The sequence below is a fragment of the Brevundimonas sp. LF-1 genome (assembly GCF_037055305.1).
Lineage (GTDB): Bacteria > Pseudomonadota > Alphaproteobacteria > Caulobacterales > Caulobacteraceae > Brevundimonas > Brevundimonas sanguinis.
In genome coordinates this window covers 2,229,639-2,453,918 of sequence record NZ_CP146349.1, presented here as the reverse complement: position 1 = coordinate 2,453,918, position 224,280 = coordinate 2,229,639, and the positions used below count along the sequence as shown (strand labels likewise).

Below are 224,280 nucleotides of genomic sequence, written 5' to 3'. Positions count from 1 at the left end.
GGGCGCGCTGTGGTTCCAGGCGGGGCTGGGCGTCATGACCCTGATCCACGCCGTGCCGGTCACGCTGGGCGTGCTCCACCAGGCCGTGGCGGCGCTCGTGCTTGGGGCGGCGACGGTGAACCTGTGGCTGGTGCGGCGTTCGCGGCCGCGGATGTTCGCGTCCAGCCTGCGCTAAGCCGTCACTACGGCTGAACAAAAAGGCCGCCTTCCGGATCGGAGGGCGGCCTTTTCATTTAACGATCCGCGAGAGCGTTAGCCGATCTTCACCCGCGTTGCGGATTCCGGCAGGTCCTCGCCGAAGGCGCGCTGATAGAATTCGGCGATGGTCGGCCGTTCCAGCTCGTCGCACTTGTTCAGGAAGGTCAGGCGGAAGCTCAGGGCCAGGTCGCCGCCGAAGATGATGGCGTTCTGGGCCCAGGTGATGACCGTGCGGGGCGACATGACGGTCGAGATGTCGCCGTTCATGAAGGCGTTGCGGGTCATGTCGGCGACGCGGACCATGGCGGCGATCTGCCGGCGGCCGTCGGCCGTGTCGTACTCAGCGCCTTGGCCACGACGATCTCGGCTTCCACGTCGTGGTCGAGATAGTTCAGCGTGGTGACGATGTTCCAGCGGTCCAGCTGCGCCTGATTGATCTGCTGGGCGCCGTGATACAGGCCCGTGGTGTCGCCCAGACCGACCGTGTTCGAGGTCGCGAACAGGCGGAACCACTTATTCGGACGGATGACCCGGTTCTGGTCCAGCAGGGTTAGACGCCCTTGCGCCTCCAGCACGCGCTGGATGACGAACATCACGTCGGGACGGCCCGCGTCGTATTCGTCGAACACCAGGGCGACCGGGCGTTGCAGCGACCACGGCAGGATGCCTTCGCGGAATTCGGTGATCTGCTTGCCGTCTTTCAGGACGATGGCGTCCTTGCCGATCAGGTCGATCCGGCTGACGTGGGCGTCCAGGTTCACGCGCACCATCGGCCAGTTCAGGCGGGCGGCGACTTGCTCGATGTGGGTCGACTTGCCGGTGCCGTGATAGCCCTGAACCATCACGCGGCGGTCGTAGGCGAAGCCCGCGCAGATGGCGAGCGTCGTCTGCGGATCGAACCGATAGGACTCGTCGATTTCGGGCACGTGGCTGTCGCGCGTCTCGAAGGCGGGCACGACCATGTCGGAATCGATGCCGAACGCTTCTTTCAGCGTGACCTTGCGGTGCGGTTCCAGCGTGACGAGCGGATCGGGGGAGGCGTCGAGCGGAGAGGTCATGGCCACCACCTAGCGCCCTCGCGCGCGCGGCTCAACACGCGCGAGGGGCCGGACTGATGATTAGCGCTGGGCCGGTCGGATTATTCCGCCGAAAGGGCGACCTCGACGTTGCCGCGCGTGGCGTTGGAGTAGGGGCAGACCTGATGCGCCTTGTGGATAAGGTCGTTGATAACCGCCTCGTCCAATCCGTGGTCCGTGACCTTGAGCGTCACATCCAAGTTGAAACCTTCGCCGCGGATGTTCTTGCCGAAACCGATGCCTGCCTCGACCTTGGTGTCAGGTCCCACAGGCGTCCCCGCCTTGCCGGACACCAGACGCAGGGCGCCCAGGTAGCAGGCGGCGTAGCCGGTTGCGAACAGCTGCTCCGGGTTGGTTCCGTCGCCGCCCTTGCCGCCCATTTCGGTCGGGACGGACAGGCGGACGTCGATCTTGCCGTCGTCGGTGGCTGAGCGGCCCTCGTCGCGTCCTCCGCCGGACGCCGTGGCGTGGGCGCGGTATAGGATTTCCATGGGCAGACTCCGAACATTTTGAAGGGCTGAAGCTGCTTCAACGCCTCTCAGAAACAACGGTTCTGTGATTCGGAATATCCACAGCGTGATGTTAACAATTGCCGCATCGCTCCCATTGGGGAGGGGCTGAGATGACCACGCTGCCGCAGTTCTTCTGCTATGTGTACGACGCGCCCGGCCGGACGCCTCAAATGCTTGCGCTTGAGGCCGACACCTTCCTTGAGGCGATCCGCGAGACGCGCCAGGTGATGCGCGGCGAAAGCGGCGCGGACGTCTTCGCGGAGATCTGGGACTCGTCTCAACTCGGCGGGCAGGTCACCCGCGTGGAGGCCTCGCCCGGCGGCGCTGGCCTGCTGAGGTCCCTCAAGCGTAACCGGCCTTTTTCAAGGTTTTCCAGGCCTTGATCACGCTCTGAAGTTTGACCTCGGCGCCACGGTCGCCGCCGTTGGTGTCCGGGTGGAAGCGCTTCAAAAGCTCATGATAGCGGGCCTTCACCGCGGCCTTGTCGGCGCCCGGCTCCAGGTTCAGGTCCGCCAGGGCGGCGCGTTCCAGCTTGCCCATCCGCTGTTCAGGGGCCTCGGCGACGGGCGCTTCCTGGGTTCTGCGTCCGAACAGGCCGAAACTGTCGCGCCATGAACCGGCGCCTGAGGTGTTGTTCGTGCCGAACTTGGCGGCGAAGGCGGCCGCCTCGCGCGTCTGGGGCCCGGCCTTCATCTGCCAGGTGGGGCGGCCGCCGGTCATGGCCTCGTTTTCCTGGGCCGCGCGGATCTGGCCCTCGTTCATGCCGGCGTAGAAGTTCCAGCCCTTGTTGTACTGCCCCGCGTGGCCCTGACAAAAGTTGTAGAACTCGTTGATCTGCTCGCGCGACTTGGGCGCCTTGGCGGTCGCCGGGCGAGAGCAGTCGGGCCACTCGCAGCGCTTCTCGCCGGGCTTCAGGTGCAGGACGTCGGCCTCGGCCTGTTCCTCCTCGGGCCGGGGCGGCTTCACGCGGATATCGGTAAAGCGAGGCTTGTATTGAAAAGACGCAGACATCCTCCGAAGTGTAGGGCTGATTTGGACGGCTTCAAGGAACGACCGATGTCTAATGGCCCTGTGGCGAGGATTATCCGTGAAAAACTGACAGCGGCCTTCGCTCCGAGCGTGATTGAGCTGGAGGACGACAGCTGGAAACACGCCGGCCACCACCACGAAGGGGGAATCGACGCCCAGGACGGCGGGGAAAGTCATTTCCAGCTGCGGATCGTTTCCACCGCCTTCGAAGGCAAGAATCGCGTCGCGCGTCAGCGGGCGGTGAATACGGCTCTGAAAGACGGTTCTCAGCGGCCCGGTCCACGCCCTGTCCATCCGCGCCCAGACGCCGGGCGAGGCCGCGGGCTGATATTCACCGATTTGGGATTACGTAGTTCTCCACATTCATATCGTCTTAGAACTTTTGGCCATAGCGTCCGCCCCCGAAACATATTGCAGCGAGCGGGGGCGTCGCCATGGTGGGTTCCGAAGGAATAGGGAAGGGGCTTGAAAGCCAGGAGGCCGGCAGCGCCGCCCAGGCTCTGTCCGCCATCCTGCAGACCCACTATCTGCGCTATCTGATCATCACCAGCTGGGCCGTGGGGCTGATCGCCACCGTGGGTCTGCTGCATGGCCTGCTGTGGTTCGCCGGAACCCTGGCCGCCGGGGCCCTGCGCGGCGTGGCGGAAAAGCGGATCAGCCGCAGCCAGAACGCTGAGGCCGGGTGGGACCGTATCTTCCCGATTGTGGGCGCTGTGACGACGGCCGCCTGGGCGGCGGCGCCCTTATGGCCTGGTTTTCGGACTCGCTCTTCGGCCGCGAACTGGCGATCGCACTGCTGATCTCCGGCTATGTGCTGGTCTTCGCCCAACTGCGCAGCTCGCCCAAGCAGGCCATTGTGATTTCATCGCCCTACGGCGTCGCGGCGGCGATCATCGCTGTGACCCTGATCGGCGATCCGGCCTTCTGGCCCTTTCTCATGTTGGCGCCGTTCACGGCGGCCTCGCTGTTCGTCCTCGTGACGATGACCATGTTGCGCGAGGAACGCATCCGCGCCTTCCAGGAACACCAGGCGCATCTGATCGAGGAACTGGAGGCGGCCAGGGACAAGGCGAATGCCGCCAATGAAGCCAAATCCAACTTCCTCGGCGTCATTTCTCACGAACTGCGCACGCCGATGAACGGGGTGCTCGGCGCGGCGCAGCTGTTGAGCGCGACGCGGCTGGACGGCCCAGCGCGAATATCTGGCGATCATCCGCAACTCGGGCGACAATCTTCTCAGCCTGCTGAACGACATCCTCGACATGACCAAGATCGAGGCGGGGCGTATGAACTTCGAGTCCATCGACATCCAGTTGGACGACCTTCACCGCCGCATCGTCGGCCCCTTCGAGGCGCAGGCCGAGGCCAAGGGGCTGAGGTTCGTGTCCGAGTTCGAGGGCGATACGCCTGCCGTCGTGCGCGGCGACCCCTTGCGGGTCTGTCAGGTGGTGCAGAACCTGCTGTCCAACGCGGTGAAGTTCACCGAGAGCGGCGACATCCGCTTCGTGACGCGAAGCCGCCGTATCTCCGAGCGCCGCGTGGCGTTCGAGTTCGCGGTGCACGACAGCGGCGCAGGGATTTCAGAAGGCGACATGGATCAGTTGTTCCAGCCCTTCACCCAGATCGACGCTTCGTCGACACGACGCTTCGGCGGCACGGGTCTGGGCCTGACGATTTCGCGACGCCTGGCCAACATCATGGGCGGCGACATCACGGTGCAGTCTCAGGTCGGCTCGGGGTCGGTCTTCACGTTCGCTGTCGAGGGCGAGGTCGTCTGCTGGGAAGATGAGGCCGCTCAGGCCGACTCGGACGCCGATAGCATCGAACCGGACGGCATGAAGGTGCTGGTCGTCGAGGATCACCCGGTCAACCGCATGATCCTTGAGGCGTGGATGGGCTCGACCGGACGCCGCACCACGACGGCTGAAAACGGCCAGGAGGCGGTCCATATCGCTCAACATCAGGCCTTTGACCTGATCATCATGGACGTGAACATGCCGGTCATGGACGGCCTGACCGCCACCCGTCTGATCCGCGCGGGCGGCGCCAACGCGGAAACGCCGATCGTCGTGCTATCGGCGTCGGCCCGGAACGAGGACCACGAAGCCGGTATGGCGGCTGGAGCCGACGCCTACCTGAACAAGCCGATCGATTTCCGCAGTCTTGCCGGCCTTATGACCCAGGCCAAGGGCGGGCGGCCCGCGCTTCAACAGTCAGTCGAGAGCGAAGCCGCCTGACGGATACGGAAACGCTTGCGAGGTTCGGCGTTCCGTAAGGCCACGACCGAATCTCAGGAGCCGATTTGCGCCGTTTCGCCGAACTGCTTGATCGACTGTCGCTGACTGCGTCGCGCAAGGCGAAGCTGGTTCTCTTGCGCGATTATCTCCGGTCGACGCCCGATCCGGATCGGGGCTGGGCGCTGGCGGCGCTGACCGGCGACCTGGCGTTCTCTGCAGCCAAGCCGGCCATGATCCGCAAGGCCGCCGAGGCGCGGGTCGATCCTGTGCTGTTCGGCTGGTCCTACGACTATGTGGGCGACCTGGCCGAGACGGTCGCCCTGATCTGGCCGTCCGATCCCGAACACCGGCCCAACCGCGAGCCGTCGCTGGGCGAGGTCGTTGACGCGCTGCAGGGCGCAGGCCGGCAAGAGGCGCCCCGTCTGATCGAAGGCTGGCTGAACGCCCTGGAGCCGAAAGGGCGCTGGGCGCTGTTGAAGCTGGTCACGGGCGGTCTGCGCGTCGGCGTGTCGGCGCGCCTGGCGCGCACCGCTGCCGCCATGATGCGGCCGGACGCCGTCAGCGCGCCTCCTACGCCGGAAGGCGGCGAGCAGGCCGCCGTCCTGCCGCCGGTCGACGTCGCCGACATCGAAGAGGTCTGGCATGGGCTGAGCGCGCCCTATGGCGACCTGTTCGCCTGGCTGGAAGGGCGGGGCGAACGCCCCAGCGCCGAGGCTTCCGGCCGCTTCCGTCCCGTCATGTTGGCGACCGCTCTGGATGAGGCGGCGGATATGTCCCGTCTGGACCCGACAGACTTCGTGGCCGAGTGGAAATGGGACGGCGTGCGGGTTCAGGCTGTGCGCGAAGGCGGGGTGACGCGGCTCTATTCCCGTACCGGCGACGACATTTCGGCGGCGTTTCCCGACGTGATCCAGGCTCTGACCTTTGAGGGCGCAGTAGATGGCGAACTGCTCGTCGTGCGCGATGGCGCTGTCGCTCCGTTCGGCGACTTGCAGCAGCGGTTGAACCGCAAGACGGCCAGCGCGCGATTGATGCAGGACTATCCAGCGGCCATCCTGGCCTACGACCTGCTTGCCGAGGGCGAGCAGGACGTGCGCGCGCTGCCGCTGACGCAGCGTCGAGAGCGGCTCGAGCGTCTGGTGTCCCGACATGAGGGCGACCGGCTGGCGCTGTCGCCGTTGCTGACCCACGTGACCTGGGACGATCTGGCGGCCTTGCGGGCCGATCCGCCGGTCGGCGCCGCTGCCGAAGGCCTGATGCTGAAACGCCGCGACAGCGCCTATGTCGCTGGCCGCCCGAAAGGGCCGTGGTTCAAATGGAAGCGCGATCCTCACGTCATCGACGCGGTTTTGATGTACGCCCAGCGGGGCCACGGCAAACGGTCCGGCTTCTATTCCGACTACACGTTTGGCGTCTGGACCGAGGAGGGCGCGCTGACGCCGGTCGGCAAGGCCTATTTCGGCTTCACCGACGAGGAGTTGAAACAGATCGACAAATTCGTGCGCGACCACACCACCGATCGTTTCGGCCCCGTTCGCGCGGTTCGCGCCGAACGCGATTTCGGCCTGGTTCTTGAGATCGCCTTCGAGGGGCTTCAACGCTCGACGAGGCACAAATCGGGGGTCGCCATGCGCTTCCCGCGCGTCAGCCGCATCCGCTGGGACAAGCCGGCGCGCGAGGCGGATACGCTCGAGACGGTGCTCGATCTGCTGGACGCCATCGAGCGCGGCGGCGGTCGGGTCAGCGCCGGTGAAAAAGCTTGAGCGTCGGGGCTTCCAATCGGCTCCACGTGCGTTAGACCCGGTTCATGCTCATGAATTTCCTGCATAGTCGCGTCGTTCTGGCCGAGCCCTTGGCTCAGGCGATGGCCGCCGGCGAGCAGAGGCTGAGCATGGACGCCGCTATTCTGGCCAAGGCTATGGATCTGCTCGGCGATTTCGCCGTCAACCTGGCCATTGCGGCGATCATCTTCGTCCTGACCTTGCTCGCTGCGCGCTGGGCCTCGGGCGCGGCGCGGAAAATTCTGGGCCGGACACGGCTGGTGCGGCGCGATCCCACGGTGCTGGCCTTTATGGTGCAGATCGTGCGGGTGGTGGTCGTCATCATCGGCATGATCGCCGTACTGCAGCGCCTGGGCGTGCAGACGACCTCCATCATCGCCGTTCTGGGCGCCGCCTCGCTGGCGGTCGGCTTGGCTCTTCAAGGGACGCTGTCGAATGTGGCGGCCGGGGTGATGCTGCTGATCCTTCGCCCCTATCGCGTGGGCGAGGCTATCGACGTGGGCGGCGCCTCCGGCACGGTGCAGAAGCTTGATCTGTTCACCACCCAGCTGACCAACGCCAACAACCACAAGATCGTCATTCCGAATTCCAAGGTGCTGAGCGACGTCATCGTCAATGTGACGGGCCAGCGGACGCGCCGGATCGAGATCAATTCACCGTGGGCTATGGCGAAAACCTGAAGGACGCGTGCGCCGTTCTGGCGTCGGTCGCCAAGGTGAACGACAGGGTGCTGAGGATCCGGCGCCGTGGACCGGCGTTACCGGCCTGCTGGACAGCTCGGTCCAGATCACCCTGCACGCCTGGGTCAACAACGCCGACTGGTGGCAGACCCAGTCCGACCTGATGCAGGCGGGCAAGGAGGCGCTGGACGAGGCCGGTATCGAGATTCCTTTCCGCACCAGGTCGAGGTGCCGGCGAAGGACGCCAAGTTCGCGCGGGTCGTCATGGCCCCGCTGGAAAACGATGCGGCTCAGGACGGATCGTCCGGCCGAGGGGAGAGTGACCCGTGCGTTTCGATTTCGGTTCCGACAATACGGCGGGCATGGCGCCGTCGGCGCTTCAGAGCCTGATCGCGGCCAATACCGGCTTCGCGCGGGCCTACGGGGCGGATGAGACCTCGGCGCGAGCCGCCGACCTGATCCGTCAGACGCTGGACGCCGACGCCGAGGTGCGCTTCCTGTTCAGCGGTACGGCGGCCAACGCCATCGGCCTGTCGATGCTGGCGCGCCCCTATGAGGCGGTGCTGGCCCACCACGCGGCCCATATCTGCACGGATGAAACTGGCGCGCCCGGCTTCTTCGGTCACGGCGTCGGCCTGATCGGACTGCCCGGCTACTCGGGCAAGATCGACGTGGCGGCGCTGCACGCCTCTCTGGAAGAGCCTGTCGTCGGCCACCGCCAGCCTGCGGCCGCCCTCAGCCTGACCCAGGCGACGGAGTACGGCGCCGTCTATTCCGAGGAAGAGTTTCGTCACCTGATCGAGCCCGCCAAAAGCGCGGGGCTTGGCGTCCATATGGACGGGGCGCGGCTGGCCAACGCCGTGGCCGCGGGTTTCGACCCCAAGAATATCGCGCGTCTGGGCGTGGATGTTCTGTCGTTCGGCGGCGCCAAGGCCGGCGCGCACTGCGTCGAGGCGCTGGTGATCTTCGACAAGGGGCTGACGCGGCGGATCGACAACCGGCTGAAGCAGGCGGGTCAGACGGCGTCAAAGGGTCGGCTGCTTGCGGCGCCGCTGCTGGGTCTGCTGGAAAGCGGCGACTGGTTGTCGGGCGCCGCCCACGCCAATCTGATGGCCCAGCGTCTGGCGGACGGCATCGAGGCCCGGACGTCCTTCGTTCTCGCCCATCCGGTCGAGTCCAATGCGGTTTTCGTGCGCATGCCTGACGAGGCGCATCAGGCGCTGAACGCCGCCGGTTGGGCCTGCTATCAGTTCGACGACGGTTCGGTGCGGTTCGTCTGTTCCTGGGCGACCGAAGAGGCGGCGGTGGCCGCCCTCATCGACGCCGTGGCGAGCCTGAACTGAAGTGGCGGTCCGGTTCCGCCTCGATGGCATGACGACGGCGGAGCGCGGCGATGCGGGGTGAACGCTCGGGACGGCGCGGCGATGTCGCGACCAAGGCCATGAACGCTGGCGTCGATCCCTCTCAGCAGGACGCGCCGCCGACGCTGGAGGCGCTGAAGAACCTGATCGGCGTGGTGGCGCGGTCCGGCGCGCCGCAACTGCCCTGGCGCGTAACCGGCGCGATCCTGCTCACGCTGGCGGGCAAGGGGTTGGGCGTGCTCGCCCCTCTGGTGCTGGGCGCGGCGGTCAACCATCTGGCGGCCGATCAGGGGCCGGCGGCGTCTGTGGGGCTGGGCTTCGCCGCCTTCGCCGTGGGCTGGGCGGTGGTGCGCTTCCTGTCAGCGGCGACGCCGCAGTTGTCGGACGTGGTGTTCGCCCCCGTGCGCGCGGCGGCCCAGCGAAAGACGGCGGCCGAGACCTTCGCCCACGCCCTCAGCCTGTCGCTGGACTTCCACCAGACCAAGCGATCCGGCGCCTTGTCGCGCGTGATGGACCGGGGCTCGCGCGCGGTGGACTTCCTGCTGCGCATCCTGATGTTCAACCTGGGGCCGACGGTGCTGGAACTGCTGCTGGCGGCGGCGGTGCTGGGCGGCAAATACGACTGGCGTTTCGGCGCGGTCGCGGTGGCGGTCGTGCTGGTCTATGCGATCACGACCTTCGCCATGGCCAACTGGCGGCTGGAGCACCGGCGCGCCATGAACGCCGCCGACAGCGAGGCGGCGGGCCTGTCGGTGGACGCCCTGCTGAACTATGAGACGGTCAAGTCGTTCGGCGCCGAAAGCCGCGCGGCCGAGGCCTATGACCGATCCCTATCGACCTATGTTCAGGCCTCGCTGAAGGCGAACACCTCCCTGGCGGCGCTGAACCTGATTCAGGGCCTGATCATGAATGTCGGCCTGGGCGTCATGGCGGTCATGGCCGGGTTCGAGGCGGCGGCTGGACGGATGGGGCCGGGCGATGTGACGGCCGCCGTGCTGATCATGATCTCCCTCTATGCGCCGCTAAACATCCTGGGCTTCGCCTATCGAGAAATCCGCCAGTCCTTCATAGACATGGAGGAGATGCTTAAGGTGACGCGACAAGCGCCGCAGGTGGCGGACGCGCCCGACGCCGCGGCCCTGACCCGGCCTGAGAGCGGTGGCGGCGCCGAGATCGTCTTTGATCATGTGGGCTTCCGGCATGATGCGCGGGCGGCGGGGCTGGACGACGTCAGCTTCGTCACGCCCGCCGGCACGACGACCGCCCTGGTGGGGCCGTCCGGCGCTGGCAAGTCGACGATCGTCAAACTGGCTTTGCGCCTGCTGGACCCACAGGAAGGCGCGGTGCTGATCGACGGTCGGGACGCGCGCGGCCTGACCCAGGCGTCGCTGCGGTCCGCCGTGGCCCTGGTGCCGCAGGACGTGGCGCTGTTCAACGACACCATCGCCGCCAATATCGCCTTCGCCCGTCCTGATGCGGACGACGCGGCGATCTGGGCCGCAGCCGAGGGCGCCGAACTGGCCGACTTCATCCGCAGTCTGCCCGAGGGCATGGAGACCCGCGTCGGCGAGCGGGGTCTGAAGCTCTCCGGCGGCGAGCGCCAGCGTGTCGGCATCGCCCGCGCCCTGTTGGCCGATCCCTGCATCCTGATCCTGGACGAGGCGACCAGCGCCCTGGACAGCCGCACTGAAGCGGCCATTCAGAAGACGCTGCGCAAGGCGAGGGCAGGGCGCACGACCCTGGTGGTGGCGCACCGCCTGTCCACCGTGGCCGACGCCGATCAGATCCTGGTGCTCAAGGCGGGCCGCGTGGTCGAGCGCGGCGCCCACCATGAGCTGGTGGCGCGTCAGGGCGGGGAATATGCGGCCCTGTGGCGCAAACAGACGCGCGGCGCCAGGACGCAGGCCCCTCAAACCTGACTGAGCTTAGTCCTTGGCGCCGGGGACCTTGGCCTTCAGCACGTCCTTGAGGCTGTCCAGCACCTGGGCGCGGGCGTCGTCGGCCTCGCTCGGCAGCGTCAGCAGAAGGCGCAACGCCTGGGCGTGGACAGTAACGATGCGCCAGTCGAACGCCTGATCTTCCGGCGCCGCGTCGATCAGATCGCACAGATTGGCGGCTGCGGTGCAGATGTCCTTCATCTCGAATGGCCCGCCCGCATCGATCACGGCGCTGGAGCGGGCATAGGCCTGATCCAGAGCGGCGGAGGCCTGGTCGGGACTGGGGGAGGCTTCATCCCCGCCAAAGCGGACACCTGTTCCTCAATGACCTCTCGGCTGCGGGTCTCATATTCCGCCAGGTTGGCGCGCGCCTGCTTCAGCGCGGTTCCGACGCTGACGCCGCCGGGCTGGTCGATCAGGGTCGACAGGCGCGAGCGACGACGATTGTGCGTGATGACGGTCATAGATTGATCGAGCCTCTTCGCTGGGCCTCGAATTCCGCCTTGCGGATCTCCTCGGAACGACGCTCGGGACCGGGCCAGGGTTCCTCCCTGAAGCGACGGTCCGGGCCGAAATAGTCGCCGACCTCCAGGAAGGGGCGATTATCCTTCGCCACCCAGACGATGCGTTCCAGCAGCACCCCAGCGCTGAACGGCTTGGTGATCAGGAAGTTGGCCCCACAGTCGCGCGCCTCAGACACCTTGGAGCGGCGGACGTGGGCCGCGGTCATGATGACGGGCGCATAGGCGTTCGGCTCCAGCCCCGAGCGACGCAGCCAACGCACGAACTCGTAGCCGCTCATGCCCGGCATTTCGCAGTCCACCAGGATCAGATCGACCGGGTGGGTCTGCAGGACCTTGATGGCTTCCGCCGCTTGGGCGCACGCATGGCGGACCTTGATGCCGAACCCTAGCAGAGCCTGAGTCGTCAGCTCCATCGCGAAGGGGAGTCGTCGATGACCATGGTCATCGCCCCATCGAAGTTGAAGACTGCACTTTCGCGCAGGGTTTCGCCGACCCCGTTCATGCTGCGCATGAGAGCCTCGAATCACGCATTACGGAACCTTGGACGAATCGCATCGGCGCAGCTTCCACGCCGACGAGCCGCCTTGCAACGGCTCGCGCGTCCGATCAGCCCAGACGGCCGATGGCGTAGAAACGGTCGGCGCGCTGCTTCTTCAACTGCTCGGCCGACAGGCCGGACATGGCCTTGAGTTCTTCTTCCAGCACCTGGCCGACGTTCTGGATCGCCTTTTCGCGGTCGGCGTGGGCGCCGCCCAGCGGCTCGGGGATCACGCGGTCGACGATCTTCAGCTCGATCAGGTCCGGCGCCGTGATCTTCATGGCGTTGGCCGCGTCCTTGGCCCGCGAGCCGTCGCGCCACAGGATGCCCGCCGCGCCTTCCGGCGAGATGACCGAATAGATGGAGTGCTCCAGCATCAGCACCCGGCTTGCGGCGGCGATGGCGATGGCGCCGCCCGAACCGCCTTCGCCCGTCACCGTGGCGATGGAGGGCACGCCCAGCGTCAGGCCGCGCTCGGTCGAACGGGCGATAGCCTCAGCCTGGCCGCGCTCTTCGGCGCCCAGACCCGGATAGGCGCCGGCGGTGTCGACGAAGGTCAGGACGGGCAGGCCGAACTGCTCGGCCATGTCCATCAGGCGCACGGCCTTGCGATAGCCCTCGGGGCGGGCCATGCCGAAGTTGTGGACGATGCGGGTCTGGGTGTCGTGGCCCTTCTCATGGCCCATGATCACGACCGGCTGGCCGCGGAAACGGGCCAGACCGCCCAGGATCGCCTGGTCGTCGCCGAACTGACGATCGCCGTGCAGTTCCACGAAGTCTGTGAACAGGCCGTCGACGTAGTCGATGAAGTGGGGACGCTGCGGGTGGCGCGCGACCTGGGTGCGCATCCACGGGTCAAGGTTGGCGTAGGCCTTCGTGCGCATGGCGTCGGCCTTTTTGCGCAGGGCGGCAATCTCGGTCTCGAACGATCCGCTGGTCGGCGCCAGCAGCGACAACTCGGCGATCTTGGCGTCCAGTTCGGCGATCGGCTTTTCGAATTCGAGATAGTGCGTGGCCATTAGGCGTCCGTGAGGAGGAAGCGCGCATTGCGCTACGGAAGGCGGCGGAACCTAGAGCGCCGAACGCTTCGGAGCAAGCGCGGGTTCAGAAGGCTTTGGGAAGACCCGCCTGTTTCAGGACGCTGTTTGCCGTGTGTCGGCTCTTGGAGCGAGGCACGATCACGGCGTGGCCGATATCGGGATGTCGCCATTTCTCGTGGCTGCCCTTGGCGCTATCCATTCGTCGCCAGCCTGCAGCGTAAAGAATAGCTGCGAGTTCGGGATAGAAGTCCTTGGCCATGCAGTCAGATCATCGCATCGAGCGCGATCAGACAACGCACGGTTGGCGCGATCAAGCCGCCAGCACCTCAAAGCCGCCTGACGCCTCAAAACGGATGGGCACGGGGCCGTGGATGTCGAGGTTTTCAGCCAGGAGCTCCGAGGCGAACTGGCGCGCCAGGCTTTCGAACTCGGCCAGAGTCGCGGTTTCGATAACAAGGCCGGGAATGTCGGATTCGCTGCACCAGACCTCGACTTCGGGGTCCCAGATCGCCTTGACGTAGAAGGTGCGCGCCATGCCGGAAGTATGGGCGCTTAGTCGTCTTTCGCCAAGGGTGGTTGGCGTGGACCACCTGGGACAGGCGGTCGGTCGCGACGTGGGTGTAGATCTGGGTGGTCGAGATGTCGGCATGGCCTAACAGCGTCTGGACTACGCGCAGGTCGGCCCCGCCTTCCAGCAGGTGGGTGGCGAAGGCGTGGCGCAGGACGTGTGGGCTGACGCGCGACGGGTCTATCCCGGCTGAAACGGCCGCCTGATCCAGCAGCTGGGCGAAGCGGCGCGGGGTCAGATGGCCGCTCTTTCCGTGGGAAGGAAACAGCCACGAACTGTCGGGCGTGTTCGGCTTGCGCGCGGCGTCGCGGGCGTCGAGCCAGGCCTTGATCGCCTCGCGCGCGGCGGTGTTGAGGGGCGCCAGCCGTTCCTTGCCGCCCTTGCCGCGCACGATCAGATAGGCCGGATCGCGCCGCACGGCCTCGACCTTGAGCGCCAGCAGTTCGGAGACGCGCAGGCCCGAGGCGTAGGCCATCTCGACCAGGGCGATCAGGCGCAGGCCAGCGGCGCTGTCTGCGGCGCCGGCGGCGGCCAGCAGGGCTTCGATCTCGTCGCGGCTCAGTGTCTTGGGCAGGCTGCGGCCCTGTTTGGGCGCATCGAGGCGGCGCGAGGGATCGTCGGTCCGCCAGCCTTCGCCCAGGGCGAAGCGATAAAATTGCCGCACCGAGGCCCGGCGGCGTGCGGCGGTGGCGGCCGACAGCCCGCGCCTCGACAGACCGGCGAACCACGCCTCCAGCGCCTCCTGCGGCGCAGCCATCAGGCCCCCGGCGTCGCCCAGCCAGGTCTCCGCGTCCGCCAGGTCCCGGCCATAGGCGGCCAGCGTATGGTGCGAGGCGTCGCGCTCGACCGCCATCATCTCTAGGAACGCTTCGATCTGCGGTGTCATGCCGTGTCAGGTCGTTTCTTCTGAGGTGTGGAGCCGGGCGGCGTCTCGTGTAGAGGGTATACGGACCATGCCTTCCGACGCCTCGCCTGATTCCTTCCCGCTGTCTTCGGTCCGCACCATAGCTCTGGTGGGGCTGATGGGCGTCGGGAAATCGACTGTGGGCGCCGTCTGGCCGCGCGGCTGGGCTTGCCGTTCGCCGACGGCGATCAGGTGATCGAGGAAGCGGCGGGCATGACCGTCAGCGAAATCTTCGCCTCGCGCGGCGAGGCCGAGTTCCGGGCGGGCGAGGCGCGGGTGATGCGCCGCCTGCTGGAAGGGCCGCCGATCGTGCTGGCGACCGGCGGCGGCGCGGTGCTCAACGCCGATACGCGCGCCTTGATGAAGCAACACGCCGTCAGCGTCTGGATGCGGGCCGATCTGAAGGTGATCGCCGAACGTGTAGGCCGGCGCGACACGCGCCCCTGCTGCGCGGACGCGACCCGTTGGTTGCGCTGAACGAGTTGGCCAAGGCGCGCTACCCCATTTACGGACAGGCCGATGTGACGGTCGATGTGGGCGGCGGCTCGCACGGTCAGGCCGTGGACGCCATTCTGAAACAGTTGCGCCGGTTCGGGCGGCAGGAGACCAAGCGATGACGACGACGATCCCGGTCGCAGGCGGCGCTTTCGCCCCCTATGAGGTCGTTGTCGGGCGGGGCCTGCTGAAGGCGGCGGGCGCCGAGGTCGCGGCGCTGAAGCCCACGCGCGCCTTCATCGTCAGCGACGAGACGGTGGCGGCCATCCACGGCGAAACGGTGCGCGCGTCTCTGGCGGCGGCGGGGCTGGCGACAGGGCTGGTGACCGTTCCGGCGGGCGAGGCGTCAAAGTCGTTTGAACAGCTTGAGGCCGTGCTGGACCGGCTGCTGGCCGAGGGTCTGGACCGCAAGAGCATGGTGGTGGCCCTGGGCGGCGGCGTGGTGGGCGATCTGGCCGGCCTGGCGGCGGCGCTGTTCATGCGCGGCGTCGACTTCGTGCAAATTCCGACGACCTTGCTGGCCCAGGTGGATTCCTCGGTCGGCGGCAAGACGGCGATCGACACCCCGCGCGGCAAGAACCTGATCGGCGCCTTCCACCAGCCGCGCCGGGTGCTGGCGGACATCGAGGCCCTGGCCACCCTGCCGGCGCGGCAGGTGCGCTCGGGCTGGGCCGAGGTGCTGAAGCACGGCCTGATCTGCGACGCGGCCTTCTTCGACTGGCTGGGCGACACGTCGCCTTCTGGGGCGCCGCGGGCGCGCAGGGCGATCCTGACGCTCTGGAACGGGCGGTGATCCGCTCGGTCGAGATCAAGGCCCAGATCGTCGGCGAGGACGAGAAGGAGGCGGGCCGCCGCGCCCTGCTGAACCTGGGCCACACCTTCGGCCATGCGCTGGAGGCCGAACTGGCTTTCGGCGAGACCCTGACACATGGCGAGGCGGTGGCGCTGGGCTGTGCTATGGCCTTCCGCTATTCGGCGCAGCAGGGGCTGTGCTCGGCCGCCGAGGCCGAGCGCGCCGAGGCGGGCATCCGCGCGGCGGGCCTGCCGACGCGGCTGTCGGACATCGACCATCGCTTCGCCGCCGACGCCCTGATCGGGCGGATGGCGGGGGACAAGAAGGCCGAGGGCGGGCGTCTGACGCTGATCCTGGCGCGGGGCGTGGGCGAGGCTTTCACCGACAAGGACGTCGATGCCGAGGCGGTGCGCGCCTTCCTGATCGGAGAGGGCGCGGCGGAGGCCTAGTCGACCGCCCGGCACTCCGTCGGTTCGCGATTGGCGGCGCTCCATGTCGCCATGACGCCCTTGCCGCGCAGTTCATAGCCCGAGGCGCGATACCAGATGCCGTCAGCGGCGCGCTCCTGATACAGATCGACCGCTTCGCCGTTGGAATTGCGCACGGTCGCCATCTGGCGCGGATTGTCGAAATCGACCGACAGCCGCTCGGAGTTGTTGCAGAGGTAAACCGCGTGAATGACGCGGTTCAGAGCGCGGTCCTGAAGTTCTGCGCCGGTGCGGCGGCGGGCGGTCTGGGCGTCAATGGCGCGCTGGCGCACCGCGTCGCCGTCGGTCGGCGCCTCGCGCGGCTCCTGCCCACAGGCCGACAACAGAACGAGGGCGGAAACGGCGACGGTCGGCCATAGGGTGCGGGTCGGCAATGGAGGCCCTCTCAAGGTCAAGCTTGGAGCTTCAACGCCCGGTGTCGGCCGGCGTTCCTGCCCGGGGTTTCCGCCGGGAGCGGAAGAAGCCGCGGAGCATCTCGGCGGCCGCGTCGGCCAGGACGCCGCCTTCGGTCGAGGGCCGCCAGTGACAGGTCGGCTGGTCGAAGAACCGCCCGCCGTGCAGCACGGCGCCGCCCTTGGGATCGTCGGCTCCCCAGACCACCCGGCCGATGCGGGCGTGGCTGATGGCACCCGCGCACATGGCGCACGGCTCCAGGGTGACATAGAGGGTTAGGTCCGTAAGGCGATAATTCTGCAACGTCGCCGCTGCATCGCGCAGCGCGATGATCTCGGCATGAGCGGTCGGATCATGGGCCGTGATGGGCCCGTTTTGCCCGCGCCCAAGCACTTCGCCGGTGTTTTCGTCCACGATCACGGCCCCGACCGGCACCTCGCCAGCCTCAGCCGCCGCTTGCGCCAGATCGAGCGCCATGCTCATGAACCGCTCATCATGGATCGCCATCCCAAAGACAACGACAAGAAGCCCCGCTCCCGTCAAGACGACGGTGGGCGCGGTCCCCGTATTTCGCCGACAAGGGCCCGCGAAAGCCCTTCGACAAGGACGGCAAGCCGGGCGGGAAGCCCCGCGACCGCGCCGAGGGCCGGTCGGGCGGCAAGCCTGGAGCGGAAGCCAAGGCGCCCGAGCGCACCGAGCGAATCGCCAAGGTCATGGCCCGCGCCGGCATCGCCTCGCGCCGCGAGGTCGAACGGCTGATCGGTCTGGGCAAGGTGGCGGTGAACGGCCGCATCCTGGACACGCCCGCCGTGCTGGTGAAGCGCGACGACAAGATCACCGTCGACGGCAAACCGATCGGCGCCGCGCAAGCGACGCGCGTCTGGCGCTATCACAAGCCTGCGGGGCTGATCACCAGCCACAACGACCCGGCGGGCCGTCCCAATGTGTTCGACGCCCTGCCCAGCGGTCTGCCGCGCGTGATTTCGGTCGGCCGCCTCGATCTGGCGACCGAGGGTCTGCTGCTGCTGACCAACGACGGCGAACTGAGCCGGGCGCTGGAACTTCCTGACACCGCCCTGGTGCGTCAGTACCGCGCCCGTGCGCGCGGCCGCATCACCCAGGAGCAACTGGACAAGCTGAAGGACGGCGTGGTCGTCGACGGGATCCGCTATGGTCCGGTCGAAGCCACCATCGACAAGGCCAAGGAGAAGGCGGACGGCGAGAAGTCCTCGGCCAATCTGTGGCTCAGCGTCCAGATCACCGAGGGCAAGAACCGCGAGGTCCGAAAGGTGCTGGAGAGCGTCGGCCTGACGGTCAACCGCCTGATCCGCCTGGCCTACGGTCCGTTCCAGCTCGGCACCCTGCCGGTCGGCGCGGTCGAAGAAGTCGGGCCGCGCGTGATCCGCGAGATGCTGGCCGAGCATATCCGCCCCGAGAACCTGCCGACTGGCAACACGGTCGAAACGCCCGCGCCGACGCCCGGCCGCCGCACCGGCACGCCGATCGTGCGCGGCAAGTCCGGCTCGGCCATGTCGGACCCGTCGCGCAAGCCCAGCCGCGTGCGCGCCGCTGAAACGGCGGCCGAAGAGGGCGCCGAGTTCGGCAAACCCGCCAAGAAGGACGGCTGGGCCAAGGCCAAGCCGAAGTTCGAGCATTCTAAGAGCTTCAAGCCGCGCGCCCGTCCGGGCGAGGGGGAAGCGCCGGGAGCGACGACCGCCCGCGCCGCCCGTTCAAGCCGCGCGAACCGCGCGCCGACCAGTTCATCGACGACCGTCGCGGTCCGCCCAAGGGCGGTCGCCCGGGCGGCAAGCCCGGCGATAAGCCTTTCGGCCGTCCCGGCGGCGCGGGCGGGCGTTCCGACGCGCGTCCTAACGACCGCTTTGGCGAGCGGTCGGGCGACCGGCCCGGCGGGCCTCGCGGCGAGGGCAGGCCGTTCGGGAGTAAGCCGTTCGGGGCCAAGCCCTCTGGCGGCAGGCCTTTCGGCGGCAAGCCTTCGGGCGGCGGCGGTCGCGGCGGCCCGCGCGGGCGCGGCTGACCCATGCGCGTCGTAGCTGGCAGCCTGAAAGGGCGCGCCATCGTCACGCCCGAGGGGCAGAACACGCGGCCGACATCGGATCGGGCGCGTCAGGCGATCTTCAATGTGCTGGAGCACGCCCCGTGGGCCGAAGGGCTGCATGAGGCGCGGGTCATCGACCTCTATGCGGGCTCGGGCGCCCTGGGGTTCGAGGCTCTGTCGCGCGGGGCGGCCTTCTGCCTGTTCGTCGACACCGACGACGGCGCGCGCGGCGCGATCCGCGAGAACATGGACGCCTATGGGCTGTTCGGGCGGTGCCGGGTGCATCGGCGCAGCGCGACCGACCTGGGGCCGCGCCCCGGTTCGGCGGGCGAGGCCTTCACCCTGGCCTTTCTGGACCCGCCCTATGCCAAGGGTCTGGGCGAGCAGACGCTGGCGCGGTTGCTGGAGGGCGGCTGGCTGGCGCCGGGCGCCATCGTGGTGTTCGAGCGCGGCTCGGACGAGCCCGACATCGATACGCCTGGCTATGAGCGGTTGGACGCGCGCGACTACGGCGCCGCGCGCGTCCTGTTCCTCAGGGCGTCAGAAGGTTCGGCCTGAAGTCCGGTTGTCGGCCCGGCTGCGCAGGCGGCTGAGGCCCTCGCGGTTGACGACATAGGGGCCGCCGTTGCGGGACTTGATGACGCCCTTCCGCTTCAGGCTGCGCCATTGATCCAGGTTGCAGCCGTCCAGCACCCAGCCTTCGCGGGTGAAGCAGCGCGCGGCCAGGATGCGGCCCTGTTCGTCGCGTTCCAACAGGATGCGACCGCCCTGGGCGAGGGCGTGGAGCGTGCGTTGCTCCGCACGTGACAGGTTCATGGGATTGAGATTTCCAAGGCACGAGAAAACACGCGCCCGGCGCAACGAGGCGCGGGGCGGGCTCAGGAGGCCTCTGGACGATCAGCGTCCGGGCCTATGCCGTGGCTACAATCTCAAACATGGTTCGATCCCATTGGGGGACGGGCTGGACTTCTAGCGCGGGGCGGCGGCGACGGCTAGGCTTGCCCGCATGACCATGCACCGCCGCACCTTCCTCGCCGCAAGCGCCGCCGTCGCCGTTGCGCCCGCCGTAGCCTGTGCCGAAACCGGCTGGAGGCCCCGCGCCTCGATGTCGTGGCCGACGCAGGAGATCTACTGCGCAGCGCTGGACGGCGAGATCACGGTCGCCGGCGGCCTGGTGCGCTCGGCCACAGGCGGACTTCACATCAATGATCGAACCGCCGTCTATGACGCGAGGGCCGACCGCTGGAGCGAGGGGCCGCGCCTGCCGCAACCGCGCCATCACCCGATGCTGGCGGCGGCGGCCGGGCGCGTCTGGGCCTTCGGCGGCTATGACCGGCGCGACGGCGGCGAGTGGACCGCCATGACGGATGTCTGGGCCATCGACCGAGGCGTCTGGGCTCAGGTCGGTGAGATGCCCGAGCGTCTGTGCGAGACCGTGGGCCTGTCGCTGGACGGCCAGGTGCACCTGATCACCGGCCGCTCGCCCAAAGGCGAAGCGAACGGCCAGTGGAACGATCAGGGCGACGTGGCGACGCATCTGGTCTTCGACGCCGCCGCCAACCGCTGGGACAAGGCGCGGCCGGCGCCCATGGCCCGCAACAGCGCGGCGGGCGCGGTGCTGGGCGGCAAGCTCTATGTCGCGGGCGGCCGCACGGTGGATGGCGGCGGGACGGGGCGGCTGGACCGCTATGATCCCGCCGAAGACCGCTGGGACACGCTGGCGCCGATCCCGGCCTCGCCGGCGACCGGAAAACAGGTCGGCGGCGGCCTGGCCATGGCCGAGGCGGGCGGCAGGCTGGTCGCCTTCGGCGGAGAATGGTTCGACCGGCCGGGCGGCGGGGTCTTCGCCGAGACCTGGATTTATGAGCCGACCCGCGACGCCTGGGCGGCCGGTCCGGCGATGCGGACGCCCCGCCACGGCCTGGCGGCGGCCAGCGTGGACGGCATGGTTTACGCCATCGGCGGCGGCGAGGTGGTGTCGGGCGGCAAGGCCAGCGGGTTGGTCGAGGCGCTCAGCCTCTGAGGCGTCGAAGCTCGGCGGCCAGGGCGCGGGCGCCGGCCGTGACGTCGGCCCAGGTCAGGTCGAAGCCGTCGTCCTCGCCGAAATAGGGATCGGCCACGGCCTGACCGGCGCGGCCCTCGACGTGGTCCAGCAGCAGGGAAAGCTCGGCAGTGGCGTCGGCCGGCGCCAGACGGCGCAGGTTCGCCAGATTGTCGTGATCCATCGCCACGACGTGGGTGAAGCGGCGGAAGTCGGCGGGCTTCACCTGGCGGCCGCGCAGGGCGGAGATGTCGACGCTGTGCTTGCGCGCGACCGCCTGGGCGCGGGCATCGGGCGGAAAATCGATGTGCCAGCCGCCGGTGCCGGCGGAATCGGCGATCACATCCAGCTTCAGCCGCCGCGCCTCCTCGCGAAAGGCGGCCTCGGCCAGCGGCGAACGACAGATGTTGCCGAGGCAAACGAAGAGGATGCTGTAGGTCATACCGCCCTTATTCGCACATCCCGGCCTGCGCCGGGATGAGCGGGTGGTTGGATCAGCGACGCCCGAACAGCTTCTCGAGGTCGTTGAGCTTAAGCTCCACATAGGTCGGGCGGCCGTGGTTGCACTGGCCGGAGTGGGGCGTGGCCTCCATCTGGCGCAGCAGGGCGTTCATTTCGGGGGCGCTGAGAACTCGGCCGGCGCGGACGCTGCCGTGGCAGGCCATGGTGCCGCAGACCTCGGCCATGCGCTCCTTCAGCGACAGGGCGGCGCCGTGTTCTGACAGGTCGTCGGCGATGTCGCGGATCAGGCCCTGAACGTCGGTGTCGCCCAGCAGGGCCGGGGTTTCCCGAACCAGCACCGCGCCCGCGCCGAACGCCTCGACGATTAGGCCCATCTCGGCCAGTTCCTCGGCCTTGGCGGACACGCGCTCGGCCTCGGCGGGGTCCAGTTCGACCACTTCAGGCGTCAGCAGGGCCTGACGGGTGACGGCGCCGGTCGCCATCTGCGCCTTCATCCGTTCATAGACCAGGCGTTCGTGGGCGGCGTGCTGATCCACCACGACCAGGCCGTCGCGGGTCTGGGCCACGATGTAGGTGCCATGCAACTGCGCGCGGGCGGCGCCGAGCGGGTAATCGATCAGGTCCGCCGGCGTCTGGGCGCCGGGCGCGATCTGGCCCGCGTGTTCGGCCTGGACCTCGGCCAGGGTGCGGAAGCTAGGGGCGGCGGCTTCGCCGCTCCACGTATGCTCGACGCGGGCGGATCGTTCGTTGAGGCCCGGCAGGTTCTGGGCCGCGGCGGCCGGTTGCGACCAACCCTGCCAGCCGCTCCAGCCCGGCGCGGCGCTGCTGAACGACTGTGGCGCGGCCGGGCTGTAGAGGGCCTCGCCCGTATGCGGCCGGAACCCTGACAAGGCGTCGGCGGCGACCGTGGTCGAGGCGCGGTGCCCCGCCGCGTGCAGGGCGTGGCGCAGGGCGCCGACGATCAGGCCGCGCACCAGGCTCGGATCGCGGAAACGCACCTCCGCCTTGGCCGGATGAACGTTCACGTCGACATACAGCGGGTCGATGTCGATGAAGAGGGCCGCCGCCGGGTGCCGGTCGCGCGCCAGGAAGTCGGCGTAGGCGCCGCGCAGGGCGCCCTGCAGCAAGCGGTCGCGCACCGGCCGTCCGTTGACGAACAGGAACTGGTGCGCCGCATTGCCGCGCGAATAGGTCGGCAGGCCCGCATAGCCGGACAGGCGCACGCCGTCGCGCTCCTGATCGATCAGCAGGGCGTTGGCCTCAAAGTCGCGGCCCAGAAGCGCGCCGAGACGTTTCAGCCGCCCCTCGTCGCCCGGATGTTCGGCGGGCAGGCGCAGCGTGGTCTTGCCGTCCAATGACAGGGTGAAGGCGACGGCCTCGTGCGCCATGGCCTGGCGCTTGATCTCTTCGGAGATGGCCATGGCCTCGGCCCGCTCGGACTTCATGAATTTCAGCCGAGCCGGGGTGGCGTAAAACAGGTCGCGCACCTCGACCCGGGCGCCATGCGGGCCAGGGAAGGCGGCGGGCGACAGGGGCCGCTGGGCGCCGCCCTCGACGGAGACGGCCCAGGCCTCGTTCTGGGGTTGACCCGCTTCGGCTTTGGCGCGGGTCGTGATGTTCAGCCGGGCGACAGAGCCGATGGAGGGCAGGGCCTCGCCCCGGAAGCCCAGGGTGAAGATGCGCAGCAGGTCCACGTCGCCTGCGTCGTCGGGCTCAAGCTTCGAGGTGGCGTGGCGCTCGATAGCGACGGGCAGTTCGTCGCGCGGGATGCCCTTGCCGTCGTCGGCGATCAGGATGCGGGTCAGGCCGCCGCCGTCCGCCTGGATCTCAATGCTGCGGGCGCCCGCGTCGATGGCGTTCTCCACCAGTTCCTTGATGGCGCTGGCCGGGCGTTCCACCACTTCGCCGGCGGCAATGCGGTTGACGGTTTCGGGGGAGGCGGCGGATGGTCATGTGAGTCGGGAGGATAGGCGCCGTCGCCGCCGGGCGCACCTCAATCCTGCTTTCGTGAGCTGAATGACGATTTTCGTGATGCAGGGACTTGAAGCGCGTTAATGGCAACTTATACTGTTGCAGTCGTGACGCCGAGGCCGAGCCGACACACGACCTGTTTGCGGACCTTCTGTCCAGTTATCGTTTCAACCGCCTGATTGAGGTTTTCTCCCCCATGAAGATCAAAGCCGCCCTGATCGCCGTTTCGGCCGCCGCCCTGCTGGCCGCCTGCAGCCAGCCCGCCGACACTGCCGGCGCCCCGACGACCGACGCCGCCTCGACCGCTCCGGTCGCGCTGAAGGCGACCTCGGGCGTCTATGTGATGGACCCGACCCACGCCTCGCTGCAGTGGTCGCTGCCGCACAACTCGATCTCGAACTACACGGCGCGCTTCAACAAGTTCGACGCCAGGATCACGCTGGACACCGCCAACCTGGCCAACAGCACGGTCGAGGCGACCATCGACCCGGCTTCGGTCGACGCCAACTATCAGGGCGACTACGTCGGCACCCACGCCGCCACCGGCTTTAAGAGCTGGAGCGAAGACATCGCCAAGAACAAGAACTTCCTGAACGCCACGGTCTTCCCGCAGATCACCTTCAAATCGACCAAGGTCGAGCTGACCGGCGCGCGCACGGCCAAGGTGACGGGCGACCTGACCTTCCTGGGCGTCACCAAGCCGGTGACCCTGGACGCCACGTTCAACGGCGACCTGGAGAAGCACCCTTCGTGCCGGCGCCGGCCATCGGTTTTGCGGCTGAAGGCAAGTTCAAGCGCACCGACTTCGGCATGCCGCTGGGCCCGGTCGGCGACGAGGTGACCATTCGCTTCGACGCCGAGTTCATCAAGGAAGTCGCCCCGGCCGCTCCGGCTGCCTGACGGCTTGGGATAAGCTATAAGGGGCGGGGCCCTAAGGCTCCGCCCCTCTCATGCACCGCTTGCCGCGAGACATTTCATGATCGCCCGTCTTCGGACCGAGAGGCCCAACCGCTACAGCGCCGTCGCCATCGCACTGCACTGGGTGATCGCGATCGCCTTGCTGGCGATGATCCCGATGGGCTGGTGGATGAGCGACGCCATCGCCGAGCCGGGCAGCCAGGCGCTGGCTTATCGCGTCTTTCAGATTCACAAGTCGATCGGGTTTCTGATCCTGGCGCTGACCGTGCTGCGGATCGTGTGGCGACTGACGCATCCGGTCCCGCCCCTGCCGGGCGCCATGAAGGGGTGGGAGCAGTTCGCCGCGAGGGCGACGCACGCCGCCTTCTACGCCCTGATGCTGGCATTGCCGTTGACGGGGTGGGCCTATGTCTCGACCGGCTGGGCCGTGGTTACGGACACGCCCCTGGCCGTGGCGACCAGCTGGTTCGGCCTATTCGCTATTCCGCACCTGCCTTTCATCGAGCACGCCTCCGAAGCCGCGCGCCGCACGATCGCCTGGATGGCCATGGGCGCGCACAGCAAGCTGGCCTGGGGCGCGATCGTCCTAATCGTTCTTCACGTCGGAGCGGCGTTGAAGCATCAGTTTCTGGATCGAGACGGCGTGCTGTCGCACATGATCCCGATCCTGCCGCATGGCGACGACAGCCAGGGCGTTGCGCCGGATCCGACGCCGGCCCTGCGCTGGGCCGAGCGGCTGGCTGGCGTGGCCTTCGTGGTCGTGATCGGCGCCGCCTTCGGTCTGGCCGCCAGGCCTGCGCACAAGGCGGAAGGGCAGGCGGTCGCCTTGGCCCCCGCCGCTGCGCCTGCGGCCGACGCCGCCGTGACGCCGGGCACGGCCGCCGCCTGGACCGTGGACAAGGCCGCCTCGACGATCCAGTTCACCGGAACCCACGCCGGCAAGGCCTTCACCGGCCAGTTCGAGCAGTGGGATGCGCAAGTCTGGTTCGACCCGGCCGATCTGGCAGGCTCGAAAGCCGTCGTGACGATCCAGACCGGTTCGGCGAAGACGGGCGACGCCACTCAGGAAGGCAGCCTGCCGGGCGCCGAATGGTTCGATACCGGGACTTATCCGACAGCCCGGTTCCAGGCGACGGCGTTCAAGGCGCTGGGCGGAAACCGCTATGAGGCGACCGGAACCCTGCGGATCAAGGCGACGACGGTCCCGGTCGTCCTGCCCTTCACCTTCGACGAGGCGAGCGGGACGGCCACGGTCGCAGGCCGGCTGGAGCTGGACCGCACTGCGCTGAACATGGGCATGGCGTCCGACGCGGGCGGCGACTGGGTGTCCAAGGCCATCGGCGTCGAGATCCGGGTAAAAGCCGAGCGGGCGGGGTAGGCCTCTTTCAGCCTATCTGCGCCCGATGCCGCAGCATGGCGTCGGCCAGGACGATGGAGGCCATGGCCTCGACCACCGGCACGCCGCGCAGGGCGACGCAGGGGTCGTGGCGGCCCTTGGTGCGCAGCTCGACTTCCTCGCCGTCACGGTTGATCGACTGGCGCAGGGTCAGGATGGAGGACGTCGGCTTGAAGGCCACCCGCGCCGTCAGGGGCTGGCCGGTGGATATGCCGCCCAATACTCCGCCTGCCTTGTTCGACAGGAAGACCGGCTGGCCGTCAGCGCTCATACGCATTTCGTCGGCGTTGTCCTCGCCGGACAGCTCGGCGGCGGCAAAGCCGGCGCCGATCTCGACGCCCTTGACCGCGTTGATCGACATAAGGCCCGCAGCCAGTTCAGCGTCCAGCTTGCCGTAGAGGGGCGCGCCCCAGCCGGCGGGCAGGCCCGTGACCTCCAGCGCCACGACGGCGCCGATGGACGAGCCGGCCTTGCGCACGCCGTCCAGATACTCTTCCCAGGCGGGCACGACCTCGGCCGAGGCGGCGAACAGGGGGTTGTCGTAGACGGCGCTGAAGTCGATGGCGTCGTCGGCGATGCGATGCGGGCCAAGCTGGACCACCCCCGCGCGGATGCCGATGCTCTCACCCAGCACCTTGCGGGCGACCGCGCCGGCGGCCACGCGGCTGGCCGTTTCGCGCGCCGAGGATCGCCCGCCGCCGCGATGGTCGCGCACGCCGTATTTGCTTTGATAGACGTAGTCGGCATGGCCGGGGCGGAAGGCGCGGGCGATCTCGCCATAGTCCTTGGACCGCTGGTCGGTGTTCTCGATCATCAGGCCGATCGGCGTGCCGGTCGTGACGGGGCCGTTTCCGTCATCAAAGACGCCCGACAGGATGCGGACCTGGTCAGCCTCCTGTCTCTGGGTGACGAAGCGGCTGCCGCCCGGCTTTCTCAGGTCCAGCCAGGGCTGAATGTCGGCTTCGGTCAGCGGGATCAGCGGCGGGCAGCCGTCGACGACGCAGCCGATGGCCGGGCCATGGCTTTCGCCCCAGGTGGTAATGCGGAACAGATGGCCGAAGGTGTTGTGCGACATGACGGCGAGGCTTAAGCCGCCATGCGCTGCGGCGTCCAGACCCGAGTGAAACGAAGCAGCATGTCCTCGGCCGCCGACGGCAGTTCGTCAGAGGGGATCAGCTTGACGAACAGGTCGCCTGCGGGACGCCGACCGCGTGCGGGCAGGCCCAGGCCGGGCAGGCGCAGACGAACCGGCGCGGTCATGTCGGGCACCAGCCAGGCCGCTTGCGGCCCGGCGTGGGTGTCGATCTCGATCCGCCCGCCGTCTCGCATCAGGCGGGATGCGATCGGCCAATCCATGAACAGGTCCGCGCCCAGCACCGACAGGCCATCGGCAGGGCGGATCAAGACCGGGATCAGTCCCTTGACGCCCTTCAGGCGAATGCGATCCGCCGTTCGCACCCCGGGGGGACATGCACCAGAAACCGGCGTCCTGACGCCTTGACGGAGACGGTTCCGCCGGTCAGCGCCTGCATGGGCGTCAGCACGATCAGAGGCGGCACGGCATGATGCGCCGGAGGAAGCGTCTCGGCGCGGCTTTCGACGCGAACAGGCGCAGGCAGGGCAGGGAGTTGCGTTTGCAGCAGGCGGTAGGCGGCGACCGTTTTTCTGAAGCGCTCGGCGTCTCCATCGGGACGGTCGGGGTGAACAGCCTTCACGGCGACACGGAACGCCGCCGTCAGCCCATCGACGTCCGCAGGGCCGCGCAGGCTCAACAGACGTCGTGCCTCGTGCACGGAAAGAAACGACTGCGCGCTCATGGCGACACCGTGCGGGACTATGGTCAAGACGAGGTTAACCGTCTTCCGGCCGGGCGACGCGGAACAAGGTGCGCCACGACGCTTTGGGCTATTGACACAGGGACCTAGTCAGCCAGGGATGGCCCGAGTGTATATCCGGCCTCAGGAAGCCTTGTTTTTGACTATGTCGGTGATCCCGCCCAGCCCCTCCGCAGACGACTACGCCGCCCAGTTGGCGGCCAACGCTGACGACACGATCTTTGATTGGGATGAGCCGATCGGCCTGTTTATCGAATGGCTGGAAGAAGCCAGGCGCAGCGAGCCGAACGACCCGAACGCCATGGCTTTGGCCACGGTCGACGCAGAGGGGATGCCCGACGTCCGCATGGTTCTGTTGAAAGACGTGGATGCGCGGGGCTTTACCTTCTTCTCCAACCAGGAGAGCGCCAAGGGCGAGCAGCTTTGGGCGCATCCCGCCGCCGCTCTGCTGTTTCACTGGAAAAGCCTGCGACGCCAGGTCCGCGTGCGCGGCGCGGTCGAGCGCGTCAGCGCCGAGGAGGCCAGCGCCTACTTCGCCAGCCGGGCGCGGGAAAGCCGCATCGGCGCCTGGGCGTCCGACCAATCTCGGCCCTTGGACAGCCGCGAAGCGCTGGAGGCCAGGGTGGCCGAACAGACGGCTCGGTTCGAAGGCGAGGATGTGCCGCGTCCGGACCGGTGGACCGGCTGGCGCGTCCTGCCCGAACAGATCGAGTTCTGGCGGGACCGGCCGTTCCGCCTGCATGATCGGCTGCGGTTCGATCGCGTGGCGGACACCTGGTCGACCAGCCGCCTGTGGCCGTAAAAACGACCGCTCAGGCCTGGTAGCGAGACAGGAAGGTTTGTACGGCGTCGGCGGCGATCTCGGCTGTCGCGCGCTGGGTGCGGACCTGGCCTCCCGTGACCATGGGCACGAGAAAGACGGGATGTTCGACCATTCCCATCAACTGACCGGCGGCCCAGGACGCTTTTTCAAACGTCAGATCGCCGCTGGCTTTCAGCTCGTCCAGGGCGGTGATCAGCGGGCCGGCGAAATCCCCCTCGGCCTGTTCGAAAAAGGCGATGGCCACGGATTCAAATCGCGAGCGCTCGGTCATGACCAGGCGGAATATGGCTTGAACGAAGGGGTCGCTCATGAAATCGGCGTAGGTCGTGAGGAAGCTGAGAAGCCGCTCCTTCGGCGCCCCGGTGCAGTTCTTAACGGCTGACATCCGGGCGGCGAAGTCGGTCGCTGCTTCGGCCATGACGGCCGCAAACAGGGCGGCCTTGTTCTCGAACATCGCGTAAAGGGTGGCGGTTGAAACGCCGGCCTCTCGTGCGATCGGCTCCATCCGCGTGCCGACGTAGCCTTCGTTTATGAAATGATGCCGCGCCTGCCGTACCAGCGCCGCGCGCCGAGGGTCGTCGATATCGTGGATAGGGGCCGTCATGGCGTTCACCAGCCTTTCGCCGGAGAGTGCCTTTAAGTCGCCTCAATTGCAATGGGAGGGGAAAGCTCTGCCCCTGATCGAGGTTACGTCAGCCAGGCCGCCAACAGGGGATGAGCCAAGACCGGCGCGGCCAGTCGAACGACGGCTTGAGGGTCTTCCAAACGCACGGCCGCAGTGGCGTCGGCGACGATGAAGTCGGCATGGACGCGCGACGGTTCGGTCAGCCGTTCGTGGCCGGGCCGGACAGTGCCGAGATATTGCTGAATGACGGATTCCGCCGTGCGGCCGCGTTCGGTCTGATCGCGCAGCAGACGTCGGATGAAGCGGATGTCCGCCGGCGTGTCGACAAACACCTTGATGTCGAACAGCGCGGCCAGGGCGGGCGTGCACAGCAGGTGGGTGCCTTCGACCACGATCACCTCGGTGGCGCCGACAGCTTCGCCCTGTGGCTCGCGCCCGTGGTGGATGAAGGAATAGACCGGCGCCGTTATGGCCTGGCCGCGCTTCAGCGCCGTCAGGTCGGCGATCAGCAGATTGTGATCGCGCGCCGCCACGTCGTCGAAATCATGGGTCGCGGCGTCGAAGCCGGGAACCGACGCGGCGTCCAGATAGTAGGAATCTTCCCGCAACAGGGTGGCTACGCCGTCGGGTAGGGAGGAAATAAGGGCTTCGGCCAGGGTGCTCTTGCCCGAGCCCGAACCGCCGGTGATTGCGATCAAGATGGTCATGGGCGCTCTACTTCCTCCGCTCGCGTCTTAACGCAAGCCCGGGGAGGGCGGTTTTAAGGCGATCTGTCGCGGGCAGGCTTCCCTAAGGGCACGTTGCCTGTGGCGGTTCACCTGTCTTAGCGTGGCGACAAGCGCCGGTTTCAATCAGGCGCATATACGAGGGAAATGCCGAATGCTGGGTATGATGCAGGACTGGCCGCTGACGGTCGACAAGATCCTCGACCACGCGAAGAACTGGCACGGAGGACGCGAGGTCGTGACCCGTTCAGTCGAGGGGCCGATCGTCCGGACGACCTACGCCGCCATTCATGATCGCGCGCGCCGGGTGTCGAACGCCTTGCTGGCGTGGGGGATCAAGCCGGGAGACCGTGTGGCCACCCTGGCCTGGAACACCGGCAATCACATGGAGACCTGGTATGGGATCATGGGGATCGGCGCCGTCTGCCACACCCTGAACCCGCGCCTGTTTCCCGAGCAACTGGCCTACATCATCAACCATGCCGAAGACCGGGTCATCTTCACCGACCTGACCTTTGTGCCGCTGCTCGAAGCCGTCCTGCCGCACTGTCCGACGGTCGAGCGGGTCATTGTGATGACCGACGCCGCCCACATGCCTCAGGCCAAGCTGCCTAACGCGGAGGCCTATGAGACGGTGCTGGAGCAGGTCAGCAGCGACGTCGTCTGGGGCGGTTTCGATGAACAGACCGCCTGCGGCCTCTGTTACACCTCGGGCACGACCGGCAATCCGAAGGGCGTGCTGTATTCGCACCGCTCGAACTTCATCCATACCCTCTTGGGGCTGCAGTCGACGGTCATGGGCGCGACGCCCAGCGAGGTGATCCTGCCTATCGTGCCCATGTTCCATGCGAATGCTTGGGGCATAGCCTTTGGCGGTCCAGCGGCGGGGGCCAAGCTGGTCATGCCGGGCGCGAAGATGGACGGCGCCTCTGTCTATGAACTGATTGAGACCGAAGGCGTGACCTTCTCGGCCGCCGTGCCGACGGTCTGGCAGGGGCTGTATGGCCATATGGTCGAGAACGGGCTGAAGTTCTCAACCCTGCGCAAGGTTCTGATCGGCGGATCGGCCTGTCCCGAAGCCCTGATCCGCGGGTTCCAGGACAAGTTCGGCGTCGAGGTGGTTCACGCCTGGGGCATGACCGAGACCTCGCCCATCGGCACCATCGCCAATTTGACGCCGGAGCTGAAGGCCAAGCCCTATGACGAACAGATGGCCTGGCGCCTGAAGCAAGGCACGCCGCCGCTGGGCGTCGAGCTGAAGATCAAGAACTACGGCGGCCAGGAAATGCCTCACGACGGCAAGACCTTCGGCCGGGTGATGGTCAAGGGACCGACCGTCGCCGGCGCCTATTTCAAGGGCGAGGGCGGAGATATCCTGGACCACGAGGGTTTCTTCGACACGGGCGACATCGCCAGCGTGGACGCCTACGGCTTCATGCAGATCACCGACCGGGCCAAGGACGTGATCAAGTCCGGGGGCGAATGGATCAGCTCCATCGACATCGAGAATATCGCCGTGGGCCACCCGAAGGTCGTCCTGGCCGCCGTCATCGGCGCAGCGCACCCGAAGTGGGACGAGCGACCGGTGCTGCTGGTCAAGCTCAAGGAGGGCGAGGCCGAGGACAAGCAGGAGCATCTGGACTTCCTGCAAGGAAAGATCGCCAAATGGTGGATGCCGGACGATGTCGTCTTCGTGGACGACATTCCGCTGGGCGCCACGGGCAAGATTGATAAGAAGACGCTGAGAGAGCGGATGAAGGATTATCAGTTGCCCGCCGCTGGTTAATTGCGACGGAGGACCCCCATGCCGAATTCCCGCCCCAAGGCAGGCGTGCTCGCTAAGCTGCTGCTCGCGACGGCGCTGTTGGCGCCGGGCCTGCTGTTGGTCGCGTCTGCAGGAACGCGAGGCGAGCTGTGGAGCACAGACTTCGGCATGGGGGTCCTGGCGCTCACGGTCGGCCGTATTCTGGCCTACCTCGGCCTGGCGGCGGCTCTGGCGGCCTGCCTGCTTGCGTTTCGCGAGCGCCGCCTCATAGGGATCGCCGGCGCCGCGCTGCTGATCGCGGGCGTGACGATCGCCGGCTATCTGATCCAGGAGCGTCGTTTCACCCCGCGCCGCGCGATGTGACCACGGATGTGAACGAGCCGCCCGCGTTCGCCCGGGGCCTTGCGGCTGAAAGGCGCCTGGCGGGCGCAGACGACAGCCATCCTCGGGCCTGCGCGGGACTTGAGCCTGCATCGACCCAGGTTGCGCCTGAAACGGCCGCCTGGGCGCTTGAAAAGGCGGGCTTCACCGTGTTCGGCACGTCGCCGTTCCGGGTTGATGGCCGCCAGCAGAGCGCCTGGTTCGGCGTCACCCACGACGTCACCGTCCGTATCCGACCTGGCCGGACCGATGTGCGCGTCGCTGGGCGCGACAGCCTGAAGATTGGCGATGAAGCCTGCCGTCTCGCCAAGGCGGTGGTGGCTGAGCTGACGCCTTAAAGGTCCTCGGTCAGCCGCCAGTCGGCGCCAAGCCGGGCTTGAGGCTCGGCCCGCGCGCGTCCCTCCTTTTCAAGCTTGATCAGGTGGGCCAGCACCGACAGGCTGGCGGCGGGCCAAAGGCGTTCATCCACGGCGGCGTAGAGGATCGGCACCATTTGCGCGATGGTCCGGTCGCCCGCCGCCAGTCGGGCCATGATCTGGCCTTCCCGCTCTAACCGGTGCGCGCGATAGGCCTTCAGAAAGCGCGCGACCTGGGTGATCGCCGGGCCGTGCGTGGGCCAGATAGTCGAAAAGCCGCGCGCCAGCACCGCGTCGAGGCTCTGCATATAGGCCGTCATATCGCCGTCGGGCGGCGCCACCACGGTGGTGGACCACCCCATGATATGGTCGCCGCTGAACAGGGCGTTCTCGTCCCTAAGGATGAAGGCCATGTGGTTCGAGGCGTGGCCCGGCGTCGCCATCGCTTCCAGGGTCCAGCCGTCGCCCTCGATCCGCTCTGCGCCGGTCAGGACGATATCGGGACGGAAATCCTCGTCCTCATCCTCGTCCAGACTGCTGTCCGAGGCGTGCATCGTGCGCGCGGGCGGCTGCATGGCCAGGATCGGCGCACCGCCGACCGCTTCGGCGAACGGGCGGGCGAGGGGGCGTGGTCGCGGTGCGTGTGGGTGACCAGCACATGACTGACCGTGCGTCCGGCCACGGCGCGCAGCAGGGCGTCCAGGTGAGCGTCATCCAGAGGCCCAGGATCAATGACCGCCACGCCAGCGCCAGGCCGGTTTCTGCCGATGATATAGGTCCCCGTGCCCGTGAAGGTGAACGGCCCCGGATTGTCCGCGATCACGCGCTGAATCAACGGCGAGACCTGATCGCGTCGTCCATAGGCGAAATCGAACTGGCGAACGTAAGGGATCATAGCTCTCTTCAGGCCCTAAGGGCGTCGAACAGGAGGCGATAGGTCACTGTCTTTTCACTCTGATGGCGCGGGCATCGCCGACGTTGAGGAAGTAGCTGCCGAAGGCCGCGCGACGGATACGTACCTCACTCCCGCTTTGAGGGCGAATATGGGCCGGCTCATTGTCGACCTGCCGCCATTCCCTCCCATCCGTCAGTTGGAAGACCCAGCGCCCCGCGCCGTCCCTCGCTGCCCGGACGAGGGCGGTCTGGATAGAGGATATCTCTTCGCGATCGTCATTCGATCCGAGGAAGGCCGGCAGGGCCACATTGCTGAAGCCGAACAGGTTGCGTCGGGCTTCCCGCACCTGCTGGCGGTTTACAACCGTTACGTCTCCCGCCTCCTGGGCCCGGATCAGCGCCTCGGCCGCCTTGTCTAGACATGACAGACGGGCTTCGGGCTCGCCGATCGCGCGACAGGCGGCCAGTTCGCCGATCGTTCGACAAGGATCCGCCGCTTTACGCGAGCGGCTTCCAGTACCAGACCGATCCGTCGACTTATGACGTCATCGGCCGTTACTTCTACATCGGCGCTCGCGCCCGCTTCTAAGAAGCGTCGAGCCTGGCATTGAGGGCGGCGGGTCTAACGGCCCGCCGCCTTTTTTGTCGTTTCTAGGCGGGATCGCGGACGTTGAGGGCGCTTGTGCCGCGCGCACGCGAAAGCGGCGATGACCTTCTGATCATCACCGGATGGCGTCGTATCAATATTAAAGTGAAGGGCGGCGCGCCACTCCCTCAAATGCTTGAGAAGGAGTGGCGCGAGTGACGGGGCTCGAACCCGCGACCTCCGGCGTGACAGGCCGGCACTCTAACCAACTGAGCTACACCCGCGTTGCTCCCCCGCGAGGAGGAGAGGAAGGAGCGGATACGGGGCGTCGCCGCTTCGGTCAAGCGCGTTGTGGCGTTTTTGATAAAAAATCCGCGAATTCAGATGCTAGCAGGCAGAATGGGAGGAACCCGTGGGCCGGAGTTCCTCCCGTCTTCTCAGGCCTTATCCCAGCCTTTTTCTACGGCCCAGACGGCGAAGGCGTAGTCGTGGGCGATGTCCTTCAGATAGTCGAACCGCCCGGAGGAGGCGAAGTGGCCCGCCTCCATGTTGATCTTCAGCAGCACCGGCTTGCCGGAGGTCGAGGCGGGACGCAGTTTCGCCACCCACTTCTCCGGCTCCCAATAGGTCACGCGGGGGTCGGACAGGCCGCCAGTCGCCAGCAGAGCCGGATAGGGCTTGGCCTCGATCTGGTCATACGGGCTGTAGGAGTGGATGTAGTCATAGGCCGCCGCGTCCTCCAGCGGATTGCCCCATTCGGGCCATTCCGGCGGCGTCAGAGGCAGGCTGGTGTCGCTCATGGTGTTGATGACGTCGACGAAGGGCACGCCGCCGATGACGCCCGCCCAAAGCTCTGGCCGCATATTCGTGACCGCGCCCATCAGCAGGCCGCCGGCCGAGCGGCCCTCTGCCACGATGTTCCCCGCCTTGGTGTATTTCTGCGCGATCAGGTGATCGGCGGCGGCGATAAAGTCGGTGAAGGTGTTCTTTTTGGTGAAGCGACGCGCGGTCAGGAACCAGTTCCAGCCCTTGTCCGAGCCGCCGCGGATATGGGCGATGGCGTAGATGAAGCCGCGATCCACCAGCGACAGCCGGTTGGTCGAGAAGCCGGCCGCCATCGGGATGCCGTAGGAGCCGTAGCCGTAGAGCAGCAGCGGCGCAGACCCGTCGACTGGCGTGTCCTTGCGGCGCAGCACCGTCACCGGCACCAGCTCGCCGTCAGAAGCGGGTGCGTTCAGTCGCTCGACCACATAGTCCGCCGGATTGTGGCCCGAGGGGATTTCCTGAACCTTGCGCAGCGTGCGCTCGCGCGTCTTCAGGTCGTAGTCATAGGTTGAGGTCGGCGTGGACGGCGAGTTGTAGCCGTAGCGCATGATCGTGGTGTCGAACTCGGACGCCCCGCCCAGCGACAGGGCGTAGGCGGGCTCGTCCACGGCGATTTCATGTTCGGCGCCGCTGCGGTCGCGGATGACGATCTTGGTGTTGGCGTCGGCGCGTTCCTGCCGGCCTATATAGTCCTTAACCAGGGCCACTCCCTCGATGAAGCGGCCGGGCGTGTGGGGGATCAGGTCCTTCCAGTTCGCCTTGTCGGGAGCGGCGGTCGGCGCCTCCATGACCTTGAAGTCGATGGCGTCATCGGCGTTGGTGCGGATCACCCAACGATCGCCCCAGTGGTCCAGGTCATACAGCCGGCCGACGTGGCGCGGTTCGACCACCATCGGCTTCGCGGTCGGGTCCGAGGCCGGGATGATGCGGCTCTCTGAGGTTTCCTGGTTGCCGATGGAGATGACGATGAAGGCGTCGTCGGCGGTGCGCTCGATGCCCTGGAACATGCCCTCGTCCAGTTCTTCGTTGACCAGGGCGGTCTCGCCGCCGCGCGCCGGGCGGCGGAAGATCTTGTCGGGGCGGCCGTTGTCGTCGCGGTTGGTCCAGAAGATCCACTGGCTGTCCGGCGAGAAGGTGAAGTTGGCGCTGGCCGATTCGATCGGGTTGGGCAGCACCTCGCCCGTGGCCAGATCCTTCACATAGATCTTGTAGACTTCGGACCCCTGAGCGTCCTCGGCATAGGCGAACAGGGCGTGATCGGGGCTGTGTTCGGTCGCCGAGACTTCCGAATAGGCCTTCCCTTCGGCCAGCTTGTTGCAGTCCAGCAGGACCGTCTCGCCGTCCGCCTTGCCGCGCGGGCGGCGGCAGTAGAGCGGGTGCTGATCGCCGACGTTGTAGCGGACGTAGTATTCCCACGGGCCGTCTGCCGCAGGGACGGAGCTGTCGTCCTCCTTGATGCGCCCCTTCATCTCCTCGAACATCTGGGCCTGCAGCGGCAGGGTCGAGGCCATCATGGCTTCGCGATAGGCGTTCTCGGCGGTCAGGTGCTCCTTGACGTCGGCCTTGATCAGCGACGGATCGCGCAGCACGGCCTGCCAGTTGTCGTCCTTCATCCACTGATAGTCGTCGACGCGCACGCGGCCCAACTGCTCGATGCGGACGGGGACCTTCTTGGCGACGGGCGGGGTGGGCTTGGACATCGAGGCTCCGGGACTCTGGCGGGCAAGGGCGGGGGAGGCGGCGACCATGCCGACAGCGGCGGTCGAGGCGATCAGTTCGCGACGGTTCATGGCGTGGGCTTCCCCTCGATTATCATTCGAGCGGGACCTTGTGCCCGGCGACGCTCGGCGTCAAATGGCGTCATGGTCATTCAGGATCTTCCGCCCGAACAACCCGCTATCGTCTCCGCCCCGCCGCCCGAATGGGACCTGACGGTCGGGGTCATCAACGCCACCGTGCAACTGGATCAGGCGTTCGGCAGCGGACAGAGAAAGGTCGGTACGGGCTTCCTGATCTCCGCCCCCAGGCCCGACGGCGCCCCCGCGTCGTGCTGGTGACAGCCCGGCACGTGCTGGACGTCATGCCCGGCAATGAAGCGCGCATCGGGTGGCGCACAGCCGAGGCGGACGGGGCGTGGAAGTTCACCCCCGAAACCTTGAGCATACGCGATGCGGGCGGCGCGCCGTTGTGGACTGCCCATCCTGAGCGCGATGTGGCGGTGATGGAGATCACGGCGCCGCCCGCCTTTGCCCAGGCGGCGATTCCGCTCGGCTGGCTGGCCGAGGCGGACGCCTTCGACCGCTGGCGCATGGGTCCCGGCGACGAACTTCTGGCCCTGGGCTATCCCCATGGGCTGTCGGCCAATCGGGCGGGATTTCCGATCCTGCGACTGGGGCGGATCAGCTCATGGCCGCTGACGCCGATCCGGCATTTCCCGATCTTCCTGCTGGATTTCGTGGTGGCGCAGGGGAACTCGGGCGGCCCGGTGTTCTGGACCCCGGCCGCGCGTCGCGTGCCTGGTGCGCCGGAGCCGGATCATCCCTTTATCGCCGGGGTTCTGGTCCAAGAGGTTCAGGGCGGCGGAGAGGGTTTGGATCTCGGCGTCGTGGCCCATGCGCAATATGTGCGCGAGACGATTGAGCGGCTGGATATTTCCTCCCCATGAAATGGGGAGGGGGACCGCGTAGCGGTGGAGGGGCAGCGCCGCCGGGCGCCCGAAAGGCCCCTCCGTCACGGCGCTAGCGCGCCGCGCCACCTCCCCATCGGCGACGCCAATGGGGAGGAAAACCCTCAGCCGGCGAGCGCTTCGACGCTCATCCGCTGCAGCAGGTCGCCGCCCTGTCCCACGGCAGCCAGACGACTGGAGACGTGTCCGAGGACGTTCGCCGCATAGACTTCATACAGGTCCAGCTTGCCCTGCAGCCAGGCGGCGTCGCCCTCGCCCGCGTCCAGTTTCGCCCTGGCCGCCAGGGCGCCCTTGGCCAGCATCCAGCCGCCGACCACGTCGCCCATCAGCTTCAGATAGGCGTCGGCGCCGGCCAGCACGTCCGCTGCGCGGGCCGGGTCCGACTTCGCGTCGAGCAGCCACAGGGTGGCGTCCTCGACCGCCTCGATGGCGGTGGCGATCGCGCGGCCGGCTTGCCGGTATAGAGGCGGTCGATCTGGGCCAGGGTCGTCTTCATTTCGGCGATCAGGGCCTTGGCCGACTCGCCGCCGTCCATCGACAGCTTGCGGCCGACCAGATCCATGGCCTGGATGCCGTTGGTGCCTTCGTAGATCGGGGCGATGCGGGCGTCGCGATAGTATTGGGCCGCGCCGGTCTCCTCGATGAAGCCCATGCCGCCGTGGACCTGAACGCCCATGGAGGCGACCTCGCAGCCGACATCGGTGGACCAGGCCTTCGCGATGGGGGTGAACAGGTCTTCGCGGCCCTTCCAGGCCTTGCGTTCCTCCTCGGTCGCGGCGTGGCGGGCCAGGTCGGCGGCGACGCCGGTCGACAGGCAGATGGCGCGGGCGGCGGCGACCTTGGCCTTCATCACCGACAGCATCCGGCGCACGTCGGGGTGGTCGAAGATCGGGGCGTCTTTCTCGCTGGTCCAGACGCTGCGGCCCTGACGGCGCTCCAGCGCATAGGCCAGGGCATGTTGATAGGCGCGCTCGGCGACGCCGACGCCCTCGACGCCGACGGCCAGGCGGGCGGCGTTCATCATGACGAACATATGGGCCAGGCCCTGGTTCGGCTGGCCGACCAGTTCGGCGCGGGCGCCCTCGTAGCTCATGACGCAGGTGGGCGAGGCGTGGATGCCCAGTTTGTGCTCGACGCCGACCGGGCGGAAGGCGTTGCGCTCGCCCAGCGAGCCATCGGCGTTGACGATGAATTTGGGCGTCAGAAACAGGCTGATGCCCTTCGGCCCGGCAGGCGCGTCGGGCAGGCGGGCCAGCACCAGGTGGACGATGTTGTCTGTGGCGTCGTGGTCGCCCCAGGTGATGAAGATCTTCTGGCCGGTCAGGGCATAGGTCCCGTCGCCATTGGGAACCGCCGTCGCCGTCAGGGCGCCGAGGTCAGACCCGGCGTGCGGCTCGGTCAACACCATGGCGCCGGTCCATTCGCCCGAGACCAGCTTGGGCAGATAGGTGGCCTTCTGGTGCTCGTTGCCGACTTGCTCCAACGCCTCGATCGAGGCCAGCGACAGCATGGGGCACAGGCCGAAGGCCATGTTGGCGGCGTGGACGGTTTCATAGGCCGCCAGCTCCAGCGCCTTGGGAAGGGCCTGCCCGCCGGCCTCGACCGAGGCGGTCAGGCTGGTCCAGCCGCCCGCCGCGAACTGCTGATAGGCGTCGGCGAAACCGGGGGCGGCCGTCACCGCGCCGTCGGCGTATTTGGCGCCGGCCAGGTCGCCGGGGCGGTTCAGCGGGGCCAGAACCTCTTCCGAAAACTGGCCGGCGGCGTCCAGCACGGCCGAGGCGACATCTGCGTCGTAATCCGGAAAGGCGCCGGTCGCTGCGACCTGATCTATGCCGGCCACGGCGTCGAGGGCGAATGCGATGTCACGGACGGGGGCGCGGTAGCTCATCGGTTATCCTCAGAAAGACGTTGCGCTTCTGTCGACCCCTGCGCTGTTGGGCGCAAGCCCGCTTGGACTTTGGTCGAGTTTCCGCGCACTCTATGCCTCTGTTTGAACGACTGACGCCGCGTAAGGAAAGAGCGACCGTGCCCGCCGACCGACCCGCCAGGGGCGACAGCCCAGAAATCGCCGCCGAGGCGCTGAAGACGGGACGTCTGGTCATCCTGCCGACCGAGACGGTCTATGGCCTGGCGGCCGACGCCTCCAACCCTCAGGCGGTGGCGCGCATCTTCGAGGCCAAGGGGCGGCCGCGCTTCAATCCTCTGATCGCCCATGTCGCCAACGCCGTGGACGCCGAAGACATCGCCGTGTTCGACGCCAGGGCGCGGGCGCTGGCCGAAGCCTTCTGGCCGGGGCCGCTGACGATCGTCGCGCCGGTTCGGGACCGCGATCGGGTGTGCGATCTGGCGCGGGCCGGGCTGGACAGCGTGGCCGTGCGGGTGCCGGCACATCCGCGGGCCCGGGCGGTCATCGGCGCCTTTGGCGGGCCGGTCGTCGCCCCCTCGGCCAACCGTTCCGGACGGCCCAGCCCGACGACCTTTGCTGATGCTCTGGAGGAGACGGGTCATGCCGTGGGCGCGGCGGTCGATGGCGGCTCGTGCGCCGTGGGGGTGGAAAGCACCGTCGTCTCGGTGCTCGACGGCAAGGTTTCCCTGCTGCGTCCCGGCTCCGTCACCCGCGAAGAACTTCAGGCCGTGGTCGGGCCGCTGGATGAAGGCGGGCAGGGGCATCGCTCGCCCGGTCGGCTGGCTCTGCATTACGCGCCCGACGCCCCGGTGCGGATCGAGGCGGAGGGCGCCAAGGACGGCGAAATCCTGCTGGGGTTCGGTCCTAACGTCGGCGATCCGCGCTGGAGCCTCAGCCCGACCGGGGACCTGCGCGAGGCGGCGGCCAATTTGTTTCGATTGTTGCGTGAGGCGGACCGGACGCGGCCCGCTGGGATCGCTGTGTCGCCCGTTCCGGCCAAGGGGCTGGGCGAGGCGATCAACGACCGTCTGCGTCGTGCGGCGGGCTTCGTCGGCTAAAGGAAGCGCGCCTTCACATCCACGCTGGACGCCTTGCCGACCTTGGGCAGACAGTTTTCAAGCCAGGCCTCGGCCGCCGTCCGGCCGTGCTGCTTCAGCTTGTTCAGATAGCTCCACTCCGTATCGAACTTCGAGTGGAGCGACTCGCCGCCCAGCCACTCATCCGCTGCGATGACGTGGATGCGGATGCCGCGCCGACGGTCCTCGCCGGGCTTCAGCTTGCCCTCGGCGATCAGGTCTTGAACGAAGGCGACGGCGCGCAGTTCGGCCACCAGCGGGGCGTTGAAGACGATCTCGTTCAGCCGGTCGTTGATGTCGCCCGCCTCGCGCGGGGCCTCGTCGCGCTGGAACGGGTTGAGCGGCAGCAGCAGGATATCGTCCGGCGTGTCGGTGTAGAACAGGGGCCACAGCGCCGGATTGGCCAGATAACCGCCATCCCAATAGGGCTCGCCCTCGATCTCGACCGCCTGAAACAACTGGGGCAGGCAGGCTGAGGCTAGCAGCACCTCCGGCGCCATTTCACCGGACTTGAAGATGCGCGAGCGGCCCGCGCGCACCGCCGTCGTCGACACGAACATCTGGATGGAGGAGGCGCGCAGGGCCTCGAAATCCACCGCCGTCTCCAGCACCCGGCGCAGCGGGTTCAGGTTGAAGGGGTTGAAGGAGTAGGGGCTCATCGACAGGGCCAGCGTCTGTCCCGCCTGCCACATCGGCGTGCCCTTCAGCCAGTCGGGCGTCAGGGCCTTGGACCAGACGGCGCTGTCGCCGAAGACGTTGCGGCCGCCGGACTGGTTCACCTCGCGCCATAGGGTGTCGAGCGCCTCGCGCCCCCTCGGCGCCGCCACGCTCCAGCCCGGTGATCAGGGCGGCCGCGTTCATCGCACCGGCAGAGGCGGCGGTGACGGCGCGCACGTCCAGCACGTCGGCCTCAAGCAGTCGGTCCAGCACGCCCCATTGAAAGGCGCCGTGAGCGCCGCCGCCCTGCAGGGCCAGACAGACAGGTTTGCGTTTCGCCGCCATCAGCCTCTCCGTCTTGCGGCCCGAGCGGCCGCTCAGAAGGCTATTGCGCCGTCCAGCCGCCGTCGACGGAGAAGTGGGCGCCGTTGGCCGAGGCGCCGAGGTCGGACGCCAGATAGAGGAAGATGCCCGCCAGTTCGCCGGTCGTGACGAAGCGCTTGGTCGGCTGCGAGCCGAGAATGACGTTTTTCATCACCTCGTCCTCGCTCATGTTGCGGGTGCGGGCTTGATCCTGAATCTGCTTGGTGACGATGGGGGTCTCGACAAAGCCGGGGCATATGGCGTTGCAGGTGATGTTCTCCTGCGCCAGCTCCAGCGCCACCGTCTTGGTGAAGCCGATCACGCCATGCTTGGCCGCGACATAGGCGGACTTGAACGGGCTGGCGACCAGGCCGTGGGCCGAGGCGACGTTGATGATGCGGCCGCGCCCCTGCGCCTTCATGATCGGGATCGCCGCCTTGGTGGCGTAGAAGGTCGAGGACAGGTTGATGGCGATGATCTTCTCCCACGCCTCGGCGGGGAAGTTCTCGACGGCCTCGACGTGCTGGATGCCGGCGTTGTTGACCAAGATGTCGAGGCGGCCCAGTTCGCGATGGGCCGTGGCGATCATGTCCTCGATCTGATCCGGCTGGGTCATATCGGCCGGGTGGTAGAGGACGCGCACGCCGGTCTCGGCCGCCAGATCGGCGCGGGTCTTCTCAATGGCCTCGGCGTCGCCCAGGCCGTTCAGCATCACATCGCCGCCGCACAGGGCGACCGCCCGCGCAAACGCCAGTCCGATGCCCGAGGTCGAGCCGGTGACGACCGCGACCCGGCCCTTGAGATCGTTCATAGCGAACATGACAGAAAGAACCCGTGGCTAATGATGCTGCAACGCACCCTAGCGGCAGTCGTTCAATCTGGCGATCAGGAATTTCCTTCCCTGATGAATATCCAGTCCGTGTCCGTCGAAAGGCTCTTGTCGAAGCGATAGCCGTCGCGGTCGAAGGCCTTCAGATCCTCGGCTTTCTCCAGCCGGTTCTCGATGGCGAACCGGGCCATGCCGCCGCGCGCCTTCTTGGCGTGGAAGGAGATGATGCGGGCCTGGCCGTCCTTCTGTTCCTTGAAGTGAGGGGTCACGACCGGCAGCTTCAACGCCTTGGCGTCGACCGCGCCGAAATATTCGTGGCTGGCCAGGTTCACCAGCGTCTGCTCGGACAGTTTGCCGGCGTCCTCGTTCAGGCGCAGAGAAATCCGCTCGCCCCAGAAATCATACAGGGTGGCCCCGCGCTTGGTCTTAAGCCGCACGCCCATCTCCAGCCGATAGGGCTGGATCGCGTCCAGCGGGCGCAACAGGCCGTAGAACCCCGACAGGATGCGCAGGTGATCCTGCGCCCAGTTCAGATCCTCGACCGACAGGGTGCGGGCCGACAGCCCGTCATAGACATCGCCCGCAAAGGCGAAGACGGCCTGCAGGGCGCCTTCCGACGTATCGTTGTCGAAGGCCTGGAAGCGCTGATAGTTCAACTCGGCCAGGGCGTCGGAAATCGACATCAGGCGGCGCAGGTCTGCGCGGCTGAGTTCACGCGTCACCTTCGCCAGTTCGGCCGTCTCATCGGCGCATCGCCTTGGCGTCACAGGGGCGTCGATGGCGGGCGGGTTGAAGTCCAGCTTTTTGGCCGGGGACAGGACGATCAGCAAGACGATCGACTCCTATGCGTCTCAAGAGCGGGCCTCATAGGCCGCTTCCATGACGTTTTGAACCGCCTGAAACGTCACATACGGTCGCAAGTCCTCAGAAGAGGACCGCCGGGTTCATGATCCGCTGGGGGTCGATGGCCTGACGGATCGCCTGCATGGTCGCGATTTCGAGCGGCGATTTGTAACGTCGCGCCTCATCGGTTTTCAGCCGTCCCAGGCCGTGTTCAGCCGAAATCGAGCCGTCGTAACGGGCCACGACGTCGTGCACGACTTGCGATCCCTCCATCCAGCGGGCGATGAAGGCGGCGATGTCCTCGCCCTCGCCGGGGATCACGTCATAGTGAAGATTGCCGTCGCCGACATGGCCGAAGACCGACACGCGGCAACCCGGATGGAACCGCTCCACCGCCGCCGTGGCCTCGTCGATGAAGTCGGCGATTCGCGATACGGGAACGGAAACGTCGTGTTTCCAGCCGCCGCCTTCGGGCTTGAGGGCGGCCGAATGCTCTTCGCGCAGACGCCAGAACTCGGCCTTCTGGGCGTCATTCTGGGCGATGGCGGCGTCGACGATCAAGCCTTCCTCGAAGGCGGCGGTCAGCAGGCGCTCCATCGCCGCCTCTGCGCCGTTCGGCTCGCCCGAGGCCAGCTCGATCAGCACATACCAGGGCGGCGTCGATTCCAGCGGTTCGCGCGTGTCGGGGATGTTCTTCAGCACCAGGCTCATGCCCAGCCGTTTCATCAGCTCGAACGCCTCGACCCCGCCGCCCGTCTCGGCCTTGGCGCGGGCGAGCAGCACGACGGCGTCGTGATGGCTTTCCAGGCCGACGATAGCCGTGGCGCGGCTGCGCATGATGGGGAACAGCTTCAGCGTCGCCGCCGTGATGACGCCCAGGGTGCCTTCGGCGCCGATGAACATCTGCTTCAGGTCGTAGCCGGTGTTGTCCTTGCGCAGACGCTTCAGGCCATTGAAGACCTGACCGTCGGGCATGACCGCCTCGATGCCCAGCACCAGATCGCGCATCATGCCGTAGCGCAGGACCGCCGTGCCGCCCGCGTTGGTCGAGATGACGCCGCCGATGGTGGCTGAGCCCTCGGCCGCGAGGCTGAGCGGGAAGAAGCGATCCTTTTCCTTGGCCAGTTCCTGCGCCTCCAGAAGGGTCACGCCCGCCTCGACCGTCATGGCGTCGTCCAGCGGCGTCACGTCGCGCACCGTCCGCAGCTTGCGGGTGGAGAGCAGCACTTCGCCATAAGGAATCTGACCGCCGACCAGGCCGGTGCCGCCGCCCTGCGTCACAATGGCTGTGCCGTGACGGGCGCAGATCTCGACAGCGCGGGCGACCTCTTCGGTCGTGCGCGGTTGCAGCAGCAGCGGCGTCTCACCGGTCCAACGGCCGCGCCATTCGGTCAGCCACGGCGCCATCTCGGCGGCGTCTTGCGTCCAGGCGCCGGGCAGGGCGGCCTTGAGTTCAGCGAGGGATTCTGGCGTCGGGAGGGTCATATCGGCCTTGTGGCAAAAGGCGCGCCGTGGTGGAAGCGCAAAACCTTGCCTTCTGGCGGTCAATTCAAGGGCAAAACATGATTCCGACGCCGGCTGTGGGCGTGGTGTGCCTGAAAGGCGATGAAGTCCTGCTGATCCAGCGCGGCACGCCGCCGCGCGTGGGCGAGTGGAGCTTGCCGGGCGGGCGGCTGGAGCCGGGCGAGCGCCTGGCCGACGCCGCCTTGCGGGAACTGCGTGAGGAAACCGGCGTCGAGGCCGAGCTGATCGGTCTGGTTGACGTGGTGGACGGCCTGTTTCCGGAGGCGGGGCGTCATTATGTCCTGATCGACTACGCCGCGCGCTGGGTCGCGGGCGAGCCCGTGGCGGCCGATGACGCGGCTGAGGCGGCCTTTTTCCCGTTCCAGGCCGCGCTGGCCAAGGTGGATTGGGACGAAACGCGGCGGATCATCCGCATGGCGCGCCGGATGGCTGACGGTGATGTCATGTTGAGGGAACCGGATTCGATGGCGCAGCCGGCGTCCGGCGGATAAGCTGGTCTCCACATCGGAGGGCCTAATGAATTTTTCGCTGATTTTCTTTGTGATGTTCGCGGTCTTCGCGCTCATCTTCTTGTTCAGCGTGATCAAGATCGTGCCCCAGGGCCGTGAGTTCACGGTGGAGCGGTTCGGCAAATACACAAAGACCCTGACGCCGGGCATCCACATCCTGACCCCGTTCGTCGAGCGCATCGGCCGCCGCATGAACATGATGGAGCAGGTGCTGGACGTCCCGACGCAGGAGGTCATCACCAAGGACAACGCCATGGTGAAGGTCGACGCTATCGTCTTCATTCAGGTCATGGACGCGTCGGCCGCCGCCTATCGCGTCGAGAATCTGCCTTACGCCATCACCCAGTTGTGCTCGACCAATCTGCGGACCGTGGTCGGCTCCATGGATTTGGATGAAGTCCTGTTCCAGCGCGACAACATCAACTCGCGCCTGCTGACCGTCATCGATGCGGCGACCGAGCCGTGGGGCGTCAAGGTCAATCGGATCGAGATCAAGGATCTGACCCCGCCCGTCGACATCACCAACGCCATGGCCCGCCAGATGAAGGCCGAGCGAGAGCGCCGCGCCATCATCACCGAGGCGGAAGGCGAGAAGCAGGCCGCCATCGCTCGCGCCGAGGGCGCGAAACAGTCCGCCATCCTGCAGTCGGAGGGCCGCAAGGAAGCGGCGTTCCGCGATGCTGAAGCCCGTGAACGCGAGGCGGAAGCCGAGGCCAAGGCGACGGCCATGGTGTCGGAAGCCATCGCGCGCGGCGACGTCAACGCCATCAACTACTTCGTGGCCCAGAAATATGTCGAGGCGTTCGGTGAACTGGCCCGCAACCCGACGGCCAAGACGGTCATCGTACCGGCCGAAATGGGCGGTCTGGTCGGCACCATCGCCGGGCTGGGCGAACTGGTAGGCTTGGCCAAGGAACAGCAACAGAGCCGGTCGGACATCCGTCGCGAACCGTCTCGCGCCGCGGCGGCTTCCTCGGCTTCGACGCCGCCCAGCCGCACCGTTTCGCCGCGTCGATCCGGCGGCGCCGTGCCGACGACGGAGTAGGGCATGGACTGGATCATCTCGCTGCACGCCTCGCAGCCGTTCTGGCTCTGGCTGGCCATTGGCGTCGTGCTGTTGGGGATCGAGGCTGCGGCCTCGACCGAGTGGCTGCTGTGGCCGGCGGTGTCGGCGGGGCTGACGGCCTTGCTGACGGCGTTGGCGCCGCAACTTGGCTTGCCGATTGAAATCGGCGTGTTCGCCGCCTTGACCGTCGCGTCCACGATCCTGTCGCGTCGCCTGATCAAGCGCGTGAATCCCCAGGATCAGCCCGACATCAACGACACCAACGTGCGCCTGATCGGCGAGCGGGCGCGGGTCGTGGAAGCCTTCGTCGATGGACGAGGGCGGGTCTTCGTGTCGGGCTCTGAATGGCCGGCCGAGATCGAAGGCGCAGGGCCTCTGGCCGGCGAGAGCGTCATCGTCGAATCAGTCATCGGTTCGCGCCTGAAGGTCAGGGCGGTCTAGGCGGCTCCAAGGACTGGAGGGGCTAGCGGCCCCTTAATCGGCCACACCGCGATTGGCCAGGCCGTCGGCCCGCTCGTTCAAGGCGTGGCCGGCGTGGCCCTTGACCCAATGCCATTTGACCTCGTGGCGGCTGCGGGCCTCGTCCAGGCGCCGCCACAGGTCTTCATTCTTGACCGGCTTCTTGTCGGCGGTCTTCCAGCCCCGGGCTTTCCAGCCGCGATCCATTCCGTCACGCCTTGCATGACGTATTTGCTGTCGGTGTGCAGATCGACGCGGCAGGGACGCTTCAGCGCGTCCAGCGCCATGATGGCCGCCATCAACTCCATGCGGTTGTTGGTGGTCAGAGCCTCGCCGCCCCAGAGTTCCCTCTCATGACCGCCGCCGGTTTGCAGGATAGCGCCCCAGCCGCCGGGGCCGGGGTTGCCCTTGCAAGCGCCGTCGGTGTGGATGATGACGTGATCGTTAGGATTCATGGTCGCGATGCCTACAGCCTCCCTTGGCGCATCGCCATCACTCAGCCTATATGACGCACAACAATCAGTCGGTGGGGCGCGCGTGGGCGCGGCCGCCCCTTGAGGAGGTATCGCCATGGGCTCCATGAGCATCTGGCACTGGGCCATTGTCGTCGTTGTCGTGCTGGTCCTGTTCGGCGGCCGCGGCAAGCTGTCCGGCATCATGGGCGACGCGGCCAAGGGCATCCGCGCCTTCAAGGACGGCTTGAAGGACGACACGGACGCCAAGGGCAAGGAAGCGCCGGGCGCTCTGCCGCGCACCGAGGCCGAAAAAGAAGAACTGAACCGCTGAATTTCGCCGGAAGACGCTGAACCATGGGTGGTCTTGGCCCCGGCATCGGCGGGTTCGAAATCCTTGTCATCGGTCTAGTGGCCCTGCTTGTCGTGGGGCCCAAGGATCTGCCCATGCTAATGCGCAGGGTGGGCCAGTTCGTCGGCAAGGCGCGCGGCATGGCCAATGAATTCCGCGCCAGCTTTGATGAAATGGCGCGCCAGTCGGAACTGGACGACCTGCGCAAGGAGGTCGAGGCGCTGCGGTCGGGGCAGGGGATGTACGCCCTGGGCGCCGACGCGGACGAAGCTTTCAAGGACATCCGCAAGGAGCTTGAGGCGCCGCTTGAGACGCCGGCCGTCCCCGAGCCTGTCGAACAGGCCCCGGCGCAGATTGAGGTCACGGGCGTCGACGAATGGCCCGACAGCGCCACGGCCGTCGTTGCGTCCGAGCCCGCGCCCAAACCAGCGACGAAGCCGAGAGCCAAGAAGGCGGACGCCGCCGCTGGCGCGGCCGCGTCCAAGGTCAAGTCGCGCAAGGCTACGCCTAAGTCTGACGCCCCGCCGTCCTCGCCGAAGCCAGCCGCTGCACGTACAAGGGCTCAGCGCGCCAAGAAGGTCGATCTATGAGCCGCGCCGACCATGATGAAGCCGACATCGAGGCTTCGCGCGCGCCCCTGATGGATCACCTGATCGAGCTGCGGTCGCGGCTGATGATCTGCGTGGCCGCCTTCATCATCGCCTTCATCGGCTGTTTCGCCTTTTCAGAGACCCTCTACCTGTTTCTGGTGAAGCCCTATGTGGTCTCGGCCGCGTTCCACCAGACGGTGGGCGCACACGGCCATGTGTCGCCGTTCAGCCTGATCCTGGGCACGGCCGGGCTGATCCCCGTGCCGGACGTGGACCACAACAGCGTGCGGTTGATCTATACGGCGCCGCTCGAAATCCTGTTCACCAAGATGAAACTGGCGGGCTTGGGCGCGGTCATCGTCGCCTTCCCGATCCTGGCCTGGCAGTTGTATCGCTTCGTCGCGCCGGGCCTGTATCGCAATGAGAAGGGCGCCTTCCTGCCGTTCCTGATCGCGGCGCCGGTGCTGTTCCTGCTGGGCGCTGCGCTGGTCTATTACGTCATGCTGCCCTTTGTGATGTGGTTCTCGCTGAGCCAGCAGATCATCGGGGAGAATGTGGCCGCCGAACTGCTGCCCAAGGTGTCGGACTATCTGAACCTGGTGACGGCGCTGATTCTGGCCTTCGGCCTGTGCTTCCAGTTGCCGGTCGTCATGACCCTGCTGGGGCTTGCGGGTCTGATCAGCAGCGAACTGATGGCCAAGGGCGCCGCTACGCCATCGTGGCCGTGGTCGTGGTCGCCGCTGTGGTGACGCCCCCGATCCGATCAGCCAGCTGATGCTGGCCGTGCCGATGGTGCTGCTCTACGAGGTGTCCATCTGGTGCGTCCGCATCATCGAGCTGCGCCGCAGGAAGGCGGATGCAACTGACGGGCTGACAGTCTGACCTCAGGCTGGGGACAGCGCGGCCTAAACCGGACCTGAGCCGTTCAGCAGATCGGCGAGCACCGCGGGCAGCCCTTGCGGCAGGTCTTCTGAGATCAGCCCCGGCCCAAAGCGTCGCGCGGCCTCAGAATGCATCCACACCGCCGCCCGTGCGGCGTCGAAGCTGTCCATGTGTTGGGCGATCAATCCGCCGATCATGCCCGCCAATACGTCGCCGCTGCCCGCCGTGGCTAGCCAGGGCGAACCGTCGCCGTTGACCGCCAGGCGGCCGTCCGGCGCCGCGATGGCCGTCGCCGCGCCCTTCAGCACCACGATCGCCCCGGCCAGACGCGCAGCCTCCTGCGCCGCGCCCTCGCGGCCTTCCGCCGCCAGCAGGCCGGGAAACAGCCGCTCGAACTCGCCTTCGTGCGGGGTCAGGACATCGTCCCGATCCAGCCAGGCGAACAACTGCTCAGGTCGATCGCGGAACAGGGTCAGGGCGTCCGCGTCGACCACCAGCGCCGCGCCGGTACGTGCCAGCGCCGCCAGGTTCAACGCCGTGCTTTCGTTCAGTCCGGCAGCGGGACCGATCACGACGGCGTCCATCGGATCGGCCAGGGCCTGAAGCTGCTCGGGCGTCGCGAAGCTGGCCAGCATCACCGCCTCCAGCGCGGAAGCCAGACCCGGCGCCGCGTCCGGCGGGCAGAAGACCTTGACCAGACCCGCCCCCAGCCGAAGGCCGGCTCTGGCGGACAGGCGCGCGGCCCCGGTGGACAAGGCGCCGCCCGAGACGACGCCCAGCCTGCCGCGCACATGTTTATGGCTATCAGGCCCCGGTCGAGGCAGCAGATGACGCCACTCAGAGGGACTGTTACCGAACTTCATGTGGATTTCCGTTCACGGACGGCCTCTGGGCGCGAAAAACGCTTGCCAATTTGTGCGATGCAATGTCCCTTTACCGCCCGAGCGTCGGACCAAACAAGGAGCCGGCTCGGGACTTGCCATGAAGAAGATCGAAGCCGTCATCAAGCCGTTCAAGCTGGATGAAGTAAAGGATGCGCTCCAGGATATCGGGGTGCAAGGCATGACTGTGCTGGAGGCCAAGGGATATGGCCGCCAGAAGGGTCATTCGGAACTCTATCGCGGCGCCGAGTACGTCATCGACTTCCTGCCCAAGATCAAGATCGAGGTGGTGGTGGCCGATGACCTGGCTCCGGCTGTGGTCGAGGCGATTCAAAACGCGGCCCGCACCGGCAAGATCGGGGATGGCAAAATCTTCATCACCAGCCTCGAAGACGTGATCCGTATCCGCACGGGCGAAACCGGCGCCCAGGCCATCTAGACCAGCGGCCGCCTCTCGGGGCGGCCGATTTCATTCCCAGTACAGGACCTCCTCCCCATGAGCGCCGCCGAAAAGATCCTGCAGGAGATCAAGGATAAGGACGTCCAGTACGTCGATCTCCGTTTCACCGACACGCGCGGTCGGGTCCATCACGTCACCTTCGACATCGGCATGGTCGATGAGGAATTCCTCGAAGACGGCACCATGTTCGACGGCTCCTCGATCGCCGGCTGGAAGACCATCAACGAGTCCGACATGCTGTTGAAGCCGGACCTGTCGAGCGCCTTCATCGACCCCTTCTACCAGCAGACCACCCTGTTCATGTTCTGCGACGTGCTGAACCCGGACACCGCCGAGCCCTACAATCGCGACAGCCGCTCGATGGCCAAGAAGGCCCTGGCCTATGTCCAGTCGTCCGGCGTGGGCGATACCGTCTTCTTCGGTCCCGAAGCCGAGTTCTTCGTGTTCGACGACGTGCGCTGGAACACGGCGCCGCACGACACCCGCTACAGCTTCGACTCCACCGAGCTGCCCGCCAACACCGGCGCCGAATACGCCGAGGGCAACCTGGGCCACCGTCCGGGGCCCAAGGGCGGCTACTTCCCGGTCAACCCGGTCGATTCGGGCCAGGATCTGCGCGGCGAGATGCTGGCGGTCATGAAGGATCTGGGCCTCGACCCTGAGAAGCACCACCACGAAGTCGCCCCTGCCCAGCACGAGTTGGGCCTGAAGTTCAGCGACCTGCTGACCATGGCCGACCGGATGCAGCTGTATAAGTACGTGATCCACAACGTGGCCCACGCCTATGGCAAGTCGGCGACCTTCATGGCCAAGCCGATGTTCGGCGACAACGGCTCGGGCATGCACGTGCACATGTCGATCTGGAAGGACGGCAAGCCTCAGTTCGCCGGCGACAAATACGCCGGCCTGTCGCAGGAATGCCTGTGGTACATCGGCGGGATCATCAAGCACGCCAAGGCCATCAACGCCTTCGCCAACTCGACCACCAACTCCTACAAGCGTCTGGTGCCCGGCTATGAGGCGCCGGTGAAGCTGGCCTATTCGGCCAGCAACCGCTCGGCCTCGATCCGCATCCCGCACGTCACCTCGGCCAAGGCCAAGCGTCTGGAAGCGCGCTTCCCCGATCCGATGGGCAACCCGTATCTGACGTTCGTGGCCCTGCTGATGGCGGGTCTGGACGGGATCGAGAACCGCATCGATCCGGGCGCGGCCGCCGACAAGAACCTGTACGATCTGCCGCCCGAAGAGCGTCACTCGATCCCCGAGGTCGCCGGTTCGCTCCGCGAGGCTCTGGAGGCCCTGGACGCCGACCGCGCCTTCCTCAAGAAGGGCGGCGTCATGGATGACGACTTCATCGACAGCTACATCACCCTGAAGCAGGAAGAAGTCGCCCGGCTGCAACTGCACCCGCACCCGGTGGAGTTCGACATGTACTACAGCTGCTGATCAGCGGGCCTACGTAAAGGACTTAAGGCGTCGGACCCCGGGTCCGACGCCTTTTCCACGCCCTCAGATCTCAGTCGCATCAGTTATGACGTCAACTATGTTCCAACCATCCCGGCCTTGGCGCTATTTGCCGTCGCCGCGATAGTTCAGTTGGGGCGGGCCGTCACCGACCAGGGGGCGATAGACGAAGTCGGCGCCGCGACGTTCATGGAGCTCGGTAGTTGCCGCAGCGATCGTTTCGGGGCTGACGAACAGTTCAGCCGCCGTCAGGGCCAAGGTCTTGGCGGCGACGACGGCGCCTTTGACGCCAATGCTGGAGCCTGCGGCGGCGGTGTTCTGCCAGCTATGCCCCGCAGAGCCCGGCACGAATGTAGCGGTCGCCAGGCCGACGGTGGGAACGACCCAACTGACGTCCGACACATCGGTCGACCCGCCTGCGCCATCGAAACTCAGCTTGGCGGGCTGGATTTCACCGACGCTCGACAGGGGCGGCTGGCTGGCCAGGGTCTGCTGGAGGTTGGTTGCGAAAGCCGTTTCCTCGGGCGTCCAGGTGATGCCGCCGACGCGGTGCAGGTTGCGGTCCATGACGCTCATCAGCGCGCCGTTGGGCATCATGCTGTAGACGCCGCCGATCTGCTGGAACTCATATCGGGTTTCGGTGCCCAGGGCGGCGCCCTCGGCGGCCTTCTTCAGCCGTTCGATGACGGACAGGACGACCTCTGGGTCGCCGTGACGGACGTAGTAGTAGGATTCCGCATAGTTGGGCACGACGTTGGGCGCTTCGCCGCCATCGGTGATGACGTAGTGGATGCGCGTGCCGTCAGGAATGTGCTCGCGCATCATGTTGGCCATGGCGTTCATCGCCTCGACCGCGTCCAGGGCCGAACGTCCGCGATCCGGCGCGCCGGACGCGTGCGACGACGTGCCGTAGAAGCGGATTTACCGCTGACATTGGCCTTGGTCGTGCCCTGGCTGGCGCTGTTGACGGTTGCCGGGTGCCAATGGAGCGCGACGTCCACGTCATTGAACAGGCCGTCACGGACCATGAAGGCCTTGGCCGAGCCTCCTTCTTCGGCGGGCGTGCCATAGAGGCGCAGTTCGCCCTTGATGTTGTTGTCGATCATCCATTGGCGGACAGCGATGGCGGCATGGCTGGAGGCCGCGCCGAACAGGTTGTGGCCGCAACCGTGACCGGCGATCGCATGCAGAGATTGTTCGACAGGCGATACCGCCTGAGACAGGCCGGGCAGGGCGTCGAATTCAGCCAGCAGGGCGATCACCGGGCCCTTGCCGTTCTTGAAGCTGGCGACGAATGCGGTGGGTTGGCCGGCGATGCCTGCGGTGATGGTGAAGCCGGCGGCCGTCAGATCCTGCTGCAGGAGGGCTGAGCTCTGGGTTTCCTGATAGCCGACCTCGGCGAACTCCCATATGGCCAGGGCGGTGGCTCCCAAGTGCTCGCGGCCGCGCTCGACGCTGTCGATGATGGCGGACTGCTGCGCCGCCGGCAGTTCAGCCGCCCACGCCGATGTGCCCGCAAGACACGATAGAGCGACGGTGATGGCGGTAAGACTGGTGAATTTCATATTCTGAATTCCGCTGTTCATGCGCATGTTTTTGAAGGGTGATGATCGAGACGGCGAACGGGACAGACGATCGCTCGCGGTCATCAGTTTCCGACCACTGAAAACGGCGTCTCCAGGGTGGGCGAAACAGGAATGGAAACCGGACCCATCTTCATTGCGGCGAGGAGCGGAAAAGGATGGCTCTGAAGGCCGTCCTTCTCCGCCGCCCCGGCCGTTTAGAAGCTCTTGGTGACCGAGATTGAGTAGTAGCGGCCGAGCGTATCGTAGTTCTGGCCATCATAGCTGCCGGCGAAATTGCCCACCTGAGGCGGCGTTTCGTTGAGCAGGTTGGAGACGCCCACTCGCACGCTAAGGTCTTTCGGCAGGGTGAAGCGGCCGTTCAAGTCGAAGACGTCATAGGAATCGACGCCTCGGGTCGTGCTGGCCGCATTGCGCACCTGTTCGGCGCTGATCATTGCGGCGGTATGACGCCACCGCAGGCTGATGTTCAGCCAGTCCCGCGTGTAGGCGAGGGTCGTATTGGCCTTCCAGTCGGGGTGGGCCAGGCCGGCGCCTTCTTCCACAGCGGTGCCGCGGCTGCCTGCATAGTTGTAGGACGGGCCGCCCGGCAGGTTCTGAATCTCGAACTTGTCCACATAGCTGACCACGGTGCCCAGAGACAGGCTGCCGGCCGAGGCGGGCAGGCCGACGTCAGCCAGGTCAAACGACCAGTCGATCTGCAGGTCGATGCCGCTGACCTTGAAGGCGCCAAGGTTCAGCGCGGGCTGGCCCGGCTCGAACAGGAAGCCTGTGGTCGGGTTACGCTTGCCCATGACCTGACAGTAGTAGTTGTTCACGTCATAGGTGGGGTTGGCGCCATTGAGGTTGAAGCAGTTCTCCATGGTCTGGATGATCGGCAGGTTGCCGACCGCGCCGGTGACTTCAATCGCGTACCAGTCGATCGAGGTCGAGATCCGCTCCAGAAGCGGCGAAGAGAACGGCGACTGGATGACGGCGCCGATCGAGTAGGTGTCAGTGGTTTCTTCTTGCAGGTTGGGGTTGCCGCCGGTGAGAGCGAACACCTGGGTCGAGCCGAACTGATAGGTCGGAAGCACGCCTGCAGGCACGCCCATGGCCGCGCACAGAGCCTCGACCTTGGCGGCGTTGGCGCCGCTCTGACCGAAGCCGCCGCGATAGCCGGAGCGGACATCGCAGGGATCGCCGCCGAACGGCGTCGCCGCGCTGGGGCTGCCGATGCCCGTGCTGCCCGAAGATTCGGGGGCGTAGAGCTCGCCGACGCTGGGCGCGCGCACAGAGCGATTGTAACCGCCGCGCAGACGTAGGGAGTCTATGACGCTCCAGTCGACATCGACCTTATAGGCGCTGACGCCGCCCACGCTGCTGTAGTCGGAATAGCGATAGCCGAGGTTCATGTTGACCTCGCGAGCCATCGGCATGTCCTTCAGAATGGGGACCAGGGCTTCGAAGTAGATCTCGCTGACACTGGTGTTGCCGCCGGAAGGACGCAGGACGCTGTAGCCCAGGATGTCGCTGCCGACGCCCGGAATATTGTAAAGTTCATCGGAGTTGTACTGGAAGGAGTTGTAGCGATAGCCGAGACCCGTCGCCACGCGGACTTCCCCGGCCGGAAGGTTGAACAATCCGCCCTGCAGGTTCAGTTCGGCGACCCGCTGTTTCATCTCGTTGGTGTTCGAGGTCCGGCGGGTCATGTAGTCCATACAGCTTTGGGAAAGCGCATGGTTGCCGAAGAAGTTGGCTCCGCCCTCGCAGAGCACGGGATAGGCGACCATGCCCACGGAAGCGCCTGTCACGGGGTCGTATTCCATCCGCGAACCGCCCGCGCCGCCGAACGGATCGTACAGCAGGTTCACGACGGCGGATTTGCTGAGCGCGCCGTGCTGGATGTTGTTGGTCTTGGTTTGCCCCACGCTTGCGAAGGTATCCCACGTCCAGTCGCGGTACGGCAGGACGCCATCTGCGCCCAGGACGATCTGATAGACGTCATAGGTGTTGGTCTGTAGGCGGTCGCCGGCGGCGGTGAAGGCCTTCTGGAAGGTGAAGTCGCCGTTGGGATTGGGGCGTGACGCCAGGATCAGCCGGGCGTCAGGCGTCAGGAAGGGGTTGGTGACCGGCGCGCTCAGCGCATAGGCCGCGCCCGACGCCAGGGTCGGGTTGAAGAAGGTCAACGCGTCATAGCTGGTGAAGGTCGCCTGGGCGAAGACCGAGGTATTGTCGGTGACGTCGTAATCAAGCTTGGAGAAGACCGTGACGCGGTCGTTGGTGTTCACGACCTGGCTGTTCGGCCAGCCGAAGTTGAGCTGTTTGCGGCTGCCGGCGATGTATTGGGTGTCCGTCTCCGGGTCGCGGTAGTTCTCGACAAAATAGTTGCCGACTGGCGTCACATGGCTGAACAGGGTGCCGTCCAGATTGAACCCCAGTTGGCCCGTGTAGGTCGCTGAACCGGTGATGGGACTGGTGCCATAGACATTGCGGAACAGGTTGTTGACCACAGCGGCGCTGGGCGCGTTTCCGGGAAAGAGCATGGCCCCGGAATCGAGCGTCGCCGTGCCGTTCTGGGGCGTTCGCATGATATTGAACGGCCGATCGCTCTGAAGCGCAGGCTCGCGTTGGGAGTAGTCGACCGAGACCATGGCGCGGCCGCGACCTTCGGCGAATCGTTGACCGGCGGTGACGGTCGCGCGGAACTGCTCGCCGTCGCCGTATTCGCTGACGCCGTACTGGCTGCTGAGCGTCAGGCCCTCAATGTTGCGCAGCCGGAAGTTGACCACGCCCGCCGTGGCGTCCGAACCATAGGCGGTCGAGGCGCCGCCGGTGATGACTTCGACGTTGCCGATCAGGGCGTCAGGCAGGGTGTTCAGGTCGATCGAGCCGTCCGGAGACGACGGCTGCATCCGGCGACCGTCCAGGAGGATCAGCGTGCGCTTGGGGCCCAGGCCTCTGAGGCTGGCGTTGGCCTGGCCGGCGTTCAGGGTCGTGGTGCTGCTGCCCGTGCTGGCCTGGCCGAAGGCGCCGGTGGATGCGGCAACTGCGTCAGGGCGCGCTCGACCGACACCTGGCCCGTGTCTTCGATAGCCTCGGTCGAGACGGAGACGATCGGGCTGTTGGCCACATAGTCCGGGCGCGCCACCCGCGAGCCAGTGACGATGATATCGCTCACATGGGTCGCGGTTTCAGACTGATCTTCCTGGGCGTGTGCTGCACCGGCCATCAGGGCCGCATAGGCGCATGCACTCGTTAGCAACACGCGGGAGGCCTTGGGCTTGGATTGCGTGTGTCCTTGGTTTTTCATGATTACCCCTCTGAGTTTACTGACTTCCTTCGAAGTCTCAGCGAATGACGTGTTGTTTCGACCTGAAGCGCTTGAGCGAGCACGAGCGGCAGCCAGCGCGTCGCAAGCGCCTGCTTCTCTTGTTTGCTTCAGGGTTTAGTCGGCGGCAGCGGCCGGGCCGTAGAGCAGGCCGTTGAAGAACAGCCGGAAGGTCCCCGCCGGTTGGGCGCGTTGCAAGACTTCGACGCCGTAGACGAACAGCTTGCCCTTGCCGATATCCACTTGGACGACGGCCGAGGTGTCTTTCAGCAACTCCTGATGGTGCGCCCAGCCGCTCCGCAAAGGCGCGTCGGTATCGAACCAGGCCACGGACTTCGCGCCTTCGCCGGCGATGCGATAGGTCTGGCCGTTGGCGAAGAAGACATCCGCCTGGGCCGGCATGCCGAAGGCCAGGGGGTCGGTGTTGTCCACCTTGGCGCTCAGGATCGAACCGGGCAGGAAGAACTCGGTCGTGGCCAGGGGCCGCTGCGTTCCATTCTCTTCCTTGACCAGGGCCGGAGCGATGGGCGCGCCCAGAAGGTGCGCCAGGCGATTGGCGCCGCCGATCGTGATGACCGAGCCGCCGTTGCGAGCGAACTCGGCAATCTGTGGCACGGCGCCGTCAGCAGTCACTTCGCCCAGCCAGGCGCGATAGGCTTCGGGGATGTCCTCGGCTTGCGGCAGAGGCTGGTTGCGCTGGGGACGATAGGCCGCGTGATCGAGCGCCGGCGTGGTCCCGTCGGTGAACACCAGGACGTCGAAGCGCTCGTTCAGGTTTCCGGCGCTGAGGGTCTGCGGATAGACCACCTCGAACGGGAACTCATATTGCTCCAGCAACCAGCGGGTCCAGCCCGCGCTCATGACCCCGCCATAACGGTCCACCAGCCCGACGCGAACGGGCTTCAGGGCGATTGAGCCGCCCGCCGGCTTGCGGTCTACGGCATAGGCGTTGAAGCCCAGCTCGCCGACCGCCGCTAGCACGGCTGCAGTGCTTTCGGGCGAGGCCTGCACCCACAGGGCGCCCGGCTGCAACTGGGTGCGCCCGACCTTGGCGCCATTCTCCAGCCATTCCACGCTGGCCCCCGCCTTCAGCAGGCGATTGGTCAGGATGAAGCTGTTATTGGCCTCATGCGGGATGACGAAGCCCGCACGACCCGAGCCGATGACGGCGCCCGGCGGCGCGGCCAGCAGGTCGTCCGCCCGGCTGAAGGGGCCGTCAAAGCCGTCCAGCACGCGATCGAACGTCACCCCCATCTGATAGGCCAGGGTGTAACCCGCCACGTCGTAGGGCAGCTTGGGCGGGCCGCCCGGATATTCGGTGTTGTGCGGATGGTCCTGCGGCTCGAACATGTCCAGCACGTGGGGGCGGAAGGCCTGGGCGGTCTTCACCACATAGGCGCCCTGCGGATAACGCTTTGCGCCAACGGTGAAGGGGGCGCTGGCGACCTCGACGTCGACGCCGCTCTTCATCAGGGCGTTGAGGAAGGCCACCGTGGTGGGCAGGTCGCGCTGTTCTTCAGGGTTGATGATGAAGCCGCGCGGATCTCGGTTCTCGGCCGTCTTCAGCACCGTGTCGAACAAACCCGCCTCGATGGCGCCGCGATCGGTGGTGGTGGCCGCCGCCTTCAGGTCATCGACTTTCTGGGGCGTAATGGTCCAACTGTCTTGGCTGCCGCGCTCAATGCTGTTGGCGCCCATCTGATAAATGCCCATCAGCAGGCGTTCGCGGTTGCGCGAGGCGTAGTCGATGACAGCCCGGTTCATCGACCACTGGTAGTCGATGCTGTCCTGCAGGCGCCACATGCGGGGGCTGATCGGCATAGGCTCGTCATTGCGGGCCAGCTGGGTCTCGGGGATCAGCGGAATGGCTTCCGGCGTCGGCCCGCCGATGATCTCGGTGAGTATGCCGACCATGTTGTGGAAATAGGGGGCCGACCGATACATGCCGTTGTGCCAGGTCGAGTAGGGGGCGACGCTGTTCATCCCTGATCCGGCCTTGCCTTCAGAGATCAAGCGGCTGTGCATGATGGTCCCGACCTCGGTGGTCGTGGTCATCACCAGCGGGTCGAAGTTGTAGTTGAACGGGTCACGGAAGGGCGGAATGAACACCACCATGCCGCGCGGGCCCGTCTGGTGTTGATTGAAGACGATCTGGGGGAACCACTCGCGATAGTGGACCCTGTTGATGTTTTCGGTTTCGGGCATCAGCGACATGTAGGAGTCGCGGTTGTTATCGTGGCCCACATACTTCTGATACAGGCGCGGGATGGAGTTGAACTCGCGCTTCAGCGGGTCTTCGTTGCGCATATACCAGTCGGCCACCAGTTGCAGGCCGTCCGGGTTGGCGTGGCCGAACAGGATGATGACGTCGTCGAGCGTGCGCCGGGTCTCGGCGTCGTTCTGGGTCAGCAGCCGGTGGATGATCTGGATCTGGCCTTGGGTGGTGACGGTCTCGGTGGCGTGCAGGCCGGCGTCGATCCAGACAATGGCCTTGCCTTCACGCGCCAGGTCGGCCGCCTGTTCTGCGGTTAGGTCTTCGGCGCGAGCCAGGCCGGGAAATGTCGCGATAACGATCCAGATTGGCCAGGTTTTCAGGCGAAGACACGATCGCCATCCACTGGGTGCGTCCTTCAGCGGAGGTTCCGAAGCTCTGTAGCTTCATCCGGTCAGATTCGCCGGCCAGGCGCTGAAGATAACGCTCATACTGATCATAATCGGCGAGGAAGTAGTCCGTGCCGGGAGGCTGGGGGAAAAAGCGCTCAGGCGCCGTCACGATGTCCGAAGCCGGCGTGGCCGCCGTCGCGGCTTGAGCCAAGGCGGCTGAGGCGGGGCCTGCGGCGGTAAGCGCAGTGCTGGTCAGAAGCGCTGCGCAAAGCCGGCTGGCAAAGGTCGTCCGGAACATTGATTTCCCCCATATACGCGCCCAGGATCATCCAGCCGCCGTCGAAGGCTCGGACAAAAAATCGCCCCGTAAAAGACATATTCTCCCTCTGAGAACAATTTTTTGCCAAAAACGAAGGAAGGCGCGCCCTGAGGGGTGGAAAACCGTCAGAAATTTGAAATTATGGCTTGGCTTCTGCAGGATGTGGTGGTTCCGACATTCGAGCTCTAACGCTGGATGCCGATCTGGGCGCTGCGGATGGTGCGCGCGCTGCATCGCCAGAATCTCCTCACAGCCGAGCGGCGAGTGGATAATCGTGGGATGATCTCAGGCGCCGCGTATCGACTGGTCCAGGGCCGGTCGCTGGCGGGAGGGGCCGGGGGTACAGGCCCCGCCTGCGAGCGTCTCAACTGCTAAAATCGCAGGAATAAGGCGGGGGTTTTGCCAACGGGGCTGTCGGCGCTGAACGGCGGGGCCGGGGCCGTTGGCGCGTGGCCGAGAATGGTGCGGATGAGAGGACTCGAACCTCCACGCCTCGCGGCGCCAGAACCTAAATCTGGTGCGTCTACCAGTTCCGCCACATCCGCATAGGTTCGCCCGAGGCTGTAGGCGAGGGCGGCCGTTTCGGCAATCCCGTCCGGCCATGAAAAAGGCCCCGGATCGCTCCGGGGCCTTTCTCTTTTCGGGCCTACCGCGCTTCGCGCTGCTTGAGGCCGTCGGCCCGCTGCAACGTGCAGACGCGGTGTGCGGAACGACTGATCAGGATCAGTCGTCCTTCTTGTTGTCGACGCCATGACCGAAGGCGTCAGCCGCCGATTCCAGCTTCACGTCCTCGGTGATGTCGATGCCCTTGGCCAGCTTCGAGTGGGCGAAGCCGTACAGGCCGTAGATCAGCGCCCCGACCACGGCGTAGACGCCCAGGATGGTCAGCGGCAGCGGGTTGTCGTTCAGGGCGTGCTGGACCATCGGCACGAAGTTGAACGACGCCAGCGTCAGACAGGCCAGGATGCCCAGCACCGCCGTGACCATGCCGCCCGGAACACGGAAGGGACGCTCCATGTCTGGGTGCTTGATGCGCAGGACGATGACCGACAGGCAGACGATGGCGAAGGCCGTCGCCGTGCCCAGCGACACCAGGTCGCCCAGGATCGAGATGGGCAGGAAGGACGCCGCGATGGCGATGACGATGCCCAGCAGGATGGTGCCGATCCACGGGGTGCGGAACTTCGGGTGCACCACGGCGAACGCCTTGGGCAGCAGGCCGTCGCGCGCCATCGTGTAGAAGATCCGCGTCTGGCCGTAGCACAGCACCAGCATGACCGAGGACAGGCCGGTGATGGCGCCGATCTTGATCAGGAAGGCGATCAGGTTGAGCTTGCCGCTCGGCGCGCCGGCCAGCGGAATGTCGGCCCAGGTGAGCGCCATGCGGTCGATGGCGACGGCGATCGGGGCCGGCGAAGCCAGCTCCAGGTAGGGGACGACGCCGGTCATGACGGCGGCCACGACCATGTAGATCAGAGTGCAGACGAACAGGGCGCCCAGGATCCCGATCGGCACGTCCTTGGACGGGTTCTTGGCTTCGGCGGCGGCGGTCGAAACCGCTTCAAAACCGACATAGGCGAAGAAGATGATCGAGGCGCCGCGGAAGATGCCGCCTACGCCGAATTGGTCCCAGCTGTCGCCCTGCGGCGGGATGAAGGGGTCCCAGTTGGCCGGATTGATGTACTGCAGGCCCACAGCGATGAAGGTCAGCAGGACGATGATCTTGATGACCACGATGGCGTTGTTGATGTTCGCCGATTCCGACACGCCCAGCACCAGCAGGCCGCAGACGGCGGCGATGCCGACGGCCGCCACCAGGTTGAAGGTGCCCGTCAGCGGGAAGCCCGCGTCAGCGCCCGACGCGACGTACTGGATCAGCGGGGTGGCCCACTGGGGTCCTTCGCCGCCTGGGTAACTTATTGTCGGGAACAGACTGGCGCTGATCCCGAAGTCATTCAGGATCGACACCACATAGCCGGACCAGCCGACGGCGACGGTCGAGGCCGCGACGCCGTATTCCAGCACCAGAAGCCAGCCCATGATCCAGGCGAAGATCTCGCCCAGAGTGCCGTAGGCGTAGGTGTAGGCCGAGCCCGAGACCGGCATGGTCGACGCCAGTTCGGCGTAGCACAGGCCCGCCAGGCCGCAGGCGATGCCGGCGATGACGAAGGAGAACATGATGGCCGGACCGGCGTGGGCCGAAGCCACCTGACCCGTCAGCACGAAGATGCCCGCGCCGATGATGGCGCCGATGCCCAGACTCATCAGATTCAGCGGGCCAAGCGTCCGCTTCAGCTCGCTTTTGGCGGCTTCCTTCTGAATTTGGGCGATGGATTTTTTAAGGAATAGCCGATTACCGGCAGGCTTTACGCCGTCTGCAGACATGCAGTTGCGCCCCCAACATATGCGACGACCCCTCCCGGGTCGCCTTCTTGGGCGGGGACGCTAGCCATCTGAGGCCGTGCGCGCAACGCGGTTTACGAGGGATGACGCGCCGACGACGCTTTCGTGAACCCCTTCGAAGGCGCTACAGCCGCTTTATGTTGCCGATTCACGCCGTTCTGGAGCCGCTGAAGGCCGCCCTGGCCCAGACCTCTGCGGTCGTCCTGGCGGCCCCGCCGGGCGCGGGCAAGACCACGGTCGTGCCCTTGGCCCTGCTGGATCAGCCATGGCTGGCGGGCGGCAAGATTTTAGTCCTGGAGCCGCGACGACTAGCCGCGCGCGCCGCCGCTGATCGCATGGCCGCTAATCTTGGCCAAAAGGCTGGCGGAACCGTCGGTTATCGCACGCGTCTGCAGAGCCGGATCGGTCCGGACACCCGAATCGAGGTCGTGACCGAGGGCGTCTTCACGCGGATGATTCTCGACGACCCGGGCCTGGAGGGCGTCGGCGCCGTCCTGTTCGACGAATTCCACGAGCGCAGTCTGGACGCCGATCTGGGTCTGGCGCTGGCGCGCGACAGTCAGTCGGTGCTGCGCGACGATCTGCGTCTGCTGGTCATGTCGGCGACGCTCGACATCGCGGGGGTGTCGCGCCTGCTCGACGGCGCGCCAGTGATCGAGGCCGAGGGACGGATGTTCCCGGTCGAGACCCGCTATCTGGGCCGCAACCCGGTCGAACGGTTCGAGGAGGCCATGGCCAAGGCCGTGGTTCAGGCCCTGCACGAGCAGACCGGTTCGATCCTGGCCTTCCTGCCGGGGCAGGGCGAGATTCACCGCACCGTCCAGCGCCTGAACGAGCGGCTGCGTGATCCGTCGGTCGATGTCGTCGCCCTCTATGGCGCGCTCGACAAGGCCGAGCAGGACCGCGCCATCGAGCCCGCCGCGCCTGGCCGCCGCAAGGTGGTTCTGGCGACCTCCGTGGCCGAGACCAGCCTGACCATCGAGGGGGTGCGCGTGGTGATCGACGGCGGCCTGTCGCGCGTGCCCCGCTTCGAACCGTCCAGCGGCCTGACCCGGCTGGCGACGGTCAAGGTCAGCCGATCCTCGGCCGAGCAGCGGCGGGGCCGCGCGGGCCGGGTCGAACCGGGCGTCTGCTATCGCCTGTGGGACGAGGAACAGACGCGCGGCCTGGTCGCCCATCAGCGGCCGGAAATTCAGGAGGCGGATCTGACCGCCTTCGCGCTCGATCTGGCGCGTTGGGGGGCGAAGTCGGTCGAGGGGCTGGCCCTGCTGGACCCGCCGCCCGTTGGCGCCATGGCCGAGGCGCGCAGAGTGCTGGCCCGTCTGGGCGCGCTGGACGCCAAGGGCGACCTGACGCCGCACGGGCGACGGCTGACCCGCATCCCCTTGGCGCCGCGTCTGGCCCACATGGTCGCTGTCGCCTCAGATCAGGGCGATGCCCTGGGCGGGGCGAGGATCGCGGCGGTGCTCAGCGAGCCGGGCCTCGGCGGAAACGGCGTCGATCTGCACGAACGCCTCAAGGGACTGGAGCGGGACCGTTCGCCGCGCGGCCGCGACGCGATGAAGCTGGCTGAGCGCTGGGCGCGGGCGGCGGGCGGCGGCCGGGACGGCGAGCCGGACGCCGGCCTGCTGCTGGCCGAGGCCTTCCCCGAACGCGTCGCGCGCGCCAAGGGCAAGCCGGGCGAGGTGCTGCTGGCCTCCGGGCGCGGCCTTCATCGAGCCGACGGATCATCTGGCGCGCGAACCGTGGTTGGCGGTGGCGGAACTGGGCGGCGGAGACGCTCGCGACCGCATCCGTCTGGCGGCGGCGCTGGACGCCGCGACGCTGGAAGCCGATCTGGCGCATCTGATCGAGGTCGAGGACCGGCTGGCGCGCGAGCCTTCCGGCAAGCCGGTGATCCGCCGCATCCGGCGCATCGGCGCGTTGGTGCTGGACGAGAAAGTGGTCGGCGCGCCGGATCGGGCGACCATGACCGCGGCGCTGAAGTCGGAAATCGAAGCGGGCGGCCTCGGCGCCTTGAAGTGGGGCGAGCAGGCGGGAGCGCTGCGGGCGCGGCTGGCTTTCATGCGCGAGCTGGACGGCGCCTGGCCCGACGTTTCGGATGAGGGGCTGCTGGCGGCGCGCGAGGACTGGCTCTGGCCTCTGCTGGACGGTGCGCGATCGCTGGCCGACATCAGCGACGGCAAGCTGGCTGAAGCCCTGCGCGGACTGATCCCCTGGGATTTGCAGCGCAAGCTGGATGAACTGGCGCCGACGCGCCTGACCACGCCGCTGGGCAGCGCGGGCATCGACTATGCCGCCGAGGGCGGACCGCGTGTCGAAATCCGGGTGCAGGAACTGTTCGGCGTAAAGGCGCACCCGATGGTCGGCGGGGGCCGTGTGCCCCTGACGCTCAGCCTGCTGTCGCCCGCGCGGCGGCCGGTGCAGGTGACCAAAGACCTGCCGGGTTTCTGGGCAGGGTCATGGGCGGCGGTGCGCAGCGAGATGCGCGGCCGCTATCCGCGCCACCCGTGGCCGGAAGATCCGGGCAATGCGGCGGCGACCACCCGGGCCAAGCCGCGCGGAACCTGACGCCGCATCAGCCCGCCTTACAGCCCTTCGCCATAGGCGGCGTCGGTCACCGCATAGACCATGATGCCGGTGGCAATGGCCAGGTTCAGGCTGTCGGCGCGGCCGCGCATGGGGATCTTGACGTTCAGGTCGCAGGCGGCGGCCAGATCGTCGGTCAGGCCCGCCTGTTCATTCCCCATCATGATCAGGGCGGGGTGGCGCGCCGGGCTGTCGCGATAGCCGTGGGTGGCGTCCAGGCGGGTGCCGATGACGCTGCCGGGCCAAGAGGCGCGCCAGGCCAGGAACTCTTCACGCGTCGCCTTGCTGATGCTGACCGCGAAGACCGAGCCCATGGTCGCGCGCACCGCCTCGACCGAGAAGGGATCGACGCAATCGCCGATGAGGATGACGCCGCCGCAGCCGGCCGAGTCCGCTGTGCGGATGATGGTGCCCAGATTGCCCGGATCGCGCACCTGCTCCAGCGCCACCCAGCAGGGCTTGGCGTCGGGCTGGATGGCGTCCAGCGGCGTATAGACCTGTTCGAACACGCCCAGCACCGTCTGCGGATTGTCGCGACGGCTGATCTTTTCGAGGATGGCGTGGGTGACGACGATGATCTGCCCGCCGCTCTTCAGCGTCTCGGCCTTGGCTCGGTCCAGCAGGAGGTGGGGCCGGGCGTCCTGACCGACCAGCAGCATGACCGGGGCGCGCCCCTGATCCAGCGCCTCGCCGATGAACTTCAGACCCTCGGCGAGGAAGCGGCCCGTCGCCTCGCGCTCCTTGCGCATGTGCAGGGCGCGGACGGCCTTGATGGTGTCGTTGGTGAGGGAGGTGATGAGGCGTTCGGTCATCAGGCGCTCCATCGGGCGAAGAAGCTGAGGCCGATCGCGCGGGCGCTCTCGCCGTCCTCCGACAGGGCCAGTTCGCCCCAGTCGATGCGGCCGCCGCGATCATGCGTCGCCTCGGCCATCATATGCGCCAGCGACAGGCCCGAAATGCGCGCCGCATAGGCGTTCAGCAGCAGGAAGGAGGCGTCGTCGGACAGCAGGGCGGCGCAGCCCTTCAGCAGCCCCGGCATGTCCTCGAACAGCCGCCAGACTTCGCCATTGGCGCCGCGCCCATACTTCGGCGGGTCCAGGATGATGCCGTCATATTTGCTGCCGCGCCGCACCTCTCGCGCCACAAACTTGCGGGCGTCCTCGACGATCCAGCGGATCGGGCGGTCGGCCAGGCCGGAAAGTTCGGCGTTCTCGCGGGCGTAAGCCACGGATTTCTTGGAGGCGTCGACGTGGGTGACGTGGGCGCCCGCCGCCGCGCAGGCCAGGCTGGCCACGCCGGTATAGCCGAACAGGTTCAGAATCTTCGGCTGCTTCAGGGTGCGGACGCGGGCGTCTAGCCACTCCCAGTTGGCCGCCTGTTCGGGGAAGAAGGCGAGGTGCCGGAACGGGGTGAAACGCCCCATGAAGCGCACGTCGCGCCACTTTAGCGGAAAGGCGTCGATCGGCCCGTGTTGATCGAACCGCCAGCGACCGGAATCCTCTTCCTCCTGCTGGGGGTCGAACATGGCGTTGGCGCGCTCGAAGGCTGCCTCCTCATGAGGCTTCCAGAAGCACTGGGGCTCGGGGCGCACGACGGTGTAGCGGCCATAACGCTCCAGCTTGCGGCCGTCGCCGCTGTCCAAAAGGGCGTAGTCCGACCACCCGCGGGTGACCAGGGTTTCGGGCGTGGAGGAAAGAACCGGAGCCATGCGCGCTGATAGGCGCTCAGGCCGCTGCTCGTCCAGCGTCGGGATAGGGGTCAGGAACGATGATCAGTTCTATATCGTCCTGATGCGGGGTCTTGTCCCAGCGGTGCGGTTCCAGCGCCAGCCGGACGGCGGCGTGCATGAAGGCCAGGCTCAACAGGAACCAATAAGGCAGGGAGGCCGCCATATCGAGCGGGCCATAGGGCGTCCCGGCGATCCGCGCGCCGCGGTATTTGGTGATCCAGGCGGCTGCGACCCCCACGATCAGCACCGCCCATCCCAGAACGGAAAGGGACGGCAGTTGCCTGTCCATGGCCGACATCAGGCAAACCACGGCGACCCAGGCCATGCAGCCGGCATGGACCGCCGCCGATCCCAGGCCGGCGCCGATGGTCATGATCAACGCCGCCCAGCCGCGCCAGCCCATTCCCTCGGTCCAGCGCGTATGCACCGCCAGCGTCTGCAGATAGCCTTTCAGCCAGCGCGTCCGCTGCGGCAGCCAAAGGCGCACCGGACCGGGCGGCGTCTCATAGGTGGGCCGGCTGATGACGCCCAGTCGATATCCGGAACGCCAGATCCGAAAACCCAGATCGGCGTCTTCGGTCACGTTCCACGAATCCCATCCGCCCAACGCCCTCAGCACCGACACGCGGAAATGATTGCTGGTCCCGCCCAGCGGAAAGGGCAGGCCAAGCCGAACCATGGCGGGCAGGGTGATCTCGAACAGGGCGGCGTATTCGGCCGCAAACTGGCGGTCGAGCAGGGGGTGAGGGCTGGTCTTCTGGCGACTTCGGATGCGCAGCGGAGCCTGAACGCAGGCCAGGCTGTCGCCCTCATCGCGAAACTTCATCGCCGCTTCCTTCAGTTGCAGCGGATCGGGGTCGTCTTCCGCGTCGTAGATGGTCAGGAAGTCGCCGGTCGCGCGCGCCAGGGCGTAGTTCAACGCGCGTGGCTTCGTCTTCGGCGTGCCGGGCGGCACCACCAGCACGCTCAACCATTCGGGCAGCTCCAGCTGCGACGCTGCGGCGATCGTGGCGTGATCATCGGCTTCAAGCGCCAGGAAGCCTTGCAGGCGGTCACGGGGATAATCGATCTCATCCAGTCGCTCGACCAGATGGGGCAATATCTGCGCCTCGTGATAAAGCGCAGCTACGACGGTGTAGCGGGGCCAGTCCTCATGACGCCAACTGGAGGACGGGGCCGCCCTCGGCGCGCGGGCCTGAACCGCGATCAGGCCCAGCCGCCACGCCGCCAGCGCCAGAAATCCGATCTGTGTCGATACAAGGAGCCATCCGGCCAGACGCGGCACAGCGGCGGCGCTGGTCATGCTCAACGCCAGCGCGACGCCTATGGAGATCGCCTGAACGCGCGTCAGGGTGATGCGCGCTGACTCTGTCCTTGATTGTTGACAACCCACCACGCCCTCGTCCGATTTAACGCAATGTTAATATCATTGATATCCCAAAGCTTGGGTTTGGCTAGAGGGGTTGGTCGAGTTAACCTCGCCTCGGGACTCGGGTCCCTCGTTCAAGGAGCCAGTTGATTGTCGATCTCCACGACTTCCACGTCGCGATCGAACCGCAAGGCCAAGGGAGACGGGCACGAACGCCGGGCCGAGATCCTGACGGCGGCCGAACGCATCTTTGTCGAAAGCGGCTACGACGGCGCCACGATCCGCAAGATCGCCGATGAGGTGGGCCTGTCCTCGACGGCGCTCTACATGCATTTCGCCGATAAGAGCGAAATCCTGAACGAGATTTGTAGGAATACCTTCGAACGGCTGGCCGAGCGCAACCGCAGCATCCTGGCGGATACGGAACCCTCGCTGGCGCGCCTGCGCCGGATCGCCGAGAGCTATGTGGCTTTCGGTCTGGAGCATCCCAACGCCTACCGCCTCGCCTATCTCACGCCGACGGCCGAGACCCGCCACGGGGCCGAGACCATCGCGCAGAAGGCGGGAGGAGAGTTGTTTGAGGCCGTGGTGTCAGTTGTCGAAGACGCCGTGGAGCAGGGCGTCCTACGCGGGGACGCGCGGATACAGGCGCAGGTCATCTGGGCTTGCGTGCACGGTCTGGTCTCCTTGCTGATCACCAAGCCCTATTTCGACTGGGCGGACCGGGAAGTCTTGATCCGCACTCAGTTGGACGTGCTGTTCAATGGGCTGGCCGCCCGGTGAGGCGATGCTGCTGCGGACTCGTCCTCCTGATCACCGCAACCTTGGCGACCGCAACCCAGGCGCGGCCGCTGCGGGTGATGGCGTTGGATCAGTGCGCCGATCAGTTCGTCCTGGCCCTCGCGCCTGACGCGGAGCTCGCCCTGTCGCCGCGCGCCGACGATCCCGATGCATGGATGCGACAGGCGGCGAAAGGCCGGCGGCAGGTGCGTCCGACCCTGGAGGCCGCGACAGGATTTCAGCCGGATGTGGCGGTTCGTTACTGGGGCGGCGATGCACGGCTTTTGAACGCGCTCGATCGGCGTGGAGTGCGCACGGTCGGCATCGACGACGCCACGGACATGGAGGGGATCAAGGCCAATATCCGCAAGGTGGCGGCCGCACTGGATCGCCGTGCGCGCGGCGAGGCCCTGATCCGCCAAATGGAGACGCGGCTGACGCAGGCGTCGGGCGCGGGGCGGGGGCGGGCGGCTGTCTATGTCACGGCCAGCGGCTTCACCAGCGGGCCGGGCTCGCTGATGGACGCCATTCTGCGCGCGGCCGGGTTCCGCAACGGGGTGATGCACCCCGGCTATCAACCGCTGGGGCTGGAGCGGGTGCTGCTTTCGCCGCCTGCGCTGTATGTGAAGGGATTCTTCGACCTGGCGCGGTCGGACTGGCGCGGCGCCGGGCGCCATCCAGTCATGCGCCGAGCGACAGCGGAACGCACGGCGGCCAGCCTGCCGGGCGCGGCCCTGACCTGTCCCGCGTGGTTCGCGGCGGACGCAGCTGCTCTGCTGGCGGAGCAGGCGAAATGACCGGCGCCGCGAGACTGAATATCGGCCTGGGTTTGGCCCTGGTCGCCGCGCTCGGCGTGGCGGTGACCCTGGGAGAAACCGCTTTCAGCGCGGGGCAGTACGCCGAGGGGTTTTCTAATCCTGCGTCCGGTCCGGGCGAGGTGCTGTGGCTGGTGCGTGCGCCTCGCGCGGTCTGCGCCCTGCTGGTCGGCGCCGCGCTCGGTTTGGCCGGGGCGGTCATGCAGGGGCTGTTGCGCAATCCTCTGGCCGAGCCGGGGGTGCTGGGGGTGTCGGCGACCTCGGCTCTGGCCGCTGCGACCGCTATTGTTCTAGGGCTGGCCGCCATACCCGGCGCTGTCGAAAGCGCGGCCCTGTTCGGCGCGGCGGTCGGCGGCGGCCTGCTGATCGCCCTGGCGGCGCGGGTGCGAGCGCCTGAGGCGCTGATCCTGTTCGGCGTGGCCCTGTCCAGCTTCGCAGGCGCCCTGACGGCCCTGATCTTCAACCTGTCGCCCTCGCCGATCGCCTCGGCCGAGGTGATGAACTGGCTGCTGGGCTCAGTCGAAAACCGAAGCTGGATCGACGTGGCCTGGGTGGCGCCGGCGCTTCTGATCTCGGCGTTTCTGGCGAGAAGCGCGTCGCCGGGGCTGCGGATGCTGACGCTGGGCGAGGAGGCCGCCCGCGCTTCCGGCCTGTCGATGGGACGGATGCGGGTGCTGGCCCTGGCGGCGGCGTCGCTGGCCGCAGGCGCGGCGGTGGCCGTTGCCGGCGTCATCGGCTTCGTCGGCCTGGCGGCGCCGCATCTGGTGCGGGCGGCGGTTCGCGGCGATCCGGGACGGTTGCTGGCGCCCTCGGCTCTGGCGGGCGGCCTGATGCTGGTGCTGGCCGATCTTATGGCGCGGATGCTGCCGACGGATCAGGAGCTGAAGCTGGGGGTGTTCACCGCCCTGGTCGGCGCGCCGCTGTTCGCCCTGATCGCGTGGCGGGCGGCGCGGGAGTGGCGGCTGTGAGCGGGCTGCTGGAGCTTGAGAACGCCCACGCGCGCCTCGGCGGGGTCGAGGTGCTGAACGGCGCATCCTTCGTTGTCCGGCCAGGCGAAGTCGTCGCCCTGTGCGGACCGAACGGGGCGGGCAAGTCGACGGCGGTTCGCGCCGCCCTGGGCCTGACCTCGCTGACGCAAGGGACCGCTCGTCTGGGCGACCACGAGGCCCGGCGCCTGTCGGAACGCCAGCGCGGCGAGCGCGCGGCCTATCTGCCGCAGGACCGTTCCATCGCCTGGAACCTGCCGGCCGTCGAAGTGGCGGCGTTGGGCGCGCCCTTCCTGACCGGAGGGGCGGCTCTCGAGCGCGCCCGCGCCGCGCTGGACGAAGTCGGCGTCGGCCATCTGGCCGATCGCGGCGTGGCCGATATGTCGGGCGGCGAACGCGCACGCGTGCTTCTGGCGCGCGCCCTGACGGTTCCGGCGCTCTCTTGGTCGCCGATGAGCCGATCGCCGGTCTGGACCCGGACGCCCAGCTGCTGGTTCTGGAGCGGCTGCGGGCGCGCGCAGACGCCGGGCGCGGGGTCCTGGTCAGCCTGCACGACCTGAGCCTGGCGGCGCGTTTCGCCCATCGGGTCGTGGTGCTGGATCAGGGCCGCACGGCGGCGGAAGGCGCGCCGACCGAGGCCCTGTCGCCCAGCATCTTGAAGACTGTCTTCAACCTCGACGCCGTATGGCTTGAGGCCTCAGACGGGCCGTGGTTAGCGGCCCGTCGCGCGTCACATCACGGCTGATAGGCGCGCGGTCCGGCGTTCGGCGGCGTGCCGCGCGCCAGGTCCGCCGAGGGCGTCAGCGGGGCAGAGCCGCCGTTCAGGCGGGCGCGATAGACCTGCATGTTCTCCATCACCCGCATCATGTAGTTGCGCGTCTCGGTGAAGGGGGCGCATTCGATGAAGTCGATCGGGTCGACCTGGGCCTGACGCGGGTCGCCGCAGCGGGCGGTCCACTGCGGCGGACGGGCCGGTCCGGCGTTGTAACCGACAGAGGCCAGCAGGGGAGATCCGCCGAAGTTGTTCATCAGCTCGCCCAGGTGATAGCTGCCCAGGGTCATGTTGATCTCCGGGTCCCAGAGCTGCTCTGAGTTGAACGAGCGGCCCATGCGACGCGCCACGCCCTGCGCCGTCGTGGGCAGAAGCTGCATCATGCCGCGCGCATCGGCGTGGGAACGGACCAGGGGGTCGAAGCTGGATTCCTGACGGGTGATGGCCAGGGCGAACTCGTTCGGCGCCATGCCCGCGACCTGTTGCGGCAACTGAATCGGATACATCCGCTCGGGCATGACGAAGCCGCGCTGGCTGGCCGCGCGACCGACCATCATCGAGCCGAACTGGTCGCCATAGCCCTGCATCAGGTCGAACAACTGCGCCAGGTCGTAGGGCGACGGCAGGGTATCATCCAGATGATAGGCGAACACCCGCATCAGCGTCTTCTCGCCGATCTGGCCCAGGATGCGGGTGGCCCGCACCACTTCATTGCCCTCGAAGCGGTTGACGTCTTCCGGCGACGGCGCCGGTTCGCCCGGCAGGGTCAGGGTCGTCGCCCCGGCCTTTTCCGCCGCCAGCTGGCCATAGAAGGTCTGCCAGTGCTCGGCCCCCGCCTGATACCAGCGCTGGGCGCCCTCGCGGTCGCCGCGCGCCTCGGCCGCCCGGCCCAGCCAGTACAGGGCGCGCCCTTGCGTGATCGGCGTCGAGGAGGCGTTGCGCAGGGCCTCGAAATGCTGGGCCGCCGTGGCCGGATCATTGAGCTTGGTCAGGGCCACCCAGCCTGCGAAGAACTCGGCGTCGACCTTGCGCTCGCCCGAGGGGAAGCCGTGGCCGTTCATGGCGGCGTAGGCGGCGCGCGCGTCGCCCTGCTGCAGGGCGTCCAGGAAGTAGTTGCGGCGTTCGCTCCACAGGGTGTTCTGACCGTCCGCGTGCGACGGCGCGGCGGGCAGGGCCGACAGGAGCGGGAAGGCTTCGGACTGGCGCCCGGCCGAGCGCAGCAGGCGCACCCGCTCGAGCACCACGGCCGGGTCGTTGGCCTGCGAAGGCGACAGACCGCCGACGATGGCGTCGGGCGCGTAAGCGGTGCGCAGCGCCATCACCGTATTGGCGATGGTCTGACGGTCGGCCGGAACCAGAGCGACCATCGCGCGCGTCGCCGGGCCGTGCGGCCCCAGCAGCAGCATGTTCAGCCGCGCCACATGATCGTCGCTGGTCAGCCACCCGCTCCAGCGCGAGTAGATGCGGCTTTGCTGAGCTTCCTCAAAGCTCTGGGTGCGCCACCAGTCGCGAATCAGCGCCTGGGCCTCCTGGCGGCGGCCGGTCTGCTCCAGCGCGCCGGCCAGGGCGATGGCGCCCTGGGCCGTGGTCGGGGCGGTCCCGTTGAAGAAGGCGATGACGGCGTCCGGCGACTGGCCAGCCATGTCCAGCGCTCGCTCGCCGGCTGCTCTGCGCGATTCGCCGCGCGGCCAGTTCGCCAGGTCGCTCTGCGCCCGCGCCAGGTCGCTGTAGGACATCTGCCTGTCAGAGGTGTCGACCAGCGCCCACTCGACCAGCTTGCGCGCCGAGGGGTCGGAAATCCGGGCCATGACAGCCTGCGTGCCGACCACGTCGCGGGCTCGCGCGGCGGTCAGTCCCTGCTGCACCAGGGCGGCGTCCTGGCTGCTGATGATTCCGCCCTGGCTGGCGGAGTAGGGGGCAGGCGTGCTGTTCAGCACGTCCTGAGCCGGGGAGTCAGAATCGCCAAGGCGGCGGCCACGGTCGTCGCGATCATTAGATATCTGATCCTCATTCATCTTTGGTTGCGGCCAGGCGGCGGGCAACCTACCCTTTGCCGATTAGTGACGGGCGGACCGCCGCCCATTCTCCGCGCAGGTATGTTGTTCCCATGACCGCCCCCTTGTTCAAGGGCGTGATCACCGCCCTGATCACACCTCTTCGTGACGGAAACGTGGACGAGGCCGCTTTCGAGCGCCTGTTGGAGCGCCAGATCGCCGCTGGGGTTCACGGCGTCGTGCCGATGGGCACCACGGGCGAGAGCGCCACCCTGCATCTGGATGAGCACAAGCGCGTGGTCGAACAGTGCGTCGCCATCGCCGCTGGTCGCATCCGCGTCATCGCCGGGGCGGGCTCGTCCGCCACGGACAAGGCGATCGACCTGACCCGTTTCGCCAAGACGGTCGGCGCCGACGGCGCCCTGGTCGTGACCCCTATTACAACCGCCCGTCGCAGGTCGGAATGCAGGCGCATTTCGAGGCGGTGGCGGACGCCGTGCAACTGCCGATCCTGCTCTACAACGTGCCGGGGCGTACGGGGGTGGACCTGTCGAACGAGACGGTGGCGGCCCTGGCGGCGCATCCGAACATCGTCGGCATCAAGGACGCCAGCGCCGATGTGGCGCGGGCCAGCTGGATGCGGGCCAATATCGACGGCGCCTTCGACCTGATCTCGGGCGATGATTCCAGCTATCTTGGCTATGCCGCGCACGGCGGCGTCGGCGTCATTTCCGTGACCTCTAACGTCGCGCCTGAGGCGATGGTCGCCCTGCATGACGCCATCCAGGCCGGGGATTTCGCCGCCGCGCGCTCGTGGCAGGAACGGCTGATCGGTCTGCACAAGGCGCTGTTCCTCGACAACTCGCCGTCCCCGACCAAATACGCCCTGGCTAAGATGGGCCTGTGCACGCAAGAGGTTCGCCTGCCGCTGTCGCTGACGGCCGACGCGGTGCGGCCCGCCATCGACGAGGCGCTGGCCGCCGCTGGAGTCGCCTGATGGCCGCCGACGCCCCCAAACAGAAGACCATCGCCGAAAACCGACGCGCGCGCTTCGACTACTTCCTCGAAGATCATATCGAAGCCGGGCTCCAGCTGCGGGGCACCGAGATCAAGGCTTTGCGCGACGGCCGGGCCAATATCGCCGAGAGCTATGTCTCGCCCGAGGGGCGCGAGATGGTGCTGATCAACGCCGACATCCCGCCCTATAAGATGGCGAACCGCTTCAACCATGAGCCGCGCCGTCACCGTAAGCTGCTGCTGCACCGCAAGCAGATCGACAAGCTGATCGGCGCAGTCCAACGCGAAGGGCGCACCATCGTCCCTGTGCGCCTCTATCTGAATGAGGCGGGCAAGGCGAAGCTGGAGATCGCCCTGGCCAAGGGCAAGAAACTGCATGACAAACGCGAGACGGCGGCCGAGCGCGACTGGCAGCGCGACAAGGCGCGCCTGCTGCGCGACAAGGGATAAGTGCGGTTCCGCTTTGCGCGCCGCGCGACGCGCGATAAACGAGCGATGATGGGGTGCGTCTTGCGGAGTTCGTGGTGAAGATAGCCGAACGCTGGTTCGTCATGGCGGGCGTAGCCCTGCTGGGCGCTATCGCCCTGGCCGGGGTGGTGGTGGCCATCTACGCCGCCTGGGTCCTGCACGACATGCCGGACGCCTCTGAACTGGCGGACTATCGCCCCGCGACGGCGACGCGCGTCTATGCCGGCGACGGCACCCTGATCGGCGAGTTCTCGGACCAGCGGCGCATCTACGTCACCTATGACCAGGTGCCGCAGACGGTCGTGCACGCCTTCCTGGCGGCCGAGGATCAGAACTTCTTCAATCACGGCGGCATCGACGTGTCCGGCATCGGCCGGGCCATGTTCAAGAACGTGTTCAACGTCATGTCGGGCAAGCGGCTGGAGGGCGGCTCGACCATCACCCAGCAGGTGGCCAAGAACGTCCTGCTGACCAGTGAGACCAGCCTGAACCGCAAGCTCAAGGAAGCCGTCCTCTCCAGCCGTCTGGAAGCGACGCTGACCAAGGAGCAGATCCTCGAACTGTATCTGAACGAGATCTACCTGGGCTATCGCTCCTATGGCGTGGCTTCGGCGGCCTATAACTATTTCGGCAAGTCGCTGGATCAGCTGACGCCGGACGAGGCGGCCTTCCTGGCGGCCCTGCCCAAGGGGCCGACCAACTATCACCCGAAACGTTATCCGGCTGCTGCGCTGGGTCGTCGGAACTGGGTGCTGGGCGAGATGGCCGACAACAAATGGCTGTCCGACGAGCAGTTGAAGACAGCGCTGGCCCGTCCGCTGAACACCCGCTCTGCGCCGCGTCGGGCCGAGTACGCCGACGCCGACTTCTTCGTGGAGGAGGCGCGTCGTCGCGCCATCGCCCTGTTCGGTCAGGAAGAGGTCAATCGCGGCGGCTACTACCTGCGCACGACGCTTGATCCGCAGCTGCAGTCGGCGGCGCGTGACGCCCTGATGCGCGGGCTTGAGGACTATGACCGTCGACACGGCTGGCGCGGCGCCTGGGGCACGACCGACTTCGCCGACGGCTGGCAGGCCGAGGCCCAGAAACGCACGACCCCGCCCGAGCGCCGCTCGTGGCAGGCGGCCGCCGTTGAAAGCGTCAGCGGGGGCTCAATCCGCGTCCGCACGGCCAAGGACGATCAGGCGGGCGCGCTGCGCGCCGCCGATGTGGCCTGGTCCAACGCCGGACGTCGCCCGTTGAAGCGCGGCGACCTGATCTTCGTCGAACGCCAGAACGGCCAGTTCGCCCTGAAGCAGGTTCCGGCCGTCAACGGCGCCCTGGTCGCGATCGAGCCGCAGTCGGGCCGCGTCTTGGCGATGGTCGGCGGCTATTCCTACGCCCTTTCCAGCTTCAACCGCGCGACCCAGGCGAAGCGCCAGCCGGGCTCGGCCTACAAGCCCTTCGTCTATGCGGCGGCGCTGGAAGGCGACTTCACCCCGGCTTCGATCGTGCTGGATGCGCCGATCAGCTTCCCCGGCGGCCCTGGCGGCCGCGCCTGGACGCCTCAGAACTACAGCCGCCAGTTCTATGGACCCCAGACGCTGCGGCGCGGGCTGGAGCTGTCGCGCAACGTCATGACCGTGCGCCTGGCGCAGGCGGTGGGCATGAAGAACGTCGTCGACCTGTCCAAGAAGATGGGCGTCGTGGACGACATGTCGCCGAACCTGGCCATGTCGCTGGGGGCCGGGGAAACCACGCCTTACCGCATCACCGCCGCCTATGCCGCCTTCGTCAACGGCGGGCGCCGCATCGATCCCTATCTGATCGAACTGGCTCAGGACCGGAACGGCCAGACCATCCACCGCGCCGACCGTCGCCAGTGCCGCGACTGCGGCCGGGGCTTCAGCGGCCAGGAATCGCCCCGCCTTCAGGATCGCGGAACCCAGGTGATCGACCCCATCACCGCCTATCAGATGACCTCCATGCTGGAAGGCGTGATCCAGCGCGGCACCGGCGCCCGTGCTCGCAGCCTGGGCCCGTGGGTCGGCGGCAAGACGGGCACCACCAATGAATATCGTTCGGCCTGGTTCGTCGGCTTCTCGGCCGACATCGTGGTCGGCGTCTTCGTCGGCTTCGACGACAACCGCTCGCTGGGCGGCGGTGAAGCCGGGGCCTCGACCGCCGTGCCGATCTTCATCGACTTCATGGAAGACGCGCTGAAGGAGCGGCCTGCGCGGCCGTTCGTGAAGCCGAAGAACGCCATCTTCCGCACCGTGAACGGCATCGAAGAGGCCTTCCGCCCCGGCACCGAGCGTCAGCTGCGCGAAGAAGCGCCGCCCCCGGCTCAGCCCGAGGGGCCGCAGAACTATTACGACGTCATCCGTCGTGAGCAGGAGGTCCGCTCCCAGACCCCGACGCCGACCGCGCCGCCTCCGGCTGCGCCGCCGCCGCCGAAGAAGGAGCCGGCCGAGGACTTGAGCGGCCTTTACTGACGCTCTAGGTAAGCCATCAACCCGGCGCGCCTGCTTTCAGGCGCGCCGTTTCACCTGTCCTTCCCTATCGGACGCGCGTCGCGCGGTCCTGGTTGCGGGGGACTTCCGTTCGCAGGAGTTTGCGATGAGATCGGATGTCGAGGCCATGAAGGCCGACATCGAGCAGAGCGTCGCTCTGCTCAGGAGGCGACTTTGACTGGGATGTCGCTCTAAGAAAGCTCGATGAGCTGAACGCGCGGGTCGAGGATCCGACGCTATGGGACAATCCCGAACAGGCCCAGGCCGTCAGCCGCGAACGCTCGCGTCTGGAAGTTCAGGTCAACGCCGTCAAGGAGATGGAGCAGGGTCTCGAAGACGGGATCATGCTGGCCGAAATGGCGGACGAAGAGGGCGACGAAGCCACCCTCGAAGAAGCGCGTGAACAGCTGAAGTCCATCAAGGAGCGGGCCGCCCGCGCCGAACTGGAAGCCCTGCTGTCCGGCGAGGCTGACGGCAACGACGCTTATCTGGAGGTCAACTCCGGCGCGGGCGGCACGGAGTCCAACGACTGGGCGGGCATTCTGCTGCGGATGTACAGCCGCTGGGCGCGCTCGCACGGCTATGAGGTCGAGCTTCAGGAAGAAGAGGCCGGCGAACAGGTCGGCATCAAGTCGGCGACCCTGCTGATCTCTGGACCGAACGCCTATGGCTGGCTGAAGTCGGAGTCGGGCGTCCACCGCCTGGTGCGCATCAGTCCCTATGATGCGGCGGCCAAGCGCCACACGTCGTTCGCCTCCGTGGGGGTCTCGCCCGTCGTCGACGACAGCATCGAGATCGAGATCAACCCGTCGGATGTGCGTACGGACACCTATCGCGCGTCGGGCGCAGGCGGCCAGCACGTCAACAAGACGGACTCGGCGGTGCGTCTGACCCACATTCCGACCAATACCGTGGTCGCCTGTCAGGCGGGCCGCTCGCAGCACCAGAACCGCGATCAGGCCTGGAAGATGCTGCGCGCGCGTCTGTACGAGCTTGAGCTTCAGAAGCGTGAGGCTGCGGCCCAGGCTCTGGCTGACGCCAAGACGGACATCGGCTGGGGCCACCAGATCCGATCCTACGTCCTGCAGCCGTATCAGATGGTGAAGGACCTGCGCACCGAGGTCGAAACCTCGGATACGCAAGGCGTTCTGGACGGCGACCTGGACCAGTTCATGGGCGCGGCGCTAGCGGCGCGCGTGGGCGAAACCCGCGAGGGCTGACCCGCCTGACCGGTGCATAAAAAGGGCGGCCTTTGCGGGCCGCCCTTTCTCGTTGTCAGCACTCGCGCCGATCAGGCTGCGGGCTTGGTTTGGATCGGGGCCTCGACCTTGGCGTCCGTCTTGGCGGGCGCAGGCTTTTCGGCCGCAGCAGGGGTCTCCAGCATATTGGCGCCCGGCGTGTCGCGCTTGGCCTGGGTGCAGCGGCCCTGGAACCAGGCGCCCTGTTCGATCGACAGCTGCTCCTGGGTGATGTCGCCCTCGACGCGCGAGGTGGCGAACAGCTTGACCTGCTTGGCGACGATGGCGCCCGAGACGCGGCCGCGCACCTCAAGGATGTCGGCGTGGACCGTGCCCTCGACCGCGCCGCCTTCGCCGATCACCACGCGCACCACGCGAATGTCGCCTTTCAGCGAGCCGTCGACCTGAAGTTCGCCTGCGCCCGAAATGTTGCCCTCATACTTTACGCCCGCCGATAGGGTCGAAAGGCTGGAGGAACGGGCGGCGGGGCGAGCCGGCTCAGGCGCGCGCGCAGGCGCAGCGGCGATCGGGGCGGCGGGCTCCGGCTTGGGCTGGACCGGCTCGGGCGGCTTGGGAATGCCCATTCCGCCAGAGGGGTTGTTGTCGAACGGTTTGTTCTTGTTGAACATTCATGCTCTCCGCGTCACGCCGCGATCGGCGTCTGGTCAATGTCAGCCCCTGAGGATGCAATCCCTGGCGACACTTAGCGCGGGCTGAGGCGGAGAGGTCAAGCGGGGCCTTCCGGACCCCGCTCGCCGATCAAAGCGCTTCGACGGCGGTCAGAACCTCTTCGGCGTGGCCCTTGACCTTGACGTTGCGCCAGGCGCGGCGGACCACGCCCTGGCCGTCGATTAGGAAGGTGGCGCGCTCAATGCCCATATACTCGCGGCCGTAGAGCTTCTTCAGCACCCAAACGCCCCAGCTTTCCGTGACGACGCCGTCCTCGTCCGAACCGAGCACGACTTTCAGGTCATGCTTGGCCTTGAAGCGGTCCAGCTTCTTCACACTGTCGCGCGACACCCCGATCACCACGGCGTTCGCCGCCGTGAACCGGTCGATCAAGGCCGAGAAATCCTGGCCCTCGGTCGTGCAGCCGGGCGTGTCGGCCTTGGGGTAGAAGTAGAGCACGACGTTCTTGCCCCTCAGCCCGTCCAGCGACACGCGCCCGCCGCCGTCTGTCGCCAGATCGAAAGCAGGGGCGGGCGTGTTTTCGGTGATGTCGGTCACAGCGCTCTCCTTAAACCGGGCGCACCAGCACCAGCTTCTTCTTGCCGGCGCCGAGCTTCAGCACGCCGTCCGCGTTCAGGTCCGCCTCTTCGATCAGGCGGGCGCCGTCGTTGACGACCTCGTCGTTCAGGCGAAGGCCGCCGCCCTGGGCCAAACGACGCGCTTCGCCATTGGAGCTGCTGAGGCCCGCCTTGGTCGTGACGGCGGCGATCATGGCGCCGATGACCTCGTCGCGCGGCAGTTCGACGGTCGGCAGGTCAGCCGACAGCTGGCCCTTCTCGAAGGCGGCTTCAGCGGCCGCGCGCGCGGCCTGTGCGGCCTCGGCGCCATGCAGCATGGAGGTGGTCGCGTCGGCCAGCGCCTTCTTGGCGTCGTTGATCTCGGCGCCTTGAAGCGCCTCATAGCGCTCGATCTGATCCAGCGGCAGGTCGGTGAACAGGCGCATGAAGCGGCCCACGTCGCCGTCTTCGGTGTTGCGCCAGTATTGCCAGTAGTCGAACGGCGACAGGGCGTCGGCGTTCAGCCACACGGCGCCGCCGACCGTCTTGCCCATCTTCTGGCCCGAGGCGGTGGACAGCAACGGCGTGGTCAGGCCGAAGGCGGCCTTGTGGTCCACCTTGCGGGTCAGTTCGACGCCGTTGATGATGTTGCCCCACTGGTCCGAGCCGCCCATCTGCAGCGAACAGCCATAGCGTCGGTTCAGCTCCAGGAAGTCGGTCGCCTGCATCAGCATGTAGTTGAACTCTAGGAAGGTCAGCGGCTGCTCGCGATCCAGGCGCAGCTTGACCGAGTCGAAGCTCAGCATCCGATTGATGGTGAAGTGCGTGCCGTAGTCGCGCAGGAACTGCAGATAGCCCAGCTGCGACAGCCACTCGTCGTTATCCAGCATGATGGCGTCGGTCGGGCCGTCGCCGAAGGTCAGGAATTTCTCGAACACGCCTTTGATGCCGGCGATGTTCTCGGCGATCTTTTCCTCGGTCAGCAGGGGACGCTGGGTGTCCTTGAACGAGGGGTCGCCGACCTTGGTCGTGCCGCCGCCCATCAGGACGATTGGCTTGTGTCCGGCCTGCTGAAGACGACGCAGCAGCATGATCTGGATCAGGTGGCCGACGTGCAGGCTGGGCGCCGTCGCGTCGAAGCCGATATAGCCCGTGACCACGCCCGACGCGGCCGCCTCGTCCAGTTCGACCGGGTGGGTGATCTGGTGGATATAGCCGCGCGCCTTCATCAGGCGCAGGAAGTCCGATTTGAAGGCGGTTTCGGAAACGGTTTGGGTAGTGGGCTCGGTCATGGTCGGGTCCGTAGCATCAGAACCGGCGGCCGTCTTCCGAGGAATAATGCCGCCGAGGGAAGGGCGGCAAGGATCGCGGCCGCTCTCTAGTAGAGGCCGTAGTAATAGGCGGCGAAAAGGGCCGGTTGCGCGATCATCGGCGCTAGCTACGTCGCCCCCGACGTGGCAGTCAAGCCGCCATGACGACCTCCCCGAAAAAGACCCTTCGCGTGCTTGGATTCATGACCGGCACCTCGCTCGACGCCGTGGACATGGCGGTGATCGAGACGGACGGCCACGACATCCTGTCCTTCGGCCCCGCCGGCGAGATGAAGCTGGACGCAGAGACCCGCGCCATCATTGAGGACGCCATCGACGACGCCTTCGATTGGGAGCGCGACGAAGAAGAACCGGACAGCTTCGAAGACGCCCGCATGGCCGTGGCCGATGCGCATCTGGCCGCCGCGCTCGGCTTCATGGCGGTGAACGGGGTGAAGTCCAGTGCGCTGGATCTGGTCGGCGTCCACGGCCAGACCGTGCTGCACGAGGCGCCGACGCCCGACCTGCCGGGCCGCACCGTCCAACTGACCGACGCCGCCAGCGTGGCCGAGGGGCTGGGGTCCCCGTCGCCTTTGACTTCCGCAGCGCCGACGTGGCGGCGGGCGGGCAGGGCGCGCCGCTGGCGCCCGCTTATCACGCAGCGCTAGTCCGCAAGGCGGGGATGGAGGGGCCGGTCGCGGTCCTGAATCTGGGCGGGGTCGGTAACATCACCCTGATCCGCGCCGACGGCGAGCTGGAGGCCTTCGACACCGGCCCGGCCAACGGCATGGTCGATCTGCTGGTCCAGTCGCGCATGAAGAAGCGGATGGACGAGGGCGGTCGTCTGGCGGCGGCGGGAACGGTCGATCAGGCTGTGCTGGACGCCTATCTGGCCCATCCCTATTTCGTGGCGAGCGGCCCGAAGTCCCTGGATCGCTTCGACTTCTCGCTGGAGCCGGTGGCGGACCTGTCCCTGGAAGACGCCGCCGCTACCCTGACCGCCTTCGCGGCGCAGGCCGTGGCCCTAGGCGTCGCCCGCTGTTCGGAGCAGGCGAAGGAGATCGTCGTTTGCGGCGGCGGACGTCATAACCCGGCGCTGCTGGCCGCGATCCGTGAGCGCGTCGGCGTCCCTATCTCGACCGCCGAGGACAAGGGCTGGCGCGGCGACGCGATCGAGGCTGAGGCCTTCGCCTTTCTGGCCGCGCGCTGTCGTCTGGGCCTGCCGATCAGCTTCCCCGGCACGACAGGCGTTCCGGCGCCTATGACCGGCGGCCGGATTGTCGAGCCGGGAGCGGAATAATGGCGGCGTCTTCGCGTTTCTGGGGCGTCGCCAGCGGTCTGGCGGCGGGCGCTCTGTGGGGGCTGGTCTTCCTGGCGCCGAAGATGGTGCCCGAGGCCTCGCCCCTGCTGCTGACGGCGGGACGTTACCTCGCCTATGGCCTGATCGCGGTGCTGCTGATCGCGCCGCGCTGGCGGCGGGTGACGGCCGCCCTGACGCGCGAAGCGTGGGGCGCGCTGGTCTGGCTGAGCCTGGCGGGGAACCTGGTCTACTTCGCCTTCCTGGTGGTCAGCGTGCATTACGCAGGCGTGGCGGCCTCGGCCCTGATCGTCGGCATGGTGCCCGTGGTCGTGGCCCTATGGGGCCTGCGGGACAAGGATCGCCGCCGCTGTCGCGCGTCGCGCCGCCCATCGCCGTGGCGGCGCTGGCGGTCGGTCTGATCGGGTGGCAGTCGCTCAGCCAGGGCGGCGGCGCGGCGGCGCAGAGCGGTACGGCCACGCTGATCGGGTTGGGTTGCGCTCTGGCGGCCCTGCTGTCCTGGACCGCCTTCGCCGTCGGCAACAGTCGCTGGATGGGGCGGCTGCCCGATGTCACCCCGCATGAGTGGTCGTTGCTGACCGGCGTGGTCACAGGAGGGCTGGCGCTGCTGCTGGTCATCCCGTCGCTATTCATGCTGGGCGGAATGACGAACGAGGCCTGGCTGCGTCTGATCGGCGTCAGCGCTGGCGTGGCGATCTTCGCCTCGGTCATCGGCAACGCGTTCTGGAATCAGGCCAGCCGTCTGTTGCCCCTGACCATGCTGGGCCAGATGATCGTGTCCGAGACTCTGTTCGCCTTCATCTACGGCTTCATCTGGGAACAGCGCGGCCCGACCGTGATCGAGATCGTCGCCATGATCCTGATGATCGTCAGCGTCGTCTGGTGCGTTCGCGCCCATCGCCCTGCCGCCGTGGCCGCTGCGGAAGGCGATCACTGACGATCGGCGCAATAGAAACGGCGCCCCGAAGATCAGGGCGCCGCTTCAATCAGGATATCGCTATGCGGATCAGGCGGGCTTTTCTTCCAGGCGCTTGTCCAGATAGGCGCCGACGCGGCGCTCGACCGCGCCGATGTGGTCCTGCCAGAAGTGGGTCGCGCCTTCTTCCAGCTCATAGTCGATGACGATGCCCTTCTGGGTGCGCAGCTTGTTCACCACGCGCTCGACATCGGCCGGCGGCACCACGGTGTCGGCCGTGCCGTGCAGGAACAGGCCCGAAGCCGGGCAGGGGGCCAGGAAGCTGAAGTCATAGATGTTTGACGGCGGCGACACCGAGATGAAGCCGTCGGTTTCGGGGCGACGCATCAGCAGCTGCATCCCGATATAGGCGCCGAACTGATAGCCGGCGACCCAGGTCTGGGTGGCGGCGGGGTTGTTGGCCTGCAGCCAGTCCAGCGCCGTCGCCGCATCGGCCAGCTCGCCGATGCCGCTGTCGAACTCGCCCTGCGACTTGCCCACGCCGCGGCTGTTGTAGCGCAAGGTGGCGAAGCCGCGCTGGACAAACAACTGGTGCATCGTCAGGGCGACGGGGTTGTTCATGTGCCCCCCGCCTTGGGGTGGGGATGCAGGATCAGGGCGATCGGCGCGTCGGGACGCTTGCCAGGAGAGTAGCGGCCTTCGATGCGGCCGGAGGCGCCAGGCAGGATGACTTCAGGCATGGATGGCGGTCCCTACGATCAACAGTGGTTTCGCGAGCGGATAATACTTGACCACACAGGTAGGACTTTCTAAGTCCCCCTGCACGATGCGCTCGCCAGCAAGGCCGGGGGTCTTAGCACAGCGAGCCTGAAAAGCGGTAGAATTTGAGGTATTGGGATGCGTCTGTCGACCAAGGGACGTTACGCCGTCATGGCGATGGCCGATCTGGCGAAGAACGGCGCCGATCGGGCCGTCTCCCTGGCTGAAATCGCGGCGCGTCAGGAAATCTCGCTCAGCTATCTGGAACAGCTTTTTGCGCGCCTGCGCAAAGGCGGTCTGGTCAAGAGCGTGCGGGGGCCGGGCGGCGGCTATCGGCTGGCCAAGGCGGCGGGCGAGATGGTCGTGGCGGACATTGTTCTGGCCGTTGATGAGCCGATCCGCGCTACGCGCTGCACCGCCCACGGCACGCCGCGTGGCTGCATGACGGGCGGCGCCCGCTGCATCACCCATGACCTGTGGGAAGACCTGGGCGCAGAGATTCATCGCTATCTAGCCGGGGTCAGCCTCGCCGACGTGGTCGAGAAGCGGACGGGCCGGGCGCGTGTCGGCGCGGACTCGATGGAGGCCGCCGCATGAGCGTTTACCTCGACTACAACGCCTCCGGCCTGGTTCGTCCTGAGGTTCAGGACATCATGGCCAAGGCCTTGGCCGACAACGGCAATCCATCGGCGGTCCACGCTGCCGGACGTCGCGCACGAGCACGCGTCGAGACGGCGCGGGCGCAGGTGGCTGATCTGGTCGGGGCCGATCCGACGGCGATCATCTTCTCTTCGGGCGGCACCGAATCCAATGCTCAGGCCATCCATAGCGCCCTGGCCGCCGGCTGCGAGCGGCTGATCGTCAGCGCGACCGAGCACCCATGCGTGGCCGAGGCCGCCGCCGTCAGCGGCGCGCCGGTCGAGGTGCTGCCGGTGGATTCGAACGGCGTGGTCGATCTGACCTGGCTGGCCGAGGCGCTGGCGCGCCCGGGTCGCGCGGTCGTCGCCATCCATCACGCCAACAATGAAAGCGGCGTGATCCAGCCGATCGCCGAGGCGGCGAAGCTGGTCCATGCGGCGGGCGGCTGGCTGCACGTCGACGCCATTCAGTCGGCGGGCAAGGTTCCGGTGACGGTGAAGGCGCTGGGCGCCGACAGCCTGACCCTCTCGGCGCACAAGCTCGGCGGGCCGCAGGGCGTGGGCGCGCTGGTGCTGAAGGACGGCGTGTCGGCCGTTCGCATCCTGCACGGCGCGGGTCAGGAGCGCGGCCTGCGCGCCGGGACCGAGAACGTGCCGGGCATCGCCGGTTTCGGCGTCGCGGCTGACTGCGCCGCGCGCGATCTGGACGCCGCCATGACGCATGTCGTCTGGCGCGATGCTGCCGAGGCTAAGGTCAAGGCTGCGGGCGCGACGATCATCGGCGGCGCGGTGGAGCGTCTGCCCAACACCCTGTTTATGGCGGTTGAGGGCTGGGACAGCCCGCAGCAGCTGATCACCCTCGACCTTGTAGGGGTCATGGTGTCCGCCGGTTCGGCCTGCTCGTCCGGCAAGGTCAAGCCGTCCAAGGCGATCAGCGCCATGGGTCTTCATCACCTGGCGACCGGGGGCGTGCGCGTCTCCGGCGGCTGGGGCACGACCGAGTCGGACTGGACCCGCTTCGCCCATGCCTGGGTCGCGGCCTGGGAAAAGCATAGTGCGCGCCTGATTGAGCGCGCTAAGAAAGTCGCGTAAAATATGGCTATTGTTCAGGAAACCATCGACACAGTCGCCGCTCTCGAAAAATATGAGCACGGCTTTACGTCGGACATTGAGACGGAATATGCGCCGCGCGGCCTGAGCGCCGACATCGTCCGCTTCATCTCCGAGAAGAAGGGCGAGCCGGAGTGGATGCTGGAATGGCGTCTGGCCGCCTATGAGCGCTGGCTGGCGATGGAGGAGCCGACCTGGGCGGCGGTGAAATACGAGCCCGTCGACTATCAGGACCTCTACTACTACGCCGCGCCGGTGAAGAAGGAGGGGCCGAAGTCGCTGGACGAAGTCGATCCCGAACTGCTGGCCGTCTATGAAAAGCTGGGCATCCCGCTGAAGGAGCAGGAGGTCCTGGCAGGGGTCGAGGGCGCGCCGCGTTATGCCGTGGACGCCGTTTTCGACAGCGTCAGCGTGGTCACCACCTTCAAGGAGGAGCTGGCCAAGCACGGCGTGATTTTCATGCCGATTTCCGAGGCCTTGCGCGAATATCCTGATCTGGTGCGTCAGTATCTCGGCACGGTCGTGCCGGTCAGCGACAACTATTTCGCGGCCCTGAACAGCGCGGTCTTTTCCGACGGCAGCTTCGTGTACATTCCGCCGGGCGTGCGCTGCCCGATGGAGCTGTCGACCTATTTCCGCATCAACGCCAGCCAGACCGGCCAGTTCGAGCGCACCCTGATCATCGCCGACAAGGGCTCTTACGTCTCCTATCTGGAAGGCTGCACCGCGCCGATGCGCGATGAAAACCAACTGCACGCAGCGGTCGTGGAGATCGTCGCCCTGGACGACGCCGAGGTGAAATACTCGACGGTCCAGAACTGGTACCCCGGCGACGCTGAGGGCAAGGGCGGCATCTACAACTTCGTCACCAAGCGCGCCGACTGTCGCGGCGACCGCTCCAAGGTCAGCTGGACGCAGGTTGAAACCGGCTCGGCCGTCACCTGGAAATACCCATCTTGCATCCTGAAGGGCGAGGAAAGCTCGGGCGAATTCTATTCCATCGCCATCACCAACGGCCATCAGCAGGCCGACACCGGCACGAAGATGATCCACCTGGGCAAGAACAGCCGCAGCCGCATCATCGCCAAGACGGTTTCGGCCGGTAAGTCGGATTCGACCTATCGGGGCCTGGTGTCGATCCACCCCAAGGCGACCGGCGTGCGCAACTTCACCCAATGCGACAGCCTGTTGATCGGCAAGGAGTGCGGCGCCCACACCATTCCCTACATCGAGGTCCGCAACGGCTCGGCCCAGCTGGAGCACGAAGCGACCACGACCCGCCTGTCCGAAGCCCAGCTCTTCTACGCCCAGCAGCGCGGTCTGTCGGAAGAGGAGGCCGTGGCCTTGCTGGTCAACGGCTTCGTCCGCGATGTCCTGCAGGAACTGCCGATGGAGTTCGCCGTCGAAGCCCAGAAGCTGGTGGCGATCAGCCTCGAAGGCTCGGTCGGCTGAGTGAGTTGAAGAAGAAAAACAATGCTTAAGATCAATAATCTCCACGTCTCTGTCGCCGATAAGCCGATCCTCAAGGGTCTGACGCTCGATGTGCCTGCGGGCGAAGTTCATGCGATTATGGGGCCGAACGGGGCGGGCAAGTCGACGCTGGGCTACAGCCTCTCCGGCCGCCCCGGCTATGAGGTGACGGGCGGTTCGGCCTCGTGGAACGGCCGGGACCTGCTGGACCTTGATCCGGCCGAGCGCGCGGCGGCGGGCCTGTTCCTGTCGTTCCAGTATCCGATCGAAATCCCCGGCGTGCCGGCGATGACCTTCATCCGCACGGCGCTGAACGCCCAGAAGCGCGCGCGCGGCGAGGAAGAAGTTTCAGCCCCGGCCTTCCTGAAGCTGGTCAAGGCGGCGTCCCAGTCGCTGAAGATGGACTTCGACATGCTGAAGCGGCCGTTGAACGTCGGCTTCTCCGGCGGTGAGAAGAAGCGCATGGAGATCCTGCAGATGGCCCTGCTGGAGCCGTCGATGCTGATCCTGGACGAGACGGACTCGGGCCTCGACATCGACGCCCTGCGCATCGTCGCCGACGGCGTGAACGCCATGCGCAGTCCGGAACGGTCGATGCTGGTGATCACCCACTACCAGCGCCTGCTGGACTACATCAAACCGGACTGCGTGCACGTCCTGGCCGGCGGCCGGATCGTGGCCTCGGGCGGGCCGGAGCTGGCGCATCAGCTGGAGGCGGAAGGTTACGACAAGTTCCTGCCGGAGGCGGCATGAAGGCGCTCGCCCGGCTGGACCTGAACGACGCCGCGACATTCCCTTCGCGGCGGGTCGAGGAGTGGAAATACAGTGACCTGAAGCGCTTTCTTCGCGAAGCGCCTCAACCGTCCGGCACGGCCGTCGTCGATGCGCCGGGGCCGTTCTACGATCTGGGCGGCGACGCCATCGTCTTCGCCAACGGCCGCCCGGTCGGGGTGAGGGACTACATCGCCTCGGGCGACCAGACCGTGCGCCTGCGCTTCATCTCGGACGCGACGGGCACAGGCCATACGGCGGCAGCGCGCATTGTCGCCCGACCCGGCGCCCGACTGCTGCTGCTGGAGACGAATGAGGGCAAGGGCTCGGCCTATGTCGCCCACAACAAGGTCGAGATCGACGTCGCCGCGGACGCCGAGGTCACTCGGATCGTCCTGAGCGACGAACCGGACGACGCCATTTCGGTGGCCGAGGCTGAGGTCAAGCTGGAAGCCGGCGGCCGCTATCGCCAGACCATCGTCGCCACCGGCGCCAAGCTGCAACGTCACGAGACCCGCCTGCGTCACGGCGCGGAAGGCGCCGATGCCCGCGTCGACGGAATCTATCTGCTCGGGGCTCGCGCCACGCCGACCTGACCTCCGTCATTGACCACGTCGCGGCCAACGGCACGACCAGCCAGCTGATCAAGGGCGTCGTCCGTGACGAGGCGCGCGGCGTCTTCCAGGGCAAGATCCTGGTCCAGAAGGGCGCCGACGACACCGACGCCCGCATGGGCCACCACGGTCTGATCACGTCCGAGCGCGGCGAGATCGATGTCAAACCCGAGCTGATCATCTACGCCGACGAGGTGCAGTGCGCCCACGGCGCCACCGTCGGGACGCTGGATGAAAGCGCCCTGTTCTACATGCAGCAGCGCGGCATCTCGGCCGATGAGGCGCGCGCACTGTTGACCCATGCCTTCCTGATCGAGGTCGTTGACCGCATCGAGCATGAAGGCGCCAGAGAGGTGGTGCGGGAATGGCTGACGGCTCGCCTGTGATCAACGCACCTGTGAACAAGGTTGGCGAGACGGGGTTCGACCCCTATGCCGCCCGCGCGCAGTTCCCGATCCTGTCGCGTCAGGTCAACGGCAAGCCGCTGGTCTATCTGGACAGCGCCGCCTCGGCTCAGAAGCCGCGCGCGGTGATCGACGCCCTGGTCGCGTCCATGGAAGGCTCCTACGCCAACGTCCACCGGGGCCTGCACACCCTGTCGAACGAGGCGACCGAGGCCTATGAACAGGCGCGCGAGATCGTCGCCCGCTTCCTGAACGCCCCGTCGTCCGAGACCATCGTCTGGACCAAGGGCGGCACCGAGGCGATCAATCTGGTCGCCAACGGCGTCGGTCTGTCGATCCAGCCGGGCGACGAGATCATCGTCACCGAAATGGAGCACCACTCCAACATCGTGCCCTGGCACATCCTGCGCGAGCGGCGCGGGGCTGTGCTGAAATGGGCGCCGATCAAGGACGACGGTTCGCTGGACATGGAAGCCTTCGCCGCCCTGCTGGGGCCGAGGACCAAGCTGGTCGCCGTCACCCACATGTCGAACGTGCTGGGCACCATCAATCCGGTCGCCGAGATCACCCGCCTGGCCCACGCGGCCGGGGCGCGGGTGCTTATCGACGGCTGTCAGGGCGCGGTCCATGCGACGCCGGACGTTCAGGCTATCGGCTGCGACTACTATGTCCTGACCGGCCACAAGCTGTTCGGCCCGACCGGCATCGGCGTCCTGTACGGCACGGCCGAGGCGCTGGAGGCCCTGCCGCCGTATCAGGGCGGCGGCGAGATGATCGAGACGGTCGAGAAGGATCGCGTCACCTACGCCAAACCGCCGCATCGCTTTGAAGCCGGGACGCCGCCGATCCTTGAGGCCATTGGTCTGGGCGCGGCGATCGAATGGTTGTCGCAGTATGATCCGGCCGCTATCCAGGCGCACGAACAGGCTCTATATCGCCACGCCGTCGAGCGTCTGGCCGAGCATGACTGGCTGCGGATTCTGGGCCAGGCCGAAGGGAAGGGCGCTTTGCTGACCTTCGCCGTCGAGGGCGCCCACGCCCATGACGTGGCGCAGATCATGGACCGCTACGGCGTCGCCGTGCGCGCCGGGCTGCACTGCGCCGAGCCGCTGGCGAAAAGACTGGGCGTGAGCGCAAGCACGCGCGCCTCCTTCGCCCTATATAACACCATGGAGGATACAGACGCCTTCGTGGACGCGCTGATCAAGGCGCGCAACTTCTTCGTGTGACGAGTATGGACGACGCCAAGACCGACAACGCGATCAGCGACAGCGACGCCTTCGCCGCCAGCTGGGACGAGCCGCAGAAGAGCGCCCTGTCCCAGGCTGAGCTGGACAAGCTGACGGACGACCTGATCGAGGCGCTGAAGACGGTGTACGACCCGGAAATCCCGGTCGACATCTATGAGCTGGGCCTGATCTACAAGGTCGACGTGTCCGACGACCGCGACGTCCTGGTCGAGATGACGCTGACGGCGCCGGGCTGCCCGGTCGCCGGCGAAATGCCCGGCTGGGTCGAGGATGCGGTGAAAAAGGTCGATGGCGTGCGCAGCGCCAAGGCCAATCTGGTGTTCGACCCGCCGTGGGACGCCTCCAAGATGAGCGACGAGGCCAAGCTGGCCCTGAACATGTTCTGAGGAGGCCCTGATGACCGAGCTTCAGACCACGACCCGACCCCGACGCCCCCGGCCCAAGGCGGTGACCCTGACGGACGCCGCCGCCGCGCGCGTGCGCGAGATCATGGACAACGCTGAGAAAGACTATGTCGGCCTTCGCGTCGGCGTGAAGAACAGCGGCTGCGCGGGGCAGGAATACACCTTCGCCTATGCCGAAGAGATCCAGCCGCTGGACGAGGTGGTCGAGGACAAGGGCGTCACCATCCTGATCGAGCTCAAGGCGGTCTTGTTCCTGATCGGCACCGAGATCGATTACGAGGTGACGAAGCTCGCCTCGAAATTCATCTTCCGCAATCCGAACGAGACGGACGCCTGCGGCTGCGGCGAGAGCGTCACCATCATCCCCGCCGCTGCTCTGGACGCCGACTGACATGATCCGACTGGAGGGGTGACCCGGCGCTATCGCAGCGCGGCGGGCGACCGCACGGCGCTGGACGCCGTCGACCTGCACGTCGCGCGCGGCGAGGTGTTCGGCGTGGTGGGCCGTTCGGGGGCCGGCAAGTCGACCCTGATCCGCGCCATCAACCGGCTGGAGACGCCCGACGCGGGCAAGGTCTTCGTCGATGGGCAGGAGATCACCGCCCTGACCCCCGCCGAACTGCGCGCCGCGCGGCGCCGCATCGGCATGATCTTCCAGCATTTCAACCTGCTGAACGCCAAGACCATCGAGGACAATGTCGCCTTCCCCTGAGGCTGGAAGGACGGCCCGAGGCCGAGGTGAAGGCGCGCACGGCCGAACTGCTGGCGCAACTCGGCCTCGCCGATCACGCCAAGAAGCACCCGGCCCAGCTGTCTGGCGGCCAGAAGCAGCGCGTCGGCATCGCCCGCGCCCTGGCCTGCGGGCCCAGCGTCCTGTTGTGCGACGAGGCGACCAGCGCCTTGGACCCCGAAACGACCGAAGACATTTTGACCCTGCTGGACGGGCTGAACCGCGATCTGGGCCTGACCATCGTCCTGATCACCCACCAGATGGAGGTGGTGCGCCGCGTCTGCGACCGCGTGGCGGTGCTGAAGGACGGACGGATCGTGGAGCAGGGCGCGACGGCGGACGTCTTCCTGCATCCGCAGCACGCCGTGACTCGCGCCATGCTGGCCGAGGGCGAGGAGGCGATCGACGCCTCGGTCGCGCCCGCCGGGGCGCGCATGGCACGCCTGACCTTCCGCGGCCCCTCGACCTATGAGCCGGAACTGAGCCGCGTCGCGCGCACGGCGGGCGTCGACTATTCGATCCTGTCGGGCCGCATCAGCCGCATCCGCGGCGAGCCCTACGGTCAGATGATGGTCGCCTTTACTGGCGGCGACGCCGAGGCGGCTCTGGCGCAACTGGCCGCGCGCGGCGTCGTGGTGGAGGCGGTCTGATGTTCGCCAATGTGGACTGGGCCGATATCGGCAAGGCGACGGTCGACACCCTGCTGATGCTGGGCGGGTCGCTGGTGCTGACCGTGATGCTCGGCGTGCCGCTGGGCGTGCTGCTGTACCTGTCGGGCAAGGGGCGGCTGGCCGCCAATCCTGTGCTGAACGCCGTCCTGTCCTTCGTGGTCAATGTGCTGCGTTCGGTGCCCTTCATCATCCTGCTGATCGTCATGCTGCCGCTGACGGTGCTGCTGGTCGGCACGTCGCTGGGCGTGGCCGGGGCCATTCCGCCTTTGGTCGTCGGGGCCGCGCCGTTCTATGCGCGTCTGGTCGAGACGGCGCTGCGCGAGGTGGACAAGGGCGTCGTCGAGGCGACCCAGGCCATGGGCGGTTCGACCTTCCAGATCGTCACGCGCGCCCTGCTGCCCGAGGCCATGCCGGGCATCATCGCCGGCGCGACCGTCACCGCCATTGCCCTGGTCAGCTATACGGCCATGGCGGGCGTAGTGGGGGCGGGCGGCCTGGGCGACCTGGCCATCCGCTTCGGGTATCAGCGCTTCCAGACCGACGTGATGGTCGTGACCGTAGTTCTGCTGCTGATCCTCGTACAAATTCTGCAGATGATCGGCGACCGTCTGGTCGCTAAGGTCTCGCACCGCTGATTTTATCGAAAGCCCGCTTCATGATCCGCCGTTCGCTGCTGCTGTCCGCCGTTGCTGTTCTGACGCTCGCCGCCTGCGGTCAGGGTGCGGACAAGAAGGCGGGGGCTGAGGGCGCGCCCCTGCTGGTCGGCGCCACCGCCGTGCCGCACGCAGAAATCCTGGAGCAGGTGAAGCCCATCCTTGCCGCCGAAGGCGTGCCGATCGAGATCAAGGTCTTCAACGACTACGTTCAGCCCAACGTGCAACTCGCTGAAAAGCGATTGGATGTGAACTACTTCCAGACCAAGCCCTACCTGGACGAGTTCAACACCGCGCGCGGCACGAACCTGATCACGGTCGCCGGCATTCACGTCGAGCCGCTGGGCCTCTATTCGCGCAAGCATAACGCGCTGGCCGATCTGCCGAACGGCGCCCAGGTGGTTCTGCCCAACGACGCCTCCAACACCGGCCGCGCCCTGCTGCTGCTGCAGGCGGCGGGCCTGATCACGCTGAAAGACCCGCAGAACCCGCTGCAGACGGTGCGCGACATCGCCACCAATCCGAAAGGGCTGAAGTTCCAGGAAGTCGAGGCCGCCACCATCCCGCGCATCCTGCCTCAGGTCGACGGCGCGGTGATCAACACCAACTACGCCCTCGACGCCGGGCTCAAGCCCAAGACCGACGCCCTTCAGCTTGAAGGCGCCGACAGCCCCTATGTGAACTATCTGGTCGCCCGCCCCGACAATCAGAACGACCCGCGCGTTCAGGCTCTCGCGAAGGCCCTGCGTGGTCAGGCGATCAAGGACTTCATCGCCTCGAAATACGAAGGCGCGGTGATCCCGGCGGCCTAGGCTGCAGCGCTGACCGCCTTGGCCGCTGCGGCGGCCTGGGCGGATTCTTCCCTGGATTCGACGAGGACGGCCGGCGTGACCGGCTGCCCGGTCGCCTCGGCGATCAGTTCGGCCGTCTTGCCTTCCACAGCGGCTTCCAGCCGGTCCAGGAACTCGGCCTTCGGCAGGCCCGTCGGGATTGGTTCGAGGAATTCGAGCGTCGCCGTGCCGGGGTTTTTGTGGAACTCCTCCAGCGGCCAGAACAGGCCCAGATTGGTCGCCAGCGGCACGACCGGCATGTCGAAGTCGCGATACATGTGCCAGACGCCCGAGCGATAGCGGAACTTCTCGCCGACCCGGGCCAGGTGGCCTTCGGGATAGATCAGGATCTTGCGCCCCTCGCGATTGGCGTCGGCGGCGCGTTCCCTGAGGGCGGCGCGGGCGGCGTGGCCGCCGCAGTTGTTGACGACGATGGCGCCCAGCTTCTTGAGCACCGTTCCCAGCAGGGGGAACTTCTCCAGATGGTCGCCGGTGACGAAAGCCACGTCGTCGAACTGGTCATAGGTGGCGAAGCCGTCGCCCCAGCTCTGATGCTTCGAGGCGATGATGAAGGCGCCTTGCGGGAGGCGTTCCTTGCCGCGCGTCTCGATGCGGATGCCTGCGAACAGGCTCATGGCCTGCACCATGCGCCGGACATAGCGGCGGATGATCCAGCTCGTGGCCTTGCGGCCCGGCGCCAGTGCCGCAAAGGCGGCGGCCAGGCCGTAGGTGATGGAAAGCGCCCAATAGGCGATGTTGAACAGCAGGCTTCGCATCGGGCGACTATGCCAGCAAGCGTCTCATAGGCGAGCTTAAAGTGAAGCCTCAGGCGGCGTCGGATACGGCCTCGGCGGCGGCGGTCACCTTGTTGCGCCCGCTGCGCTTGGACGCGTAGAGCGCTTCGTCCGCCCGCGCCAGCAGCTGCCCGGCGCTTTCGCCCGCGCGACGCACGCCAAAGCCGACGGATATGGTCACGGCGCCCAGGTCGTCGTTGGTCGAGCGGCGCCGCAGGGCGCGGGAGGCTATTTCCTCGCGGATCGCGTTCAACGCGGCCTCTATTGCGCCCGCCGTTTCACCTGGGAAGATGACTGCGAATTCCTCGCCGCCATAGCGGGCGGCGATACGCGGCGCGCGCGACACGCGTCCCAAGACGCTGCCGACATAGCGCAACACCTGATCGCCCGTCTGGTGCCCCCAGGTGTCGTTGAACCGCTTGAAATGGTCGATATCGATGATCGCAAGGCCGAGCGAGCCGCCGCCGTTTTCCGCCTGATCGCATAGGCGCAACAGGTGTTCATCGAACGCCTTGCGGTTGGCCAGATTGGTCAGGGCGTCCGTCATCGCGTCGCGGCGCACCTGCTCCATATGATCGCGCAGCTTGGTGACTTCGCGATTCGAGGATTCCAAACGGCGTTCCAGCGCGGCGGTATGACGTCGAATCCGGCGCGTCGCATCCGCCAGACACGCGACCAGATCGGTAAGATCGTCCGGGGTCCCTGAATTGGCCATGCGATCGGCGGCCTCGGCCAGGGTGTTGCCATAGGTGGCCTGGCTTTCGCGGGCCTTGTCGATGGCGCCGGCCACTGCGGCGAGCTCGCGATTCAGCACGGCGCCGGCGTCGCGGATTTCTTCGGACAGGCGCCCGCGCGGCAGGAATTCGGCGGCGAGCATTTCCGCCGTCGAATCGGTGAAGGGCGCGCCCGTGGCGAGCAGCCGCGAAATCTCCTGCCCCAGGGTTCCCTCGGGATCGCCCAGATAGTGAAGCCACAGCTCAAAATTCAGCGGCGTCGGCCAGACTGAGGCCGCCTGCATGGCGTCCACGGCGCGATGCGCCAGAGCATAGGCTTCCGGACTGCGAACCGTGGTTTCCACCTGCGTGGTCATGCCTGAACTGCCCCTGCGCTGCGTCATCCGGCAAGCTATACCGGTCTTCCGTAACGCAGGGTTAAGTTCGCAGACCCGCCTTATCCGGCCAGAACGACCGGACGACGCAGGAAGGCCGGGACATCATCGCCGAAAGGATTTCCAGTGAAGGACGCGGGCTGACGGTCTTCCGCCTGTTTAGCCTTTTGGGGCGTCTTCTGGGGCGCTGGCGTCGCCTTGGCCTCGGTCTTCTTGCGGCTGCGCGCGCGTTGAGGCGCCGCTTCGGCTTCGGGCGCAGGCGTCGGCGCTGTTTCAATCAGCGTTTCGGCCTCGACGGGGGCTTCTTCGACCGATCGACGCGAGCGGCTGCCGCGTTCGCTGCGTTCGCTGCGTTCGCCCCGTCCACGGCCGCGGCTTGAGCGGCTGTCGTCGCGGGGGCGGTCCTGGATGGAGGCGAAGTCGATACCGTCCAGCGGCAGTTCAACCGGCTCCTTCTTGATCAGCTTCAGCACCTTGTCCAACGACTTGTCGTCGGACGGCGTCACGATCATGAAGGCCTCGCCCAGGCGTCCGGCGCGGCCGGTGCGGCCGATGCGGTGGACGTAGTCGTCGGCGTGGTGCGGAACGTCATAGTTGAAGACGTGGCTGACCGCCGGGATGTCGAGGCCGCGCGCGGCGACGTCGGAGGCGACCAGCAGCTTCAACGCGCCGCTGCGGAAGTCGGCCAGGGTCTTCGTGCGCAGCGATTGGTCCAGGTCGCCATGGATCGGCGCGGCGTCGAAACCGTGGACCTGCAGAGACTTGGCGACAATGTCGACTTCCGACTTGCGGTTGCAGAAGACGATGCCGTTCTGGACGTCGCCGCGCTGCACCAAAGCGCGCAGCGCCGTGCGCTTGGCCTTGGGGTCCGAGGTCGGCAGGCGGGTGATGTGCTGGGTGATGGTGTCGGCGGTCGTCGCCGGGCGCGACGCCTCGATCCGGGTGGGATCCTTGAGGAACTGCTGCGTCAGGCGCGTGATCTCCGGCGGCATGGTCGCCGAGAAGAACAGGGTCTGGCGACGCGGCGGCGTCAGTTTGAAGATGCGCTCGATGTCGGGGATGAAGCCCATGTCCAGCATGCGGTCGGCCTCATCGACCACCATCAGCTCGACGCCGGTCAGCAGCATCTTGCCGCGATCGAACAGGTCCAGCAGGCGGCCCGGCGTGGCGATCAGCACGTCCACGCCCTTGTTCAGGGCGGCGACCTGGTCGCCCATGGACACGCCGCCGATCAGCAGCACCCAGTTCAGCTTGGTGCCCTTGGCGTATTTGGCGAAGCTCTCGGCCACTTGGTCGGCCAGTTCGCGGGTCGGGGCCAGCACCAGGGCGCGCGGCATCCGGGCGCGGGCGCGCCCCGAGGCGAGGCGGTCGACCATAGGCAGGGTGAAGGCCGCCGTCTTGCCGGTGCCGGTCTGGGCGATGCCGAGGACATCGCGTCCGGCCAGGGCCACCGGGATGGCCTGTTCCTGGATCGGAGTGGCGATCGTGTAGCCGGTGTCGGCGACCGCCTGCAGGGTCGTGGGCGAGAGGCCCAGTTTGGAAAACTCAGTCATATAGTCCTGAAGGGACGGAGGATAACGTTCGCAAACGCCGTTAGCTGACGGAACCGCCCCTCGTGGGCGAGCGGGCGGCGCGCATCGCCAGTCCTGTTCCGAGCCTGAGGCGGTATATGGAAAGCCCTACTCGTCAGTCAAGTATTTCTGTTTGCACGGCTCAGCTTGGCAAGGACGTTGCGGGCTGTATGTTCCGCCGTGGAGACAGGGAGAGGCAGATCGTATGCGCACAGCCGTATTGATCGCGGTGATGCTTGCCGCGCCGCTTGGCGCCCAGGCGTCGGATCGCGGACGGGGCGTCGAAGCCATGCAGGCGACCTTTGGAAATACTATCGTTTCCCACTATCCCAACGGCAACTGGGTCAAGCACTGGTTTGATCGTGACGGAGCCTATCGGGCCCTATTTTCAGACGGGCGTCGTCTGACGGCGCGCTGGGCGCAAGAGGACGACAAGATCTGTCTGAATGAGATCCGTCCCCGCATGATCATTTCGCGCTTCTGCACGCCCTATATCGAAGTCTCAGTGGGCGAGACCTGGTCGGGGCGCGATCCTTTGGGGCGCCGCGTTCGCAATCAGCTGGTCGCGGGGCGGTAGATTAAATACCCGCTCGTCCCGGCGTCTGCCGGGATGAGCGGTAATGGGAACAGAAGCAGGAAATGCCCCCGTTCCGTGAGAACGGGGGCTTGATCTATTCCGCGTCTGCGGCCTTAGCCGCCTTCTTGGCCGGAGCCTTCTTCGCGGCCGGCTTCTTGGCTGCGGGCTCCTTCTTGGCCGCAGGCTTCTTCGCAGCCGCCTTCTTGGCGGGCGCCTTCTTTTTCGGCGCGGCGCCGGCCTTGGCGGCCAGCAGGGGCAGGGCGGCCTCCATCGTCATGTCTTCGGGCGCCGTGCCCTTGGGCAGGGTGGCGTTGATCTTGCCTGACTTGACGTAGGGGCCGTAGCGTCCGGCCATGACCTGCACGGCCTCGCCCGTTTCCGGGTGGGCGCCCAGTTCCTTCAGCGGCGCGGCGGCCGAGGCGCGACCCGCACGACCCGCACGCTTTTCAGCCAGCAGGGCCACGGCGCGGTTCAGGCCGACGTCGAACACCTCTTCGATGTCGGCGACATTGGCGTAGGTGCCCGCGTGCGCCACGAACGGGCCGTAGCGGCCCAGGCTGGCGGTGATCATCTTGCCGTCTTCGGGGTGCGGGCCCACGTCGCGCGGCAGGCTGAGCAGGCGCAGCGCCTTCTCAAGATCCATCGACGCCGGGGTCCAGCCCTTGGGCAGGGACGAGCGTTTGGGCTTTTCCGCGTCCGGCGGCGTGGTTTCGACATAGGGGCCGAACCGACCGATCTTCAGATGCACCGGCTGGCCGGTCGCCGGATCGACGCCCAGTTCGCGGTCGCCGCTCTCCGCGCCGCCCTCGGCCGCGTCGGGCGAGGCCACCGGGCGGGTGTATTTGCACTCCGGATAGCGCGAGCAGCCGATGAAAGCGCCGAAACGGCTGGTCTTCAGGCTCAGCTGGCCTTCATGACAAACCGGGCATTCGCGCGGGTCCGCCCCGTCGCCCTTGTCGGGGAAGATGTGCGGGCCCAGGGCGTCGTTCAGGTGATCCAGGATAGCCGTGGTGCGCAACTCGCCCGCAGCCTGGGTCGCGGCGTGGAAGTCTTGCCAGAAGCGGCGCAGCAGGGTCTTCCAGTCCAGATCGCCCGCCGACACCTCGTCCAGCTGGGTCTCCAGCGCGGCGGTGAAGTCGTATTCGACCCATTTGGCGAAGAACTGCTCCAGGAAGGCCGTGACCAGCCGCCCCTTGTCCTCTGGGAAGAAGCGGTTCTTGTCCATGCGGACGTATTCGCGGTCGCGCAGGGTCGTCAGGATGGAGGCGTAGGTGGACGGACGGCCGATGCCCAACTCTTCCAGCTTCTTGACCAGGGTGGCTTCCGAGAAGCGCGGCGGCGGCTCGGTGAAATGCTGGTCGGTGCGGATCGCCTCGACCTTGGCCTTGGCGCCTTCCTTCAGCGCGGGCAGGCGGCCGCCTTCGTCCTCGTCTTCCTCGGCGCCTTTCTGCTTCTCGTCCCGGCCTTCCTCATAGGCGGCGATGAAGCCGTCGAAGGCCACGACCTGGCCGGTGGCGCGCAGGCCGGTCTGACCGTCGGGGGTCTCGATCTCGACCGTGGTGCGGTCCAGGCGCGCCGATTCCATCTGCGAGGCGATCATCCGCTTCCAGATCAGCTCATAGAGCCGCTGCAGGTCGCTATCGAGCCGCAGGGTGTCGGGGCTGCGCAGGATGTTGGTGGGACGGATGGCTTCGTGCGCTTCCTGGGCGTTCTTGGCCTTGGTCTTGTAGTAGCGCGGCTCGGCCGGGACGTAGGCCGGGCCGAAACGCTGGCCGATGGCCTCGCGCGCCTGAGCAATGCCTTCAGGCGTCACATAGACGCCGTCGGTACGCATGTAGGTGATCAGGCCGCCGGTGTCGTCGACGCCCTCGTACAGCTTCTGCGCCGCCTGCATGGTCCGCTGGGCGGTGAAGCCCAGCTTGCGCGCGGCTTCCTGCTGCAGGGTCGAGGTGGTGAAGGGCGGGGCGGGGGACCGCTTGGCCGGCTTCTTCTCGACCGACTTGATGGTGAAGTCGCCGCTATGGACGGCCTCGCGCGCGGCCATGGCCATGGCCTCGGACACGATGTCCAGGCGCTGGACGCGCTTGCCGTCATGCTTGACCAGGCGGGCGGTGAAGGGCGGGCTGTCGGCGATCAGGTCGGCTTCGACCGACCAGTATTCCTGAGCCTTGAACCGCTCGATCTCCATCTCGCGGTCGACGACGATGCGCAGGGCGACCGACTGCACCCGACCGGCCGAACGGGCGCCCGGCAGCTTGCGCCACAGCACCGGCGACAGGTTGAAGCCCACCAGATAGTCCAGCGCCCGGCGCGCCAGATAGGCGTCCACCAGCTCCATATCCAACTGGCGCGGGTTGGCCATGGCCTCCAGCACGGCGGACTTGGTGATGGCGTTGAAGGTGACGCGCTGGACGTCCTTGTCCTTCAGCGCCTTCTTCTTGTTCAGGATCTCCAGAACGTGCCAGCTGATCGCCTCTCCTCGCGGTCGGGGTCGGTGGCCAGGATGACACGGTCGGCGGCCTTGGCGGCCTCGGCGATCTCGGACAGGCGCTTGGAGGCCTTGGCGTCGACCTCCCAGTGCATGGCGAAATCATCGTCGGGCAGGACCGATCCGTCCTTGGACGGCAGGTCGCGGACGTGGCCGTAGGAAGCCAGAACCTTATAGTCCGAGCCCAGGTATTTATTGATGGTCTTGGCCTTGGCGGGGCTCTCGACGATGACGAGATTCATGGCGCTCTATCGGGGAAAAGGGGGCGCGAACGTGGTTGCGGCGCGCTCGGAAGTCAATCGGCGCATTTTAGTTGGGCAACCTTTCCGGGTAACGCGAGTTTGCAAACCATTGTAAGTTGTGTTCCTCTGAGGCGTTCTCGGGAGGGTTGACGATGAGCCAAACAGCACAGCGACGCCGCCAGGCGCCAAGCCCGGATCTGACGGACTATCCGGTTCGTGAATATGTAGCCGCCATGGCTATGGAACTGGCCGGCATGGCCCGCTGGGACGGGGACGAACGGTTGGCCGGCATTCTTGAAAACGCGGCGGATCTGGCCCGCCGCACCGCCCCTGCCTAGACCGAGGCCATGCCGCCGGGCAGCAAGGTCGCCCGCCCTGCGAGATCAAGCTCCAGCAGGGCGGCGGCTGTTTCCGCGATTGACAATCTCGCCGCTCGGGCCAGTTCGTCGCGGCTGACCGGCGAGGGGGACAGCAGGGCTTCTACCCGTTCCAGCACGTCGTCTTCGATCTGGTCAGGTCGGCCGGCGTCGAACGGCGAATCAGCGGGCGACTCTCGCAGGGTTCGCAGAGAGGCGAATGCCCGCTCGATGTCCTCCATCCCTTCACACAAGATAGCGCCCTGGCGCAGCAGTTCGTTCGGCCCTCTGGAGCGGGGGTCCAGCGGCGAGCCGGGCACGGCGAAGACGTCGCGGCCCTGTTCGCCCGCCAGCCGGGCGGTGATCAGCGAGCCTGAGCGGATTTCCGCCTCGACCACGACCACGCCACGCGACAGGCCCGAGATGATGCGGTTGCGGCGCGGGAAGTCGCGCGCCTGCGCCCGCGCGCCGACAGGGCTTTCCGAGACGATGCACCCGCGCTCGGCGATCTGGCGATACAGGTCGGCGTTGTCGGACGGATAGACGTCGTCCACGCCGCCGCCCAGAACGGCGATCGTGCCGGTGTCCAGAGCCAAGGTGCGCCGCCGCATCGACCCCGCGCGCGAGGCCCGAGACGACGACGTGACCGCTTTCACCCAGTTGTTGCGCCAGTCCGCGCGCGATCCGCTGGCCGCCGGCCGAGGCGATGCGCGCGCCGACGATGGCCATGCAGGGCCGCCGCATCAGCGCCGGGTCGCCAAGGGTCCACAGCAGAGGCGGCGGCGGATCGACGGCGGCGAGGGCTTCGGGATAGGCGGCCTCGCCCCACAGGATCAGTTGCGCGCCGATACGGGCGCCCGCCTCAAGCTCGGCCTCGACGGCGTCGGGCGCAGGTATGGCGTAGCCAGAGCGTCCCCGATTGCGGATCAGGTCGGGCAGGGCGTCCAGAGCGCGCTCGGCCGAACCGTACCGCTGGAGCAACTGGGAAAAGGCCACGGGGCCGACGCGGTCGGTCCGGGCGAGCCGGAGGCGGGCGAAACGCTCTGCCTCCGACAGGGGCGTCACGCCTTCTTCGCCCCGATCTTGGGCTCGGCGCCTTTGAGCAGGCGGCCGATGTTCTCATGGTGGCGGATGAAGATCAGCACGGCGGTGAAGACCGCCAGGACCAGGATGGGCGCAGGCGCAGGCAGGCCCAGCGCCGGCAGGGGCAGCAGGGCGTAGAGCGGCGTGAGCGCCGCCGCCGCCAGGGCCGACAGCGAGGAGTAGCGCAGGGCGAACGCCATGATCAGCCAGGTCGCCGCCGCCAGCAGGCCCAGCGGCCAGCACGCGGCCAGGATCAGGCCGAAGAAGGTCGCCACCCCCTTGCCGCCCTTGAACCCCAGCCAGACCGGGAAAAGGTGGCCCAGAAAGGCCGCGCCCCCGGCGATGGCGCCGGCGACGTCCGTTCCCAGCAGATGCCGCGCGATCAGCAGGGCGACCGCGCCCTTGCCCGCATCCAGGATCAGGGTGGCGATAGCCAGATCCTTGCGCCCGGTGCGCAGGACGTTGGTCGCGCCGATGTTGCCCGAACCGATGTTGCGCACGTCGCCCGCACCCGCCGCGCGGGTCAGGATGACGCCGAAGGGAATGGAGCCCAGCAGGTATCCGCCAATAGCCACAAGCCCGAGCGTAAGGAGCGCCGGCCCCGCCAGATCCTGCAAGTGATCGCTCCCCTTAACGTGCGTCGTGGACGATGCGGCCCGAAACGACGGTGAGCAAGACCTTCCCTTGCAGTCGCCGCCCGTCAAAGGGCGAATTCTTCGATTTGGAGCGAAGCGTCGCGGCGTCGATCACCACCGGCGCCCCGCGTCGAACAGCACCAGATCGGCGGGCCCCTTGCGACAGCTCACCAGCTTCCAGCCCCAGCAGGGCTGCGGGCCCCTGCGTCAACGGCCGCAGCACGTCCAGCAGGTCGACGCCGTATTCGTGGTGCAGCGTCAGGGCGGCGGGCAGCAGGGTCTCCAGACCCACCGCGCCCGGCTCGGCCTCGGCGAACGGGCGGCGCTTGTTTTCGGCCGGTTCGGGACAGTGGGCCGAGGTGATGACGTCGATCAGGCCGTCGCGCACCGCCTCGACCAGGGCCTGCCGGTCGCTCTCGGCGCGCAGGGGCGGGTCCAGCCGGTAGAAGGTGCGATAGTCGCCGATGTCGATTTCGTTGAAGCACAGGTGATTGATCGAGGCCGAGGCCGCGACCTCCAGCCCGCGCGCACGGGCGCGGGCCAGCGTCTCCAGCGCGCCCTCGGTCGAGATCTGGTCGATCAGGAAGCGCGCGCCGGTCTGCTCGACCAGGGCCAGGTCGCGCTCCAGCTGGATGCGCTCGGCGATGGCGGGCGCGCCGGACAGGCCCAGCCGGGTCGCCAGCTCGCCGGAGGTCGCCACCGCGCCTTCCGACAGCCACGGCTCGGTCGGACGGCAGGCGATCAGGGCGTTGAACGAGGCGGCGTAGCTCATGACCCGTTGCAGGGTGCGGGTGTTGCGGATCACCCGGTCGCCGTCGGTGAAATAAAGGGCGCCCGCCTCATGCATCAGGCCGATCTCGGCCATGCGCTCGCCGTCACGGCTTTGCGTCGCCGCGCCCGCCGCGCGGACGTGGACCAGATCCAGCGCCGCGCCGCGCCGCTGGATGTGGTCGATCATGGCCGGGTCGTCGATCGCCGGATCGGTGTCGGGCTGGACGACGATGGTGGTGACGCCGCCCGCCGCCGCCGACAGGCTGGCCGACTTCAGCGTCTCCTTGGGCTCGTTGCCAGGCTCGCCGGTCTTGACCCGGATGTCGATCAGGCCGGGCGCCAGGCAGCGGCCCTCGGCGTCGATGATCTGCACGCCCTCGGGGCGCTGGGTCGCCTGTCCGTGGATGACCTCGACGATGCGGCCGTCAGCGATCAGGACCGCGCCGGGACCGTCATAGTCGCTGGCCGGGTCCAGCAGGCGGGCGTTGACAATGGCCAGAGCCTTGGGGGCGATAGGTTGAGCGGCGGTCATGCGGCGCCTCCCGCGCGGCGGTGGGCGAGGGCGGCCAGAACGGCCATGCGGGCGGCGACGCCCATCTCGACCTGATCCTGGATCAGGGAGACGCTCAGGTCGTCCGCCACGTCGGAATCGATCTCTACGCCCCGGTTCATCGGGCCGGGGTGCATGACCTTGGCGTTCGGCGCGGCCCAGGCCAGCTTTTCGCGGTCCAGACCCCAGAAGCGGAAATACTCGCGCGTCGAGGGGATCAGGGCGCCCGCCATCCGCTCCAGTTGAAGGCGCAGCATCATGACCACGTTGCAACCGGCCAGACCCTCCCTCATGTCGTGGAAGACCTCGCAGCCCCAGCGGTCGGCGTCGCCGGGCACCAGCGTCGGCGGTCCGATCAGCCGCACCCGCGCGCCCATCATCTGCAGCAGGGCGACGTTCGAGCGCGCCACGCGGCTGTGGGCGATGTCGCCGCAGATGGCGATGCTCAGCCCGCCCACGTCGCCGAAGGCGCGGCGGATGGACAGCAGGTCCAGCAGGGCCTGCGTCGGGTGCTCGTGGCGGCCGTCGCCGGCGTTGACCACGGCGCAGCCCACCTTCTGCGACAGCAGGTCCACCGCGCCGGAAGACGCATGGCGCACGACCAGAATCTCCGGCTTCATGGCGTTCAGCGTGACGGCGGTGTCGATCAGCGTCTCGCCCTTCTTCACCGAGGACGAGGCGACCGGCATGGTCACGACATCGGCGCCCAGACGCTTGGCCGCGATCTCGAAAGAGGAACTGGTCCGCGTCGAGTTCTCGAAGAACAGGTTCACGACCGTCTGGCCGCGCATCAGGTCCACGCCCTTGGCTGACTGCCTGTTAAAGTCGACGAAGGCGTCGGCCAGGTCCAGCAAGGCCAAGGCGGCCGGCGGATGAAGATCTCCGGCGGCGAGGAAGTGGTCGCGAGGAAACGGCGTCAGCCGTTCCTTGATGAGATCGGTGACAGGCGCTGCGTGGGTCATTGAGACGCCGTAATAGGCGGGACTCAGGCCAGATGGAATAGCAGCAGGGCCGTAGGGATGCCGATGACCGAGAATACCGTGGTCGCCGCGATGATCCCGGCCATCAGCGGCGCGTCTCCGCCCATCTGACGCGCCAGCACATAGGCTGAGGCGGCGCCCGGCGCGGCCCCGCACAGCAGGGCGATTCCCTGGGCCATCTCATCGCCGCCATACAGGCGCGCCAGCTGCCACATGGCCAGCGGCGTCACGATCATCTTGACCACGACCACGGCGCCGACGGTGACGCGGGTGCGCGCCAACTCGCGGAAGCTCAGCCCTGCGCCCGCCACGATCAGCCCCAGTGGCAGGGCGGCTGATCCCAGCAGTTGCAGCGTCTCGGCCACGCCGGGCGGTTTGGGCGCGCCCGAGAAGTTCAGCGCCAGCCCCAGCAGACAGGCCAGCAGGATGGGGTTGGACATCATCGCCCGGAAGAGTGCCTTGGGCGAGGCGCCGCGCTGGTCCGCGCCCCATTTGGCCAGGACGATGACGCTCAGGATGTTGCTGACCGGGATCATGGCGGCGATGACCACGGCGGCCAGGCCGACGCCCTCGGGCCCGAAGGTCGCCTGCACGACCGGCAGGAAGACGAAGCTGTTCCAGCGGATCATGCCCTGAAACACGCTGGTGTAGGCCGGGCCGCTGAGGGCAGCAGCGGCTTGGACAGCAGGGTCAGGGTCGAGACGATGATGGACACCGTCACGGCGGCGCCCGCCGCGCCCGCGGCCGATCCCGAAAGGTCTGCGTTCCAGATCGCCGGGATCAGGAAGCCGGGATAGAGGACATTGATGGCCAGCTTCTCGATCGGCCGCCAGGCGGCGTCGGGCAGGTAGTCCGACTTCTTCAGGCCATAGCCGAGCGCCAGCAGCAGGAAGACCGGCAGGACGCCCGCGAAGATGGCCGCCATTTCAGGGGCGCAGCCGGTCCAGCGCGCCTTGCAGGATCCAGGCGGCGGCGGTGCGGTCCACCACATCGGCGCGGCGCTTGCGGGTCAGGTCCAGCTCGTCGATCAGGAAGCGCTCGACCGCCGTGGTCGACAGCCGCTCGTCTTGAAAGGCCACGTTGACCGGCCGGAACCGTTCCAGATTGCGGGCGAAGGCGCGGCACGACTGGGCGCGCGGCCCCTCGGTCCCGTCCATGTTCAGCGGCAGGCCGATGACCAGCGCCGAGACCTTGCGGCCGTCCATGATCTTGAACAGCTGTTCGGCGTCCTGGCTGAACTTGGTCTTGCGGATCAGCTCCAGCGGGCTGGCGATGATGCGCCCGGCGTCGGAGGCGGCGACGCCGATGGTGTTCTCGCCCAGATCCAGACCCAGCCACGGGGTGTTGGGCGGGCAGGCGGCGGACAGTTCGGAAAGGTCAAAGACAGGCACGAGGGCGCGTTAGGCTCTGTGAGGGCGCGTGTCAAAGCGGATCCCTATAACCCCGCTCATCCCGGCGGACGCCGGGACCCAGTAAGAGCCGCGCGCACGCCGGTTCGCAACCATCATGCAATGGTCAAGGTTTCTGCTTGAAGCCAAAGCACTGGATCCCGGCGTCCGCCGGGATGAGCGGTGAGGTGGAGTGACTCACACGTCGTCATCCCCGACCGGCCCGCCTTCATTCTCCATGCGCCGGATCGAGCGGACTTCCTTGCGCGTGAACTTCAGCCGCACGCCCAGGCCGCCTTCGTCGTCGCCCAGGAACACGGCGCCGCCTTCCTCCAGCGCGGCCTGCAGGCGGCTGCGCGCCTCCTCGCCGGGGTCGACGTTCTCGCGCTCGAAGTCGGCCAGAACATCGGCCGTCAGGCCGGACAGGCGGGCCACATGGTCGCGCGGCCATTGCACCAGGGCGCGGGCGGCGCGGACTTGGGGGCCGGTGATCTTCATGGTCGGGTCTCCTTGTAAGGCGAGCCTTCATCTTCGCGCGGGCGGTCTGTCAGGATAGGGGGTCTTTGGTCGCCATGGTCAAGCTGGACGAAGTGCGGCGCCCGATCCTTGTCGAACCGGCGTTGAAACGCTAATCCCGCCCCCTCAGACTCTCATGCTTTGGAGGGCCGCATGGCCATCGACGCCGCGACGGTGCGCAAGGTTGCGCATCTCGCCCGCATCAAGACCCCCGAGGACCGCCTGGAGCCGCTGGCCCAGGAGCTGAACGGCATCCTGCAGTGGATCGAACAGCTGGACGAGGTGGACGTGCAGGGCGTCGAGCCGATGACCTCCAACGTGTCTCAACCCTTGCGTCTGCGCGACGACGTGGTGACGGACGGCGACAAGGTCGCCGACGTCCTGTCCAACGCGCCCAAATCCGCCGACGGCTTCTTCGTCGTGCCCAAGGTCGTGGAGTAAGTCATGACCGATCTGACCAAACTGACCCTGGCCGACGCCGTCGACGGCCTGAAGGCCAAGACCTTCTCGTCGCAAGAGCTGACCCAGGCCTTCCTGACCAATATCGAGGCCTCCAACCCGACGCTGAACGCCTATATCGAGGTGACGGCGGACAAGGCCATCGAACAGGCGCGGGCCTCCGACGCCCGTCTGGCCAAGGGCGAGGGCGGGGCGCTGGAAGGCGCGCCGCTGGGCATCAAGGACCTGTTTTGCACCGAAGGCGTGCAGACGACCGCCGCCTCCAACATGCTGCGCGGCTTCGTGCCGCCGTATGAATCCACCGTCACCGCCAATCTGTGGCGCGACGGCGCGGTCATGCTGGGCAAGCTGAACATGGACGAGTTCGCCATGGGCTCGGCCAACGAAACCTCGGCCTTCGGTCCGGTGAAGAACCCGTGGAAGGCCAAGGGTTCGGACGCCGAACTGACGCCGGGCGGTTCGTCGGGCGGCTCTGCCTCGGCCGTGGCTTCCGACCTGTGTCTGGCCGCGACGGCCTCGGACACCGGCGGTTCGATCCGCCAGCCCGCCGCCTTCACCGGCACGGTCGGCATCAAGCCGACCTACGGCCGCGCCAGCCGCTTCGGCATGGTGGCCTTCGCCTCGTCGCTGGATCAGGCCGGGCCGATCACCAAGACGGTGAAGGACGCGGCCCTGCTGCTGAAGTCCATGTGCTCGTTTGACGCCAAGGACTCGACCAGCCTCGACGTCCCGACCCCCGACTGGACCCAGTGCGTCGGCCAGTCGGTCAAGGGCCTGCGCATCGGCGTCCCGGCGGAATATCTGATCGACGGCATGTCCGAGGAGATCAAGGCGCTGTGGCAACAGGGCGTCGAGTGGCTGAAGGCCGCCGGCTGCGAGATCGTCCAGATCAGCCTGCCGCACACCAAATACGCCCTGCCGACCTATTACATCGTGGCCCCGGCCGAGGCGTCGTCGAACCTGGCCCGCTATGACGGGATGCGCTTCGGCCATCGCGCCGAGGACTTCTCGTCGCTGGACGACCTCTACGCCGCCTCGCGCGCCGAGGGCTTCGGCAAGGAGGTCCAGCGCCGCCTGACCATCGGCGCTTATGTGCTGTCGGCGGGCTTCTACGACGCCTATTACGTCAAGGCGCTGAAGGTGCGTCGCCGCATCGCCGAGGACTTCGACAACGTCTGGGGCAAGGTGGACGCGATCCTGACGCCGTCCACTCCGTCGGCCGCCTTCGCTATCGGCGACAAGCAGATCGACCCTCTGACCATGTATCTGAACGACGTCTTCACGGTGACGACCAATCTGGCCGGTCTGCCGGGCATTTCGGTGCCTGCCGGACTGAACAGCGAGGGCCTGCCGCTGGGCCTGCAAGTCATCGGCAAAGCCCTGGATGAAGCGACCGTCTTCCAGGTCGCGGGCGCCCTCGAAGACGCGGCGGGCTTCGTCGCCAAGCCGGACCGTTGGTGGTGAGCATGACTGAGAACTCCAAACTGATCCAGGGCCGCACGGGCGCTTGGGAAATCGTCATGGGTCTGGAGATCCACGCCCAGGTGGCCTCGAACGCCAAGCTGTTCTCGGGCGCGGCGGTCGGCTTCGGCGCCGGGCCGAACGAGCAGGTGTCGCTGATCGACGCGGGCTTCCCCGGCATGCTTCCGACCCTGAACAAATACTGCGTCGAGCAGGCGGTGAAGTCGGGCCTGGGCCTGCGCGCCCAGATCAATCTGAAGAGCCAGTTCGACCGCAAGAACTACTTCTATCCCGACCTGCCGACCGGCTATCAGATCAGCCAGCTGTATCACCCCATCGTCGGCGAGGGCGTGGTCGAGGTGGAGGCCGAGGACGGCAGCTTCTTCAACGTCGGCATCGAGCGCCTGCACCTGGAACAGGACGCGGGCAAGCTGATCCACGACCTGTCGCCGACGGAATCCTACGTCGACCTGAACCGGGCGGGCACGGCGCTGATGGAGATCGTCTCGCGCCCCGACATTCGCTCGCCGGAAGAGGCGGTCGCCTACGTCAAGAAGATCCGGACCATCCTGATCTACCTCGGCACCTGCGACGGCGACATGGAGAAGGGCAATCTGCGCGCCGACGTGAACGTGTCGGTCTGCCGCGCCGGCAACTACGACAAGTTCAAGGAAACGGGCGACTTCAGCTTCCTGGGGACGCGCTGCGAGATCAAGAACGTCAACAGCTTCCGCTTCATTTCTCAGGCGATCCAGTATGAGGCGCGCCGCCAGATCGAGATCCTCGAGGACGGCGGTTCGATCACGCAGGAAACCCGTCTGTTCGACGCGGTGAAGGGCGAAACCCGCTCCATGCGCTCCAAGGAAGAGGCGCAGGACTATCGCTACTTCCCCGACCCCGACCTGCTGCCGCTGGTGCTGGAACAGGCCTGGATCGACGAGATCAAGGCCAGCCTGCCGGAACTCCCCGACGACAAGCGCCGCCGCTTCATGAGCGAATACGGCCTGTCGCAATACGACGCGGGCGTGCTGATCTCGGAACAGGCCAAGGCCGACTATTTCGAGGCCGCCGCGAAAGGCCGCGACGCCAAGCTGGTCTCCAACTGGGTGACGAACGAGGTCTCGGCCCGTCTGGCTGCGGACGGCAAGGACTTCAGCGACAACCCGCTGCCCGCCGCCCACGTGGCCCAACTGGTCGAACTGATCGAGACCAACGTCATCTCGTCCAAGATCGCCAAGGAAGTGTTCGACCACGTCTGGAACGGCGAAGGCTCGCCCGCCGAGGTCGTCGAGAAGCACGGCCTGAAGCAGGTCACGGACACCGGCGCCATCGAGAAGGCGGTGGACGAGATCATCGCCGCCAACCCCGACAAGGCCGCCGCCGTCGCCGAGAAGCCTCAGGCCATCGGCTGGTTCGTCGGTCAGGTCATGAAGGCCACCGGCGGCAAGGCCAACCCGGCCGCCGTCAACGACATCCTGAAGGCCAAGCTGGGTCTCTGATTTGGCGGCTGATCCTGGGGGCCGTCGCTCCCAGGATCAGCGTCCTCGACCGGTTTACAGGCTGTCGACCATCACCAGTTCGGCGTCGGCCTTGGCCGTGATGGTGATCGTCGGCTCGTCCATGATGCCCGCGCCGTCGCGCGCGTTCAGAGTCGTGCCGTTGACCTCCACCTGGCCCACGGCGGGCACCAGATAGGCGCGGCGGCCGCTAGCCAGATCATAAGACAGGCTTTCGCCCGCCTTTAGCGTGGCAGCCAGCACCTTGGCGTCTGCGTTAATCGTCAGCGCTTCGTCCGCCGGATCGCCCGAGGCGACGACGGTGAAACGGCCCGAACGGTCGCTTTTGGGGAACTCGCGTTGCCCCCACGACGGCTGGGCGCCCGGCCGATCCGTCTCGATCCAGATCTGGAACAGCGTCGTGAGCTCGTTCTCCATATTGTATTCGGCGTGACGCACGCCGGTCCCGGCGCTCATCACCTGAACGTCGCCCGCACCGGTGCGGCCGGTGTTGCCCATCGAGTCCTGGTGGGTGATCGCTCCGGTGCGGACATAGGTGATGATTTCCATGTCGGCGTGCGGGTGGGGCGGAAAGCCCGACTGCGCGGCGATCTCATCGTCGTTCCAGACGCGCAGACGGCCCCAGCCCATGCGCTTCGGATCATAGTAGTTGGCGAACGAGAAGTGGTGTTTGGCGTTCAGCCAGCCGTGGTTGGCGCCGCCGAGGGTGTTGAAGGGTCTGACGTCGATCATTGTGCGCTCTCCGATTGTGCGCAGCCTGCGCCGCGCCGTTGGAAAACCATATAGGCAACTAGAACTGTTACGAAAAGGGGTCGCTGAAACCGGCCTCAGCATTTGCCCGACTCCGCGCGGGGCGCTACAGCCTTCGGCTCTCCCTCCCTTGAGCGCCGAAAGAGCGACGCCATGCACGATATCCGAGCCATTCGCGACAATCCCGAAGCCTTCGTTGCGGGCTGGTCGTCGCGCGGCGTGGATGACGCCGCCGATGTCGTTGCGCGCATTCTGGCGCTGGACGTGGAACTGCGCGCCGCCCAGACGCGCGGTCAGGACGCCCTGGCCAAACGCAACGCCGCCTCCAAGGCCATCGGCGCCGCCATGGGCAAGAAGGACATGGCCGAGGCCGACCGCCTGAAGGCTGAGGTCGAGGCCCTCAAGGGCGAAATCGCTGCGGCGGGCGAGACCGAAGCCGCCAAGGGCGCCGAACTGCGCGACCTGCTGGCCGGACTGAAGAATCTGGCCGCCGCCGACGTGCCGGACGGCGAAGACGAGAACGACAACGTCGAGGTCCTGAAGTGGGGCGAACCCCGCACGACCGGCCCAGCCAAGGATCACGCCGATCTGGGCGAGGCCCTGGGCCTGCTGGACTTTGAAGCCGCCGCCAAGATGTCCGGCTCGCGCTTCGCCGTGCTGAAAGGCCAACTGGCGCGTCTGGAGCGCGCCATCGGCCAGTTCATGCTGGATACGCAGACCGACAAGCACGGGTATCAGGAAGTGAACCCGCCTTATCTGGTGCGCGACGAGGCGATGTTTGGCACGGGGCAGTTGCCGAAGTTTCGTGACGACCAGTTTCTAAGTTTCAACGGTCAGCAGACCGCTTCTGATTACGTATCAACTATCCAGCGCCATGCCTTCATGCGCATCTGGAACGGCAGTGCGGAGCACGGCGAGGAACTGATCCAGCGACAGGAAGCAGCAGAAAGCATCCTTGAAATCCCGGATGCGGAACTTGCTCAAATTTTCGATGCCCAGTCCGGTCGTTTCTGGCTCATCCCCACCGCCGAAGTTTCCCTGACCAACCTTGTGCGCGAGCAAATCCTGTCCGAGGACGAGGTCGCCCAGCCCATGCGCCTGACCGCCCTGACGCCCTGCTTCCGCGCCGAAGCCGGCTCGGCGGGGCGCGATACGCGTGGCCTGATCCGCCAGCACCAGTTCTCTAAGGTCGAGATGGTCTCCATCTGCCGCCCAGAGGATTCCGAGGCCGAGCACGAGCGTATGACCGGTTGCGCCGAGGCGGTGCTGCAGGCGCTGGAGCTGCCCTATCGCAAGGTGCTGCTGTGCAAGGGCGACATGGGCTTCTCGGCGCAGAAGACCTATGACCTCGAGGTCTGGCTGCCTTCTCAGAACACCTACCGCGAGATCAGCTCTTGCTCGAACTGCGGCGACTTCCAGGCCCGGCGCATGGACGCCCGGTTCAAGCGCGCGGGCGAGAAGAAGACCGAATATCTGCACACCCTGAACGGCTCGGGCCTGGCGGTCGGCCGCACCCTGGTCGCGGTGATGGAAAACTATCAGCAGGAGGACGGAACCATCGCCGTGCCGGCCGCCCTGCAGCCTTATATGGGCGGGTTGAAAGTGGTCGGGGGCGCTGCATGAACCCTTCTCCCCTCGGGGGAGAAGGTGGCGTGCGGAGCGCGACGGTTGAGGGGGCTGTGTCCGCACTCCCGCCGGTCCGCCTCTTGAAACCTACCCCTCATCCGAGCGCCTGCGGCGCCCACCTTCTCCCCCAAGGGGAGAAGGCATACGAGTACGACGCATGAGAATTCTCCTTACCAACGACGACGGCATCGATGCCGAGGGCCTGGCCTGCCTCGAGAAGATCGCCCGCACCCTGTCGGACGACGTCTGGGTCGTCGCGCCCCAGACAGAGCAGTCGGCCAAGGGGCGGGGCATCACCCTGACCGAACCGCTGCGCGTCAACAAGCTGGGCGACAAGCGGTTCGCCGTGACCGGCACCCCGACGGACTGCGTCATCCTGGCCGTCAACGACATCATGCCTGACAAGCCCGACCTGGTGCTGTCCGGCGTCAATCGCGGCCACAACGTGGGCGAAGACGTCAGCTATTCCGGCACGGTGGCCGGGGCTCTGCAGGGCATGGCTTTCGGCATCCGCTCCATCGCCCTGTCGCAGTCGCTGGAACGTTTCCACGACGACGTGGTGGCGCATTGGGAAACCGCCGAAGCCTTCGGTCCCGGCATCGTCGCCCGCCTGCTGGAGCAGAAGTGGGGGAGGGCGTGGTCATGAACGTCAACTTCCCGCGCCTGCCGCCCGAACTGGTCAAGTCGGTCGAGGTGACGCGTCAGGGCTTCCGCGACATCGGCGAGATGCACGCCATCCGCCGCACCGACCTGCGCGGCCGCGACTACTACTGGATGGCTTTCCGCGGCGCGCCGCAGGAACACGCCGACGGCACCGACCTGCGCGCCATGGATGAAGGCCGCATATCGGTCACGCCGCTGCACATCGACCTGACGCACATGCAGTCGGTCAACGACCTGAAGAAGGTGCTGGGCGGCCCGCCCAAGGGGCCGCACGAGAAATGAGTCTCAGGGACGACCGCGCGGGCCGCTTGATCCTGTCGCTGCGGCGTCAGGGGGTGACGGACGCGCGGGTTCTGAAGGCGATGGAATCCATCGACCGCGCCGTCTTCGTCCATGAGAAATTCCTCGATCAGGCGTGGGAGGATCAGGCCCTGCCGATCGACTGCGCCCAGACGATCAGCCAGCCTTATATCGTCGGCCTGATGACCCAGGCGCTGGATGTCCAGCCGCGCCACCGGGTGCTCGAGATCGGGACCGGCAGCGGCTATCAGTGCGCTGTGCTCAGCCGGATGGCGCGCTTCGTCTACTCGGTCGAGCGTTACAAGAGCCTCTTAACTGAGGCCGAGAACCGACTGAAAATCCTCGGCATAGACAACGTCTTCACGCGCCACGGCGACGGCGGGCAGGGCTGGCCGGAACAGGCGCCGTTCGACCGCATCATGGTGACGGCGGCCTCGCCGCACGAGCCGACGGAACTGCTGAAACAGCTCAAGCCGGGCGGCGTGCTGGTCGCCCCGGTCGGCCGCACCTCGGTGCAGATGCTGAACCGCTACACCGGCCAGCCGGACGGCAGCTTCCAGCGCGAAAGCCTGTGCGAAGTCCGCTTCGTGCCCCTGGTCGAAGGGACGGCGAAAGAGGGCTGAGAGCGAAATCTCACCCCTCCATTAACCTTTCCGCCCCACTTTTGCGCGGGTTAGCGGGTTGGATTCTCCGACGGGTCGGGGCAAACCGACAAGCATGGTTAATACGGAGAGACGCATGAGCGGCTTCACAGGCTGGATCAGGGCGGCGGCGGTCGTCGGCGGGGCGCTGGCGGTCACGGCCTGTTCGACCTATCCGAGCGAGCCGCGCTATTCGACCCGGCCGATGGGGGCGGGCGGCTATCCGCAGCCGCAAGGCCAGCAGCCGGGCGCCTATCCGAACAATCCCTATTATCAGGGCCAGCCGGCGCAACCGCAGCAGCCCGTACAACCGCCGATCGAAGAAGGCCCGCGCGCTCCGGCGGGCAGCATTGAGGGCGGCGGCCTGCCGCCTCCGGGCGGTCCCGCCTATCCGTCGACCGGCGCGCCGGTCACGGTGACGTCGCCCTCGGCGGCCGGCAACCCCGCTATGCCGGGCGCCACCTATGTCATCCAGCCGGGCGATACGATTTCTGGGGTCGGCCGACGCTTCCGTACGCCGGTGCAGATTCTGATCGACCTGAACGGACTGGGGCCGCGCGGCGCCATTTCGGCTGGACAGCGCATCATCCTGCCCGACAGCGCCGTGGATGGGGGCTCCGACCCCTACGCCACCGGCCCGTCGCCAGTCGGCGTCCGCACGCCGAACAACGGCATGGCCCCGCCGCCGCCTCCGCCGCCCAGCGGCAATGCGCCCCTGCCGCCGCCGCCGACGCGCGCGCCTGCGGCCACGGCGCCGACGGCTCCTGCAACCGCCATCGGCCAGCCGCTAGCCCTGCAGTGGCCGGTGCGCGGCGACATCCTGCGTCGCTTCGGCCCGGTCGGCATGGGCGAGCGCAACAACGGGATCAACATCGGGGCCTCGGCGGGAACCGAGGTCAAGGCTTCGGCCGACGGAACCGTGGCCTATGTCGGCGACGATATCGTGGGGCAGGGGCTGACGGTCCTGATCGTTCACCGCGACGGCTGGCGCACGGTCTACGGCCATCTGGGCTCGGCCACCGTGCGCGACGGGGCTCAGGTGCGGGCCGGCCAGGCCATCGGCACAGTCGGCCTGACCGCCGGAGACGGCCGTCCCTCGATCCATTATGAAGTGCGCCAGATGCGCGGCGACGATCCGGTCGCGCTGGACCCGCTGACGGTCCTGCCGCGCTGATGATGTGAAATGAGGCGTCCGGGCGGCTGCGTCCGGACGTTCTTGTCATCAGGTCGCGTTGCAAAACGGCCCGGCGCACCCTAGTTTCCGCGCCTTGATTTCGAAGGGCCCCCAATGAAGGCGCGGCCCGCGTCGGGGAGTTTCCTAATGACTGCAGCCCAAGACGGCGGCCTGATGGCTCTTGTCGTTCAGATCGCGCCGATCGTCGCGATCTTCATCCTGTTCTATTTCCTGATGATCCGCCCGCAGCAGAAGCGGATGAAGGCGCATCAGGCCCTGATCGCCGGCGTGAAGCGCGGCGACGAGGTCGTCCTGTCCAACGGCATGGTCGGCAAGGTCACGCGCGTCGAGGACGCCGAGGCCATGGTCGAAATCTCGCAGGGCGTGAACGTCCGCGTGGTCAAGGCGATGATCGCCGAGGTGCGCAACCGCACCGCCATCGCCGCCAACGACAAGGGCTGATAGCCTCGCCTCGGCGCGGCGCGCGCCGGCCCTGAAGAGAACCGAGACATGATTCAGCTTTCACGCTGGAAGATCACCCTGGTCGCGCTATCGCTCGTCCTCGGGTTGTTCCTGGCCTACCCGAGCGTGCTTTCGCCCGCGCAGCGCGAGGCTCTGCCGAGCTGGCTGCCGAGCAACGGCCTGAACCTGGGCCTGGACCTGCAGGGGGCTCCTACCTCCTGCTTGAGGTCGACGTGCCCGAGATGCGCGAAAAGCGCGTCTCCAACCTGATGGAAGACGTTCGCGTCTCCCTGCGCGAAGACCAGGTCAACATCGTCGGCATGCAGCGCGAACCGGGCGGGGTCGTCGTCACCGTCGCCGAGGGCGCCGCCTATGACACGGCCTTCAACACCCTGCGGACCATGGCTCAACAGGGCATGGGCGCGACCGGTCAGCCCGACCGCGTGGCGACCAAGCTGGGCGGAGGCCGTATTCGTTACGCCTTCACCGAGGCCGCTCTGAACAGCATGGGCGCCACGGCGGTCGATCAGTCCATCGAGGTCGTGCGTCGCCGCCTGGACAGCTCGGGCACCAAGGAAATCGCCATCACCCGTCAGGGCGCCGACCGCATCGTCGTCCAGGCGCCGGGCCAGAGCGATCCGGCCGAACTTGAGCGTCTGGTCGGCCGCACGGCCCAGCTGACCTTCCAGATGGTGGACACCTCGCCGACGGGGCTGAACGACGCCCTGGCCGGGCGCGTGCCGCCGGACGCCGAACTTCTGACCGATGATCAGGGCACGCCTTATCTGGTCAAGAAGCGCATCCTGGTGTCGGGTGAAAATCTGACCCGCGCCGGTATCGGAACTGATCAGAACCAGCGTACCGCCATCGATTTCCAGTTCGACGGCCAGGAGCCCGTCGCTTTGCCGATGCGACCAGCCAGAACCTGGGCAAGCCCTTCGCCATCATCCTGGACGGCAAGGTGATCTCGGCCCCGACCATCCAGTCGGCCATCACCGGCGGCAGCGGACAGATCACAGGCAGTTATACGATCGCCTCGGCTTCGGAGCTGGTGAACCTGCTGAACGGCGGCGCCCTTCCGGCCCCGCTGAACGTCGAGGAACGCCGCGTCGTCACCGCCGAACTGGGCGCCGACGCCGTGGCCGCAGGCGCCCTGTCGACCGCGCTCGGCTTTATGGTCATCGTGGTCTTCATGATCCTGGCCTACGGCTTCCTGTTCGGGGGATCTCGGTCATCGGCCTGATCCTGAACGGCATCCTGATCGTGGCGGCCATGTCGTTGACCCAGGCGACGCTGACCCTGCCGGGGATCGCCGGTCTGATCCTGACCTTCGCCGTCGCCGTAGACGCCAACGTGCTGATCTATGAGCGGATGCGTGACGAAGCGCGTCAGGGACGTTCCGTCGTAGCCTCGATGGATGCCGGCTTCGGCCGCGCCATGGGCACCATCATCGACGCCAACCTGACCACCCTTGTGGCGGCCATCATCATGTTCATGTTCGGCGCAGGCCCGGTTCGCGGCTTCGCCTGGACCCTGACCATCGGCGTCTTCACCTCCGTCTTCTCTTCGGTGCTGACGGCCCAAGTCCTGCTCGGCTACTGGCTCAAGGTCGCCAAGCCGAAGAAACTGCCGATCGCGGAGTAATGACGATGAACGGTTGGCCTCTTATCAAACTGCTGCCGCACAAGACGAACTTTCAGTTCGTCAAATACGCCAAGGGTTTCGCCATCCTGTCGGCGATCCTGACGGTGGCGGCTGTCATCGGCTGCTTCTATCCGGGCCTGAACCTGGGCATCGACTTCCGGGGCGGCGCCTCGATGGAAGTCGCCAAGCCTGCCGGTCAGGCTCTGGAGCTGGACAAGCTGCGCGGCGCGGTCAGCGGACTGGATCTGGGCGACGTCCAGGTGCAGGGCATCGCCCGGCGCGACACCAATCTGGACGACGGCTCGACCGCCATCGTGCGCTTCCAGGTGCCGTCGGACCAGGACCAGACCGCCGTCGTCGAGAAGGTGGAAACCGCCATCAGCGACGCCGTCGGCCAGGTCGGCTATTCCGGCGTCAGCGTCGTGGGCTCCAAGGTGTCGGGCGAACTGCTGACCAATGGCGTCCTTGCCCTGGTCGTGGCCGTGGTGCTGATGTTCCTCTACATCGCCTTCCGCTTCCCGTGGCAGTTCGGCATCGGCGCCGTGGCTGGGCTGCTGCACGACGTGGCCCTGACCTTCGGCCTGATCGTGGCCCTGCGCATGGAGTTCAGTCTGAACCTGGTCGCGGCCCTGCTGACGGTCATCGGCTATTCGATGAACGACACTGTCGTCGTCTTCGACCGCCTGCGCGAGAACCTGCGCAAGTATAAGGTCATGCCGCTGCGCGAGGTCATCGACCTGTCGATCAACGAGACCCTGTCGCGGACCATCATCACTGGCGTGACGACCGTGATCGTTCTGATCGTCCTGGCCGTTTTCGGCGGGGAGGCCCTGCGCGGCTTCTCCATCACCCTGGCCTTCGGCGTGATCATCGGCACCTTCTCGTCCATCTACGTGGGCGCGCCGATCATCCTGCTGTGGGGCGTGGACCGCAGCGGGGGCGGCAAGGCTGACGCCACTCCGGTCAAGCTGGGCATGGCCAGCCGGCCGTAAACAGCTCTAACGGCCTACTGATCACGGCCCGTCTTCCGCAGGGAAGGCGGGCCGTGTGCATTCCGGGCTTGATGCCGCCGCCTCAATGGCCGAAGGGCCGTCGCCATGACTGTTGATCTTGACGCCCAGGTTCGCGCCGCCGACCTCGACCGCTGGCTGGCCAGCCGCTTCGTGGCCGATGAAAAGGCGCGCGCCGATCTGATCGCGCTTTACGCCTTCGAGGCGGAACTGATGGCCATTCCCACGCGCGTGACCCAGCCGCTGTTGGCCGAGATGCGTTACGCCTGGTGGTCGGAACAGATGGACGGCGTCTTCTCCGACACGCCGCGTCTGGGGCACCCCGTGCTGGAGGCGCTGACGGCGGCGGTCACGCGTCATGGTCTGGAGCGCGCGCCGTTCGACGCCCTGATCGAGGCCCACATCGGCCGGGTGCATGGCGAGCAGCACGATCTGGACGCCTTCTACGTCGGGCCGATGCAGGCGGCGGTCCAGATCCTCGCAGGGCAGGGTCATGAGGGTGCGGCCGCCGCCGCCGCTCGCGTGCGCGCACTGGCCCAGACAGGACAGGTCGATCAGGCGCGCGCTTCCCGCCGTGACGCCAACAAGGCCCTGCGAACCCTGCCTGCGACCGCTTTTCCGGCCGTGGCCTTCGCCGCTCTGATCAAACCGGACGCGCCGGAGCCGTTCAAGCGGCTGCGTCTGTTCTGGGCGGTGCTGCGCGGCCGGATCTGAGCGGCGCCTACCGCGTTTCATATTAGACATTGCTAATTTAGAATCATGGCATATATCAGAGCCATGATTGATCTCGAACTTATGGGACTGGAGCGTTTTCAGGCCAACGCGGGCGACGCCTCGCGGCTGCTGAAGGCGCTGTCCAATGAGCACCGCCTGATGATCCTGTGCCAGATCGGCGAGGAGAACGTCAGGTCGCCGACCTGCAGGTCGGCCTGTCGCAATCGGCCCTGTCCCAGCATCTGGCGCGCCTGCGCGACGACGGCCTGGTCAGCGCGCGCAAGAGCGGCACCGCCGTCTTTTATCGCATCGCCGACCCCGCCGCCCTGAAGGTGATCGCCGTCCTGGCCGAGATCTTCTGCCCGCCTGAGGTGCATTGAGCGCCGCCGCTTCCTGAAGGATTTTACGATGAACCCGCTGGTGTCCCTTTCCCCGCCGATGTCGCCGCTCGCCTGAAGGCGGGCGCGGCCGTGCTGATCGACGTGCGCGAGCCTGACGAACATGCGCGCGAACACATCGCCGGCGCCGTAACTGCGCCCCTGTCCGCTTTTGAGAGCGCCGATCTCAGCCTCAAGCCCGGCAAGGACGTGATCTTCATGTGCCGCAGCGGCAACCGCACGGCCGGCAACTGCGATCGTCTGGCCGCCCGCATCGACGGCCCGTCGCACGTTCTGGCGGGCGGTCTGGACGCCTGGAAGAAGGCGGGCCTGCCGGTCGTGGCCGACCGCAAGCAGCCGCTGGAGCTGATGCGTCAGGTGCAGATGGCGGCGGGCGCACTGATCCTGCTGGGCGGGGCGCTGGGCGTCATGGTCCATCCCGCCTTCTGGGGGATCAGCGCCTTTGTCGGGGCGGGTCTGTTCGTGGCGGGCGCGACCGGATTCTGCGGCATGGCGCGGCTGCTGGCGGTCATGCCGTGGAACCGTCGGATGAAGCGGGCCTAAGTCTCGACCGTTGCTATCAAGCGCGCGAGCAGGTCGCCCAGCGCGGCCTGCTCTTCGCGCGACAGTTCGGCCAGGATGGCCTGACTTTCCGCCATATGCAGCGGCATCATGGCCTCGATCAGATCGAACCCCTTGGGCGTCAGCCGGACCAGTGAGGCGCGGCGGTCGCCGGGGTGGGGCGTGCGCTCGATCAGGCCGGATTTCTGCAACCGGTCCAGCCGCGCCGTCATGCCGCCGGACGACATCATCGTCGCCTCATAGAGGGCGGTCGGCGTGAGACCGTCGGGCGAAGGCGCACGACGCAGCGTCGCCAGCACATCGAACTCGCCATGCTGCAGCCCATACCGCGCATACAACGGGGCCTGCCGCTCGCGCGCGACCAGGATGGACGCCTCATGCAGACGGCCCAGCGTCTCCATCGCCAACAGGTCCAGGTCGGGGCGCGCAACGGCCCACTGGGCGGCGGCGCGGGCGGCGCGATCGGTCATTGTCTTGACATCAAGATATTCGATGTCGAGATACTATCGCCTTCTGCTGCCGGAGTCATCTCGGATGGATCAGTCGAACGCCTCGCCGCCGTCGCGCGGCGCGGGCCTGTTGTTGATCGCGGCCATCTTCGCCCTGGCGCTGAACCTGCGCCCGGCGATGGCGGCGGTCGGGCCGCTGCTCGACCTGATCGAGGCGACGACTGGCATGGATTCGACCACGGCCAGCCTGCTGACCACCCTGCCGGTGGCGATGATCGGCGTCGGAGCCCTGTCGATTCGCCCCTTGCGGCGCCGTCTGGGCGAGCGGATGGGCATACTGCTCGGCGCCGTTCTCATCGCCCTGGCCTGTCTGGCTCGCTGGCCGTTCAGCAGCGCGGGCGGACTGATCCTCAGCGCCGTGGTGGTCGGCGTCGGCGTGGCCCTCATTCAGGCCCTGGCGCCCGTCGTCATCAAGCGCGCCTTTCCGACGCAGTTCGGTACGGTGATGGCCGTCTATACGACCGGCATCATGGGCGGCGCCGCCGTGGCGGCGGCGACGGCGGCGGGCTTCGCCGAGGCGTTCGGTTGGGCCGTCGCGCTGGCGCTATGGTCGGTTCCGGCCCTTGCCGCGGCCGTCGTCTGGCTCATCGCCTCGCGCACCCCGGCCGCCGAAGAACCGAACCGCCTGGCCGTGGCCGAAGGGACCGATCCCGAGGTTCCGTTCTGGAAACAGCCCCGCGCCTGGGCGCTGGTTCCCATTCTGGGGCTGGGCACCTCGGCCTATACGCTCGTGCTGGCCTGGTTGCCGCCCTACTATGTCGACATGGGGCAGGCGAGGGCGACGGCGGGCTTCCTGCTCAGCGGCATGACCAGCGCCGAGGTGCTGGCGGGCGTGCTGGTGTCGCTGTTCATCGCGCGCTTTCCCGACCGGCGCGGGCCGATGCTGCTGGCCGTGGCCCTGGCCCTGATCGGTCTGGCCGGACTGGTGCTCACGCCGGTCAGTCTGGCGGTCCCGGTCATGCTGCTGCTGGGCCTGGGGATCGGCGCCGTCTTTCCCCTGACCCTGATCCTGGCGATGGACCAGATCGACGACCCTGTGCGCTCCGGAGACCTTCTCGCCTTCGTTCAGGGCGGCGGCTACATCATCGCCAGCCTGTCGCCGCTGGCGGCCGGGCTGCTGCGCGACCGCCTGTCGGACCTCAGTCAGGCGTGGATGCTGATGGGGCTGGGCCTTCTGGTCATGGCCGCGATGACCCTGACCTTCCGCCCCGGCGGCGCCAAGCTGCGTTAGGCCGCCGCGTCGCGCCAGGCCTTCAGCGCCTCGATGGCGCGAATGCTCTGCAGGCGCTTCTTGGCGCGGCCGCGTTCCTTGGGATGGATGCGCTTGCCTTCCTCATCGACCTTGGGCGCCTCCAGCGGCGGCAGCAGGCCGTAGTTGATGTTCATCGGCTGGAATTTCGAGCCTTCCAGGTGCCCGCCGGTGATGTGCTCGACCAGGGCGCCCATGGCCGTTTCCGGCGGCGGCGGGGCCAGATCGCGCCCCAGCGCCTGAGCGGCGGCTAACCGGCCCGTCAGCAGGCCCATTGACGCGCTCTCGACATAGCCCTCGACCCCCGTCACCTGCCCGGCGAAGCGCAGGCGCGGCAGGGCTTTCAGCCGCATCTGCTTGTCCAGCAGTTTCGGGCTGTTCAGGAAGGTGTTGCGGTGCAGGCCGCCCAGACGCGCGAACTGGGCGTTCTCCAGACCGGGGATCATGCGGAAGACGTCGGTCTGCGCCCCGTACTTCAGCTTGGTCTGGAAGCCGACCATGTTGAACAGGGTGCCCAGCGCATTGTCCTGGCGCAGCTGGACGATGGCGTAGGGCTTGACCGTCGGGTTGTGCTGGTTGGTCAGGCCGACCGGCTTCATCGGGCCGTGACGCAGGGTCTCGCGCCCGCGCTCGGCCATGACCTCGATCGGCAGGCAGCCGTCGAAATAGGGCACGTTCTCCCATTCCTTGAAGTCGGCCTTGGGGCCGTCCAGCAGGGCGTCGATGAAGGCCTCGTACTGAGCCTTGTCCATCGGACAGTTGACGTAGGCCGCCTTGTCGCCGCTGGGCCCTTCCTTGTCGTAGCGCGACTGACGCCAGGCCACGTCGAAGTTGATGCTGTCGGTGTGGATGATCGGGGCGATGGCGTCGAAGAAGCTGAGGCTCTCCTCGCCCGTCGCCTTCAGGATCGCCTCGGCCAGGGCGGGCGAGGTCAGCGGCCCGGTGGCGACGATCACATTATCCCACTCTTCGGGAGGAATGCCTGCGATCTCCTCGCGCACGATGGTCACCAGCGGGTGCGCTTCCAGCTTTGCCGTCACCGCGTCCGAGAAGGCGACGCGATCGACCGCCAGGGCGCCGCCCGCCGGCACCTGATTGGCGTCGCCGCAGGCCATGATCAGGCTGTCCAGCGCCCGCATCTCGGCGTGCAGCAGGCCGACGGCGTTGAACTCCCAGTCGTCCGACCGGAACGAGTTGGAGCAGACCAACTCGGCCAGGCCCGTCGTGTGGTGGGCGTCGGTGCGCACCTGTTCCGGTTCGTCCCGGCGCATTTCGTGCAGGATGACGGGCACGCCCGCCTGGGCGATCTGCCAGGCTGCTTCGGATCCGGCGAGGCCGCCGCCGATGACGTGCACAGGCGCGGGGACGGGGCGGGGAGTAGAGGACGCGTTCGACATGGCGGCCTTCTAGCCGGGCGACGCAGTCCTGTCATGCGGCGCCTGTCGTGGTCGGCGCTGTCGCATGGGCTGCGGCTGCGTTAAGCTGATCAGGAATCGAGGAGCCAGCATGAGTTTCAACGCCACAGAGTCCGCCTTCGAAGGCTTCCGCCTAGCGCGGCGGGCGCCGCTCGCCATCCTGGCCTGGGCGGGCGCCTATGTCGCCTTCTTCCTGGTCTTCTTCGCTGTGGCGGGTGGGAACCTCGTCAACATCATCAGCCTGGCCGAACGGGTCGAGCAGAATCCGTCGCCGTCGATGAGCGACCTGACCATGCTGGGTCAGGCCTACGGCGCCATGATGGGGCTGGCCCTGCCGCTGTCGCTGTTGTTCGGCGCCGTGCTCGCTACCGCGGTCGCGCGCTCGGTCATCCGGCCGCAGGACAAGCGTTTCGGCTATCTGCGTCTCGGCCGAGACGAACTGCGCGTTCTGGGCGCGACCCTGTTGGTCGCCGTTCTGATGTTCGTCGTGACGATGGGCGGCGCCTTGATCGTCGGTCTTTTCGCGGGTCTCGCCGCCGGTACAGGCGCGTCCTGGCTGGTCCTCCCGGCTGTGCTGGCCGGTCTGGCGCTTGTGGCGGTCGCCATCTGGCTGGCCGTGCGCCTCAGCCTGGTCGTCCCGATGACGTTCGCCGAGGAAAAGATCGCCCTCAAGGCAAGCTGGGCCATGACCAAGGGGCGTTTCTGGCCGCTGCTGGGCATGGCGATCCTGGCGGGCGTCATGTCCATTCTGGTCGGCCTGCTGGGCTCCATCGTCATCGCGCCGCTTAACCTGATTTTCGGCGGCCTGAACAGCCTGATCGGCGCCGAGACGACCAATGTCGTGGCGCTTCTGACGCGCTTCTGGCCGGCCCTGCTGATCTGGGGCGTGGTCAACGCCCTTCTGTCGGCGGCGCAGGCGGCGATCATCTACGCTCCGTTCTCGTCGGCCTATCTCGGCCTGAAGGGGCAGGCGCGCGTCTGATCTGGCGGCATCGCTGAACGAAAAACGCCGCGCTCCGACCAGGGCGCGGCGTTTCTGTCTGTAGGGGCCCGCAACTTGGCGAGCGGATCGCCAGCCGTTCAGGCGCTCTTGCGGGCCTTGGCGCGTCTGGCGGGCGCAGTCTCGGCGGTCAGGGCGGCGACGCGGCCCTTGCGGCGCTCCTCGTGCCGGTCCAGCACCTCCTTCAGATAGCGGCCGGTCCAGCTGGCGGGGTTCTCGGCGACCTGTTCCGGCGTGCCGACGGCGACGATCTCGCCCCCGCCGTCGCCGCCCTCGGGGCCGAAGTCCAGCAGGTGGTCAGCGACCTTGATGACATCCAGGTTGTGCTCGATCACGACGATGGTGTTGCCGTTCTCGACCAACTCCTGCAGCACCTCCAGCAGCTTGCGCGTATCCTCGAAGTGCAGGCCGGTCGTCGGCTCGTCGAGGATGTAGAGCGTCTTGCCGGTGGCCCGTTTCGACAGCTCCTTCGACAGCTTGACCCGTTGGGCCTCGCCGCCGGACAGGGTGGTGGCGGGCTGGCCGACCTTGACGTAGCCCAGGCCCACGCGCTCCAGCGTCAGCATCTTGTCGCGGATCGACGGCACGGCGGTGAAGAAGCGCGCCGCCTCTTCAACCGTCATGTCCAGAACGTCGGATATGCTCTTGCCCTTGAAGACGATTTCCAGCGTCTCGCGGTTGTAGCGTTTGCCTTTGCAGACGTCGCAGGTGACATAGACGTCGGGTAGGAAGTGCATCTCGATCTTGATGACGCCGTCGCCCTGACAGGCCTCGCAGCGGCCGCCCTTGACGTTGAAGCTGAAGCGGCCGGGGCCATAGCCGCGCGCCTTGGATTCCGGCAGGCCCGCATACCAGTCGCGGATAGGCCCGAAGGCGCCGGTATAGGTGGCCGGGTTCGAGCGCGGCGTGCGGCCGATCGGCGACTGGTCGATGTCGATGACCTTGTCGAAATGCTCCAGCCCCTCGATCCGGTCGAAGGGGGCGGGGGCGTCGGACGCATTGTTCAGACGCCGCGCCGCGGCCTTGTACAGGGTCTCGATAGTGAAGGTCGACTTGCCGCCGCCCGACACGCCGGTGACGCAGGTGAAGACGCCGACCGGGATCTCGCCCGTGACGTTCTTCAGGTTGTTGCCTGTGGCGCCGGAGACCTTCAGCATCCGCTTGCGGTCGATGGGGCGGCGGCCTTCGGGCGGCAGTTCGATCTCGCGCGCCCCGGTCAGGTATTGGCCGGTCAGGGAGTTTGGATTGGCCATGACTTCCGCAGGCGTGCCCTCGGCGCAGACCGTGCCGCCGTGGACGCCGGCGGCCGGGCCCATGTCGATGACGTAGTCGGCCGTCAGGATCGCCTCTTCGTCATGCTCGACCACCAAGACGGAGTTGCCGAGGTCGCGCAGCCCCTTCAGGCTGTCCAGCAGGCGGGTGTTGTCGCGCTGGTGCAGGCCGATGGACGGCTCGTCCAGCACATAGAGGACGCCGGTCAGGCCCGAACCGATCTGCGAGGCCAGACGGATGCGCTGGCTCTCACCGCCCGACAGGGTGCCGGAACTGCGCGACAGGTTCAGATAATCGAGCCCGACGTTGTTCAGGAAGCGCAGCCGGTCGGTGATCTCCTTCAGGATGCGCCGGGCGATCTCGACCTGCTTTTCACTCAGCGCCTCTTCCAGGGTCGAGAACCACAGGAAGGCCTTGGAGATCGACAGGTTGGAGATGTCGGCGATGTCCTCGCCGCCGACCTTGACCGCCAGGGCCTCCGGCTTCAGGCGCTTGCCGCCGCAGACCTCGCACGGGGTTTCGGACTGATAGCGGCCCAGTTCCTCACGCACCCAAGCGCTGTCGGTCTCGCGCCAGCGGCGCTCAAGGTTCGGCAGCACCCCCTCGAACGGCTTGGAGACCTCGTATTTGCGGGCGTTGTCGTCATAGACGAACTTGATCTTGTCGCCGCCCGAGCCGCGCAGGATGACGGCCTGCGCCTTCTCCGGCAGGTCGCGCCACGCCTTGTCCATCGAGAAGCCGTAGTGCAGGGCCAGCGACTGCAGCGTCTGCGTATAGAGCGGCGAGGGACCGCGCGCCCACGGCGCCACCGCTCCCTTGTGCAGGGTCTTGTCGCGGTCGGGGATTACCAGATCGGCGTCGAAGGCCAGCTTGACGCCCAGACCGTCGCACGCCGGACAGGCGCCGAACGGATTGTTGAACGAGAACAGCCGCGGCTCGATCTCGCTGATGGTGAAGCCCGAAACAGGGCAGGCGAACTTCTCGGAAAAGACGATCCGGCGCGGCTCTTCGCCCTCGGGCCTTGGCCCATTCGGCGGTGGCGATGCCGTCGGCCAGAGCCAGAGCGGTCTGGATGCTGTCGGCATAGCGCGGCTCAAGACCTTCTTTGGTTACAATGCGATCGACGACGATGTCGATGTCATGCTTGAACTTCTTGTCGAGCGCGGGGGCGTCCTCGATGGCGTAGAACTCGCCGTCGATCTTCAGCCGCTGGAAGCCCTGACGCTGCCACTCGGCCATCTCCTTCTTGTACTCGCCCTTGCGGCCGCGCACGACCGGGGCCAGCAGCAGGATGCGCTCGCCGTCGGGCAGGGCGGTCAGCTTGTCCACCATCTGGCTGACGGTCTGGCTCTCGATCGGCAGGCCCGTGGCCGGCGAATAGGGCACGCCCACGCGCGCCCAGAGCAGACGCATGTAGTCGTGGATTTCGGTGACGGTGCCGACGGTCGAGCGCGGGTTCTTGGACGTGGTCTTCTGCTCGATGGAGATGGCCGGGGACAGGCCCTCGATCAGGTCCACGTCCGGCTTGCCCATCAGCTCCAGGAACTGGCGCGCATAGGCCGACAGGCTCTCGACATAGCGCCGTTGCCCCTCGGCGTAGATGGTGTCGAACGCCAGCGAGGATTTGCCCGACCCCGACAGGCCGGTCATGACCACCAGCTGCTCGCGCGGAATGTCGAGATCGACGCCTTTGAGATTGTGCTCGCGGGCGCCGCGAACGCGAATGAAGTTATGCTTTTCGGTCATGGAATCCGGGAACGCGGAAGACCCCGAAACGGTCCGGGGCGACGACGCTATATGGGGATCAATTCGTCCGATACAGCAAGAACAATATAAGAACTTTTAGCCGACTTCCGGCGCCCACGGCGTTTCCGGTCGTCGATAGCGTTCGCCGGGACCGACCATCACGCCGTTGGCGTTGGCGACGCCCAGTTCCAGGCTTTCGGCGATGCGGCGGGCGCGGACGACGAAGTGTTCGGCGGCGACGGGCGGGCACAGCTCATGCGCAGTCGCCTCGAACAGCTTCAGCCAGTGATCGAAGTGGCGGGCGTCGATCGGCAGGGGCAGGTGCTTCGGCATGGGCCGCCCCTGATAGACGCCGGTCGACAGGGCCACGGACGACCAGAACAGCTTCATCTGCGCCAGGTGCGGACCCCAGTCGTCGATGCGCTCGGCGAAGATCGGACCTATGAAGTCATCCTCACGCACCTTGGCGTAGAAGCCTTCGACCAGGGCGTCGATCATGGCCTCGTCGATGCCGGTCTCGGCGCGGATGCGGGCCACGGCGGCTTCGCGGCGGGCGGCGGCCTCGGCCCGGTCCGGCGCGGGACGGTCGATGCGGAAGGCGAGGGTGCGCTCGGGCGTGTCCATGTCCGCCAACATAGGAAGCGACGCTTGCAAAGGCCATGACGCGGATTGTCCAAGGCGGTCCTTCACGTCGCGGAGTGAAAGCGGAGCCGCAGTTTTGGGGTTGCGTTACGAAACGTCCGTCCCCATCCTTCACTCAGCCAACGCATCAGTGAGGAGGCACGACGATCATGATCAGCACTCTGGAAATCGGTTTCGCCCTTTCCATGCCGCTGCTCGCGCTCGCCTATGTCCTCGCTCAACCCAAGCCCAAACCGGTCCGCGTCCGCACTCGTGACGCTCAACGGCGTCGCGGCCCGCACGCCTGACGGCCGAGGCCTCTTCGACAATCTGACGCTCGCCTTCGGGCGCGAACGCACGGCCGTCGTGGGGCGCAACGGCGTGGGCAAGACCACGCTGCTTCGCCTTGTCGCCGGTCTGTCTGAGCCCGCCGAGGGTTCGGTCACGCGCGTCGGAAGCGTCGGCTGGCTGGCGCAGGCCCAGACGCCGGCCGACGACGAAACCATCGCCGATACGCTGGGCGTCGCCGGGTGTCTGGCGATTCTGCAACGCGTTCTGGCGGGCGACGGTTCGCTGGACGACATGGCCGAGGCGGACTGGACGCTGGAAGAGCGGATGCAGACCGCTCTGGCCGAGGTCGGTCTGGCTGTCCTGCCGCTGGATCGGCGCACCGCCGACCTGAGCGGCGGGGAGCAGACGCGCCTGCGCTTGGCGGGGCTGAAGCTGGCCGCGCGGGATCTGCTGGTTCTGGACGAGCCCACCAATCATCTGGACGCCGAGGCCCGCGCCATGATCGCCGATGTCGTGGGCGACTGGCCGGGCGGGGTGGTGCTGGTCAGTCACGACCGCGCCCTGTTGCGGCGCGTGGATCGCATCGTGGAGCTTTCCAGTCTGGGCGCGCGGGTGCATGGCGGCGGCTGGGATCTCTTTATCGAGCGCCGCGACGCCGAACGGGCCGCCGCTGAACGCGACCTGGAACAGGCCGAGCGCGCCATCGGCCGGGTGCAGCGCGAAACCCAGATGGCGCAGGAACGGCAGGCCCGGCGCGATCGCGCAGGCAAGGCGGCGCGCGCCAACAACTCCGATCCCAAGATCCTGCTCGACGCTCAGGCCCAACGCGCCGAGGAATCCGGCGCGCGCGGCCAGCGGCTGGCCGAACGCAAGCGTCAGGCGGTCGAGGCTGACCTGGCTCAGGCGCGCGAACGGGTCGAGCGGGTGCGACAACTGGCGCTGTCCATGCCCTCCACAGGCCTGCCGGCGGGCCGCGTGGTGCTGAACCTGAATGACGCGGTCGTGACCGTCGAGGACGACCGTCGCCTGCTGGGACCGCTCTGCCTGCGTCTGACCGGGCCTGAGCGCGTCGCCGTCGTCGGCCCCAACGGCGCCGGCAAGACGACGCTGTTAAAGCTGATCGCGGGATTGATCGAGCCCTCGTCGGGCAGCGTGGAACGGCCGGTTCGCGCCGCCCTGCTGGATCAGCAGGCGAACATGCTGAAGGCTGACGAAACCCTGGTCGAGGGCTGGCTGCGGCTGAACCCGCAAGGGACGCCCAATGCGGCGCGGGCGGCGCTGGCGCGTTTTCTGTTTCGCAATTTGCAGGCGGATCGGCGCGTCGGCGAACTGTCAGGCGGAGAGCGGCTGCGCGCGGCACTGGCCTGCGTCATGACGGGCGCCCAGCCGCCGCAGCTGCTGGTGCTGGACGAGCCGACCAACCATCTGGACATCGACGCCGTCGAGGCGGTGGAGGCGGCGCTGTCAGGCTATGACGGCGCTCTGGTGGTGGTCAGCCACGACGTTGATTTCATTCAGAACCTCCGCGTCGATCGGACCATCGTGCTGAAGTCAGGTCAGCTCCAGCCTTCGACCACGCCCTGACGGCGTCCGCGGATCGCCGGGGTGTTCAGCACGGTGCGCGGTTCGGCCTCGGCCCGCCCGAACAGCCACCCCTGGCCGTGGGTGACGCCCAGATCGCGCAGGGCGTCGGCGACCTCATCCGTCTCGATCATCTCGGCGATGGTCTCCAGTTCCAGCGAGCCGCAAAGCTCGACCAGATGGGCGACCATCGTGCGGGTGCGGGCGTCGATGTCGATATCGCGCACCAGACCTCCGTCGATCTTCACCGCATCGACCGACAGGCCCCGCAGATAGTCGAAGGAGGCCGAACCCGCCCCGAAATCGTCTATGCAAACCTTGATCCCGGCGTTGCGCAGGGCTCCGAGCCGTCGGTCCGCGGCGGCCAGATCGGCCAGTGCGGCGGTCTCCGTCACCTCGACCATCAGACGCCGCCGATCCTCGGGCGCTGAGGCGGTCATCTTCATCAGGGCGGCGACATAGGCGTCGTTGGCCAGCGAGGCGCCCGATACATTCACGGCGATCTTCAACAGACCCCCGCCCGGTTCGCGCAGCCGTCGAACGGCTTTTTCCGCAACCACCAGATCGAAGCCGTCGATCAGGGCCAGTTCCTCGGCCATGCGGATGGCGGCGGCGGGCCCCGATCCCTTGCCGAAGCGCGCCAGAGCCTCGAAATGGTGCACGGCTCGCGTCTTCAGGTCGACGATCGGCTGATAGTAGAGGGCGAACTCCCGGTCGCGCACGATGCTGCGGAAACGGTCCGCGTCCGCCAGCGTGCGTTGCAGGGAATCGGCGAAGGACAGCTCCGGCTGGTCCAGCCCGCCTTCCTTCAAGCAGCCTTCGATGGCGAACCGCATGGCGCGCAGCGCCGAGGCGGAGTCCCGGCCCAAACCGGCCTGGCTGGCGACGGCGCTCAGGGCCACGCCTTCCGCCTCACCGGCCATCCGCATCTCATTGGCCAGGTCGCGTTGATCGTCCGCCTGACGGATCAAGGCGTAGCGATCCGTCGTCAGTCGGCCCGCGCTGGCCCCGTCGTGCGACGCGGCGCTGAGCGTTGCGCCGATACGGCTGTGGATCCGCTGCAGGGTCGGCGCGTCTACGCCCTCCAGGCCGCTCAGATCGATAAAAGCCAAAGCCAGACGCTGCAGGGCGTCCGCATCTCCGCCGGCCAGGGTCGCGCGGGCATGGCTCAGAAACCCCTCAGCATCCGGCGGCGGGGCGCCGATCTCAAGCGGCCCCCCATCGACGAGGAAAGGCTCGCCTTCATAGGACAGGGCGCACGACCGGGCCGGGGCGATGTCGGGCAGGGCGAAGGCGCGCAGGGTCGCGCGACGCATCCGGCCGTCGCCGCAGTCCACCAGGACCTCGGTCGCGGGGCCGCGCCGACCCGGGCTCAGGCCGTCCAGCAGGGTCTGCAGCGCCGCGGCGCTGTTGATCGACAAACGCTCGCTGAAGGGTTGGCCGACCCAGGCGGCCGTCTGCTGTCCCGCCACAGCGCCCGAGCCGAGCGCAAAGCGAACCACCCCATGTTGATCGACTTCGATCAGGGCGTCGGCGGCGGCGAAAGCCAGTCCGAGCAGGCGAGGGGTCAGGGTCATGCCGAATTCATAGAATGGAGGCCGTTAAAGAAAGGCGACGCCGCGCCTCAGGCCGTGCGATTCAGCGCCACCGCCCGGCCGTCTCCCTGCATCGCCTGACCGGAGGCGCCGTAGCCGACCCCCTGCGCGCGGGCGCCCGCCACCTCGGCGGCGATGGTGCGCACCAGTCCCTCAGAAATCTGACGGGCCGCCTCCACGGTCACGGCGTGCTCGGCCAGGATGGATTCAAAGGCTTCCGTGGCCTCGATCAGCGCGCGGCGGTCAGCCTCTGGCGCGGCGGCGATGGCGGCCGGATTGGCCTTCACCTGGGCCGACTCGCGCCGATAGAGGTTCGCCATCTCCTGCGTTTGGGCCATGCCCTCGCTCAGGTCCTGGGCGCGGTGGGCGCGCAAGGCGTCCATTTCCAGCGACAGCCGGTCGGTCAGGTCGCGGGTCAGGCGCGTCAGGTGCTGCACGCGTAGGGCGGCGGTCTCGACATCGGCGGTCATGCGCCTTGCTCCTGCATCTTGATCATCTGCGCCAGAACGCTGTCGGCCAAGCCGACGCCGCCGGCTTTCACCGTCTGCTGCGCCATCGCGTCCACCAGAAAGCCGCGCCAGGCGGCTTCGCCTGCGCCGCCGCCGAACGGCGCCTCGGTGCTCAGGCCCTCGAACATGGGCTTCATCATCTGCGACAGGAAGTTGGCCTCAAAGGCCTCTGCCGTGCGGCGCAGGCCTTCCAGGTTCTTCGGCTGGCCGGGCAGGGCCGAGGCGGGATCGCGCAACAGGTCGGGAGAGGCGGCGAGGGGGCTCATCAGATCACCTCGATTTCGGCCTGGAGGGCCCCGGCGGCCTTGATGGCCTGCAGGATGCTGATCATGTCGCGCGGGCTGACGCCCAGCGCATTCAGGCCATTGACCAGCGTCGACAGAGAGGTGGAGCCGCCCACCAGCCGCATTTCGCGACCTGCGTCTTCGCTGATGCTGACATCCGACTGCGGCACCACGACAGTCTGGCCGCCGCGGCTGAACGGCTCGGGCTGGCTGACCATCGGCGTTTCCTGCACCGACACGGTCAGATTGCCCTGCGCCACGGCGACGGTGGAGATCCGCACGGCCTCGCCCATGACGATGACGCCGTTGACCTCGTCGATGATGACCCTGGCCGGGAATCGATCTGGACCGGCAGATTCTCGACCCGGCTCAGGAAGCCCGCCATGCCGAAGTTCTGAGGCGCGCGAATGGCGACGACCGTGCCGTTCTCGGCGAAGGCGGTCTGGGGGTAGGTCTCATTGATGGCGGCGGCGATCCGCTGGGCCGTGGTAAAGTCCGGGTTGCGCAGGGTCAGCCGCACCGAGGGCATGGACGCCAGGTCAAAGCCGGTCTCGCGCTCGACCACCCCGCCCGAGGCGATGCGGCCCGCTGTGGGCACGCCGCGCGTGATCGACGACCCGGACGATCCCGAGGCCGAAACCGCGCCCGTCTGCACCGCCCCCTGCGACACGGCGTAGACCTCGCCATCGGCGCCTTGCAGGGCCGTGACCAGCAATGTCCCGCCCAACAGGCTCTTGGCGTCGCCCATCGCCGAGACGCTGACGTCCAGTCGCGAGCCCGGCGTGGCGAAGGGCGGCAGCTCGGCCGTCACCATGACCGCCGCCACGTTCTTGGTGTTCAGATTGGCGCCCCGGATATTGACGCCCTGGCGTTCCATCATCCCTTCCAGCGACTGGCGGGTGAAGGGCGAGTTGCGGACGCTGTCGCCGGTGCCGTTCAGCCCGACCACCAGTCCATAGCCGACCAGCTGGTTGGAGCGGACACCCTCGATCGAGACGATGTCCTTGATGCGCGACTGGGCCTCCGCCGCGCCGGGCGCGACGGTGAAGGCGACGGCCGCAATGGCCGGGGCGATAAGGGCGGTAAGCAACTTCTGCATGCGAGGACGTCCCTGCGTGAGCGTTCGCCATTAACCATGCGAGGATCGTGCCGCTTGGAAAGTCGAGCAATTACAATGAATGTAGTCCCTCGTCCCGGCGCCTGCGGGCAGGATTTGCCTAGCCGTTAACCAAGAGTTCAGCCCCTGCCGTCAAGGTGGCGGCGTAGAAGGAGACGTCTTGCATGAAGGTCACCGGACCCTTGGGCGCCGCTTCAACGCCGACCACACGACCTGCGGCTCGCGCCGCCGGCGGTTTCGCCCTGCCGGCCACGGGCGGCGCGGCCGCCTCAGCGCAGGCCGGCGCGACATCCTCCGCCTCGGGCGTGGCGGGCGCCGCAGCCCTGATGGCGCTGCAGGGCGTCGAGGATCCGACCGAGCGTCGGCGCCGCGCCATCCGTCGCGGCTCCGGCCTGCTGGACCGTCTGGACGAACTGAAGCTGGCCCTGCTGGGCGGCCAGGACGGCGGGGCGGCTCTGAGCCGTCTGGCCCGCGACATTCGGGAACAGCGTGACGAAGCGGTCGAGCCGGGTCTGACCGCCGTGCTGGACCAGATCGACCTGCGCGCCTCGGTGGAATTGGCCAAAGCGGAAATGAGCCGCATTCGCGCCTAAAGGCGACGAAACTTCAGTCTTTTATCGTCCAAGATCGGCTTTGTGAGGATAATTCGTCACACTACCTCAGGGTGAATGCAGCTTAGCCATATCACGGAAACGCGAACGCCATTGCCGCGACTCTTGCCCTTGCCTATACGGCCCATGCGCCGCAGGGGGCGCGATAGGGAAATGAGTGTGAGTGCGATGACCGCATTGGCCTCTGTAGTGTCTGGGGACGCGGCTGTTTATCGGCCGTCCGACGACGAACCGTTCATGAACGAGCGGCAGGTCGCCTATTTCAAGAACAAGCTCCTGGCCTGGAAGGACGATATCCTTCGTGAATCGAAGGGTACGGTCACCAATCTGAAAGCCGAGACCGAAAACCACCCCGACCTGGTGGACCGGGCCTCGTCGGAATCGGATCGTGCGCTGGAACTTCGGACCCGTGACCGTCAACGCAAGCTGATCTCCAAGATCGATGAGGCCCTGCGCCGGATCGAGGACGGCTCCTACGGCTATTGCGAAGACACCGGCGAGCCGATCGGCCTGGGACGCCTTGAGGCCCGCCCGACCGCCACTCTGTCGGTCGAGGCGCAGGAGCGTCACGAACGCCGCGAGCGGGTCCACCGCGACGACTGACGTCTTTACGGGCGGTTCGGCTTGACTTGAGCGGACGGCGGCGCGACCAAGCCGCCTTCCTATCGAGGTCGTTGATCCCCATGTCCGTCAAGGTTCGTTTCGCTCCGTCTCCCACGGGTAAGCTGCACGTCGGCAATGTCCGCACGGCTCTGGTGAACTGGCTGTTCGCCAAGGGGCAGGGCGGCTCCTTCGTGCTGCGCATCGACGACACCGACCTGGTCCGTTCGACCCAGGAGTCGGAAGACAACATCGAGATCGACCTGAAGTGGCTCGGCCTGACCTGGGACGAGCGCTACAATCAGTCCAAGCGGTTCGATCGCTATGAAGAGGCCGCCGCCCGCCTGAAGGCCGAGGGCCGCCTCTATCCCTGCTATGAAACGGCCGACGAACTGGACCGCCGCCGCAAGGTGCAGTTGTCACGCGGTCAGCCGCCCATCTACGACCGCGCCGCCCTGTCGCTGACCGACGCCGAGAAGGCGGCCTTCGAGGCCGAAGGCCGCCGCCCGCATTGGCGCTTCAAGCTGGAAGGCAAGCGCGTCGCCTGGGAAGACCTGGCGCGCGGCCACGCTGAGGTGGACACCGCCTCGATGTCCGACCCGGTGCTGATCCGCGAGGACGGGCTGTTCCTCTATACGCTGCCGTCGGTCGTCGACGACATCGACATGGAGATCACCCACATCATCCGGGGCGAGGACCACGTCACCAACACCGGCGCCCAGATCGAGATCTTCGAGGCGTTGGGGGCCAAGGTTCCCGGCTTTGCTCACATGCCGCTGCTGGTCGGCGCGGACGGCACGGCCCTGTCCAAGCGTCTGGGATCGCTGGCCATCATGGACATGCGCGCCGACGGCTATGAGCCGATCGCCATCACCAGCCACCTGGGCAAGATCGGCACATCGGACAATCTGGAAGTCGTCGCCTCGCTGGCAGACCTGGGCGCCGCCTTCGCCTTCTCCAAGATGGGCCGCTCGCCCGCGCGGTACGACACGGCCGATCTGGATCGTCTGAACGCCCAGGCGGTGCACGCCATCGACTACGCCGAGGCCAAGCCGCGCCTGGAGGCTCTGGGCGTCGATCTGGGCGAGACCTTCTGGAACACGGTGAAGGGCAACCTCAACAAGTTCGGCGACGTCGTTGATATGGCGAAGATCGTCACCGGGCCGGTCACGCCGGTGATCGAGGATGCGGCCTTCGCCACCGCCGCCCTGGAGCTGCTGCCGGACACCATCGACGCCGACGCCTGGTCGGCCTGGACCGCAGCGGTGAAGGACAAGACCGGGGCCAAGGGCAAGGGGCTGTTCATGCCGCTGCGTCTGGCGCTGACCGGTCAGGCGCATGGACCGGACATGGCCGCCATGATCCCGCTGATCGGCCGAGCCCGTCTGGTTCAGCGGCTGAAGGGCGAGGCCGCCTGACGGGCTTCGTCTCACGGATACAAGAAAGGCCGCCTTCGTCGTGAAGGCGGCCTTTTTTATCTGGCGCTGAAGTCGGGATCAGGCCGCGTTGCAGGCGGCGATTTCTTCTTCGTTCAGGCTCTGACCCTTGTAGGTGAAGCTGGTCACCGGGCCGAGCTTGGCGACCACGCGACGGCAGGCGCGCGTCGCCGGCTGGCTGGAGCCGCCCGTGGCGGTGCAGGCGTCGCCTTCACAACGCCAGGTCGCGCCATCGACAATGACGCGGCCCGAAGGCGCGCTGGCGGCGTCCGCCAGGGTGGCGTTGGTAACGGGCGCCTGGGCGAAGGCGGGAGCGGCCGCGAACAGGACGGCGGCGGCGAGAAGAGCACGCATGGACAGTCTCCGATAAGGGTAGGGCGCACGCCCAGCAACGCCATAGACCGTTGTTTAAGAAAACTGTCAATCCAGCTTCTCGCCCGACGGACCGGCGTTACTGACGCACGTTTACTTACCGGCGATCATGTTGCAAGTGGGGCGTGTCCTGCGCCGATTTCATGGCCTCGATCGCGCCTTCGACCGAATCGACGCTGACATAGGCGTCCAGGAAGCTGCGCGGCGTCATGCCCTTCTCGACCGTGTGCTCGATCAGGGTGAAGAAGCCGTCCCAAAAGCCGTCCAGATTCAGGAAGATGACCGGCTTGGCGTGCAGGTCCAGCCGCTTCCACGACAGCAGCTCCACCACTTCCTCCAGCGTGCCGACGCCGCCGGGCGCGACGACGAAGACGTCGGACTCGTCGTACATCAGCTGTTTGCGCTCATGCATGGAGGTCACGACGATCGTCTCTACATCGTCGAACAGGCGCTCGCGGCTGCGCAGGAAGGCGGGCATGATGCCGACGACGCGGCCGCCCGCCGCATGGGCCGCGCGGGCCGAGGCGCCCATCAGCCCCACGCCGCCGCCGCCGTAAACGAACCGCCATCCCGCCTCGGCCGTCGCCTTGCCGAAGGCCGCCGCCGCCTCGACATATTTGGCGTCCGTGCCATCGGACGAGCCGCAGAACAGACAGACAGAGCGACCCTCGAAGGGGGCGATGTTGACGGGGGCAGGGACATGGAGTGTCTGACGACCTTTACGGTTAAGCTCCAGCACGAACCGGCTGGCCTGGATGAGGCAGCAACCTATAGTGATGCGAGCCAGGATGGAACGAGCGAAGAACGAAGGGATGAAGGCGATGGCGGCGTGGGGCCGAGGCGGACTGAAGCTGTCGTTGGCCACGTGTCTCGGCCTGACCATCGTCGGCTGCAGCGGGCCGCGTCAGCCAATGGAAGAGCCGAAGCAGGCAGATCAGGACAACTGGGCCGCCGCGCCGCATATCGATAAGGTCACCCTACAGGGCTCCGGCGTTGTCGTCAGCGGCCAGGCACCGGCGGGCGCGCGCGTCATTCTCAGCAACGCCCTGGGCCAGGCGATGGCGGCAGGCGCCGATTCCCAGGGGCGCTTTGAATTGCGCGTCGGCCGGGAAGCGCTCGGCCATGTCCTGACCCCTGAAATCCAGATCGGCCAGACCCCGACGCCGGGTCCGGAACGCCTTTTCCTGGCCGGAGACGGCGCCGTCGTCGCCGCCTTGCTCATCGACGGCGGTCCCAGCCGTCGACTGACGGACGGACCCGCTCTGGACGCCGTGGACGGCGATGGCCGCGCCCTGCTGGCGTCCGGCCGTTCCACGCCGGGCCAGCGCGTGGAAGTGAAGAGCGAAGGCGAAACGGCCGTGGCCGTGGCCGACGAAGCCGGCCTGTGGACCGCGCCGCTCTCGCGGGCCGGGGACCGAGCGGTGCAGATCGAGGTCGGGGGCGAGCGTTACGCCTATCCCGGGCCGGGCCCTGCGACGGGACGGGCGGAACGCGCCGGACAGGGATGGCGGGTCACGCGCGCTTTGTCCGACGCCGCGCGCCAGACCAGCTGGTTTCCCGACAGGGCCGGCTCCACGGCGGCTTCCGAAACGTCGTTAACGCCGCATTAACCAAACCAGTTGATCTACGGACTGTCTTCTTTTGGGAGGACACCCACCATCACCGAATGACTTTAAGCCCGGCGCCTGGCGTCGGGCTCTCTTTTGGGTCACAGGGCTGAGTAATCGGCCAACATCCGCGCCAGCAGCCCTGCGACGACCTGGCGTCCGGCGTCGGCGTCCTGGCCCAGCATATCGCGCAGAGGATCGCCGATCAGGGCGTCGCCGAAGGCGCTCAGGGCGATGAAGAGGACGGCCGAGCCGATGACGCCGTCCGCCTGGCCGTCGCTGGCGCCGATCTTCTCCTTGATGGCGGCGACCAGGTTGCGCACCGCCGCCCGCACCGGCTCGAGGTGAGACAGGTCCCCCGACATCGCGATCCAGGCGGCGAGCCGCCCGGCGCCGCCGGTCGAAAAGGCGGCGAAGACGGCGTTGACCACCTCCAGCGGCGCGCCGTCATCGGTCCTCAGCCGAACGATCGCAGCGTCCAGCGCGTCGCTCAGATCAGCAGTCATCGAGGCCATCACGGCGGACTGAAGCCCGGCCACAGAGCCGAAATGGTGGATCAGATTGGCATGGGTGACGCCGATTTCGCGTGCGACGGAGGTCAGGGTGACGGCGCTCGGCCCTTGGGTCAGCAGCAGGTCGCGCGCCGAGCTGATGGCTTCGCGGCGGGCTTCGTCAGGCGAACGGCGGCGACGCCGGGGCTTGTCTGCGACGGAGAGCGGCATCAAGGAACGACCTTTACGAAGTCCGATTTCTTACGGCCCGCCCGATTCGACTGCAAGGGATCAGAGGCGGCGGCTTTGTCGTTCGGCGCGGGTTGCGGTGCGCGTTCGGCGCGGCCTAACTAGAGGCGGGGCGAGTAAGAGGCGGTGAACGGCATGAAGGCGCAGTGGATCGGACCGGGACTGGCGGCGACGCTTGTGCTTCTGGGCGCTTGCGGAAAGCAGGACGAACCGCAGACCGACGCTATGCGCGAACCGACCCCGCGCGCCCCCGCGGCCCTGCCCGAGGTCAAGGAAAGTCCGACCCTGGCGGCGGTCCGCCAGCGCGGCCGCCTGAACTGCGGCGTGCACGAAGGTCTGGTCGGTTTCGCCTATACCGACAACCGGGGCGCCTGGCGGGGCTTTGACGTGGATTTCTGCCGCGCCACGGCGGCGGCCATCTTCGGCGACCCGGATGCGGTGCGTTTCGCGCCGCTGACGACAGAGCAGCGCTTCGACGCCGTCCGCGCCGGTCGCGTGGACGTGCTGTGGCGCAATACGTCCTGGACCATGAGCCGTGACACGGCGTCGGATCTCAGTTTCGCCGGCGTGAACTACTACGATGGGCAGGGCTTCATGGTCCGCCGCTCGCTCAACCTGACCAGCGCGGCCGAGTTGAACGGCGCGCGCATCTGCGTCCAGTCCGGCTCGACGACCGAACTGAACGTCGAGGACTACTTCCGTCGTCGAGGCATTGAATACCGCCCGGTCGTCGTCACCACCGAAGGCGAGGCGCGCCAGGCCTATGCGCGCGAGGCGTGCGACGCCTTCACTGCCGACATCTCGGCCCTGGCCGCTGCGCGCACGACCCTGCCCAACCCGCAGCAACACATGATCCTGCCCGACGTGATCTCCAAGGAGCCGCTGGGGCCGGTCGTGCGCAGTGGAGACGATCGCTGGCTGGCGGTGATCCGCTGGACGCTGAATGCTTTGATCCTGGCTGAGGAACTCGGCGTCACCCGCGACAACGCCGCTGACCTAGCGAAGAATTCGGCGGATCCAAGAGTGCGTCGCCTGCTTGGCGTGGAAGGCGACTTCGGCCCCAGCATCGATCTGCCGCGCACATGGGCGCTGGATGCGATCACAGCCAGCGGAAACTACGGCGAAATATTCGATCGAAACCTGGGCGAACAGTCGTCGCTTGATCTCGAGCGGGGACTAAATGCTCAATGGTCCGCTCGACCTGGCGGGTTGATCTACGGCCTTCCTGTCCGCTAGTCCTGTAAGGGGGAGCAGGGAAGGGACCGGATGGAGACTACAGCCAAGCGCGGACTGCCGCTTCACATGCTGATGCTGATCGGATTTCTGGTCGGCCTCATCGGCGGCCTCATCGTCAATCTGACCGTCGGCGGCGATGTCGGCTGGGTTCAGTGGCTGACCTCCAACATTACAGGACCAGCTGGCCAGATCTTCCTGCGCCTGCTGTTCATGCTGGTGCTGCCCCTGCTGTTCTCGGCGCTGGTGATCGGCGTGGCCGAGATGGGCGACCTCAAGGCCCTCGGCCGCGCGGGATCGCGCAGCCTGATCTATACCGTAGTGATTTCCGCCATGGCCGTCCTGATCGGCATGGTCATGGTCAATGTGTTCAGGCCGGGCGACGGCGTCGATCCGGTCCTCGCCCAGCAACTGCTGGATCAGGGGCGCGCCGGGGCCGCCTCCATCATCGGCAATGCGCCGACCTCGGTCCAGGCCGGCGACTTCTTCCTCGACTTGATCCCCTCGAACGTCTTCACGGCGGCGGCCGAGAACCAGATCCTGCCGGTCATGGTCTTCGCCCTCTTCTTCGGCGTCGGCCTGGTTATGGCCAAGAGTCCGGCCACCGACCGCCTGCAACAGACGATCGAAGGCCTGTTCGAGGTGATGATGAAGCTCATCAACCTCGTCATCCGCGTCGCGCCTATCGCCATCGCCTGCCTGATGTTCAACCTGGCGGCCCTGTTCGGCTGGGACCTGCTGATCCGGTTAGGCGCCTTCGTCGCCGTCGCCGTGGGCGCGATGGCGATCCATATGTTCGTCGTCTATCCGCTGTTCGTGTGGCTGGCTGGCGGCATGTCGCCCGTGAAGTTTTCCGCTCCATCCGCGAGGCCATGGTGGTGTCCTTCTCCACCGCCTCCTCGAACGCCAGCCTGCCCGTGTCGCTGCGCGTCGCCGAGCAGGAACTGGGCCTGCCGCGCAAGATCGCCCGCTTCGTCCTGACCGTCGGCGCCACCGCCAACCAGAACGGCACCGCCCTGTTCGAGGGCGTTACGGTGCTGTTCCTGGCCCAGTTCTTCGGCGTCGACCTGACGCTGGGTCAGCAGGTCATCGTCATGCTGGTCTGCATTCTGGGCGGGGTCGGCACGGCAGGGGTTCCGGCGGGCAGCCTGCCGGTCATCGCCATGATCCTGGCCATGGTGGGCGTGCCGCCCGAGGGCATCGGCCTGATCCTGGGCGTCGACCGCTTCCTGGACATGTGCCGGACCTCGCTGAACGTCACCGGCGACCTGGTGATCGCCACCATCGTTTCTCGCGGCGAGACGGACGAAGACGAGCCGGACGCGCCCGCGCCGCCGCTGGCGGCAGGCGCGGCCTAACCGACCGCCAGGGGCGCGTCCGGCCGCGCGCCCCATTCGGCCCACGACCCGTCATAAAGCCGCGACGGCCGCCCCAGCACGGCCAGCCCCAGGGTCAGGATCGCCGCCGTCACGCCCGAGCCGCAGCTCGTGATGACCGGCCGCTCCAGATCGACGCCCGCCGCGCGAAAGGCGTCTTCCAGCGCCTGACCCTGTTTCAGCGTCCCGTCCGCATTCAGCAGATGGCCGAACGGCAGGTTCAGCGCCCCCGGCATATGCCCCGCGCGCACGCCGGGACGCGGTTCGGCCGCTTCGCCCCGAAAGCGGGCCGCCCCGCGCGCATCGACCACCTGAAGGCCCTCGGCCAGCGCGGCGCCGACCTGACCGAAGTCAGCCACGGCGTCCGCATCGAACCGCGCTTCAAACTGCGTCGGGACCAGCGCCCCGGCCGCGCCGCCTTCCAGCGGTCGCCCTTCGGCCTTCCATTTCGGCAGCCCGCCATCCAGCACGCGCACGCGCTGAGCGCCCATGGTCCGCAGCGTCCACCAGACCCGCGCCGCCGAGAACAGCCCTTGGGCGTCATAGACCACGATGTCGTCGCTCTCGGACACGCCCATCGCCCCCATCGCCTCGGCGAAGGCTACGGGCGAGGGCAGCATGTGGGGATAGGGGCTTTCCCGATCCGACATGGCGTCCAGATCGAAGAAGACGGCGGCGGGCAGCCGCTCGCGCTCGAAATCCGCGCGCGCGTTGCGTCCATCCAGCCACCAGCTGGCGTCGATGATGCGCAGGTCCGGCTTGGTCAGCTGCGCGGCGAGGGCTTCGGTCGAGATCAGGGGTGTCGGGCGTGTTCATGGCCTCAGATTACCACGATCGCTCGAACGATGGTCAGGGCCCGAGTCGCCGGATAAGTTGCGAAATCGCATCCGCGACGCCACCTGTCCGACTCAAAGTCGCGGCATAGGCTCGCGAACCGCCGTTGAAACCAGTCGAAAGCGCCGCCGTGACCTCTCCGAACGCCGTCATCACCCTGTCCGAAGGCCTCAAGACCCCCGTCGTCATCGGCGGCGGCGCCCGCATCGTCTTCATCGCCGGCCCCTGCCAGATGGAAAGCCGGCAGCACGCGCTGGAGACGGCCCATCAGCTGAAGGAGATCGGCGAGCGCCTGAACCTCGGCATCATCTACAAGACCAGCTTCGACAAGGCGAACCGCACCAGCGCCAGCGCCGCGCGCGGCATCGGCCTGAAGGACGCCCTGCCGATCTTCGCCGAAATCCGTGAAGTCACCGGCCTGCCGACCCTGACCGACGTCCACTCCGAGGCCCAGTGCGCGCCCGTGAGCGAGGCCGTGGACGTGCTGCAGATCCCGGCCTTCCTGTCGCGCCAGACCGACCTGCTGCTGGCCGCCGCCGCCACGAACAAGGCGATCAACATCAAGAAAGGCCAGTTCCTGGCCCCCTGGGACATGAAGAACGTCATCGCCAAGGTCACAGGCGCCGGCAACCCCAACGTCATGGCCTGCGAGCGCGGCGCCAGCTTCGGCTACAACACCCTGGTCAGCGATATGCGCGCCCTGCCGATCCTGCGCGAGATCGGCTGCCCCGTCGTCTTCGACGCGACCCACAGCGTCCAGCAGCCGGGCGGGCAGGGGACCTCCTCGGGCGGCCAGCGCGAGTTCGTGCCGGTGCTGGCCCGCGCCGCCGTCTCCGTCGGCGTAGACGCCGTGTTCATGGAGACGCACGAAGACCCGGACAACGCTCCGTCGGACGGCCCCAACATGGTGCCGCTGAGCCAGTTCGAGGCCCTGGCGGCCGAACTGATCGCCTTCGACGACCTGGCCATCAAGCTGGGTCACAAGGGGCCGATGGCGAAGACGGCGTGAATCCGCTAGTTCGGCGTCATGGCTGAACGTTCTCTCGATCTCGGCGCCCTGCAGTCCCTGCTGGAGCGCGTGCGCGACCTGAAGGTCGCCTGCGTCGGCGATCTGATGTTGGATCGCTATGTCTATGGCGAGGTCAGCCGCATCTCGCCCGAGGCGCCGATCCCGGTCCTGCGCGCGCGCCGCACCGTGGCCATGCCCGGCGGCGTGGGCAATGTGGCGCGCAACGTCGCGGCCCTAGGCGGTCGGGCCCGTCTGGGCGCGGTCGCGGGCGATGACGCGGCGGGCGCCGAACTGGCCGATCTGATCGCCGCCGAGGACCGGATCGAGGACGCCCTGATCCGGCCCGAAGGCGCCGCCACCATCGTCAAGACGCGCTTCGTCGCCGCCGGCCAGCAGTTGCTCCGTCTGGACGACGAGGCCGCGACCCATTCGGGCTATGCCGACAAGGCGGTGTTCCAGGGCGCGGGCGCCATCCTGCTGTCCGACTACGCCAAGGGCGTGGTGGACGACGGCGCCATTCAGGCGGCGCTGTGGGCCGGGGCTGAATACGGCGCGCCGGTCATCGTCGACCCCAAGGGCCGCGACTTCGCCCGCTATGGCGCGGTTGACGTCATCAAGCCGAACGCGAGCGAACTGGCGGGCGCCACCGGCCTGCCGACCGAAACCGACGAACAGGTCGAGGCGGCGCTGGCCGCCCTGCTGGCCGCCACCACGGCTCAGGCCGTCATCGTCACCCGCGCGGGCAAGGGCATGACCCTGGCGAGGCGGGGTGGCGGCGTCACCCACTTCCCCGGCCTGGCGCGCGAGGTGTTCGACGTGTCGGGCGCGGGCGACACCTGCCTCGCCGCGCTGGGTCTCGCTTTGGGTGCGGGCGCAACGCTGGAGCAGGCGGTGCAGTTCGCCACCCTCGCCTCGGGCGTGGTCGTGGGCAAGAGCGGCACCGCCGTCGTGACCCCGGCCGAACTGATCGAGGCCGAGATGAGCCAGCACGCGGCCCTGGCGCAGTCCAAGGTCACCCCGCTGGACGAGCTGGCCGATCAGGTCGAAGCGTGGAAGCGTCAGGGCCTGAAGGTCGGCTTCACCAACGGCTGTTTCGACATCCTCCACCGCGGCCACGTCGCCTATCTGGCCCAAGCGCGCAGCTGGTGCGACCGGCTGGTCGTGGCGCTGAACACCGACGCCTCGGTGCGTCGCCTGAAGGGCGAGGGCCGTCCCGTCAACGACCTCGACAGCCGCGCCGCCGTTATCGGCGGCCTGGTCAGCGTTGACCGGGTGACGGCCTTCGACGACCCGACCCCCATCGCCCTGATCGAGCGGCTGCGGCCTGACGTGCTGATCAAGGGCGCGGACTACACCAAGGACAAGGTCGTCGGCGCCGCCGAGGTCGAAAGCTGGGGCGGCGAAGTCCGTCTGGCCGACTTCGCCGACGGCTATTCCACGACCAAGACCATCGAGAAGATGACTGGAGCTCCCGAATGACCCCCTCAAGCAGCGCAGCGGTAGGGGATCAAAAATGACGCCTCGCATGATTGTGGTGACCGGCGGCGCGGGCTTTATCGGCTCCAACATCGTCGCCCGCCTGTGCGAGAGCGGCGCCTGGGACGTGGTGGTCTGTGACCGGCTGGAGACGGCCGACCTCGCCAAGTGGAAGAACATCGCCAAACACCCCATCGCCGACCTGTGGGCGCCGGAAGAATTGTTCGACCAGCTGGAGCGTCACGCCGACCGCATCGAGGCGGTGATCCACATGGGCGCCATCTCCTCGACGACCGAGCCGGACGCCGACCTGATCCTGCGCACCAACTTCAGCCTGTCGCGCGACATCTGGGACTGGTGCGCGGTGCGCGACGTGCGGATGATCTACGCTTCCTCGGCCGCCACCTACGGCGACGGCGAGGCCGGGTTCGAGGATCGCGACGATCCTGAGAGCCTGAATGCGCTTCGGCCGCTAAACGCCTATGGCTATTCGAAATACCTGTTCGACCAATATGCCGTCCGGCAGGCCGATCGCGACGAGGCGCCGCGTCAGTGGGCGGGGCTGAAGTTCTTCAACGTCTATGGTCCGAACGAGGGCCACAAGGGCGGCATGAAATCGGTCGTGGCCCAGATCTGGCCCAAGGTTCAGGCGGGCGAGACGGTCAGCCTGTTCCGCTCGCACAACCCGAACTACCCCGACGGCGGCCAACTGCGCGACTTCGTCTTCGTCGATGACGTGGTCAACATCATCCTGTGGCTGCTGGAGCGTGAAGACATCTCGGGCGTGTTCAACGCGGGTTCGGGTCAGGCGCGCTCCTTCGCCGATCTGGCGCGAGCCACTTTCGCGGCGGCCGGCAAGGAGCCGTCCATCGCCTATATCGACATGCCCGAGGCGATCCGCGACCGCTATCAGTACTTCACCGAGGCCCGCATGGATCGCATCCGCGCCCTCGGCTACGGCGGCCAGTCGACCCCGCTGGAGGAAGGCGTCCGCCGCTACGTCCAGGACTTCCTGGCCCAGTCGGACCCGTACCGCTGATGCTGCCCCGGCTGACTGCGCGCCAGTGGGTCGGCTACGCGGGCTTTGCGCTCGTCTTCATTCTGACGGCGGCGGTCGTCGTCTGGCGCGGCGATATCCTGCGCTCAGCTCTGGATCCGCAGGTGCCGTTCCAGACCTATCAGCCGCCGGCCACGCCTGACTATGCACAGGCTGACGCCTGGGCGCTGCTGGACGCGCGCACGCCGACGGCCGGTCCTGCACACGTCTTCTTCGTCCATTCCACCACCTATAACGGCGGCAAGGAGTGGAACGGGGCCGTTGACGACGCCCGCGCCCTGGCCGGGCTGCGCGGCGCGGTCCTGCCCAACTACGCCGGGCCTCTGGCCCTGGCTGGAGACGTCAGCGCGCCCCTGTATCGCCAGGCCAGCCTCTACACCCGCCTGACCCTGCGCGAAGACGCCCGAGAGGCGCGCGCCTTCGCCTATCAGGACATATCCGCCGCCTTCGGCGCCTGGCTGAAACGCCATCCGGACGGCCCCATTATCCTGGCCGGGGTAGAGCAGGGCGCCGAACTGGCCGACCGCCTGCTGCATGAACGGATCGCGCCCGATCCCGCCCTGCGCTCGCGTCTGGTCGCCGCCTACCTGATGGAGCACCTGGCTCCGACGTCTCGCTTCACCACCATTCCCCTGTGCAGCAGCCGCGAGCAGGCTGGCTGCGTCATAACCTGGCGCTCGCTGGAGGAGAACAACGAGAGCGAGGCGCGCCGCGCGCTGCGGCGGGCTCTGACATGGGACGACCGTGGAACTCTGGTGACGTTCGACGGCCTGGCCTCGGCCTGCGTCAATCCTGTCACGGGATCGGCAGGCGCCCCGCGCTCTGAAATGCGCGAAAGCCGCGGCGCCACCAACGCCACCAATCTGGAGTGGGGCGTACGTCCCGCCCTGCAGCGTCGTATCGTCGCCGCCGAGTGCCGCAACGGCGTCCTGTGGCGGTCACGCCTGAGTTCTGAGTCCTTCCGACCCACGGGTGCCTGGGCGGAACAGCGCAAGATCCCGCCCTACAACCCCTTTTATGCGGACATAGAAGCCGATGCGATGGCCCGCCTGTCGGCATGGTCGGCGCTGCATCCGTCGTAAGCGCGTCAGGCCCTCGGCGCTCAGGCCCTTTGCATGTTCAAGGCCGTCATCAAGGCGTCGCGAATGGCGCCTTCAGTGAAGGGCTTCTGCACTGTGGGGTTGCCGCGCCAATGTTCCGGCAGCCCCGCCTCGCCATAGCCGGTCGAGAACACGAACGGCACGCCCCTGGCCTTCAGCGCCTCGGCCACCGGGAAGATTTCTCGCCCCGCGACGTTGACGTCCAGCAGGGCGGCGTCGAGCGGCGCGGTCCCTGAGGCGACGTTCAGCCCGTCCTCGATATTGGATTCCGGGCCGACCACGTCGCAGCCCAGATCGGCCAGGATCGTCTCCAGCAGCATGGCCACCAGGGACTCGTCCTCAACGATGAGCACGCGTCTGCCGGAAAAGATATCGGTCATCAGGCTTCTGTCTCCAGCGGCAGGGTGAATCGGGCGCTCAGGCCGTCTTCTGTGTAACTCATATCGACGGCGCCGCGCAGGTCGTGACGAACATTGCGTTCGATCAGGCGAGTGCCGAAACCGCGCCGCTCCGGCTTCTTCACAGGCCGACCGACTTTTTCGCTCCAGATGATCTCCAACTGGGGCGAGGCATGAGGGATCACGCGCCAGTCGACCGACACCCGACCGTCGCCATGAGCCAGGGCGCCGTACTTCGCGGCATTGGTGGCCAGTTCATGGAAAATCATGCCCAGCGACAGGGCGCGGGCGGGCGACAGGGCGATGTGAGGCCCATTCAGGCTCAGTCGCCCCACGCCATGCGCCAGCGTCTCGTGTTCCAACACCGCGCGCAGGTCCGCTCCTTCCCAGTGGCTCTTCGTGAGCAGGTCGTGGGTGTGCGACAGGGCCATCAGCCGCGCCTCAAAGGCTTCGGCGAACGAGCGGGGGTCCTGATGGGTGCGGGCCGTCTGCATGGCGATCGATTGAACGGTGGCCAAGGTGTTCTTCACGCGATGATTGAGCCTCGTCGATCATCAGCTTCTGCCGTTCGGCGGCCATGACGACATCCGTCACGTCATGCCCTTGAACAAACACGCCGATCACGCGCGCGTTCTCGTCCCGGATGGGTTGATAGGCGAAGTCGATGTAGCGATTGGCCGCCGGCCCGTCGGGCGAATGCTGCAGGCTGAACGCGCGCTGCCGGCCCATGACCGGTTCCCCAGTCTCGTAAACGTCGTTCAGGAAGTCGAGATGACCTTGCTCGCCCAACTCGGGCAGGGCGTCTTTGACGGTGCTGCCCAGAATGTCGCGATGATTGACGAGCCGGTAGCAGGCCTCATTACAGAACTGCACGACATGATCTGGTCCGCTCAGAACGGCTACAAAGCCTGGCGCGTTCAACAGCACGTCCGATAGCTGCCGCCGTTCGGCCTCCAGCCTCTGATTGTCGGCCTCGACCTTCAGCGCGCGACGGAAGACCCCGCCGCCTAGCATTTCATCGAGGGCGTTGCCTGAACCATCCTGGGTCGGCCGCGCCCTGATAAGGTCGGTGACATCGCTGGTGTGCTGCAGGATATGGGTGACTTCGCCCTGATCGTTCTTGATCGGCGTGTGGGTGCAGCTCCAGTAGCGCTCTTCGAACACGGCCTGGCCGTGGGCCCCTGTCGTACGGATCGGATAGTGAAGCAGGGCCAGATGATCGGACTGCCCGCTTCCCAGCACTTTTCTGAAGGACGCCTCCAGCCGCTGGCTGTCTTCACGACCAGGACCGTCCGCCGCCGCCCCGAAGACGTCCATGACGTGGGCGCCGATCAGCTCTTCACGCGTACGCTGGGTGACATCCAGATACGCCTGGTTCATCCCTGCAAACCTCAGGTCGCGATCCAGCAGCATATAGGGGTTAGGCGAGGCGTCGAAGGCCGCGACTAAGTCAATCGTTTTGGCCAGTGTCTTCAACACGCCCCCCGTCCTGTTGGGTCCCTAACGCAACGCGCGCGGAAAGGGTGCACGGCCTGCTGTTGAAACAGGAAAACTGTAAAGACGAGCGTTCTTAAGCGTCAAGCTGACGGCGGCTTGTCGGAAGCAAGAAATCTTCAGGAGGAGGAATGGTGGACGCGACAGGGATTGAACCTGTGACCCCCTCGGTGTGAACGAGGTGCTCTCCCGCTGAGCTACGCGTCCGCCTGGGAACGGGGCGGTCAGTGACTGCGCCGTCGGGAGGCGGGGACATAGCCCGCGATTCCGACGACGGCAAGCCTCAATTCATCAAATCGGTGCGTCGCTTGCTCAGATTCCCGCCGCCCGCACGCCGTCCGGCGTTTCGTCCTCCGGATCGCCGGGCAGCCAGGCCACGTGGCCGTCATAGATGTCCTGGTTCAGGATGCCTTCTTCCTTCGCAACCAGGACGGGCACGACCATCTGGCCGGTGACGTTGGTGGCGGTGCGCATCATGTCGATGATGCGGTCGATGGCGATGATGTAGCCCACGCCTTCCAGCGGCAGGCCCGCTGTCGACAGAGTCAGGGTCAGCATGACGATACTGGTCCCCGGCACGCCCGCCGTGCCCAGCGAGCCCAGCACCGCCGTCAGGCCGATCAGGACATATTGCGTCGCCGTCAGCTCGATCTGGAAATACTGGGCGATGAAGATGGAGGCGATGGCCGGATAGATGGCGCCGCACCCGTCCATCTTCACATTGGCTCCCAGCGGCACGGCGAAGGAGGCGTAGGCCTGCGGCACGCCCAGGCGCTCGACCGTCTGACGCAGGGTGACGGGCAGGGTGCCCAGAGACGAGGAGGTGGCGAAGGCCGTCTGCATGGCCGCGCCCGCGCCGCGGAAGAAGCTGACCACCTTCAGTCCGTGCAGCTTCAGCAAGCCCGAATAGACGATGAAGATGTGGAACAGGCAGGCCGCATAGATGGCGAAGATGAACTTGCCCAGCGGCAGCAGCGCCTCCCAGCCGTAGCCGCCGACGACCGAGCCGATCAGGCCGAACACCCCGAACGGGGTCAGTTGGATCACCCAGCGGGTGATGCGGAAGATCAGGGCCGCGCCCTCATCCACCAGCCTGCGCGCGGTCTGCGCCCGGTCGCCCAGCGCCACCAGGGCCGCGCCAAGCAGCGCCGAGAAGAAGATGATCTGCAACACCTTGCCTTCAGCCAGCGAGGCGAAGGGATTGGTCGGCACGACGCCCAGCAGCACCTGCAACGGCGAGGGGATCTCGCGCGCCTTCACCTCGCCCAGCGGCAGGTCGGACAGGCCAACTCCCGGATTGATGATGTGCCCGAACGCAAAACCGACCAGCACGGCCAACAGGGAGGTGACGGCGAACCAGACGATGGTCCGCACCCCCAGCCGCACCGCGCCGACCCCTTCGCCCAGTTTGGCAATCGAACTGGCGATGGTGAACAGCACCAGCGGCGCCACCACCATGCGGATCAGGTTCAGATAGACGTCCCCGATGGGCTGCAGCCAGACGGTCGCCTGCTCGCGCAGGATCAGGCCGGCGATGATGCCCAGGGCGAAACCGGCGGCGGTGCGCTGCCACAGGGGAATGGCGAAGAAGCGACGAAGCATGACGACCCTTGGGGAGGAACAGGTCGACCTATGTGTTTCGCAGACGCGAAGACGGCAACAGCGACGGGCGCAGATGGGGTGCAGAAGTTCTAAAGTGTTCGATAGTTTTCCTTCTCCCCTTGAGGGAGAAGGTGGGCGCCGGAGGCGCTCGGATGAGGGGCGCCGCCTCGTATCCGATCCAACAGCCGCACGATCACGCGACTTTCAACCGTCGCGCAGACACCCTCATCCGGCCCTGACGGGCCACCTTCTCCCTCAAGGGGAGAAGGGAGAGTTATGCTCTCATCACCTCAGCCAGCGCCGCTTCGAACGCATCGTAGTGGTCAATCATCACATCGCCGCCCAGCGCGTCGCGCGGCACATCGTTGTAGCCGAAGCTGACGGCGATGCAGGGCACGCCCGCATCCTTGGCCGCCTTGGTGTCCGTGGTGCTGTCGCCGACCATGACGCAGCGCGCCGGATCGCCGCCCGCCTTTTGCACCGCCTCAATGATGTGCGCGCCGCTGGGCTTGCGGGCCGAGACCGCATCCGGGCCAGCGACGAAGGCGAAATGGCGCGTCAGCCCCAGCGCCTCGATCAGCGCCACCGACAGGTCCGTGCGCTTGTTGGTCGCCACGCACAGGATCGCCCCGCGCGCGCTCAAGCGGTCCAGCGCCGCGACGCAGCCGTCGAACGGGCGGCTCTCGTCGGCGATATGGGCCATGTAGTCCTCGATGAAACGCTCGAACAGACCGGGCGCATGGGCCTCGTCCCAGGCGGCGCCCGCTTCCATGAAGCCGTGGCGCAGCATGGCCATCGCGCCGTGCCCGACCAGATGCCGGGTCGAAGACATGGGCACGGGCGGCAACTCATACTCCGCCAGCATCCGGTTCAACGTGCCGATCAGGTCGGGCGCCGAGTCCACCAGCGTCCCGTCCAGATCGAAGGCGATGGTCCAGCCTTCCAGGTCGCGCTCAATGCTCACTCATCTGTCTCCCGGCTCGCGAAGACCCCGGCAATGGGCTAGATCGCAGACAACGACAAGCCGCCGGATCGATTCATGACCGCTCCCCATCCCCAGAGTCATCCTAGGGCCGCCATCATCCTCGCCGCCGGGCATGGCACGCGGATGAAGTCGCCCCTGCCCAAGGTGCTGCATCCGGTCGGCGCCCGCGCCATGCTGGACCACGCCATCGACGCGGCCGAGGCTCTGGGCTGCGAACGCATCGTCGTCGTGGTGGGCTCTCATTCGCCCGAGGTCCGCGCCCACGTCGAAAAGCGCCTCGGCGCCGACAGCATCGCCGTTCAGGACCCGCCGCTCGGCACCGGCCACGCCGTCCGCGCCGCCGAGGCCGTGCTGGGCGACTTCGTCGGCCATGTGGTCGTCACCTACGGCGACGTGCCCCTGCTGAAGGCCGCCGACATCGAGCCGGTCTTCGCTGATGCTCATGAAGGCGTCACCGTCATCGGCTTCGAGGCCCGCGATCCCGCGCCTACGGTCGCCTGATCCTCGACGGCGACGACCTGCTGGCCATCACCGAGGCCAAGGAGGCGTCTGCTGACGTCCTGGCCGTCACCGCCTGCAACTCCGGCGTCATGGCCGCGCCGGTCGGCCTGTTGTTCGACCTGCTGGCCGAGGTCCGCAACGACAACGCCAAGGGCGAATACTATCTGACCGACGTGGTCGAGCTGGCCCGCAAGCGCGGCGCCCCGACCCGCGCCGTCTTCGCCGCCGAAGACTCTGTCATGGGCGTCAACGCGCAAGGCGAGCTGGCTCAGGCCGAGGCCCTGTTCCAGAAGACCCAGCGCGAGCATTTCCTGGCGCAGGGCGTCACCATGAGCGCCCCCGACACCGTCCACTTCGCCTGGGACACGGACATCGGCGCCGGCACGACCATCGAGCCCTTCGTCGTCTTCGGCCCCGGCGCCCGCGTGGCCGAGGGCGCCCGCATACGCAGCTTCAGCCATATCGAGGGCGCCAAAATCGCCCGCGGCGCCGAGGTCGGCCCCTACGCCCGCCTGCGCCCCGGCGCCGACCTGGGCGAGGGCGTCAAGATCGGCAACTTCGTTGAGGTCAAGAACGTCCGCATGGACGCGGGCGCCAAGGCCAACCATCTGGCCTATCTCGGCGACGGCCATGTGGGCGCGAAGGCCAACATCGGCGCGGGCACGATCTTCTGCAACTACGACGGCTTCTTCAAACACCGCACCACGGTGGGCGAGGGGGCCTTCGTCGGCTCGAACGCCTCGCTGGTCGCCCCCGTGACCATCGGCGCAGGCGCCATGGTCGGCTCCGGTTCCGTGGTGACCAAGGATGTCGCGCCCGGCGACCTGGCCCTGGCGCGCGGTCAGCAGACGACGAAGCCGGGCTGGGCCGCCCGCTTCATGGAAACCATGCGCGCGAAGAAGGCGGCGAAATCCCAATGAGCGACCTGCAGAAGAAGAACGCCGGCGAAGCCGCCGCTCAATACGTCGAGGCCGGAATGGTCGTCGGCCTGGGCACCGGCTCGACCGCCGCCTGGTTCGTGAAAGCCCTGGCCGCCCGCAACCTGCCCGACCTGCGCTGCGTCCCGACGTCCGAGCGCACGGCCGATCTGGCGCGCGAGCTGGGTCTGACCCTGTCGACGCTGGAAGACACCCCCCGCATCGACCTGACCGTGGACGGCGCCGACGAGATCGGCCCCGGCCTGGCGCTGATCAAGGGCGGCGGCGCGGCCCTGCTGCGCGAGAAACTGGTGTGGGAAGCGTCCGCCCGCTGCATCTGCATCGCCGACGCGGCCAAGGTGGTTCCGGCGCTGGGAACCTTCCCCTGCCGATCGAGGTCGTCGCCTTCGGCCACAAGACGACCGCCAACCGCATCGCCGACGTTCTTGCCGATCATGACATCGCTTCGCCGGCCCGCGTGCGCGAGGCCGAGCGCGGCCTGATCCGCACCGATGGCGGCAACCTGATCTACGACGCCGCCTGCAAGCTGATCGCCGAGCCGACCCGCCTCGCCTCCGACCTCAAGAGCCTGACCGGCGTGGTCGAGCATGGCCTGTTCCTCGACCTGACCGACCTGGCCGTCATCGGCACGGACGAGGGCGTCTATACGATCAATCCGTAGGCGGCGGCACCTCATCGGCCAGTCGGGCATGCGCGCGACGGATCGAGGACTGGATCTCCGACTTGCCCGCCCGCACGTTCTGTCGAGTGCGCTGGGCGCCGTACAGGCCGTCCAGATAAGCCTTGTCCCACTCGGTCAGATAAGGAGCGCTGCCCGGATCGTTGAAGACGTTCAGGATCGAGGCATAGGCGCTGGTGTCCGCCGTCGGGTCGATCTGCGCCAGCGACACCATGGCGATATAGTCCGCCAGTTGCACCGAATTGACCGCGCCGGTCTTGCTGACATCGACGACGATGATGGCCCGGAAGATGTTGTCGACGATCTGGGTCGTCAGCCGCGAAGCTGCGAATACGTTGATGGTCGGAGCATAGTCCATCGGCCCCGAGCAGGCGTCCGCGCATTCTCCGGGAATGCGGACCGCGCGCTGGCCCGTTTCGGAATCGACCGGCATGCTGACCTGCCACCAGCGCACGGGGCGGCTGGTCTCCTGGAAGTCTCTCAGCGCCGCGGCGCCGCGATCCATGCCGGAGCCGCCCATGCGCAGGGCCCGACGGCGGCGTTCCACCAGCTCCTGCGCGAAAGCGTCGCCGTCAGCGGTCGCGACGATCAGCAGGTTGGGCGTGCAGCCGGGATCGCCGGCGTTCAATCCAAGGTCCTCCGCTACGGTCGAAACGCGGTCCACCAGATATTGCGCGGCTTCACGGCGCAGATTGACGGCGCCCACGCAGACGCTGCGATCCCACCGGGCGATGCCGCGCCCGCGATTGGGCGCTGCGACTTCGCTGACGAAGCTCTCGATCAGGTCGTCAAGGCGTCGGCCCGAGACCTGGATATCTTCCAGCCGAACCGCTTGATCCTCAGGGGCGGGCGCGGCCGACTGAGCGGGCGGGGCGCTGGCGCTGAGCGCAAGAGCGAGAAGGGCTGCGATCATCACCTGGCCTCACGACATGTTCTGACCCAGCCACAGTATTTCATAACCGCGTCTGGTGAAAGCGGGGCGGTGGCTGTCCTGCGCCCACTCGGGCTTCTTTGACACGGGCCTGCCTCGCGCCTTGCCCCCTCGCATCCGGGCGCCTAAGTCGGGGTCAGCGCTGCGGTTCGACCGCGCGATTTCAGACGATTCAGACGAATTGGACTCTATTTTTGGGTCCAGCCAGCCGGAGCCCCCGATGAGCCAATACGACTACGACCTCTTCGTCATCGGCGCCGGTTCGGGCGGGGTGCGGGCGGCGCGGCTGACGGCCTTGGGCGGCAAGAAGGTCGCCATCGCCGAGGAGTATCGGGTCGGCGGCACCTGCGTCATTCGCGGCTGCGTCCCCAAGAAGTTCATGGTCATGGCCGCCGAGGTCAGCCACGCGCTTGAGATCGCCGAGGGCTACGGTTGGTCGTTCGCCGACGCCAAGTTCGACTGGCCGACCTTCCTTCAGGCCAAGGATGTCGAGATCGCGCGCTTGTCGGGCATCTACGCCGCCAATCTGGGCAAGGCGGGCGTGGACCTTCTGCACGGCCGCGCCATTCTGAAGGACGCCCACACCGTCGAGGTCGTCGGCAAGGACGGCGGCGACAAGCAGACGATCACGGCCGAGAAGATCCTGATCGCCACCGGCGGCCGCCCGTGGAAGCCGGACAGCCTGCCGGGCATCGAGCACGCCATCACCTCCGAAGAAGCCTTCCACCTGCCCGAACTGCCCAAGCGCGTCCTCGTCGTCGGCGGCGGCTATATCGCGGTCGAGTTCGCGGGCATCTTCGCCGGGCTGGGGGTCGAGACGACCCTGATCTATCGCGGACCCAACATCCTGCGCGGCTTCGACGACGACGTGCGCGCCCATCTGGCGGGCGAGATCGAGAAGCGCGGCATCAAGGTCATTCTCGGCTGCCAGCATGAATCGATCGAAAAGACCGAGGCGGGCCTGATCAACCACCTCGAAAACGGCATGAAGATCGAGACCGACGTGGTGATGTTCGCCACCGGACGCGCGCCCTATGTCGAGGGGCTGGGGTTGGAAACCGCCGGGGTCGAGCTGAACGAGAACGGCGCCATCAAGGTCGACGAATATTCCAAGACCACGGCCGACAACATCTGGGCCATCGGCGACGTCACCGACCGGATGAACCTGACCCCCGTCGCCATCCGCGAGGGCGTGGCCTTCCATGAGACGGTGTTCAAGAACAACCCTCAGCGGTTCGACTATGAAGCCGTCGCCACAGCCGTGTTCAGCCAGCCGCCCGTCGGCGTCGTCGGCCTGACCGAGGCCGAGGCCCGCCACGCCTGTCCGGGCGAGGTGGACGTCTACGTCACCCGCTTCCGCCCGATGAAATACGCCTTCACGGGCTCGGATGAGCGGGTCCTGATGAAGCTGGTGGTCGAGGCCGAAACCCAGCGCGTCGTCGGCTGCCACATCGTCGGCCCTGACAGCCCCGAGATGATCCAGTTGGCCGCCATCGCCGTAAAGGCCGGCCTGACCAAGGCTCAGTGGGACGCCACCTGCGCCGTTCACCCGACGATGGCTGAGGAGTTGGTCACACTGAGAGAGAAGCAGGCCGCGGCGGCCATGACGGCCGGCTGATTATGCGACGAGGCGGCTTGCCAGCCGCTCCGACCCCGCGCCTTATGATGTCTGAAGGCCCCGACCGGGGCAGCCGCAAGATCAAGGAATTCGTCATGAAACCGCATCTGCTCGCCGCCGCCGTCGCCGCCGCCTTCCTGAGCGCCGCGCCTGTTGTGGCCCAGGACGCCGCCGCGCCTGCCTATCAGGCCGCCGTCGCCGACTCTCTACGCCCCGCCGACGAGGTCGAGCGCGACGCCCTGCGTCATCCCGCCGAGATGCTGGCCTTCGCTCAGGTGAAGCCGGGCCAGCGCATCGCCGACATCCGCCCCGGCGCGGGCTATTTCACCCGCCTGTTCGCGCGCGTCGTGGGCGAGGGCGGCCACGTCTACGCCTTCGTGCCCAACCGCACGGCCGAGCGCGAGAACCCGCGCGCCGACGCCCTGGTCGCCGCCTATTCCAACGTCAGCCGCGTCAACGGCGACCTGGACGCCATGAGCTTCGACCAGCCGCTGGATCTGGTCTTCATGAGCCAGGAATATCACGACTTCCACATCCCCCGTTTCGGCGTGGACGTGGCCAAGATGAACGCCGACATCTTCAAGGCGCTGAAGCCCGGCGGCCTCTATGTCGTCATCGACCACCAGGCCGCGCCCGGCGCCGCCAACTCCGTGGTCGAGACCCTGCACCGCATCGAGGGCGCCCAGCTTCGCAAGGAGGTCGAGGCCGCCGGCTTCGTCTTCGACGGCGAGAGCGCCGCTGTCGCCAACCCGGCCGACGATCACAGCCTGAACGTCTTTGACGAGGCGATCCGGGGCAAGACCGACCAGTTCGTCTATCGCTTCCGCAAGCCGAACTGAGGCGTCTCGTCTCAATTGGTGACTGGCGAAGCGGGTCGTGCGGCGCTAACCCTCGGCCAAAATCCATAAGGGAAACGCACAGATGACTCGCATCGCCTTCATCGGTCTGGGCAACATGGGCGGCGGCATGGCCGCCAATCAGGCCAAGGCCGGGCATGACGTCGCCGCCTTCGACCTGTCGCCCGCCGCGCTGGAACGCGCCGCCGAGGCCGGATGCCGCACCGTCAGTTCCGTCGCCGAGGCCGTGAAGGACGCCGAGGTGGTCATCACCATGCTGCCCGCCGGGCCGCACGTCCTCAGCGTCTATTCCGAACAAATCATCGGCGCGGCGCCCTCCAGCGCGCTTCTGCTGGACTGCTCGACCATCGACGTGGAGACGGCGCGCAAGGTCGCCGGCCTGGCCAAGGAAGCGGGCTACGCCTTCGCCGACGCGCCCGTTTCGGGCGGCACGGCCGCGGCTGACGCCGGGACCCTGGCCTTCATGGTCGGCTGCGACGAGGCCGACTTCGCCCGCGTCGAACCGGCGCTGGAGCCGATGAGCCGCATCACCATCCGCGCCGGCGACCACGGCGCCGGGCAGGCGGCCAAGATCTGCAACAACATGCTGCTGGGCATCAGCATGATCGGGACCTGCGAGGCCATCGCCCTGGCCGAGAAGCTGGGGCTCGAACCCGAGCGCTTCTTCGAGATCGCCTCCAAGTCGTCGGGCCAGTGCTGGAGCGTGACCAGCTACTACCCCTGGGCCGGTCCGGTGCCGACCGCCCCGTCGAACCGCGATTATGAAGGCGGCTTCGCCACCGCCATGATGCTGAAGGACCTCAAGCTGGCTCAGGACGCCGCCGCCAAGGCCGGCGCCTCGACGCCGCTGGGCGCCCAGGCCGAGGCCCTCTACGCCCTGTTCAACGGCCTCGGCTACGGCGGCAAGGACTTCTCCGCCATGGTCCAGATGCTGCGCGGGCGGATCGATACGCTGAGCTGAGCCATGGCTTTCCTCCCCATGCCAATGGGGAGGGGGACCACGAAGTGGTGGGGGGCCTGACGACGGCAGAACCAAGCAGCCCCTCCGTCTCGACCGCTCCGCGTCCGATCCACCTCCCCATTGGCATGGGGAGGAAATCACGGGCTTTTCAAAGCTGAGAACCGTTATCAATTAAGGGGTTGAGACGTTTTGTCCTGCGCCTGACATGGACAAGACCGGGCGGCGCGCGCAATTAGGCTCGCAAAGCTGCATAAGCGAAAGAAGCGCCGCCTTGTTCGACTATAAGTCCGCCTTTCAGAACTCTGTGGATCAGGTCCGCAGCGAAGGCCGTTACCGTGTCTTCGCCGATCTGAAGCGGGTGCGCGGGCAATTTCCTCTTGCCCGCCGTCGGCGCGCGGACGGCACGCACCAGGATGTGGTGGTCTGGTGCTCGAACGACTACCTCGGTATGGGCCAGCATCCGGCCGTGGTCGAGGCGATGAAGACGGCGATCGATCTCAGCGGCGCCGGGGCAGGGGGCACCCGCAACATCTCGGGCACCACGCGCTCGGCCGTCGATCTGGAAGCCGAGCTGGCCAGCTGGCACCAGAAGGAAGCCGCCCTGCTGTTCACCTCGGGCTATGTGGCCAATGAGGCGACGCTGTCGACGCTGCAGAAGATTTTGCCGGGCCTGATCATCTTCTCGGACGCGCTGAACCACGCCTCCATGATCGCGGGAATCCGCAACGGCGGCGGCGAACGCCACATCTTCCGCCACAACAACCTCGAACACCTTGAGGAACTGCTGGCGGCCGCGCCGGTCAACGCGCCCAAGCTGATCGCCTTCGAGAGCGTCTATTCGATGGACGGCGACATCGCCGACCTGGCGGGCACCATCGCCCTGGCCAAGAAGTACGGCGCCCTGACCTATCTGGACGAAGTCCACGCCGTGGGTCTGTACGGCGCGACCGGCGCCGGCGTCGCCGAGCGCGACGGCGTGCTGGACGGCATCGACATCGTCGAATGCACCCTGGGCAAGGCCATCGGCGTCATGGGCGGCTATATCGCCGCCGACGCGGTGATCGTGGACGCTGTGCGCAGCTGGGCCTCGGGTTTCATCTTCACCACCAGCCTGCCGCCCGCCCTGACAGCCGGGGCGCTGGCCTCGGTCCGCCACCTGAAAGCGCACCCCGAACTGCGCGAGGCCCATCAGGAGCGCGCCGCCACCCTGAAGCGCCGCCTGACCGAGGCGGGCATTCCCGTCCTGCCCAGCGTCAGCCACATCGTGCCGGTTCACGTCGGCAACCCGGTCCACTGCAAGCTGATCTCGGACATGCTGCTGGAAGAGTTCGGCATCTACGTCCAGCCCATCAACTATCCGACCGTGCCCAAGGGGACCGAGCGCCTGCGCTTCACCCCTCGCCCGATCATGATGATGCGATGATCGACAAGCTGGTCGATGCGATGGACAAGCTGTGGTCCCACTGTAACGTGGCGCGGCGTCCGGTCGCGGCGTGACGGCCGGCGCTGACCTCGGCGAGATCATCGTCGAGTTCGTCCGAAACGGCCCCTATGTGAAATGCTCCGCCGTCCACACGGCCACGGGCGTGGAGGTCTCTGCCATAGGCCCCGCCGCCGAGCCGCGCGCGGTCGAACGCGTAGCGATCGCCAAACTGAAACGAGCGTTGTCACAGCGGTGACCCCTAGATGTTGTGGTGTTCGGCAGCGCGGCCTAGAAGGGAGCGCCGTTTCAGCCTTCAGCCTCCGGGATGCCTCCAGTGACCGCCTTCACGCACGATTCCTATTTCACCAAGAGCCTCGCCGATGCTGATCCGGCGATCTTCAAGGGCATTCAGGGCGAGCTTGGTCGCCAGAAGGAGCAGATCGAGCTGATCGCTTCGGAAAACATCGTCTCTCAGGCGGTGCTGGACGCGCAAGGCTCCGTCCTGACCAACAAATACGCTGAGGGCTATCCGGGTCGTCGCTACTATGGCGGCTGCGAGTTCGTCGACATCACCGAAGACCTGGCCCGCGAGCGCGCCAAGGAACTGTTCGGCGCCGCCTATGTGAACGTCCAGCCCCACTCGGGCGCCCAGGCCAACCAGGCCGTCTTCTTCTCCCTGCTGCAGCCGGGCGACACCTTCCTGGGCATGGACCTGGCCTGCGGCGGCCACCTGACCCACGGCTCGCCCGCCAACCAGTCGGGCAAGTGGTTCCGCCCCGTCACCTACAAGGTGAATGAAGACGACCATCTGATTGATTATGATCACGTCGCGGAAATGGCCCAGAAGGAAAAGCCGAAGCTGATTCTGGCCGGCGCCTCGGCCTACAGCCGCCACATCGACTTCAAGCGCTTCCGCGAGATCGCCGATTCGGTCGGCGCCTATCTGATGGTCGACATGGCCCACTATGCGGGCCTGATCGCCGGCGGCGCCTATCCCGACCCGATGCCCCACGCCCACGTCGTCACCACCACGACCCACAAGACCCTGCGCGGCCCGCGCGGCGGCATGATCCTGTCCAACGACCTGGATCTGGGCAAGAAGATCAACTCGGCCGTCTTCCCCGGCCTGCAGGGCGGCCCGCTTGAGCACGTCATCGCCGCCAAGGCCGTGGCCTTCGGCGAGGCGCTGAAGCCCGAGTTCAAGCTCTACGCCCAGCAGGTGGTCAAGAACGCCCAGGCCCTGGCCGCCGTTCTGGTCGAGCGCGGCCTGGCCATCGTCTCGGGCGGCACCGACAGCCACCTGATGCTGGTCGACCTGCGTCCCAAGGGCGTGACCGGCAAGGCCACCGAGCATGAGCCTCGAAAAGGCGCTGATGACCTGCAACAAGAACGGCGTGCCGTTCGACACCGCGCCCTTCACCGTCACCTCGGGCGTGCGCCTGGGCACCCCGGCGGGCACCACGCGCGGCTTCGGTGAGGAAGAGTTCAAGCAGATCGGCCACTGGATCGCCGACGTCGTGTCGTCGATGAACGGCGGCGACGAAGCCGATCCTGCCGTCGTCGCGGGCGTGGCGGCTCAGGTGCGCGAACTGACCGCGCGCTTCCCGATCTATCGCTAAGAGGTCCATCGGATGAAGTGCCCCTTCTGCGGAAACGCCGACACCCAGGTGAAGGACAGCCGCCCGTCTGACGACGGCGCGGCCATCCGGCGCCGTCGGTCGTGCCCGCAATGCAACGGGCGCTTCACCACCTTCGAGCGGGTGCAGCTGCGCGAACTGGTCATCCTGAAACGGAACGGCCGCCGCACCCTTCGATCGGGACAAGCTGGAACGCTCGCTGGGCATCGCGCTGCGCAAACGCCCGGTCCAGCCCGATCAGGTCGAGCTTCTGGTCAGCCGCATCGTGCGCCAGCTGGAAAGCCTGGGCGAGACCGAGATCCCCTCGCACATCGTCGGCGACTTCATCATGAAGGCGCTGAAGTCGGTCGATGAGGTCGCCTACGTCCGCTACGCCTCGGTCTACAAGGACTTCCGCCACACCAGCGATTTCGCCAATTCCTCGGAGACGAGGGTTTCGACGAGACCAAGTCCGGCCAGGACTGATGCGCCCGCGCGTCACCCTGAAGCTGGCCACGTCGCTGGACGGCCGGATCGCCACGGCCACGGGCGAAAGCCAGTGGATCACCGGGCCCGAAGCCCGTCTGCAAGGCCACCGCCTGCGCGCGATGCATGACGCCATTCTGGTCGGCGTCGAGACCGTGCTGGCCGACGACCCGGAACTGACCGTCCGTCTTCCTTCTCCACTCGGGGAGAAGGTGGCTCGCGTAGCGAGACGGATGAGGGGCTGTGTCATCACGCGAAACGGCTGAAGTCGAGGGCGCGTCCGGCGCCCCCTCATCCGAGCGGCCCCGCCGCCCACCTTCTCCCCGAGGAGAGAAGGAGCCCGTTGAGGGTCGTGCTCGACAGTCGTCTGCGGACCCCGGCGAAAGCCAAGGTCGCATCCGGCAACACCCTGATCCTCACGACCGCCATGCCCCACGCCATTGGCCACGCCGACGTCATCACCGTCACCGCCTCGGACGGCCGCCCCGCCATCCCTGCCATCCTCGACGCGCTCGCCGCCCGCGCCATCACCTCAGTCCTGATCGAGGGCGGGGGCCGGGTCGCCGCCTCCTTCATCCATGCCGGCGCAGTGGACGCCATCGAGTGGTTCCGCGCCCCGATCCTGCTGGGCGGGGAGGGCAGGCCCTGCGTCGCCTCCCTGGCGCTTGCAAAGCTGGCCGACGCCCCCAAGTTCCGTCGTCTGGGCGTCGAGCCTGTCGGAGACGACCTGTGGGAACGCTACGCCCGGGTCTGACGCCTCCGCAGGCGCGATTTCAGACGAATTAGACTAATTAGACTCTGTTTTTTGGGTCCGAAGGGACCGGAGCTTTCATGTTCACCGGCATCGTCACCGACATCGGCCGCGTCCGCAGCGTCCGCCAAACCGACCGCGACCGTCGCTATGAGATCGAGACCGTGTGGGACACGGCCGGAATCGACCTGGGCGCCTCCATCAGCCACGCGGGCTGCTGCCTGACGGTGACGGAAAAGGGCGAGGGCTGGTTCGCCGTCGAGGTGTCGGGCGAGACCCTGTCCAAGACCAAGCTGGGCGATTGGAGCGAGGGCAGCCGCATCAATCTGGAACGCGCCGCCAAGCTGGGCGACGAACTGGGCGGCCATATCGTCTCGGGCCATGTCGATGGTCTGGGTGAAGTGATCTCGATCACGCCCGAAGGCGGCTCGCACCGCATCGTGATCGAAGCGCCCGCGCCCCTGCACAGATTCATCGCCCCAAAGGGCTCAATCACGGTCGATGGGGTTTCCCTGACGGTGAATGGGGTGCATGAGCGCCGCTTCGACGTGAACATTATCCCGCATACGTGGAATGCGACCACCCTCGGCGGCCTGAAGGTCGGCGAAAAGGTCAATCTGGAGATCGACATGCTGGCGCGTTACCTCGCGCGGTGGCAGGAGACCGCATGATGAAACTGGCCGTCCACAATACCGACAGCCCGATCAGCTCGATCGAGGACATTATCGAGGACGCCCGCAACGGCCGCCCCTACATCCTGGTGGACGCCGAGGACCGCGAGAACGAGGGCGACATCGTCATTCCGGCCCAGTTCGCCACGCCGGAACAGATCAACTTCATGATCCGCTATGCGCGCGGCCTGGTGTGCCTGGCCATGACGGCCGAGCGCGCCAAGCAGTTGCGCCTGCCGCCGATGGCCGCCGAGAACCGCGAGAGCATGGGCACGGCCTTCACCATCTCGATCGAGGCCAAGGAAGGCGTCACGACCGGCATCTCGGCCGCTGACCGCGCTCACACGGTCCAGGTGGCCGCCGACCCGTCGCGCACCGCCGACGACATCGTCTCGCCGGGCCACATCTTCCCGCTGGTCGCGCGCGACGGCGGCGTCCTGGTGCGCACCGGCCACACCGAGGCCGCTGTGGACATCAGCCGCATGGCCGGCCTGATCCCCGCCGGGGTGATCTGCGAGATCATCAAGGACGACGGCGAGATGGCGCGGATGCCTGATCTCATCGCCTTCGCCCAGTTGCACGGGCTGAAGATCGGCACCATCGCCGACCTTATCGCCTATCGCCGCCGCACCGAGCGCTTTGTCGAGCGTGTGCTGGAGACGCCGTTCGAGAGCGTCCACGGCGGGCCGTTCAAGCTGATCCTTTACCGCAACACCATCGAGGGCGCGGAGCACGTCGCGCTGGTGCGCGGCGATATCGATCCGGCCAAGCCGACTGTCGTGCGCATGCACCAGATCGACTTCGCCGCCGACCTGCTGGGCCATGTCGAGGCCCGCCAGGACTATATTCCGAAGGCGATGCAGGCGCTGGCGGCCCATGACGGCCCGGGCGTCGTCGTCTTCCTGCGCGACCCCGACCTGCATGGCCTGGCCGAACGGCTCGGCGGCGTGGCCAAGCCCGCGGCGGCGGATCGCTCGCTGAAAGCCTATGGCGTCGGGGCGCAGATTCTGCTCGACCTCGGCGTCAAAGACATGATCGTGATGAGTTCGACGCGACCCAATCCGACGGCGCTTGAAGGCTATGGCCTGCGCATCGTCGGCTGGCGCGACATGGACGGAGAAGACCAATCTTGAACGACCCCACTCGCGTCCTCATCGTTGAGGCGCGCTTCTACGACGAACTGGCCGACGCCCTTCTGGAAGGGGCGAAGGACGCCCTGCGCGCGCAAGGCGTCCAGTATGACGTCGTGACCGTGCCCGGCGCTCTGGAAGTGCCGACCGTGATCGCCATGGCCGAGGAGGCCGGGCGCTATCCGACCGCGCCGCGCTACGACGGCTATGTCGCCTTGGGCTGCGTGATCCGCGGCGAGACCTACCACTTCGAGATCGTCTCGGATCAGTCGGCCGCCGGCATCCGCCACCTGGGCCTCAAGGGCGTGGCTATCGGCAACGGCATCCTGACGACCGAGGACGAGGAGCAGGCCTGGGCCCGCGCCCGCCTCAGCGAGGGCGACAAGGGCGGCTTCGCCGCCCGCGCCTGCCTGGACCTGATCTCTATCCGTAAACGCCTGCGTGGGGGCCTGGCCTCGTGACCGAACCGACCAGCGCCCCGGCGACCGTCGCCGAAGTCATGGCTCAACTGGCCGAGGCTGAAAAAGCCCGCGCCGAGCCGCAGCTGACCAGCCGCCAACGCCGCGCCCGCACGGTCGCCCGTCTGGCCGCCGTTCAGGCCCTGTATCAGATGGAGCTGGCGGGCGAGGGCGTCGACAGCGTCGTGCGCGAGTTCCGCAATCACCGCTTCGACGCCGACATCGACGGCGCCCTCTGGCCGAGGCTGACGAGGACTGGTTCTCCGAGATCGTCCACGGCGTGGTCGAGGATCAGCGCGGCATCGATGAGGCGATCAAGGCGCGCTTGGCCTCCAACTGGCGGCTGGAGCGTCTGGACGCCACGCTGCGGGCTCTGCTGCGCTGCGGCGCGTGGGAGCTGAAGCACAAGCCGGACGTGCCGCGTGAAATCGTCATCGACGAGTACGTCGAACTGGCCAAGGCCTTCTTCGACGACGCGGAGGCGAAGTTCGTGAACGCGGCGCTGGACGGCGTGGCGCGCGATGCCCGCGATTGACGTCGCGGGTGAATTCGAGACCATCCAGCGGCTGCTGAAGCCGCTGGCGCACCCGGAATGGGCGAGGGGCTGGCCGACGACGTGGCCGCGCTGCCCTCGCGACCGGGACACGACCTGGTTCTGACCAAGGACGCGATCGTCGAGGGCGTCCACTTCCTGCCCGACGACCCGCTGGACACGGTGGCGCAGAAGCTTTTGCGCGTGAACCTGTCCGATCTGGCGGCCAAGGGCGCCGAGCCCTTCGGCTACCTGTTGGCCTGTCATTGGTCAGAGCGCTGCGGCTGGCCCGAGCGCGAGGCTTTCGTCGCCGGGCTGCGGCGCGATCAGGCCATTTTCGACATTTTCCTGCTGGGCGGCGACACGGTGAAGACGCCGGGCCCGGCCAGTTTCTCGGCCACAATGATGGGCTGGGCGCCGTCAGGCGCGGCGGTCAGCCGGGCGGGCGCGCGGGCGGGCGATCTGGTCTTCGTCACCGGAACCATCGGCGACGGTTGGCTGGGCCTTCAGGCCGCCCAGGCGACCCTGACGCTGGAGCCCGAACGCATGGACGCGCTGGAGGCCGCCTATCGCACCCCCATGCCGCGCGTGGAGTTCGCGCCCGTCGTTCTGGGCCTCGCCACGGCCAGCGCCGACGTGTCCGACGGCCTTCTGGCCGACGCTGCCCACATCGCCGAAGCCAGCGGCGTGCGACTCGAGATCGATCTGGAGGTGCTGCCGATGTCAGCGGCGGCCCAGGCCTGGTTCGAGGGGCGTGTCGACCCTCAGGCGGCGCTGGAGCTGCTGGCCAGCGGCGGCGACGACTATGAGATCTTGCTGACCGTCCCGGCGGGCGCCGAGAACGCATTGCGCCGCGAGGCCGAGCGCCGCCACCTGCGCCTGACCTGCATCGGCCGCGTGACCGAGGGCAGGGGACTGTCCCCGCGCTATCTGGGGCAGGCCATCACCCCGACCCGCACCGGCTGGACCCACGGCTGAGCGCAACGGAATCCTAACCGGGCACGGCCAGACTGAATTCATGAACCGCCGCGCCCTGATCCTCGCCTTCGCCGGCGCCGCCCTGTCGGGTTCGGCGCTCGCCTCGCCCTCAGCGGAAACGCCCGCCGAGCCCGCGAGCTTTAACCTCACCGGCGTGGGCCTGCCGATCATCGTGGGCGGCCGCGTCCGCAACTACGTCTTTGCAGAACTGAAACTGTATCTGGGCGAGGGCCAAACCCTGGATGCGGTAAGGGCTAAGGAGCCCTATCTGCGCGACGCCCTTGTCCGCGCCGGGCACCGGACCCCTTCGTCCTCGCAGACGACTGGAATCAGTTGGACGCCGCAGCGCTGAGCGCCAGCCTGATCCGCTCGGCCGACAGCCTGATCGGCAAGGGGGCGATCGCCCGTGTCGAGGTCGTCAGCCAGGCCGCGCGCCGCCGCACGACTGTGCGCGCCCTCTGAAAGAGCGCTGTTGCGCCACGGCTCTGCTTTTGGCACGATTTAGCCGCAATTCCCGAGGGGCGTGAATTTACGTCTGTAAGCGCACGGGGGACCGGAAGGCGGCCGAGAGGCGACAACGCCCGTAGCGCAGCCCATGGATCCGCGCGTCTAGTTGCATAGGGCTTGGAAACGCCATGACGTCATATCTTTGGCTGGTCATCGCGGCCGGCGCTTTGGGGGTGCTTTACGGAGCCGTCCAGACCGCCGCCCTGATGAAGGCCGACAGTGGTAATGAACGGATGCGTGAGATCGCCGCGGCGATTCAGGAAGGGGCATCCGCCTATCTGAAGCGTCAGTACACAACGATTGGCATTGTAGGGGTCGTGATCTTGGTCGCGGCCTTTTTTCTTATCGGGATCTGGGCGGCGCTCGGCTTCCTGATCGGCGCCGTCCTGTCGGGCGCGGCGGGCTATGCGGGGATGCTGATCTCCGTGCGCGCCAACGTCCGCACGGCCCAGGCCGCATCGCAGAGCCTGTCCAAAGGACTAGACCTGGCCTTCCGCTCCGGCGCCATCACCGGCATGTTCGTGGCGGGCGGCGCTCTTCTGGGCGTGTCCGGCTACTACGCCTTCATGACCCAGGGAATGGGCCACGCCTCCACCAGCCGCGAGGTCATCGACGGCCTTGTGGCGCTGGGCTTCGGCGCCTCTCTGATTTCCATCTTCGCGCGACTGGGCGGCGGCATCTTCACCAAGGGGGCCGACGTCGGCGGCGACATGGTCGGCAAGGTCGAGGCCGGCATCCCTGAGGACGACCCCCGCAACGCCGCCACCATCGCGGACAATGTGGGCGACAACGTCGGCGACTGCGCCGGCATGGCCGCCGACCTGTTCGAAACCTATGCCGTCACCACGGTGGCGACCATGGTGCTGGCGGCCATCTTCTTCCGCAACCAGCCCTATGTCGACGTGCTGATGCTGCTGCCGCTGGCGATCTGCGGCGTCTGCATCGTGACGTCGATCATCGGCACCTTCTTCGTCCGTCTGGGCAAGAGCGGCAACATCATGGGGGCCCTGTATCAAGGGCTGATCGTGACCGGCCTGCTGTCGCTGGTCGCCGTCTGGTGGGTGATCAACCAGCTTCTACCGGGGGCGGTCGAAACCTCGGGCGGGTTGCTGATTCAGCCGATGAGCCTGTTCTGGGCCGGCGTCGTCGGCCTGCTGGTCACGGCGGCCATCGTGGTCATCACCGAATACTACACCGGCACGGGCTTCCGTCCGGTGAAGTCGGTGGCCAACGCCTCGGTCTCGGGGCACGGCACCAACGTGATCCAGGGCCTGGCCATGTCGCTGGAATCCACGGCGCTTCCGGCCCTGACCATCATCGTCGGCATCGTCGCGGCCTTCCAGTTGGCGGGCCTGTTCGGCATCGCCATCGCCACCACGACCATGCTGGGCGTGGCGGGGATGATCGTGGCGCTGGACGCCTTCGGACCGGTCACGGACAACGCGGGCGGCATCGCCGAGATGGCGGGCCTGCCGCCGGAAGTGCGCGTCTCGACCGACGCCCTGGACGCCGTGGGCAACACCACCAAGGCCGTGACCAAGGGCTACGCCATCGGTTCAGCAGGCCTGGGGGCGCTGGTTCTGTTCGCCGCCTATGTGGAGGACCTGAAGTTCTTCGCAGCCGAGGCTCAGCCGGGCAGCTTCTTCTACGGTCTGGGGGAGGTCGCGTTCGATCTGTCCAACCCCTATGTCGTGGTCGGCCTGCTGTTCGGCGGCTTGCTGCCCTTCCTGTTCGGAGGGCTGGCGATGACGGCGGTGGGCCGCGCCGCCGAGGCCGTCGTGGCCGAGGTGCGTCGTCAGTTCCGCGAGAACCCCGGAATCATGACGTTCGAGACGAAGCCGGAATACGGCAAGGCGGTGGACATCCTGACCAGCGCGGCCATCCGCGAGATGATCGTGCCCAGCCTGCTGCCGGTGCTCTCGCCGATCGTCCTGTTCGTCGTCATCCTGTTCATCCAGCCGGACAAGGCCAACGCCTTCGCTGCGCTGGGGGCCATGCTGATGGGGGTGATCGTGACGGGCCTGTTCGTCGCCATCTCCATGACGTCGGGCGGCGGCGCCTGGGACAACGCCAAGAAGCTGATCGAGGAAGGCTTCACTGACAAAAACGGCGTGGTTCACGGCAAGGGCTCGGAAGCGCACAAGGCCGCCGTCACCGGCGACACTGTGGGGGATCCCTACAAGGACACCTCCGGCCCGGCGGTGAACCCGATGATCAAGGTCACCAACATCGTGGCGCTGTTGCTGCTGGCGGTGCTGGCGAGCGGCAAGATCGTCTGACAGCGCTCAGCTGGAACTGAAAGCGCCCCGGAGAGCGATCTCCGGGGCGTTATCTTTTGCGCCCTATGCTCGCGACGCGGTCGCTCGCGGCTTTAGGGCGACTGTATGCTGTGGCCGTTAGTCCGGGCGGCGCTGACCAGGAACGTCGTCTTCGGTGCGCGGCAGTTGGCCGCGGCCGACGTTGCCGAGCAGTTGCTCGAGGATGGTCAGCTGGCGGCCGCGCGTCGGGGTCTCGCGGCTCTCCATGGCGATCTGGCGGCCGTCTTCCAGGCCCAGATTGCGCACCGTGGCGACCTTGCCGTCCGCCTCGTTGAAGGTGATCTCCGTCACCGTGCGCTGCGACACCTTCGGCTTGTTGTAGGTGTAGCGCTGGGTCGTCTGGGTCAGATAGTACCAGACGTTCTCCGCCTCAAAGGTCGAGGCCGTGGAGGGCGTGCCCAGCTTTGTCAGCACGGTCTCCCGCGTGTCGACGCCAGCCTCGATATCCTGAGGTTTGACGTCCACGGCCTGAAAGCCCTGGGTGGCGACGACTGGCGCGCAGGCGCCGGCGGCGGCGGCGAGCGAGGCGGCGATGATGAGCGACGTAAAACGGGGCATCGGCGATGGGCCTCAAGAAATAAGGTCTTTGACCTAACCGTCGCTGCGTCCTAGTGCAACGGCGCGGCGGAAAAGGGGCCGTGAAATCCTATGTTCAAGACACTCTTCAAGCGCCAGACGCAAGATCGCCATGTCCAGGCCCTGTACGCCCTGGCCGTCGATCAGGCCCGCCAGCCTGATTTTTACACGCGCCTGGGCGTTGCGGACCGCATCGACGCGCGTTTCGAACTCTACACCCTGCATGTGCTGCTGCTGTTCGTGCGGCTGAAGCAGGACGGAGAGCGTGGCGCTGACCTGTCCCAGAAGCTGTTCGACGCCTATGTGTCGGCGCTGGACAACGTGCTGCGCGAACTGGGCGTGGGCGATGTCTCGGTGGGCAAGAAGATGCGCAAGCTGGGCGAAGCCCTCTATGGCCGCATGAGCGCCTATGAAAAGGCGCTGAGGGCAGGGGATCACGAGGGCCTTCAGGCCTCGATCGCCCGCAATGTCTTTGAGAGCGAAGACGCCGCCGCTGGCGCGGCCCTGGCGCGCTACACCATCGATTCGCATGAAAGGCTGGCCCGACAGCCGTCGGCCGCCGTGGAAAAGGCGCCGGACTGGGCGATGATCGTCGCATGACCCTTCCTGCTCTCCCCTATAGCGAACCTATCCGCCTGCATCAGGTCGGCGTTTCCCTGAGCCGTCGGCTGGAACCGGACGACGCAGCGCGCGCGCGGATCGCGCGGGCGTTGAGCCTGAAGTCGCTCGACCGATTCGTCGCCGATATGGAGATCGTCCCCACCGTGTCGGGTTGGCGCATGGAAGGCCGGGTCCAGGCTGACGCCGTTCAGGCGTGTGTCCTGACGCTAGAGCCGCTGCCTGTCGCCATCGACGAGAAGTTCTCGATCAACCTGACCGAAACGGCCCGAGATTCAGGCCAACGAGGAAGGCGAGATTGATCTCGAGGCTCGACGACGACTCGGCCGACGTGGTGGAGAATGGTCAGATCGACCTGGGCCAGTATGCCGTCGAGCAACTGGCTCTGCATCTGGATCCCTACCCCCGCAAGGAAGGCGCGGTGTTCCAACAGCCGCCGGAGCCCGGAGAAATCTCGCCCTTTGGCGTGCTCAAGGCGCTTAAGCCAAACGGCCAGACCGACAAGAGTTGACCTAAGGTCGCTCAAGCCTCATCCACGGTGCGACATTTTCGTCCGCTCGCCTTAAACTGATGCGCCGCGGCAAGACGGCGACGGAGTCGATTTTCACTTGGCATCACCGATACTGATCTCGCTCGACGCCATGGGCGGGGACCATGGGCCTTCCGTCGTGGTGGGGGGCGTAAAGGCTTACATCGACCGTTACGGCGGCGAAGGCGTTCGTTTTCAACTGCATGGCGACGAGACGGCGATCCGCGCCGAGGTCGCGCGTAATGGCCTGCCGGCGGATGTCTGCGAAATCCGCCACACGGACAAGGTCGTGGGCATGGACGAAAAGCCCGCCCAGGCCATGCGCCGGGGCAAGGGCTCCAGCCTGTGGAACGCCATTGAGGCGGTCAAGCTCGGCGAAGCTCAGGCCGCCGTGTCGGCCGGCAACACCGGCGCCCTGATGGCTATCTCGAAGCTGCTGCTGCGTATGGCGGTGGACGGGCTGGAGCGGCCCGCCATTGTCGCCAGCTGGCCGACGAAACGCGGCTTCACCGCCGTGCTCGACGTCGGCGCGAACATCGGCAGCGATGCGCGTCAGCTGGTCGAGTTCGCCATCATGGGCGAGGCTTTCCAGTCGGCCGTCCACGGCGTGGAGAAGCCTACCGTCGGCATTCTGAATGTCGGCTCCGAAGACATGAAGGGTCATGAAGAGGTTCGCGAGGCCCATGCCGTCCTGCGCACCGATGCGGTGCCTGTGAACTACACTGGCTTTGTCGAGGGCCACGATATCGCCGCCGGCACGGTGGACGTGGTGGTGACCGACGGCTTCACCGGCAATGTGGCCTTGAAGACGGCCGAAGGCACGGCCCGGTTCATTTCCGGCCTGCTGAAAGAGGCTTTGACCTCGGGCCCGATGGCCAAGATGGGCGCCTTGATCGCCATGCCCGCGCTGAAGAAGATGGCGCGCCGCATCGACCCCAGCAGCGTCAACGGCGGCCCCCTGCTGGGCCTGAACGGCATCGTGGTGAAGAGCCACGGCGGCGCCACGGCCGAGGGTTATGGAAACGCCATCCGTGTGGCTGTCGATCTGGCCCGGAGTGATTATCTGACCAAGGTCAGCGCCAATTTCGCGCGTCTGTCGGCCGTTCTGGATACGGCTGAGGCCGCGTCCGACAAAGAGCAAACGGGAGAGATCCAGTCGTGAGCGTCATCCGCAGCGTCGTCACCGGGGTCGGCTCCTTCCTGCCCGAACAGGTCGTCACCAACGCCGATCTGACCAAGATCGTCGACACCTCAGACGAGTGGATCATCGAGCGCACCGGCATTCGCCAGCGCCACAAGGCCCGTGACGATGAGCCGACCAGCGATCTGGCGCTCAAGGCGGCCGAGCGCGCCCTGGCTGACGCCGGCAAGACGGCGGCGGACGTCGATCTGATCATCGTCGCCACGACCACCCCGGACCAGACCTTCCCCGCCACGGCCGCCATCGTCCAGCGCAAGCTGGGCGCCCCGGTCGGCATCGCCTTCGACGTTCAGGCGGTTTGCTCAGGGTTCGTCTACGCCATGAGCATCGCCGACGGCTTCGTCGCGCGCGGCCAGGCCAAATGCGCCCTGGTCATCGGCGCCGAGGAAATGACCCGACTGATGGACTGGACGGACCGCACCACCTGCGTCCTGTTCGGCGACGGCGCCGGCGCCTTCGTGCTGGAGCCCGGCGAAGGGCAGGGGACCAAGGATGATCGCGGCGTGCTGGGCTTCGCCCTGCGCTGCGAGGGCGCCAAGTCCGACATGCTCTACGTCGATGGCGGTCCCGCCACGACCGGCACGGTCGGCCACCTGCGGATGCTGGGCAATCAGGTGTTCCGCCACGCCGTGGTCAACATCGCCGAGGCGATCACCGCTGCCGCCGAGGTTGCGGGCGTCGATATCCCCGAGATCGACTGGTTCGTGCCGCACCAGGCCAATCAGCGCATCATCAAGGGCGTCGGCGACCGCCTGGGCCTGGACGAGGACAAGGTCATCTCGACCGTGGCCATGCACGCCAACACCTCGGCCGCCTCCATCCCGCTGGCGATGGACGTCGCCATCAAGGACGGACGCATCAAGAAGGGCGATCTGGTGCTGGTCGAAGCGATGGGCGGCGGCCTGACGTGGGGCGCCTGCGCCTTCCGATTCTAGATTTTCATTGAGGGCTTTGATTTTCATTCATTTTGCCCTTCAATGCCCCGCCATTGGAAAGCGGGGAGATGCCAGTGTCCCAGACCCTTACTCGGGCTGATCTGTGCGAGGCCGTTCACGAAGAGGTCGGCCTATCGCGCCAGGAATGTTCCGGCATGGTCGAGCGGACGCTTGAATTGATCGTCGAGTCGCTTGAACGCGGCGAGACGGTCAAACTGTCTGGCTTCGGCGTCTTCCAGGTGCGCGAAAAGCGCGCTCGCATGGGGCGCAACCCCAAGACCGGCGAACCCGCCGCCATCAACCCCGTCGCGTCATCAGCTTCCGGGCCTCTCAGATCATGAAGGGCCGGGTGCACGACGCCGTCGTAGAGACCTGAGTTCATTGGCCAAAAGCCCTAGCGCCTTCCGCACGATCTCCGAAGCCGCCGAAGAAGTCGGCGCGCCTCAGCATGTTCTGCGCTTCTGGGAGACGAAGTTCGATTTCATCGTCCCGGTAAAGCGGGCGGGCGGACGGCGTTTCTATCGCCCGGATGATGTGATGGTGCTGAAGGCCGTTCGACGTTTGCTGCATGACGAGGGCCTGACCATTCGCGGCGTCCAGCGCCTGGTGAAGGATCAGGGCCTGGCGCGCGTGGCCGCCTATGGCGACCCTAACTCAACGCTAGAAATCGATTCGGGTCTTTCACCTGCGCTTGAGGCCTCGGCTGTTTCGCCAGCACCGGATCATGACCGCTTGAGGCGCGTTTTAACCGAGCTGGAAGCTGCGCATGCGCGGCTTGAGGCGGTTCTGCGCCGATAGGGCGGAAGTTGTTGTCGATAATGCGTTTTAGGGTTTGCGGAGCGGCAAACCCCCGTCTATACGGAGCGCCTTCGGAGCGTGGCGCAGCCTGGTAGCGCACTTGACTGGGGGTCAAGGGGTCGCAGGTTCGAATCCTGTCGCTCCGACCATTTCAGGTTTTGGCCTGATCTGTGGATTTACGGGCGGTCTCGCATCAGCGGGGCCGCCCGTTCCGCATATACACTTCGCAGAGGCGGTGCGTTTACATCGCCAGTGGCCGATAAAAGCCGCCGGTTGGCATCTGCCTAGGGGCGCAAGATCCATAAAGGGCGACCAGATCTGCATGACCGCCGGATCATGGCGTCCTGCAACTTGGAGCGCCCGCCTCCAGGGTAAGGCGTCGGCGTTGATCCACTGGCGGGAATAATAGGCCGCCGAGTTGATCCGTTCGATCCCACCTCGCGTAAATCGGCTGCTGTCCAGCAAGGCAGCTCGTTTTTCGTGCCAACGAGATGTCACGTTGGCTCGTCCGTGACGTGCGACCGTCGCCTCGCGTCGTCGGCGTCTAGAAAGAGGGATGAAGAATGTTCAGGACGATTTTGCTCTCGAGTGTTGTCGCGCTTTCCGCCGCGGGCGCGGCCCAGGCTCAAACCGCGCCGGGCCGCTGGACGGTCAGCCTGGAAGCCGGCGCCGAGTTCCCGACCGGGGGCGACGTGCATGGCGGGGCGACCGCAGCGGTGCCGGACCTCGGCCCCCTCAATCCCGCTCTGGCCGGGGTGAACGCTGAACTGCGCATCCAGTCGCGCAGCTTCGACGATATCTACGGAGAGGGCATGAACCTGGGCGCCGAGTTCGCCTATGGCATGAGCAACAACGCCGAGGTCTTTGGATCGGTGCGCTACATGCAGGCTGACGAGGGCCGGGTGCAGGTGGGCGGCGCCTTCGTGCCGGCCCTGGCCACGACCCTGCCGGTGTACGGTACCTTCGGCGAATACAAGGCCTATGCCCTGGAAGCGGGCTACCGCCAGTATTTCGGCGCGGGCGCGCTCAAGCCCTACGTCGCCGGCCGTCTGGGCGCGGTCTTCACTGACAAGATCAACGCCACGTTTGAGATCCCGGACGCCGCCATCACCATCGCTGACGCGCCCTTCTACGACAGCTCCACCAGCTTCACGGCGGGTCTGGACGTCGGTCTGTCCTACGCCTTCAACGACCGGGTGTCGGTGCAGGCCGAGACGGGGGTTCGCTATATCTCCAGCCTCAGCGACGACGACAGCGCCATCGGGGGTCTGGGGCTAGCGTCGATCAACGGCGTCGGCGACCGCACCTATGTGCCCGTGACCCTGCGGGCCAAGTTCGCCTTCTGAGTCCAGGCCCCGGGGTCGACAACCGGCTCCGGGGCTTTACCTCTCGGGCGCTAAGCCGCCTGTCGCGCGGCGCCCACAGGCTTGCCGATCCATGGCGATCGCCGCAGGATCGTTCCGTCGCGGATCGCGATCGTCAGAGACCCTTCATGCGGCCCAATCGAAAACAGTTCATCGTCCTCGCCGTGGCCGTCCTGGTGGGACTGTCCGTGACGGCGGCCATCCTGTTGCGTCGCCCGCCCGAGGTGGCGGTGGCGACGGTCAAGCCGCAGACGGTGGAGCTTGGCCTCTCGGTGGTGGGGCGGGCGCGGCCGATGGATCTGGTCCAGGTGGCGTCGCCCAATCCGGGGCAGGTGGTGCGCCTGATGCACGACGACGGCGACCGCGTCGCCGCCGGCGACCCGCTGGCCGTCATCCTCGCCTCCGTAGAACAGGCCCAGACCGAGGCCGATCTGGCGCGTTCACGCGCCGCCCGCGCCGAGGCCGCCGACGCTCGTCTGAAATACGAGCGCACCCGAACGCTGAACGAGCGGGGTTTCGCCGCGCCGGCTGCGCTGGACGCCGCGCGAACCAGCCTGCAGGCCGCCGAGGCCAATGTCGCCGCCGCCGCCGCCGCCGTGCGCGCCTCCGCCGAACGCGCGCGAGAGTTCACCATTCGCGCGCCAATGAGCGGGATCGTGCTGGTGCGGCCCATCGACAATGGCCAGGTGGTGGCTGCGGGCGAGACCCTGTTCGAACTGGGATCGGCGGCCGGCGTTGAAATCCGCGCCGAGGTCGAGGAAGCCTACGCCGACGCCATCCGTCCCGGCATGGCCGCCCGCGCGTCCCTGTCCGGGACCTCCACGATATTCGCCGCCCGCGTGACCGAGGTCTCGCCCCAGGTCGACGCGGCCACGGGCGGTCGGCTGGTGAAGCTGGCCCGAGGCGGGCCCTCCCTGTCGCCCGGACGTTCAATCGACGTGACGATCGTCGTCGGACAGCGATCCGGCGCCATCGTACTGCCGCGCAACGCCGTAGCGGACGCCACCGCCGCGCCCAAGGTCTATGTGGTCGACGCCGACGACATCGTGCGCGAACGCGCGGTCGTGGTGGCGCGGTGGCCTACGGTCAACGCCCTGATCGAGCGCGGCCTGGCGGCGGGCGACCGCGTGGTTCTGGACCCCGCCTCGGCGCGGGCGGGCGCCCGCGTCCGACCCGTAGCGCCCAAGACGGAAGACTGAGGCCGTGTTCGCCCTCAAGGTCGCGCGGCGGTATCTGCTGTCCAACCCCAGCCAGACCTTGCTGCTGATCGCGGGGGTGGCGCTGGGGGTGACGGTGTTCGTCTTCATCACCGCCCTGATCGCGGGTCTGGCCGTGCGGCTGACCGATCAGGTCACGGGCGACAGCGCCCATGTCAGCCTGGAGCCGCCGACGCGCGTGGCGCGGGTTCTGGCGGGACCGGACTTGCCAGTGGAATCGGTCGCCCTGGTGTCCACCTTCCAGCGCAAGCAGATCCGCGACTGGCCGATGATCGTGCAACTGCTGCGGGCCAACCCCGCCGTCTCGGCCATCAGCCCGCAGATTTCGGGCAGCGCCTTCCTGGTGAAGAGCGAGGCGGTGTCGCCGGTGTCGATCCTGGGCGTGGACCCCCAGGGCATCGACGCCATCTCCCAGATCACGCCGAAGATCATCAGCGGCGACGGCGATCTGGGCGCGGACGGCCTGTTGATCGGGGTGCGCATGGCCGAGGATCTGGGCCTGAGCGCAGGGCAGTCCATCCTGCTGCGGACCGACCGCGGCGTGGAGCGTCAGTTGACGGTGAAGGGCGTATTCCGCACCGGCTTGCAGAGCCTGGATGAAAGGGTGGCCTTCATGTCGCTGCAGACGGCCCGCCCCTTGTTCGTCCTGCCCGAAGGCGTGACCAATATCGAGGTCAAGCTGAAGAACCCGGACGACGCCCGCGCGGTCGCGCGTTTTCTGGCCGATGCGACGGGGCTGCGCGCCACGCCCTGGCAGGAAAAGAACCTGAGCCTGGAGGACGCGCTGACGGCGCAGGGGCAGACCGGAACCCTGATCCAGATCTTTTCGCTGATCTCCATCATCATCGGCGTGGCCAGCGCCCTCGTCCTGTCCGCCTACCGACGGCGCGGCGAGGTCGGCATCATGCGCGCCTTCGGCGTGCCGGGCGGCTTCATCCTGTGGGTCTTCCTGCTTCAGGGCCTGATCATCGGCCTGGTCGGCGCCCTGATCGGCTGCGCCAGCGGCTACGGCCTGTGTCTCTGGCTGCAGGGGATCGTCAAGCCTGACGGAACCTCGGCCCTGCCCATCGCGCCGGAGCAGGGCGGCTATGTCGCGGCCTTGGTGCTGACCACCCTCGGGGCGGTGATCGCCTCGATCCTGCCCGCCCGTTCGGCCTCCCGGGTCGATCCGCTGGAGGCGATTCAGCAATGACGCGCGTGCTGCAAGCGCGGGGGATCGAAAAGGTATTCCGCAACGGGGAGGAAGAGACCCGTGTGCTGAAAGGCGTCGACCTGGATCTGGACCGGGGTGAGCTGGTCGCCCTGCTGGGGGCGTCTGGGTCGGGCAAGTCGACCCTGCTGTCGATCATCGGCCTGTTGCTGCGCCAGTCGGCGGGCGCCCTGTCGATCAGCGGCGAAGCCGTGGACGGTCTGTCCGAGGCCCGCCGGGCGCGGTTCCGCAACGAGCGGCTGGGCTTCGTCTTCCAGTTTCATCATCTGCTGCCCGACTTCACCGCGATGGAGAACGTCGCCTTTCCCGCCGCCGCGCCCGCCGGGGATTTCGCGCCAGATGCGCGACCGCGCGCGGGGCCTGCTGGCGCGGGTGGGGCTTGAGGATCGCATCGACTTTCCAGCCACGCGCCTGTCCGGCGGCCAGAAGCAGCGCGTCGCCATCGCCCGCGCCCTGATGAACCAGCCGGACCTGATCATCGCCGACGAGCCCACGGGCAACCTGGATCGCGACTCGGCCGACCGCGTGCTGGACCTGATGCGCGAGGTGAACCGGGAGGAGGGGCGACCTTCCTGATCTGCACCCATGACGAGGGCGTCGCCGCTCGCTGCACCCGCCGCCTGATGCTCAGCGACGGGCTGCTGATCTCAAATGACGTGGTCGGACACGAGATTCGCGCCGACCTGCCTCATTCCTGACCCTGATGGCGGGGCATGGCCGCCGCTCTGATTCAAAGGACCAGACAATGACCTTTTCCCTCTCCCTTCTGGCAGCCGCCGCCTTCATCAGCGCGGCTCCGGTGCAAGACGCCCCGGCGGCGGCCAACGGCGTTCTGGTTCGTCAGGATGTCTCTCTGGACCTGGCCAATCGGCTGCTGGACGGCGTGCTGTCCACCTGCCACGCCCAGGGCCGGTCGGCGGTGGCGGCGGTGGTCGACCGCAGCGGCAACCTCGTCGCCTTGCAGCGCGACGACGTCGTCGGTCCGCACAACACCCTGGCGGCGCAGCGCAAGGCCTATACGGCGCTGTCGACCAAAACCGCGACCAGCGTCCTGGCCGAACGGGCGCGCAACGACCCGACGTCCCAGAACCTCAACACTTTGGACGAACTGCTGCTTCTGGGCGGCGGCGTGCCCTGATCGTCGACGGTCAGGTCATCGGCGCCCTGGGCGTGGCGGGGGCCGGCGGTGCGGCCGGCGACGAGGGCTGCGCCATGGCGGCCATCCGCCAGCATCTGAAATAGAAGCGTCAGGTAACGTCTCGCAGACTGGCTCGGGGCTTTATCTTCGACGCCTAACAATTGACGATAGTCAAACCCTGTTGTCGGCTTGAGTGGGATCGTGGCTGGCAGTTCAGGACGCGTCCAAGTCGCTGGTGGTTAGACCTGCGGTTGGCCGTGATTGACGGTGAAATGTCGTTATGCCGCACAAGGTTTTTCCGCTTCATATCCTGGCGGACGCTCCCCACGCTCGCCTGGTAGTGCATCGATCAGAGCATCCCTCCCGGTTCGAGACTGCGGAGGCGCTGGACCACGTCTCGGCGCTGGCGGCCCGGCGTGCGGAGATACGATCGCACCCGCCCGGAAGCGCCCATGAAAGCGCCCAGCCCGGCGGCCATCGGGTCGGCCCAGAGGACCGCGTCCGACAGGAAAAAGCTGCCTTCATGGACGAGGTGGCCGATGAAGCGGTCCGCCTTGCCGCCCGCCATGCCACGGACAAGGTCGTGATTGTCGCACCGCCGCGCTTGGCCCCGGTGTTGCGAAAAGCGATCGGCGACCGACTGGTGGTGTCGGCCGAAGTCCACCGAGATCTGATCAAGGTCGCCGACCGTGATCTTGGCGCGTGGTTGTCCCCGGAGATGCTGCGTCCCGATGACTGAAGCAGGCATGGATCGGGGCAGCGCATGAGCATCAACCTCGCCTTTCACGGTGCGGCGGAATGCGTCACGGGATCCTGTATGCTGGTGGAGAGCGGGGGCGCGCGCTTCCTCGTGGATTGCGGGATGTTCCAGGGCTCCAAGTCGCTCAAGGCCCTGAACCACGAGCCCTTTCCGTTCGAAGCGGACTCGATCGACGCCGTCCTGCTGACCCATGCCCACATCGATCACTCCGGCCTGCTGCCCAAGCTGGTCAAGGCGGGCTATCGCGGCCCAGTCTACGCCACACGGGCCACGCGCGATCTTTGCGAGGTGATGTTGGCCGACGCGGCCGAAATCCAGGAAGGCGACGTCGCCCACCTGAATCGCCGCAATCAGAGACGGGGCATCGGCGGGGTTGAGCCCATCTATTCAACGGCCGATGTCGCGCCGACGCTCAGACTGTTTCAGACCGTCAAGTTCGGCGAAACGATCGGTCCGCTGCCGGGAATCCAGGCTCGATGGTGGCCTGCCGGACATCTGCTGGGCGCCGCCTCAATCGAGGTTGAGCTTCATGAGGAAAAGGGCCCGGTGCGGTTGTTGTTCTCGGGCGATCTGGGGTCCGGTCATCAGCCCTTGCTGCCCACGCCGGAGGGTCCGGTCGGGGCCGATCATGTGATCCTGGAATCCACCTATGGCGATCGCGTTCGCCAGCCCCTTACGCCTGAAGAGCGCCGGGCGCTTCTGGCCAAGGAGATGCATGACGCCAAGGCGGCCGGGGGCCGTTGCTGATGCCGAGTTTCGCCGTCGGCCGGGCGCAGGAACTGATCCTGGATCTGCTGGCGGTGATGCGCGACGAACCGGAGCTGGCGACCGAAATCTTCCTGGACTCGCCGCTGGCGATCGAAGCGACCGACGTCTTTCTGAGACGCGGATGGAATGTCGAGGCGGAAGAGAACCCATATCTTGAGCTTCGCGACGCCGCGCGTCTTCACTATCTGATGCGGCCTCAGGATAGCGACGGGCTGGAGCGCTTGCGCGACTGGCACATCATTCTGGCGGGCAGCGGCATGTGCGACGCGGGCCGCATCAGGCGGCACCTGAAACGATTGCTCTGGCGCCGTGAGACGACGGTTTTGATCACCGGTTTTCAAGCGGTGGGAACCCTGGGACGGGTGTTGTTGGAAGGGCGACGACTGGTCCGCATCCAGGGGGATGACGTGCGGGTCAATGCGCGCATACGCGAAATCGACGCCTATTCGGCTCATGCGGACGCCGAGCAGCTGGTGGCATGGCTCAAGAGCCGCATGCCGGTGACGGGAAAGGTCTTCCTGACCCATGGCGAGCCTGACGCGCGTTCCGGCCTGGCGTCGCGTCTCATGCAGGCGGGCGTGCAGGGCGACGCCATCATCATGCCGATGCTGGATTCGGCGTTCGCCCTCACGGCGGCAGGGGCCGAGCCTCTGGGCGGCGCTGGGCGGCTGATGCCTGGTGCGGCGGGTCGGCCGGACTGGCGCAACGGGCGCGCTGCGCTTCTGGGAGACATCAACGAGGCCCTGCAAGGCGCGCCTGACGACGAGGCTCGCGAGGCCCTGCTTGCAAGATTGCGCGACGTTCTGGAGGCGCCGTCCCGTCCTGACAACCCTCGCGCACCGGCGGCTGAAAGGAGGGTCTGATGAAGCAGGTTCTGATCGTAAGCCATCCCCGGGTTGGAAGCTTCACCACGGCCATGGCGGAGGCCTACGCTGTGGCCGCCAGAGATGAAGGCGGCGAGGTGATCGTGCGCGATCTCTACCGCCAGGGTTTCGATCCCCTGCTGCACGCCGACGAACTGCCTGGCGACGAGGGCGCTCGGGCGCGTCAGGACGTGATGGCCGAACGCGCAGCCATCGGCGACGCTGACGTCTTCGCCCTGTTCTATCCGCTTTGGTTCAATGCGCCGCCGGCCATGCTCAAGGGCTACGTCGAGCGCGTGTTCGGCATGGGGTTCGGCTATTCGCGGTTCGGACTCCGCGGCAATGAGCCCCTCCTTTCAGGTCGCCGACTGGTCAGCTTCACCAGTTCCGGCCCCCAGCATTGGGTGGAAAGCAGCGGCGCGTGGGACGCCATGCGCAAGCATTTCGACGATCATTTGGCGGCCGTTACCGGGCTGGAGCTCATCGGCCACCACAACATCGGCGGTGTGACGTCTGGCCTGAGGGAGGACGTCGTAGAACGGCACGCTCAAGCGGTGGCCGCGACAGCCAGGCGGATCGCTCACGGCGGTCGTTGATCCCTGTGAACGGACAGGAGGAGCTGATGGGACTGAAGCTGATCGTAGTGCTGGCGTCGGGCAGGGAGCGGGACGAACGAGCGATAAATTTCGGGGCCCAGATGGCCGTCGAACATGACGCGAAGGTCGAGATCCTGCCGGTCTACTCAGACTCGGCTGCCGATATGATCGCCATGGGCGCGGCCGTGGGAGCGGCTCTATCCCAAACGGTTATCGATGAACTCCTGGCGGCCGAAGGAGAGGTGCAACGTCGCATAGCGACGGTCGCGCGCCTGGTGGCCGCCAAGAGGGCGCCGCTTTTGGCTTCGGCGACGGCGGCTCCCGGATCTCGGTCCTCGCGCGGAAACTTCAACCAGCCTTGGCCTTGGCGCGAAGGACGGCATTGGCCGATCTGGTGGTGCTCGCTCATGATCAATCCGGGGACAGCCCCATGCGTCGCCATCTGGGGGAGTTGCTGTTGACCCTGGGTGCGCCGGTTCTGGTAGCGAGGGGCGACGGCGAGGGCGGTGTCGCAGGCGCCGCCGCCATCGCCTGGGATGGGAGTCGTCAGGCAGGTCGCGCAATCCGCGCCAGCCTTCCCATACTGCAGCGGGCCAGCTCAGTTCACGTGGTTCAGTGCCCGACGGGGCTAGATTTCCAGGTCAACGATCCCGACATCGGGCGGTTGAAGGACTATCTCGACCTCTACGGCGTCGGTATCGACGACGTAGAGCTTGCCGAAGGCGACGACGAAGGGGCGGCTCTGCTGTCGCTGGCGCAAAGCCGCGGGGCCGCGCTGTTTGTGGCTGGAGCATGGGGCCGCTCGAGGGTGCGCGAGACCATCTTCGGCGGGGCGACGCGAACCTTCCTACAGAAGGATGAAGGTCCCAGCCTGCTGTTGGCTCACTGACCGCTGCCGATCCGGAGGCGCCCCGAGTGTGATCGCGTTCAGGCAGAGGCCAGGCGCAGCAGCCGAAAACGCTTTAGGATACTGAACTCGCGGCAGGAGGCGAAGACGACGATCTCCTCCTCCTGGAAGCGACCCAGGACGCGTGAGACGGTTTCCAGCGCCAAACCCAGATAGTCCGCCATATCCTGACGGCTCATGGGCAGGGCCGCCTGATGCGCAGGGCCGGCGCGGGCCAGATCCAGGAGGAAACTGGCGATTTTCTCCTCGGCAGAGCGACGCCCCAGCATGGCCAGGTGCTGATTGGCGCGGCTCAGTTCCTGCAGGGCGGTTTCGATGATGACCCGTTGCGTGGCCGTCTCTCGACGGATCGACCTGATCCGCGTGGGCCGAATGGCTTCCGCTGCAAAGAGGCGCTCCTCCTCCGCTTCCAATCCGAAGAGTTCGCCAGGGTAGTAGAAGCCGCCAATCTGACGACGGCCATCGGCGGAATGCCGAACGGTGCGCACCGCGCCGGACACGACCGTGTAGACCGAATGGGCTCGGTCCCCTTCGGCGTAAATCTGCTGTCCGGAACCGTAGGTGAGGGCGAGATCCAGCGTTTGCGTCCACGCCCTGACCGGCAAGGTATGAACGGGGACCGCATCGTGTGGATCGTCGAGCCCGGCCGTCATCTCGAAACTCGCTGGGAGGAAAGCGAGAGTATAGTTAAATATTCGGCGTTATGCGAACACGTTTCAGCGAGCCATGAACATACCTAGGGGACTGTCAACCAATAGCGACCGGTGACGCCTCTCAAGGCTTCCACCTCGGCCAGGGTCCCAGCAGCAACCTTGGCTTCGCTGAGGCTCACTGATGGAGTCTGCTCATTCCGGTCAGCAATTGAGTTTGGTCAAAAAACCTTGGAGCGGAATGCTGCATGACTCCTGCATAATAGGAGAAATCATATGAACGGCTGCAGTCGCACTTGCGTTCGTTTCGGCGCTGGCCTTCGCCAGTCCATCCGCAGCTCAACAGGAGCCTTCCGCCACCGACACCTTCCGCGGTGGGAGCGTCGCTGCGGGCCTCGGGTTTGTGGGGCGACGGCATGCTGACTTATCAGGGCAAAACCCGTGCGTTCCAGGTTCATCGCCTTAGTGCAGCGGGCGTCGGGACGGGCACGAGCCGTGGGACTGCGGAAGTCCATCGCCTGCCCTGAACGGACCCGATCTTCATGTCCATGCGCCGCATTCCTAAGGATCGCCTAGCCGACCTAGGGGGTGACGATGTGGGTCTCACCGAGGAGATGGCGTCGGCGCGTCGGGCTCGGTTCGGCTTCAACGATATCGTAGCGGAGGCGCCTTCTACCTGGCGGACCTTGCTCAGGGACACCGCGCGCGATCCCATGCTCTGGTTCCTCCTGACGTTGAGCCTGCTCTTTTCTATTCTGGGAGATTATACGGAAGCAGCCGTTCTAGCCGTTGCCCTGGCGCCGATGATCGGCATGGATCTTTTCTTCATCGTCGAACGCAGGCCTCGACTCGCTCGCTGTCGCGCCGCCTTGCCGCTCAGGCGAGCGTTGTCAGAAGCGGCGTCTCCCTTACGATCCCTGCGCGTGAAGTCGTTCCCGGGGATCTGATCGAAGTCGCAGCGGTCGCGCCTTTCCCCGCAGACGTCCTTCTTCTGGCGGGCCAAGAACTGCAGGTTGACGAGTCTTCCCTGACTGGCGAAGCGTGGCCGGTCGCGAAGCGGCCCGTGGAGGGGCCGCTGCAGGGTCTGGTTTCGGCCGAGGCGGCGCATTGGGGGTTCGCCGGCACCCAGGTCCTGACCGGTCAAGCTCGCGCGCGGGTCGTCAATACGGGTTCTGATACGCTGTACGGCGAAATCGCTCGATCCGCCCGCCTAGGCGGTCACGTCCGCACGCCTCTGCAACACGCCATCGCCCGGTTGGTGGGTTTGCTGCTGGCGGCTTCTCTTGCGCTATGCGTGGCCTTGGCGGTGATCCGGCTGCTGCAGGGTCACGGACTGCTGGACGCCTTCCTCAGCGCCGCGACGCTCGCCATCGCCGCCATGCCGGAGGAGTTTCCTGTCGTCTTCACCTTCTTTCTCGGCGTCGGCGTCTACCGGATCGCTCGGCGCAAAGCGCTTGTTCGTCGTGCTGTGGCGATCGAGAACATGGGGCGGATCACGTGCATCTGTTCCGACAAGACAGGGACGCTGACGGAGGGGAGGCTGAGGCTGGCTCATAGCTATCCCGCCTCTGAGCCTCACGGCAGAAACCTTAGGGGTTCTCGCGGCTGCGGCAGCGCGCGCAGACAGCGCCGATCCGCTTGACGAGGCCCTGATCGCGGCGGCGGCCGGGGAGAGGTTTCAACGGTTGGCGACCTTCCCCTTCACGGCGGCTCGGCGCAGAGAGACGGCGATCGTGCGGGGCGCGAATGGAGACTGCATCGCCGTGGTCAAGGGGGCCCGAGACCGTCTTCGACCTTTGCGCCGGCAGTGAGGAGCAAGTTGATCGCCTGCGCAAGCAGGTCGGCCTCTATGCTGAAGGCGGCCACAAGGTCATTGCGATCGCAACCAAGACGCTCGACCGTCGCCCGGACTTGGCGAGCGAGCCGGTTGACGGCTTTTCTCCGAGCGGCCTGCTCGCCCTGGAAGACCCGGTCCGCGAGGGCGTGCGCGAGGCCGTGATGGCGTGCCGGCGGGCTGGCATTCGCGTCGTCATGGTCACAGGCGATCATCCCGGCACAGCGAAGGCCATCGCGCGTGAGGCGGGGTTGGCGCCGCGCGGCTGAACGTCGTTGAAGCCGACGAGCTGGACGGAAAGGATGAGGACGCCTTCGCTGCAGCGGCGCTTGATTTAGACGTCATGGCTCGGGCCGCGCCGGCCCAGAAACTCAGGCTCGTGCAAACGTTGCAGCGCTTGGGCGACGTCGTTGCGGTGACCGGCGACGGCGTCAACGACGTTCCGGCGCTCCAGATTGCGGACATCGGAATTGCGATGGGCGAGCGGGGAACCGAAAGCGCGCGGGAGGTCGCTGCCGTCGTGCTTCTCGACGACAATTTTCGAACAATCGTTGAGGCGATCCGCGAGGGGCGCCAGCTCTTTCGAAATCTGCAGCTGTCCTTCATCTACCTTCTCATGGTGCACATTCCGTTGGTCCTGAGCGCCGCCGCGATCCCTCTGGCGGGGTATCCGCTGCTCTATCTGCCGGTCCATATCGTCTGGCTGGAACTGATCATCCATCCAACTGCGATGCTTGCATTCCAGGAGGCCCCGCAGGCCGGTCAATTGCTGCCGACGCTGCGTAGCGGAAAAGCGCGCTTCTTTGGACCGCGCTCCTGGCTGATCATCGCCCTCTCCGGGGCGGCGCTCGCCGGCGTGATCTTTTCGGATTTGATCACGCCCTCGGGGGCGGTGGCGATGTCGACCATGCTAGGGCGGTCGCGCTCGGCGCTTTGATCGCTATGAGCGCCGCCGTCGCCGCGGTGTTGAGCCGGCTGGCCAGTTTGACCTCGCGGATCGTCGTGGGCGGCACGATCGTCAGTCTGATCCTTTTTGTTCAAACCCCGGTGGTGGCGGGATTGCTGGCGCTGAAACCGCTGCATTGGATGGACTGGGGTATGATCGTCGCGGCGGCAGGCTTGACCGGAGTGTTTGCAAAGCTGGTCGTCAGATCGCTCGATGAAACCAGCGCAGCTGTTCGGTCAGGCAGCGACGCCGAAGAGGCGACCGACCCCGGCGGTGATGGCCATGGCGAGCGCTCCCCAGAAGACCACGCGCGCGACGGATCGGTTGACGGGAGCGCCTCCTGCTTTGGCTCCCAGAGCGCCCAGTAAGGCCAGTCCGAGCAAGGCCGATCCTGCGACCCACAGCCCCAGACCGTTCATGGGCGCGAAGGCGGCTACGACAAGGGGAGGGCGGCTCCGGCGGAAAAGGTTACGGCCGAGGTGATCGCCGCCTGAATGGGACGCGCGGTTGTGATTTCGGATATGCCGAGTTCATCCTGGGCATGGGCGCCGAGCGCGTCATGCGCCATCATCTGTTTCGCGACTTCCGTGGCCAGGTCGGGGGCGACCCCGCGCGCGGCGTAGATTCCGGCCAATTCCCGAACCTCTGCCTCGGGGTCTACGGCCAGCTCTGACGTCTCGCGCTGAAGATCCGCCTTTTCGGTGTCGGACTGGGAGCTGACGGAAACATATTCGCCGGCGGCCATCGACATCGCGCCGGCGGCTAGGCCTGCGACGCCGGCGACCAGGACCGCGCCGTGGCCGGAGGCCGCTGCGGCGACCCCCACGATCAAGCTTGCAGTCGAGACGAGGCCGTCGTTGGCGCCGAGCACCGCCGCTCTTAGCCAGCCGATGCGTTCGACCCTGTGGGTTTCACTGTGGGGCATCGCTGTTCTCCCGATCGCCTTTGCACCAGACTCCGAAAGCCTAGTGAAGGCAAGCCAGATCGGGGCGCGGCCAGCCCCCGCCCGGAAGGCCGGGCTAGTGGTCGTCGGCGACCGTCTACCGCGCCATGAGCAGACAGAGCCTCGCTGTCGGCCAAGAGCGATCGCGTAACACCGCCCAGAACCCATTCCGTCAGCCGCAGGTGCCCATAGGCCCCCGCTACAATCAGACCTGCGTTTAATGCAGCGGCGCGATCCAGCAGACGACGGGCCGTCTTGGTCTCATTGCGTACGAGCACCTCAGACGAAGCCTTCACGCCGTGCCGGCCCAGCCAGGCTGCGACATCGGCGAGCTGGATGTTGGCGATGTCCGCTTGATCCTCGGGACAGACGGCGAGCACGTGGGCGTCCCTGGCCTTTTTCAGCAGGGGCAGGGCCGCAGCGGCGGCAAGGCGGCTTTCGCGACTGTCCTTCCACGCAATGACGGCGGGCCGACCGAGCGGGGAGGCGAGCGGCGCGGCCGGAACGACCAGAACAGGCCGTCCCGCGCCGGTGATCACTTCGACCGGGTCGGGGCCGCGAAACGGAGTCGTGTCGTTGGGACCGGCGACGAGGATGAGGTCTGCGGCGCGAGCGGCGGCGTTCAGCACCGTAGCGGGATGTTCGATCATGCCGATCCAGCCGGTCTCGACCGCCCGAGCTGCGGCGACGATTTCGAAACTCGACCGGCCTTCGCTGACCTCCTGGGCGGCCATGTCGCGATAGAGGCCGAGCAGTTCTCCCGTCATGGCGCCCGCCCAGAAGGGATCGGTTGGAACCGCCTCCAACGCACAGGCGCCCACGCCGATCAGACGAGCGTGAAAGGCCTTGGCCAGATCGCAAGCAAGATCAAAGCGAGCGTCTCGTCCAACATCATTGCTCGCGCTGACCAGTAAGGTCTTGATCGTCATGTTTGCCGCTCCGAACGCAGCATATGGGCGGCTGGGCGGCGCCTCGGCCTTGACGACGGTCAAATTCCGTCTGCGACGACAGGCGAAGCGTAAATCCCCGCGCCCCTGCGTGCCGCGACCAGTCGCAAGCCGGTCATAGCCGGACTGAACCGATCCCGCTTAGAAGTCCTCTACCCGGCGGGCGGGCGCGAGGCAGCGTCCAGCAGACGGGTTAGAAGCGCTATCTGATCCTCTTGGCGGCGGATCAGTTGCTCCATGTCCTGGCTGCGCATCTGATCCAATTGTCGTGAAGCGCGATGATCTCGATCTCGGCCTTGAGGTTGACCTCATAGTCGTGCGCCGCGTCCAGGCGGTCCTTCAGGGCCTGGCGGTTCTGACTCATCATAATGATCGGGGCCTGGATTGCGGCCAACATCGAGAGCAGAAGATTGAGAAAGATAAAGGGGTAGGGATCAAACGCCCTGGCCGCCAGCAAGCTGTTAAGGCCGACCCAAGCCGCCAGAACCAGACCAAAACCAATAATAAAGCCCCATGAGCCGCCGATTGACGCCACGCGATCAGCCAGTCTCTGCCCAAAAGTCAGCGCCTGTGTGAAATCGGCGTTCGTATCGAGGGCGATCGTTCGGCGCGCCTTGGTGCGTTTCAGCACACGGCGTTGACGTTCAGTGAGCTTGTCCGGCGCAAGATTGAACCATCGATGCGCTGCTGTCGCCAGATCCCATGGGTCGGACATGTCGGGTCTCCCAAAGCGCCAGGCCGTCGCGCGCCGGTAGGGGCATGGTTCGGAGTGACTGGCTTGAATATAAAGAGCGCCCCAAGGGCGCGTGATTGCTCATGGGCTGTCCCTCAGTTGACGCTCTTCACTGCAGAGAGGCCGTCGAGAGGAACCTCGAGCGGACAGCCGGTATCCAGCGCCAGATCCCTCTCCTCGACACGGGCGGTCATCGACGCTCCGCGCTCAAGGACGAGCGTCAGACGATTTGTCTGCTCAATCTCGCACCGGACCTGGCGGCCCCGCCATTGGAGCCTGAAGGCCATCCGGGTCCATCCAGGCGGAAGGCGAGGGGCGAAGCTGATCGCGTCCTCCCCATAGGCGACGCCCGCAAAACCGTGGATAGCGGTCATCCAGAGGCCCCCAGAGCGCCGATGTGAACGCCGCCGCCGATGGCTGCTGCTGCGTCGGCCAGGTCGATGGCCGCCGTTCGATGAAAATAGTCCAGGGCCTTGTCGGTCTCGCCCAGGCGGGCGGCGACCAACCCGTGTAGGGCGGTGCTCAAGGAACTGCCGTGGCCGCAGCGGGGCTCGTAGTAGGAGAAGTTTCGTTTGCCCGCGTCTTCGACGAAGGCGTCGGGCAAAAGAGCCAGCAGAGCGAGTACGTCCGCCTGCTTGATCACCTGGCTTCGTTGCGTCCGCTCTCGTCCCAGGACAATGTCCATCGGCACGCTGCGCCCCGCATATCGAGACAGATCGATCGGCTCCAGGTCGAAGAAACCCGCGAACTGCTCATAGAGGCCGGCGCCCGGGTCGAAGCCTGTCTCTATCGTCTCGGCCGCGATGCGCCACTGGTCGATTTCGCCCGCCTCCAATTCCAGTTGGTCGGAGAGTTCTGTCCAACGCCGGGGCCACCGACTCTGAAGAAGGGAAGCTGCTTCGATCCCGCGATAGATGTTCCAGCGCGCCATAAGATTGGTGAAGGCGTTGTCGTCGATCCCCTCGTGATATTCGTCTGGTCCGATCACATTGCGGATGTGGCGGCGACCGTCCGGCTCTGGAACGGCGCGGCTGACCCAGAACCGAGCGGTCTCCAGCAAAATTTCAGCGCCCGCTTCGCGTAAAAATCCCTCATCCCCGGTGGCGATCCAATACCGCCAAACGCCGTAGGCCACATCCGCGCTGATGTGCTGCTCCCGCGTTCCGGTCAGGATGCCGAGAACCTGGCGATCCGGCGCGATGGAGAAGGGGGCGGCCTCATCTCCGGTGTCGGCCGACTCCCATGCGTACAGGGCGCCGCGCCAGCCCAGACGCGCCGCCTTCCGCCGGGCGGCCTCCAGAGTGTGGAAGCGATACATCAGCAGAGCACGCGCCGCTTCGGGCCAGACGGCGCAGTAGAAGGGCAGCAGAAAGATTTCCGTATCCCAGAAGACATGCCCCCCATAGTCGCTCCCTGTGAGCCCCCGAGCGCCAATGGAGACATGGGCGTCGCTGGGATTGGCGGCGCTGTTGAGATGGTATGCGGCGAAGCGCAGGGCGCGCTGGGCTGCGGGGTCGCCGTCGATCTCAATGGCGCTGCAGGCCCAGCGCTCTGACCAGGCCGTCTCATGATCCGCGACCAGGCCTGCCGGGCCGCGCCGGACGGCACGGCTAAGCGCTGAATGCGCGGCGGCGGCGGCGTCATCGCCGGCGCGGGCGACACTGACTATGCGCTGGAACTCCACCACCTGACCGGGCTGGGTCTTCCACGCCCAGACGGAGCGCAAGGGGCCAATCGTTCTCGGCGCTGACGTCCATCCATCGATCTTCAGAGTCGGGGCCGTTGTGATGGCGATTTCGATGCCCGACCGTCGCGTTCGCCACAGCGTCAGGCCCGGCTCAGTGACGCGGTGAACCAGGCCGTGATGCGCCCCGTCGAGCGACGCTTCCAGGAAGACCTCCTGCGCGCCGTCCAGCATGTCCATCCGGATCAGCTGAAGTCCTATGGCACGATCCCTGAGCGACACGAGACGAAGCGTGCGGGTGCGGGCGCGCAAGCCGCCGACGACGTGGATGCAATCGCTGAGGACCATCCCGCGGCGCATATCCAGCTCCATCCTGTGGGATGGCGCGTCAGCCGGGTCCTCCACGAAGCCGACGCCGTCGATCTGGAGATGCACCTGCAGCCAGTCCGCGATGGGCAACAGCACAGGGACGCCGCCAGCTTCGCCAGTGCGGTCGAAAAGGCCGGCCACATAGGCGGCGTTCGGGAAGGCCCCCGGCGGCCCCGCGTGAAGGATCGCTCGCCCCTGATGCCGAGAAAGCCGTTGCTGACAGCGAAACGCGAGGCTTGGCTGCTTTCACGCAGGGGGTCGTAGCCCACCTGCGACAGCCGCCACGTCGGATCGTCGGTTGGGGTGAAAGCGGCTTCGGGGACCCAGACGCGGCTCATGCGCAAGCGTCCATCCACAGGCCGCTCGTCAGGCCTTCGATATCGACCGCGTCCAGACTGGACACGACGCGACAGGCGCCGGCTGCGCGGAGGGGGCCGGCGTCGCCCGATCGCGCCACGCCCAGCGCCAGGGCGCTCGCAGCGCGGGCCGCCCTCAAGCCCGTCGGCGCGTCTTCTACGACCAGGCAGGCCCGCGGCGGGATCCTGAGTTCAGCGGCGGCGCGCAGGACGATCCAGGGATCCGGTTTTCCGGGACCGTTGTCACAGCCGTTCAGATTGACGCTGAAGCGTTCGAGCAAGGACCCGCCGTCCGAGCGCTTGCAGCGTCTCAGCATGGCGTCTGCGTTGCGGGATGCGGAGGCGACCGCCATCGGCAGGCCGGCCGCAGTGGCGCGCTCGACAAAACGCAGCCCATCCAGAAAGGGCCGAACGCCGCCGCTTCGGATCAGGGCCTCCAGTCGGGCCTGTTTGCGGACGGCATAGGCGTCAGCCTCGCCTTCGGCGTTCCCGACGCCTAGGGCTTTCAGAGCGGAAACAGCGCCCTGCAACCGAGGCTTTCCGGCGACCTCTTCCCTGTAAATCCGAGAGGTGAACCGCGAAGGATCGGCAAGCCCCGTCAGAGCTTCGCGCCAGGCCTGCTCATGAGGAGAATCCAGCAAGACGCCGTCGACGTCCAGGATCAGGGCGCGCACCTCAAACCGATGGCGGCCTGCGTTCAAGATTTCGCCTCCCATGGGCCGAGCGAGAAAACGAGCGACCTCGCGGATTGTCGAGTCTGAGGTCTGCCGCGAGCCGCCGCCTTGACGATGGTCAAGGCGAGGATGGGGAAACGGAGTCTCATGAGGCGATGATCGCCATGTCTCTGTCTGCGCCCGGCATGCGGCTCGTCGAGGTCGCCCGACCGGACCCCGAACCGGGGCCGGGCGAGGTCCGATTGCAGGTCCGGGCCTGCGGCGTGTGTCGGACAGATCTTCATGTCGTGGACGGCGACCTTCCTCCCCTGAGAAGTCCGCTTGTTCCAGGTCACGAAGTCGTCGGGATTGTGGAGGCTGTCGGCCCGCAGGCGCAGGGGCTCAAGATCGGGGACCGGGTCGGCGCTCCCTGGCTCGCCCAAACTTGCGGTTTGTGCCGATACTGCCGGGATGGAGAGGGGAACCTGTGCGATCATCCCGCCTTCAACGGCTGGACCCGCGACGGCGGTTACGCCGACCAGATGATCGCACGCGCGGATTACTGCCTTCCCATCCCATCAGCCCTGAGCGATGTGGAGGCGGCGCCCCTGTTGTGCGCCGGCCTGATCGGGTTTCGAGCCTGGCGCAAGGCCTGCGAGCACAGGCCGGTGCGTCATCTGGGGCTCTACGGCTTCGGCGCGGCGGCCCATCTTCTGGCGCAACTGGCGATTTTCGAGGGGCAGTCCGTCTACGCCTTCACGCGGCCCGCCGACGCTGCCGCCCAGGAGCTTGCGCTCACGCTTGGCTGCAGTTGGGCGGGCGGCTCTGATGAAGCGGCGCCTGTCGCCCTCGATGCAGCCGTTATCTTCGCGCCGATCGGAGACTTGGTTCCCGTCGCGCTCAAGGCGGTGCGCAAGGGCGGCGTCGTTGTCTGCGGAGGCATCTGCATGAGCGATATACCTTCGTTTCCCTATGCCTTGCTGTGGGAGGAACGACGGCTCGTCTCGGTCGCCAACCTGACCCGCCAGGACGGCAGAGACTATCTTGCCCGCGCCGCGCGGGCCGGCGTGCGCCCCACGGTCACGACCTATCCGCTGTCCCGGGCTAATCAGGCGCTTGACGACCTGCGCCGCGGCGCCTTTGTCGGGGCAGGGGTGCTCATTCCGCCGGGCAGATGATTTCTCTGTTGGCCAGTCTGGATTGGCGGACCGCCGCCTGCGTTCGAATTTCGGCCCCGCGGATCGCAAAACTTGACGTCGATCAAGTGAGAACTGGCGCCAACGCGTGATGATGGGGCCCAAGCCGCTGGTTATGCGGCTTTTCAATATCATGCCGGAGGAGGCCGCTATGAAGGCGCTTGTCTACAAAGGGCCCGGCCAGAAGGCGCTCGAGGACCGTCCAATCCCCGTAATCCAGGCTCCTGACGACGCCGTCGTCAAGATGGTCAAAACCACGATTTGCGGCACCGATCTGCATATTCTCAAGGGGGATGTTCCCACCTGCGCGCCGGGGCGGATTCTGGGCCATGAAGGCGTGGGGATCATCGAAACGGTCGGCGCAGCCATCACGACCTTCAAGCCTGGGGACCGGGTTCTCATCTCCTGCATCTCGTCCTGCGGAAAGTGCGATTACTGCCGCCGGGGCATGTATTCCCATTGCTCGACGGGCGGTTGGATCCTGGGAAACGCCATTGACGGGACCCAAGCCGAATACGTTCGAATCCCTCACGCTGAGACGAGTCTCTATCCTCTCCCTGATGGGGCGGACGAGGAGGCGATGGCCATGCTCAGCGACATTCTGCCGACGGGCTTCGAATGCGGGGTTCTAAACGGCAAGGTCGCGCCGGGCGCGAGCGTCGCCATCGTCGGGGCGGGGCCGATCGGGCTGGCCGCTCTGCTGACCGCCCAACTCTACTCTCCCGCCCAGATCATCATGATCGATCTCGATGACAACCGTCTGGACGTCGCGCGTCGCTTCGGCGCTACGCAGACAATCAACAGCAGCGCCGTCGATGCCGCCGACCAGGTTTTGAAGCTCACCGGAGGGCGCGGCGTCGATACCGCCATTGAAGCGGTGGGCGTCCCGGTCACCTTTGAACTGTGCGAGTCCCTGGTGGCTCCCGGCGGCGTCATCGCGAACATCGGCGTTCACGGCAAGCCAGCCCAGCTGCACCTGGAAACACTATGGTCGCGCAATATCGCCATCACGACCAGGCTGGTCGACACCTCGACGACGCCGATGCTCATGAAGACGGTGCAATCCGGAAAGATCGACCCGACCCGCCTGATCACGCACCGGTTCGCGCTCGACCAAATCCTGGAAGCTTATGACGCTTTCGGCCGCGCGGCCGAGACCAAGGCGCTGAAGGTGATCATCAACGCGGGGTGAAGCATTCTGGCCTTAGCGACAGGGATCCCGCTCGGACGGAACGGGCGGGCCCGTCCGGGCGCCGTTGTGTGCTAGCGGGGCAAGGCATCCCGGTGCGTTTCAAAGACGGGGCAGGACAGCGTCGCGCGTGGTTATGTGAACGAGGTCATCGGGCCGCGCCCTCGTCCTTTTGACGGCGGGACATACAGAGCCCGAGTGGGATTCCATCGTGGCTCGGATGGAAGCCAAGGGCACGCCGGCCTCGGCGGACGACATCGACCCCGTCATCGCGTATCTCGCTAAGGCCTTGCCGCCCAGGTAGCGTCTCAGGAGAAGTAGAGTGCTCGAGTCTCAGCCGGTTTCCGTGGACGAAGTCGTGGTCACAGCGGCGCGTCTGCCGCCGGCGGCGGGGAGGCGGCCTTTTCGGTCGTGCGGCTGGATGGGCTTGCGCTCGATCGGTTGACGCGGCTGGACGAGGCTCTGGCCAGCGTGCCTGCGGTCTCCCTGTTCCGGCGCACCACCAGCTTGTCCGCCAATCCGACGACGCAGGGGATCTCCCTTCGCGCCATCGCGCCGTCAGGGGCGGGGCGCACCCTGGTGACTCTGGACGGCGTGCCGCTGAATGATCCCTTCGGCGGCTGGGTCCTGTGGTCGCAACTGCCGACCGAGGCTCTGGAAAGCCTCGATATCGTGCGCGGCGCCGGGGCCGGTCCCTATGGCGCGGGCGCGCTGACCGGGGTGATCCAGCTGCGCGAACGGGAACGCGGCGGCGTGGTGGACGCCTCGATCGCCGAAAGGGGCGGGGCGCGCCTGGCCGGGGCGGGCGGGCTCGACGCCGGCCCTCTGCGCCTGACAGGCTCGGCCCTTTATGAGACCAGCGACGGCTATACGCCCGTACGCGGCGCGGCGGCGGGCGCGGCGGACACCCCGCTGGATCTTGAGACGAAGGCGGCGGCGCTGCGGCTGGACGCGCCGCTGGGCCGGGCCAGTCTATCGCTGCGCGCCTCGGCCTATGACGAAGAGCGCGGCTCGGGCCTCATGGGCGCGCGGTCCAGCGCCAGCGGCCACCTGTTGTCGGCGACAGCGGCACAGCGGCCGCAGGACGGGGACTATGGCTGGCGACTGCAGGCCTGGCGACGCGAGAGCGACTTCGCCAACACCTCCGTCGCGGTTGCGGCGGACCGCAACGCGACCACGCCCGCTAATGATCAGTATGAGACGCCTGCGACCGGCTGGGGCGTCAACGCCGCGCTGCGCCGCGCCTCGCGCGATCTGGGGAGCGGGCGGCTGGAATGGGAGTTGGGCGCCGACGCCCGCTTCAACGAGGGCGAGACCCGCGAACGCTTCCGCTTCATGGACGGCGGCTTCACCCGCGACCGCGTGGCGGGCGGCGAGACCTCGGTGGCGGGTCTGTATGGCGAGGCGTCGTGGCGCGACAATCTGTGGCTGGTGGCCGGGGGCCTGCGTCTGGACGGCTGGAAGAATAAGAACGGCCGCCGTCTGGAGCGTGATCGGGCCGACGGAACGGCGACCCTGGACGAGACCGATCCCGACCGCTCAGGCGAGGTGGTCAGCGCGCGTCTGGCGGCGCGGCGTTTCCTCGGCGGCGGCTGGGCGGGGCGCGCGGCCGCCTATTCCGGATTTCGGCCCGCCACCCTGAACGAGCTGCACCGCCCATTCCGGGTCGGCAACGACCTGACCGAGGCCAACGCCGCCCTGGTTCCCGAGACCCTTCAGGGCGTGGAGGCGGGCCTGGCCTATGAGGGGCCGATCGCGGCTTTCGGCGCGACCCTGTTCTGGAACCGGATCGAGGACGCCATCGTCAATGTGACCATCGGCGAGGGGCCGGGAACCTTTCCGCGCGCGGGCTTTGTTCCGGCCGGCGGCGTGCTGCGCCAGCGTCAGAACGCGGGGACCATCGAGGCCACAGGGATCGAGCTGACGGCGCGCCGCAGCCTGCCCGGCGGTCTGAGCCTGGACGGCGCCGTTTCCGTCACCGACGCCCGCATGGACGGCGGCTCGGGGGCGCCGCAGCTGACGGGCCTGCGTCCGGCCCAGGCGCCGATCTGGAGCGCCACAGCCGGCCTGGACTGGCGCGCCGGCGACCGCCTGACCCTGGCCGCCCAGGCTCGTTATGAGAGCAAACGGTTCGAAGACGATCTGAACAGCCGCGTTCTGGACGCCGCCGTCGTGGTGGACGCGCGCGCCGAATGGAGGCTGACGCCCGCCGCCATGATCTGGGTCGCCGCCGACAACCTGTTCGACGATGCGGTCGAGGTGTCCGAGACGGGAACGGGTGTCGAGGGCTACAGCCCGCCGCGCACCCTGCGCCTGGGCGTCCGCTGGAGCTATTGAGCGTCACGACAGACCGGGTTCCAAGCTTTGTCTGGATGGCTCCTTGCGAGCGGAGCCGCTGCACTGGAGAGCCTCGCTTTCTGATCGCGCGCGACGCACGTTTTCGGCTTCATCCATCCCTTCGTCCGCGAGGGACGATCCGGCCAGGATCGGATTGGGGAGCCTTCGGCTCGTTAATATTTCGCATAATATACCTTAGACGATAACCGGATCTACTTCCCTACAGATCGTCCACTCCGGCCTCAGCCGCTGCGCGCACTTCGTCTTTCAGCCAGGTCACGAACGTCCGTGCGGCCGCCGTAGCCCCGCTGCGTTTGATTAGGACGTGGTACGCGAAATCGGTCGTCAAGGCTCCGTCGGCGAACGGCGCAACCAGTCGGCCGGCTGCAAGGTCGTCGGCGACAAAGGCGTACGGCGCCAAGGCTACGCCCTGGCCGTGAGCCGCCGCTTCGATGGCGAGAGCTGTCTGATCGAAACGCGGACCGGCCTGGACGTCGATGTCGCTCAAGCCGCGCGCTTTCAACCAGGCCCCCAGTCCGGGCGCGGCTCTTCCAGTTCGCTGGGCCTCAGGTGGATCAACACATGCTGCGCCAGGTCGGTCGCTTTTCGCAGCGGCCTTGAGCCCGCTAACAGGATGGGCGAGCAAACCGGCGTTACGTCGGCGTTCAGGAGATGTTCGGATCGCACGCCAGCATAATCGCCCCGGCCATAGCGCACCGCGACATCGACCCGGCCGCCGCTGACATCAGCCAGCCGCATGTCGGCCGACATCCAGACCTCGATCTCGGGATGGGCTGCCGAGAAGCGCGCAATGCGCGGCGCCAGCCACTTGGCGGCGAACGACGGCGGCACGCTGATCGACAAGGCGTGGCGACGCTCTGGACGATAGAGCAGGTCCCCTGCCCGTTTTAGATAGTCGAAGCCGTCGCGCAGCAGGGGATAGAGCCGGCGCCCAGCTCAGTCAGCGCGATCTGACGGCCCTCTCGGTGAAACAGAGGCGCTCCGGCGTGTTCCTCGAGGATGCGGATCTGCTGGCTGACGGCGCCGGGCGTGACGGACAGTTCCTCGGCCGCGCGGGTGATGTTCAGGCGTCTGGCCGCCGCCTCGAACGCCTTGAGCGCATTCAGCGGCGGGATGCGGCTTTCCTGCGCGGATGGGGTCTTGCGGCGCGTCATCTCAGCTCATCCACTGGGGCGTGGGCAGGTTTCGAGCGGCCAGGAAGGCCGGGTCATAGATCTTGCTGCCGTAGCGCTGGCCAGAGTCGCACAGCACCGTCACGATGGTGCGGCCGGGGCCAAGATCGCGGGCCAGTCGGATGGCGCCGGCGATGTTGACTCCGCTGGACGGGCCAAGCGACAGGCCTTCTTCTCTCACCAGGTCGAACAGAATCGGGAGGAACTCAGCGTCCTCGATCCGATAGGCGTGATCCACCGACAGGCCTTGTAGATTGCCTGTGATGCGGTTGACGCCGATGCCCTCGGCGATGGAGGTCCCCTCGCCTTTCAGCACGCCCTCGGTGAACCAGCTGTAGAGCGAGGCGCCCGGCACGTCGGCCAGACCGATGCGCACATCAGCCTTGCGTTCGCGCAGATAGGCGGCCGTGCCTGCCAGGGTCCCGCCCGACCCGACGGCGCAGATGAAGGCGTCGACGCGGCCGTCGGTCTGTTTCCAGATCTCCGGGCCGGTGGCCTCATAGTGGGCCAGGCGGTTGGCCTGATTGTCGAACTGGTCGGCGTAGAAGGCGCCGTTCGGTTCGCTTTCGTTCAGTTCTTCTGCAAGACGCCGTGAAAAATGGACGAAGTGGTTGGGGCTGGCGAAGGGCGCCGGATCGACCTCGATCAGACGGGCGCCGTGCAGGCGGACGGCGCGTTTCTTCTCTTCGGTCTGGGTGCGCGGCATGACGATGACGACGGGGTGGCCCAGGGCCGCGCCCACAAGGGCCAGCCCCACGCCCGTGTTGCCGGCCGTGCCTTCGACAATTGTCCCGCCGGGCCTGAGAGCGCCAGACGCCCGCGCGGCCCGGATGATGCTGAGCGCGGCGCGATCCTTGATCGATCCCCCGACGTTCAGAAACTCGGCCTTGCCCAGAATTTCACAGCCCGTCGCCTCCGAGGCGCGCTTTAGGCGCACCAGAGGCGTATTGCCGATCAAGCCGAGGACGTCAGGCGCGACAATCATGGAAAATCCGTACCGTGGGGAGGAACGCCCCTCTTAGCCACAGTTCAGATTTTCTAACAACCGGCCTTAGATATGGATGACGCGGCCATAGGCGTCGAGCGCGGCCTCGTGCATGGCCTCTGACATGGTCGGGTGCGGATAGACGATGCCGTGGATGTCTTCCTCGGTCGCTTCCATGGTGATGGCGGTGACGTAGCCCTGGATCATCTCGGTGACGTCGGCGCCGATCATATGGGCGCCGATCAGGGCGCCGGTCTTGGCGTCGAAGATGACCTTGACGAAGCCTTCGGTTTCGCCCGCCGCGATGGCCTTGCCGTTCACCTTGAACGGGAAGCGGCCGATCTTGACCTCGCGCTTCTCGGCCTTGGCCCCCTGCTCCGTCACGCCGACCGAAGCGACCTGCGGCTGGGCGTAGGTGCAGCCCGCGATAGGCGAATGGACGTTCGGCGTCTTGTAGCCGGCGATGTGTTCGGCGGCGTGAATGCCTTCGTGCGACGCCTTGTGCGCCAGCCAGGGCGCGCCGGCGCAGTCGCCGATGGCGTACAGGCCCTTCACATTGGTCTGGTAGTGGCTGTCGGTCTTGATATGGCCGCGGTCCAGTTCGACGCCCAGCGCCTCAAGGCCGATGCCGTCGGTGTTGGCGGTGATGCCGACGGCCGAGATGCAGACCTCGGCCTCCAGGCTTTCGACCTTACCGTTGATTTCAAGATCGACCTTCACGCCCTTGGAATCCTTGGAGACCTTCGTCACCTTGGCGCCGAGCTTGAACTTGATGCCACGCTTTTCGAAGCCCTTCTGAGCGGCCTTGGAGACCTCCTCGTCTTCGACCGGCATGATGCGGTCGACGGCTTCAACGACCGTCACCTCGGCGCCCAGGGCGCGATAGAAGCTGGCGAACTCAATGCCGATGGCCCCCGAGCCAATGACCACGAAGGTCTTGGGCAATCTCTTCGGCGCCAGCGCGTCGCGATAGGCCCAGATCTTGTCGCCGTCGGCCTCAAGCCCGATCTGCGGCAGGGCGCGGGCACGGGCGCCGACGGCCAGCACGACCGCCTTGGCTTCGATGGCGCGCGAGCCGCCGGCCTTCAGAGCCACGACGACCTTCGGCGCTGCGGCGCCTTTCTCGAGCTTGGCCTCGCCCTCGATGACCTCGATCTTGTTCTTCTTCATCAGGAAGCCGACGCCCTGATTCAGCTGCTTGGCCACGCCGCGCGAGCGCTGGATGATGGCGTCGAAGTCGAACGAGGCGCCCGAGGCGGACAGGCCGTAGTCCTTCAGGTGCGACAGGCTTTCGAACTTCTCGCCCGACTTCAGCAGGGCCTTGGTCGGGATGCAGCCCCAGTTCAGGCAGATGCCGCCGAGGTTCTCGCGCTCGACGATGGCGACCTTCTGGCCCAGTTGGCTGGCGCGGATGGCCGCGACGTAACCGCCGGGGCCCGAGCCGATGACGACGAGATCAAATTCAGCAGCCATGATCAGATCAACTTTTCGATGTCGGCCTTGATGGCCTCAGGTTCAGTCTGGGGCGAATAGCGCGCGACGACGCGGCCTTCGCGGTCGGTCAGGAACTTGGTGAAGTTCCACTTGATGGCGCGCGAGCCGAGGAAGCCCCTCTTCTGCTCCGTCAGCCAGGCGTAGAGGGGGTGGCGTTCAGGCCCGTTGACCTCGACCTTGTCGAACAAGGGGAAGGTCACGTCGAAGCTGCTGGCGCAGAAGGCGGCGATTTCCGCCGCCCCGCCCGGCTCCTGCTGGCCGAACTGGTTGCAGGGAAAGCCCAGGACTTCGAACGGCGCGTCAATCAGATCGCGATGCAGCTTCTCCAGCCCGGCGTATTGGCCGGTGAAGCCGCATTTCGACGCCGTATTCACGATCAGCAACGCCTGACCGCGAAAGCGATCTAGCGACACGTCCGCGCCATCGATGGCCCGGGCGGAGAAGTCATAGACGGACGCCATGACCTCTCGGCTCCCTTACGCCAGCATCGCCACGGGATCCTCGATCAGCGGCTTGAACACCTGCAGGAAGCGAGCGCCCGTCGCGCCGTCGACCACGCGGTGATCGCAGGTCAGGGTGACGGTCATGACCGTGGCCACGGCCAGTTGACCGTCCTTGACGACCGGGCGTTGTTCGCCGGCGCCCACGCTCATAATGCAGCCCTGCGGCTCATTGATGATCGAGGTGAACTGCTTGATGCCGAACATGCCCAGGTTGGACACCGAGAAAGTGCCGCCCTGGAACTCTTCCGGCTTCAGCTTGCGCTCACGCGCGCGCTTGGCCAGGTCCTTGGACTCGGTCGCGATCTGCGCCAGGCCCTTGGTCTCGGCCTTCTTGATGATCGGGGTGATCAGGCCGCCGTCGATCGCCACCGCCATCGAGACATCGGCGTTGTGGTGCATGGCGATGCCTTCGGGGGTGTAGGAGGCGTTGGCCTCCGGCACCATCTTCAGCGCCAGAGCGGCCGCCTTGATGACGAAGTCGTTGACGGAGACCTTGATCCCCTGCGGCTCCAGCATCTTGTTGACCTTGGCGCGAACGGCCATCAGCTGGTCGATCTCGACGTCGATGAAGAGCGGGAAGTGCGGCACGTTCTGAACGCTGTCCACCATGCGGCGGGCGACGGCCTTCTTCATGCCGTCCAGCGGGATCAGGTCGTAGGTTCCGTCCGCAATGCCCATCTGAGCCAACGACAGAGCCTTGCGCGGTTCAGCGGAGGTCGCGGGCGCGGCAGCGGCGGCCGGTTGAGCGCCGCCCTTGCCTGCGGCCTCCACGTCGCGCTTGACGATGCGGCCGTGCGGGCCGGTGCCCTTGACGGTCTTCAGGTCCAGACCGGCCTGGGCGGCCAGACGGCGCGCCAGCGGCGAGGCGAAGATGCGTCCGCCGTCGTCAGACTTCGGCGCGGCCGGAGCGGGCGCGGTCTCAGCCTTGGGAGCCTCCGCCTTCGGCGCTTCAGCCTTGGGGGCCTCTGCCGGAGCGTCAGCCTTCTTGGGCGCGGGCGCCACATCGTCGCCGGACAGGCGGGCGATCGGCGTATTGACCTTCACGCCCTCAGAGCCTTCCGGCACCAGGATTTCCAGCACTTCGCCTTCATCGACGGCTTCGACTTCCATCGTCGCCTTGTCGGTCTCGATTTCGGCGATCACGTCGCCGGCCGAGACGGTGTCGCCGACCTTGACGTGCCACTTGGCCAGCACGCCCTCTTCCATCGTCGGGGACAGGGCGGGCATCAGGATATCGGTCATCAGGCGTTCCCCGCTTGCGGTGAAACCGGCTCGGCGACGGTGCGGACGTTATCGGCCTTGATCACGTCGCTGAGCCCTTGAAGGATGCGGTCATAGGCGGCCTTCTCATTGTGGCCGTGACGCACGGCGTAGCCATGCGCCATGTGCCGTGCGGCGTAAGCCAGCAGCTCCCCGAACTTGATGGGGTCGGCGAAGGCGGGCTTCACCGACATCACCGGCTCGTTGTTCGACCACCACATGCGCAGCAGCTCGACCGCATCGGCGTCAGCAGCGACGCTGTCCGGCACGGCCAGTTCGAACTCTGCGGCCTCCGTCACGCCATCACCTTCTTCACGGCGGCGACGATCTTGTCGACGCCCGGCAGAGACAGGGCCTCCAGATTGGCGGCGTAGGGCAGCGGCACGTCTTCCTGGTGCACGCGCAGCGGCGGGGCGTCCAGGTAGTCGAAGGCGTGCTCGATCACACGGGCGACCACTTCGGCGCCCACGCCCATCGGACCCCAGCCCTCTTCGGCCGAGACCAGGCGGTTGGTCTTCTTGACGCTCTCGACGATGGTCTCGTGGTCCAGCGGACGCAGGGTGCGAATGTCGACGACCTCGACCGAAATGCCCTCGCCGGCCAGTTGTTCGGCGGCCTGCAGGGCGAAGCCGACCATGCGGCTGTGGGCCGTGATCGTCACGTCCGTACCTTCGCGGCGAACCTTGGCCTTGCCGATCGGCACGATGTAGTCCTCGACGTCCGGGACGTCGAACTCGTGGCCGTACATCATCTCGTGTTCGAGGAAGACGATCGGGTTCGGGTCGCGGATCGCAGCCTTCAGCAGGCCCTTGGCATCGGCGGCGTCATAGGGCGCCACGACCTTCAGGCCCGGGATCTGAGCGTACCAGGCGGAATAGTCCTGGCTGTGCTGGGCCGCCACGCGCGAGGCGGCGCCGTTGGGGCCGCGGAACACGATGGGACAGCCCATCTGGCCGCCCGACATGTACAGCGTCTTGGCCGCCGAGTTGATGATGTGGTCGATCGCCTGCATGGCGAAGTTCCAGGTCATGAACTCGACGATCGGCTTCAGGCCCGCGAAGGCCGCGCCGACGCCCAGGCCGGCGAAGCCATGCTCGGTGATCGGGGTGTCGACCACGCGGCGGTCGCCGAATTCCTGCAACAGGTCGCGGCTGACCTTATAGGCCCCCTGATACTGGGCGACTTCCTCGCCCATCAGGAAGACGTTCTCGTCGCGGCGCATCTCTTCGGCCATGGCGTCGCGCAGGGCGTCGCGGATGGTCGTCTTCACCAGCTTGGCGTCCGCCGGAATTTCCGGGTCACGCAGTTCGACCTTGGGCTTCACCGGAGCGTCGGCAGGCGCGCCTTCAGCCTTGACCTCGGGGGCGGCGGCCGCAGCAGCCTCGGCCTTGGACGCGGGCGCAGCAGCGCCGTCTTCGCCCGCCAGGCGCGCAATTGGCGTGTTGACCTTCACGCCTTCGGAGCCTTCGGCTACCAGGATTTCGAGGACTTCGCCCTCATCGACGGCTTCGACTTCCATCGTCGCCTTGTCGGTTTCGATCTCGGCGATCACCTGACCGGCCGACACGACGTCGCCAGCCTTGATGTGCCACTTGGTCAGCGTGCCCTCTTCCATCGTGGGAGACAGCGCCGGCATCAGAATGTCCGTCACGTATCAGGCCTCCACGTAGACGTCGGTGTAGAGGCTCGGACGGATCCGGCTCAGGGCTTTCTTGAGCGAACTGCACAGCTTCGGCGACGATGGCCTTCACCTCGTTGTCGATCGCCTTCAGCTCTTCCTCGGTCGCCTTGGCGGCGGCGAGCAGCATCTTGATGTGGTCGATCGGGTCGCGGGTCTTCTTGACCTCGTCCACCTCTTCCTTGGTCCGGTACTTGGCGGGGTCGGACATCGAGTGGCCGCGATAGCGGTAGGTCTTCACTTCAAGGATATAGGGGCCTTCGCCGGCGCGGGCGCGGGCCACGGCGCGGGCCGCTGCGTCACGAACGGCCAGCACGTCCATGCCGTCGACCTGTTCGCCCGGGATGCCGAAGCTGGCGCCGCGCTGGTACAGCTCGGTCGTCGAGGACGAGCGCTCGATGCTCGTGCCCATGGCGTACTGGTTGTTCTCGATGATGTAGATGGCCGGCAGCTTCCACAGCTGGGCCATGTTGAAGCTCTCGTAGACCTGGCCCTGGTTGGCCGCGCCGTCGCCGAAATAGACGAAGCTGACCGAGTCGTCGCCGCGATACTTGCCCGCGAAAGCCAGGCCGGTGCCCAGCGCCACCTGGGCGCCGACGATGCCGTGGCCGCCGTAGAAGCCGGTCGGCACGTCGAACATGTGCATCGACCCGCCCTTGCCGCGCGCCGAGCCGCCGATACGGCCGGTCAGTTCGGCCATGACCTCATTGGGATCCATGCCCGCGGCCAGCATGTGGCCGTGGTCGCGATAACCGGTGATGATTTTGTCGTAGCCCTGCTTGACGCTCTCTTGAACGCCGACGGCCACGGCTTCCTGGCCGATGTACAGGTGGCAGAAGCCCCCGATCAGGCCCATGCCGTACAATTGGCCCGCGCGCTCTTCGAAGCGTCGGATCAGGACCATCTCGCGATAGAAACGCAGCAGGTCTTCCTTGGAAGCCTGAGGCGTATTCGGAATCTTGTCGCCCGCGCTGGGCGAGTTTTTCTGAGCGGCGGCTTTCGCCATCCGGCATCTCCCGGCTTACACCCCTGTATCAGGGACTCTTATCGTTACGGAAAGGGGCTTTAGCAGCCTTCGTTCCCGAAACCAAAGCAGCCGGCTACGCTGTAACAATAGTTCAGGAGGCGCGCGTCGCCTCAGAGGCGCGTCCTGCGGGGCCGTTCAGCCGCACGACATAGTCGCGGGGGTCAGCGAAGCCGATGACCGCCCTCGCCCGCTCTTCCAGCAGGTCCCTGGAAAGGCTCTCGGTGCGCAGATACCGGACACGCACCTCCAGATCCTGACGCTGCTCATTCAGGCGGGCCAGCTGAGCCTGGCGCTTGGCCAATAGGGCGTCGCGCTCCGAACCGCTTAGCAGGCCGCGCTCACCCGTCAGGGCCTGCACGCCCAGATAGGCGATCAGCAGCAGCAACAGCACGGTCGGCAGGTATGGCTTCATCTGCTCGGGCACAACGGACGCTCCTTCTGAGCGCGCATAAACACGGTGACCTATCAGTGACCGAAAATGCCTAACGAACCGTAGCTTGGCCGTAATTGCGAACGCCGCCCCCGAGGTTCGAAGGCGGCGCCCGGCGCATCGTTGTGATGAGGCTTATTTCAGCAGCATGCCGTCGCCGAAATAGGCGGCCTGGTCGCCCAGCATCTCTTCGATGCGCAGCAGTTGGTTGTACTTCGCCGTCCGGTCCGAACGGGCCAGCGAGCCGGTCTTGATCTGACCGCAGTTGGCGGCCACGGCCAGGTCGGCGATGGTGGAGTCCTCGGTCTCGCCCGAACGGTGCGACATGACGGCGGTGTAGCCTGCGCGGTGCGCCATATCGACGGCGTCCAGCGTTTCGGACAGGGTGCCGATCTGGTTCACCTTGATCAGGATGGAGTTGGCCAGGCCTTCGCCGATGCCTGCGGCCAGACGGCGCGGGTTGGTCACGAACAGGTCGTCGCCGACCAGTTGCACCCGGTCGCCCAGACGGTCCGTCAGCAGCTTCCAGCCGTCGAAGTCATCTTCGGCGCAGCCGTCCTCGATCGAGACGATCGGGAAGCGCTCGACCAGGTCGGCCAGGTAGTTGACCATGCCCTCGGCGTCGAAGGACTTGCCTTCGCCCGTCAGCTCATACTTGCCGTTCTTGAAGAACTCGGTCGAGGCGACGTCCAGCGCCAGGTGGAAGTCCTCGCCCGCCAGATAGCCGGCCGCCTGGCCCGCCTTGGTGATGAAGGTCAGGGCTTCGTCAGCCGAGGCCAGGTTCGGGGCGAAGCCGCCCTCGTCGCCGACGTTGGTGTTGTGACCGGCATCCTTCAGCGCCTTCTTCAGAGCGTGGAAGATTTCGGCGCCCATGCGCAGGCCTTCCGAGAAGCTCTCGGCGCCGGTCGGCATGATCATGAATTCCTGGATGTCGATCGGGTTGTCGGCGTGGGCGCCGCCGTTGATGATGTTCATCATCGGCGTCGGCAGGATGCGGGCCGAGACGCCGCCGATGTAGCGGTGCAGGGGCAGGCCGGCGGAAATGGCGCTGGCCTTGGCCACTGCCAGCGAGACGCCCAACATGGCGTTGGCGCCCAGGCGCGACTTGTTCTCGGTGCCGTCCAGTTCGATCAGGGCATCGTCGATGCGGCGCTGGTCCTCGGCGTCCATGCCGGACAGGGCGTCGAAGATTTCGCCGTTGACGGCGTCGACCGCCTTCTCGACGCCCTTGCCGCCCCAGACGTCCATGTCGCCGTCGCGCAGCTCAACGGCTTCATGCGCGCCCGTCGAAGCGCCCGACGGCACCGCCGCGCGGCCGAAGCTGCCGTCTTCCAGCATCACATCCACTTCAACCGTCGGATTGCCCCGGCTGTCGAGGATCTGGCGGGCGACGATGTCGACGATGTCGGTCATGAAAGACACTCTGTAGTGAATGGTGGGAGTTGTTCGAGGCGTTTAGCCCGACCGTGCGGAATCTCCAACCGCCGCCCGCGATCAGGAACATCCCTCGACATACTGAATGCTGGGCCCGCCCGCGTGAATGAAGGCGACCTTGCCGTCCTGACCGATCTCGAAACGCAGGCCGCGGGCAGCGGGGTCCATGACGTGGGTGTTCAACAGATCGTTTCTGCCCGGCCAGATGGTGACATAGGCGGCCGGCGCGTCCTGATACTTGTGAGGCGTCGCTTCGGCGGCGGCGCCGTAGAGAGCCTTCACCTGCTCGCCGTCAGAGCCGACGCCGATCCCGGTCTCGGTCTTCACATCCGATCCTTTGATGGCGGTCAGGCGCGTCAGGACGCCCTGCTCCAGCATGACCAGAACGCCCTTGGGGCCGCGCGGCGGCTGATACTGACGGCATTCCGAAGGCTCGGCGTCGGCGGCGTTTGCGGGAGGCGGGCCGACGGCGGCGTCCACCTCAGCCTGGGTCATGCCGATTCGGAGCGGCCCATACCCTTGAGGCGTCAGAACATCCGCAGCAGCCGTCGGGGCCGCTGGAACAGAAATAGGGGATTCGGCTTCAGGCGTTTTGGCGGTTTCCGGAGCGTTGCAGGCGGCCAAGGCCAACAGGGCGACGGAACTGAGGACGGCGTTACGGATCATGAATGGCGCTCTTGTCTGGGACACGCCGGCCATAACGCACGAAAACGGCGCGCGATGTCATCGCGCGCCGTCAAAACTTTCGCCCGGCCGAAGCCGGTCAGACCCGAAAGACTTAGTCTTCCTGCTGGATCAGGACCTGACGGCCTTTGTACATGCCGGTCTTCAGGTCGATGTGGTGCGGACGACGCAGTTCGCCAGTGTCCTTGTCTTCGACATAGGTGTTGGCGCCCAGGGCGTCATGAGCGCGACGCATGTTGCGACGCGAGGGGAAGTTTTGCGCTTCGGAACGGCCATGTCCGTCTCAATCTCTAAGTCGGTGCGCCGGTAAAGACGCGAAAACAACAGCGGCGGCCCCCGATAAGAGCCGCCACGCGAGGCCGGGCTTATGCATGAAGACGCAGCCGATTTCAAGACCCTCGGAACCGTCAGTTCCGATGGCCGTCAAACCCTTGCCGTCAGGCTTTGCGCCACGGCCTCGCCGATGGCCAGCGAGCTGGTCAGACCGGGGCTTTCGATGCCGAAAAGCGCCATCAGCCCATCGATTCCGTGATTCGCTGCGCCGTGAAGCTGGAAGTCAGGCTGGGGCTCGCCCGGCCCGTGCAGCTTGGGCCGGATGCCGGCGTAGTCGGGCGTCAGCCGCTCGACTGTCACGCCCGGCCAGAACCGGCGGATGTAGCGGGCGAACTCCTCCGCCTTAGCTGGATCGACGGAATAGTCCTCAGTCTGGACATAGGCCAGATCAGGGCCGAACACGCCCTGCCCGCCCAGATCCTTGCGGTAATGGGTGCCCAGCGCGCCGGGAATCGGAGGCGGATAGATCAAGCGATTGAACGGCGCCGCGCCGGTCAGGCGGAAGTAGGTTCCCTTGCCCAGATGACGCGCGGGAATATCCGTGGCCGGATAGCCCTCGATTCGGGCCGCGACATCCTGAGCCGACAGGCCGGGCGCAGTGACCAGAAGACGACTGGTCAGGGTCATCGCCCCCTCCCCGCCCACGCGAATTGAAAAGCCGCCCGCCGGCAGGCTCTCGGCGCCCTCGAACGGCGCCGAGACGACGACCGAGCCGCCCGCGTCCTCGATCTCGCCCTGAAGGGCCAGCATGTAGCCGTGGCTGTCGAACACCCCGCTCTCGGGCGACAGGATGGCGGCGTGCGCGTTCAGTTCCGGCTCCAGCGCCCGCGCCTGCGCGCCGGTCAAGTGCTCCAGGTTTTCGACGCCATTGGTCACGGCCTGCCGGAAGATGGCCTCGATGCGTTCGACCTCGGCTTCCTCGGTCGCCACGACCAGCTTGCCGCACTTCCAGTGATCGACCTTGCGGCTCTCCAGGAAGTCATAGAGGGCGCGCCGCCCTTCGACGCAGAACTTCGCCTTCAGCGACCCGGTCGGATAGTACAGCCCGCCGTGGATCACCTCGGAATTGCGCGAGGAGACGCCCTGGCCGATGTCCGGCTCCTTTTCCAGAACCAGCACCGTCAGGCCGCGCCGCGACAGCGCCCGCCCGCAGGCCAGCCCCACAGCCCCCGCGCCCACGACCGTCGCATCGAAGTCGAAAGGCGCGCCCATGGTCTTACCTCTTGCCGTAGAGGGCCTTGGCGCGGCCCTCGAAACACTGGATCAGCTTGTCGACCGCCCGGTCGAAGTTCGCCTGAAGCATCATGTCCAGCATGCGCGACTTGAAGGCGAAGTCGATAAAGAATTCCAGTCGCGTCCCCTGGGGGTGCGGATGGAACTCCCAGCGGTTCTTCAGGTGCTTGAACGGGCCCCGGATCAGGCCGACCTCGACCTTGGGCGCATGGACGTCATGGCGCACCCAGGTCGAGAACTTCTCGGTCAGGAAGGCGAAGCCGACGCCGGCCTCGGCGTCCAGCAGATGCAGGCCCGGCGCCTCGTCGCGCACGTTCCAGACGCGCATGGAGGTGATCCACGGCACGAAGTCGGGATAGGCGCGCACGTCCGCCACCAGGGCGGCGAGCTGTTCCGGCGCATAGGGCAGAATGCGCGTTACGCGATGGATGGCCAAAGGATCAGCGGCCGTTCCGGGACGACAGCTGAGCCTCGCGCGCCGCCTTCAGCCGGGCGAAGTCGTCGCCCGCGTGGTGCGACGAGCGCGTCAGCGGCGACGACGACACCATCAGGAAGCCCTTGGCCCGCGCGATCGCCTCATAGGCCTTGAACTCTTCAGGCGTGACGAAGCGGTCGATCGGGGCGTGCTTGCGCGTCGGCTGCAGGTACTGGCCGATAGTGATGAAGTCGACGCCGGCGGACCGCATGTCGTCCATCACCTGCATGACCTCTTCCTTGGTCTCGCCCAAACCGACCATGATGCCCGACTTGGTGAACTGGTTCGGGTCGCGCTCCTTGACCATCTGCAGCAGGCGCAGCGAGTGGAAGTAGCGGGCGCCCGGCCGGATCTTCAGATACAGGCGCGGAACCGTCTCGAGGTTGTGGTTGAAGACGTCGGGCGTGGCGTCGATCATCACCTCGGCCGCGCCGTCCTTGCGCAGGAAGTCAGGGGTCAGGATCTCGACCGTGGTGTTCGGCGCCTGCAGGCGGATCTGTCGCACCACCTCGGCGAAGTGGGCGGCGCCGCCGTCCGACACGTCATCGCGGTCCACCGAGGTGATGACGACGTGGTTCAGGCCCATCTGGGCCACAGCCAGGCCGACCTTGGCGGGCTCTTCCGGGTCCAGCGGCTGCGGCAGGCCGGTCTTGACGTTGCAGAAGGCGCAGGCCCGCGTGCAGGTGTCGCCCATGATCATCAGGGTGGCGTGCTTCTGGCTCCAGCACTCGCCGATGTTCGGGCAGGCGGCCTCTTCACAGACCGTCACCAGCCCCTTGGAGCGAACGATCTCCTTGGTCGCGTTATACTGGCCCGAGCCGGGCGCCTTCACGCGCAGCCAGTCCGGCTTTTTCAGCACGACCGAATCCGGCCGGTTCTGCTTTTCCGGGTGACGAAGCTCGGACGGCTTCTTCTGCAAGGTGTCGATCAGCGTGACCATTGTCGGTGGTCTGAATCCTGTTTTCGAGGGCGGCCGGATTTCCGATGCTATGTCGGCTTTCCGTAGTGCAAACGCAAGGCACACTGCGTTTCAGTCCGACGCCGGAACAGCCTCACGCGGCGTTACGCATCTTTTCAAGCAGACCTTACGTCACTAGGTTCCGGCCTCTTGTAACCGAGAGGGCCGTCTTTAGAGCCCTCCGAAGGAGGACGTGCTTGCTGCGGGCAGCCCTGGACCCCAAGGTCTATGAAGAGACCCTGTTCGACGCGCTGGTCGATGCGCGCGCCCGCTACGGCGACAAGGAAATTCTGGAGGACCAGGATCGCCACCCCCTGACCTATACAGGCCTGATCCGCGCCGCCTTCGTGCTGGGCCGCAAGATCGCCAAACTGACAAAGCCGGGCGAGCGCGTCGGCGTGCTGCTGCCGTCCAGCGCGGGCGTGGTGGTGACCTTCTTCGCCCTGCACGCCTTCGGCCGGGTGCCGGTCATGCTGAACTTCACCTCGGGCGAGGCCAATCTGAAGGCTGCGCTGAAGACGGCGGGCGTCAAGAAGATCCTGTCGGCCAAGCGCTTCGTGACCCAGGCCAAGCTGGACGACCTGATGGAGACCCTCGGCGAGGTCTCCGAAATCGTCTGGCTGGACGACATCCGCAAGACCATCGGCCTGGCTGACAAGCTGTATGGCCTCAGCGCGGGCATGGCGCCCAAGCGCTTCCGCGTGAAGACCGATCCGGATTCGGCGGGCGTGGTCCTGTTCACCTCCGGCAGCTTCGGCGCACCCAAGGGCGTGGTGCTCAGCCAGAAGAATCTGGTCGCCAATGCGCGTCAGGTGGCGGCCCACATCAACCTGGATCCCGACTGGGTGATGTTCAATCCGCTGCCGACCTTCCACTGCTTCGGTCTGACCGGCGGGGTGCTGCTGCCCCTGTTGCAGGGGCTGAAGGCGTTTGAATACCCCTCTCCGCTGCACGCCAAGCAGATCACCGACCTGCTGCCCCAGGTGAAGGCGTCGATCCTGTTCGCCACCGACACCTTCCTGAACCAGTACGCCCGCGTGGCCGAGCCCGGCGACTTCGCCACGCTGCAGTTCGCCGTGGCGGGCGCCGAGAAGGTGCGCGACGAGACGCGCCAGATGTTCAACACCAAGTTCGGCGGCGTCGAACTGCTGGAAGGCTATGGCGCCACCGAGGCGGCGCCAGTCGTGGCCGTGAACCATCCCGACCGCAACCGGCCGGGCACGGTGGGCCAGATCCTGCCGGGCATGGAGTACCGGATCGAACCGGTCGAGGGCATTGCGGTCGGCGGCCGCCTGTTCCTGCGCGGCCCGAACGTGATGGAAGGCTATATCTCGCCGAACGACCCGGACAATTGGAGCCTCTGGCAGACGGTTGGCACGACACGGGCGACATCGTCGACATCGACGCCGAGGGCTACATCACCATCTTGGGGCGCGTGAAGCGCTTCGCCAAGATCGGCGGCGAGATGGTGTCTCTGACCGCCGTCGAAGGCATGGCCGGCGCCGTCTGGCCGGCTGGCCACCACGCGGTGGTCGCCATCCCTGACAGCAAGAAGGGCGAGCGCCTGGTGCTAGTCACCGACGTCGCAGGAGCCGAGAGCGCCCAGCTGACGGAGTGGGCCCGCGAGAACGGAGCGCCCGAACTGGCCGTGCCGAAGCGGATCATCAAGGTCGACAGCATTCCCGTCTTGGGCACGGGCAAGACCGACTATGTGACGATCCAGAAGCGGGTCGAGGAGGAATCCAAGGGCGCCTGACAAGGCGCTTGCCGTTCGCCGCCAGTGTCCTAACCTCGACGGTTCGGTCCCGCTCTCGGGACGCCACGACCGAGGAGACTTCATGGCTCGACGTTCGACATCCCTGGCCGGCTGGGAGCCGCATTTCCTCAGCCTTCTCAGACTTGTCTCCGGCCTGCTGCTGCTTCAGCACGGCGCGCAGAAGGTCCTCGGCTTTCCCCGGCGGACGCGGCGGCGGGATTGACCTGTCGACGCTGGCGGGCTGGTCCGGACCAATCGAACTGGTCGGCGGCGTGCTGATGGTGCTGGGCCTGTTCAGCCGCCCGACCGCCTTCATCCTGTCCGGCTTCACCGCCGCAGCCTACTGGATGGTGCACGCGCCGCAGAGCCCCTACCCCATCAACAACGGCGGGGAACTGGCGGCCCTGTACTGCTTCGTCTTCCTATATCTGGTCTTCGCCGGACCGGGGCCGTGGTCTCTGGACAGCGCCCTGCGCGGCGGCCGACGCTGACACGCGCGACGCGGCGTCCGGTCAGCCGATCCGGACGCCCGTCATGGAGATCGAACCGCCGTCGATCACGTCATTGAAGAAGCTCAAGGGCTCGCCGGGCGCCTGCTGGGCGGCGACATAAAGCAGCGGCAAATAGTGCTCGTCCCTCGGCACGCTGAGCTGCGCCTGTTCGGCCAGATGGACCCAGTCGATCAGGGCGTCATGGTCGCCCGCTATGAAGGCGCGTTTCACCGCCTCATTGAAATCGACCGCCCAGTCGTACGGCTCGCCGCCCGCCCGCTTCCACGTCCGCAGATTGTGCACGAAGTCGCCCGAACCAGCGACGATCACGCCTTCGTCCCGCAAGGGGCGCAGGCGCTTGGCCAGTTCATAATGACCACGGGCGTCAATGGTGCGATCCAGCGACAGTTGCACCACGGGCACGTCGGCGTCGGGCCAGACGTGCGCCAGCACGGACCAGGTTCCGTGATCGAGGCCCCACTGGGTTGTCTGCACGGCGCCGGTCAGTTCCGACACGCGGCTGGCCAAGGCGGGAGACCCTGGCGCGGGATATTGTATGGCATGAAGTTCAGCCGGAAAGCCCCCGAAATCATGGATGGTTTCCGGTCGTTCCTGCGCCGTCACGCCCAGACCCTGCGTCTCCCAGTGAGCCGAGATCATGACCACGCCTTTCGGTTTGCCGATCTCCTGCCCCAAGGTCCGCCAGGCGTCGGCGAAAGGACCGCCTAGGGCGTTCATGGGCGAACCATGACCAAAAAACACTGCGGGCTGGCGCATAATCTTAACCGTGCTGCTTCTTGGGCGTTACGGCTCCGGGGAGAGTGAAATACGATGCTTATACAGCAACTGTGTTGGTGCCTAATCTAGACGCTCTATCCGGAGCGGCAAGAGGCTCCGTCAAGAATCCTCCAGGCCGATGGGGCAGATGCGCTGATAGAACGCCGGCTCGCCCGGAACCCGCGCGCCTCGCGACAGCAGAAAGCGATGCTCGACCACCATGGCCTGCTGTTCGATGTTCAGGCCGATCCATTCACAGCGGTCATCGACGGGATAGGCGTAGGCGCCCGGCCCGTCGCCCGCCTTCAGCTTGCCGGTCAGCAGGTTGAAGCCGTTCTGCGCCTGCCAGACGTGGACCAGTTCGTGGATGAAGACCGCCTGCGTTCTCAGCGGCGCCTGCGACAGGTCCGGCGCCAGCGTCGCACTGGGCCAGACGATCCAGTCACGTCCAAACCAGCGCCCCGGCACGAAGGCGCGATCGAACGGCCAGGGCGAGCCCAGAAAGCGGATATCGTCCAACCGCAGGTCGCGCCCGAACACCTCGCGCGCCAGCGCCGCCTCGCCGTGGGCTAAGGGTCGGATCATCGACCGACCCACTCCCAGTGCCAGGGCTCATAGACGTAGGGCACGAAGCCGAACCGCCCGGCGTTCTTGACCAGCCAGCGATAGGTCGGCGTCTGGCTCATGTGACGGCGGCTGTGAACATCGGTGGAATCGACCCCCATGCCCTGCAGGTGGCCGACATACAGATCCACCGCCGTGCCGGTCCGGTGGGGCGAGCAGACGGCGCGGCGCAGGCCGTCGCAATTGCCGTCACGCGCACATCGGGCGGCGTCGGCCTCCGGGTCGCGAAAGGAAGAGAAGACGCGCAGCAGTTCCGGCTCGGCGGCGATCTCGGGGACTTCGGCGCGCGCCGCCGTGGCCATCGCGCGATAGGCGTCCAGCACGTCGCGACGCAGCAGGCGCGTCAGACGCTCGGCGTGTTCCTCGCCTGTCGTCAGATAGGCCAGGTCGGAGACGGGCGGCGGATCAGGGCACTCTCCCCTCACCCGCGCCATGACGAAGGGCCGCCGCTCCTGCCACAGGCCCCGCAACACCTGAAACGTCGCCTGATCGAAACGCCCGCTAGCCGTCAGTCCGTAACGCCCCTGAAACCCCGCCAAGGCCTCCGCGAACCCCGCCGATGTCGGATCGCAGGGCGAACCGAGCTCATGCTGGATCAGCGGCACATAGACTTCCCAGCCCAGTTCCGACGGCCCGAACGGAACCCACTCAAGCGCATAGAGGGAGATGGCGTTCGCCTCGGCCGTATCGTCCCAGGCGCCGGGCGCCCGGTCGCAGATCTGGGCGGTCGGTGCGGGTTCCGGCGCCTCGGCGTAAGCCTGTCCGGCGACGGCGGCGGCCAAGGCGGCGATAACGAAGGCGGACGCTTTCCACATGCCCGCAGCAGGCCTCAGGATGAGAGTCGCCGCAAGCCCTCGCGGTCTTCGCGCCTGCGCCGAAAACCTGCATGCTGAGGATTGCGGCCGACTCGCGCCGCGACCGGGCTGTGACCGCATGACCGCAACCGCCGCGCCTTCGTCCGCCACAGCTGCGCCCGACGCGCCGCGCCGCTCCAACGCCATCCTGGCCGCCTTCTCAGGGCCGTGCCTGCCGCTGGCGGCATTTGGCGTGGCCCTGCCCGTCACCCTGCCGGAGTTCTACGCCACCCATGTCGGGATCGAGATGGGCATGGTGGCGGCTGTCTTCATGGCGGTGCGGCTGATCGATATCGTCTTCGACCCCTTTATCGGCTGGGGCATGGACAGGACGCGCACGCGGCTGGGCCGCTATCGCCCGTGGATGGCTGTGGCGACGCCCATCCTGATGCTGGCCGCGCTGATGATGTTCGTGACGGTCCAGCAGGGCGCCGGGCCGATCTACCTGTTCGCCTGGCTGCTGGTGCTCTACCTCGGCTTTTCGATGGGAACGCTGGGCCAGTTGGGCTGGGCCGCCGTGCTAGCGCCTCAGTACGACCAGCGCAGTCGGGTCTACGGCTGGTGGCAGGTGTTCAACATCATCGGCGTGATCCTGATCCTGATCCTGCCGACCATCGTGGTGAAGACGGGCCTGGGGAACTACGTCGACGGGGTGCGCATCATGGGCTGGGCCATCATCATCGCCCTGCCCCTGACCATCGGCCTGGCGATGGCGGCCGTGCCCGAGCCGATCAACGCAGGCGCCGCGCCGCACGGCGGCCCGCGCGCCTATCTGGCCCTGTTCAGGATGAAGACGGTGCGCAAGCTGCTGATCGCCGACCTGCTGCTGGGCATTGCGCCGGGCATCACCGGGTCGCTGCTGTTCTTCTTCTTCGGCCAGATCAAGGGCTACGACCACACCCAGGCGTCGCTGTTCATGCTGATCTACTTCATGGCCGGGCTGGTAGGCGCGCCCATCTGGGCCTGGCTGGCGACCCGGATCGGCAAGGATCGCGCCCTGGCCGTGGCCAGCCTGATCTTCGCCGTCTTCTACGTCGGCGCGACCTTGGTTCCGGGCGGGAACTTCGCCCTGACGGCGGTCGCAATGTTCATCGCCGGCCTGCCCTATGCGGCGGGCTTGTTCCTGCTGCGCGCCATGATGGCGGACGCCGGCGACGAGGTGCGGCTGGAGACGGGCGTGGACCGCACTGGCCTGATGTTCTCCATACTGTCGGCCACGACCAAGATGGGGCACGTCTTCGCCCTGCTGCCCTACGCCATCCTGCCGCTGGTCGGGTTCAAACCTCTCCCGGGACCAGAGGGGAACAGCGACTTCTCCTTGTTGATGCTGCAGATCCTGTTCATCGCCGTGCCGGGCCTGCTATTGGCGGCCACCACCTGGGTGCTGAAGGGCTATCCCCTGACCGCTCAACGACACGATGAAATCCGCGCCGCCCTGGCGCAAAGAGACGCCGGACACGCCTGAATGACCCACCCCGTCGACCGCCTGAAAGAGATCATGGTTCGCCTGCGCGATCCGAACGGCGGCTGCCCCTGGGACGTGGAGCAAACCTTCCAGACGATCGCCCCCTATACGATCGAGGAAGCCTATGAGGTCGCCGACGCCATCGAGCGTGGCGACATGGACGAGCTGAGAGTCGAACTGGGCGACCTGCTGTTTCAGGTGGTCTTCCACTCGCGCATGGCCGAGGAGGCCGGGCATTTCCGGCTGGAAGACGTGGCCGAGGCTATGGCCGACAAGCTGGTCCGCCGCCATCCGCACGTCTTCGGCGACGAGGCCGCCAAGGCCACCGGCCCGGCCCAGAAGGCCCGTTGGGAAGACATCAAGGCCGCCGAGCGCAAGGCCAAGGAACAGCATGGGGTGCTGGACGACGTGCCGGTCGGCCTGCCCGCCCTGACCCGCGCCGCCAAGCTGACCAAGCGCGCAGGCCGCGTCGGCTTCGACTGGCCCTCGACCGACGAGGTGTTCGATAAGCTGGCCGAAGAGGTTCAGGAACTGCGCGCCGAGATCGCCGCAGGCGACAAGGACAAGGCGCGCGAGGAACTGGGCGACCTGCTGTTCGTGGTCGCCAACTTGGCCCGCAAACTGGAAGTCGAACCGGAAGACGCCCTGCGCGCCGCCAACGCCAAATTCGTGCGTCGCTTCGAGTTCATTGAAGCCGAGCTGAAAAAGGACGGCCGCACGCCGGAACAGTCCGACCTGCGAGAAATGGACGCCCTGTGGGACGCCGCAAAGGCGGCCGAGCGAGCCTGAGCTAGATGTAGCGCAACTCCTGCAGGTCGATCTCGCGGATCAGCTTGCGGGCCGTTTCTTCATCAATGAGCCGTTGGCGGCCGAGGCGGACCAGTTCCTCTCGCTCGGCGGCAAGCCCTGCCAGTCGAAGGCGGCGCTCGATGTCATCGGAGCGACGAGCCTGGACCACGGCGTCATCCTCCATGCTGGCGCGCATGTCGATGCGGTGCCGATAGACCTCCATGACCCGTGTAGCGGTTTCGGTGTAGAAGTCGGGGTCCGCCTTGCCCTCGGCCATTAAGTGCTGGGCGTCCTCGATGGCGCGGATGGCGGCCCAGGCGGCGGCGACACGAGAGCGGTTTTCCTCGGCCTCATGGTCATCCTCGGGCGGCAGTTGGACGCCCTTCAACAGGCGCGGCAGGGCGATGGTCGCCAGCACCAGCGAGACGATGATCACGCCCGCCGCCAGAAAGATGGCCAGGTTCCGCGCCGGCATCGGCGCCCGTCGCCCAGATACAAGGGCAAGGTCAGGATACCGGCCAGGGTGATCGCTCCGCGCACGCCCGCCAGAGACATGACCGCCACGAGCCTCAAACCGACCTTGGGCTGGGCGCGACGGCCCTTGCGGCGGAACAGGGTCAGCTTCAGCGAGGTCCACACCCAGACGAAGCGCAACGCCGCCAGGGCCGCGACAATGGCGAAGACGTAAACGGCCAGCCACCATAGCTCGCTGTGCTGGGTCGTGCGGATCACCTCGGCCGCGCGCGCCATAATGGAGGGCATTTGCTCGCCCAGGATGACGAAGATCAGGCCGTTGCCGACGAACTGGACCGTGTCCCACACCACGGCGCGGCGAATGCGGGTCGCGGCCAGGGCCGACCCCTGCCGCTCGGTGAAGCTCATGGTCACGCCCGCCGCCACCGCCGCCAGGATGCCCGAAGCATGGATGGTTTCCGCCGCCAGATAGGCCGCGAAGGGCATCAGCAGGCTGATCAGGATCTGGCCGCCGACATCCTCGCCCCAGCGGCGGCTGATGAAGGCCTTTACCAGCCCTATGGCCAGGGTGACGCCGATCCCGACCGCCACGCCCGCCAGAGCCAGCCAGGCGAAGGTCCCAAAAGCGCTGCTCAGGGAAAAGGCGCCGGTCGTCGCCGCGATCACGGCGATCCGCATGCAGGTCAGGCCGCTGGCGTCGTTCAGCAGCGATTCGCCTTCCAGGATGTGCATCAGCCGCTTGGGTATCGGCGCCCGCCCAGCGATGGCCTGGACCGCGATCGGGTCCGTCGGCGACAGGATGGCCGCCAGGGCGAAGGCCACGGCCAGGGGCATGGCCGGGATCATCCAGTGGATCAGAAAGCCCAGCCCCAGAACGGTGAAGACCACCAGCCCCAGCGCCAATTCCAGGATCACCACCCGGTCGCGGAACAGCGCCTCCTTGGGGATGCGCCAGCCGTCCACGAACAGCAGCGGCGGAAGGAACAGCAGGAAGAAGACGTCCGGCTTCAGATCGACCGACTCGCCGGTGATCATCACCACCCCGGCCCCCAGCGCGATCTGCACCAGAGGCAGGGCGATGCGCGTGATGCGAGCCACCCATCCCGACAGCACCACGGCCAGCAACAGGAAGAGGATGGTCTCGATCAGGTGCATGACGGGATCAGTCGATCACGTCCGGATACAGCCGTTCAAGTCGCCCTAGCGCGGCGGGGTGCAGTCGAACCGTCAGGTGGACCCGGCCGTCATCATCCGTCTCGCGCCCCGTCACCCGGCCGTTGGCGTAGAGCCACGCCAGCAGGTCGCCGCGATGCGGTTCGACCGTAAGCTGCGTCTCGGGGTCGTCGTCGATCAGGGCGGCGATGGTTTCGCGAAGCGCCTCGATCCCCTCGCCTGTCCACGCGGACACAGCCACCGCCGATCCCTCGCGCGCCAGACGTTCGGCCTGACCGACCACGGTTTCCCGCGTCTCGGGCTCCAGCAGGTCGATCTTGTTCCAGACCTCCAGGATGCGGCGCGCCTTGCCGTCGGGCGTCGGTATCTGCTCCAGCACCGTCTCGACGTCCTTGGCCTGGGCGGCGCTGTCGGGCGAGGCGATGTCGCGCACGTGCAGGATCAGGTCCGCCTCGCCCACCTCCTCCAACGTGGCGCGGAAGCTCTCGACCAGTTCGTGCGGCAGGTCGGAGACAAAGCCCACGGTGTCGGCGATGATGGCCGGACGCCCCTGCGGCAGGCGGATGGTGCGCTGGGTGGTGTCCAGGGTGGCGAACAGCAGGTCCTTGGCCATTACCTCGGCCCCGGTCAGCCGGTTGAATAGCGTGGACTTCCCCGCATTGGTGTAGCCAACCAGGGCGACAGACGGGAACGGGACCTGTTTGCGCGCCTTGCGGTGCAGGCCGCGCGTGCGCCGCACCTCTTCCAGTTCGGCCTTCAACCGGACGATGCGGTCGGCGATCATCCGCCGGTCCAGCTCGATCTGGGTTTCGCCGGGACCGCCGACGCCGCCCGTGCCGCCGCGTTGGCGCTCCAGGTGGGTCCAAGTGCGGACAAGGCGCGAGCGTTCGTATTCCAGCCGGGCCAGCTCGACCTGGAGGCGCCCTTCACGCGTGCGGGCGCGACGGCCGAAGATCTCGAGGATCAGTCCGGTTCGGTCGATGACCTTGATGTCCCAGAACCGTTCCAGGTTGCGCTGCTGCACCGGGTCAGCTGGTCGTCGACGACGACCGCCTCGGCGTCGGCCGCCAGGATCAGGGCCGCGATTTCTTCCAGCTTGCCTCGTCCGATCAGGGTGGCGGGCGTGACGGAGCGCAGGCGAACGATCTCCTGCGCTCGGACATCAAGATCCAGCGCCTGGGCCAGGCCCACGGCTTCTTCCAGGCGTTCGGAAGCATGGCGCGCATTGTCGCCGCGACGGTCGGGATGGATAACGACGGCCCGGATCAGCGGGACGGCGTGGTCAATGAGTTTGGAGGTCAATCAGTCTTCTTCGGCGTCGGGCTCGTACAACTGCACGGGCGCGGACGGCATGATGGTCGAGATGGCGTGCTTATACACCAGTTGCGACTGGCCGTCCCGACGCAGAAGCACACAGAAGTTGTCGAACCAGGTCACAATGCCCTGAAGCTTGACGCCGTTCACCAGGAAGATGGTCAGCGGAGTTTTCGTCTTGCGGACGCTGTTCAGGAAGGTGTCCTGAAGGTTCTGTCGTTTGTCTTGCGACATGGCAGGTTGATCCTGTTCTTGGTCTTTTTCATCGGCAGGGAGGCCGAGGCGGACGCGCCGCCCGCGTCAGCGACCTTAGCCACCCTCGCCGGTGCGGCAACGCCTTAAATGGCCTCGCGGCGCGCCTGTTCCAGATAAATCTCGCGCAGGCGGGTCGCCACCGGGCCGGGCTTGCCCTCGCCGATGCGGACCCCGTCCAGAGATACGATCGGCATGACGAAAGAACTGGCCGCCGTGACGAAGATTTCACGCGCGCGCTTGGCCTCTTCGACGCTGAAGGCGCGCTCTTCCAGTTCAATGCCCTCCGCCTCCACTAGCTTCAGAATCGCCGCGCGGGTGATGCCGCGCAGGATGTTGGCCTGAGTGTCGCGGGTCCGCAGCTTGCCGTTCTCGTCAACGATCCACGCGTTGGTCGAGGAGCCCTCGGTCACCATGCCCATTTCGTCGAACAGGATGGCCTCATAGGCCCCGCGCTCGCGAGCCGCCTGTTTGGCCAGGGCGTTGGGCAGCAGGCCGACGGTCTTGATGTCGCAACGGCCCCAGCGCATGTCCGGGTGGGTGACGCCGGCGGCCCCTGGCGGCCAGGGCTTCGCCCTTCTTCAGGTCAACAGACTTGGCGGTGACGATGACGCTGGGCGCTACATCCTTGGGGAAGGCGTGATCGCGCGGGGCGGTGCCGCGCGTGATCTGGATATAGACCAGGCCGTTGCGCACCCGGTTGCGGCGGATGGTTTCACGCAAGACGATGCCCAGAGACTGGGCCGACATGGGAATGTCGATGCGCAGCTCGGTCAGGCTGCGCGCCAACCGGCTCAGATGGCCCTCATAGTCAGCCAGCCTGCCGTCAAACACGGACCAGACCTCATAGACGCCGTCGGCGAACTGAAACCCGCGATCCTCGATGTGAACCACGGCCTGGCCGTGCGGCTGATAAACGCCGTTTACATAGGCGACCCTGGACATCAGGCGCCCTCTCCTTCTTCGTCTCCGCCGCGTGCGGGCGACACGCCCAGCGACTTAAGCTTGCGATGCAGCGCCGACCGCTCCATGCCGATGAAGGCGGCCGTGCGCGAGATATTGCCGCCAAAGCGCATGATCTGCGCCGAAAGATATTCCCGCTCGAACACCTCCCTGGCTTCACGCAGCGGCAGGGCGATGATGCGATCGGCGCTGAGCGAGGCGGGGCTGGCGGACGACGCCACCTCCTGCGGCAGCATGTCCGCCGTTATCGGCTCGTCCGCCGTCCCGGTCGCCAGGATCAGCAGGCGTTCGACATTGTTGCGCAGTTGCCGAACGTTGCCGGGCCAAGGATGGACCTGCAGGACAGCCAGAGCGTCATCGGCGATGCGGCGATGCGGCAGCCCCTGCGACGCCGACAGGTTATCGACGAAATACTCGACCAGTTCGCTGATATCCTCGCGACGTTCGGACAGCGGCGGGACGCGGATCGGCACCACGTTCAGGCGGTGGAACAGGTCCTCGCGGAAGCGCCCTTCGCTGATCTCCAGACGCAGATCGCGCGAGGTCGAGCTGATGACCCGCACGTCGACCTGAACATCCTGTTCGCCGCCGACGCGGCGGAACCGCTGCTCGACCAGAACACGCAGGATGCGGCTCTGGCTCTCGCGTGGCATGTCGGCCACGTCATCCAGGAACAGGGTGCCGTTATGCGCCTGTTCAAAGACGCCGATCTTGCGCGGGCGGCCGTCGCCGCCTTCTTCCCCGAACAGTTCGACGTCAAGGCGCTCGGGCGTCATGCCGGCGGCCGAGATCGCCACGAACTCGGCCCTGGCGCGCGGGCTGGCGTCGTGAATCTGGCGTGCGACCAGTTCCTTGCCCGAGCCCGGAGGCCCCGCGATCAGAATCGGCTGTTGGCGGGGGCCACCTTGGAGATGGTGCTGCGCAGCGCCTGCGCCGCCACCGACTTGCCGATCAGGCCGGTGGGCGTCAGCGTCTGGGCGCGCAGGCGACGGTTCTCGCGCTTCAGGGACGCCGCTTCCAGCGCCCGCTCGACCACCACCACAAGCCGGTCGGACTTGAACGGCTTTTCGATGAAGTCATAGGCGCCGCGCTTCAGGGCGCTGACCGCCGTTTCAATATTGCCGTGGCCCGAGATCATGACGACCGGCAGGTCCTCATCCAGTTCACGCACCACGTCCAGCAGTTCCAGGCCGTCCAGTCCGCCGCCCTGCATCCAGATGTCCAGGACCGCCAGCGAAGGCTTGCGCGCCTTGATGGCGGCCAGGGCTTCGTCGGAGTTGGCGGCCGTGCGGACCGCGTGGCCTTCGTCCTCCAGCAGGCCGGAAACCAGCTCGCGGATATCGGCTTCGTCGTCGACGACCAGAATGTCGGCACCGGTGCTTTTCATGACGCCTCTCTTACTCCGCCGTCCGCATCGCGCTGGACGCGCGAGCGACGGCCTTATGATCCTGGCTCAGGGGAAGGTCAGGCACACGCGCGCGCCTGACAAGGTTTCGGCGTCGGCCAGCTTCAGCTCTCCGCCGTGGTCTTCACAAATGCGCTTGACGATGGCCAGGCCCAGGCCCGTCCCCTTCTCGCGCGTCGTTACATAAGGTTCGGTCAGCCGGTCCCGATCCTTGGCGGGCAGGCCGACGCCGTCGTCCTCGATGACGAAGGAGGCGAAACCGTCCTCGACCGTCAGACGGGCGATGATGCCCAGACCGGGCTCCGTCACCCCGTCCCGCTCGCGCCGACCGGCCACCGCCTCGCCTGCGTTCTTCAGGATATTGGCGAGGGCCTGACGCACCATGCGACCGTCAGCCTGCATCACGACGTCCGGCAGGGGCTCGATCAGATCGACGCCGATATCCCCCGCTGCAACGCGCTGGGCGAACACCGCCTCGCGCAGCATTTCGGCCGGGTTCTCGCGTGAGAAACGAGGCGCGGGCATCCGCGCGAAGGACGAGAATTCGTCCACCATCCGTCCGATATCGCCGACCTGGCGGATGATGGTCTCGGTACAGCGATCGAAGACTTCGACATCCTCGCCGACCTGCTCGCGATAGCGGCGACGCAAGCGTTCGGCCGACAGCTGGATCGGGGTCAGCGGGTTCTTGATTTCATGGGCGATGCGCCGCGCCACATCGCGCCAGGCGGCGTTGCGCTGGGCCGTGACCAGACGCGTGATATCGTCGAAGGTCAGCACCATCTCGCCGCCCTGCCCGCCTTCGATCCGGACCCGCAGGCGCAGGGCATCGCCGTTGCGGTCGATGTCGATGTCTTCTTCGATATGGGCCTCGCCGCGCTCGGACAGTTCGCCCAGTTCCGGCGCCACCTCGGCCAGACGACGTCCCTGCACATGGTCGGCGTCCAGGCCCAGCAGGTGGCTGGCGCTGTCGTTGATAGCCGAGATGCGGCGCTTGCGGTCAAGGCCGATGACGCCTGCGCTGACGCCCGACAGCACGGTTTCAATGAACAGGCTTCGGGCCTGAGCTTCGTCCGAGGCGGTCTTCAAGGCGGCCTGCTGGGTCTTGATGTCCTGCGTCATGCGGTTGAACGCTTCGGACAGGACGATCAGCTCTGCCGGCGCCTCAGCATTATCGACCCTTGCGTCCAGATCGCCGCCGGCGACCTGATCCGCCGCCCGGACCAGTCGCCCGATCGGCGCCGAGATCGAACTGGCCGCCGACATGGCCAGCCACACCGCGCCGACCAGCACCAGCAGGGCCGTCTCGAGATAGCTAAGGGCGAAAGCCGCCTGGATGCGGGCGCGGCTTTCCTCGGCCTCGCGATAGGCGGTGATGGATTCCTCGCCGTTGCGCATCCGCTGGATCAGGCCCGGCGCCAGCGGGCGAACGACGTAGAGATAGGCGTCGCCATAGTCAGGCAGCGGATAGAGGGCGCGAACCGTGTCGGGGTTCTCCGTCACCGTGGTGGGGGCCACCTCGCCGCCCGCGACCGTCTCCAAGGCTTCGCGGGGCGGCGCGACATAGGGCGGGGCCCCGGGCCGCTCGCCGCTGGCCAGCACGCGGCCGTTCTCGTCGAGGATATAAAGCGCCGGATAGCCGAAGAAGTCGCCGATCTGAGCCAGGGCGCGGGAAAACTGGATACGGTTGTCGAACAGGCCCCGCACCCCGCCCAGTTCGGTGGACATGGTCTCCATGTCCGCCTCAAGCCCGCTGCCGACGTCGGCGACATAGGCGCGGCCGATCTCGGCCCCGTTCCTGACCGCCGACTGCACATTGGCGCTGAACCACTGATCGACGCCGCGGTTGACCAGGACCCCAAACACCAGGGCGATCAGCACGGCGGGCACGACCGAAACCAGCGAGAACAGGGTCACGAAGCGCAAATGCAGCCGCGCGCCGGGGTTGTAGCGATTGCGGAACAGACGCAGCACCCGACCGCCGATCACAAAGGCCAGCCCGAAGATCAGGACCAGATTGGCCAGCAAGATGAACAACACGGCCTGACTGGCCGCTGAGCGCGCATCTCCGCCGACGGTCGCGCCGGGCGCGATGGCGACCAGCCAGATCGCAGCCGCCGTGACGATGAAGGCGATCGCATAGGCTGTGCCGAACAGGGCGCGCGCCCGACCGCCAGCCAACCGCCCCCAGAGCGAAAGCTCCGAGTTGTGGTGATCAGCCGGGGCGGCGGGGTTCGACATCAAGCGATAGCTTCAACCACCTGTGGCTTATTTTCAACAGCCAAGTTGCGAGAATGCTTCACATCAAGCCACAGCGCCGTCAGCGCCTCCTCGACCTCCTCTGGCGTCTCCAGCCGGCAAAGACGCGCCTTGGCCGCTCGTCGCTCGGTTGGATCGGCCGGCCAGGGCGCCTGTTCGATGTACCAGCCCAGATGTTTGCGGAACATCTTCAGCCCCAGCGGCAGGCCGTAGAAGTCAGCCGACGCCCGCAGATGCCGGATGACGATCGCCAGCCGTTCTTCCCGATCCGGCTCGCGCAGTTGCGTCCCGTCGATCAGGGCGCGCTCCAGATGCGCGGCCAGCCACGGCCGCCCATAGACGCCTCGACCCAGCATCAGGGCGTCGGCGCCGGATCGCGCCAAGGCCTCGCGCGCCTGTTCAGCGGTGATAATGTCGCCGTTAACGATGACGGGAACGCCTACCGCCTGCTTCACCTCGGCTACCGCGTCCCAGTCGGCGATCCCGGTGTAGAACTGCTTGCGGGTGCGGCCGTGCACCGTCACCGCCGCCACGCCCAGCCCCTCGGCCCGACGCGCCAGATCGGCGGCGTTCAGACTGTTGTCGTCCCAGCCGAGCCGCATCTTGACCGTCACCGGCCGACTGACGGCTTGTACGACCGCCTCCATGATCCGCGCCGCCTGATCCGGCGTCCGCATCAGGGCCGAGCCGCAGGCTGCGCCGGTGACTTCCTTCGCCGGACAGCCGAAGTTCAGATCGATGATGTCGGCGCCGGCCTTCTGCGCCATACGCGCGCCCTCGGCCATCGCCTCGGCGTCGCCGCCGACCAGCTGGATCACCGTCAGCGGCAGACCCCCGCCGACGGCGGCGCGCCGCACCACGTCCGGCCGCGCGCGCGCCAGCTCAGCCGCCGCCACCATTTCGGTCGCCACATAAGAGGCGCCCAGTTGCGAGGCCAGCACCCGAAACGGCAGGTCGGTGATCCCGGTCATGGGCGCCATCAGCACCCGTCCGTCGATCCTTACGTCCCCAAT

208 protein-coding genes, 4 tRNA genes and 41 pseudogenes (2 of these 253 running past the window's edge) are annotated in these 224,280 nt (G+C 66.9%); 137 read left to right on the top strand and 116 right to left on the bottom strand.

Annotated features, from left to right (window positions below; translation table 11 throughout):
* Positions 1-175: pseudogene (locus V8F63_RS13590) on the top strand (COX15/CtaA family protein) (it extends 880 nt beyond the left edge of the window).
* A 77-nt stretch (positions 176-252) separates the two neighbouring features.
* On the opposite strand, the pseudogene cobS reads toward V8F63_RS13590, so the two are convergent.
* Positions 253-1,256 (bottom strand): annotated as a pseudogene (gene cobS, locus V8F63_RS13585) (cobaltochelatase subunit CobS).
* Positions 1,257-1,336: 80 nt separating this feature from the next.
* Entirely contained in the window at positions 1,337-1,765 is a 429-nt protein-coding gene (locus V8F63_RS13580; RefSeq protein WP_392353651.1) for an organic hydroperoxide resistance protein, read from the bottom strand.
* Between the two features lie 131 nt (positions 1,766-1,896).
* On the opposite strand from V8F63_RS13580, the gene V8F63_RS13575 reads away from it, so the two are divergent.
* Positions 1,897-2,169 carry a hypothetical protein gene (locus V8F63_RS13575; RefSeq protein ID WP_025977217.1) on the top strand — a complete coding sequence of 91 codons (273 nt, stop codon included), beginning with the start codon at positions 1,897-1,899 and terminating at the stop codon, positions 2,167-2,169.
* On the opposite strand, the gene V8F63_RS13570 is transcribed toward V8F63_RS13575, so the two are convergent.
* Positions 2,129-2,797, bottom strand: a complete 669-nt coding sequence (locus V8F63_RS13570; RefSeq protein WP_025977216.1) for a J domain-containing protein — start codon at positions 2,795-2,797, stop codon at positions 2,129-2,131. The two genes, V8F63_RS13575 and V8F63_RS13570, sit on opposite strands and share 41 nt — an antisense overlap.
* A 45-nt stretch (positions 2,798-2,842) precedes the next feature.
* Between V8F63_RS13570 and V8F63_RS13565 the strand changes: the two are divergent.
* The 9 genes and pseudogenes from V8F63_RS13565 (at position 2,843) to V8F63_RS13525 (ending at position 10,793) form a co-directional block, all read left to right on the top strand.
* Positions 2,843-3,143: pseudogene (locus tag V8F63_RS13565) on the top strand (BolA family protein).
* A gap of 106 nt (positions 3,144-3,249) precedes the next feature.
* Entirely contained in the window at positions 3,250-3,615 is a 366-nt protein-coding gene (locus tag V8F63_RS13560; protein ID WP_392353649.1) for a hypothetical protein, read from the top strand.
* Positions 3,561-3,953 (top strand): annotated as a pseudogene (locus V8F63_RS13555) (hybrid sensor histidine kinase/response regulator); the annotation flags it as partial. The gene V8F63_RS13560 and the pseudogene V8F63_RS13555, both read left to right, overlap by 55 nt.
* A 148-nt stretch (positions 3,954-4,101) precedes the next feature.
* Complete coding sequence (locus V8F63_RS13550) at positions 4,102-5,052, top strand: response regulator (protein WP_392353647.1); 951 nt, start codon at positions 4,102-4,104, stop codon at positions 5,050-5,052.
* A 65-nt stretch (positions 5,053-5,117) separates the two neighbouring features.
* Positions 5,118-6,815, top strand: coding sequence for a cisplatin damage response ATP-dependent DNA ligase (locus V8F63_RS13545; RefSeq protein ID WP_392353645.1), 1,698 nt, complete (start codon positions 5,118-5,120; stop codon positions 6,813-6,815).
* 44 nt (positions 6,816-6,859) lie between these two features.
* On the top strand, positions 6,860-7,513 hold the full coding sequence (locus tag V8F63_RS13540) for a mechanosensitive ion channel domain-containing protein (RefSeq protein ID WP_392353643.1): 654 nt from the start codon (positions 6,860-6,862) through the stop codon (positions 7,511-7,513).
* Positions 7,514-7,520: 7 nt separating this feature from the next.
* Positions 7,521-7,946 carry a mechanosensitive ion channel family protein gene (locus tag V8F63_RS13535; RefSeq protein ID WP_392353642.1) on the top strand — a complete coding sequence of 142 codons (426 nt, stop codon included), beginning with the start codon at positions 7,521-7,523 and terminating at the stop codon, positions 7,944-7,946.
* Entirely contained in the window at positions 7,840-8,856 is a 1,017-nt protein-coding gene (locus tag V8F63_RS13530) for a beta-eliminating lyase-related protein (protein ID WP_392353640.1), read from the top strand. The genes V8F63_RS13535 and V8F63_RS13530 overlap by 107 nt, the downstream gene beginning before the upstream one ends.
* A 98-nt stretch (positions 8,857-8,954) precedes the next feature.
* Positions 8,955-10,793 carry an ABC transporter ATP-binding protein/permease gene (locus V8F63_RS13525; protein ID WP_392355104.1) on the top strand — a complete coding sequence of 613 codons (1,839 nt, stop codon included), beginning with the start codon at positions 8,955-8,957 and terminating at the stop codon, positions 10,791-10,793.
* A gap of 6 nt (positions 10,794-10,799) precedes the next feature.
* On the opposite strand, the gene V8F63_RS13520 is transcribed toward V8F63_RS13525, so the two are convergent.
* The 7 genes and pseudogenes from V8F63_RS13520 to V8F63_RS13490 all read right to left on the bottom strand — a co-directional run.
* Positions 10,800-11,039, bottom strand: a complete 240-nt coding sequence (locus V8F63_RS13520; protein ID WP_392353638.1) for a hypothetical protein — start codon at positions 11,037-11,039, stop codon at positions 10,800-10,802.
* Complete coding sequence (locus V8F63_RS13515) at positions 11,036-11,275, bottom strand: hypothetical protein (protein WP_392353636.1); 240 nt, start codon at positions 11,273-11,275, stop codon at positions 11,036-11,038. Before V8F63_RS13515 ends, V8F63_RS13520 begins: the two co-directional genes overlap by 4 nt.
* The gene (locus V8F63_RS13510) at positions 11,272-11,748 is read right to left on the bottom strand and encodes a response regulator (protein ID WP_392353634.1); all 477 of its coding nucleotides are present in this window, start codon (positions 11,746-11,748) and stop codon (positions 11,272-11,274) included. Before V8F63_RS13510 ends, V8F63_RS13515 begins: the two co-directional genes overlap by 4 nt.
* Before the next feature lie 193 nt (positions 11,749-11,941).
* Positions 11,942-12,892, bottom strand: a complete 951-nt coding sequence (locus V8F63_RS13505) for an acetyl-CoA carboxylase carboxyltransferase subunit alpha (protein ID WP_134581028.1) — start codon at positions 12,890-12,892, stop codon at positions 11,942-11,944.
* 85 nt (positions 12,893-12,977) lie between these two features.
* Positions 12,978-13,172: a type II toxin-antitoxin system HicA family toxin gene (locus V8F63_RS13500; protein ID WP_392353632.1), complete on the bottom strand. Its 195-nt coding sequence runs from the start codon at positions 13,170-13,172 to the stop codon at positions 12,978-12,980.
* A 51-nt stretch (positions 13,173-13,223) separates the two neighbouring features.
* A complete protein-coding gene (locus V8F63_RS13495) occupies positions 13,224-13,448 on the bottom strand; it encodes a DUF1902 domain-containing protein (RefSeq protein WP_025977205.1) in 225 nt (74 codons plus the stop codon).
* Between the two features lie 49 nt (positions 13,449-13,497).
* A pseudogene (locus V8F63_RS13490) lies at positions 13,498-14,367 on the bottom strand (tyrosine recombinase); the annotation flags it as partial.
* A gap of 186 nt (positions 14,368-14,553) precedes the next feature.
* Between V8F63_RS13490 and V8F63_RS13485 the strand changes: the two are divergent.
* The 3 genes and pseudogenes from V8F63_RS13485 to aroB all read left to right on the top strand — a co-directional run bounded on the left by V8F63_RS13485 (position 14,554) and on the right by aroB (position 16,122).
* Positions 14,554-14,862: a shikimate kinase gene (locus V8F63_RS13485; RefSeq protein WP_392353630.1), complete on the top strand. Its 309-nt coding sequence runs from the start codon at positions 14,554-14,556 to the stop codon at positions 14,860-14,862.
* Complete coding sequence (locus V8F63_RS13480) at positions 14,850-15,002, top strand: hypothetical protein (protein ID WP_392353629.1); 153 nt, start codon at positions 14,850-14,852, stop codon at positions 15,000-15,002. Before V8F63_RS13485 ends, V8F63_RS13480 begins: the two co-directional genes overlap by 13 nt.
* Positions 14,999-16,122 (top strand): annotated as a pseudogene (gene aroB, locus V8F63_RS13475) (3-dehydroquinate synthase). Before V8F63_RS13480 ends, aroB begins: the two are co-directional and overlap by 4 nt.
* On the opposite strand, the gene V8F63_RS13470 reads toward aroB, so the two are convergent.
* Positions 16,119-16,535 carry an MliC family protein gene (locus V8F63_RS13470; RefSeq protein ID WP_025977201.1) on the bottom strand — a complete coding sequence of 139 codons (417 nt, stop codon included), beginning with the start codon at positions 16,533-16,535 and terminating at the stop codon, positions 16,119-16,121. The pseudogene aroB and the gene V8F63_RS13470 overlap by 4 nt on opposite strands.
* 31 nt (positions 16,536-16,566) lie before the next feature.
* Positions 16,567-17,061, bottom strand: coding sequence for a tRNA adenosine(34) deaminase TadA (gene tadA, locus V8F63_RS13465; RefSeq protein ID WP_392353627.1), 495 nt, complete (start codon positions 17,059-17,061; stop codon positions 16,567-16,569).
* A gap of 206 nt (positions 17,062-17,267) precedes the next feature.
* Here tadA and V8F63_RS13460 point away from each other — a divergent pair, with 206 nt between their 5' ends.
* Together V8F63_RS13460 and rsmD are read left to right on the top strand one after the other, a co-directional pair.
* Positions 17,268-18,605: a pseudouridine synthase gene (locus V8F63_RS13460; protein ID WP_392353625.1), complete on the top strand. Its 1,338-nt coding sequence runs from the start codon at positions 17,268-17,270 to the stop codon at positions 18,603-18,605.
* The gene (rsmD, locus tag V8F63_RS13455; protein WP_392353624.1) at positions 18,593-19,168 is read left to right on the top strand and encodes a 16S rRNA (guanine(966)-N(2))-methyltransferase RsmD; all 576 of its coding nucleotides are present in this window, start codon (positions 18,593-18,595) and stop codon (positions 19,166-19,168) included. Before V8F63_RS13460 ends, rsmD begins: the two co-directional genes overlap by 13 nt.
* Here the strand turns inward: rsmD and V8F63_RS13450 are convergent.
* The gene (locus tag V8F63_RS13450) at positions 19,151-19,426 is read right to left on the bottom strand and encodes a YjhX family toxin (RefSeq protein ID WP_303706246.1); all 276 of its coding nucleotides are present in this window, start codon (positions 19,424-19,426) and stop codon (positions 19,151-19,153) included. The two genes, rsmD and V8F63_RS13450, sit on opposite strands and share 18 nt — an antisense overlap.
* 190 nt (positions 19,427-19,616) lie before the next feature.
* On the opposite strand from V8F63_RS13450, the gene V8F63_RS13445 reads away from it, so the two are divergent.
* Positions 19,617-20,633: a kelch repeat-containing protein gene (locus V8F63_RS13445; RefSeq protein ID WP_392353621.1), complete on the top strand. Its 1,017-nt coding sequence runs from the start codon at positions 19,617-19,619 to the stop codon at positions 20,631-20,633.
* On the opposite strand, the gene V8F63_RS13440 is transcribed toward V8F63_RS13445, so the two are convergent.
* Positions 20,623-21,093, bottom strand: a complete 471-nt coding sequence (locus tag V8F63_RS13440; protein ID WP_392353619.1) for a low molecular weight protein-tyrosine-phosphatase — start codon at positions 21,091-21,093, stop codon at positions 20,623-20,625. The two genes, V8F63_RS13445 and V8F63_RS13440, sit on opposite strands and share 11 nt — an antisense overlap.
* A gap of 52 nt (positions 21,094-21,145) precedes the next feature.
* Positions 21,146-23,066 (bottom strand): annotated as a pseudogene (gene mutL, locus V8F63_RS13435) (DNA mismatch repair endonuclease MutL).
* 214 nt (positions 23,067-23,280) lie between these two features.
* Between mutL and V8F63_RS13430 the strand changes: the two are divergent.
* Positions 23,281-23,925: a YceI family protein gene (locus V8F63_RS13430; protein WP_392353617.1), complete on the top strand. Its 645-nt coding sequence runs from the start codon at positions 23,281-23,283 to the stop codon at positions 23,923-23,925.
* A gap of 135 nt (positions 23,926-24,060) precedes the next feature.
* The gene (locus tag V8F63_RS13425) at positions 24,061-25,380 is read left to right on the top strand and encodes a YceI family protein (protein ID WP_392353616.1); all 1,320 of its coding nucleotides are present in this window, start codon (positions 24,061-24,063) and stop codon (positions 25,378-25,380) included.
* A gap of 7 nt (positions 25,381-25,387) precedes the next feature.
* On the opposite strand, the gene aroC is transcribed toward V8F63_RS13425, so the two are convergent.
* From aroC to V8F63_RS13410, 3 genes are read right to left on the bottom strand one after another with little or no spacing between them, the layout of a single operon-like run.
* Entirely contained in the window at positions 25,388-26,473 is a 1,086-nt protein-coding gene (gene aroC, locus V8F63_RS13420; protein ID WP_392353615.1) for a chorismate synthase, read from the bottom strand.
* Between the two features lie 11 nt (positions 26,474-26,484).
* Positions 26,485-26,802 (bottom strand): hypothetical protein, encoded by a 318-nt coding sequence (locus V8F63_RS13415; protein WP_392353613.1) that lies wholly within the window; start codon positions 26,800-26,802, stop codon positions 26,485-26,487.
* A 26-nt stretch (positions 26,803-26,828) separates the two neighbouring features.
* The gene (locus V8F63_RS13410; protein WP_392353611.1) at positions 26,829-27,215 is read right to left on the bottom strand and encodes a J domain-containing protein; all 387 of its coding nucleotides are present in this window, start codon (positions 27,213-27,215) and stop codon (positions 26,829-26,831) included.
* Between the two features lie 163 nt (positions 27,216-27,378).
* Between V8F63_RS13410 and pdxH the strand changes: the two genes are divergently transcribed.
* Positions 27,379-28,035, top strand: a complete 657-nt coding sequence (gene pdxH, locus V8F63_RS13405; RefSeq protein WP_392355103.1) for a pyridoxamine 5'-phosphate oxidase — start codon at positions 27,379-27,381, stop codon at positions 28,033-28,035.
* Positions 28,036-28,045: 10 nt separating this feature from the next.
* Here pdxH and V8F63_RS13400 read toward each other — a convergent pair whose 3' ends face one another.
* Positions 28,046-28,660, bottom strand: coding sequence for a TetR/AcrR family transcriptional regulator (locus tag V8F63_RS13400; protein ID WP_278069075.1), 615 nt, complete (start codon positions 28,658-28,660; stop codon positions 28,046-28,048).
* Between the two features lie 83 nt (positions 28,661-28,743).
* A complete protein-coding gene (gene udk / locus V8F63_RS13395) occupies positions 28,744-29,388 on the bottom strand; it encodes a uridine kinase (RefSeq protein WP_025977187.1) in 645 nt (214 codons plus the stop codon).
* 172 nt (positions 29,389-29,560) lie between these two features.
* On the opposite strand from udk, the gene V8F63_RS13390 reads away from it, so the two are divergent.
* The 3 genes from V8F63_RS13390 to V8F63_RS13380 are packed head-to-tail and all read left to right on the top strand — an operon-like array spanning position 29,561 to position 31,890.
* Positions 29,561-31,192, top strand: a complete 1,632-nt coding sequence (locus V8F63_RS13390) for a long-chain-fatty-acid--CoA ligase (RefSeq protein ID WP_392353608.1) — start codon at positions 29,561-29,563, stop codon at positions 31,190-31,192.
* Positions 31,193-31,210: 18 nt separating this feature from the next.
* Complete coding sequence (locus V8F63_RS13385) at positions 31,211-31,534, top strand: hypothetical protein (RefSeq protein WP_392353606.1); 324 nt, start codon at positions 31,211-31,213, stop codon at positions 31,532-31,534.
* A gap of 8 nt (positions 31,535-31,542) precedes the next feature.
* Positions 31,543-31,890 carry a hypothetical protein gene (locus V8F63_RS13380; protein ID WP_392353604.1) on the top strand — a complete coding sequence of 116 codons (348 nt, stop codon included), beginning with the start codon at positions 31,543-31,545 and terminating at the stop codon, positions 31,888-31,890.
* Here V8F63_RS13380 and V8F63_RS13375 read toward each other — a convergent pair.
* The 4 genes and pseudogenes from V8F63_RS13375 to V8F63_RS13360 all read right to left on the bottom strand — a co-directional run bounded on the left by V8F63_RS13375 (position 31,887) and on the right by V8F63_RS13360 (position 36,003).
* A pseudogene (locus tag V8F63_RS13375) lies at positions 31,887-32,803 on the bottom strand (MBL fold metallo-hydrolase). The gene V8F63_RS13380 and the pseudogene V8F63_RS13375 sit on opposite strands and share 4 nt — an antisense overlap.
* 43 nt (positions 32,804-32,846) lie before the next feature.
* Positions 32,847-33,149 carry a hypothetical protein gene (locus V8F63_RS13370; protein ID WP_253121096.1) on the bottom strand — a complete coding sequence of 101 codons (303 nt, stop codon included), beginning with the start codon at positions 33,147-33,149 and terminating at the stop codon, positions 32,847-32,849.
* A 446-nt stretch (positions 33,150-33,595) separates the two neighbouring features.
* Positions 33,596-33,672, bottom strand: a tRNA-Asp gene (locus tag V8F63_RS13365).
* A gap of 153 nt (positions 33,673-33,825) precedes the next feature.
* Positions 33,826-36,003, bottom strand: a complete 2,178-nt coding sequence (locus V8F63_RS13360; RefSeq protein ID WP_392353602.1) for a S9 family peptidase — start codon at positions 36,001-36,003, stop codon at positions 33,826-33,828.
* Positions 36,004-36,075: 72 nt separating this feature from the next.
* Between V8F63_RS13360 and V8F63_RS13355 the strand changes: the two genes are divergently transcribed.
* Both V8F63_RS13355 and V8F63_RS13350 read left to right on the top strand, forming a co-directional pair.
* Positions 36,076-36,270 carry a hypothetical protein gene (locus V8F63_RS13355; RefSeq protein ID WP_392353600.1) on the top strand — a complete coding sequence of 65 codons (195 nt, stop codon included), beginning with the start codon at positions 36,076-36,078 and terminating at the stop codon, positions 36,268-36,270.
* A complete protein-coding gene (locus V8F63_RS13350) occupies positions 36,261-36,878 on the top strand; it encodes a trypsin-like peptidase domain-containing protein (RefSeq protein ID WP_392353599.1) in 618 nt (205 codons plus the stop codon). The genes V8F63_RS13355 and V8F63_RS13350 overlap by 10 nt, the downstream gene beginning before the upstream one ends.
* A gap of 125 nt (positions 36,879-37,003) precedes the next feature.
* On the opposite strand, the gene V8F63_RS13345 is transcribed toward V8F63_RS13350, so the two are convergent.
* Positions 37,004-37,297: an acyl-CoA dehydrogenase C-terminal domain-containing protein gene (locus V8F63_RS13345; RefSeq protein WP_392355102.1), complete on the bottom strand. Its 294-nt coding sequence runs from the start codon at positions 37,295-37,297 to the stop codon at positions 37,004-37,006.
* Entirely contained in the window at positions 37,231-38,787 is a 1,557-nt protein-coding gene (locus V8F63_RS13340) for an acyl-CoA dehydrogenase family protein (RefSeq protein WP_392353597.1), read from the bottom strand. The genes V8F63_RS13345 and V8F63_RS13340 overlap by 67 nt, the downstream gene beginning before the upstream one ends.
* A gap of 137 nt (positions 38,788-38,924) precedes the next feature.
* On the opposite strand from V8F63_RS13340, the gene V8F63_RS13335 reads away from it, so the two are divergent.
* A complete protein-coding gene (locus tag V8F63_RS13335; RefSeq protein WP_025977180.1) occupies positions 38,925-39,863 on the top strand; it encodes an L-threonylcarbamoyladenylate synthase in 939 nt (312 codons plus the stop codon).
* On the opposite strand, the pseudogene V8F63_RS13330 reads toward V8F63_RS13335, so the two are convergent.
* The 4 genes and pseudogenes from V8F63_RS13330 to V8F63_RS13315 form a co-directional block, all read right to left on the bottom strand.
* Positions 39,860-40,883, bottom strand: a pseudogene (locus V8F63_RS13330) (patatin-like phospholipase family protein). The gene V8F63_RS13335 and the pseudogene V8F63_RS13330 sit on opposite strands and share 4 nt — an antisense overlap.
* A 40-nt stretch (positions 40,884-40,923) precedes the next feature.
* On the bottom strand, positions 40,924-41,721 hold the full coding sequence (locus V8F63_RS13325; protein ID WP_392353596.1) for a 3-hydroxybutyrate dehydrogenase: 798 nt from the start codon (positions 41,719-41,721) through the stop codon (positions 40,924-40,926).
* Between the two features lie 65 nt (positions 41,722-41,786).
* Positions 41,787-42,560: a peroxide stress protein YaaA gene (yaaA, locus tag V8F63_RS13320; RefSeq protein ID WP_392353594.1), complete on the bottom strand. Its 774-nt coding sequence runs from the start codon at positions 42,558-42,560 to the stop codon at positions 41,787-41,789.
* Between the two features lie 94 nt (positions 42,561-42,654).
* Complete coding sequence (locus tag V8F63_RS13315; RefSeq protein WP_392353592.1) at positions 42,655-44,058, bottom strand: FAD-binding oxidoreductase; 1,404 nt, start codon at positions 44,056-44,058, stop codon at positions 42,655-42,657.
* A gap of 77 nt (positions 44,059-44,135) precedes the next feature.
* Here V8F63_RS13315 and V8F63_RS13310 point away from each other — a divergent pair, with 77 nt between their 5' ends.
* The 3 genes from V8F63_RS13310 to V8F63_RS13300 are packed head-to-tail and all read left to right on the top strand — an operon-like array spanning position 44,136 to position 46,113.
* Positions 44,136-44,588, top strand: a complete 453-nt coding sequence (locus tag V8F63_RS13310; RefSeq protein ID WP_392353590.1) for an NUDIX hydrolase — start codon at positions 44,136-44,138, stop codon at positions 44,586-44,588.
* Positions 44,589-44,613: 25 nt separating this feature from the next.
* Positions 44,614-45,651, top strand: coding sequence for an SPFH domain-containing protein (locus V8F63_RS13305; protein WP_025977174.1), 1,038 nt, complete (start codon positions 44,614-44,616; stop codon positions 45,649-45,651).
* A gap of 3 nt (positions 45,652-45,654) precedes the next feature.
* Entirely contained in the window at positions 45,655-46,113 is a 459-nt protein-coding gene (locus V8F63_RS13300) for an NfeD family protein (protein WP_025977173.1), read from the top strand.
* A gap of 33 nt (positions 46,114-46,146) precedes the next feature.
* Here the strand turns inward: V8F63_RS13300 and rnhA are convergent.
* Positions 46,147-46,586 (bottom strand): annotated as a pseudogene (gene rnhA / locus V8F63_RS13295) (ribonuclease HI).
* Between the two features lie 115 nt (positions 46,587-46,701).
* On the opposite strand from rnhA, the gene V8F63_RS13290 reads away from it, so the two are divergent.
* From V8F63_RS13290 to tatC, 3 genes and pseudogenes are all read left to right on the top strand, one after another.
* Positions 46,702-46,917 carry a twin-arginine translocase TatA/TatE family subunit gene (locus tag V8F63_RS13290; protein WP_003166998.1) on the top strand — a complete coding sequence of 72 codons (216 nt, stop codon included), beginning with the start codon at positions 46,702-46,704 and terminating at the stop codon, positions 46,915-46,917.
* A 23-nt stretch (positions 46,918-46,940) separates the two neighbouring features.
* Complete coding sequence (gene tatB / locus V8F63_RS13285; protein ID WP_392353588.1) at positions 46,941-47,525, top strand: Sec-independent protein translocase protein TatB; 585 nt, start codon at positions 46,941-46,943, stop codon at positions 47,523-47,525.
* Positions 47,522-48,407 (top strand): annotated as a pseudogene (tatC, locus tag V8F63_RS13280) (twin-arginine translocase subunit TatC). Before tatB ends, tatC begins: the two are co-directional and overlap by 4 nt.
* A 23-nt stretch (positions 48,408-48,430) precedes the next feature.
* Here the strand turns inward: tatC and V8F63_RS13275 are convergent.
* Positions 48,431-49,198: an NAD(P)H-hydrate dehydratase gene (locus V8F63_RS13275; protein WP_392353587.1), complete on the bottom strand. Its 768-nt coding sequence runs from the start codon at positions 49,196-49,198 to the stop codon at positions 48,431-48,433.
* 190 nt (positions 49,199-49,388) lie between these two features.
* Here V8F63_RS13275 and V8F63_RS13270 point away from each other — a divergent pair, with 190 nt between their 5' ends.
* Both V8F63_RS13270 and glnA read left to right on the top strand, forming a co-directional pair.
* Positions 49,389-49,727 carry a P-II family nitrogen regulator gene (locus tag V8F63_RS13270; RefSeq protein WP_025977168.1) on the top strand — a complete coding sequence of 113 codons (339 nt, stop codon included), beginning with the start codon at positions 49,389-49,391 and terminating at the stop codon, positions 49,725-49,727.
* Positions 49,728-49,784: 57 nt separating this feature from the next.
* Entirely contained in the window at positions 49,785-51,194 is a 1,410-nt protein-coding gene (glnA, locus tag V8F63_RS13265; protein ID WP_025977167.1) for a type I glutamate--ammonia ligase, read from the top strand.
* A gap of 123 nt (positions 51,195-51,317) precedes the next feature.
* On the opposite strand, the gene V8F63_RS13260 is transcribed toward glnA, so the two are convergent.
* The 8 genes from V8F63_RS13260 to V8F63_RS13225 form a co-directional block, all read right to left on the bottom strand.
* On the bottom strand, positions 51,318-52,073 hold the full coding sequence (locus V8F63_RS13260) for a peptidase dimerization domain-containing protein (RefSeq protein ID WP_392355101.1): 756 nt from the start codon (positions 52,071-52,073) through the stop codon (positions 51,318-51,320).
* On the bottom strand, positions 52,052-52,798 hold the full coding sequence (locus V8F63_RS13255; protein ID WP_392353586.1) for a hypothetical protein: 747 nt from the start codon (positions 52,796-52,798) through the stop codon (positions 52,052-52,054). The genes V8F63_RS13260 and V8F63_RS13255 overlap by 22 nt, the downstream gene beginning before the upstream one ends.
* Positions 52,799-52,992: 194 nt before the next feature.
* Positions 52,993-55,731 carry a TonB-dependent receptor gene (locus tag V8F63_RS13250; protein ID WP_392355100.1) on the bottom strand — a complete coding sequence of 913 codons (2,739 nt, stop codon included), beginning with the start codon at positions 55,729-55,731 and terminating at the stop codon, positions 52,993-52,995.
* A gap of 32 nt (positions 55,732-55,763) precedes the next feature.
* Complete coding sequence (locus V8F63_RS13245; protein WP_392353584.1) at positions 55,764-55,955, bottom strand: hypothetical protein; 192 nt, start codon at positions 55,953-55,955, stop codon at positions 55,764-55,766.
* 267 nt (positions 55,956-56,222) lie between these two features.
* Positions 56,223-58,571, bottom strand: coding sequence for a M14 family metallopeptidase (locus V8F63_RS13240; RefSeq protein WP_392355099.1), 2,349 nt, complete (start codon positions 58,569-58,571; stop codon positions 56,223-56,225).
* Between the two features lie 31 nt (positions 58,572-58,602).
* A complete protein-coding gene (locus V8F63_RS13235; RefSeq protein WP_392355098.1) occupies positions 58,603-58,767 on the bottom strand; it encodes a hypothetical protein in 165 nt (54 codons plus the stop codon).
* 721 nt (positions 58,768-59,488) lie between these two features.
* Positions 59,489-59,573 (bottom strand) — tRNA-Leu (locus V8F63_RS13230).
* A 178-nt stretch (positions 59,574-59,751) separates the two neighbouring features.
* The gene (locus V8F63_RS13225) at positions 59,752-61,413 is read right to left on the bottom strand and encodes an amino acid permease (RefSeq protein WP_025977163.1); all 1,662 of its coding nucleotides are present in this window, start codon (positions 61,411-61,413) and stop codon (positions 59,752-59,754) included.
* A 155-nt stretch (positions 61,414-61,568) separates the two neighbouring features.
* On the opposite strand from V8F63_RS13225, the pseudogene hrpB reads away from it, so the two are divergent.
* Positions 61,569-64,002 (top strand): annotated as a pseudogene (hrpB, locus tag V8F63_RS13220) (ATP-dependent helicase HrpB).
* 17 nt (positions 64,003-64,019) lie between these two features.
* Here the strand turns inward: hrpB and V8F63_RS13215 are convergent.
* Genes V8F63_RS13215 through V8F63_RS13205 form a run of 3 tightly spaced genes read right to left on the bottom strand, consistent with a single transcriptional unit; the run spans position 64,020 to position 67,052 of the window.
* The gene (locus tag V8F63_RS13215; protein ID WP_392353582.1) at positions 64,020-64,832 is read right to left on the bottom strand and encodes an RNA methyltransferase; all 813 of its coding nucleotides are present in this window, start codon (positions 64,830-64,832) and stop codon (positions 64,020-64,022) included.
* Positions 64,832-65,728, bottom strand: a complete 897-nt coding sequence (locus V8F63_RS13210) for a class I SAM-dependent methyltransferase (RefSeq protein WP_025977160.1) — start codon at positions 65,726-65,728, stop codon at positions 64,832-64,834. Before V8F63_RS13210 ends, V8F63_RS13215 begins: the two co-directional genes overlap by 1 nt.
* A 16-nt stretch (positions 65,729-65,744) precedes the next feature.
* Positions 65,745-67,052 (bottom strand): glycosyltransferase family 2 protein, encoded by a 1,308-nt coding sequence (locus tag V8F63_RS13205; RefSeq protein WP_278069046.1) that lies wholly within the window; start codon positions 67,050-67,052, stop codon positions 65,745-65,747.
* 216 nt (positions 67,053-67,268) lie between these two features.
* On the opposite strand from V8F63_RS13205, the gene V8F63_RS13200 reads away from it, so the two are divergent.
* From V8F63_RS13200 to V8F63_RS13180, 5 genes are read left to right on the top strand one after another with little or no spacing between them, the layout of a single operon-like run.
* On the top strand, positions 67,269-67,901 hold the full coding sequence (locus tag V8F63_RS13200; RefSeq protein ID WP_025977158.1) for a TetR/AcrR family transcriptional regulator: 633 nt from the start codon (positions 67,269-67,271) through the stop codon (positions 67,899-67,901).
* Positions 67,902-67,942: 41 nt separating this feature from the next.
* Entirely contained in the window at positions 67,943-68,695 is a 753-nt protein-coding gene (locus tag V8F63_RS13195; protein WP_392353581.1) for an ABC transporter substrate-binding protein, read from the top strand.
* Positions 68,692-69,681, top strand: a complete 990-nt coding sequence (locus tag V8F63_RS13190; RefSeq protein WP_392353580.1) for an iron ABC transporter permease — start codon at positions 68,692-68,694, stop codon at positions 69,679-69,681. Before V8F63_RS13195 ends, V8F63_RS13190 begins: the two co-directional genes overlap by 4 nt.
* A complete protein-coding gene (locus V8F63_RS13185) occupies positions 69,678-70,259 on the top strand; it encodes an ABC transporter ATP-binding protein (RefSeq protein ID WP_392353579.1) in 582 nt (193 codons plus the stop codon). Before V8F63_RS13190 ends, V8F63_RS13185 begins: the two co-directional genes overlap by 4 nt.
* Complete coding sequence (locus V8F63_RS13180) at positions 70,142-70,444, top strand: hypothetical protein (protein WP_392355128.1); 303 nt, start codon at positions 70,142-70,144, stop codon at positions 70,442-70,444. The genes V8F63_RS13185 and V8F63_RS13180 overlap by 118 nt, the downstream gene beginning before the upstream one ends.
* Here the strand turns inward: V8F63_RS13180 and V8F63_RS13175 are convergent.
* A complete protein-coding gene (locus V8F63_RS13175; RefSeq protein ID WP_392353578.1) occupies positions 70,435-72,408 on the bottom strand; it encodes a lytic transglycosylase domain-containing protein in 1,974 nt (657 codons plus the stop codon). The genes V8F63_RS13180 and V8F63_RS13175 overlap by 10 nt on opposite strands.
* A gap of 170 nt (positions 72,409-72,578) precedes the next feature.
* Here V8F63_RS13175 and dapA point away from each other — a divergent pair.
* The 4 genes and pseudogenes from dapA (at position 72,579) to prfB (ending at position 77,662) form a co-directional block, all read left to right on the top strand.
* Positions 72,579-73,462: pseudogene (gene dapA, locus V8F63_RS13170) on the top strand (4-hydroxy-tetrahydrodipicolinate synthase).
* Complete coding sequence (smpB, locus tag V8F63_RS13165; protein ID WP_025977152.1) at positions 73,462-73,932, top strand: SsrA-binding protein SmpB; 471 nt, start codon at positions 73,462-73,464, stop codon at positions 73,930-73,932. Before dapA ends, smpB begins: the two are co-directional and overlap by 1 nt.
* A gap of 101 nt (positions 73,933-74,033) precedes the next feature.
* Positions 74,034-76,424, top strand: a complete 2,391-nt coding sequence (locus V8F63_RS13160; RefSeq protein ID WP_029972487.1) for a penicillin-binding protein 1A — start codon at positions 74,034-74,036, stop codon at positions 76,422-76,424.
* A 124-nt stretch (positions 76,425-76,548) separates the two neighbouring features.
* Positions 76,549-77,662 (top strand): peptide chain release factor 2 gene (gene prfB, locus V8F63_RS13155; RefSeq protein ID WP_134580945.1). Its coding sequence is split into 2 segments (ribosomal slippage): positions 76,549-76,617 and positions 76,619-77,662, totalling 1,113 coding nucleotides; the frame shifts between segments, so codons are not numbered across the junction.
* 71 nt (positions 77,663-77,733) lie between these two features.
* On the opposite strand, the gene V8F63_RS13150 is transcribed toward prfB, so the two are convergent.
* The 3 genes from V8F63_RS13150 to tyrS all read right to left on the bottom strand — a co-directional run bounded on the left by V8F63_RS13150 (position 77,734) and on the right by tyrS (position 80,198).
* Positions 77,734-78,309 carry a polymer-forming cytoskeletal protein gene (locus V8F63_RS13150; RefSeq protein ID WP_025977149.1) on the bottom strand — a complete coding sequence of 192 codons (576 nt, stop codon included), beginning with the start codon at positions 78,307-78,309 and terminating at the stop codon, positions 77,734-77,736.
* Positions 78,310-78,439: 130 nt separating this feature from the next.
* Positions 78,440-78,907: a peroxiredoxin gene (locus tag V8F63_RS13145; RefSeq protein WP_392353577.1), complete on the bottom strand. Its 468-nt coding sequence runs from the start codon at positions 78,905-78,907 to the stop codon at positions 78,440-78,442.
* Positions 78,908-78,917: 10 nt separating this feature from the next.
* The gene (tyrS, locus tag V8F63_RS13140; RefSeq protein ID WP_025977147.1) at positions 78,918-80,198 is read right to left on the bottom strand and encodes a tyrosine--tRNA ligase; all 1,281 of its coding nucleotides are present in this window, start codon (positions 80,196-80,198) and stop codon (positions 78,918-78,920) included.
* A gap of 179 nt (positions 80,199-80,377) precedes the next feature.
* Between tyrS and V8F63_RS13135 the strand changes: the two are divergent.
* The 3 genes and pseudogenes from V8F63_RS13135 (at position 80,378) to V8F63_RS13125 (ending at position 82,471) form a co-directional block, all read left to right on the top strand.
* Positions 80,378-81,516: pseudogene (locus V8F63_RS13135) on the top strand (anhydro-N-acetylmuramic acid kinase).
* A complete protein-coding gene (locus V8F63_RS13130; protein WP_392353576.1) occupies positions 81,516-81,935 on the top strand; it encodes an EamA family transporter in 420 nt (139 codons plus the stop codon). Before V8F63_RS13135 ends, V8F63_RS13130 begins: the two are co-directional and overlap by 1 nt.
* Positions 81,911-82,471, top strand: a complete 561-nt coding sequence (locus V8F63_RS13125; protein ID WP_392353574.1) for a DMT family transporter — start codon at positions 81,911-81,913, stop codon at positions 82,469-82,471. The genes V8F63_RS13130 and V8F63_RS13125 overlap by 25 nt, the downstream gene beginning before the upstream one ends.
* 69 nt (positions 82,472-82,540) lie before the next feature.
* On the opposite strand, the pseudogene V8F63_RS13120 reads toward V8F63_RS13125, so the two are convergent.
* A pseudogene (locus V8F63_RS13120) lies at positions 82,541-83,190 on the bottom strand (alpha/beta hydrolase).
* A gap of 157 nt (positions 83,191-83,347) precedes the next feature.
* On the opposite strand from V8F63_RS13120, the gene V8F63_RS13115 reads away from it, so the two are divergent.
* From V8F63_RS13115 to V8F63_RS13065, 11 genes and pseudogenes are all read left to right on the top strand, one after another.
* Complete coding sequence (locus tag V8F63_RS13115) at positions 83,348-83,806, top strand: Rrf2 family transcriptional regulator (protein ID WP_392353573.1); 459 nt, start codon at positions 83,348-83,350, stop codon at positions 83,804-83,806.
* On the top strand, positions 83,803-84,939 hold the full coding sequence (locus V8F63_RS13110; RefSeq protein ID WP_392353571.1) for a cysteine desulfurase family protein: 1,137 nt from the start codon (positions 83,803-83,805) through the stop codon (positions 84,937-84,939). Before V8F63_RS13115 ends, V8F63_RS13110 begins: the two co-directional genes overlap by 4 nt.
* Before the next feature lie 3 nt (positions 84,940-84,942).
* Positions 84,943-86,409, top strand: a complete 1,467-nt coding sequence (sufB, locus tag V8F63_RS13105; RefSeq protein ID WP_025977142.1) for a Fe-S cluster assembly protein SufB — start codon at positions 84,943-84,945, stop codon at positions 86,407-86,409.
* Positions 86,410-86,430: 21 nt separating this feature from the next.
* On the top strand, positions 86,431-87,180 hold the full coding sequence (gene sufC, locus V8F63_RS13100; protein ID WP_303706215.1) for a Fe-S cluster assembly ATPase SufC: 750 nt from the start codon (positions 86,431-86,433) through the stop codon (positions 87,178-87,180).
* Positions 87,177-88,198, top strand: a pseudogene (gene sufD, locus V8F63_RS13095) (Fe-S cluster assembly protein SufD). The gene sufC and the pseudogene sufD overlap by 4 nt, the downstream one beginning before the upstream one ends.
* On the top strand, positions 88,177-89,445 hold the full coding sequence (locus V8F63_RS13090; RefSeq protein ID WP_392353569.1) for a cysteine desulfurase: 1,269 nt from the start codon (positions 88,177-88,179) through the stop codon (positions 89,443-89,445). Before sufD ends, V8F63_RS13090 begins: the two are co-directional and overlap by 22 nt.
* Positions 89,446-89,450: 5 nt before the next feature.
* Positions 89,451-89,852, top strand: coding sequence for an SUF system Fe-S cluster assembly protein (locus tag V8F63_RS13085; RefSeq protein WP_025977138.1), 402 nt, complete (start codon positions 89,451-89,453; stop codon positions 89,850-89,852).
* 10 nt (positions 89,853-89,862) lie between these two features.
* Positions 89,863-90,261, top strand: a complete 399-nt coding sequence (locus tag V8F63_RS13080) for an iron-sulfur cluster assembly accessory protein (RefSeq protein WP_392353567.1) — start codon at positions 89,863-89,865, stop codon at positions 90,259-90,261.
* Positions 90,262-90,321: 60 nt separating this feature from the next.
* Positions 90,322-91,250: pseudogene (locus tag V8F63_RS13075) on the top strand (ATP-binding cassette domain-containing protein).
* On the top strand, positions 91,250-91,906 hold the full coding sequence (locus V8F63_RS13070; RefSeq protein ID WP_253121063.1) for a methionine ABC transporter permease: 657 nt from the start codon (positions 91,250-91,252) through the stop codon (positions 91,904-91,906). Before V8F63_RS13075 ends, V8F63_RS13070 begins: the two are co-directional and overlap by 1 nt.
* Before the next feature lie 20 nt (positions 91,907-91,926).
* Complete coding sequence (locus V8F63_RS13065) at positions 91,927-92,736, top strand: MetQ/NlpA family ABC transporter substrate-binding protein (protein WP_392353565.1); 810 nt, start codon at positions 91,927-91,929, stop codon at positions 92,734-92,736.
* Here the strand turns inward: V8F63_RS13065 and V8F63_RS13060 are convergent.
* From V8F63_RS13060 to V8F63_RS13050, 3 genes are all read right to left on the bottom strand, one after another.
* Positions 92,733-93,530 carry a lysophospholipid acyltransferase family protein gene (locus V8F63_RS13060; RefSeq protein ID WP_392353563.1) on the bottom strand — a complete coding sequence of 266 codons (798 nt, stop codon included), beginning with the start codon at positions 93,528-93,530 and terminating at the stop codon, positions 92,733-92,735. The genes V8F63_RS13065 and V8F63_RS13060 overlap by 4 nt on opposite strands.
* A gap of 49 nt (positions 93,531-93,579) precedes the next feature.
* Positions 93,580-94,638 carry a GGDEF domain-containing protein gene (locus tag V8F63_RS13055; protein ID WP_025977132.1) on the bottom strand — a complete coding sequence of 353 codons (1,059 nt, stop codon included), beginning with the start codon at positions 94,636-94,638 and terminating at the stop codon, positions 93,580-93,582.
* An 80-nt stretch (positions 94,639-94,718) separates the two neighbouring features.
* Positions 94,719-96,209: a DEAD/DEAH box helicase gene (locus tag V8F63_RS13050; RefSeq protein WP_025977131.1), complete on the bottom strand. Its 1,491-nt coding sequence runs from the start codon at positions 96,207-96,209 to the stop codon at positions 94,719-94,721.
* Positions 96,210-96,432: 223 nt separating this feature from the next.
* Between V8F63_RS13050 and V8F63_RS13045 the strand changes: the two genes are divergently transcribed.
* Positions 96,433-96,804 (top strand): hypothetical protein, encoded by a 372-nt coding sequence (locus tag V8F63_RS13045; protein WP_278069026.1) that lies wholly within the window; start codon positions 96,433-96,435, stop codon positions 96,802-96,804.
* 94 nt (positions 96,805-96,898) lie between these two features.
* Here V8F63_RS13045 and topA read toward each other — a convergent pair.
* Positions 96,899-99,534: pseudogene (gene topA / locus V8F63_RS13040) on the bottom strand (type I DNA topoisomerase).
* Positions 99,535-99,686: 152 nt separating this feature from the next.
* Here topA and V8F63_RS13035 point away from each other — a divergent pair.
* Positions 99,687-99,872, top strand: coding sequence for a hypothetical protein (locus V8F63_RS13035; RefSeq protein WP_134580910.1), 186 nt, complete (start codon positions 99,687-99,689; stop codon positions 99,870-99,872).
* Here V8F63_RS13035 and dprA read toward each other — a convergent pair.
* The 8 genes and pseudogenes from dprA to V8F63_RS12995 form a co-directional block, all read right to left on the bottom strand.
* A pseudogene (dprA, locus tag V8F63_RS13030) lies at positions 99,869-100,955 on the bottom strand (DNA-processing protein DprA). The gene V8F63_RS13035 and the pseudogene dprA sit on opposite strands and share 4 nt — an antisense overlap.
* Positions 100,952-101,590: a glycerol-3-phosphate 1-O-acyltransferase PlsY gene (gene plsY / locus V8F63_RS13025; RefSeq protein WP_303682806.1), complete on the bottom strand. Its 639-nt coding sequence runs from the start codon at positions 101,588-101,590 to the stop codon at positions 100,952-100,954. The pseudogene dprA and the gene plsY overlap by 4 nt, the downstream one beginning before the upstream one ends.
* 13 nt (positions 101,591-101,603) lie before the next feature.
* Positions 101,604-102,911 (bottom strand): dihydroorotase, encoded by a 1,308-nt coding sequence (gene pyrC, locus V8F63_RS13020; RefSeq protein WP_392353559.1) that lies wholly within the window; start codon positions 102,909-102,911, stop codon positions 101,604-101,606.
* Positions 102,908-103,891 (bottom strand): aspartate carbamoyltransferase catalytic subunit, encoded by a 984-nt coding sequence (locus V8F63_RS13015; RefSeq protein WP_392353557.1) that lies wholly within the window; start codon positions 103,889-103,891, stop codon positions 102,908-102,910. Before V8F63_RS13015 ends, pyrC begins: the two co-directional genes overlap by 4 nt.
* A gap of 23 nt (positions 103,892-103,914) precedes the next feature.
* Positions 103,915-104,550, bottom strand: a complete 636-nt coding sequence (locus V8F63_RS13010) for an AEC family transporter (RefSeq protein ID WP_392353556.1) — start codon at positions 104,548-104,550, stop codon at positions 103,915-103,917.
* Entirely contained in the window at positions 104,535-104,834 is a 300-nt protein-coding gene (locus V8F63_RS13005; RefSeq protein ID WP_392353554.1) for an AEC family transporter, read from the bottom strand. The genes V8F63_RS13010 and V8F63_RS13005 overlap by 16 nt, the downstream gene beginning before the upstream one ends.
* A 1-nt stretch (position 104,835) precedes the next feature.
* Entirely contained in the window at positions 104,836-105,300 is a 465-nt protein-coding gene (gene ruvX, locus V8F63_RS13000; RefSeq protein WP_134580891.1) for a Holliday junction resolvase RuvX, read from the bottom strand.
* A gap of 195 nt (positions 105,301-105,495) precedes the next feature.
* Positions 105,496-105,795 carry a DNA-binding protein gene (locus V8F63_RS12995; RefSeq protein ID WP_392353553.1) on the bottom strand — a complete coding sequence of 100 codons (300 nt, stop codon included), beginning with the start codon at positions 105,793-105,795 and terminating at the stop codon, positions 105,496-105,498.
* Positions 105,796-105,966: 171 nt separating this feature from the next.
* Here V8F63_RS12995 and gatC point away from each other — a divergent pair, with 171 nt between their 5' ends.
* From gatC to gatB, 3 genes are read left to right on the top strand one after another with little or no spacing between them, the layout of a single operon-like run.
* Complete coding sequence (gatC, locus tag V8F63_RS12990; RefSeq protein ID WP_003167060.1) at positions 105,967-106,254, top strand: Asp-tRNA(Asn)/Glu-tRNA(Gln) amidotransferase subunit GatC; 288 nt, start codon at positions 105,967-105,969, stop codon at positions 106,252-106,254.
* A 3-nt stretch (positions 106,255-106,257) separates the two neighbouring features.
* A complete protein-coding gene (gatA, locus tag V8F63_RS12985) occupies positions 106,258-107,736 on the top strand; it encodes an Asp-tRNA(Asn)/Glu-tRNA(Gln) amidotransferase subunit GatA (protein ID WP_392353551.1) in 1,479 nt (492 codons plus the stop codon).
* 2 nt (positions 107,737-107,738) lie between these two features.
* Positions 107,739-109,232 (top strand): Asp-tRNA(Asn)/Glu-tRNA(Gln) amidotransferase subunit GatB, encoded by a 1,494-nt coding sequence (gene gatB / locus V8F63_RS12980; RefSeq protein ID WP_392353550.1) that lies wholly within the window; start codon positions 107,739-107,741, stop codon positions 109,230-109,232.
* Between the two features lie 54 nt (positions 109,233-109,286).
* Here gatB and V8F63_RS12975 read toward each other — a convergent pair whose 3' ends face one another.
* Entirely contained in the window at positions 109,287-109,982 is a 696-nt protein-coding gene (locus V8F63_RS12975; protein WP_392353548.1) for a pirin family protein, read from the bottom strand.
* A gap of 171 nt (positions 109,983-110,153) precedes the next feature.
* Between V8F63_RS12975 and serS the strand changes: the two genes are divergently transcribed.
* From serS to V8F63_RS12925, 10 genes and pseudogenes are all read left to right on the top strand, one after another.
* Positions 110,154-111,623: a serine--tRNA ligase gene (serS, locus tag V8F63_RS12970; protein ID WP_392353547.1), complete on the top strand. Its 1,470-nt coding sequence runs from the start codon at positions 110,154-110,156 to the stop codon at positions 111,621-111,623.
* Between the two features lie 160 nt (positions 111,624-111,783).
* Positions 111,784-112,571 (top strand): annotated as a pseudogene (surE, locus tag V8F63_RS12965) (5'/3'-nucleotidase SurE).
* Positions 112,568-113,212, top strand: coding sequence for a protein-L-isoaspartate(D-aspartate) O-methyltransferase (locus V8F63_RS12960; protein WP_003167066.1), 645 nt, complete (start codon positions 112,568-112,570; stop codon positions 113,210-113,212). The pseudogene surE and the gene V8F63_RS12960 overlap by 4 nt, the downstream one beginning before the upstream one ends.
* A gap of 115 nt (positions 113,213-113,327) precedes the next feature.
* Entirely contained in the window at positions 113,328-114,404 is a 1,077-nt protein-coding gene (locus V8F63_RS12955) for a peptidoglycan DD-metalloendopeptidase family protein (protein WP_392353546.1), read from the top strand.
* A 147-nt stretch (positions 114,405-114,551) separates the two neighbouring features.
* Positions 114,552-114,866, top strand: a complete 315-nt coding sequence (gene yajC, locus V8F63_RS12950; RefSeq protein ID WP_025977114.1) for a preprotein translocase subunit YajC — start codon at positions 114,552-114,554, stop codon at positions 114,864-114,866.
* A gap of 48 nt (positions 114,867-114,914) precedes the next feature.
* Positions 114,915-116,510 (top strand): annotated as a pseudogene (gene secD, locus V8F63_RS12945) (protein translocase subunit SecD).
* The gene (gene secF, locus V8F63_RS12940; RefSeq protein WP_392353544.1) at positions 116,510-117,502 is read left to right on the top strand and encodes a protein translocase subunit SecF; all 993 of its coding nucleotides are present in this window, start codon (positions 116,510-116,512) and stop codon (positions 117,500-117,502) included. Before secD ends, secF begins: the two are co-directional and overlap by 1 nt.
* A gap of 105 nt (positions 117,503-117,607) precedes the next feature.
* Positions 117,608-118,234, top strand: coding sequence for a squalene/phytoene synthase family protein (locus V8F63_RS12935; protein ID WP_392353542.1), 627 nt, complete (start codon positions 117,608-117,610; stop codon positions 118,232-118,234).
* 45 nt (positions 118,235-118,279) lie between these two features.
* Positions 118,280-118,614 (top strand): annotated as a pseudogene (locus tag V8F63_RS12930) (metalloregulator ArsR/SmtB family transcription factor).
* A gap of 90 nt (positions 118,615-118,704) precedes the next feature.
* A complete protein-coding gene (locus V8F63_RS12925; RefSeq protein WP_392353541.1) occupies positions 118,705-119,175 on the top strand; it encodes a rhodanese family protein in 471 nt (156 codons plus the stop codon).
* Here V8F63_RS12925 and V8F63_RS12920 read toward each other — a convergent pair.
* Positions 119,172-119,663 (bottom strand): MarR family transcriptional regulator, encoded by a 492-nt coding sequence (locus V8F63_RS12920; RefSeq protein ID WP_392353539.1) that lies wholly within the window; start codon positions 119,661-119,663, stop codon positions 119,172-119,174. The two genes, V8F63_RS12925 and V8F63_RS12920, sit on opposite strands and share 4 nt — an antisense overlap.
* Before the next feature lie 22 nt (positions 119,664-119,685).
* On the opposite strand from V8F63_RS12920, the gene V8F63_RS12915 reads away from it, so the two are divergent.
* Positions 119,686-120,933: an MFS transporter gene (locus V8F63_RS12915; protein WP_392353537.1), complete on the top strand. Its 1,248-nt coding sequence runs from the start codon at positions 119,686-119,688 to the stop codon at positions 120,931-120,933.
* On the opposite strand, the gene trmFO is transcribed toward V8F63_RS12915, so the two are convergent.
* Positions 120,930-122,348: a methylenetetrahydrofolate--tRNA-(uracil(54)-C(5))-methyltransferase (FADH(2)-oxidizing) TrmFO gene (gene trmFO / locus V8F63_RS12910; RefSeq protein WP_303706197.1), complete on the bottom strand. Its 1,419-nt coding sequence runs from the start codon at positions 122,346-122,348 to the stop codon at positions 120,930-120,932. The genes V8F63_RS12915 and trmFO overlap by 4 nt on opposite strands.
* 109 nt (positions 122,349-122,457) lie before the next feature.
* Here trmFO and V8F63_RS12905 point away from each other — a divergent pair, with 109 nt between their 5' ends.
* On the top strand, positions 122,458-123,348 hold the full coding sequence (locus V8F63_RS12905) for a hypothetical protein (protein WP_392353534.1): 891 nt from the start codon (positions 122,458-122,460) through the stop codon (positions 123,346-123,348).
* A gap of 98 nt (positions 123,349-123,446) precedes the next feature.
* On the opposite strand, the pseudogene uvrA reads toward V8F63_RS12905, so the two are convergent.
* Positions 123,447-126,384, bottom strand: a pseudogene (uvrA, locus tag V8F63_RS12900) (excinuclease ABC subunit UvrA).
* A gap of 96 nt (positions 126,385-126,480) precedes the next feature.
* Positions 126,481-127,020 carry a group III truncated hemoglobin gene (locus V8F63_RS12895; protein WP_025977103.1) on the bottom strand — a complete coding sequence of 180 codons (540 nt, stop codon included), beginning with the start codon at positions 127,018-127,020 and terminating at the stop codon, positions 126,481-126,483.
* Positions 127,021-127,175: 155 nt separating this feature from the next.
* Here V8F63_RS12895 and V8F63_RS12890 point away from each other — a divergent pair, with 155 nt between their 5' ends.
* Complete coding sequence (locus V8F63_RS12890) at positions 127,176-127,313, top strand: hypothetical protein (RefSeq protein ID WP_167309460.1); 138 nt, start codon at positions 127,176-127,178, stop codon at positions 127,311-127,313.
* Positions 127,279-128,880 (top strand): ABC-F family ATP-binding cassette domain-containing protein, encoded by a 1,602-nt coding sequence (locus tag V8F63_RS12885; protein WP_392353532.1) that lies wholly within the window; start codon positions 127,279-127,281, stop codon positions 128,878-128,880. The genes V8F63_RS12890 and V8F63_RS12885 overlap by 35 nt, the downstream gene beginning before the upstream one ends.
* Here V8F63_RS12885 and V8F63_RS12880 read toward each other — a convergent pair.
* The 4 genes and pseudogenes from V8F63_RS12880 to V8F63_RS12865 all read right to left on the bottom strand — a co-directional run bounded on the left by V8F63_RS12880 (position 128,853) and on the right by V8F63_RS12865 (position 132,364).
* Positions 128,853-130,454, bottom strand: a complete 1,602-nt coding sequence (locus tag V8F63_RS12880) for an EAL domain-containing protein (RefSeq protein WP_392353530.1) — start codon at positions 130,452-130,454, stop codon at positions 128,853-128,855. The two genes, V8F63_RS12885 and V8F63_RS12880, sit on opposite strands and share 28 nt — an antisense overlap.
* 47 nt (positions 130,455-130,501) lie before the next feature.
* Positions 130,502-130,942 (bottom strand): flagellar basal-body protein FlbY, encoded by a 441-nt coding sequence (locus tag V8F63_RS12875; RefSeq protein WP_392353529.1) that lies wholly within the window; start codon positions 130,940-130,942, stop codon positions 130,502-130,504.
* Positions 130,939-131,247, bottom strand: a complete 309-nt coding sequence (locus tag V8F63_RS12870) for a rod-binding protein (protein ID WP_392353527.1) — start codon at positions 131,245-131,247, stop codon at positions 130,939-130,941. The genes V8F63_RS12875 and V8F63_RS12870 overlap by 4 nt, the downstream gene beginning before the upstream one ends.
* A pseudogene (locus tag V8F63_RS12865) lies at positions 131,247-132,364 on the bottom strand (flagellar basal body P-ring protein FlgI). The gene V8F63_RS12870 and the pseudogene V8F63_RS12865 overlap by 1 nt, the downstream one beginning before the upstream one ends.
* Before the next feature lie 182 nt (positions 132,365-132,546).
* On the opposite strand from V8F63_RS12865, the gene V8F63_RS12860 reads away from it, so the two are divergent.
* From V8F63_RS12860 to gltX, 3 genes are all read left to right on the top strand, one after another.
* Complete coding sequence (locus V8F63_RS12860; RefSeq protein WP_303706190.1) at positions 132,547-132,975, top strand: flagellar assembly protein FliX; 429 nt, start codon at positions 132,547-132,549, stop codon at positions 132,973-132,975.
* Positions 132,976-133,161: 186 nt separating this feature from the next.
* Positions 133,162-133,596, top strand: coding sequence for an RNA polymerase-binding protein DksA (dksA, locus tag V8F63_RS12855; protein ID WP_082891449.1), 435 nt, complete (start codon positions 133,162-133,164; stop codon positions 133,594-133,596).
* An 80-nt stretch (positions 133,597-133,676) separates the two neighbouring features.
* Positions 133,677-135,011 (top strand): glutamate--tRNA ligase, encoded by a 1,335-nt coding sequence (gene gltX, locus V8F63_RS12850; RefSeq protein WP_392353524.1) that lies wholly within the window; start codon positions 133,677-133,679, stop codon positions 135,009-135,011.
* A gap of 78 nt (positions 135,012-135,089) precedes the next feature.
* Here the strand turns inward: gltX and V8F63_RS12845 are convergent, their stop codons facing one another.
* Positions 135,090-135,383 (bottom strand): hypothetical protein, encoded by a 294-nt coding sequence (locus V8F63_RS12845; protein ID WP_392353522.1) that lies wholly within the window; start codon positions 135,381-135,383, stop codon positions 135,090-135,092.
* A gap of 115 nt (positions 135,384-135,498) precedes the next feature.
* Positions 135,499-136,083, bottom strand: coding sequence for a TIGR00730 family Rossman fold protein (locus tag V8F63_RS12840; RefSeq protein ID WP_392355097.1), 585 nt, complete (start codon positions 136,081-136,083; stop codon positions 135,499-135,501).
* A gap of 175 nt (positions 136,084-136,258) precedes the next feature.
* Here V8F63_RS12840 and V8F63_RS12835 point away from each other — a divergent pair, with 175 nt between their 5' ends.
* Entirely contained in the window at positions 136,259-137,011 is a 753-nt protein-coding gene (locus V8F63_RS12835) for a hypothetical protein (RefSeq protein ID WP_392353520.1), read from the top strand.
* Positions 137,012-137,109: 98 nt separating this feature from the next.
* Here V8F63_RS12835 and V8F63_RS12830 read toward each other — a convergent pair whose 3' ends face one another.
* The gene (locus V8F63_RS12830) at positions 137,110-137,730 is read right to left on the bottom strand and encodes a TetR/AcrR family transcriptional regulator (protein WP_025977091.1); all 621 of its coding nucleotides are present in this window, start codon (positions 137,728-137,730) and stop codon (positions 137,110-137,112) included.
* A 153-nt stretch (positions 137,731-137,883) separates the two neighbouring features.
* Here V8F63_RS12830 and V8F63_RS12825 point away from each other — a divergent pair, with 153 nt between their 5' ends.
* The 3 genes from V8F63_RS12825 to V8F63_RS12815 are packed head-to-tail and all read left to right on the top strand — an operon-like array spanning position 137,884 to position 140,339.
* Positions 137,884-138,984: an amino acid ABC transporter substrate-binding protein gene (locus V8F63_RS12825; protein ID WP_392355096.1), complete on the top strand. Its 1,101-nt coding sequence runs from the start codon at positions 137,884-137,886 to the stop codon at positions 138,982-138,984.
* A gap of 30 nt (positions 138,985-139,014) precedes the next feature.
* The gene (locus tag V8F63_RS12820) at positions 139,015-139,962 is read left to right on the top strand and encodes a cation:dicarboxylase symporter family transporter (RefSeq protein WP_392353518.1); all 948 of its coding nucleotides are present in this window, start codon (positions 139,015-139,017) and stop codon (positions 139,960-139,962) included.
* Positions 139,854-140,339: a cation:dicarboxylase symporter family transporter gene (locus V8F63_RS12815; protein WP_392353516.1), complete on the top strand. Its 486-nt coding sequence runs from the start codon at positions 139,854-139,856 to the stop codon at positions 140,337-140,339. Before V8F63_RS12820 ends, V8F63_RS12815 begins: the two co-directional genes overlap by 109 nt.
* Here the strand turns inward: V8F63_RS12815 and sseA are convergent.
* A complete protein-coding gene (sseA, locus tag V8F63_RS12810; protein WP_392355095.1) occupies positions 140,336-141,103 on the bottom strand; it encodes a 3-mercaptopyruvate sulfurtransferase in 768 nt (255 codons plus the stop codon). The genes V8F63_RS12815 and sseA overlap by 4 nt on opposite strands.
* A 218-nt stretch (positions 141,104-141,321) precedes the next feature.
* On the opposite strand from sseA, the gene kdsA reads away from it, so the two are divergent.
* The 4 genes from kdsA to V8F63_RS12790 are packed head-to-tail and all read left to right on the top strand — an operon-like array spanning position 141,322 to position 145,815.
* Positions 141,322-142,200, top strand: coding sequence for a 3-deoxy-8-phosphooctulonate synthase (gene kdsA / locus V8F63_RS12805; RefSeq protein ID WP_025977087.1), 879 nt, complete (start codon positions 141,322-141,324; stop codon positions 142,198-142,200).
* A gap of 18 nt (positions 142,201-142,218) precedes the next feature.
* Complete coding sequence (gene rfaE2, locus V8F63_RS12800) at positions 142,219-143,679, top strand: D-glycero-beta-D-manno-heptose 1-phosphate adenylyltransferase (RefSeq protein WP_392353514.1); 1,461 nt, start codon at positions 142,219-142,221, stop codon at positions 143,677-143,679.
* A gap of 34 nt (positions 143,680-143,713) precedes the next feature.
* On the top strand, positions 143,714-144,715 hold the full coding sequence (rfaD, locus tag V8F63_RS12795; protein ID WP_392353513.1) for an ADP-glyceromanno-heptose 6-epimerase: 1,002 nt from the start codon (positions 143,714-143,716) through the stop codon (positions 144,713-144,715).
* Entirely contained in the window at positions 144,715-145,815 is a 1,101-nt protein-coding gene (locus V8F63_RS12790; RefSeq protein WP_392353512.1) for a DUF3089 domain-containing protein, read from the top strand. The genes rfaD and V8F63_RS12790 overlap by 1 nt, the downstream gene beginning before the upstream one ends.
* Positions 145,816-145,835: 20 nt before the next feature.
* On the opposite strand, the gene V8F63_RS12785 is transcribed toward V8F63_RS12790, so the two are convergent.
* From V8F63_RS12785 to V8F63_RS12760, 6 genes are all read right to left on the bottom strand, one after another.
* Positions 145,836-146,213 (bottom strand): response regulator, encoded by a 378-nt coding sequence (locus V8F63_RS12785; protein WP_025977083.1) that lies wholly within the window; start codon positions 146,211-146,213, stop codon positions 145,836-145,838.
* Positions 146,213-146,749 carry a sensor histidine kinase gene (locus V8F63_RS12780; RefSeq protein ID WP_392353510.1) on the bottom strand — a complete coding sequence of 179 codons (537 nt, stop codon included), beginning with the start codon at positions 146,747-146,749 and terminating at the stop codon, positions 146,213-146,215. The genes V8F63_RS12785 and V8F63_RS12780 overlap by 1 nt, the downstream gene beginning before the upstream one ends.
* Entirely contained in the window at positions 146,673-147,710 is a 1,038-nt protein-coding gene (locus tag V8F63_RS12775; protein WP_392353508.1) for a PAS domain-containing protein, read from the bottom strand. The genes V8F63_RS12780 and V8F63_RS12775 overlap by 77 nt, the downstream gene beginning before the upstream one ends.
* Before the next feature lie 147 nt (positions 147,711-147,857).
* Positions 147,858-147,932: transfer RNA gene (locus tag V8F63_RS12770), tRNA-Val, on the bottom strand.
* Positions 147,933-148,037: 105 nt separating this feature from the next.
* On the bottom strand, positions 148,038-149,327 hold the full coding sequence (locus V8F63_RS12765) for a dicarboxylate/amino acid:cation symporter (protein ID WP_392353506.1): 1,290 nt from the start codon (positions 149,325-149,327) through the stop codon (positions 148,038-148,040).
* A gap of 274 nt (positions 149,328-149,601) precedes the next feature.
* Positions 149,602-150,291, bottom strand: a complete 690-nt coding sequence (locus V8F63_RS12760; RefSeq protein ID WP_392353505.1) for an HAD-IA family hydrolase — start codon at positions 150,289-150,291, stop codon at positions 149,602-149,604.
* Between the two features lie 75 nt (positions 150,292-150,366).
* Here V8F63_RS12760 and glmU point away from each other — a divergent pair.
* Positions 150,367-151,733, top strand: a pseudogene (gene glmU / locus V8F63_RS12755) (bifunctional UDP-N-acetylglucosamine diphosphorylase/glucosamine-1-phosphate N-acetyltransferase GlmU).
* A pseudogene (rpiA, locus tag V8F63_RS12750) lies at positions 151,730-152,412 on the top strand (ribose-5-phosphate isomerase RpiA). Before glmU ends, rpiA begins: the two co-directional pseudogenes overlap by 4 nt.
* On the opposite strand, the gene V8F63_RS12745 reads toward rpiA, so the two are convergent.
* On the bottom strand, positions 152,402-153,343 hold the full coding sequence (locus V8F63_RS12745; RefSeq protein ID WP_392353503.1) for a hypothetical protein: 942 nt from the start codon (positions 153,341-153,343) through the stop codon (positions 152,402-152,404). The pseudogene rpiA and the gene V8F63_RS12745 overlap by 11 nt on opposite strands.
* Positions 153,344-153,581: 238 nt before the next feature.
* Here V8F63_RS12745 and gor point away from each other — a divergent pair, with 238 nt between their 5' ends.
* From gor to V8F63_RS12660, 17 genes and pseudogenes are all read left to right on the top strand, one after another.
* A complete protein-coding gene (gene gor, locus V8F63_RS12740) occupies positions 153,582-154,979 on the top strand; it encodes a glutathione-disulfide reductase (RefSeq protein ID WP_392353501.1) in 1,398 nt (465 codons plus the stop codon).
* A 95-nt stretch (positions 154,980-155,074) separates the two neighbouring features.
* A complete protein-coding gene (locus V8F63_RS12735) occupies positions 155,075-155,818 on the top strand; it encodes a hypothetical protein (protein ID WP_392353499.1) in 744 nt (247 codons plus the stop codon).
* 82 nt (positions 155,819-155,900) lie between these two features.
* Complete coding sequence (mmsB, locus tag V8F63_RS12730) at positions 155,901-156,797, top strand: 3-hydroxyisobutyrate dehydrogenase (RefSeq protein WP_278068980.1); 897 nt, start codon at positions 155,901-155,903, stop codon at positions 156,795-156,797.
* Between the two features lie 271 nt (positions 156,798-157,068).
* Positions 157,069-158,294, top strand: a pseudogene (gene hemA, locus V8F63_RS12725) (5-aminolevulinate synthase).
* Positions 158,291-158,476, top strand: coding sequence for a DUF6898 family protein (locus V8F63_RS12720; RefSeq protein ID WP_253121449.1), 186 nt, complete (start codon positions 158,291-158,293; stop codon positions 158,474-158,476). The pseudogene hemA and the gene V8F63_RS12720 overlap by 4 nt, the downstream one beginning before the upstream one ends.
* Positions 158,477-158,545: 69 nt before the next feature.
* Positions 158,546-159,839, top strand: a pseudogene (gene glyA, locus V8F63_RS12715) (serine hydroxymethyltransferase).
* A 12-nt stretch (positions 159,840-159,851) separates the two neighbouring features.
* Positions 159,852-160,322 (top strand): annotated as a pseudogene (gene nrdR, locus V8F63_RS12710) (transcriptional regulator NrdR).
* Positions 160,322-160,588, top strand: a complete 267-nt coding sequence (locus tag V8F63_RS12705) for a RibD family protein (RefSeq protein ID WP_392353497.1) — start codon at positions 160,322-160,324, stop codon at positions 160,586-160,588. Before nrdR ends, V8F63_RS12705 begins: the two are co-directional and overlap by 1 nt.
* Positions 160,589-160,674: 86 nt before the next feature.
* Positions 160,675-161,076, top strand: a complete 402-nt coding sequence (locus V8F63_RS12700; protein ID WP_392353495.1) for a RibD family protein — start codon at positions 160,675-160,677, stop codon at positions 161,074-161,076.
* 77 nt (positions 161,077-161,153) lie between these two features.
* The gene (locus V8F63_RS12695; protein WP_392353493.1) at positions 161,154-161,744 is read left to right on the top strand and encodes a riboflavin synthase; all 591 of its coding nucleotides are present in this window, start codon (positions 161,154-161,156) and stop codon (positions 161,742-161,744) included.
* Positions 161,741-162,877 (top strand): 3,4-dihydroxy-2-butanone-4-phosphate synthase, encoded by a 1,137-nt coding sequence (gene ribB, locus V8F63_RS12690; RefSeq protein WP_392353491.1) that lies wholly within the window; start codon positions 161,741-161,743, stop codon positions 162,875-162,877. Before V8F63_RS12695 ends, ribB begins: the two co-directional genes overlap by 4 nt.
* A complete protein-coding gene (ribH, locus tag V8F63_RS12685) occupies positions 162,874-163,335 on the top strand; it encodes a 6,7-dimethyl-8-ribityllumazine synthase (protein ID WP_392353489.1) in 462 nt (153 codons plus the stop codon). The genes ribB and ribH overlap by 4 nt, the downstream gene beginning before the upstream one ends.
* A gap of 38 nt (positions 163,336-163,373) precedes the next feature.
* Positions 163,374-163,867, top strand: a pseudogene (nusB, locus tag V8F63_RS12680) (transcription antitermination factor NusB).
* Between the two features lie 57 nt (positions 163,868-163,924).
* A complete protein-coding gene (gene thiL, locus V8F63_RS12675; RefSeq protein ID WP_392353488.1) occupies positions 163,925-164,842 on the top strand; it encodes a thiamine-phosphate kinase in 918 nt (305 codons plus the stop codon).
* Between the two features lie 40 nt (positions 164,843-164,882).
* Complete coding sequence (locus V8F63_RS12670; protein WP_392353487.1) at positions 164,883-165,194, top strand: hypothetical protein; 312 nt, start codon at positions 164,883-164,885, stop codon at positions 165,192-165,194.
* Positions 165,176-165,304 carry a hypothetical protein gene (locus tag V8F63_RS12665; RefSeq protein WP_392353485.1) on the top strand — a complete coding sequence of 43 codons (129 nt, stop codon included), beginning with the start codon at positions 165,176-165,178 and terminating at the stop codon, positions 165,302-165,304. Before V8F63_RS12670 ends, V8F63_RS12665 begins: the two co-directional genes overlap by 19 nt.
* Positions 165,305-165,477: 173 nt before the next feature.
* Positions 165,478-167,628 carry a sodium-translocating pyrophosphatase gene (locus tag V8F63_RS12660; protein ID WP_392353483.1) on the top strand — a complete coding sequence of 717 codons (2,151 nt, stop codon included), beginning with the start codon at positions 165,478-165,480 and terminating at the stop codon, positions 167,626-167,628.
* Positions 167,629-167,745: 117 nt separating this feature from the next.
* On the opposite strand, the gene bamE is transcribed toward V8F63_RS12660, so the two are convergent.
* Positions 167,746-168,225, bottom strand: coding sequence for an outer membrane protein assembly factor BamE (bamE, locus tag V8F63_RS12655; RefSeq protein WP_025977062.1), 480 nt, complete (start codon positions 168,223-168,225; stop codon positions 167,746-167,748).
* A 90-nt stretch (positions 168,226-168,315) separates the two neighbouring features.
* Between bamE and V8F63_RS12650 the strand changes: the two genes are divergently transcribed.
* The 19 genes and pseudogenes from V8F63_RS12650 to V8F63_RS12560 all read left to right on the top strand — a co-directional run bounded on the left by V8F63_RS12650 (position 168,316) and on the right by V8F63_RS12560 (position 181,129).
* Entirely contained in the window at positions 168,316-168,843 is a 528-nt protein-coding gene (locus V8F63_RS12650; protein ID WP_025977061.1) for a ubiquinol-cytochrome C chaperone family protein, read from the top strand.
* A complete protein-coding gene (locus tag V8F63_RS12645; protein ID WP_392353481.1) occupies positions 168,840-169,163 on the top strand; it encodes a hypothetical protein in 324 nt (107 codons plus the stop codon). Before V8F63_RS12650 ends, V8F63_RS12645 begins: the two co-directional genes overlap by 4 nt.
* Positions 169,160-169,372 carry a hypothetical protein gene (locus V8F63_RS12640; protein WP_392353480.1) on the top strand — a complete coding sequence of 71 codons (213 nt, stop codon included), beginning with the start codon at positions 169,160-169,162 and terminating at the stop codon, positions 169,370-169,372. Before V8F63_RS12645 ends, V8F63_RS12640 begins: the two co-directional genes overlap by 4 nt.
* A gap of 130 nt (positions 169,373-169,502) precedes the next feature.
* Complete coding sequence (gene plsX, locus V8F63_RS12635; protein WP_025977059.1) at positions 169,503-170,552, top strand: phosphate acyltransferase PlsX; 1,050 nt, start codon at positions 169,503-169,505, stop codon at positions 170,550-170,552.
* The gene (locus tag V8F63_RS12630; protein ID WP_025977058.1) at positions 170,549-171,526 is read left to right on the top strand and encodes a beta-ketoacyl-ACP synthase III; all 978 of its coding nucleotides are present in this window, start codon (positions 170,549-170,551) and stop codon (positions 171,524-171,526) included. Before plsX ends, V8F63_RS12630 begins: the two co-directional genes overlap by 4 nt.
* A gap of 68 nt (positions 171,527-171,594) precedes the next feature.
* Positions 171,595-171,902: pseudogene (locus tag V8F63_RS12625) on the top strand (integration host factor subunit alpha).
* A gap of 5 nt (positions 171,903-171,907) precedes the next feature.
* Positions 171,908-172,324, top strand: coding sequence for a MerR family transcriptional regulator (locus tag V8F63_RS12620; RefSeq protein WP_392353479.1), 417 nt, complete (start codon positions 171,908-171,910; stop codon positions 172,322-172,324).
* A 72-nt stretch (positions 172,325-172,396) separates the two neighbouring features.
* Positions 172,397-172,473, top strand: a tRNA-Pro gene (locus V8F63_RS12615).
* Positions 172,474-172,887: 414 nt separating this feature from the next.
* Positions 172,888-173,670: a hypothetical protein gene (locus tag V8F63_RS12610; protein ID WP_312447739.1), complete on the top strand. Its 783-nt coding sequence runs from the start codon at positions 172,888-172,890 to the stop codon at positions 173,668-173,670.
* Between the two features lie 146 nt (positions 173,671-173,816).
* Positions 173,817-174,887, top strand: coding sequence for an efflux RND transporter periplasmic adaptor subunit (locus tag V8F63_RS12605; RefSeq protein ID WP_392353477.1), 1,071 nt, complete (start codon positions 173,817-173,819; stop codon positions 174,885-174,887).
* Positions 174,888-174,891: 4 nt separating this feature from the next.
* Positions 174,892-176,097: an ABC transporter permease gene (locus V8F63_RS12600; protein WP_392353475.1), complete on the top strand. Its 1,206-nt coding sequence runs from the start codon at positions 174,892-174,894 to the stop codon at positions 176,095-176,097.
* Positions 176,094-176,813, top strand: a pseudogene (locus V8F63_RS12595) (ABC transporter ATP-binding protein). The gene V8F63_RS12600 and the pseudogene V8F63_RS12595 overlap by 4 nt, the downstream one beginning before the upstream one ends.
* A 47-nt stretch (positions 176,814-176,860) precedes the next feature.
* Positions 176,861-177,253, top strand: a complete 393-nt coding sequence (locus V8F63_RS12590; protein WP_392353474.1) for a heme-binding protein — start codon at positions 176,861-176,863, stop codon at positions 177,251-177,253.
* A 280-nt stretch (positions 177,254-177,533) separates the two neighbouring features.
* The gene (locus V8F63_RS12585) at positions 177,534-177,992 is read left to right on the top strand and encodes a host attachment protein (protein WP_392353473.1); all 459 of its coding nucleotides are present in this window, start codon (positions 177,534-177,536) and stop codon (positions 177,990-177,992) included.
* Between the two features lie 24 nt (positions 177,993-178,016).
* Entirely contained in the window at positions 178,017-178,760 is a 744-nt protein-coding gene (locus V8F63_RS12580) for an MBL fold metallo-hydrolase (RefSeq protein ID WP_392353471.1), read from the top strand.
* The gene (locus V8F63_RS12575) at positions 178,760-179,644 is read left to right on the top strand and encodes an MBL fold metallo-hydrolase (RefSeq protein WP_392353469.1); all 885 of its coding nucleotides are present in this window, start codon (positions 178,760-178,762) and stop codon (positions 179,642-179,644) included. Before V8F63_RS12580 ends, V8F63_RS12575 begins: the two co-directional genes overlap by 1 nt.
* On the top strand, positions 179,644-180,240 hold the full coding sequence (locus V8F63_RS12570) for an NAD(P)H-dependent oxidoreductase (RefSeq protein WP_392353467.1): 597 nt from the start codon (positions 179,644-179,646) through the stop codon (positions 180,238-180,240). The genes V8F63_RS12575 and V8F63_RS12570 overlap by 1 nt, the downstream gene beginning before the upstream one ends.
* 26 nt (positions 180,241-180,266) lie before the next feature.
* Positions 180,267-180,701 carry a hypothetical protein gene (locus V8F63_RS12565; protein ID WP_392353465.1) on the top strand — a complete coding sequence of 145 codons (435 nt, stop codon included), beginning with the start codon at positions 180,267-180,269 and terminating at the stop codon, positions 180,699-180,701.
* A complete protein-coding gene (locus V8F63_RS12560) occupies positions 180,623-181,129 on the top strand; it encodes a universal stress protein (protein ID WP_392353464.1) in 507 nt (168 codons plus the stop codon). The genes V8F63_RS12565 and V8F63_RS12560 overlap by 79 nt, the downstream gene beginning before the upstream one ends.
* A 38-nt stretch (positions 181,130-181,167) precedes the next feature.
* Here V8F63_RS12560 and V8F63_RS12555 read toward each other — a convergent pair whose 3' ends face one another.
* Positions 181,168-181,800, bottom strand: coding sequence for a helix-turn-helix domain-containing protein (locus V8F63_RS12555; RefSeq protein ID WP_392353463.1), 633 nt, complete (start codon positions 181,798-181,800; stop codon positions 181,168-181,170).
* 539 nt (positions 181,801-182,339) lie between these two features.
* Between V8F63_RS12555 and V8F63_RS12550 the strand changes: the two genes are divergently transcribed.
* The 4 genes from V8F63_RS12550 (at position 182,340) to V8F63_RS12535 (ending at position 184,568) form a co-directional block, all read left to right on the top strand.
* Positions 182,340-182,744 (top strand): cation-transporting P-type ATPase, encoded by a 405-nt coding sequence (locus V8F63_RS12550; RefSeq protein WP_392353462.1) that lies wholly within the window; start codon positions 182,340-182,342, stop codon positions 182,742-182,744.
* Positions 182,654-183,439, top strand: a complete 786-nt coding sequence (locus V8F63_RS12545) for an HAD-IC family P-type ATPase (protein WP_392355094.1) — start codon at positions 182,654-182,656, stop codon at positions 183,437-183,439. The genes V8F63_RS12550 and V8F63_RS12545 overlap by 91 nt, the downstream gene beginning before the upstream one ends.
* Positions 183,440-183,543: 104 nt before the next feature.
* Positions 183,544-183,900 carry an HAD family hydrolase gene (locus tag V8F63_RS12540; RefSeq protein WP_392353460.1) on the top strand — a complete coding sequence of 119 codons (357 nt, stop codon included), beginning with the start codon at positions 183,544-183,546 and terminating at the stop codon, positions 183,898-183,900.
* Between the two features lie 74 nt (positions 183,901-183,974).
* Complete coding sequence (locus V8F63_RS12535) at positions 183,975-184,568, top strand: HAD-IC family P-type ATPase (RefSeq protein ID WP_392353459.1); 594 nt, start codon at positions 183,975-183,977, stop codon at positions 184,566-184,568.
* 245 nt (positions 184,569-184,813) lie between these two features.
* On the opposite strand, the pseudogene V8F63_RS12530 reads toward V8F63_RS12535, so the two are convergent.
* The 6 genes and pseudogenes from V8F63_RS12530 to V8F63_RS12505 all read right to left on the bottom strand — a co-directional run bounded on the left by V8F63_RS12530 (position 184,814) and on the right by V8F63_RS12505 (position 190,310).
* A pseudogene (locus V8F63_RS12530) lies at positions 184,814-185,502 on the bottom strand (VIT family protein).
* Positions 185,457-186,449, bottom strand: a complete 993-nt coding sequence (locus V8F63_RS12525) for a universal stress protein (protein ID WP_392353458.1) — start codon at positions 186,447-186,449, stop codon at positions 185,457-185,459. The pseudogene V8F63_RS12530 and the gene V8F63_RS12525 overlap by 46 nt, the downstream one beginning before the upstream one ends.
* Positions 186,450-186,693: 244 nt before the next feature.
* Positions 186,694-187,182, bottom strand: a complete 489-nt coding sequence (locus V8F63_RS12520) for a DUF1003 domain-containing protein (RefSeq protein WP_392353456.1) — start codon at positions 187,180-187,182, stop codon at positions 186,694-186,696.
* 113 nt (positions 187,183-187,295) lie between these two features.
* Positions 187,296-187,574, bottom strand: coding sequence for a glycosyl hydrolase family 65 protein (locus V8F63_RS12515; RefSeq protein ID WP_392353454.1), 279 nt, complete (start codon positions 187,572-187,574; stop codon positions 187,296-187,298).
* Complete coding sequence (locus V8F63_RS12510; protein WP_392353452.1) at positions 187,571-189,394, bottom strand: hypothetical protein; 1,824 nt, start codon at positions 189,392-189,394, stop codon at positions 187,571-187,573. Before V8F63_RS12510 ends, V8F63_RS12515 begins: the two co-directional genes overlap by 4 nt.
* A gap of 193 nt (positions 189,395-189,587) precedes the next feature.
* Positions 189,588-190,310, bottom strand: a complete 723-nt coding sequence (locus V8F63_RS12505; protein ID WP_392353450.1) for an HAD-IA family hydrolase — start codon at positions 190,308-190,310, stop codon at positions 189,588-189,590.
* A 128-nt stretch (positions 190,311-190,438) separates the two neighbouring features.
* On the opposite strand from V8F63_RS12505, the gene V8F63_RS12500 reads away from it, so the two are divergent.
* From V8F63_RS12500 to V8F63_RS12490, 3 genes and pseudogenes are all read left to right on the top strand, one after another.
* Positions 190,439-191,440, top strand: a complete 1,002-nt coding sequence (locus tag V8F63_RS12500) for a zinc-dependent alcohol dehydrogenase family protein (RefSeq protein ID WP_392353449.1) — start codon at positions 190,439-190,441, stop codon at positions 191,438-191,440.
* A 109-nt stretch (positions 191,441-191,549) separates the two neighbouring features.
* The gene (locus V8F63_RS12495; protein ID WP_392355093.1) at positions 191,550-192,650 is read left to right on the top strand and encodes a zinc-dependent alcohol dehydrogenase family protein; all 1,101 of its coding nucleotides are present in this window, start codon (positions 191,550-191,552) and stop codon (positions 192,648-192,650) included.
* A gap of 319 nt (positions 192,651-192,969) precedes the next feature.
* Positions 192,970-194,984, top strand: a pseudogene (locus tag V8F63_RS12490) (TonB-dependent receptor).
* A 220-nt stretch (positions 194,985-195,204) separates the two neighbouring features.
* Here the strand turns inward: V8F63_RS12490 and V8F63_RS12485 are convergent.
* From V8F63_RS12485 to lipA, 17 genes and pseudogenes are all read right to left on the bottom strand, one after another.
* Positions 195,205-195,492, bottom strand: coding sequence for a LysR substrate-binding domain-containing protein (locus tag V8F63_RS12485; protein ID WP_392353448.1), 288 nt, complete (start codon positions 195,490-195,492; stop codon positions 195,205-195,207).
* Between the two features lie 11 nt (positions 195,493-195,503).
* Positions 195,504-195,848, bottom strand: a complete 345-nt coding sequence (locus V8F63_RS12480; RefSeq protein WP_392353446.1) for a LysR substrate-binding domain-containing protein — start codon at positions 195,846-195,848, stop codon at positions 195,504-195,506.
* A 44-nt stretch (positions 195,849-195,892) separates the two neighbouring features.
* The gene (locus V8F63_RS12475; protein WP_392353445.1) at positions 195,893-196,159 is read right to left on the bottom strand and encodes a LysR family transcriptional regulator; all 267 of its coding nucleotides are present in this window, start codon (positions 196,157-196,159) and stop codon (positions 195,893-195,895) included.
* 1 nt (position 196,160) lies between these two features.
* Positions 196,161-197,162, bottom strand: coding sequence for a cysteine synthase A (locus tag V8F63_RS12470; protein ID WP_392353443.1), 1,002 nt, complete (start codon positions 197,160-197,162; stop codon positions 196,161-196,163).
* A gap of 66 nt (positions 197,163-197,228) precedes the next feature.
* A complete protein-coding gene (lpdA, locus tag V8F63_RS12465; protein WP_392353442.1) occupies positions 197,229-198,635 on the bottom strand; it encodes a dihydrolipoyl dehydrogenase in 1,407 nt (468 codons plus the stop codon).
* Positions 198,636-198,637: 2 nt separating this feature from the next.
* Positions 198,638-199,117, bottom strand: a complete 480-nt coding sequence (locus V8F63_RS12460) for a glutathione peroxidase (RefSeq protein WP_392353440.1) — start codon at positions 199,115-199,117, stop codon at positions 198,638-198,640.
* Between the two features lie 15 nt (positions 199,118-199,132).
* Positions 199,133-200,404 (bottom strand): pyruvate dehydrogenase complex dihydrolipoamide acetyltransferase, encoded by a 1,272-nt coding sequence (locus V8F63_RS12455; protein ID WP_392355092.1) that lies wholly within the window; start codon positions 200,402-200,404, stop codon positions 199,133-199,135.
* Positions 200,401-200,718, bottom strand: a complete 318-nt coding sequence (locus V8F63_RS12450; protein ID WP_025977007.1) for a DUF5076 domain-containing protein — start codon at positions 200,716-200,718, stop codon at positions 200,401-200,403. The genes V8F63_RS12455 and V8F63_RS12450 overlap by 4 nt, the downstream gene beginning before the upstream one ends.
* Complete coding sequence (locus V8F63_RS12445; protein ID WP_392353438.1) at positions 200,715-202,070, bottom strand: pyruvate dehydrogenase complex E1 component subunit beta; 1,356 nt, start codon at positions 202,068-202,070, stop codon at positions 200,715-200,717. Before V8F63_RS12445 ends, V8F63_RS12450 begins: the two co-directional genes overlap by 4 nt.
* A 3-nt stretch (positions 202,071-202,073) precedes the next feature.
* Positions 202,074-203,103, bottom strand: a pseudogene (gene pdhA / locus V8F63_RS12440) (pyruvate dehydrogenase (acetyl-transferring) E1 component subunit alpha).
* A 112-nt stretch (positions 203,104-203,215) separates the two neighbouring features.
* Positions 203,216-203,536, bottom strand: coding sequence for a septum formation initiator family protein (locus tag V8F63_RS12435; protein WP_035302209.1), 321 nt, complete (start codon positions 203,534-203,536; stop codon positions 203,216-203,218).
* Positions 203,537-203,689: 153 nt separating this feature from the next.
* Positions 203,690-204,967 (bottom strand): phosphopyruvate hydratase, encoded by a 1,278-nt coding sequence (eno, locus tag V8F63_RS12430; protein WP_392353436.1) that lies wholly within the window; start codon positions 204,965-204,967, stop codon positions 203,690-203,692.
* Positions 204,968-205,048: 81 nt separating this feature from the next.
* On the bottom strand, positions 205,049-205,654 hold the full coding sequence (locus V8F63_RS12425; RefSeq protein WP_392353434.1) for a hypothetical protein: 606 nt from the start codon (positions 205,652-205,654) through the stop codon (positions 205,049-205,051).
* Between the two features lie 112 nt (positions 205,655-205,766).
* Positions 205,767-205,948: pseudogene (gene rpmF, locus V8F63_RS12420) on the bottom strand (50S ribosomal protein L32).
* Between the two features lie 147 nt (positions 205,949-206,095).
* Positions 206,096-207,217: an NAD(P)/FAD-dependent oxidoreductase gene (locus V8F63_RS12415; protein WP_392353432.1), complete on the bottom strand. Its 1,122-nt coding sequence runs from the start codon at positions 207,215-207,217 to the stop codon at positions 206,096-206,098.
* A gap of 4 nt (positions 207,218-207,221) precedes the next feature.
* Positions 207,222-207,674: a type II toxin-antitoxin system RatA family toxin gene (locus tag V8F63_RS12410; protein WP_392353431.1), complete on the bottom strand. Its 453-nt coding sequence runs from the start codon at positions 207,672-207,674 to the stop codon at positions 207,222-207,224.
* A gap of 4 nt (positions 207,675-207,678) precedes the next feature.
* Entirely contained in the window at positions 207,679-208,653 is a 975-nt protein-coding gene (gene lipA / locus V8F63_RS12405; protein ID WP_278068929.1) for a lipoyl synthase, read from the bottom strand.
* 215 nt (positions 208,654-208,868) lie between these two features.
* Here lipA and V8F63_RS12400 point away from each other — a divergent pair.
* A pseudogene (locus V8F63_RS12400) lies at positions 208,869-210,427 on the top strand (AMP-binding protein).
* Positions 210,428-210,509: 82 nt separating this feature from the next.
* Positions 210,510-210,918 (top strand): annotated as a pseudogene (locus V8F63_RS12395) (DoxX family protein).
* Positions 210,919-210,939: 21 nt separating this feature from the next.
* Here the strand turns inward: V8F63_RS12395 and ygiD are convergent.
* The 3 genes from ygiD to V8F63_RS12380 form a co-directional block, all read right to left on the bottom strand.
* On the bottom strand, positions 210,940-211,656 hold the full coding sequence (gene ygiD / locus V8F63_RS12390) for a 4,5-DOPA dioxygenase extradiol (RefSeq protein WP_392353429.1): 717 nt from the start codon (positions 211,654-211,656) through the stop codon (positions 210,940-210,942).
* Positions 211,657-211,815: 159 nt separating this feature from the next.
* A complete protein-coding gene (locus V8F63_RS12385) occupies positions 211,816-212,280 on the bottom strand; it encodes a hypothetical protein (RefSeq protein WP_392353428.1) in 465 nt (154 codons plus the stop codon).
* Positions 212,277-213,134: a M15 family metallopeptidase gene (locus V8F63_RS12380; protein ID WP_392353427.1), complete on the bottom strand. Its 858-nt coding sequence runs from the start codon at positions 213,132-213,134 to the stop codon at positions 212,277-212,279. The genes V8F63_RS12385 and V8F63_RS12380 overlap by 4 nt, the downstream gene beginning before the upstream one ends.
* Before the next feature lie 118 nt (positions 213,135-213,252).
* Here V8F63_RS12380 and V8F63_RS12375 point away from each other — a divergent pair, with 118 nt between their 5' ends.
* Together V8F63_RS12375 and mazG are read left to right on the top strand one after the other, a co-directional pair.
* Positions 213,253-214,638, top strand: a complete 1,386-nt coding sequence (locus V8F63_RS12375) for an MFS transporter (RefSeq protein ID WP_392353425.1) — start codon at positions 213,253-213,255, stop codon at positions 214,636-214,638.
* Positions 214,639-215,427 carry a nucleoside triphosphate pyrophosphohydrolase gene (gene mazG, locus V8F63_RS12370; protein ID WP_392353424.1) on the top strand — a complete coding sequence of 263 codons (789 nt, stop codon included), beginning with the start codon at positions 214,639-214,641 and terminating at the stop codon, positions 215,425-215,427.
* Position 215,428: 1 nt separating this feature from the next.
* On the opposite strand, the gene V8F63_RS12365 is transcribed toward mazG, so the two are convergent.
* The 8 genes and pseudogenes from V8F63_RS12365 to dusB all read right to left on the bottom strand — a co-directional run.
* Positions 215,429-215,902 (bottom strand): hypothetical protein, encoded by a 474-nt coding sequence (locus V8F63_RS12365; RefSeq protein WP_392353423.1) that lies wholly within the window; start codon positions 215,900-215,902, stop codon positions 215,429-215,431.
* Positions 215,860-217,056, bottom strand: a complete 1,197-nt coding sequence (locus tag V8F63_RS12360; RefSeq protein WP_392353422.1) for a Na+/H+ antiporter — start codon at positions 217,054-217,056, stop codon at positions 215,860-215,862. The genes V8F63_RS12365 and V8F63_RS12360 overlap by 43 nt, the downstream gene beginning before the upstream one ends.
* Positions 217,057-217,063: 7 nt before the next feature.
* Positions 217,064-218,376, bottom strand: a pseudogene (gene hflX, locus V8F63_RS12355) (GTPase HflX).
* The gene (gene hfq / locus V8F63_RS12350) at positions 218,377-218,622 is read right to left on the bottom strand and encodes an RNA chaperone Hfq (protein ID WP_003164861.1); all 246 of its coding nucleotides are present in this window, start codon (positions 218,620-218,622) and stop codon (positions 218,377-218,379) included.
* Between the two features lie 104 nt (positions 218,623-218,726).
* Positions 218,727-219,585, bottom strand: a pseudogene (locus V8F63_RS12345) (D-amino-acid transaminase).
* Positions 219,585-220,990: pseudogene (locus V8F63_RS12340) on the bottom strand (sigma-54 dependent transcriptional regulator). The pseudogenes V8F63_RS12345 and V8F63_RS12340 overlap by 1 nt, the downstream one beginning before the upstream one ends.
* A 66-nt stretch (positions 220,991-221,056) precedes the next feature.
* A complete protein-coding gene (locus tag V8F63_RS12335) occupies positions 221,057-223,249 on the bottom strand; it encodes a PAS domain-containing sensor histidine kinase (RefSeq protein ID WP_392355091.1) in 2,193 nt (730 codons plus the stop codon).
* Positions 223,249-224,280 carry the 3' portion of a tRNA dihydrouridine synthase DusB gene (gene dusB, locus V8F63_RS12330; RefSeq protein ID WP_134580722.1) on the bottom strand. Its footprint extends 18 nt past the window's final position, so 1,032 of the gene's 1,050 nt are visible here — the last part of the coding sequence; the start codon falls outside the window, past its right edge; it ends in the stop codon at positions 223,249-223,251. Before dusB ends, V8F63_RS12335 begins: the two co-directional genes overlap by 1 nt.

Excerpts from the sequence above, each read along its gene's own strand:
- V8F63_RS12830 (WP_025977091.1), bottom strand. The coding sequence starts at position 137,730 with ATGCCGCTCTCCGTCGCAGACAAGCCCCGGCGTCGCCGCCGTTCGCCT.
- tyrS (WP_025977147.1), bottom strand. The coding sequence starts at position 80,198 with ATGACCGAGCCCACTACCCAAACCGTTTCCGAAACCGCCTTCAAATCG.
- V8F63_RS13390 (WP_392353608.1), top strand. The coding sequence starts at position 29,561 with ATGCTGGGTATGATGCAGGACTGGCCGCTGACGGTCGACAAGATCCTC.
- V8F63_RS13225 (WP_025977163.1), bottom strand. The coding sequence starts at position 61,413 with ATGTCTGCAGACGGCGTAAAGCCTGCCGGTAATCGGCTATTCCTTAAA.
- V8F63_RS13425 (WP_392353616.1), top strand. The coding sequence starts at position 24,061 with ATGATCGCCCGTCTTCGGACCGAGAGGCCCAACCGCTACAGCGCCGTC.
- V8F63_RS13300 (WP_025977173.1), top strand. The coding sequence starts at position 45,655 with ATGGACTGGATCATCTCGCTGCACGCCTCGCAGCCGTTCTGGCTCTGG.
- V8F63_RS12570 (WP_392353467.1), top strand. The coding sequence starts at position 179,644 with ATGAAGCAGGTTCTGATCGTAAGCCATCCCCGGGTTGGAAGCTTCACC.
- rfaE2 (WP_392353514.1), top strand. The coding sequence starts at position 142,219 with ATGGCTGAACGTTCTCTCGATCTCGGCGCCCTGCAGTCCCTGCTGGAG.
- V8F63_RS13495 (WP_025977205.1), bottom strand. The coding sequence starts at position 13,448 with ATGGCGCGCACCTTCTACGTCAAGGCGATCTGGGACCCCGAAGTCGAG.
- V8F63_RS13050 (WP_025977131.1), bottom strand. The coding sequence starts at position 96,209 with ATGACTGAGTTTTCCAAACTGGGCCTCTCGCCCACGACCCTGCAGGCG.
- V8F63_RS13045 (WP_278069026.1), top strand. The coding sequence starts at position 96,433 with ATGCGCACAGCCGTATTGATCGCGGTGATGCTTGCCGCGCCGCTTGGC.
- V8F63_RS13115 (WP_392353573.1), top strand. The coding sequence starts at position 83,348 with ATGCGTCTGTCGACCAAGGGACGTTACGCCGTCATGGCGATGGCCGAT.
- V8F63_RS13550 (WP_392353647.1), top strand. The coding sequence starts at position 4,102 with ATGAACTTCGAGTCCATCGACATCCAGTTGGACGACCTTCACCGCCGC.
- V8F63_RS13255 (WP_392353586.1), bottom strand. The coding sequence starts at position 52,798 with ATGAACAGCGGAATTCAGAATATGAAATTCACCAGTCTTACCGCCATC.
- V8F63_RS12670 (WP_392353487.1), top strand. The coding sequence starts at position 164,883 with ATGAACCGCCGCGCCCTGATCCTCGCCTTCGCCGGCGCCGCCCTGTCG.
- V8F63_RS13130 (WP_392353576.1), top strand. The coding sequence starts at position 81,516 with ATGGCGGCGTCTTCGCGTTTCTGGGGCGTCGCCAGCGGTCTGGCGGCG.
- lpdA (WP_392353442.1), bottom strand. The coding sequence starts at position 198,635 with ATGGCTGCTGAATTTGATCTCGTCGTCATCGGCTCGGGCCCCGGCGGT.
- V8F63_RS13160 (WP_029972487.1), top strand. The coding sequence starts at position 74,034 with ATGGCGGGCGTAGCCCTGCTGGGCGCTATCGCCCTGGCCGGGGTGGTG.
- V8F63_RS13060 (WP_392353563.1), bottom strand. The coding sequence starts at position 93,530 with ATGCGAAGCCTGCTGTTCAACATCGCCTATTGGGCGCTTTCCATCACC.
- V8F63_RS12790 (WP_392353512.1), top strand. The coding sequence starts at position 144,715 with ATGCTGCCCCGGCTGACTGCGCGCCAGTGGGTCGGCTACGCGGGCTTT.
- sufC (WP_303706215.1), top strand. The coding sequence starts at position 86,431 with ATGCTTAAGATCAATAATCTCCACGTCTCTGTCGCCGATAAGCCGATC.
- V8F63_RS13440 (WP_392353619.1), bottom strand. The coding sequence starts at position 21,093 with ATGACCTACAGCATCCTCTTCGTTTGCCTCGGCAACATCTGTCGTTCG.
- V8F63_RS12870 (WP_392353527.1), bottom strand. The coding sequence starts at position 131,247 with ATGAGCCCCCTCGCCGCCTCTCCCGACCTGTTGCGCGATCCCGCCTCG.
- V8F63_RS13360 (WP_392353602.1), bottom strand. The coding sequence starts at position 36,003 with ATGAACCGTCGCGAACTGATCGCCTCGACCGCCGCTGTCGGCATGGTC.
- V8F63_RS12820 (WP_392353518.1), top strand. The coding sequence starts at position 139,015 with ATGGAGACTACAGCCAAGCGCGGACTGCCGCTTCACATGCTGATGCTG.
- V8F63_RS13570 (WP_025977216.1), bottom strand. The coding sequence starts at position 2,797 with ATGTCTGCGTCTTTTCAATACAAGCCTCGCTTTACCGATATCCGCGTG.
- V8F63_RS12605 (WP_392353477.1), top strand. The coding sequence starts at position 173,817 with ATGCGGCCCAATCGAAAACAGTTCATCGTCCTCGCCGTGGCCGTCCTG.
- thiL (WP_392353488.1), top strand. The coding sequence starts at position 163,925 with ATGGGCGAGGGGCTGGCCGACGACGTGGCCGCGCTGCCCTCGCGACCG.
- secF (WP_392353544.1), top strand. The coding sequence starts at position 116,510 with ATGACGATGAACGGTTGGCCTCTTATCAAACTGCTGCCGCACAAGACG.
- bamE (WP_025977062.1), bottom strand. The coding sequence starts at position 168,225 with ATGCCCCGTTTTACGTCGCTCATCATCGCCGCCTCGCTCGCCGCCGCC.
- V8F63_RS12695 (WP_392353493.1), top strand. The coding sequence starts at position 161,154 with ATGTTCACCGGCATCGTCACCGACATCGGCCGCGTCCGCAGCGTCCGC.
- V8F63_RS12765 (WP_392353506.1), bottom strand. The coding sequence starts at position 149,327 with ATGCTTCGTCGCTTCTTCGCCATTCCCCTGTGGCAGCGCACCGCCGCC.
- V8F63_RS12825 (WP_392355096.1), top strand. The coding sequence starts at position 137,884 with ATGAAGGCGCAGTGGATCGGACCGGGACTGGCGGCGACGCTTGTGCTT.
- V8F63_RS12425 (WP_392353434.1), bottom strand. The coding sequence starts at position 205,654 with ATGATCCGTAACGCCGTCCTCAGTTCCGTCGCCCTGTTGGCCTTGGCC.
- pyrC (WP_392353559.1), bottom strand. The coding sequence starts at position 102,911 with ATGACCGCCGCTCAACCTATCGCCCCCAAGGCTCTGGCCATTGTCAAC.
- V8F63_RS12435 (WP_035302209.1), bottom strand. The coding sequence starts at position 203,536 with ATGAAGCCATACCTGCCGACCGTGCTGTTGCTGCTGCTGATCGCCTAT.
- V8F63_RS13515 (WP_392353636.1), bottom strand. The coding sequence starts at position 11,275 with ATGACCGTCATCACGCACAATCGTCGTCGCTCGCGCCTGTCGACCCTG.
- rfaD (WP_392353513.1), top strand. The coding sequence starts at position 143,714 with ATGACGCCTCGCATGATTGTGGTGACCGGCGGCGCGGGCTTTATCGGC.
- V8F63_RS13430 (WP_392353617.1), top strand. The coding sequence starts at position 23,281 with ATGAAGATCAAAGCCGCCCTGATCGCCGTTTCGGCCGCCGCCCTGCTG.
- V8F63_RS12460 (WP_392353440.1), bottom strand. The coding sequence starts at position 199,117 with ATGGCGTCCGTCTATGACTTCTCCGCCCGGGCCATCGATGGCGCGGAC.
- V8F63_RS13190 (WP_392353580.1), top strand. The coding sequence starts at position 68,692 with ATGACCGGCGCCGCGAGACTGAATATCGGCCTGGGTTTGGCCCTGGTC.
- V8F63_RS13540 (WP_392353643.1), top strand. The coding sequence starts at position 6,860 with ATGCTCATGAATTTCCTGCATAGTCGCGTCGTTCTGGCCGAGCCCTTG.
- gltX (WP_392353524.1), top strand. The coding sequence starts at position 133,677 with ATGTCCGTCAAGGTTCGTTTCGCTCCGTCTCCCACGGGTAAGCTGCAC.
- V8F63_RS12515 (WP_392353454.1), bottom strand. The coding sequence starts at position 187,574 with ATGACCGCTATCCACGGTTTTGCGGGCGTCGCCTATGGGGAGGACGCG.
- V8F63_RS12495 (WP_392355093.1), top strand. The coding sequence starts at position 191,550 with ATGATGGGGCCCAAGCCGCTGGTTATGCGGCTTTTCAATATCATGCCG.
- V8F63_RS13315 (WP_392353592.1), bottom strand. The coding sequence starts at position 44,058 with ATGACCCTCCCGACGCCAGAATCCCTCGCTGAACTCAAGGCCGCCCTG.
- V8F63_RS12610 (WP_312447739.1), top strand. The coding sequence starts at position 172,888 with ATGTTCAGGACGATTTTGCTCTCGAGTGTTGTCGCGCTTTCCGCCGCG.
- V8F63_RS13445 (WP_392353621.1), top strand. The coding sequence starts at position 19,617 with ATGACCATGCACCGCCGCACCTTCCTCGCCGCAAGCGCCGCCGTCGCC.
- V8F63_RS12845 (WP_392353522.1), bottom strand. The coding sequence starts at position 135,383 with ATGCGTGCTCTTCTCGCCGCCGCCGTCCTGTTCGCGGCCGCTCCCGCC.
- V8F63_RS13150 (WP_025977149.1), bottom strand. The coding sequence starts at position 78,309 with ATGTTCAACAAGAACAAACCGTTCGACAACAACCCCTCTGGCGGAATG.
- V8F63_RS12785 (WP_025977083.1), bottom strand. The coding sequence starts at position 146,213 with ATGACCGATATCTTTTCCGGCAGACGCGTGCTCATCGTTGAGGACGAG.
- V8F63_RS12915 (WP_392353537.1), top strand. The coding sequence starts at position 119,686 with ATGTCGAGATACTATCGCCTTCTGCTGCCGGAGTCATCTCGGATGGAT.
- V8F63_RS13500 (WP_392353632.1), bottom strand. The coding sequence starts at position 13,172 with ATGGCCAAGGACTTCTATCCCGAACTCGCAGCTATTCTTTACGCTGCA.
- V8F63_RS12660 (WP_392353483.1), top strand. The coding sequence starts at position 165,478 with ATGACGTCATATCTTTGGCTGGTCATCGCGGCCGGCGCTTTGGGGGTG.
- V8F63_RS13580 (WP_392353651.1), bottom strand. The coding sequence starts at position 1,765 with ATGGAAATCCTATACCGCGCCCACGCCACGGCGTCCGGCGGAGGACGC.
- V8F63_RS13065 (WP_392353565.1), top strand. The coding sequence starts at position 91,927 with ATGATCCGCCGTTCGCTGCTGCTGTCCGCCGTTGCTGTTCTGACGCTC.
- V8F63_RS13385 (WP_392353606.1), top strand. The coding sequence starts at position 31,211 with ATGCCGAATTCCCGCCCCAAGGCAGGCGTGCTCGCTAAGCTGCTGCTC.
- V8F63_RS12705 (WP_392353497.1), top strand. The coding sequence starts at position 160,322 with ATGCGCCCGCGCGTCACCCTGAAGCTGGCCACGTCGCTGGACGGCCGG.
- V8F63_RS13525 (WP_392355104.1), top strand. The coding sequence starts at position 8,955 with ATGAACGCTGGCGTCGATCCCTCTCAGCAGGACGCGCCGCCGACGCTG.
- udk (WP_025977187.1), bottom strand. The coding sequence starts at position 29,388 with ATGACCATCTTGATCGCAATCACCGGCGGTTCGGGCTCGGGCAAGAGC.
- V8F63_RS13575 (WP_025977217.1), top strand. The coding sequence starts at position 1,897 with ATGACCACGCTGCCGCAGTTCTTCTGCTATGTGTACGACGCGCCCGGC.
- V8F63_RS12650 (WP_025977061.1), top strand. The coding sequence starts at position 168,316 with ATGTTCAAGACACTCTTCAAGCGCCAGACGCAAGATCGCCATGTCCAG.
- V8F63_RS12735 (WP_392353499.1), top strand. The coding sequence starts at position 155,075 with ATGAAACCGCATCTGCTCGCCGCCGCCGTCGCCGCCGCCTTCCTGAGC.
- rsmD (WP_392353624.1), top strand. The coding sequence starts at position 18,593 with ATGCGCGTCGTAGCTGGCAGCCTGAAAGGGCGCGCCATCGTCACGCCC.
- gatC (WP_003167060.1), top strand. The coding sequence starts at position 105,967 with ATGGCCATCGACGCCGCGACGGTGCGCAAGGTTGCGCATCTCGCCCGC.
- V8F63_RS13110 (WP_392353571.1), top strand. The coding sequence starts at position 83,803 with ATGAGCGTTTACCTCGACTACAACGCCTCCGGCCTGGTTCGTCCTGAG.
- V8F63_RS13080 (WP_392353567.1), top strand. The coding sequence starts at position 89,863 with ATGACCGAGCTTCAGACCACGACCCGACCCCGACGCCCCCGGCCCAAG.
- V8F63_RS12895 (WP_025977103.1), bottom strand. The coding sequence starts at position 127,020 with ATGTTGGCGGACATGGACACGCCCGAGCGCACCCTCGCCTTCCGCATC.
- V8F63_RS12880 (WP_392353530.1), bottom strand. The coding sequence starts at position 130,454 with ATGACCCTGACCCCTCGCCTGCTCGGACTGGCTTTCGCCGCCGCCGAC.
- gatB (WP_392353550.1), top strand. The coding sequence starts at position 107,739 with ATGACTGAGAACTCCAAACTGATCCAGGGCCGCACGGGCGCTTGGGAA.
- V8F63_RS12385 (WP_392353428.1), bottom strand. The coding sequence starts at position 212,280 with ATGATCCGACCCTTAGCCCACGGCGAGGCGGCGCTGGCGCGCGAGGTG.
- V8F63_RS12535 (WP_392353459.1), top strand. The coding sequence starts at position 183,975 with ATGGCTCGGGCCGCGCCGGCCCAGAAACTCAGGCTCGTGCAAACGTTG.
- V8F63_RS12585 (WP_392353473.1), top strand. The coding sequence starts at position 177,534 with ATGCCGCACAAGGTTTTTCCGCTTCATATCCTGGCGGACGCTCCCCAC.
- V8F63_RS13090 (WP_392353569.1), top strand. The coding sequence starts at position 88,177 with ATGGCTGACGGCTCGCCTGTGATCAACGCACCTGTGAACAAGGTTGGC.
- V8F63_RS13510 (WP_392353634.1), bottom strand. The coding sequence starts at position 11,748 with ATGGAGCTGACGACTCAGGCTCTGCTAGGGTTCGGCATCAAGGTCCGC.
- V8F63_RS12365 (WP_392353423.1), bottom strand. The coding sequence starts at position 215,902 with ATGCCGGCGCGGAACCTGGCCATCTTTCTGGCGGCGGGCGTGATCATC.
- V8F63_RS13460 (WP_392353625.1), top strand. The coding sequence starts at position 17,268 with ATGGCCCGCGCCGGCATCGCCTCGCGCCGCGAGGTCGAACGGCTGATC.
- V8F63_RS13340 (WP_392353597.1), bottom strand. The coding sequence starts at position 38,787 with ATGAGCTACCGCGCCCCCGTCCGTGACATCGCATTCGCCCTCGACGCC.
- trmFO (WP_303706197.1), bottom strand. The coding sequence starts at position 122,348 with ATGTCGAACGCGTCCTCTACTCCCCGCCCCGTCCCCGCGCCTGTGCAC.
- smpB (WP_025977152.1), top strand. The coding sequence starts at position 73,462 with ATGGCCGCCGACGCCCCCAAACAGAAGACCATCGCCGAAAACCGACGC.
- ribB (WP_392353491.1), top strand. The coding sequence starts at position 161,741 with ATGATGAAACTGGCCGTCCACAATACCGACAGCCCGATCAGCTCGATC.
- V8F63_RS12590 (WP_392353474.1), top strand. The coding sequence starts at position 176,861 with ATGACCTTTTCCCTCTCCCTTCTGGCAGCCGCCGCCTTCATCAGCGCG.
- V8F63_RS13410 (WP_392353611.1), bottom strand. The coding sequence starts at position 27,215 with ATGAGCGCGCAGTCGTTTCTTTCCGTGCACGAGGCACGACGTCTGTTG.
- V8F63_RS13355 (WP_392353600.1), top strand. The coding sequence starts at position 36,076 with ATGGTCATTCAGGATCTTCCGCCCGAACAACCCGCTATCGTCTCCGCC.
- tadA (WP_392353627.1), bottom strand. The coding sequence starts at position 17,061 with ATGGCGATCCATGATGAGCGGTTCATGAGCATGGCGCTCGATCTGGCG.
- V8F63_RS13210 (WP_025977160.1), bottom strand. The coding sequence starts at position 65,728 with ATGGCTCCGGTTCTTTCCTCCACGCCCGAAACCCTGGTCACCCGCGGG.
- V8F63_RS13310 (WP_392353590.1), top strand. The coding sequence starts at position 44,136 with ATGATTCCGACGCCGGCTGTGGGCGTGGTGTGCCTGAAAGGCGATGAA.
- glnA (WP_025977167.1), top strand. The coding sequence starts at position 49,785 with ATGAGCGCCGCCGAAAAGATCCTGCAGGAGATCAAGGATAAGGACGTC.
- V8F63_RS12555 (WP_392353463.1), bottom strand. The coding sequence starts at position 181,800 with ATGACGGCCGGGCTCGACGATCCACACGATGCGGTCCCCGTTCATACC.
- V8F63_RS12575 (WP_392353469.1), top strand. The coding sequence starts at position 178,760 with ATGCCGAGTTTCGCCGTCGGCCGGGCGCAGGAACTGATCCTGGATCTG.
- V8F63_RS13400 (WP_278069075.1), bottom strand. The coding sequence starts at position 28,660 with ATGACGGCCCCTATCCACGATATCGACGACCCTCGGCGCGCGGCGCTG.
- V8F63_RS12995 (WP_392353553.1), bottom strand. The coding sequence starts at position 105,795 with ATGAAGATCACCGGCCCCCAAGTCCGCGCCGCCCGCGCCCTGGTGCAA.
- V8F63_RS12745 (WP_392353503.1), bottom strand. The coding sequence starts at position 153,343 with ATGATCGCAGCCCTTCTCGCTCTTGCGCTCAGCGCCAGCGCCCCGCCC.
- V8F63_RS13305 (WP_025977174.1), top strand. The coding sequence starts at position 44,614 with ATGAATTTTTCGCTGATTTTCTTTGTGATGTTCGCGGTCTTCGCGCTC.
- lipA (WP_278068929.1), bottom strand. The coding sequence starts at position 208,653 with ATGGTCACGCTGATCGACACCTTGCAGAAGAAGCCGTCCGAGCTTCGT.
- eno (WP_392353436.1), bottom strand. The coding sequence starts at position 204,967 with ATGACCGACATCGTCGACATCGTCGCCCGCCAGATCCTCGACAGCCGG.
- V8F63_RS12550 (WP_392353462.1), top strand. The coding sequence starts at position 182,340 with ATGTCCATGCGCCGCATTCCTAAGGATCGCCTAGCCGACCTAGGGGGT.
- mmsB (WP_278068980.1), top strand. The coding sequence starts at position 155,901 with ATGACTCGCATCGCCTTCATCGGTCTGGGCAACATGGGCGGCGGCATG.
- V8F63_RS12815 (WP_392353516.1), top strand. The coding sequence starts at position 139,854 with ATGGTGGTGTCCTTCTCCACCGCCTCCTCGAACGCCAGCCTGCCCGTG.
- V8F63_RS13270 (WP_025977168.1), top strand. The coding sequence starts at position 49,389 with ATGAAGAAGATCGAAGCCGTCATCAAGCCGTTCAAGCTGGATGAAGTA.
- sufB (WP_025977142.1), top strand. The coding sequence starts at position 84,943 with ATGGCTATTGTTCAGGAAACCATCGACACAGTCGCCGCTCTCGAAAAA.
- mazG (WP_392353424.1), top strand. The coding sequence starts at position 214,639 with ATGACCCACCCCGTCGACCGCCTGAAAGAGATCATGGTTCGCCTGCGC.
- V8F63_RS12565 (WP_392353465.1), top strand. The coding sequence starts at position 180,267 with ATGGGACTGAAGCTGATCGTAGTGCTGGCGTCGGGCAGGGAGCGGGAC.
- V8F63_RS12540 (WP_392353460.1), top strand. The coding sequence starts at position 183,544 with ATGGAGACTGCATCGCCGTGGTCAAGGGGGCCCGAGACCGTCTTCGAC.
- V8F63_RS13205 (WP_278069046.1), bottom strand. The coding sequence starts at position 67,052 with ATGACCAGCGCCGCCGCTGTGCCGCGTCTGGCCGGATGGCTCCTTGTA.
- V8F63_RS12335 (WP_392355091.1), bottom strand. The coding sequence starts at position 223,249 with ATGTCGAACCCCGCCGCCCCGGCTGATCACCACAACTCGGAGCTTTCG.
- aroC (WP_392353615.1), bottom strand. The coding sequence starts at position 26,473 with ATGTCGCACAACACCTTCGGCCATCTGTTCCGCATTACCACCTGGGGC.
- V8F63_RS12875 (WP_392353529.1), bottom strand. The coding sequence starts at position 130,942 with ATGACCGCCGATGTCGAGACCGCCGCCCTACGCGTGCAGCACCTGACG.
- V8F63_RS12890 (WP_167309460.1), top strand. The coding sequence starts at position 127,176 with ATGATCAGCACTCTGGAAATCGGTTTCGCCCTTTCCATGCCGCTGCTC.
- V8F63_RS13085 (WP_025977138.1), top strand. The coding sequence starts at position 89,451 with ATGGACGACGCCAAGACCGACAACGCGATCAGCGACAGCGACGCCTTC.
- V8F63_RS13450 (WP_303706246.1), bottom strand. The coding sequence starts at position 19,426 with ATGAACCTGTCACGTGCGGAGCAACGCACGCTCCACGCCCTCGCCCAG.
- V8F63_RS13235 (WP_392355098.1), bottom strand. The coding sequence starts at position 58,767 with ATGAAGCTACAGAGCTTCGGAACCTCCGCTGAAGGACGCACCCAGTGG.
- V8F63_RS12935 (WP_392353542.1), top strand. The coding sequence starts at position 117,608 with ATGACTGTTGATCTTGACGCCCAGGTTCGCGCCGCCGACCTCGACCGC.
- V8F63_RS12380 (WP_392353427.1), bottom strand. The coding sequence starts at position 213,134 with ATGTGGAAAGCGTCCGCCTTCGTTATCGCCGCCTTGGCCGCCGCCGTC.
- serS (WP_392353547.1), top strand. The coding sequence starts at position 110,154 with ATGCACGATATCCGAGCCATTCGCGACAATCCCGAAGCCTTCGTTGCG.
- V8F63_RS12905 (WP_392353534.1), top strand. The coding sequence starts at position 122,458 with ATGAGTTTCAACGCCACAGAGTCCGCCTTCGAAGGCTTCCGCCTAGCG.
- V8F63_RS12375 (WP_392353425.1), top strand. The coding sequence starts at position 213,253 with ATGACCGCAACCGCCGCGCCTTCGTCCGCCACAGCTGCGCCCGACGCG.
- ygiD (WP_392353429.1), bottom strand. The coding sequence starts at position 211,656 with ATGAACGCCCTAGGCGGTCCTTTCGCCGACGCCTGGCGGACCTTGGGG.
- gor (WP_392353501.1), top strand. The coding sequence starts at position 153,582 with ATGAGCCAATACGACTACGACCTCTTCGTCATCGGCGCCGGTTCGGGC.
- V8F63_RS13005 (WP_392353554.1), bottom strand. The coding sequence starts at position 104,834 with ATGGCGGCCATCTTCGCGGGCGTCCTGCCGGTCTTCCTGCTGCTGGCG.
- V8F63_RS12470 (WP_392353443.1), bottom strand. The coding sequence starts at position 197,162 with ATGATTGTCGCGCCTGACGTCCTCGGCTTGATCGGCAATACGCCTCTG.
- V8F63_RS13070 (WP_253121063.1), top strand. The coding sequence starts at position 91,250 with ATGTTCGCCAATGTGGACTGGGCCGATATCGGCAAGGCGACGGTCGAC.
- gatA (WP_392353551.1), top strand. The coding sequence starts at position 106,258 with ATGACCGATCTGACCAAACTGACCCTGGCCGACGCCGTCGACGGCCTG.
- V8F63_RS12860 (WP_303706190.1), top strand. The coding sequence starts at position 132,547 with ATGAAGGTCACCGGACCCTTGGGCGCCGCTTCAACGCCGACCACACGA.
- V8F63_RS12525 (WP_392353458.1), bottom strand. The coding sequence starts at position 186,449 with ATGACGATCAAGACCTTACTGGTCAGCGCGAGCAATGATGTTGGACGA.
- V8F63_RS12360 (WP_392353422.1), bottom strand. The coding sequence starts at position 217,056 with ATGCACCTGATCGAGACCATCCTCTTCCTGTTGCTGGCCGTGGTGCTG.
- V8F63_RS13015 (WP_392353557.1), bottom strand. The coding sequence starts at position 103,891 with ATGACCCACGCAGCGCCTGTCACCGATCTCATCAAGGAACGGCTGACG.
- V8F63_RS13215 (WP_392353582.1), bottom strand. The coding sequence starts at position 64,832 with ATGACCGAACGCCTCATCACCTCCCTCACCAACGACACCATCAAGGCC.
- tatB (WP_392353588.1), top strand. The coding sequence starts at position 46,941 with ATGGGTGGTCTTGGCCCCGGCATCGGCGGGTTCGAAATCCTTGTCATC.
- V8F63_RS12920 (WP_392353539.1), bottom strand. The coding sequence starts at position 119,663 with ATGACCGATCGCGCCGCCCGCGCCGCCGCCCAGTGGGCCGTTGCGCGC.
- V8F63_RS13505 (WP_134581028.1), bottom strand. The coding sequence starts at position 12,892 with ATGGCCACGCACTATCTCGAATTCGAAAAGCCGATCGCCGAACTGGAC.
- V8F63_RS12975 (WP_392353548.1), bottom strand. The coding sequence starts at position 109,982 with ATGATCGACGTCAGACCCTTCAACACCCTCGGCGGCGCCAACCACGGC.
- V8F63_RS12960 (WP_003167066.1), top strand. The coding sequence starts at position 112,568 with ATGAGTCTCAGGGACGACCGCGCGGGCCGCTTGATCCTGTCGCTGCGG.
- V8F63_RS13560 (WP_392353649.1), top strand. The coding sequence starts at position 3,250 with ATGGTGGGTTCCGAAGGAATAGGGAAGGGGCTTGAAAGCCAGGAGGCC.
- V8F63_RS12645 (WP_392353481.1), top strand. The coding sequence starts at position 168,840 with ATGACCCTTCCTGCTCTCCCCTATAGCGAACCTATCCGCCTGCATCAG.
- V8F63_RS12475 (WP_392353445.1), bottom strand. The coding sequence starts at position 196,159 with ATGACGCGCCGCAAGACCCCATCCGCGCAGGAAAGCCGCATCCCGCCG.
- V8F63_RS12520 (WP_392353456.1), bottom strand. The coding sequence starts at position 187,182 with ATGTCCGACCCATGGGATCTGGCGACAGCAGCGCATCGATGGTTCAAT.
- V8F63_RS13290 (WP_003166998.1), top strand. The coding sequence starts at position 46,702 with ATGGGCTCCATGAGCATCTGGCACTGGGCCATTGTCGTCGTTGTCGTG.
- yajC (WP_025977114.1), top strand. The coding sequence starts at position 114,552 with ATGACTGCAGCCCAAGACGGCGGCCTGATGGCTCTTGTCGTTCAGATC.
- pdxH (WP_392355103.1), top strand. The coding sequence starts at position 27,379 with ATGTCGGTGATCCCGCCCAGCCCCTCCGCAGACGACTACGCCGCCCAG.
- V8F63_RS13325 (WP_392353596.1), bottom strand. The coding sequence starts at position 41,721 with ATGTTCGCTATGAACGATCTCAAGGGCCGGGTCGCGGTCGTCACCGGC.
- V8F63_RS12415 (WP_392353432.1), bottom strand. The coding sequence starts at position 207,217 with ATGGGCGCGCCTTTCGACTTCGATGCGACGGTCGTGGGCGCGGGGGCT.
- V8F63_RS13055 (WP_025977132.1), bottom strand. The coding sequence starts at position 94,638 with ATGACCACGCAGGTGGAAACCACGGTTCGCAGTCCGGAAGCCTATGCT.
- dksA (WP_082891449.1), top strand. The coding sequence starts at position 133,162 with ATGACCGCATTGGCCTCTGTAGTGTCTGGGGACGCGGCTGTTTATCGG.
- V8F63_RS13035 (WP_134580910.1), top strand. The coding sequence starts at position 99,687 with ATGAGCCAAACAGCACAGCGACGCCGCCAGGCGCCAAGCCCGGATCTG.
- V8F63_RS12580 (WP_392353471.1), top strand. The coding sequence starts at position 178,017 with ATGAGCATCAACCTCGCCTTTCACGGTGCGGCGGAATGCGTCACGGGA.
- V8F63_RS12955 (WP_392353546.1), top strand. The coding sequence starts at position 113,328 with ATGAGCGGCTTCACAGGCTGGATCAGGGCGGCGGCGGTCGTCGGCGGG.
- hfq (WP_003164861.1), bottom strand. The coding sequence starts at position 218,622 with ATGTCGCAAGACAAACGACAGAACCTTCAGGACACCTTCCTGAACAGC.
- plsX (WP_025977059.1), top strand. The coding sequence starts at position 169,503 with ATGGGCGGGGACCATGGGCCTTCCGTCGTGGTGGGGGGCGTAAAGGCT.
- V8F63_RS12500 (WP_392353449.1), top strand. The coding sequence starts at position 190,439 with ATGATCGCCATGTCTCTGTCTGCGCCCGGCATGCGGCTCGTCGAGGTC.